The organism is Bacillus sp. GW821-FHT01G09 (genome assembly GCF_059422205.1).
Map to the genome: position 1 here is coordinate 115,343 of NZ_JBWKWL010000001.1, position 229,495 is coordinate 344,837.

At 45.5% G+C, this 229,495-nt stretch carries 234 protein-coding genes, 1 other RNA gene, 2 pseudogenes, 3 riboswitches and 1 other annotated feature (2 of these 241 cut by a window edge); of the genes and pseudogenes, 62 read left to right on the forward strand and 175 right to left on the reverse strand.

Going from position 1 to position 229,495, the window contains the following annotated elements:
- Positions 1 to 496, reverse strand: partial view of a sulfite oxidase-like oxidoreductase gene (locus AC07VD_RS00555; protein WP_494721615.1) — the 5' portion only. The gene continues 101 nt to the left of window position 1, outside the view; only the first 496 of its 597 coding nucleotides appear in the window; the start codon lies at positions 494 to 496; its stop codon lies beyond the left edge, outside the window.
- Between the two features lie 100 nt (positions 497 to 596).
- Here AC07VD_RS00555 and AC07VD_RS00560 point away from each other — a divergent pair, with 100 nt between their 5' ends.
- On the forward strand, positions 597 to 1,199 hold the full coding sequence (locus AC07VD_RS00560) for a biotin transporter BioY (protein ID WP_029318475.1): 603 nt from the start codon (positions 597 to 599) through the stop codon (positions 1,197 to 1,199).
- Between the two features lie 67 nt (positions 1,200 to 1,266).
- Here the strand turns inward: AC07VD_RS00560 and AC07VD_RS00565 are convergent, their stop codons facing one another.
- Both AC07VD_RS00565 and AC07VD_RS00570 read right to left on the reverse strand, forming a co-directional pair.
- Positions 1,267 to 2,595, reverse strand: coding sequence for a Na+/H+ antiporter family protein (locus tag AC07VD_RS00565; RefSeq protein WP_003228736.1), 1,329 nt, complete (start codon positions 2,593 to 2,595; stop codon positions 1,267 to 1,269).
- Between the two features lie 147 nt (positions 2,596 to 2,742).
- On the reverse strand, positions 2,743 to 4,245 hold the full coding sequence (locus AC07VD_RS00570) for a leucyl aminopeptidase (RefSeq protein WP_217017052.1): 1,503 nt from the start codon (positions 4,243 to 4,245) through the stop codon (positions 2,743 to 2,745).
- Between the two features lie 157 nt (positions 4,246 to 4,402).
- Between AC07VD_RS00570 and AC07VD_RS00575 the strand changes: the two genes are divergently transcribed.
- Complete coding sequence (locus tag AC07VD_RS00575) at positions 4,403 to 4,879, forward strand: divergent PAP2 family protein (protein ID WP_003228732.1); 477 nt, start codon at positions 4,403 to 4,405, stop codon at positions 4,877 to 4,879.
- 29 nt (positions 4,880 to 4,908) lie between these two features.
- Here AC07VD_RS00575 and spsC read toward each other — a convergent pair whose 3' ends face one another.
- The 4 genes from spsC to AC07VD_RS00595 form a co-directional block, all read right to left on the reverse strand.
- On the reverse strand, positions 4,909 to 5,565 hold the full coding sequence (gene spsC / locus AC07VD_RS00580; RefSeq protein ID WP_072175151.1) for a stationary phase survival protein SpsC: 657 nt from the start codon (positions 5,563 to 5,565) through the stop codon (positions 4,909 to 4,911).
- A gap of 103 nt (positions 5,566 to 5,668) precedes the next feature.
- Positions 5,669 to 5,989 (reverse strand): YuiB family protein, encoded by a 321-nt coding sequence (locus AC07VD_RS00585; protein ID WP_003243877.1) that lies wholly within the window; start codon positions 5,987 to 5,989, stop codon positions 5,669 to 5,671.
- Between the two features lie 53 nt (positions 5,990 to 6,042).
- Positions 6,043 to 6,186 (reverse strand): YuiA family protein, encoded by a 144-nt coding sequence (locus AC07VD_RS00590; RefSeq protein ID WP_003243733.1) that lies wholly within the window; start codon positions 6,184 to 6,186, stop codon positions 6,043 to 6,045.
- A 172-nt stretch (positions 6,187 to 6,358) separates the two neighbouring features.
- Entirely contained in the window at positions 6,359 to 7,579 is a 1,221-nt protein-coding gene (locus AC07VD_RS00595; protein WP_010886605.1) for an NAD(P)/FAD-dependent oxidoreductase, read from the reverse strand.
- Positions 7,580 to 7,910: 331 nt separating this feature from the next.
- Between AC07VD_RS00595 and yumC the strand changes: the two genes are divergently transcribed.
- Positions 7,911 to 8,909, forward strand: a complete 999-nt coding sequence (gene yumC, locus AC07VD_RS00600; RefSeq protein WP_003220618.1) for a ferredoxin--NADP reductase 2 — start codon at positions 7,911 to 7,913, stop codon at positions 8,907 to 8,909.
- A 38-nt stretch (positions 8,910 to 8,947) separates the two neighbouring features.
- Here the strand turns inward: yumC and AC07VD_RS00605 are convergent, their stop codons facing one another.
- The gene (locus AC07VD_RS00605) at positions 8,948 to 9,088 is read right to left on the reverse strand and encodes a hypothetical protein (protein WP_003228723.1); all 141 of its coding nucleotides are present in this window, start codon (positions 9,086 to 9,088) and stop codon (positions 8,948 to 8,950) included.
- Positions 9,089 to 9,365: 277 nt separating this feature from the next.
- On the opposite strand from AC07VD_RS00605, the gene guaC reads away from it, so the two are divergent.
- On the forward strand, positions 9,366 to 10,346 hold the full coding sequence (guaC, locus tag AC07VD_RS00610) for a GMP reductase (RefSeq protein WP_445214160.1): 981 nt from the start codon (positions 9,366 to 9,368) through the stop codon (positions 10,344 to 10,346).
- 73 nt (positions 10,347 to 10,419) lie between these two features.
- Here the strand turns inward: guaC and paiB are convergent, their stop codons facing one another.
- The 6 genes from paiB to AC07VD_RS00640 form a co-directional block, all read right to left on the reverse strand.
- Positions 10,420 to 11,043 (reverse strand): protease synthase/sporulation negative transcriptional regulator PaiB, encoded by a 624-nt coding sequence (paiB, locus tag AC07VD_RS00615; protein ID WP_069322868.1) that lies wholly within the window; start codon positions 11,041 to 11,043, stop codon positions 10,420 to 10,422.
- 23 nt (positions 11,044 to 11,066) lie between these two features.
- Positions 11,067 to 11,585, reverse strand: coding sequence for a spermidine/spermine N(1)-acetyltransferase (paiA, locus tag AC07VD_RS00620; RefSeq protein WP_014477872.1), 519 nt, complete (start codon positions 11,583 to 11,585; stop codon positions 11,067 to 11,069).
- 341 nt (positions 11,586 to 11,926) lie between these two features.
- Complete coding sequence (locus AC07VD_RS00625; protein ID WP_494721631.1) at positions 11,927 to 12,289, reverse strand: HesB/IscA family protein; 363 nt, start codon at positions 12,287 to 12,289, stop codon at positions 11,927 to 11,929.
- Positions 12,290 to 12,367: 78 nt separating this feature from the next.
- Positions 12,368 to 13,222 carry a diaminopimelate epimerase gene (dapF, locus tag AC07VD_RS00630; RefSeq protein WP_003243745.1) on the reverse strand — a complete coding sequence of 285 codons (855 nt, stop codon included), beginning with the start codon at positions 13,220 to 13,222 and terminating at the stop codon, positions 12,368 to 12,370.
- Between the two features lie 122 nt (positions 13,223 to 13,344).
- Positions 13,345 to 14,559, reverse strand: a complete 1,215-nt coding sequence (locus tag AC07VD_RS00635) for a NupC/NupG family nucleoside CNT transporter (protein WP_003228710.1) — start codon at positions 14,557 to 14,559, stop codon at positions 13,345 to 13,347.
- A gap of 136 nt (positions 14,560 to 14,695) precedes the next feature.
- Complete coding sequence (locus AC07VD_RS00640) at positions 14,696 to 14,932, reverse strand: YuzB family protein (RefSeq protein ID WP_003222913.1); 237 nt, start codon at positions 14,930 to 14,932, stop codon at positions 14,696 to 14,698.
- Positions 14,933 to 15,194: 262 nt separating this feature from the next.
- Between AC07VD_RS00640 and AC07VD_RS00645 the strand changes: the two genes are divergently transcribed.
- A complete protein-coding gene (locus AC07VD_RS00645; protein WP_494721614.1) occupies positions 15,195 to 16,262 on the forward strand; it encodes an NAD(P)/FAD-dependent oxidoreductase in 1,068 nt (355 codons plus the stop codon).
- Between the two features lie 25 nt (positions 16,263 to 16,287).
- Here AC07VD_RS00645 and AC07VD_RS00650 read toward each other — a convergent pair whose 3' ends face one another.
- Positions 16,288 to 16,614, reverse strand: a complete 327-nt coding sequence (locus AC07VD_RS00650; RefSeq protein WP_217017054.1) for a YuzD family protein — start codon at positions 16,612 to 16,614, stop codon at positions 16,288 to 16,290.
- A gap of 99 nt (positions 16,615 to 16,713) precedes the next feature.
- On the opposite strand from AC07VD_RS00650, the gene AC07VD_RS00655 reads away from it, so the two are divergent.
- Complete coding sequence (locus AC07VD_RS00655; RefSeq protein WP_010886606.1) at positions 16,714 to 17,049, forward strand: NifU family protein; 336 nt, start codon at positions 16,714 to 16,716, stop codon at positions 17,047 to 17,049.
- Positions 17,050 to 17,090: 41 nt separating this feature from the next.
- Here the strand turns inward: AC07VD_RS00655 and AC07VD_RS00660 are convergent, their stop codons facing one another.
- The 5 genes from AC07VD_RS00660 to cotNH all read right to left on the reverse strand — a co-directional run bounded on the left by AC07VD_RS00660 (position 17,091) and on the right by cotNH (position 23,676).
- A complete protein-coding gene (locus AC07VD_RS00660; RefSeq protein WP_494721613.1) occupies positions 17,091 to 19,064 on the reverse strand; it encodes a S9 family peptidase in 1,974 nt (657 codons plus the stop codon).
- Positions 19,065 to 19,170: 106 nt separating this feature from the next.
- Positions 19,171 to 20,100, reverse strand: coding sequence for a homoserine kinase (thrB, locus tag AC07VD_RS00665; protein WP_130572810.1), 930 nt, complete (start codon positions 20,098 to 20,100; stop codon positions 19,171 to 19,173).
- The gene (gene thrC, locus AC07VD_RS00670) at positions 20,097 to 21,155 is read right to left on the reverse strand and encodes a threonine synthase (protein WP_076457683.1); all 1,059 of its coding nucleotides are present in this window, start codon (positions 21,153 to 21,155) and stop codon (positions 20,097 to 20,099) included. The genes thrB and thrC overlap by 4 nt, the downstream gene beginning before the upstream one ends.
- Positions 21,155 to 22,456 carry a homoserine dehydrogenase gene (locus AC07VD_RS00675; RefSeq protein WP_003228694.1) on the reverse strand — a complete coding sequence of 434 codons (1,302 nt, stop codon included), beginning with the start codon at positions 22,454 to 22,456 and terminating at the stop codon, positions 21,155 to 21,157. Before AC07VD_RS00675 ends, thrC begins: the two co-directional genes overlap by 1 nt.
- Positions 22,457 to 22,656: 200 nt before the next feature.
- A complete protein-coding gene (gene cotNH / locus AC07VD_RS00680; protein WP_101501428.1) occupies positions 22,657 to 23,676 on the reverse strand; it encodes a spore coat-associated protein CotNH in 1,020 nt (339 codons plus the stop codon).
- Positions 23,677 to 23,828: 152 nt separating this feature from the next.
- On the opposite strand from cotNH, the gene AC07VD_RS00685 reads away from it, so the two are divergent.
- Positions 23,829 to 24,329 (forward strand): phosphatidylglycerophosphatase A family protein, encoded by a 501-nt coding sequence (locus AC07VD_RS00685; RefSeq protein ID WP_003243814.1) that lies wholly within the window; start codon positions 23,829 to 23,831, stop codon positions 24,327 to 24,329.
- Positions 24,330 to 24,355: 26 nt separating this feature from the next.
- Here the strand turns inward: AC07VD_RS00685 and nucF are convergent, their stop codons facing one another.
- The 3 genes from nucF to AC07VD_RS00700 are packed head-to-tail and all read right to left on the reverse strand — an operon-like array spanning position 24,356 to position 25,888.
- Complete coding sequence (gene nucF, locus AC07VD_RS00690; protein WP_003243196.1) at positions 24,356 to 25,126, reverse strand: 5' nucleotidase NucF; 771 nt, start codon at positions 25,124 to 25,126, stop codon at positions 24,356 to 24,358.
- A 28-nt stretch (positions 25,127 to 25,154) separates the two neighbouring features.
- Positions 25,155 to 25,589, reverse strand: a complete 435-nt coding sequence (locus AC07VD_RS00695; protein ID WP_015251303.1) for a DUF86 domain-containing protein — start codon at positions 25,587 to 25,589, stop codon at positions 25,155 to 25,157.
- A 23-nt stretch (positions 25,590 to 25,612) separates the two neighbouring features.
- Positions 25,613 to 25,888 carry a YutD family protein gene (locus tag AC07VD_RS00700; protein WP_003228682.1) on the reverse strand — a complete coding sequence of 92 codons (276 nt, stop codon included), beginning with the start codon at positions 25,886 to 25,888 and terminating at the stop codon, positions 25,613 to 25,615.
- Positions 25,889 to 26,001: 113 nt separating this feature from the next.
- Between AC07VD_RS00700 and AC07VD_RS00705 the strand changes: the two genes are divergently transcribed.
- Positions 26,002 to 26,634, forward strand: coding sequence for a YhcN/YlaJ family sporulation lipoprotein (locus AC07VD_RS00705; protein ID WP_021480537.1), 633 nt, complete (start codon positions 26,002 to 26,004; stop codon positions 26,632 to 26,634).
- Between the two features lie 15 nt (positions 26,635 to 26,649).
- Here the strand turns inward: AC07VD_RS00705 and lipA are convergent, their stop codons facing one another.
- A complete protein-coding gene (gene lipA / locus AC07VD_RS00710; protein WP_003222888.1) occupies positions 26,650 to 27,546 on the reverse strand; it encodes a lipoyl synthase in 897 nt (298 codons plus the stop codon).
- Positions 27,547 to 27,780: 234 nt separating this feature from the next.
- Here lipA and lytH point away from each other — a divergent pair, with 234 nt between their 5' ends.
- Positions 27,781 to 28,761 carry an L-Ala--D-Glu endopeptidase gene (gene lytH, locus AC07VD_RS00715; protein WP_130572813.1) on the forward strand — a complete coding sequence of 327 codons (981 nt, stop codon included), beginning with the start codon at positions 27,781 to 27,783 and terminating at the stop codon, positions 28,759 to 28,761.
- Positions 28,762 to 28,788: 27 nt separating this feature from the next.
- Here the strand turns inward: lytH and yunB are convergent, their stop codons facing one another.
- The 7 genes from yunB to AC07VD_RS00750 form a co-directional block, all read right to left on the reverse strand.
- Positions 28,789 to 29,553, reverse strand: a complete 765-nt coding sequence (yunB, locus tag AC07VD_RS00720; protein ID WP_024573524.1) for a sporulation protein YunB — start codon at positions 29,551 to 29,553, stop codon at positions 28,789 to 28,791.
- Positions 29,554 to 29,625: 72 nt separating this feature from the next.
- Positions 29,626 to 29,931: a YunC family protein gene (locus tag AC07VD_RS00725; RefSeq protein WP_014665249.1), complete on the reverse strand. Its 306-nt coding sequence runs from the start codon at positions 29,929 to 29,931 to the stop codon at positions 29,626 to 29,628.
- A 64-nt stretch (positions 29,932 to 29,995) separates the two neighbouring features.
- Positions 29,996 to 31,384, reverse strand: a complete 1,389-nt coding sequence (locus AC07VD_RS00730) for a bifunctional metallophosphatase/5'-nucleotidase (protein ID WP_217017056.1) — start codon at positions 31,382 to 31,384, stop codon at positions 29,996 to 29,998.
- Between the two features lie 19 nt (positions 31,385 to 31,403).
- On the reverse strand, positions 31,404 to 32,225 hold the full coding sequence (locus AC07VD_RS00735; protein ID WP_024572475.1) for a sulfite exporter TauE/SafE family protein: 822 nt from the start codon (positions 32,223 to 32,225) through the stop codon (positions 31,404 to 31,406).
- A gap of 17 nt (positions 32,226 to 32,242) precedes the next feature.
- On the reverse strand, positions 32,243 to 33,091 hold the full coding sequence (locus AC07VD_RS00740; RefSeq protein WP_003243895.1) for a DUF72 domain-containing protein: 849 nt from the start codon (positions 33,089 to 33,091) through the stop codon (positions 32,243 to 32,245).
- A gap of 37 nt (positions 33,092 to 33,128) precedes the next feature.
- The gene (locus AC07VD_RS00745; protein WP_128740703.1) at positions 33,129 to 33,476 is read right to left on the reverse strand and encodes a YunG family protein; all 348 of its coding nucleotides are present in this window, start codon (positions 33,474 to 33,476) and stop codon (positions 33,129 to 33,131) included.
- Positions 33,477 to 33,572: 96 nt separating this feature from the next.
- Positions 33,573 to 34,913, reverse strand: a complete 1,341-nt coding sequence (locus AC07VD_RS00750) for an allantoinase (protein WP_217017057.1) — start codon at positions 34,911 to 34,913, stop codon at positions 33,573 to 33,575.
- Between the two features lie 174 nt (positions 34,914 to 35,087).
- Between AC07VD_RS00750 and pucR the strand changes: the two genes are divergently transcribed.
- The 6 genes from pucR to yuzJ all read left to right on the forward strand — a co-directional run bounded on the left by pucR (position 35,088) and on the right by yuzJ (position 41,871).
- Positions 35,088 to 36,683 (forward strand): purine catabolism transcriptional regulator PucR, encoded by a 1,596-nt coding sequence (pucR, locus tag AC07VD_RS00755; protein ID WP_128738194.1) that lies wholly within the window; start codon positions 35,088 to 35,090, stop codon positions 36,681 to 36,683.
- Between the two features lie 144 nt (positions 36,684 to 36,827).
- Positions 36,828 to 38,177 (forward strand): uric acid permease PucJ, encoded by a 1,350-nt coding sequence (gene pucJ / locus AC07VD_RS00760; protein WP_217017058.1) that lies wholly within the window; start codon positions 36,828 to 36,830, stop codon positions 38,175 to 38,177.
- A 5-nt stretch (positions 38,178 to 38,182) separates the two neighbouring features.
- Positions 38,183 to 39,475, forward strand: coding sequence for a uric acid permease PucK (gene pucK / locus AC07VD_RS00765; protein ID WP_124059035.1), 1,293 nt, complete (start codon positions 38,183 to 38,185; stop codon positions 39,473 to 39,475).
- Positions 39,476 to 39,487: 12 nt separating this feature from the next.
- Positions 39,488 to 40,972: a factor-independent urate hydroxylase gene (pucL, locus tag AC07VD_RS00770; RefSeq protein WP_494721612.1), complete on the forward strand. Its 1,485-nt coding sequence runs from the start codon at positions 39,488 to 39,490 to the stop codon at positions 40,970 to 40,972.
- The gene (uraH, locus tag AC07VD_RS00775) at positions 40,972 to 41,316 is read left to right on the forward strand and encodes a hydroxyisourate hydrolase (RefSeq protein ID WP_015384566.1); all 345 of its coding nucleotides are present in this window, start codon (positions 40,972 to 40,974) and stop codon (positions 41,314 to 41,316) included. The genes pucL and uraH overlap by 1 nt, the downstream gene beginning before the upstream one ends.
- A 423-nt stretch (positions 41,317 to 41,739) precedes the next feature.
- Positions 41,740 to 41,871: a YhzE/YjcZ family sporulation protein YuzJ gene (gene yuzJ, locus AC07VD_RS00780; protein ID WP_009968115.1), complete on the forward strand. Its 132-nt coding sequence runs from the start codon at positions 41,740 to 41,742 to the stop codon at positions 41,869 to 41,871.
- A 205-nt stretch (positions 41,872 to 42,076) separates the two neighbouring features.
- Here the strand turns inward: yuzJ and pucE are convergent, their stop codons facing one another.
- The 7 genes from pucE to allC form a co-directional block, all read right to left on the reverse strand.
- Entirely contained in the window at positions 42,077 to 42,598 is a 522-nt protein-coding gene (gene pucE / locus AC07VD_RS00785) for a xanthine dehydrogenase subunit E (protein ID WP_130572822.1), read from the reverse strand.
- Positions 42,589 to 44,826 (reverse strand): xanthine dehydrogenase subunit D, encoded by a 2,238-nt coding sequence (gene pucD, locus AC07VD_RS00790; RefSeq protein ID WP_494721611.1) that lies wholly within the window; start codon positions 44,824 to 44,826, stop codon positions 42,589 to 42,591. Before pucD ends, pucE begins: the two co-directional genes overlap by 10 nt.
- The gene (pucC, locus tag AC07VD_RS00795) at positions 44,827 to 45,660 is read right to left on the reverse strand and encodes a xanthine dehydrogenase subunit C (RefSeq protein WP_494721610.1); all 834 of its coding nucleotides are present in this window, start codon (positions 45,658 to 45,660) and stop codon (positions 44,827 to 44,829) included.
- Positions 45,657 to 46,274, reverse strand: coding sequence for a xanthine dehydrogenase accessory protein PucB (gene pucB, locus AC07VD_RS00800; RefSeq protein WP_101169593.1), 618 nt, complete (start codon positions 46,272 to 46,274; stop codon positions 45,657 to 45,659). Before pucB ends, pucC begins: the two co-directional genes overlap by 4 nt.
- Positions 46,271 to 47,263, reverse strand: a complete 993-nt coding sequence (locus AC07VD_RS00805; RefSeq protein WP_494721609.1) for an XdhC family protein — start codon at positions 47,261 to 47,263, stop codon at positions 46,271 to 46,273. Before AC07VD_RS00805 ends, pucB begins: the two co-directional genes overlap by 4 nt.
- A 226-nt stretch (positions 47,264 to 47,489) precedes the next feature.
- Positions 47,490 to 48,740, reverse strand: coding sequence for a (S)-ureidoglycine--glyoxylate transaminase (gene pucG, locus AC07VD_RS00810; protein WP_101169595.1), 1,251 nt, complete (start codon positions 48,738 to 48,740; stop codon positions 47,490 to 47,492).
- Between the two features lie 16 nt (positions 48,741 to 48,756).
- Positions 48,757 to 49,995 carry an allantoate deiminase gene (gene allC, locus AC07VD_RS00815; RefSeq protein ID WP_144530682.1) on the reverse strand — a complete coding sequence of 413 codons (1,239 nt, stop codon included), beginning with the start codon at positions 49,993 to 49,995 and terminating at the stop codon, positions 48,757 to 48,759.
- A 222-nt stretch (positions 49,996 to 50,217) separates the two neighbouring features.
- On the opposite strand from allC, the gene AC07VD_RS00820 reads away from it, so the two are divergent.
- Together AC07VD_RS00820 and AC07VD_RS00825 are read left to right on the forward strand one after the other, a co-directional pair.
- Positions 50,218 to 50,355 (forward strand): hypothetical protein, encoded by a 138-nt coding sequence (locus AC07VD_RS00820; RefSeq protein ID WP_003228634.1) that lies wholly within the window; start codon positions 50,218 to 50,220, stop codon positions 50,353 to 50,355.
- Positions 50,356 to 50,436: 81 nt separating this feature from the next.
- The gene (locus AC07VD_RS00825) at positions 50,437 to 51,303 is read left to right on the forward strand and encodes an endonuclease I family protein (RefSeq protein WP_494721608.1); all 867 of its coding nucleotides are present in this window, start codon (positions 50,437 to 50,439) and stop codon (positions 51,301 to 51,303) included.
- A gap of 33 nt (positions 51,304 to 51,336) precedes the next feature.
- Here AC07VD_RS00825 and AC07VD_RS00830 read toward each other — a convergent pair whose 3' ends face one another.
- Entirely contained in the window at positions 51,337 to 52,440 is a 1,104-nt protein-coding gene (locus AC07VD_RS00830) for an ABC transporter ATP-binding protein (protein WP_101501440.1), read from the reverse strand.
- A 181-nt stretch (positions 52,441 to 52,621) separates the two neighbouring features.
- Between AC07VD_RS00830 and frlR the strand changes: the two genes are divergently transcribed.
- On the forward strand, positions 52,622 to 53,350 hold the full coding sequence (gene frlR, locus AC07VD_RS00835) for a transcriptional regulator FrlR (protein ID WP_024572487.1): 729 nt from the start codon (positions 52,622 to 52,624) through the stop codon (positions 53,348 to 53,350).
- 24 nt (positions 53,351 to 53,374) lie between these two features.
- On the opposite strand, the gene frlD is transcribed toward frlR, so the two are convergent.
- The 7 genes from frlD to AC07VD_RS00870 all read right to left on the reverse strand — a co-directional run bounded on the left by frlD (position 53,375) and on the right by AC07VD_RS00870 (position 60,230).
- Positions 53,375 to 54,229 (reverse strand): fructosamine kinase FrlD, encoded by an 855-nt coding sequence (gene frlD / locus AC07VD_RS00840; RefSeq protein ID WP_494721607.1) that lies wholly within the window; start codon positions 54,227 to 54,229, stop codon positions 53,375 to 53,377.
- 13 nt (positions 54,230 to 54,242) lie between these two features.
- The gene (locus tag AC07VD_RS00845; RefSeq protein ID WP_494721606.1) at positions 54,243 to 55,145 is read right to left on the reverse strand and encodes a carbohydrate ABC transporter permease; all 903 of its coding nucleotides are present in this window, start codon (positions 55,143 to 55,145) and stop codon (positions 54,243 to 54,245) included.
- 3 nt (positions 55,146 to 55,148) lie between these two features.
- Positions 55,149 to 56,027, reverse strand: a complete 879-nt coding sequence (locus AC07VD_RS00850; protein ID WP_014477910.1) for a carbohydrate ABC transporter permease — start codon at positions 56,025 to 56,027, stop codon at positions 55,149 to 55,151.
- 57 nt (positions 56,028 to 56,084) lie between these two features.
- Entirely contained in the window at positions 56,085 to 57,353 is a 1,269-nt protein-coding gene (locus AC07VD_RS00855; RefSeq protein WP_124059049.1) for an ABC transporter substrate-binding protein, read from the reverse strand.
- A gap of 80 nt (positions 57,354 to 57,433) precedes the next feature.
- Positions 57,434 to 58,420 carry a fructosamine deglycase FrlB gene (gene frlB / locus AC07VD_RS00860; protein WP_342819478.1) on the reverse strand — a complete coding sequence of 329 codons (987 nt, stop codon included), beginning with the start codon at positions 58,418 to 58,420 and terminating at the stop codon, positions 57,434 to 57,436.
- Positions 58,421 to 58,634: 214 nt separating this feature from the next.
- Positions 58,635 to 59,009 (reverse strand): nucleotide excision repair endonuclease, encoded by a 375-nt coding sequence (locus AC07VD_RS00865; protein ID WP_003228617.1) that lies wholly within the window; start codon positions 59,007 to 59,009, stop codon positions 58,635 to 58,637.
- A 102-nt stretch (positions 59,010 to 59,111) separates the two neighbouring features.
- Positions 59,112 to 60,230: an NAD(P)/FAD-dependent oxidoreductase gene (locus AC07VD_RS00870; RefSeq protein ID WP_167568116.1), complete on the reverse strand. Its 1,119-nt coding sequence runs from the start codon at positions 60,228 to 60,230 to the stop codon at positions 59,112 to 59,114.
- Between the two features lie 158 nt (positions 60,231 to 60,388).
- Between AC07VD_RS00870 and sspG the strand changes: the two genes are divergently transcribed.
- Both sspG and AC07VD_RS00880 read left to right on the forward strand, forming a co-directional pair.
- Positions 60,389 to 60,535 (forward strand): acid-soluble spore protein SspG, encoded by a 147-nt coding sequence (gene sspG, locus AC07VD_RS00875; RefSeq protein ID WP_003228613.1) that lies wholly within the window; start codon positions 60,389 to 60,391, stop codon positions 60,533 to 60,535.
- Complete coding sequence (locus AC07VD_RS00880; RefSeq protein ID WP_003243521.1) at positions 60,535 to 60,810, forward strand: hypothetical protein; 276 nt, start codon at positions 60,535 to 60,537, stop codon at positions 60,808 to 60,810. Before sspG ends, AC07VD_RS00880 begins: the two co-directional genes overlap by 1 nt.
- A gap of 64 nt (positions 60,811 to 60,874) precedes the next feature.
- Here the strand turns inward: AC07VD_RS00880 and glxB are convergent, their stop codons facing one another.
- From glxB to AC07VD_RS00985, 21 genes are all read right to left on the reverse strand, one after another.
- A complete protein-coding gene (gene glxB / locus AC07VD_RS00885) occupies positions 60,875 to 61,258 on the reverse strand; it encodes a methylglyoxalase (protein ID WP_024571867.1) in 384 nt (127 codons plus the stop codon).
- 109 nt (positions 61,259 to 61,367) lie between these two features.
- Positions 61,368 to 61,646, reverse strand: coding sequence for an ArsR/SmtB family transcription factor (locus tag AC07VD_RS00890; RefSeq protein WP_089172650.1), 279 nt, complete (start codon positions 61,644 to 61,646; stop codon positions 61,368 to 61,370).
- A 269-nt stretch (positions 61,647 to 61,915) separates the two neighbouring features.
- The gene (sufB, locus tag AC07VD_RS00895) at positions 61,916 to 63,313 is read right to left on the reverse strand and encodes a Fe-S cluster assembly protein SufB (RefSeq protein ID WP_003228608.1); all 1,398 of its coding nucleotides are present in this window, start codon (positions 63,311 to 63,313) and stop codon (positions 61,916 to 61,918) included.
- 20 nt (positions 63,314 to 63,333) lie between these two features.
- Positions 63,334 to 63,777, reverse strand: a complete 444-nt coding sequence (gene sufU / locus AC07VD_RS00900; RefSeq protein ID WP_003222809.1) for a Fe-S cluster assembly sulfur transfer protein SufU — start codon at positions 63,775 to 63,777, stop codon at positions 63,334 to 63,336.
- A complete protein-coding gene (gene sufS / locus AC07VD_RS00905) occupies positions 63,767 to 64,987 on the reverse strand; it encodes a cysteine desulfurase SufS (RefSeq protein ID WP_003228604.1) in 1,221 nt (406 codons plus the stop codon). Before sufS ends, sufU begins: the two co-directional genes overlap by 11 nt.
- Complete coding sequence (gene sufD, locus AC07VD_RS00910; protein ID WP_494721605.1) at positions 64,987 to 66,300, reverse strand: Fe-S cluster assembly protein SufD; 1,314 nt, start codon at positions 66,298 to 66,300, stop codon at positions 64,987 to 64,989. Before sufD ends, sufS begins: the two co-directional genes overlap by 1 nt.
- A gap of 17 nt (positions 66,301 to 66,317) precedes the next feature.
- A complete protein-coding gene (gene sufC / locus AC07VD_RS00915) occupies positions 66,318 to 67,103 on the reverse strand; it encodes a Fe-S cluster assembly ATPase SufC (RefSeq protein ID WP_003151872.1) in 786 nt (261 codons plus the stop codon).
- 193 nt (positions 67,104 to 67,296) lie between these two features.
- Positions 67,297 to 67,434 carry a YuzK family famiily protein gene (locus AC07VD_RS00920; RefSeq protein ID WP_003228600.1) on the reverse strand — a complete coding sequence of 46 codons (138 nt, stop codon included), beginning with the start codon at positions 67,432 to 67,434 and terminating at the stop codon, positions 67,297 to 67,299.
- A gap of 193 nt (positions 67,435 to 67,627) precedes the next feature.
- Positions 67,628 to 68,005, reverse strand: a complete 378-nt coding sequence (locus AC07VD_RS00925) for a carboxymuconolactone decarboxylase family protein (protein ID WP_014477920.1) — start codon at positions 68,003 to 68,005, stop codon at positions 67,628 to 67,630.
- Positions 68,006 to 68,089: 84 nt separating this feature from the next.
- Positions 68,090 to 68,914: a methionine ABC transporter substrate-binding lipoprotein MetQ gene (gene metQ / locus AC07VD_RS00930; protein WP_032722486.1), complete on the reverse strand. Its 825-nt coding sequence runs from the start codon at positions 68,912 to 68,914 to the stop codon at positions 68,090 to 68,092.
- A gap of 13 nt (positions 68,915 to 68,927) precedes the next feature.
- A complete protein-coding gene (metP, locus tag AC07VD_RS00935) occupies positions 68,928 to 69,596 on the reverse strand; it encodes a methionine ABC transporter permease MetP (RefSeq protein ID WP_003228593.1) in 669 nt (222 codons plus the stop codon).
- The gene (metN, locus tag AC07VD_RS00940; protein WP_130572836.1) at positions 69,589 to 70,614 is read right to left on the reverse strand and encodes a methionine ABC transporter ATP-binding protein MetN; all 1,026 of its coding nucleotides are present in this window, start codon (positions 70,612 to 70,614) and stop codon (positions 69,589 to 69,591) included. Before metN ends, metP begins: the two co-directional genes overlap by 8 nt.
- Positions 70,615 to 70,719: 105 nt before the next feature.
- Positions 70,720 to 70,826, reverse strand: a riboswitch (SAM riboswitch).
- A gap of 114 nt (positions 70,827 to 70,940) precedes the next feature.
- Positions 70,941 to 71,285 (reverse strand): SCP2 sterol-binding domain-containing protein, encoded by a 345-nt coding sequence (locus AC07VD_RS00945; RefSeq protein ID WP_003228587.1) that lies wholly within the window; start codon positions 71,283 to 71,285, stop codon positions 70,941 to 70,943.
- Positions 71,286 to 71,391: 106 nt separating this feature from the next.
- On the reverse strand, positions 71,392 to 71,712 hold the full coding sequence (locus AC07VD_RS00950; RefSeq protein WP_003228585.1) for a thioredoxin family protein: 321 nt from the start codon (positions 71,710 to 71,712) through the stop codon (positions 71,392 to 71,394).
- 1 nt (position 71,713) lies between these two features.
- Positions 71,714 to 72,076 (reverse strand): toprim domain-containing protein, encoded by a 363-nt coding sequence (locus AC07VD_RS00955; RefSeq protein ID WP_024571871.1) that lies wholly within the window; start codon positions 72,074 to 72,076, stop codon positions 71,714 to 71,716.
- A 77-nt stretch (positions 72,077 to 72,153) separates the two neighbouring features.
- A complete protein-coding gene (locus AC07VD_RS00960) occupies positions 72,154 to 72,390 on the reverse strand; it encodes a YusG family protein (protein WP_003228581.1) in 237 nt (78 codons plus the stop codon).
- A gap of 55 nt (positions 72,391 to 72,445) precedes the next feature.
- Positions 72,446 to 72,829, reverse strand: a complete 384-nt coding sequence (gcvH, locus tag AC07VD_RS00965; protein WP_003222781.1) for a glycine cleavage system protein GcvH — start codon at positions 72,827 to 72,829, stop codon at positions 72,446 to 72,448.
- A gap of 66 nt (positions 72,830 to 72,895) precedes the next feature.
- Positions 72,896 to 73,252 carry an arsenate reductase family protein gene (locus AC07VD_RS00970; RefSeq protein ID WP_003222779.1) on the reverse strand — a complete coding sequence of 119 codons (357 nt, stop codon included), beginning with the start codon at positions 73,250 to 73,252 and terminating at the stop codon, positions 72,896 to 72,898.
- Between the two features lie 110 nt (positions 73,253 to 73,362).
- A complete protein-coding gene (gene fadE, locus AC07VD_RS00975) occupies positions 73,363 to 75,147 on the reverse strand; it encodes an acyl-CoA dehydrogenase FadE (RefSeq protein WP_124059059.1) in 1,785 nt (594 codons plus the stop codon).
- A 14-nt stretch (positions 75,148 to 75,161) separates the two neighbouring features.
- Complete coding sequence (locus tag AC07VD_RS00980; protein ID WP_494721604.1) at positions 75,162 to 76,337, reverse strand: acetyl-CoA C-acetyltransferase; 1,176 nt, start codon at positions 76,335 to 76,337, stop codon at positions 75,162 to 75,164.
- Positions 76,338 to 76,347: 10 nt separating this feature from the next.
- A complete protein-coding gene (locus AC07VD_RS00985; RefSeq protein WP_494721603.1) occupies positions 76,348 to 78,717 on the reverse strand; it encodes a 3-hydroxyacyl-CoA dehydrogenase/enoyl-CoA hydratase family protein in 2,370 nt (789 codons plus the stop codon).
- Between the two features lie 174 nt (positions 78,718 to 78,891).
- Between AC07VD_RS00985 and AC07VD_RS00990 the strand changes: the two genes are divergently transcribed.
- A complete protein-coding gene (locus AC07VD_RS00990) occupies positions 78,892 to 79,038 on the forward strand; it encodes a YuzL family protein (protein WP_003240817.1) in 147 nt (48 codons plus the stop codon).
- A gap of 24 nt (positions 79,039 to 79,062) precedes the next feature.
- Here the strand turns inward: AC07VD_RS00990 and AC07VD_RS00995 are convergent, their stop codons facing one another.
- Positions 79,063 to 79,971: a proline dehydrogenase family protein gene (locus AC07VD_RS00995; RefSeq protein ID WP_494721602.1), complete on the reverse strand. Its 909-nt coding sequence runs from the start codon at positions 79,969 to 79,971 to the stop codon at positions 79,063 to 79,065.
- A gap of 93 nt (positions 79,972 to 80,064) precedes the next feature.
- On the opposite strand from AC07VD_RS00995, the gene AC07VD_RS01000 reads away from it, so the two are divergent.
- The 4 genes and pseudogenes from AC07VD_RS01000 (at position 80,065) to mdtP (ending at position 82,905) form a co-directional block, all read left to right on the forward strand.
- A complete protein-coding gene (locus tag AC07VD_RS01000) occupies positions 80,065 to 80,310 on the forward strand; it encodes a hypothetical protein (protein ID WP_014480799.1) in 246 nt (81 codons plus the stop codon).
- Positions 80,311 to 80,322: 12 nt separating this feature from the next.
- Positions 80,323 to 80,655 (forward strand): spore coat protein, encoded by a 333-nt coding sequence (locus AC07VD_RS01005; RefSeq protein ID WP_003222766.1) that lies wholly within the window; start codon positions 80,323 to 80,325, stop codon positions 80,653 to 80,655.
- A gap of 158 nt (positions 80,656 to 80,813) precedes the next feature.
- Positions 80,814 to 81,283, forward strand: a pseudogene (gene mdtR, locus AC07VD_RS01010) (MarR family transcriptional regulator MdtR).
- Positions 81,280 to 82,905: a multidrug efflux MFS transporter MdtP gene (gene mdtP / locus AC07VD_RS01015; protein WP_015384597.1), complete on the forward strand. Its 1,626-nt coding sequence runs from the start codon at positions 81,280 to 81,282 to the stop codon at positions 82,903 to 82,905. The pseudogene mdtR and the gene mdtP overlap by 4 nt, the downstream one beginning before the upstream one ends.
- Positions 82,906 to 82,940: 35 nt before the next feature.
- On the opposite strand, the gene AC07VD_RS01020 is transcribed toward mdtP, so the two are convergent.
- Together AC07VD_RS01020 and AC07VD_RS01025 are read right to left on the reverse strand one after the other, a co-directional pair.
- Complete coding sequence (locus AC07VD_RS01020) at positions 82,941 to 83,324, reverse strand: tautomerase family protein (RefSeq protein ID WP_029318438.1); 384 nt, start codon at positions 83,322 to 83,324, stop codon at positions 82,941 to 82,943.
- An 18-nt stretch (positions 83,325 to 83,342) separates the two neighbouring features.
- Positions 83,343 to 84,083, reverse strand: coding sequence for an SDR family NAD(P)-dependent oxidoreductase (locus AC07VD_RS01025; RefSeq protein WP_124059063.1), 741 nt, complete (start codon positions 84,081 to 84,083; stop codon positions 83,343 to 83,345).
- A gap of 133 nt (positions 84,084 to 84,216) precedes the next feature.
- Between AC07VD_RS01025 and AC07VD_RS01030 the strand changes: the two genes are divergently transcribed.
- Positions 84,217 to 85,104 (forward strand): LysR family transcriptional regulator, encoded by an 888-nt coding sequence (locus tag AC07VD_RS01030; RefSeq protein ID WP_015714676.1) that lies wholly within the window; start codon positions 84,217 to 84,219, stop codon positions 85,102 to 85,104.
- A gap of 19 nt (positions 85,105 to 85,123) precedes the next feature.
- Here the strand turns inward: AC07VD_RS01030 and AC07VD_RS01035 are convergent, their stop codons facing one another.
- The 4 genes from AC07VD_RS01035 to AC07VD_RS01050 all read right to left on the reverse strand — a co-directional run bounded on the left by AC07VD_RS01035 (position 85,124) and on the right by AC07VD_RS01050 (position 88,823).
- Positions 85,124 to 85,411, reverse strand: coding sequence for a YusU family protein (locus tag AC07VD_RS01035; protein ID WP_003228549.1), 288 nt, complete (start codon positions 85,409 to 85,411; stop codon positions 85,124 to 85,126).
- A gap of 24 nt (positions 85,412 to 85,435) precedes the next feature.
- Positions 85,436 to 86,263 carry an ABC transporter ATP-binding protein gene (locus AC07VD_RS01040; RefSeq protein ID WP_010886609.1) on the reverse strand — a complete coding sequence of 276 codons (828 nt, stop codon included), beginning with the start codon at positions 86,261 to 86,263 and terminating at the stop codon, positions 85,436 to 85,438.
- A 216-nt stretch (positions 86,264 to 86,479) separates the two neighbouring features.
- Positions 86,480 to 86,917, reverse strand: a complete 438-nt coding sequence (locus AC07VD_RS01045) for a YusW family protein (RefSeq protein ID WP_017696422.1) — start codon at positions 86,915 to 86,917, stop codon at positions 86,480 to 86,482.
- A 109-nt stretch (positions 86,918 to 87,026) separates the two neighbouring features.
- Positions 87,027 to 88,823: a M3 family oligoendopeptidase gene (locus tag AC07VD_RS01050; protein ID WP_494721601.1), complete on the reverse strand. Its 1,797-nt coding sequence runs from the start codon at positions 88,821 to 88,823 to the stop codon at positions 87,027 to 87,029.
- A gap of 133 nt (positions 88,824 to 88,956) precedes the next feature.
- Between AC07VD_RS01050 and AC07VD_RS01055 the strand changes: the two genes are divergently transcribed.
- Positions 88,957 to 89,799 carry an oxidoreductase gene (locus AC07VD_RS01055; RefSeq protein WP_029725911.1) on the forward strand — a complete coding sequence of 281 codons (843 nt, stop codon included), beginning with the start codon at positions 88,957 to 88,959 and terminating at the stop codon, positions 89,797 to 89,799.
- Between the two features lie 89 nt (positions 89,800 to 89,888).
- Complete coding sequence (mrgA, locus tag AC07VD_RS01060; protein WP_014477938.1) at positions 89,889 to 90,350, forward strand: metalloregulation DNA-binding stress protein MgrA; 462 nt, start codon at positions 89,889 to 89,891, stop codon at positions 90,348 to 90,350.
- A 43-nt stretch (positions 90,351 to 90,393) separates the two neighbouring features.
- On the opposite strand, the gene htrB is transcribed toward mrgA, so the two are convergent.
- Positions 90,394 to 91,770: a serine protease Do-like protein HtrB gene (htrB, locus tag AC07VD_RS01065; RefSeq protein WP_015251256.1), complete on the reverse strand. Its 1,377-nt coding sequence runs from the start codon at positions 91,768 to 91,770 to the stop codon at positions 90,394 to 90,396.
- A gap of 277 nt (positions 91,771 to 92,047) precedes the next feature.
- Here htrB and cssR point away from each other — a divergent pair, with 277 nt between their 5' ends.
- Both cssR and cssS read left to right on the forward strand, forming a co-directional pair.
- A complete protein-coding gene (gene cssR, locus AC07VD_RS01070; RefSeq protein WP_003228529.1) occupies positions 92,048 to 92,725 on the forward strand; it encodes a two-component system response regulator CssR in 678 nt (225 codons plus the stop codon).
- Positions 92,722 to 94,077 carry a two-component system sensor histidine kinase CssS gene (cssS, locus tag AC07VD_RS01075; RefSeq protein WP_003228527.1) on the forward strand — a complete coding sequence of 452 codons (1,356 nt, stop codon included), beginning with the start codon at positions 92,722 to 92,724 and terminating at the stop codon, positions 94,075 to 94,077. Before cssR ends, cssS begins: the two co-directional genes overlap by 4 nt.
- Before the next feature lie 27 nt (positions 94,078 to 94,104).
- Here the strand turns inward: cssS and spxO are convergent, their stop codons facing one another.
- The gene (spxO, locus tag AC07VD_RS01080; RefSeq protein WP_003221681.1) at positions 94,105 to 94,269 is read right to left on the reverse strand and encodes an anti-adapter protein SpxO; all 165 of its coding nucleotides are present in this window, start codon (positions 94,267 to 94,269) and stop codon (positions 94,105 to 94,107) included.
- A gap of 167 nt (positions 94,270 to 94,436) precedes the next feature.
- Between spxO and AC07VD_RS01085 the strand changes: the two genes are divergently transcribed.
- Positions 94,437 to 95,312, forward strand: a complete 876-nt coding sequence (locus tag AC07VD_RS01085) for a TetR/AcrR family transcriptional regulator (RefSeq protein WP_064671601.1) — start codon at positions 94,437 to 94,439, stop codon at positions 95,310 to 95,312.
- A 38-nt stretch (positions 95,313 to 95,350) separates the two neighbouring features.
- Here the strand turns inward: AC07VD_RS01085 and fumC are convergent, their stop codons facing one another.
- Together fumC and AC07VD_RS01095 are read right to left on the reverse strand one after the other, a co-directional pair.
- The gene (gene fumC, locus AC07VD_RS01090; RefSeq protein ID WP_003228523.1) at positions 95,351 to 96,739 is read right to left on the reverse strand and encodes a class II fumarate hydratase; all 1,389 of its coding nucleotides are present in this window, start codon (positions 96,737 to 96,739) and stop codon (positions 95,351 to 95,353) included.
- Positions 96,740 to 96,805: 66 nt separating this feature from the next.
- Positions 96,806 to 96,991: a YvzF family protein gene (locus AC07VD_RS01095; RefSeq protein ID WP_003244599.1), complete on the reverse strand. Its 186-nt coding sequence runs from the start codon at positions 96,989 to 96,991 to the stop codon at positions 96,806 to 96,808.
- A 117-nt stretch (positions 96,992 to 97,108) separates the two neighbouring features.
- Here AC07VD_RS01095 and gerAA point away from each other — a divergent pair, with 117 nt between their 5' ends.
- Genes gerAA through gerAC form a run of 3 tightly spaced genes read left to right on the forward strand, consistent with a single transcriptional unit; the run spans position 97,109 to position 100,741 of the window.
- Positions 97,109 to 98,557: a spore germination receptor protein GerAA gene (gerAA, locus tag AC07VD_RS01100; RefSeq protein ID WP_160831971.1), complete on the forward strand. Its 1,449-nt coding sequence runs from the start codon at positions 97,109 to 97,111 to the stop codon at positions 98,555 to 98,557.
- On the forward strand, positions 98,526 to 99,623 hold the full coding sequence (gene gerAB / locus AC07VD_RS01105) for a spore germination receptor protein GerAB (protein ID WP_160831970.1): 1,098 nt from the start codon (positions 98,526 to 98,528) through the stop codon (positions 99,621 to 99,623). Before gerAA ends, gerAB begins: the two co-directional genes overlap by 32 nt.
- Positions 99,620 to 100,741, forward strand: coding sequence for a spore germination receptor protein GerAC (gene gerAC / locus AC07VD_RS01110; protein WP_124059076.1), 1,122 nt, complete (start codon positions 99,620 to 99,622; stop codon positions 100,739 to 100,741). Before gerAB ends, gerAC begins: the two co-directional genes overlap by 4 nt.
- A gap of 7 nt (positions 100,742 to 100,748) precedes the next feature.
- Here gerAC and liaR read toward each other — a convergent pair whose 3' ends face one another.
- The 11 genes from liaR to AC07VD_RS01165 form a co-directional block, all read right to left on the reverse strand.
- Entirely contained in the window at positions 100,749 to 101,384 is a 636-nt protein-coding gene (gene liaR / locus AC07VD_RS01115) for a two-component system response regulator LiaR (protein WP_123373831.1), read from the reverse strand.
- Positions 101,362 to 102,444 carry a two-component system sensor histidine kinase LiaS gene (liaS, locus tag AC07VD_RS01120; RefSeq protein WP_049139671.1) on the reverse strand — a complete coding sequence of 361 codons (1,083 nt, stop codon included), beginning with the start codon at positions 102,442 to 102,444 and terminating at the stop codon, positions 101,362 to 101,364. The genes liaR and liaS overlap by 23 nt, the downstream gene beginning before the upstream one ends.
- Complete coding sequence (gene liaF / locus AC07VD_RS01125) at positions 102,441 to 103,166, reverse strand: cell wall-active antibiotics response protein LiaF (protein ID WP_003242605.1); 726 nt, start codon at positions 103,164 to 103,166, stop codon at positions 102,441 to 102,443. The genes liaS and liaF overlap by 4 nt, the downstream gene beginning before the upstream one ends.
- A 33-nt stretch (positions 103,167 to 103,199) precedes the next feature.
- Complete coding sequence (gene liaG / locus AC07VD_RS01130; protein WP_124059078.1) at positions 103,200 to 104,072, reverse strand: LiaG family protein; 873 nt, start codon at positions 104,070 to 104,072, stop codon at positions 103,200 to 103,202.
- Between the two features lie 100 nt (positions 104,073 to 104,172).
- Entirely contained in the window at positions 104,173 to 104,850 is a 678-nt protein-coding gene (gene liaH / locus AC07VD_RS01135; protein WP_003243047.1) for a stress responsive protein LiaH, read from the reverse strand.
- 26 nt (positions 104,851 to 104,876) lie between these two features.
- Positions 104,877 to 105,257: a cell envelope stress-induced membrane anchor protein LiaI gene (gene liaI / locus AC07VD_RS01140; RefSeq protein ID WP_042974723.1), complete on the reverse strand. Its 381-nt coding sequence runs from the start codon at positions 105,255 to 105,257 to the stop codon at positions 104,877 to 104,879.
- A gap of 161 nt (positions 105,258 to 105,418) precedes the next feature.
- Positions 105,419 to 106,687, reverse strand: coding sequence for an MFS transporter (locus AC07VD_RS01145; RefSeq protein WP_003244338.1), 1,269 nt, complete (start codon positions 106,685 to 106,687; stop codon positions 105,419 to 105,421).
- A gap of 175 nt (positions 106,688 to 106,862) precedes the next feature.
- Complete coding sequence (locus AC07VD_RS01150) at positions 106,863 to 107,444, reverse strand: cob(I)yrinic acid a,c-diamide adenosyltransferase (RefSeq protein WP_024573172.1); 582 nt, start codon at positions 107,442 to 107,444, stop codon at positions 106,863 to 106,865.
- A 22-nt stretch (positions 107,445 to 107,466) separates the two neighbouring features.
- Positions 107,467 to 108,795 (reverse strand): ABC transporter ATP-binding protein, encoded by a 1,329-nt coding sequence (locus AC07VD_RS01155; RefSeq protein WP_217017366.1) that lies wholly within the window; start codon positions 108,793 to 108,795, stop codon positions 107,467 to 107,469.
- Positions 108,795 to 109,856: a FecCD family ABC transporter permease gene (locus AC07VD_RS01160; RefSeq protein WP_086344301.1), complete on the reverse strand. Its 1,062-nt coding sequence runs from the start codon at positions 109,854 to 109,856 to the stop codon at positions 108,795 to 108,797. The genes AC07VD_RS01155 and AC07VD_RS01160 overlap by 1 nt, the downstream gene beginning before the upstream one ends.
- On the reverse strand, positions 109,819 to 110,763 hold the full coding sequence (locus AC07VD_RS01165; protein WP_161619266.1) for an ABC transporter substrate-binding protein: 945 nt from the start codon (positions 110,761 to 110,763) through the stop codon (positions 109,819 to 109,821). Before AC07VD_RS01165 ends, AC07VD_RS01160 begins: the two co-directional genes overlap by 38 nt.
- A 105-nt stretch (positions 110,764 to 110,868) precedes the next feature.
- Positions 110,869 to 111,007, reverse strand: a riboswitch (cobalamin riboswitch).
- A 152-nt stretch (positions 111,008 to 111,159) separates the two neighbouring features.
- Here AC07VD_RS01165 and AC07VD_RS01170 point away from each other — a divergent pair.
- The gene (locus AC07VD_RS01170) at positions 111,160 to 111,951 is read left to right on the forward strand and encodes an SDR family NAD(P)-dependent oxidoreductase (protein ID WP_134154415.1); all 792 of its coding nucleotides are present in this window, start codon (positions 111,160 to 111,162) and stop codon (positions 111,949 to 111,951) included.
- 37 nt (positions 111,952 to 111,988) lie between these two features.
- Here the strand turns inward: AC07VD_RS01170 and AC07VD_RS01175 are convergent, their stop codons facing one another.
- The 5 genes from AC07VD_RS01175 to sigO all read right to left on the reverse strand — a co-directional run bounded on the left by AC07VD_RS01175 (position 111,989) and on the right by sigO (position 116,316).
- Positions 111,989 to 112,867: an SMP-30/gluconolactonase/LRE family protein gene (locus AC07VD_RS01175; protein WP_024572125.1), complete on the reverse strand. Its 879-nt coding sequence runs from the start codon at positions 112,865 to 112,867 to the stop codon at positions 111,989 to 111,991.
- Between the two features lie 71 nt (positions 112,868 to 112,938).
- A complete protein-coding gene (gene yvrG, locus AC07VD_RS01180) occupies positions 112,939 to 114,681 on the reverse strand; it encodes a two-component system sensor histidine kinase YvrG (protein WP_213419973.1) in 1,743 nt (580 codons plus the stop codon).
- A complete protein-coding gene (gene yvrH, locus AC07VD_RS01185; protein ID WP_003243545.1) occupies positions 114,678 to 115,391 on the reverse strand; it encodes a two-component system response regulator YvrH in 714 nt (237 codons plus the stop codon). Before yvrH ends, yvrG begins: the two co-directional genes overlap by 4 nt.
- A gap of 151 nt (positions 115,392 to 115,542) precedes the next feature.
- Entirely contained in the window at positions 115,543 to 115,782 is a 240-nt protein-coding gene (gene rsoA, locus AC07VD_RS01190; protein WP_003228484.1) for a sigma-O factor regulator RsoA, read from the reverse strand.
- Positions 115,783 to 115,785: 3 nt separating this feature from the next.
- A complete protein-coding gene (gene sigO, locus AC07VD_RS01195; RefSeq protein ID WP_014477957.1) occupies positions 115,786 to 116,316 on the reverse strand; it encodes an RNA polymerase sigma factor SigO in 531 nt (176 codons plus the stop codon).
- 201 nt (positions 116,317 to 116,517) lie between these two features.
- On the opposite strand from sigO, the gene AC07VD_RS01200 reads away from it, so the two are divergent.
- The 3 genes from AC07VD_RS01200 (at position 116,518) to rsiO (ending at position 118,419) form a co-directional block, all read left to right on the forward strand.
- Positions 116,518 to 116,670, forward strand: coding sequence for a YvrJ family protein (locus tag AC07VD_RS01200; protein ID WP_003244090.1), 153 nt, complete (start codon positions 116,518 to 116,520; stop codon positions 116,668 to 116,670).
- Between the two features lie 120 nt (positions 116,671 to 116,790).
- Positions 116,791 to 117,948: an oxalate decarboxylase gene (oxdC, locus tag AC07VD_RS01205; protein WP_217017068.1), complete on the forward strand. Its 1,158-nt coding sequence runs from the start codon at positions 116,791 to 116,793 to the stop codon at positions 117,946 to 117,948.
- A gap of 60 nt (positions 117,949 to 118,008) precedes the next feature.
- Positions 118,009 to 118,419, forward strand: coding sequence for an acid stress-sensitive anti sigma factor RsiO (rsiO, locus tag AC07VD_RS01210; RefSeq protein WP_003243579.1), 411 nt, complete (start codon positions 118,009 to 118,011; stop codon positions 118,417 to 118,419).
- A 33-nt stretch (positions 118,420 to 118,452) separates the two neighbouring features.
- Here the strand turns inward: rsiO and AC07VD_RS01215 are convergent, their stop codons facing one another.
- The 6 genes from AC07VD_RS01215 to AC07VD_RS01240 all read right to left on the reverse strand — a co-directional run bounded on the left by AC07VD_RS01215 (position 118,453) and on the right by AC07VD_RS01240 (position 124,593).
- Complete coding sequence (locus tag AC07VD_RS01215; RefSeq protein ID WP_217017069.1) at positions 118,453 to 119,682, reverse strand: ABC transporter permease; 1,230 nt, start codon at positions 119,680 to 119,682, stop codon at positions 118,453 to 118,455.
- Positions 119,675 to 120,364 carry an ABC transporter ATP-binding protein gene (locus AC07VD_RS01220; RefSeq protein ID WP_014480848.1) on the reverse strand — a complete coding sequence of 230 codons (690 nt, stop codon included), beginning with the start codon at positions 120,362 to 120,364 and terminating at the stop codon, positions 119,675 to 119,677. Before AC07VD_RS01220 ends, AC07VD_RS01215 begins: the two co-directional genes overlap by 8 nt.
- Positions 120,348 to 121,541: an efflux RND transporter periplasmic adaptor subunit gene (locus AC07VD_RS01225; protein WP_042974746.1), complete on the reverse strand. Its 1,194-nt coding sequence runs from the start codon at positions 121,539 to 121,541 to the stop codon at positions 120,348 to 120,350. The genes AC07VD_RS01220 and AC07VD_RS01225 overlap by 17 nt, the downstream gene beginning before the upstream one ends.
- Positions 121,542 to 121,711: 170 nt before the next feature.
- Positions 121,712 to 122,521, reverse strand: a complete 810-nt coding sequence (locus AC07VD_RS01230; RefSeq protein ID WP_217017070.1) for an ABC transporter ATP-binding protein — start codon at positions 122,519 to 122,521, stop codon at positions 121,712 to 121,714.
- 15 nt (positions 122,522 to 122,536) lie between these two features.
- The gene (locus tag AC07VD_RS01235; protein WP_003228452.1) at positions 122,537 to 123,547 is read right to left on the reverse strand and encodes a FecCD family ABC transporter permease; all 1,011 of its coding nucleotides are present in this window, start codon (positions 123,545 to 123,547) and stop codon (positions 122,537 to 122,539) included.
- A complete protein-coding gene (locus AC07VD_RS01240) occupies positions 123,547 to 124,593 on the reverse strand; it encodes a FecCD family ABC transporter permease (RefSeq protein ID WP_194270492.1) in 1,047 nt (348 codons plus the stop codon). The genes AC07VD_RS01235 and AC07VD_RS01240 overlap by 1 nt, the downstream gene beginning before the upstream one ends.
- Before the next feature lie 207 nt (positions 124,594 to 124,800).
- Between AC07VD_RS01240 and AC07VD_RS01245 the strand changes: the two genes are divergently transcribed.
- Entirely contained in the window at positions 124,801 to 125,748 is a 948-nt protein-coding gene (locus AC07VD_RS01245; protein ID WP_494721600.1) for an iron-hydroxamate ABC transporter substrate-binding protein, read from the forward strand.
- Positions 125,749 to 126,034: 286 nt separating this feature from the next.
- Here AC07VD_RS01245 and AC07VD_RS01250 read toward each other — a convergent pair whose 3' ends face one another.
- Positions 126,035 to 127,444 (reverse strand): amino acid permease, encoded by a 1,410-nt coding sequence (locus tag AC07VD_RS01250; RefSeq protein WP_003228445.1) that lies wholly within the window; start codon positions 127,442 to 127,444, stop codon positions 126,035 to 126,037.
- Positions 127,445 to 127,547: 103 nt separating this feature from the next.
- Positions 127,548 to 127,727, reverse strand: a riboswitch (Lysine riboswitch).
- A gap of 116 nt (positions 127,728 to 127,843) precedes the next feature.
- Positions 127,844 to 127,984, reverse strand: a complete 141-nt coding sequence (gene sspJ / locus AC07VD_RS01255; protein WP_003221612.1) for a small acid-soluble spore protein SspJ — start codon at positions 127,982 to 127,984, stop codon at positions 127,844 to 127,846.
- A gap of 166 nt (positions 127,985 to 128,150) precedes the next feature.
- Here sspJ and AC07VD_RS01260 point away from each other — a divergent pair, with 166 nt between their 5' ends.
- Together AC07VD_RS01260 and AC07VD_RS01265 are read left to right on the forward strand one after the other, a co-directional pair.
- A complete protein-coding gene (locus tag AC07VD_RS01260; protein WP_003228444.1) occupies positions 128,151 to 128,633 on the forward strand; it encodes a metal-dependent hydrolase in 483 nt (160 codons plus the stop codon).
- Positions 128,634 to 128,732: 99 nt separating this feature from the next.
- Positions 128,733 to 130,586 carry an LTA synthase family protein gene (locus tag AC07VD_RS01265; RefSeq protein ID WP_256682972.1) on the forward strand — a complete coding sequence of 618 codons (1,854 nt, stop codon included), beginning with the start codon at positions 128,733 to 128,735 and terminating at the stop codon, positions 130,584 to 130,586.
- A 28-nt stretch (positions 130,587 to 130,614) separates the two neighbouring features.
- Here AC07VD_RS01265 and AC07VD_RS01270 read toward each other — a convergent pair whose 3' ends face one another.
- Positions 130,615 to 131,541, reverse strand: a complete 927-nt coding sequence (locus tag AC07VD_RS01270; protein WP_336804910.1) for a substrate-binding domain-containing protein — start codon at positions 131,539 to 131,541, stop codon at positions 130,615 to 130,617.
- Between the two features lie 110 nt (positions 131,542 to 131,651).
- Between AC07VD_RS01270 and modA the strand changes: the two genes are divergently transcribed.
- Positions 131,652 to 132,437 (forward strand): molybdate ABC transporter substrate-binding protein, encoded by a 786-nt coding sequence (gene modA / locus AC07VD_RS01275; protein WP_494721599.1) that lies wholly within the window; start codon positions 131,652 to 131,654, stop codon positions 132,435 to 132,437.
- Positions 132,409 to 133,101: a molybdate ABC transporter permease subunit gene (gene modB, locus AC07VD_RS01280; protein WP_154217723.1), complete on the forward strand. Its 693-nt coding sequence runs from the start codon at positions 132,409 to 132,411 to the stop codon at positions 133,099 to 133,101. Before modA ends, modB begins: the two co-directional genes overlap by 29 nt.
- A 30-nt stretch (positions 133,102 to 133,131) precedes the next feature.
- Here the strand turns inward: modB and pgoN are convergent, their stop codons facing one another.
- Entirely contained in the window at positions 133,132 to 133,962 is an 831-nt protein-coding gene (pgoN, locus tag AC07VD_RS01285) for a glyoxal/methylglyoxal reductase (RefSeq protein WP_015483687.1), read from the reverse strand.
- Between the two features lie 222 nt (positions 133,963 to 134,184).
- On the opposite strand from pgoN, the gene yvgO reads away from it, so the two are divergent.
- Positions 134,185 to 134,670: a stress response protein YvgO gene (yvgO, locus tag AC07VD_RS01290; protein WP_014480858.1), complete on the forward strand. Its 486-nt coding sequence runs from the start codon at positions 134,185 to 134,187 to the stop codon at positions 134,668 to 134,670.
- A gap of 44 nt (positions 134,671 to 134,714) precedes the next feature.
- Here yvgO and AC07VD_RS01295 read toward each other — a convergent pair whose 3' ends face one another.
- From AC07VD_RS01295 to helD, 4 genes are all read right to left on the reverse strand, one after another.
- Positions 134,715 to 136,727, reverse strand: a complete 2,013-nt coding sequence (locus AC07VD_RS01295) for a Na+/H+ antiporter (protein ID WP_124059098.1) — start codon at positions 136,725 to 136,727, stop codon at positions 134,715 to 134,717.
- Positions 136,728 to 136,981: 254 nt separating this feature from the next.
- Positions 136,982 to 138,697, reverse strand: coding sequence for an assimilatory sulfite reductase (NADPH) hemoprotein subunit (cysI, locus tag AC07VD_RS01300; protein ID WP_017696388.1), 1,716 nt, complete (start codon positions 138,695 to 138,697; stop codon positions 136,982 to 136,984).
- A 25-nt stretch (positions 138,698 to 138,722) separates the two neighbouring features.
- Positions 138,723 to 140,540 (reverse strand): assimilatory sulfite reductase (NADPH) flavoprotein subunit, encoded by a 1,818-nt coding sequence (locus AC07VD_RS01305; RefSeq protein WP_494721598.1) that lies wholly within the window; start codon positions 140,538 to 140,540, stop codon positions 138,723 to 138,725.
- A gap of 170 nt (positions 140,541 to 140,710) precedes the next feature.
- Positions 140,711 to 143,035 (reverse strand): DNA helicase IV, encoded by a 2,325-nt coding sequence (helD, locus tag AC07VD_RS01310; RefSeq protein WP_217017076.1) that lies wholly within the window; start codon positions 143,033 to 143,035, stop codon positions 140,711 to 140,713.
- 575 nt (positions 143,036 to 143,610) lie between these two features.
- Between helD and AC07VD_RS01315 the strand changes: the two genes are divergently transcribed.
- Positions 143,611 to 144,045, forward strand: a complete 435-nt coding sequence (locus AC07VD_RS01315; protein WP_144500529.1) for a hypothetical protein — start codon at positions 143,611 to 143,613, stop codon at positions 144,043 to 144,045.
- A 109-nt stretch (positions 144,046 to 144,154) separates the two neighbouring features.
- Here AC07VD_RS01315 and AC07VD_RS01320 read toward each other — a convergent pair whose 3' ends face one another.
- The 7 genes from AC07VD_RS01320 to csoR all read right to left on the reverse strand — a co-directional run bounded on the left by AC07VD_RS01320 (position 144,155) and on the right by csoR (position 151,513).
- Positions 144,155 to 144,766: a trimeric intracellular cation channel family protein gene (locus AC07VD_RS01320; protein WP_003228419.1), complete on the reverse strand. Its 612-nt coding sequence runs from the start codon at positions 144,764 to 144,766 to the stop codon at positions 144,155 to 144,157.
- A gap of 186 nt (positions 144,767 to 144,952) precedes the next feature.
- Positions 144,953 to 145,369 carry a disulfide oxidoreductase gene (locus AC07VD_RS01325; RefSeq protein ID WP_015384637.1) on the reverse strand — a complete coding sequence of 139 codons (417 nt, stop codon included), beginning with the start codon at positions 145,367 to 145,369 and terminating at the stop codon, positions 144,953 to 144,955.
- 4 nt (positions 145,370 to 145,373) lie between these two features.
- Positions 145,374 to 146,042 carry a disulfide bond formation protein BdbD gene (bdbD, locus tag AC07VD_RS01330; RefSeq protein ID WP_046381334.1) on the reverse strand — a complete coding sequence of 223 codons (669 nt, stop codon included), beginning with the start codon at positions 146,040 to 146,042 and terminating at the stop codon, positions 145,374 to 145,376.
- A 119-nt stretch (positions 146,043 to 146,161) separates the two neighbouring features.
- Complete coding sequence (locus AC07VD_RS01335) at positions 146,162 to 148,270, reverse strand: heavy metal translocating P-type ATPase (RefSeq protein WP_216995525.1); 2,109 nt, start codon at positions 148,268 to 148,270, stop codon at positions 146,162 to 146,164.
- A 159-nt stretch (positions 148,271 to 148,429) separates the two neighbouring features.
- On the reverse strand, positions 148,430 to 150,841 hold the full coding sequence (copA, locus tag AC07VD_RS01340; protein WP_494721630.1) for a copper-exporting P-type ATPase CopA: 2,412 nt from the start codon (positions 150,839 to 150,841) through the stop codon (positions 148,430 to 148,432).
- Between the two features lie 83 nt (positions 150,842 to 150,924).
- Positions 150,925 to 151,134 (reverse strand): copper chaperone CopZ, encoded by a 210-nt coding sequence (gene copZ, locus AC07VD_RS01345; protein WP_003244260.1) that lies wholly within the window; start codon positions 151,132 to 151,134, stop codon positions 150,925 to 150,927.
- Between the two features lie 73 nt (positions 151,135 to 151,207).
- Positions 151,208 to 151,513: a copper-sensing transcriptional repressor CsoR gene (gene csoR, locus AC07VD_RS01350; protein WP_003228404.1), complete on the reverse strand. Its 306-nt coding sequence runs from the start codon at positions 151,511 to 151,513 to the stop codon at positions 151,208 to 151,210.
- 127 nt (positions 151,514 to 151,640) lie between these two features.
- Here csoR and iolW point away from each other — a divergent pair, with 127 nt between their 5' ends.
- Complete coding sequence (iolW, locus tag AC07VD_RS01355) at positions 151,641 to 152,717, forward strand: scyllo-inositol 2-dehydrogenase (RefSeq protein ID WP_217001739.1); 1,077 nt, start codon at positions 151,641 to 151,643, stop codon at positions 152,715 to 152,717.
- Positions 152,718 to 152,753: 36 nt separating this feature from the next.
- On the opposite strand, the gene azoRB is transcribed toward iolW, so the two are convergent.
- From azoRB to secG, 11 genes are all read right to left on the reverse strand, one after another.
- Positions 152,754 to 153,389 (reverse strand): FMN-dependent NADH-azoreductase AzoRB, encoded by a 636-nt coding sequence (gene azoRB / locus AC07VD_RS01360; RefSeq protein WP_003235159.1) that lies wholly within the window; start codon positions 153,387 to 153,389, stop codon positions 152,754 to 152,756.
- 137 nt (positions 153,390 to 153,526) lie between these two features.
- The gene (locus AC07VD_RS01365; RefSeq protein ID WP_494721597.1) at positions 153,527 to 155,443 is read right to left on the reverse strand and encodes an FUSC family protein; all 1,917 of its coding nucleotides are present in this window, start codon (positions 155,441 to 155,443) and stop codon (positions 153,527 to 153,529) included.
- A gap of 165 nt (positions 155,444 to 155,608) precedes the next feature.
- Positions 155,609 to 156,010, reverse strand: coding sequence for a YvaD family protein (locus tag AC07VD_RS01370; protein WP_017695155.1), 402 nt, complete (start codon positions 156,008 to 156,010; stop codon positions 155,609 to 155,611).
- Complete coding sequence (locus AC07VD_RS01375; protein ID WP_085185764.1) at positions 156,007 to 156,366, reverse strand: DMT family transporter; 360 nt, start codon at positions 156,364 to 156,366, stop codon at positions 156,007 to 156,009. The genes AC07VD_RS01370 and AC07VD_RS01375 overlap by 4 nt, the downstream gene beginning before the upstream one ends.
- The gene (locus tag AC07VD_RS01380) at positions 156,363 to 156,935 is read right to left on the reverse strand and encodes a TetR/AcrR family transcriptional regulator (RefSeq protein ID WP_494721596.1); all 573 of its coding nucleotides are present in this window, start codon (positions 156,933 to 156,935) and stop codon (positions 156,363 to 156,365) included. Before AC07VD_RS01380 ends, AC07VD_RS01375 begins: the two co-directional genes overlap by 4 nt.
- Positions 156,936 to 157,045: 110 nt before the next feature.
- On the reverse strand, positions 157,046 to 157,840 hold the full coding sequence (locus AC07VD_RS01385) for an SDR family NAD(P)-dependent oxidoreductase (protein ID WP_003228388.1): 795 nt from the start codon (positions 157,838 to 157,840) through the stop codon (positions 157,046 to 157,048).
- A gap of 182 nt (positions 157,841 to 158,022) precedes the next feature.
- Positions 158,023 to 158,385: a transfer-messenger RNA gene (gene ssrA, locus AC07VD_RS01390) on the reverse strand.
- 176 nt (positions 158,386 to 158,561) lie between these two features.
- The gene (gene smpB / locus AC07VD_RS01395) at positions 158,562 to 159,032 is read right to left on the reverse strand and encodes an SsrA-binding protein (RefSeq protein WP_003220025.1); all 471 of its coding nucleotides are present in this window, start codon (positions 159,030 to 159,032) and stop codon (positions 158,562 to 158,564) included.
- A gap of 144 nt (positions 159,033 to 159,176) precedes the next feature.
- The gene (gene rnr / locus AC07VD_RS01400; RefSeq protein ID WP_003228386.1) at positions 159,177 to 161,516 is read right to left on the reverse strand and encodes a ribonuclease R; all 2,340 of its coding nucleotides are present in this window, start codon (positions 161,514 to 161,516) and stop codon (positions 159,177 to 159,179) included.
- 18 nt (positions 161,517 to 161,534) lie between these two features.
- Positions 161,535 to 162,275 (reverse strand): alpha/beta hydrolase, encoded by a 741-nt coding sequence (locus AC07VD_RS01405; RefSeq protein ID WP_003242610.1) that lies wholly within the window; start codon positions 162,273 to 162,275, stop codon positions 161,535 to 161,537.
- 131 nt (positions 162,276 to 162,406) lie between these two features.
- Positions 162,407 to 162,637 carry a preprotein translocase subunit SecG gene (secG, locus tag AC07VD_RS01410; protein ID WP_003220028.1) on the reverse strand — a complete coding sequence of 77 codons (231 nt, stop codon included), beginning with the start codon at positions 162,635 to 162,637 and terminating at the stop codon, positions 162,407 to 162,409.
- Between the two features lie 148 nt (positions 162,638 to 162,785).
- On the opposite strand from secG, the gene AC07VD_RS01415 reads away from it, so the two are divergent.
- A complete protein-coding gene (locus AC07VD_RS01415; RefSeq protein ID WP_494721595.1) occupies positions 162,786 to 163,556 on the forward strand; it encodes an alpha/beta fold hydrolase in 771 nt (256 codons plus the stop codon).
- Positions 163,557 to 163,595: 39 nt separating this feature from the next.
- Here the strand turns inward: AC07VD_RS01415 and AC07VD_RS01420 are convergent, their stop codons facing one another.
- Positions 163,596 to 163,829 carry a helix-turn-helix domain-containing protein gene (locus AC07VD_RS01420; protein ID WP_009968172.1) on the reverse strand — a complete coding sequence of 78 codons (234 nt, stop codon included), beginning with the start codon at positions 163,827 to 163,829 and terminating at the stop codon, positions 163,596 to 163,598.
- 151 nt (positions 163,830 to 163,980) lie between these two features.
- On the opposite strand from AC07VD_RS01420, the gene rghR reads away from it, so the two are divergent.
- The 4 genes from rghR (at position 163,981) to AC07VD_RS01440 (ending at position 167,084) form a co-directional block, all read left to right on the forward strand.
- The gene (gene rghR / locus AC07VD_RS01425) at positions 163,981 to 164,388 is read left to right on the forward strand and encodes a transcriptional repressor RghR (protein WP_494721594.1); all 408 of its coding nucleotides are present in this window, start codon (positions 163,981 to 163,983) and stop codon (positions 164,386 to 164,388) included.
- A 29-nt stretch (positions 164,389 to 164,417) separates the two neighbouring features.
- On the forward strand, positions 164,418 to 164,837 hold the full coding sequence (locus AC07VD_RS01430; protein WP_014480905.1) for a helix-turn-helix domain-containing protein: 420 nt from the start codon (positions 164,418 to 164,420) through the stop codon (positions 164,835 to 164,837).
- A gap of 91 nt (positions 164,838 to 164,928) precedes the next feature.
- The gene (gene catR / locus AC07VD_RS01435; RefSeq protein ID WP_024572576.1) at positions 164,929 to 165,255 is read left to right on the forward strand and encodes a catDE operon transcriptional regulator CatR; all 327 of its coding nucleotides are present in this window, start codon (positions 164,929 to 164,931) and stop codon (positions 165,253 to 165,255) included.
- A 128-nt stretch (positions 165,256 to 165,383) separates the two neighbouring features.
- On the forward strand, positions 165,384 to 167,084 hold the full coding sequence (locus AC07VD_RS01440; protein WP_494721593.1) for a methyl-accepting chemotaxis protein: 1,701 nt from the start codon (positions 165,384 to 165,386) through the stop codon (positions 167,082 to 167,084).
- 39 nt (positions 167,085 to 167,123) lie between these two features.
- Here the strand turns inward: AC07VD_RS01440 and opuBD are convergent, their stop codons facing one another.
- From opuBD to opuBA, 4 genes are read right to left on the reverse strand one after another with little or no spacing between them, the layout of a single operon-like run.
- A complete protein-coding gene (gene opuBD, locus AC07VD_RS01445) occupies positions 167,124 to 167,804 on the reverse strand; it encodes a choline ABC transporter permease OpuBD (RefSeq protein ID WP_128993418.1) in 681 nt (226 codons plus the stop codon).
- Positions 167,805 to 167,820: 16 nt separating this feature from the next.
- The gene (gene opuBC, locus AC07VD_RS01450; protein ID WP_095843943.1) at positions 167,821 to 168,741 is read right to left on the reverse strand and encodes a choline ABC transporter substrate-binding lipoprotein OpuBC; all 921 of its coding nucleotides are present in this window, start codon (positions 168,739 to 168,741) and stop codon (positions 167,821 to 167,823) included.
- 11 nt (positions 168,742 to 168,752) lie between these two features.
- On the reverse strand, positions 168,753 to 169,406 hold the full coding sequence (gene opuBB / locus AC07VD_RS01455; RefSeq protein ID WP_116315862.1) for a choline ABC transporter permease OpuBB: 654 nt from the start codon (positions 169,404 to 169,406) through the stop codon (positions 168,753 to 168,755).
- Between the two features lie 16 nt (positions 169,407 to 169,422).
- Positions 169,423 to 170,568, reverse strand: a complete 1,146-nt coding sequence (gene opuBA, locus AC07VD_RS01460) for a choline ABC transporter ATP-binding protein OpuBA (RefSeq protein ID WP_085185750.1) — start codon at positions 170,566 to 170,568, stop codon at positions 169,423 to 169,425.
- A gap of 283 nt (positions 170,569 to 170,851) precedes the next feature.
- On the opposite strand from opuBA, the gene AC07VD_RS01465 reads away from it, so the two are divergent.
- Positions 170,852 to 171,385, forward strand: coding sequence for a GbsR/MarR family transcriptional regulator (locus tag AC07VD_RS01465; RefSeq protein ID WP_014480910.1), 534 nt, complete (start codon positions 170,852 to 170,854; stop codon positions 171,383 to 171,385).
- A 31-nt stretch (positions 171,386 to 171,416) separates the two neighbouring features.
- On the opposite strand, the gene opuCD is transcribed toward AC07VD_RS01465, so the two are convergent.
- Genes opuCD through opuCA form a run of 4 tightly spaced genes read right to left on the reverse strand, consistent with a single transcriptional unit; the run spans position 171,417 to position 174,858 of the window.
- The gene (gene opuCD / locus AC07VD_RS01470; protein WP_014478003.1) at positions 171,417 to 172,091 is read right to left on the reverse strand and encodes a glycine betaine/carnitine/choline/choline sulfate ABC transporter permease OpuCD; all 675 of its coding nucleotides are present in this window, start codon (positions 172,089 to 172,091) and stop codon (positions 171,417 to 171,419) included.
- 17 nt (positions 172,092 to 172,108) lie between these two features.
- Positions 172,109 to 173,020 carry an osmoprotectant ABC transporter substrate-binding lipoprotein OpuCC gene (gene opuCC, locus AC07VD_RS01475; protein ID WP_072173533.1) on the reverse strand — a complete coding sequence of 304 codons (912 nt, stop codon included), beginning with the start codon at positions 173,018 to 173,020 and terminating at the stop codon, positions 172,109 to 172,111.
- A 19-nt stretch (positions 173,021 to 173,039) separates the two neighbouring features.
- Positions 173,040 to 173,693, reverse strand: a complete 654-nt coding sequence (gene opuCB, locus AC07VD_RS01480; protein ID WP_003228349.1) for a glycine betaine/carnitine/choline/choline sulfate ABC transporter permease OpuCB — start codon at positions 173,691 to 173,693, stop codon at positions 173,040 to 173,042.
- Positions 173,694 to 173,715: 22 nt separating this feature from the next.
- Positions 173,716 to 174,858 carry an osmoprotectant ABC transporter ATP-binding protein OpuCA gene (gene opuCA / locus AC07VD_RS01485; protein ID WP_494721592.1) on the reverse strand — a complete coding sequence of 381 codons (1,143 nt, stop codon included), beginning with the start codon at positions 174,856 to 174,858 and terminating at the stop codon, positions 173,716 to 173,718.
- Between the two features lie 263 nt (positions 174,859 to 175,121).
- On the opposite strand from opuCA, the gene opcR reads away from it, so the two are divergent.
- Positions 175,122 to 175,679, forward strand: a complete 558-nt coding sequence (opcR, locus tag AC07VD_RS01490) for an opuC operon transcriptional regulator OpcR (protein ID WP_003228345.1) — start codon at positions 175,122 to 175,124, stop codon at positions 175,677 to 175,679.
- A 17-nt stretch (positions 175,680 to 175,696) separates the two neighbouring features.
- Here the strand turns inward: opcR and AC07VD_RS01495 are convergent, their stop codons facing one another.
- Complete coding sequence (locus AC07VD_RS01495; protein WP_494721591.1) at positions 175,697 to 176,332, reverse strand: NAAT family transporter; 636 nt, start codon at positions 176,330 to 176,332, stop codon at positions 175,697 to 175,699.
- Positions 176,333 to 176,481: 149 nt separating this feature from the next.
- Here AC07VD_RS01495 and AC07VD_RS01500 point away from each other — a divergent pair, with 149 nt between their 5' ends.
- Together AC07VD_RS01500 and AC07VD_RS01505 are read left to right on the forward strand one after the other, a co-directional pair.
- A complete protein-coding gene (locus AC07VD_RS01500; protein ID WP_003243118.1) occupies positions 176,482 to 177,096 on the forward strand; it encodes a PH domain-containing protein in 615 nt (204 codons plus the stop codon).
- A gap of 131 nt (positions 177,097 to 177,227) precedes the next feature.
- The gene (locus AC07VD_RS01505) at positions 177,228 to 177,926 is read left to right on the forward strand and encodes a zinc ribbon domain-containing protein (RefSeq protein ID WP_494721590.1); all 699 of its coding nucleotides are present in this window, start codon (positions 177,228 to 177,230) and stop codon (positions 177,924 to 177,926) included.
- A gap of 35 nt (positions 177,927 to 177,961) precedes the next feature.
- Here the strand turns inward: AC07VD_RS01505 and AC07VD_RS01510 are convergent, their stop codons facing one another.
- Positions 177,962 to 179,776, reverse strand: a complete 1,815-nt coding sequence (locus tag AC07VD_RS01510; protein ID WP_494721589.1) for a zinc ribbon domain-containing protein — start codon at positions 179,774 to 179,776, stop codon at positions 177,962 to 177,964.
- A gap of 127 nt (positions 179,777 to 179,903) precedes the next feature.
- Between AC07VD_RS01510 and AC07VD_RS01515 the strand changes: the two genes are divergently transcribed.
- On the forward strand, positions 179,904 to 180,371 hold the full coding sequence (locus AC07VD_RS01515; RefSeq protein WP_076457576.1) for a GNAT family N-acetyltransferase: 468 nt from the start codon (positions 179,904 to 179,906) through the stop codon (positions 180,369 to 180,371).
- Positions 180,372 to 180,414: 43 nt separating this feature from the next.
- Here AC07VD_RS01515 and eno read toward each other — a convergent pair whose 3' ends face one another.
- The 7 genes from eno to araE form a co-directional block, all read right to left on the reverse strand.
- Positions 180,415 to 181,707, reverse strand: coding sequence for a phosphopyruvate hydratase (gene eno / locus AC07VD_RS01520; RefSeq protein WP_041850522.1), 1,293 nt, complete (start codon positions 181,705 to 181,707; stop codon positions 180,415 to 180,417).
- A gap of 29 nt (positions 181,708 to 181,736) precedes the next feature.
- Positions 181,737 to 183,272 carry a 2,3-bisphosphoglycerate-independent phosphoglycerate mutase gene (gene gpmI, locus AC07VD_RS01525; RefSeq protein ID WP_003228330.1) on the reverse strand — a complete coding sequence of 512 codons (1,536 nt, stop codon included), beginning with the start codon at positions 183,270 to 183,272 and terminating at the stop codon, positions 181,737 to 181,739.
- On the reverse strand, positions 183,265 to 184,026 hold the full coding sequence (gene tpiA / locus AC07VD_RS01530; RefSeq protein ID WP_003243394.1) for a triose-phosphate isomerase: 762 nt from the start codon (positions 184,024 to 184,026) through the stop codon (positions 183,265 to 183,267). Before tpiA ends, gpmI begins: the two co-directional genes overlap by 8 nt.
- A gap of 30 nt (positions 184,027 to 184,056) precedes the next feature.
- Positions 184,057 to 185,241 carry a phosphoglycerate kinase gene (locus tag AC07VD_RS01535; protein WP_003243051.1) on the reverse strand — a complete coding sequence of 395 codons (1,185 nt, stop codon included), beginning with the start codon at positions 185,239 to 185,241 and terminating at the stop codon, positions 184,057 to 184,059.
- A gap of 316 nt (positions 185,242 to 185,557) precedes the next feature.
- Positions 185,558 to 186,565, reverse strand: coding sequence for a type I glyceraldehyde-3-phosphate dehydrogenase (gene gap / locus AC07VD_RS01540; protein ID WP_003219957.1), 1,008 nt, complete (start codon positions 186,563 to 186,565; stop codon positions 185,558 to 185,560).
- Positions 186,566 to 186,611: 46 nt separating this feature from the next.
- Positions 186,612 to 187,634, reverse strand: coding sequence for a gapA transcriptional regulator CggR (gene cggR / locus AC07VD_RS01545; RefSeq protein WP_009968188.1), 1,023 nt, complete (start codon positions 187,632 to 187,634; stop codon positions 186,612 to 186,614).
- A 297-nt stretch (positions 187,635 to 187,931) separates the two neighbouring features.
- Positions 187,932 to 189,326: an arabinose-proton symporter AraE gene (gene araE, locus AC07VD_RS01550; protein ID WP_003243899.1), complete on the reverse strand. Its 1,395-nt coding sequence runs from the start codon at positions 189,324 to 189,326 to the stop codon at positions 187,932 to 187,934.
- Positions 189,327 to 189,529: 203 nt separating this feature from the next.
- Here araE and araR point away from each other — a divergent pair, with 203 nt between their 5' ends.
- Entirely contained in the window at positions 189,530 to 190,618 is a 1,089-nt protein-coding gene (araR, locus tag AC07VD_RS01555) for an arabinose utilization transcriptional regulator AraR (RefSeq protein WP_456521161.1), read from the forward strand.
- 48 nt (positions 190,619 to 190,666) lie between these two features.
- Here araR and AC07VD_RS01560 read toward each other — a convergent pair whose 3' ends face one another.
- Positions 190,667 to 191,677, reverse strand: a complete 1,011-nt coding sequence (locus tag AC07VD_RS01560) for an LLM class flavin-dependent oxidoreductase (protein ID WP_003228318.1) — start codon at positions 191,675 to 191,677, stop codon at positions 190,667 to 190,669.
- Between the two features lie 156 nt (positions 191,678 to 191,833).
- Positions 191,834 to 192,712, reverse strand: a complete 879-nt coding sequence (locus AC07VD_RS01565; RefSeq protein WP_003243271.1) for a LysR family transcriptional regulator — start codon at positions 192,710 to 192,712, stop codon at positions 191,834 to 191,836.
- 99 nt (positions 192,713 to 192,811) lie between these two features.
- Between AC07VD_RS01565 and AC07VD_RS01570 the strand changes: the two genes are divergently transcribed.
- On the forward strand, positions 192,812 to 193,729 hold the full coding sequence (locus AC07VD_RS01570) for a DMT family transporter (protein WP_029946021.1): 918 nt from the start codon (positions 192,812 to 192,814) through the stop codon (positions 193,727 to 193,729).
- Between the two features lie 40 nt (positions 193,730 to 193,769).
- Here AC07VD_RS01570 and AC07VD_RS01575 read toward each other — a convergent pair whose 3' ends face one another.
- The 9 genes and pseudogenes from AC07VD_RS01575 to AC07VD_RS01615 all read right to left on the reverse strand — a co-directional run bounded on the left by AC07VD_RS01575 (position 193,770) and on the right by AC07VD_RS01615 (position 203,117).
- Positions 193,770 to 195,113, reverse strand: coding sequence for an amino acid permease (locus tag AC07VD_RS01575; protein ID WP_101169610.1), 1,344 nt, complete (start codon positions 195,111 to 195,113; stop codon positions 193,770 to 193,772).
- 68 nt (positions 195,114 to 195,181) lie between these two features.
- Positions 195,182 to 195,417, reverse strand: a binding site (T-box leader).
- Between the two features lie 97 nt (positions 195,418 to 195,514).
- A pseudogene (locus AC07VD_RS01580) lies at positions 195,515 to 196,549 on the reverse strand (glycosyl hydrolase family 18 protein).
- Between the two features lie 107 nt (positions 196,550 to 196,656).
- Entirely contained in the window at positions 196,657 to 197,379 is a 723-nt protein-coding gene (gene lutC / locus AC07VD_RS01585; protein ID WP_064671573.1) for a lactate utilization protein LutC, read from the reverse strand.
- Positions 197,379 to 198,818 carry a lactate utilization iron-sulfur protein LutB gene (lutB, locus tag AC07VD_RS01590; RefSeq protein ID WP_485919708.1) on the reverse strand — a complete coding sequence of 480 codons (1,440 nt, stop codon included), beginning with the start codon at positions 198,816 to 198,818 and terminating at the stop codon, positions 197,379 to 197,381. The genes lutC and lutB overlap by 1 nt, the downstream gene beginning before the upstream one ends.
- A 26-nt stretch (positions 198,819 to 198,844) precedes the next feature.
- A complete protein-coding gene (gene lutA / locus AC07VD_RS01595) occupies positions 198,845 to 199,561 on the reverse strand; it encodes a lactate utilization iron-sulfur protein LutA (RefSeq protein ID WP_024573483.1) in 717 nt (238 codons plus the stop codon).
- Positions 199,562 to 199,735: 174 nt separating this feature from the next.
- Positions 199,736 to 200,338 (reverse strand): two-component system response regulator YvfU, encoded by a 603-nt coding sequence (yvfU, locus tag AC07VD_RS01600; protein WP_015251201.1) that lies wholly within the window; start codon positions 200,336 to 200,338, stop codon positions 199,736 to 199,738.
- Positions 200,339 to 200,354: 16 nt separating this feature from the next.
- Complete coding sequence (gene yvfT, locus AC07VD_RS01605) at positions 200,355 to 201,470, reverse strand: two-component system sensor histidine kinase YvfT (RefSeq protein WP_029318384.1); 1,116 nt, start codon at positions 201,468 to 201,470, stop codon at positions 200,355 to 200,357.
- 3 nt (positions 201,471 to 201,473) lie between these two features.
- Positions 201,474 to 202,211, reverse strand: a complete 738-nt coding sequence (locus tag AC07VD_RS01610; protein ID WP_494721588.1) for an ABC transporter permease — start codon at positions 202,209 to 202,211, stop codon at positions 201,474 to 201,476.
- Positions 202,212 to 203,117 (reverse strand): ABC transporter ATP-binding protein, encoded by a 906-nt coding sequence (locus AC07VD_RS01615; protein ID WP_336804399.1) that lies wholly within the window; start codon positions 203,115 to 203,117, stop codon positions 202,212 to 202,214.
- Positions 203,118 to 203,400: 283 nt separating this feature from the next.
- On the opposite strand from AC07VD_RS01615, the gene rsbQ reads away from it, so the two are divergent.
- On the forward strand, positions 203,401 to 204,210 hold the full coding sequence (gene rsbQ, locus AC07VD_RS01620; protein ID WP_003228292.1) for a sigma factor SigB/phosphatase RsbP regulator RsbQ: 810 nt from the start codon (positions 203,401 to 203,403) through the stop codon (positions 204,208 to 204,210).
- A gap of 35 nt (positions 204,211 to 204,245) precedes the next feature.
- Complete coding sequence (gene rsbP, locus AC07VD_RS01625) at positions 204,246 to 205,457, forward strand: phosphoserine phosphatase RsbP (RefSeq protein WP_494721587.1); 1,212 nt, start codon at positions 204,246 to 204,248, stop codon at positions 205,455 to 205,457.
- A 52-nt stretch (positions 205,458 to 205,509) separates the two neighbouring features.
- On the opposite strand, the gene ganB is transcribed toward rsbP, so the two are convergent.
- From ganB to lutR, 7 genes are all read right to left on the reverse strand, one after another.
- A complete protein-coding gene (gene ganB / locus AC07VD_RS01630) occupies positions 205,510 to 206,799 on the reverse strand; it encodes an arabinogalactan endo-beta-1,4-galactanase (RefSeq protein ID WP_134154485.1) in 1,290 nt (429 codons plus the stop codon).
- 79 nt (positions 206,800 to 206,878) lie between these two features.
- A complete protein-coding gene (ganA, locus tag AC07VD_RS01635) occupies positions 206,879 to 208,942 on the reverse strand; it encodes a beta-galactosidase GanA (protein WP_494721586.1) in 2,064 nt (687 codons plus the stop codon).
- Between the two features lie 18 nt (positions 208,943 to 208,960).
- The gene (gene ganQ, locus AC07VD_RS01640) at positions 208,961 to 209,812 is read right to left on the reverse strand and encodes a galactooligosaccharide ABC transporter permease GanQ (RefSeq protein WP_014478026.1); all 852 of its coding nucleotides are present in this window, start codon (positions 209,810 to 209,812) and stop codon (positions 208,961 to 208,963) included.
- A gap of 3 nt (positions 209,813 to 209,815) precedes the next feature.
- The gene (gene ganP, locus AC07VD_RS01645) at positions 209,816 to 211,072 is read right to left on the reverse strand and encodes a galactooligosaccharide ABC transporter permease GanP (RefSeq protein ID WP_029946017.1); all 1,257 of its coding nucleotides are present in this window, start codon (positions 211,070 to 211,072) and stop codon (positions 209,816 to 209,818) included.
- Between the two features lie 39 nt (positions 211,073 to 211,111).
- Positions 211,112 to 212,377 (reverse strand): arabinogalactan oligomer ABC transporter substrate-binding protein GanS, encoded by a 1,266-nt coding sequence (gene ganS / locus AC07VD_RS01650; protein WP_494721585.1) that lies wholly within the window; start codon positions 212,375 to 212,377, stop codon positions 211,112 to 211,114.
- 140 nt (positions 212,378 to 212,517) lie between these two features.
- On the reverse strand, positions 212,518 to 213,510 hold the full coding sequence (gene ganR, locus AC07VD_RS01655) for a galactan degradation operon transcriptional regulator GanR (protein WP_494721584.1): 993 nt from the start codon (positions 213,508 to 213,510) through the stop codon (positions 212,518 to 212,520).
- 181 nt (positions 213,511 to 213,691) lie between these two features.
- Positions 213,692 to 214,414: an L-lactate utilization/bacilysin biosynthesis transcriptional regulator LutR gene (gene lutR / locus AC07VD_RS01660; protein ID WP_003228277.1), complete on the reverse strand. Its 723-nt coding sequence runs from the start codon at positions 214,412 to 214,414 to the stop codon at positions 213,692 to 213,694.
- Between the two features lie 227 nt (positions 214,415 to 214,641).
- On the opposite strand from lutR, the gene lutP reads away from it, so the two are divergent.
- The gene (gene lutP, locus AC07VD_RS01665; RefSeq protein ID WP_041333212.1) at positions 214,642 to 216,333 is read left to right on the forward strand and encodes an L-lactate permease LutP; all 1,692 of its coding nucleotides are present in this window, start codon (positions 214,642 to 214,644) and stop codon (positions 216,331 to 216,333) included.
- Positions 216,334 to 216,359: 26 nt separating this feature from the next.
- On the opposite strand, the gene rpoN is transcribed toward lutP, so the two are convergent.
- Positions 216,360 to 217,670: an RNA polymerase factor sigma-54 gene (rpoN, locus tag AC07VD_RS01670; protein WP_024573107.1), complete on the reverse strand. Its 1,311-nt coding sequence runs from the start codon at positions 217,668 to 217,670 to the stop codon at positions 216,360 to 216,362.
- A gap of 78 nt (positions 217,671 to 217,748) precedes the next feature.
- On the opposite strand from rpoN, the gene yvfG reads away from it, so the two are divergent.
- Complete coding sequence (gene yvfG, locus AC07VD_RS01675; RefSeq protein WP_003219905.1) at positions 217,749 to 217,967, forward strand: protein YvfG; 219 nt, start codon at positions 217,749 to 217,751, stop codon at positions 217,965 to 217,967.
- A gap of 9 nt (positions 217,968 to 217,976) precedes the next feature.
- Here yvfG and AC07VD_RS01680 read toward each other — a convergent pair whose 3' ends face one another.
- The 12 genes in view from AC07VD_RS01680 to AC07VD_RS01735 are tightly spaced (at most 24 nt apart) and all read right to left on the reverse strand, a layout consistent with a single transcriptional unit that may run on beyond the window.
- Positions 217,977 to 218,945 carry a polysaccharide pyruvyl transferase family protein gene (locus AC07VD_RS01680; RefSeq protein WP_208556025.1) on the reverse strand — a complete coding sequence of 323 codons (969 nt, stop codon included), beginning with the start codon at positions 218,943 to 218,945 and terminating at the stop codon, positions 217,977 to 217,979.
- Positions 218,924 to 220,090: a DegT/DnrJ/EryC1/StrS family aminotransferase gene (locus tag AC07VD_RS01685; protein WP_217017109.1), complete on the reverse strand. Its 1,167-nt coding sequence runs from the start codon at positions 220,088 to 220,090 to the stop codon at positions 218,924 to 218,926. The genes AC07VD_RS01680 and AC07VD_RS01685 overlap by 22 nt, the downstream gene beginning before the upstream one ends.
- Before the next feature lie 4 nt (positions 220,091 to 220,094).
- Complete coding sequence (locus AC07VD_RS01690) at positions 220,095 to 220,745, reverse strand: acetyltransferase (RefSeq protein ID WP_144482843.1); 651 nt, start codon at positions 220,743 to 220,745, stop codon at positions 220,095 to 220,097.
- Positions 220,742 to 221,350 (reverse strand): sugar transferase, encoded by a 609-nt coding sequence (locus AC07VD_RS01695; RefSeq protein ID WP_014480945.1) that lies wholly within the window; start codon positions 221,348 to 221,350, stop codon positions 220,742 to 220,744. Before AC07VD_RS01695 ends, AC07VD_RS01690 begins: the two co-directional genes overlap by 4 nt.
- A complete protein-coding gene (locus AC07VD_RS01700; protein WP_217002873.1) occupies positions 221,347 to 222,864 on the reverse strand; it encodes an MATE family efflux transporter in 1,518 nt (505 codons plus the stop codon). The genes AC07VD_RS01695 and AC07VD_RS01700 overlap by 4 nt, the downstream gene beginning before the upstream one ends.
- On the reverse strand, positions 222,861 to 223,895 hold the full coding sequence (locus tag AC07VD_RS01705) for a glycosyltransferase (RefSeq protein WP_217017111.1): 1,035 nt from the start codon (positions 223,893 to 223,895) through the stop codon (positions 222,861 to 222,863). The genes AC07VD_RS01700 and AC07VD_RS01705 overlap by 4 nt, the downstream gene beginning before the upstream one ends.
- A complete protein-coding gene (locus tag AC07VD_RS01710; protein ID WP_217017113.1) occupies positions 223,892 to 224,968 on the reverse strand; it encodes a polysaccharide pyruvyl transferase family protein in 1,077 nt (358 codons plus the stop codon). Before AC07VD_RS01710 ends, AC07VD_RS01705 begins: the two co-directional genes overlap by 4 nt.
- Positions 224,969 to 224,972: 4 nt before the next feature.
- On the reverse strand, positions 224,973 to 226,007 hold the full coding sequence (locus AC07VD_RS01715) for a glycosyltransferase family 2 protein (protein ID WP_029318366.1): 1,035 nt from the start codon (positions 226,005 to 226,007) through the stop codon (positions 224,973 to 224,975).
- Between the two features lie 24 nt (positions 226,008 to 226,031).
- Entirely contained in the window at positions 226,032 to 227,135 is a 1,104-nt protein-coding gene (epsG, locus tag AC07VD_RS01720; protein ID WP_015714749.1) for a biofilm exopolysaccharide biosynthesis protein EpsG, read from the reverse strand.
- On the reverse strand, positions 227,132 to 228,286 hold the full coding sequence (locus tag AC07VD_RS01725) for a glycosyltransferase family 1 protein (RefSeq protein WP_129092706.1): 1,155 nt from the start codon (positions 228,284 to 228,286) through the stop codon (positions 227,132 to 227,134). The genes epsG and AC07VD_RS01725 overlap by 4 nt, the downstream gene beginning before the upstream one ends.
- Positions 228,279 to 229,115, reverse strand: a complete 837-nt coding sequence (epsE, locus tag AC07VD_RS01730) for a glycosyltransferase EpsE (protein WP_153256512.1) — start codon at positions 229,113 to 229,115, stop codon at positions 228,279 to 228,281. Before epsE ends, AC07VD_RS01725 begins: the two co-directional genes overlap by 8 nt.
- Positions 229,112 to 229,495 carry the 3' end of a glycosyltransferase family 4 protein gene (locus AC07VD_RS01735; protein ID WP_494721583.1) on the reverse strand. It continues 762 nt past the right edge of the window, so the window shows 384 of its 1,146 coding nt (coding positions 763-1,146); the start codon falls outside the window, past its right edge; it ends in the stop codon at positions 229,112 to 229,114. Before AC07VD_RS01735 ends, epsE begins: the two co-directional genes overlap by 4 nt.

Genomic DNA, 229,495 nt, shown 5'->3' on the forward strand with positions numbered 1-229,495 from the left:
CGCGCAGCCACTTGGCGCTTTTCCAAAAATATAGATGCGGAAATACACCCCGCAGCGGAAAGCCGTGTTCAGGGGTTAAAGGTTCGCCATTATGCGCATAAGCCAGAAGGGAAGTTTCCGCTAAGAAATCATCAAGCGGCAGATTGGTCGTCCAGCCCTCTTCAGCATGTAAAATGACGTAGCCCGCTTCTTCTTTTACACCCGCTTTTTCCGCTATATCACAAGCCCGCACGCCTTGCCACACATTATCAAGCCTTGACCATCCCGTGACGCAATGAATGTCATTTTTCGATTCATACCGTGGAAAGGCTTTGACATCTTCAAAGCTTAGCAGCATCGGATGGTCAACCAAACCGTATACTTGAAGATTCCATTTCGTCATATCTTCGTAATATGGGACATCTCCGGTATGAAGCACAGGAAATGAAGTGGTGACGTTTTGATTTGACGGCACTCTTCCAGATTGATCGGATTGTCTTGTTTTTCCGAAATACATATGGGCCTCCTTTTTGTTAACCTAATTCAAAATCATGTTGACAATCTTTTTGTTCTTTATTACTCTATGATTGTGTATGTCAACCTAAGGGGGAACAACGATGAAACAACGTAAACTTCGTGCGGGAGATATGGCGCTGATTGGCATGTTCGCCGCACTTATGGCTGTCGGGGCCAACATTACATCAGTAGCACCCTTTTTACAAGTAGCCGGCATTCCGCTTTCGATGCAGCCGTTTTTCTGTCTCTTGGCTGCTTTGCTTCTTGGCAGCAAACGAGCAGCGATTGCCATGATTGTATATGCACTTGTCGGATTGGCCGGAGCGCCTGTGTTTGCTCAATTTTCAGCAGGCTTCGCACCGTTTGCAGGGAAAAGCGGCGGGTTTATTATCTCATACATCCCGGCAGCATTTGCAGCGGGATGGTTTTTAGAACGAAACATTCAGCCAAGTAAAATTCGATTTCTCATTGCTTCACTTATCGGAACGGCGATCATGTATCTCATCGGCACTACCTATATGTATCTTGCACTGAAGCTGTGGATTCATACGCCAGTGAGCTACGGCACGGCTTGGGGCTTTATGATTTGGTTTATGGTAAAAGATACAGCGCTGGCTGTGATACTGTCGTTTATCGCACCAGCAATCTACCGCTCTATTCATAAAGCAACCGGCTTTAACAGAAATCACATATCGTCCATGTAAGCCGTTCTATTGGACGGTTTTTTTATCATAACGAGAAAAGGCTCCCCAGTAAAGGGGAGCCTTTTTCCTATAAAACAAGCGCTGCAATCCAGCCAAAGATGACAAGCGGAATATTATAAAATATAAATGTCGGCACACAAGTATCCCAAATGTGGTGATGCTGGCCGTCCGCACTCAAACCTGAAGTCGGCCCAAGCGTACTGTCACTGGCAGGTGAACCGGCATCGCCGAGGGCAGCAGCAGCTCCGATAATCGCAATCGTTGCCATCGGGCTGAATCCTAGCTGCATGCATAGAGGCACAAAGATGGTTGTGATAACAGGAATCGTCGCAAAAGAAGATCCGATTCCCATTGTAATTAATAAGCCGACAATGAGCATCAGCAATGCGCCCAAGGACTGACTGTGTCCGATAAAACCAGCTGACGTTTTGACCAGTGACTCGACATCCCCGGTTTTCGTCAATACGTTTGAAAACCCGGCTGCAACAAGCATGACAAAGCCTATAAAGGCCATTAAAACCATTCCATCAGTAATCAGTGAGTCCGCTTCATCACGCTTCATCACACCGCTGACAAACAGAACAATCAGACCAGCGAGCGCCCCCATAATCATTCCTTCTACTCCCAAAGTCTGAGATAAGTAAAGCTGGACGCCGAGTGACACAACAATGGCTAGAACCGCGATACCAATACTTTTTCTCGTATATGGCGATGCTTCTGCACCTGAAATGTCTTTTGTTTCATATTGTTTCGGTTTACGGTATACGATCACTGATAAAATAAGGCCGACAACCATACCTGCAACTGGAATAATCAGTGCGTACGGAATATCAGCAAGCGGAACGTTTAACCCGGCATCCGCCATATTGTCCTTCAGCATTCCCTGGAAGATTTGACCGAAACCGACCGGAAGCAAAATATAAGGAGCCGTTAAGCCAAATGTAATTACACACGCGATCAGACGGCGGTCCATTTCAAGTTCATTAAAGATTTTCAAAAGCGGCGGAATCAGCACCGGAATAAACGCGATGTGAACCGGAACGACGTTTTGCGAAAAACAAGATACAATTAAAATAATCAGCACAATCAGCACCTTAGACAGTGCTTTTTTTCGAGAATCTTCTTTATTTCCGATTAATTTAACGGAGGCTTCCACCATTGCGTCCGGAAGACCCGTTTTCGTCAAAGCGGCGGCAAACGCGCCAAGCATGGCATAGCTGACTGCAACGGTGGCATTTCCGCCGAGACCGTCTGTGAAAGCTTTAACCGTTTCGCCAAGACCGAGCCCGCCTGTTAACCCGCCGGCCAAGGCGCCTATAATTAATGCGATAACAATATTGACACGCAGCAGGCTTAATACAAGCATAAGCAGGACTGCGATGACGACTGCATTCATGATGATACCCCTCCAAAAATCCTTTAGTTTGCTAATGTAGTAGATAAATAAAGTACGAACGTATCGTATCATAACCGATCCACTTTAGTCAACTAAAGATCCCGGAAGAAAAAAATCCCTGCCGCATCATACAGCAGGGATTTTTCATTACTCGTTTTTATCTTCTTCCAATGTAAATCGCTCCGCAAGTGTAGCCAGTGTTCTTGCCATAACGCCAGTAGCCCCGGACGGCCCGAAGCAGGTTGCTTTATTGGCAGTCGCTGTGCCTGCAATATCAAGGTGAACCCAAGGTGTTGACTCAGCGAATTCACCAAGAAACGTTCCTGCCATAATCGCATGTCCCTCGCGTCCCGGTGAATTGTTGAGATCCGCCATTTGGCTGCTTTTCACGCGTTTTTTATCCTTCTCTGTTATCGGCAGCTGCCAGATTGCCTCGCCGCACTCTTGTGCAGCATCAGCTACCTGCTGGTAAAAGATTTGATCATTTGTCATTGCACCGGTTGTTTCTGTTCCTAATGCCACAACGACGCCGCCGGTAAGCGTAGCTACATCGACAAGAACTGATGCGCCATGCTGTTTCGCGTATGTAATGCCATCTGCAAGCACTAGCCTTCCTTCAGCATCCGTATTAAGGATTTCTATTGTTTTTCCGCTTAAAGATACGATCACGTCATCCGGCTTCATGGCCCCGCCGGAGACCATATTATCGGTTGATGGAATAACGCACAGTACGTTTTGTTCAGGACGAAGCTCTCCGATCGTTTCCATAGCCCCGAGAACCGCAGCTGCTCCTCCCATATCTGATTTCATGCCAACAATTCCAGATTTCGTTTTAATGGAGTAGCCGCCTGTGTCAAAGGTAATTCCTTTCCCGACTAGTCCGACGACGTCTTCCCATTCCTTTTTGCCCTGATATTTCAACACAATCATTTTCGGCGGTTCGGTGGAGCCTTGGTTTACCGCAAGTATTCCGCCCATACCGAGCTCTTCCATCTCTGATTTCTCCAATATCTCACACTCAAAATCATATTTCGCCGCAAGCTCTTCAGCATACGAAGCGAGGTCAGTCGCTGTCAGCATGTTTCCCGGCATATTCACAAGCGTTCTAGCCGAATTTGTCCCTTGTCCGTATGCCTGGCCGACGCGAAGCCCCGCCTGCACTTCCTGTGTATCTTCATCTGTTACAACATACACGGCTTCAATTTGTTTGTCAGGCTCATTTGATTTGTGCTTATAATCCTGCACCTCATAGGAAGCAAGCAGACAGCTCTCAGCTAAAGCATGAGCGGCATCGGCTGGAGGCACGTCTTCCGAAATAAATGTATCAAGCAGGACAGCAGTTTCTTGTTTTCGATCTTTATGAATGGCTTGAAAAACATGAGCAAAACGTTCCTTCGCCTGTTCAAACGAATAATTTGCTTCTCTCCCCAGACCAACGAAATAAATCCGTTTCATACCCGCAGAAGATGGAGGGAATACTTTTGATACTTGATTCGGTTTTGCAGAGACATCACCCTCTTTTAAAAGCTGTGTCAGATGGCCTTCGAGCATTTCATCAATTTCCAACGCTTTTCCTGTCAGCTGGCTTTTTTGAAAAAGCCCGACCACAAGGGTTTCTGTATGCTCTGATTGTTGAACCGCATAAAACATGAGGCTTACACTCCTAACGTAATGGGTATTTGTAATGAACAATGGTATAATAGGAAAAACATTCTTTCCACTATACTTATTTTAACAAACAACAGTCTAAGACTTGCTTTTTTCTTTTGAAACACGAAGGATTTTTCAAATAGAAAGGATGTCGCCGATGGAACTTTTAACGAATTTTCCTTTATTATCAAGCCTGGCCGCAATTATTTTTGCTCAGGTCATCAAAGTGCCCATACAGTTTATCGTGTCCAGAAAACTGGACTGGTCGCTGGTCACAAGCACAGGCGGCATGCCCAGCTCTCACTCCGCAGCGGTCACTGCACTTTCAACAGGCGTAGCCTTGGAGCATGGATTAGACTCCTCACTCTTTGCGGTTTCCGCCATTTTCGCCGTCATAACCATGTTTGACGCAACTGGCGTCAGACGCCACGCCGGTGAGCAGGCAACAGTCATTAATAAGCTTGTCATTGATTTTAACCGTTTCGTAAATGAAGCGAAGGACTTCCCTAAGGCTGCAGAGAAAGAAAAGCAAAAAAAGCTGAAAGAGCTTCTCGGACATCAGCCGATCGAAGTCTTTTTCGGAGGCCTAACAGGTATTTTACTGACATTGGCACTCGCTTACTTTTTCATGTAAAAAAACGCTCCTGCTTTCGCTGGAGCGTTTTATTCTTTCACAGTTTTATATTGATTTCTGAACACTTGCAAAGATTTTGTTTCATTGAGCTTCTCAAGCTCATCCTCGGTAATCTTTCCCGTTCCCTTTTTAATCACATATACATCAAGGGTTTTTTTGCCCCATTCATTGTATACATCTTTGACTGTCTCAAAGTACAGATCAAGGCGGTTTCCCTTAATAGCTGATCCTGTGTCGGCCACAACTCCGAGACCGTAGTTCGGAATGAATAAAATTGTTCCGATCGGGAAAACGGACGGGTCAGCAGCAACCGTGGAATATAAATCCCGTTTCACTTTCACACCTGAATATGTAAGCCCGTATAATGGATCACCGGGATTTTTGCCCGTCGACTCAGCTCCTGCTGTGTAGCCTGTTGCTGTTACTCTTTGGACTGGATATTCATCCCAATCAAATGCCTCTTCTAACGGTTTTGTTTTATCCTCAGCCGCGGACGTGGTTTGTGTTTGTTTCTGCTGCAATGCTTTTAATGTCAGTCCTGCATGCTTCAAGTGCTTTTCCTGATGTTCCTGCACCCATTTTGACAAGTCCTTCGCTTCAATTCCTGACACTGATAAAAATGTCGTGCCAAATGCAAGCAGAAATAAACAGGTCATCAGCAAACGTCTGATCATATTCAACATCATTCACCTCTCCTCCGAATCATTGTTCCCAAGTGGAGAGAGCATTATTCAAAATGATGAATGAGCTGAACGCATAAAAAAAGCTTTCTTTAGAAGAAAGCGGCATTTAAAACATTTGATATCCTCTTTTTCTGAGCATGTTGATCGCTATACCGGACACGATGGCGCCGGCCAAACCGCTGACTAAAATCAGCACATCGGCAGCCGCTAATGATAAGACACGATGAAACAGGCTGGCAAAGGATTCTCCCGGCGACTGGACATAGCTGATCAGCTTTTCTTTGCTGATAATGAAAAGGCATACAATCGGATAAATCACAGCCATAATCCAAGACATTCTCAGCAGCATGTTTAATAAGAAACCGATTCCAAAAAACAAGACAAAAAACAAAACAATTGAGATGATTACGACTGGCAGACTAATCAACCTATTCCACCCCCCTGCGTTGTTTTTAGTGTAACGCGTGGGCTGAAATAAAGTCAACGGCTGGAAAAAGAATGACTGTCTTTTCCTGTCCCCTGGCAAGACGGACAAGTCTCTGAACCGCCGAGAATCAATTGAAAATATCCTTTCCCTGAACAAAATGGGCATGCATGTGAAGCGGTTGTCGTTGCAGTTTTCATCTAATCATCACCCTTTTTCTTAATTTTCTGATAATATACCATATCAAGCTGTCAACAATAAAGTCAGATCATGTGACAAATCTTTTGATGTAAGCGGAAACATACTTATTTTCCTCTCATTCTCTTTTTATTTTGGCGTTTTTTAATAAAGAAAACCCGCTTCCGCGGGTTTTTAGAAAAACTTGAACTTGCCTTTTTTCAGTGTCAGTCCGAGTCCGCCAATCATAAACAGCGAGCGGTTATCAATGACTTTTTTCATAAACGAAGCGGGCGTGCCTTTCAGCTTTCTGCCATAAACAACCCCAACCGCGTTATGCTCGCCAAGAGAAGCCACTGTTCCCTTAATGTCCGGCTTGAATTCCTCAAGCTCTCCGCCTTTAATAAGCCTGCCAAGGTTTTTAGCGACCGTTATGCCCTGCTGCATTGCAATTTGCGCAGTCGGCGGATACGGGCGCTCTGTATCTTCATTCATAAACAGCGAGCTGTCGCCGAGAATAAAGACATTGTCATGTCCTGGGGCGCGAAGATCAGGGTTGACTTTCACCCGGCCGCGCATATTTTCAAAACCGGCCTCCTCTACAATCGGATGGCCGCGGACACCTGCTGCCCATACAACGGTTTGCGATTTGATCTGCTCTGGTTCCTCATCTTTTTTGCCGACTCTGACTCCTTCCGGTGTACATTCTTGTACAGCCGTGCCGATCTTGAACTCAACTCCGTTTTCCTCAAGATAATGTACGGCGTAATCAACAAGTTCCGGATCAAAGCCCGGCAAAACGGTCGGCGCTGCTTCCACACAAATGATGCGGACAAGGCTTCTGTCAACGTCATATTCCTTACAGAGCTCCGGCACGCGAGCAGCCAGCTCGCCAAGAAATTCAATTCCCGTAAATCCGGCACCGCCAACAACGATCGTTAACCTGTCCGGCCGTTTTTCCGCTTCCGTATTGTAAGTCGCAAACTGCAGCTCAATATGTTCCCGCAGCAGGCGCGACGTGTTGATGTTGGCAATCGGAAACGCATATTCTTTTAAGCCTTTAATGCCGAACGTTTCAGGCACGGCGCCGAGCCCGATGACTAAATAATCGTACTGCAATTCTCCATTCGCAAGCACAACTTTTTTCTCATCAATTTTGATTGCCTTTACGGTATCCTGTACAAAATTCACCCGTGACTGGTTGATTACATCTTTTATCTGATAACGGCAGCGGTCATGATGGAGCGTACCCGCGCTCGCTTCATGCATCCATGTCGTTTCATAATGATAATTGTGTTTATTTACAAGCGTAATGTCAGCATCATTCGGCCCGACATACTTCGTCAGCCTTGTCACCGTCATCAATCCGCCATATCCTGCACCTAAAATCACGATTTTGGGCTTATTCAATGCCATCACATCCACCTTCTCTTTTTTTGCTTTTGTTAGACCCATAATAAAATCATCATTTGTGTTAGCTTCAGCTTATTGGCGGGATTTTATGAAATATATTGAAAAGTTTTTTGTGAAGTCCTTACCCGTAGCACTATTATCATGTTTATCCGGCTGGCCCAAGAAACATTCAGAAAAAGATCATTTCATTTGGTTATTATCGTAGCGGCCTGCGGAAATATTTTCAAGAACGGATGGGCACGTTAGATCCTTACGATTTTTTCTGCTGACTCGTCAATTTGAACGGCAATATGGTATAATTAATAACAATTTTCATTTAGGAGGCAATTTTCGTATGCGAGAGGATACAAAGGTATATGATATTACAATTATAGGCGGGGGACCGGTCGGCTTATTCACCGCTTTTTACGGCGGGATGAGACAGGCAAGCGTCAAAATTATCGAAAGCCTGCCTCAGCTCGGCGGACAGCTTAGCGCCCTATACCCTGAGAAGTATATATATGATGTAGCGGGATTCCCGAAAATCCGCGCGCAAGAGCTTATCAATAACCTAAAAGAGCAAATGGCGAAATTCGACCAAACCATTTGTCTGGAGCAAGCGGTTGAATCTGTTGAGAAACAAGCGGACGGCGTGTTTAAGCTTGTAACAAATGAAGAAACCCACTACTCTAAAACAGTCATCATCACTGCAGGAAACGGCGCATTCAAACCGAGAAAGCTGGAACTTGAAAATGCCGAGCAGTATGAAGGCAAAAACCTCCATTACTTCGTTGACGATCTGCAAAAATTTGCCGGCAGACGCGTTGCGATCCTTGGCGGTGGAGATTCCGCGGTTGACTGGGCGCTTATGCTTGAGCCAATCGCAAAAGAAGTATCGATCATTCACCGCCGCGACAAGTTCCGTGCGCACGAGCACAGTGTGGAAAACCTTCATGCGTCGAAGGTTAATGTCCTGACACCATTCGTCCCTGCGGAGCTGATCGGCGAAGACAAAATCGAACAGCTAGTGCTTGAAGAAGTGAAAGGCGACCGCAAAGAGATTTTAGAAATTGATGACTTAATCGTCAACTACGGTTTCGTTTCATCTCTTGGACCGATCAAAAACTGGGGCCTGGACATCGAGAAAAATTCCATTGTCGTGAAATCAACAATGGAAACAAATATCGAAGGCTTCTTTGCAGCAGGTGACATTTGTACATACGAAGGAAAAGTCAACCTGATTGCCAGCGGCTTCGGTGAGGCACCGACAGCAGTGAACAACGCCAAGGCTTACATGGACCCGAAAGCCCGCGTACAGCCTCTTCACTCAACAAGTCTTTTTGAAAATAAATAATAAAAAAAGGAGCTTGTGTCTGCGACACAGCTCCTTTTTTATTTGAAGATATTTATATAATTCAATGCAGTTCCTACAACCAGCGCAATCACAAGGGCTGCGACTACCCAGATCATTGCCATAATAATGCGGTCCTGAATCTTTTGGGACTTCGGTGTTTTTTCTTCGTTTTGGGCCATCTTATTCGCTCCTTTCCCATGTCCATGCCATAAAGAAAGCCTGGTGCTGAACGACCATGCTTTGCTGAACGTATATCATTCGCGTTTTGATCCGCTCTCTAAGACCATTCGTTAAAACTATGATACCTAAACTCACCCTGCATGACAAGCTTCGGCACTTGACCACACCTGCCAGCAAATCATAATGTTTGACATCCTAAATAAAACAGAGTACATTATAGAAGGCGAACATTTCATATATTATACTTTTAAATATTCGTTTTTAGGAGTGAAAACCATGGAAAACGTATTTGATTACGAAGATATTCAGCTAATTCCTGCAAAATGCATTGTAAATAGCCGTTCAGAATGTGATACATCCGTACGTTTAGGCGGACGTACATTTAAATTACCCGTCGTCCCTGCCAATATGCAGACGATTATAGATGAAAAACTAGCGATTTCATTAGCCGAAAATGGCTACTTTTATGTGATGCACCGATTTGAACCTGAAAAACGGATTAATTTTATTAAAGATATGAACGCACGCGGGTTATTCTCTTCTATCAGCGTGGGCGTCAAAGATGAGGAGTATGAATTTGTCCGCCAGCTGGCAGAAGAAAATCTGACTCCTGAATACGTGACAATTGACATTGCTCACGGGCACTCAAATGCTGTCATTGAAATGATTCAGCACCTTAAAAAACATTTGCCGGACAGCTTTGTTATTGCTGGCAATGTCGGAACGCCAGAAGCAGTCAGAGAGCTTGAAAATGCGGGAGCGGATGCCACTAAAGTCGGCATCGGACCGGGAAAAGTATGTATTACGAAAATCAAAACCGGCTTTGGTACAGGCGGCTGGCAATTAGCGGCGCTGCGCTGGTGTGCCAAGGCAGCCAGCAAACCGATTATCGCGGATGGCGGCATTCGCACCCATGGCGACATCGCAAAATCAATCCGATTCGGCGCAACGATGGTCATGATCGGTTCACTATTTGCCGGACACGAAGAATCGCCAGGCCAAACAATCGAAAAAGACGGAAAGCTTTACAAAGAGTACTTCGGCTCAGCCTCTGAATTCCAAAAAGGCGAAAAGAAAAATGTCGAAGGCAAAAAAATGCACGTGGCGCATAAAGGCTCAATCAAGGATACACTGATTGAAATGGAGCAGGATCTTCAATCTTCTATTTCTTATGCAGGCGGAACAAAGCTTGACGCCATCCGCAATGTGGATTATGTGATTGTGAAGAATTCCATTTTTAATGGGGATAAATATTAATCATAAAAAAACGCCAAGTCAGCGGTTCTCCGCTTGAGTTGGCGTTTTCTGCTACTTCTTCAGCAAAGTAAGCTTATATTTGCTTTTTGAATTTATCTTCCATCAGTTCTGCCATTTGTTTTGCATTTGGATTTTCTTCATTTTGCAACTGTTCAATGATGTTCATATAATCCGTTTCATTTCGGTTCTGGCTTAATTTATATGCCGCTTGAATATCTTCCACCTTAATCTTAAATCCAACGATACCTTTCAATTCACGTTCTAAGAGTTTTGGAGAAAGCTTATCCCATAACACAGGATTGTCACGATGTTTTTCGTATTTTTCCAGCATGATTGTTAATTCTTCTGCTAATTCATCTTTCTCTAACATACTTGCTTTTCCATACATGTGGACAGCCTGATAATTCCACGTCGGAACATTTTCGCGCGAATACCAGGAAGAAGAAATATAAGCGTGCGGTCCCTGAAACATCACAAGCACATCTTCACAGGCTTCAAACGTTCTCCACTGAGGATTTCCATAAGCGAAATGCCCCGTAATATAGTAATGATCATCTTTTTTATTGAATCCTAACGGCAAATGTGTGGCAATTGGTTTTCCTTGTTCTGTTGTGACAATCGTACCAAAGGAGTTTTCTTGTACAAAATTCCAAATTTCTTCAGCATTTGTGACCTTAAAATATTTTGGAATATACATCATCATCCACCCTTCGAAAAATGTTATATGAGTGTTTTAGCCATGATTAAATCCGTTTGTTCTTCATCGCCCATATAAAAAGAGTGGGCGCCGGTCTGAACAAACCCCATTTTCTTATAAAAGGCAATGGCATTTTCATTTTTTTCCCATACACCTAGCCAAATGTTCTTTTTATTACGTTCCAGCGCAATTTCTATAGCTTTATTCAGCAGATGTTTGCCAAGCCCATGTTTTTGAAAGCTGTTCTTTATATAAATTCTCTCGATTTCAAGTGATTCAGCACCCATTTCTTCAGACTGAGCATCATCGATATTGACCTTTACATATCCAGCGATTTCATGATCAAAGTAAACAAAAAAGAATTGCGAAGACATATTGGATAACTCTTTTTCCAGCTGCTCAGTGTTAAATGCGCTTTCTAAATAGGCTTTCATATTTTCAGGTGAGTTCTGTTCTTTAAAAGTGTCATTGAATGTTTCAATACTCAATTGTTGAAGTGTTTGTAAATCTTCCCGGCTGCATTTTTTCATTTTTACACTCATTGTTCGGATTCAGCCCCTCTATTTAAAATTCAATTGTCTTGTGTCCCTTTTTAATATATTTAAACACGGAACAGATACTGACCTTGTTACCATTCCAAAAATCTTCTTCATCATCAACTCCCTATCGCGATTTTGTTGTAAATGCAATAAAATATACTCTGCATTAAATATAGCGTAACTTTGCTGTATTTACAACAAAAAAACCAAACAACAAAGCAGCGTTTCTCTTGCCTAAGTCCCCGGTACTCTCTGCATCATTTACCCATAATAAAAACGCCTCCCTTAACGATGATTTATCGCTAAGAAAAGCGTCAGTAATAGTTGCTATCCGTTTTTAGTGCTTAGCACTCTTCAGGCTGGCCTGCATTCGTTGCTGTTCTGAACGAAGAACCGCAGCCGCATGAAGCGATGGCGTTTGGATTGTCGATGGTGAAGCCGCCGCCGAGCATGGATTGTTTATAATCAATCACGGTGCCGTTCATGATGTCAAGGCTTTCTTTGTCAACTAGAACAGTGATGCCGTGCTGATCAAACACACTGTCTGATTCACTCTTTTCATGCTCAAAGCCCATGCCGTAAGAAAGTCCGCTGCAGCCGCCGCCTTTGACGCCTACACGCAGAAACGCGTTTTCTTCTTCATGCTCTTTCATCATATCTTTTATATGCAAAGCAGCTGCTTCTGTAATTGTTACCGGGTTGCTCATCATTGTGAACCTCCTTTTAAAAACCGGTTGCTGTCTTTTATTATAAACATGATCGTTCCAATTCTCAAACAAGGTGTTTTACAAGAAATAGACACCCTCACAAACGGTTTCAGCCGGCCCTGTCATCATTACATGGCCGTTATCTTTCCAGTTTATCACCAAATCCCCGCCTGCTAAATGCACCGTGATGTCTTGATTTCGCTTTGATACGCCGTTTAATACAGATGCGACCGCCGCTGCACATGCTCCTGTCCCGCATGCCTGAGTAATCCCAGATCCCCGTTCCCAGACGCGGAAATGCAATTCTTGTTCATTCACGGTTTCAACGAATTCCACATTGATGCCTTCCGGAAATCTCGGATCTTTCTCAATCACCGGTCCCAGTGTCGTTAAGGGTGCCTGTTCAATGTCTGCGATCGGAAAAACGATATGCGGATTTCCCATTGAAACGGCAGTGCCTGTTAGTTCTACTTCACCAAATGCCATCGTTTCATTGATTGTGTGCTCTTCCCCGCCGTCAAGCATCGGAAGCTCGGATTTTGTCAAGCGCGGTTCGCCCATATCGACAGTGACCACATTCACTTTTCCGTTTTCGACTTGAACCTCCGCTTTCACAAGCCCGGAGAGAGTTTCAATCAGAAAAGATGTTTCCTCAACCAGCTTATGCTCATATGCGTATTTTGCGACGCAGCGCAGGCCGTTGCCGCAGTTTTTCCCTTCAGACCCGTCATTATTAAAAATCCGCATTTTAACAGGCGCTTGGTCTGATGGGCATATCAGGATCATTCCGTCGGATCCGATCCCTGTATAAACAGAAGAAACCTGAATTGCAATCTCTGACAGTTTTTCTTCTGGAAGCTGTTCTTCAAATTGATTCACATAAATATAACTGTTTCCCAGGCCGTGCATTTTGGTAAATCGAAATGAGTTCATAGGTGCCTCCAACTTTTTTTCTTTTTCTTAGTATAAAAGCTATTATAAGCGGACACAATACAATTATCCCCCGTTTTTCATACATAAAAGCTCCTTGCACTGACGCAAGGAGCTTTTATCGTTTATATAAACATGCCGGCAATGGCTGCGCTGAGCAGATTGGCTAATGTTCCTGCAAGAACAGCCTTCAGGCCGAGACGCGCGATATCTGAACGGCGGCTGGGTGCTAATCCGCCCAGCGTACCAAGCATAATCGCAATTGATGAAAAATTGGCGAATCCGCATAATGCGAAACTGATAATGGTAGCAGTTTTCTTAGAAAACTCGCCGATGTGCGGACCGAAGTTAGAATAAGCGACAAACTCATTCAGCACCAACTTCTGGCCGATATAGCTTCCCGCCTGCAATGCTTCATGCCAAGGCACGCCAATCAAAAAGGCGATAGGAGAAAACACATAGCCGAGAATGGATTCTAATGTTACGCCTTTTAAACCGAACAAGCCGAAAGCCCCGCCGAGAATACCGTTTACTACAGCGATTAACGCAACGAACGCAAGCAGCATCGCCCCAACGTTTAACGCAATTTGCAGTCCTGTTGACGCTCCCTTTGCCGCTGCGTCAATGACATTGGCTGCGCCTTCGCCTTCATCCATTTTGAAATCGCTTTTTACGGTTTGCGTTTTTTCCGTTTCGGGTATAATCAATTTACCAAAGACTAGTCCAGCTGGAGCAGCCATAAAGCTGGCCGCCAGCAAGTATTCAATCGGAATACCGAGAAGCGCGTACCCAAACAAGGTAGATCCCGCAACTGCCGATAGACCGCTCGTCATAATCGTAAACAACTCAGAGCGCGTCAGCCCGGCAATCAGGGGTTTGATCACTAACGGAGATTCTGATTGTCCTACAAAAATATTGGCAGCAGCCGCCAGAGATTCCGTTTTGCTTGTTCCAAGGAGCTTCGACAATCCGCCGCCAATGACACGGAAAACGAGCTGCATGATTTTCAAATGATATAAAACTGCAATCAGTGCTGAGAAGAAAATGATAACGGGCAGTACACTTAATGCAAAGGCCGGACTGTCTCCGACCTTTAGAAGCGGTCCAAAAATAAAACTGATGCCTTCATTCGCATAGTCAATCAGAAGCTGTACACGGCTTGAAAACCATAAAAAAACAGCGCGTCCCGCTTCCCATTTCAACACGATGTATCCAAACGCCACCTGTGTGCATAAACCAACGATGACGGTTCTTATCTTAATATTGCTTTTCTTTTCTGAAAATAAAAACGCGATAGCAATGATCGCAACTGCGCCCAGCAGCCCCCACAGAACATTCATGAATACTCGTACACCTCTTAAATTTTATTTAAAAAAATATCTTTTATACGATAACAATAATATTTTTTGATGTCTACACATTTTTTTAGTTCTTTTGTACGGCAAAATAAAAAAGGGCCTGTCCAGGCCCTTTTCTTTAAAACATTGGATTTTCTTCAATAAAGGTATATATATTCTCAACAAGCTCAGCAGGCGTTTCACCCATGACGACTTCTCCGTTTACCAGAGCGAAAAGCGATTCCATGCATGTCCCGCAATAGCTTAAACAGCCATATTCAAGGACATCAAGGTTGGGATCCTTCTCCAAAATCGCCCGGGCTTCCTGAGAGCCGTGAGCCAGATTGCTGACACAAAATTCAATCATTGGATTCATGCGGTTTCACCTCACATATGTCCATTATCGCGAATTTTTCACTATTCGTCAAAGACAACGGATGATTCAAAATTTATTATCGTAACATATTATTTCTCAAATAACGTTTTACTAATTTGTGTTTTCAGGCTAAATTGTAGGTTATTTTGAAACTATTATTGTGATTTTAGATCAAATTCGATATAATTCTAGATGTTATTTTACATAGTTCGTATTTTCTTCAATGTGTCTATCATACTCTTCGGATTAAAGGGGAATTCAAATGAAAAAATTGGTCTTGATCGGCGGAGGTTACGGGAACATGCGTGTTCTTCATCGCTTATTGCCAAACCAGCTGCCTGATGATGTTTCAATCACGTTAATTGACAGAAATCCTTATCACTGCTTGAAAACAGAATATTATGCTCTTGCCGCAGGCACAATTTCTGACCATCATATCAGAGTGTCATTCCCAGAGCACCCTCGCCTGGATGTCCAATACGGTGATATCACATCAATTGATATTGTACAAAAACAAGTGCTGTTCCAAGATCGTGAACCGATTTCTTACGATGACGCCGTAATCGGGCTCGGCTGTGAGGATAAATATCACAACGTGCCGGGAGCGCCTAAATTCACCTACAGTATTCAAACCATCGATCAGTCCCGCGAAACCTACCAAAAGCTGAATAATCTGAGCGCTAATGCCACCGTTGCCATTGTCGGAGCGGGCTTAAGCGGCGTTGAGCTTGCAAGTGAATTGAGAGAAAGCCGTGATGACCTGAACATTATTTTGTTCGACCGCGGTAATCTCATTTTATCAAGCTTTCCCGAGCGTTTAAGCAAATATGTGCAAAATTGGTTCGAAGAGCACGGTGTCCGCATTATTAACAGGGCAAATATCACAAAAGTAGAAGAAGGCGTTGTGTATAACCACGATGATCCGATTTCTGCAGACGCCATCGTGTGGACAGCCGGCATCCAGCCAAACAAAGTCGTCAGAGACTTAGATGTGGAGAAGGACGCACAAGGGCGTATTGTATTAACGCCTCATCACAATCTTCCAGGTGATGAACATCTGTACGTTGTCGGCGATTGCGCCAGCCTTCCTCATGCACCGAGCGCCCAGCTGGCAGAGGCTCAAGCAGAGCAGATTGTCCAAATCTTGCAAAAACGCTGGAATGGAGAAGCCCTGCCTGAATCAATGCCGCAGTTTAAGCTGAAAGGCGTTCTCGGTTCACTCGGAAAAAAAGCCGGCTTCGGGCTTGTTGCTGACCGTCCGCTGATCGGCCGTGTTCCGCGTATGCTGAAATCCGGCTTGCTGTGGATGTATAAACACCATAACGGTTAATGATAGAGAAGAACCGCTGATCAAGTCAGCGGTTTTCTGTATACCCAAGCTTCTCCATTTCCTCATAAACGTCTTTTAATTTTGGATTGCCTTCACCGACAATTTTGTCTTCTACGAGCACAAGCGGATAAAAATACTCGTCATTTCTGATTTTTTCCGCAAGCTCTTTCGCATGTTCATTGTCAGGCGGCTCATAAATATCGATGTACTGCATCTCAAAAGGCTGATTTGGATATTTTCTTTTCAGCGCAGCCTCAAGCCACTCGTATGTATCCTTGGCTGTCGGCATATTGACACAGCTCGCACACACGGTTTCTGCCCCATATACGCTTAGCATGACTGGTTTCATCACTTGTGAACGCCCCCTTCTCCTATGCAAGTCCTTTCTTTTAAGTATACAGAGCCAAAGGACATTTTTATAGAAAAAAACCGTTTTTGTGTTGAAGTCTGAATGTGCTATAATAGGGAGAGCAACTTTGCAAACCAAACAATAGATTTTTATTGTTACACTGAATATAATGGTTTTATGACGACGAAAGGAGCGAATGTCATGACTGAAGTTGAAATGAAAGAACAGGTGCAGGAAGTACTGGACAAACTTCGTCCGTTTTTACTTCGTGACGGCGGTGACTGTGAGCTTGTAGACGTAGATGAAGGTATCGTTAAGCTTCGTCTTCTAGGCGCATGCGGCAGCTGCCCAAGTTCAACAATTACGCTGAAAGCCGGAATTGAGCGCGCTCTTCTAGAAGAAGTGCCGGGTGTCGTTGAAGTAGAACAAGTCTTTTAATAAAGCAGCCAGGCTGATATTTGATCAGCCTGGCTTTTTTATTAGAGATATTGGTCAAACCATGAGCTGATATAATTCAGGCGCTTGATCCGCTGTCTTGGGTGTCCGGTGCGTGACAAATTGTGCGATGCATTCGGAAAACGGACAAGCTTGGTTTCCTTGCCCATTTTTTTCAGAGCGATAAACAGCTGCTCCGCCTGCTCGATCGGGCATCGGTCATCCCGCTCGCCATGCAGTATCAAAAGCGGTGTCTCCACGTTTGCTGCGTATTTTAAAGGAGACCGGTCCCAGAGCTTTTCTGTGTCCTCAAACATGTCATGCTCAAGCTGCCAGTCTGTAAAGAAATAGCCGATATCACTGACGCCGTGAAAGCTGATCCAATTTGATATCGAGCGCTGGGTAACGGCAGCTTTAAAGCGGTTCGTCTGCCCGACGATCCAGTTGGTCATAAAACCTCCGTAGCTTCCGCCCGTGACACCAAGCCGCTTAGGATCAATATGCGGATCTCGCTTGATAGCCTCATCCACAGCTTGCATCACATCGGCATAATCCTTTCCTCCATAATCCCCTCTGACCGCATTCACAAATTCCTGCCCGTAGCCGTGGCTTCCTCTCGGATTGATATAAACGACCGCGTATCCTTTCGCCGCCAGCACCTGAAACTCATGAAAATATGTATGTCCGTACATCATATGCGGACCGCCGTGTATGTTGAGAATAAGTGGATATGATGTCTCACCTTCCATTTGTGCAGGCTTCATCAGCCAGCCGTTCACCGTCACGCCGTCTTCTGTAGCATATTGAATCTCTTCAGGTATAGATATCGTATGCTCACTGACAAACTTGTCATTCGCGCCAGTCAGCTGTTTCTCTTCCTGTCCAAGCGGGATACTGTAAAGCTCACTCGGTCTGTCCGGCTTTGTCACACTGGCAATAAAGTGCAGTTCATCAGGTGAAAGAGAAAAGCTATTGATATACTCTTTTTCCAGACGAATCGGATACACAAGGCCTTCAATCGAAATATAATAGATGCCCGTACTGCCTTGATCTGTGCCGATGACATAAAACCCTTGGCTGTCCTTTGTCCAAATCGGGCGCTGTTCAGCACCACCGATCAATGAATCTCCAATCAGCGCATCCGCTAAATGAACGTCCAGCATCTCAGTCAGACATGTGAGGCGGCCTTGTTCGATATCATAGAGCCACGCCTTTGAGAGCGTTGCATTCTTATATTCCTTTTCATTTCCAAGCAAAGCAAGATACCTTCCGTCTGGTGAAAATGAACTAGATCCGAATGAGCCGCGATGAGGTGTAATCTGCTTAAGATCTCCAGACTCCAGTGACATTATGTAAACATCATGCGGCTTGCTGGCATCATCTGTTTCAGTTAAATTAGCTGAGAAAACAAGCCATTTGCCGTCAGGAGAAAAAGCAGGATCACCATGATCAGCTTTGTGACTTGTCAGCTCCTTCATCTCACCCGACTTTACGCTGACAAGCACAAGCTGGGCATACGCACCTCTCGTCAGCCCTTTGCCGTCCCGTTTGTAGGAGAGGCCTTGCACTTCAACAGGTTCATAGCTGTCCTGCTCTGTTTTTTCTCGGTCATCAATGCTTTCTCTCTCTCCCAAACTGACAGTGACCAGAATCGATTCGCCATCCGGGGACCATATTGGCTTTGACACGCCATACGGGATATCAGTCAGTTTTCTCGCTTCTCCGCCTTCAGCGCTCATCATATACAGCTGTGCCGCATCGCCTTCTCGATCAGAAATAAAGGCAAGCGTGCGCCCGTCCGGAGACCATCTTGGGTCGGTGCTTCGCTTTTCTCCATGTGTCCAAGGAACAGACCCGCCCGTTTTCGTTTCATAGATCCATATATTTGATGTATACGAATCTTTCTCTTGATTCACTTGTGATTTTACATATGCGGCACGGGTGCCGTCTGGGGCGTATTGAGGATCGGTCACAGAGACAATCGCTGTGATGTCGTCTGCGGTTATCAGCTTTTTCATATTCATCTCCTCCTTTTTACATGTATTTCGTTTTTCTAAATAAAAACTCCTTTATCTCCAGCAAAAAAAGCGCCCTCCGCTGACGCTGAGGAACGCTTGGCATGATCTATACACTTTTTACTTGATATAAAGGATTTCGCTCTATTATACTTCCCTCTTTCGGGACGGTCAAAGCGTCTACTTCACAATGAGGGAAATGAAGCGCGAGCTGTTCTTTTAGCTCTTCTCCCTTTCCTTTTTCGGTCATGACAAGAATCGTCGGGCCTGCTCCGCTGAGAGCCGTTCCATATGCGCCCTTCATCTCGGCGACGTGCTCTACTTTTGACAGCTCAGGCACAAGCATCGCCCGGTACGGCTGATGGAACCTATCCTTCTTCATGATTTTCCCCACAAGCGGCCAATCCTTGGACATGATCGCAGCAATGAGGATATTGCTGACAGCACTTGCTTTTACGGCGTCGGCATATGGAAACTCCTTCGGAAGCACGTCTCTCGCGTCTCTTGTCAGCACTTCGTAAAAAGGAATGACAACGACTACGTCAATGTCAGCATTCGGGACGCGGATCATTTGGGTCTCGTCATCCTCATGCAGGCCGATCACAAGTCCGCCGACGAGAGAAGCGCCAGCATTGTCCGGGTGTCCTTCTTCTAGACTGGCTAAATGCAGCTTGTCCGCTTCAGACAGCTTTAAGCCGCATAATTCATCAGCCAGTTCAATGGCCGCTACAATCGCCGCGGCGCTGCTGCCAAGGCCACGTGCAAGCGGGATGTCGCTCCACACCTTCACATGGACAGGAGGCATTTCTTTTCCGTACAAATCTGCGGTCCGTTTAGCCACTTGATAGATCAGGTTATCTGTACCCGCCGGAATTCCGGCGACTGTTTCTGTTTCAGCCTCAAAAGACCATTTGTCGCTTTCAAAGACGGTCAGCTTCAAATATCTGCTGAGCGCCATTCCGACTGAATCAAAGCCGGGGCCTAGGTTAGCTGTGCTTCCGGGAACAGTGACAGAGAACAGCATGTCGGCTTCGTTCATACACGGGCCGCTCCTTTTACATATTCAAGGATGCTGTCTTCATCAGTCGGCAATGTGACAGGCTTGATTTCTGAAATGTCGACCGCTGTGTTCGGATCTTTCAGTCCGTTTCCTGTTAACACAGCTACGACCTTGCTGCCTTTCGGAATTTCTCCGGATTTCACCTGTTTCAGCACTCCTGCGATAGACGCGCAAGAACCTGGTTCTGCAAACACGCCTTCTACACGGGCGATCAGCTGATATGCGTGAAGGATTTCATCATCAGTGACTTCGTCAATTTTCCCATTGGATTCCTCGGCTGCCTTTACAGCTTTGTCCCAGCTTGCCGGGTTTCCGATACGAATGGCTGTCGCTATTGTTTCAGGATTTTTAATCACTTCATTGCGCACGATTGCCGCCGCACCCTCAGCTTCAAAGCCGCGCATTTTCGGAAGGCCTGTGCCGTTTTTCTCATGATATTCCTTGAAGCCCTTCCAGTACGCAGTGATGTTTCCCGCGTTTCCGACCGGGATCGCTAAAACATCAGGCGCTTCCCCCAGCTGTTCGCACACTTCGAAGGCAGCAGTTTTTTGGCCTTCAATGCGGTAAGGGTTGACTGAGTTGACAAGGGCAATCGGTGATTTCTCACAGATGGAACGGACAATTTTAAGCGCATCGTCAAAGTTTCCGTCAATTGCGATAATCTCGGCTCCGTACATGACAGCTTGAGCGAGTTTTCCAAATGCAATTTTTCCGTTCGGGATGATGACAATGCATTTCATGTTAGCACGGGCTGCATATGCTGCCGCAGCAGCGGAAGTGTTACCTGTTGACGCGCACATAATCGTGTCATTGCCTTCTTCTTTTGCCTTTGCCACAGCCATAACCATTCCGCGATCTTTAAATGATCCCGTAGGATTGACGCCTTCCGTTTTGACATGAAGCTCAATTCCGAGCTGCTCAGACAGCTTCGGCAGGTGAATAAGAGGTGTGTTTCCTTCATGTAAAGTTAGCGCAGGTGTTTGATCTGTTACAGGTAAAAATTCTTTATATTGATGGATAAGTCCTTTCCACATTAGCTCCAACCGTTCCCTTCTACACGATATGTGCTTTTGACTTCTTGAACGACTTCCAAATCATTTAGGTTTTGCAAAATATCACTGAAATCAGCTTCTGATGTATGATGTGTGACAATTACGATTTCAGCTAACTCATCATGGCCTTTAATTGGCAGCTGAAGGATTTTTTCAAAGCTCACGCCCCGCTCTGAGAACACAGATGTAATTTTCGAGAATGAACCAACCTCATCTTTTACATGAATTCTTAAAAACTGCTGTGCATAAATGTCAGACGGCGATTTCATGTTTTTCTCATATTGCGGCCCGACAAAGCTGTTGCCGGTTACACCGAGGCGCATATTTTTCATGACAGCGACGAGGTCAGAAACAACGGATGTCGCTGTCGGCATGCTTCCGGCTCCCGGCCCGTAGAACATCGTCTCACCGACAGCCTCGCCGTATACATAAACAGCGTTAAACTCATTATGAACAGCAGAAAGCGGATGATGGTCAGGAAGCAGTGTCGGCTGTACGCTGACCTCGATTTTGCTGCCGTCACGCTGAGCAATCCCGATCAGCTTCATTGTATAGCCGAGGCGTTTGCTGAAGCTGATGTCCTCGTCTGTAATTTGGGAGATCCCCTTTACTTTGACGTCTTCCAGATCCACGTTCATCGAGAAGCCGAGGCGCGCCAATATCGCCATTTTCCGTGCGGCGTCAAGCCCTTCCACGTCAGAAGTCGGATCAGCTTCGGCAAAACCGAGATCCTGCGCTTCCTTGAGCACTTCCTCATATGGGCTTTTCTCTTTGATCATTTTTGTTAAGATAAAGTTTGTTGTGCCGTTCACAATTCCCATCATTTTTGTAATTCGATCTGATGAGAGGCCTTCCTCTAACGTGCGCAGAATCGGAATCCCGCCGGCAACACTGGCTTCAAAGTAGATATCGCATCCATTTTCCTTCGCTTCGGCAAGCAGCTCGGAGCCGTACACAGCCATTAAGTCCTTGTTTGCTGTGACAACATGCTTTTTCGATCTCAGCGCGTCGACCAAATATTGTTTTGTCTGCTCAACTCCGCCGATCACCTCGATGACGACATCAACATCTGGATCATCAATGACATCATACACTTCTGTCGTAAGCACTTCCTTCGGTAAATCTACTTCTCTCTTTTTCTCTAAATCTTTTACAAGCACTTTTTTTATCGTAACCGGACAGCCGACCTGATGCATAAGCTTATCCTGATGGTCTTGAATAATTTTAACGACACCGCTTCCGACGGTACCTAAACCTAAAAGCCCTACACGAATCGCTTTCAAAAAAACTCCACCTTTCTTTTGATTGTCCTCTTGAAAAAGACAATTGTTAACTCAAAACAGACATATAAGTTACAAACATTATATAAGCCCGCTACTGTTTTGACAAGACAGCACTAGGCTGAATTTTGCGAATGTAAACGCTTAACGCATTGATATGACAAGATTCTTTATTTTCTAATTATTTTTGTCAGATTTTCTCCTCACCCTGAGCTGCCTTTGCCGAGCCAGCTGACGCGTGGAACAAACAGCTTCTGCGCCCGCATATTCATGAATTCCTGCGCTGTATTGAGAAATTGTTCATAACGCCCACAGTCATTAAGAATGAAGTCAAGTTGTTCTTCAAAATAATGCTTTTCTGATTCTGATGACATGTAATAGCTTTCCACGATTTCAAAATAATGAAGCGGGAAAAGCAGACGGCTGTATAAAAGGCGTTTCGAAAATGAAGACAGCGGTGTGACTTGCTCGTATTCCTGTAAAAAGAGAAAGCCCTGCTGATTAAAATCTTGTCTGTGATGCAAAAACGTATGCCTCATATATTCAGCCAAATCACGGGAAGCATGGTCAAACACCCAATCCGCCGGAATCCTGATCAATGATTCCGGTGACCATGTATGCCTTTCCATCCGCTGATGGCATATCGTTCCTGAATCAGCGGCTTGGGGCTTGTCATCCAGCTCAGTGTCCACTAAATATTGTATCGCGTTTTCTGACAGTCCTAAATAATATGGAAATGATTCGATCATTTTTTTATCGAATGGCTCATGCGGAGGGGTCTGAACCTTTCTCTGCCAAAATGCTTCCAGCTGATCAATTCGTTTTCCCCACAGATCCTTCCACTGGCCGATTCTTCCGGCTGCCTTCACCTCATATGGATATCCTCGGCCTTTTCGGTGAAATTCCGCCAGCTCCGCTCCAATGGAGAACGCCCTATTTGAATAAGGGGGGGCCGCCTTCAGCAGAGCGTACGTTTTTCCCTCATGTTCAAATGTCAGCTCACCTTCTTTTGTAAAGATAAAAACCGAAACGTATGGGTCACTTTGTTCTTGTAAATACTGACTCATGTAATAAAGCTCCGCCAGCTCTGTATCTGAGAATTGGGAAACGGGGACAATCAGAAAGTATGAATTAGGCGTCTGAAAGCATTGATATGTGTGCTGGTACATGGAAAGCTGCCTGATGTGAATGCCGTATTTTTCTTTTATTGTACCTTTCACCATGATCACCTGCCTGTTGAATTAGGGCTCATCACATCGTAGTCATACACAGCCGGAATTATGAATACATATTTTAATCCGAAGAAGGCGCAAGAAAAAGTCGTAAACTTCTCAAGCATTTTGTATAAACTAGTAAAAAAGATTGGGTGAAGCTGATGTCAGAAAACGAACAATTCAGTCAGATGGAAGCTAAAGCAAGAGCACGGATGAAGGAGCGCGGCGTTGAGGTATCAGACATTGCCGAGCTTGTCTTTTTTCTGCAGAAAAAATATCATCCGGATTTAACCATTGATGAATGCACGCTGAACGTCAATCGTGTTCTCGCAAAACGCGAGGTGCAAAACGCGATTTTAACGGGCATTGAATTGGATGTTCTTGCTGAGCAGAAAAAACTGTCTGAACCGCTGCAAACGATGCTGGAAATAGATGAAAGCCTATATGGAGTAGATGAAGTTCTGGCATTTTCCATTGTGAACATTTACGGATCGATCGGGTTTACGAACTACGGTTACATCGACAAAGAAAAACCCGGAATCCTTAAACGATTGAATGATAAATCAACCGGTGAATGCCATACCTTTTTAGATGACATCGTCGGAGCGATTTCCGCCGCGGCTTCAAGCAGACTTGCACACCGCGCGCGGCATACAGAATAAGGGCACCCTTTTAGGGCGCCCTTTTTTCAAATGTATGGAATCCATTCAGTCAGAGAGTCAATGGCGTGAGTCGGTTTTTCCATATCGTCTGTCATATGTTCTCTTTTCGTTACGCCGGTGTGAACGAGCAGCGTATCCATACCCGCGTTAATGCCGGCCATAATATCAGTGGCGTAGTTGTCGCCGACCATGAGTGTTTCAGACACATCTGTGCCGAGAACGCGCATCGCCTGCTCCATAATAATTGATTCCGGCTTGCCGATAAATACAGGCTGTACACCTGTAGATACGGTTAACACCGATGTCAGTGAGCCGTTTCCCGGCAGAAGCCCTCTTTCAGTCGGAATCGCAATATCTCCGTTAGTGGAAATAAAGCGGGCGCCATTTCTGATTGCCAGGCAGCCGACAGCAAATTTTTCGTATGTAATGGAACGGTCGATGCCAACAACGACAAAGTCCGCGTTTTCTCCGCCAAATGTCAGGCCGTTTTCTTCAATCGCCTGGCGGATTCCTTCCTCCCCAATCACATACACAGACGCGTCTTTTTTCTGCTGTGCAATGTGCTGGGCAGTTGCCATGCTGGTCGTGAAGACCTGCTCTTCTGTTGCCGGAATATCAAAAGACACGAGCTTGTCCGCTACCTGCTTCGGTGTACGCGAAGAGTTGTTTGTCACGAAAAGATAAGGAACGCCGCGATCTTTCAGCGTTCTGACAAATTCACACGCTTCCTCGATTTTTTCCGTGCCATTGTACATCGTTCCGTCTAAATCAATTAAATACCCTTTATATGTTTTCATATCCAACACTCCTGTGGCTTTCCAGTTGTTATTTAAACGCGGAAACAGGCCCTAGCTCTGTTTCCAAATAGCTTCTGATCCGTTTCGGGAAGTCCTGAAGAGCTGTTTGATGCGCCTTGATCAGCCTGTAAAGCTCGCCGCTGTCAGCGAGCAGATACTGTTGAACCAACGTTTTGCGGTAGGCGATCAATTTCTTGAGCTCAGCACCCTCTTTTTCCGTGACAACTTTCTCATCAACAAGTATATCCATAATGTCGTCATAACTGCCCGGGTCCCGCATAATAAAGCCGTCAATCATGTCATTGCCTGTATCCAAAATGCATTCGATTAACAGATGGCCTATACGCTGAAGTGCCAATTCCCCGATTTCAGACTGCCAGTCTGTTTGTGAGTCAAATAGCGCCAGCTGGTGCTCGAAGAACCCTAGTGTTTTCTCGATTTTGCTTCTGTCAACAAAATACATGACAGCATCCCCTTTGTGTATATTTATTTTCTGATCCGTTTCAAGACAAAATACGCACAGCCGAAATTGCAGTATTCGTAAATATATTCATCTAATGTGCTGATTTTCGTTTCGAAGGTTGCCTTTTGATTCTGGTCGTCAAAGAAGCCCTTGAGCCTTAACTGACCGTATCCCCAGTCTCCCACAATATAATCGTATTTATTTAATATATCGGAGTAGCGGGCTTTAAAAGCCTCTTCGTTGAAGCCGTCTTTGAAATTGTGCACCAATTCAAATTCGGCATTTTGAATAAGAATCATGATCTCACCTCTTTTTCACTCATTCCTATCATAATTCATTGCCCCGTCCCCATCAATTGCTAAAGAATAAATCATGCGATTTGGCTACCCTACACATGAGGAGGGATTTATAAATGAAACGAACCGCTGTCAGCCTCTGCCTGCTGACCGGACTTTTATCCGGGTGCGGAGGCGCAGGATTGGATAATGCCCAAAATGTCCGGAATCAGACGCAGAATCAAACCAAACCCATTCATGTGTCGGACCGCAACGAAGCTTTTAACAGGCATAATGAGAACGAACAATTTGGCTATGTCCGCTATCAAAAAGAACAATTTGACGGAGACCAGCAGAAAACGCCGGTGATGAACCGGGAAGAAACCGCTCACATGATATCAAGTTTAACGGTTCAGCTCCCCCATATTCAAGATGCTGCGACATTGGTGACTGACCGAGAAGCGCTTGTCGTATACAAAACCGATTCTAAAAACCGGGAGCTGACCGCCGATCAGGTGAAAAAAACAGCGGCTTCCGTGATACCGCGATACTATCACGTGTATATTTCCGATAATCCAAACCATATGCAGTCCGTCGAAAATTACAGCAATCTCGGCTCTGGTTCAAGGGATATCAGAGAGATCATGTCGGGGACGATTCAAGAAATGAAAACCTCCCCGCAAGGAAGCCCTGTCTCAGAGAATGAAAATGCCAATGGAGAAACGCGTCAGGACATGAAAATCGATAGGAATGACAAAAACGCCAGATGATCTGGCGTTTTGGCATTATGCTTGTGCTTGACGCTTTTTAGATGCTTCGTTTACTTGTTCATCCGCATGGTAAGAGGAACGGACAAGCGGACCGGCTTCACAATGGCTGAAGCCTTTTTGCATCGCGATTTCTTTTAATTCTGCAAATTCATCAGGATGGTAGTATTTTTGGACTTTCAAGTGTTTCTTCGTCGGCTGCAGATATTGGCCGATTGCCATAATATCCACGTTGTTCGCCAAGAGGTCGTCCATTACTTCAATAATCTCTTCTTTTGTTTCGCCGAGTCCGATCATGATACTTGATTTTGTCGGAATGTCAGGCTGCATTTCCTTCGCACGGCGCAAAAATTCCAATGAACGGTCGTACGTCGCACGCGCGCGGACTCTTGGCGTCAGGCGGCGAACCGTTTCGATATTGTGATTCAGGATGTCTGGGCGTGTATCCATCAAGGTTTTTAGGTTATCGTAGTTTCCGCCCATATCAGACGGCAGCACCTCAATTGTTGTGAACGGGCTTTTTCTGCGGATCGCACGGACAGTTTCCGCGAAAATGCCTGCCCCGCCATCTTTCTGATCGTCACGCGCAACAGCCGTAATGACCGCGTGTTTCAAATTCATAAGCGCGACTGAATCCGCTACGCGTTCCGGCTCTTGCAGATCAAGCTCAGTTGGAAGGCCTGTTTTGACAGCACAGAAACGGCATGCTCTTGTACAAACAGAACCTAAAATCATAAATGTCGCTGTACGTCTGACCGCCCAGCATTCATGAATATTCGGACACTTTGCTTCTTCGCATACGGTATGCAGGTTGTTTTCCCGCATGAGTTTTTTGAGCCCTGTATAGTTTTCATTTGTATTTAATTTAATTTTAAGCCATTCGGGCTTTCTGAGGTGTTCGTCTTTCTTTGCCAATTCCCATCATCTCCAATATCCAATATACTCAATTTCTGACACGAAACATTCTGAAAACGAGAAAGGTGCAGGTTTTAGTTCTGCAACAAAAATAATGTTTTTCTAACTAAAGAAAGTCTTTTCTTTAGACACTTTAACATAGGAAAAATTTCTCGACAAGGGAAGATGATTACTGACATTTTTAAGCCGGGTTGCCGCAAACTATGTGTATTCAATATGAAAGGAGATTATTTTGTGAAAGTTTTGTTATCAGCTCTTCTTCTCCTTTTGCTTGCATTTGAGCCTTCTGCGTCTGGAAAAAAACTTTCAGATCCAGTGCTGTCGAAACGGATGGAATTATATCATAAAATCGAAGCTGTGACGCAGATCCCTTGGTATGCGCTCGCCGCTGTTGATCAATACGAGGAAAACGTGCGGAGCAACCGGAAAGATCTGCCTGACAAGGCGGGAATCATCAGCATCTATATACCCGATGACATCTGGAGCGGGCCTGAAAACCCGAATCCGAAAGACGATGCGCCGTTAAGCATTAAAGTGTTTGACGGAATCGGAATGGATGGCGATGGAGACGGGAAAGCCGAGGTCAGCAACGATGAAGATATTTTGTATACGTTCAGCCAATACTTACTGTCGTATGGCACAGATGAAGACAACATCCGGATCGGGCTTTGGAATTATTACCGGCGTGATCAGACAGTGGGGATCATATCTGAATTCATGAAGCTGTTTAAAGCCTACGGCCATATTGATCTGGGCGAGCATGCATTCCCGCTTCCGATCAGAACCGATTACAGCTATCGAAGCACGTGGGGAGATGCCCGCGGCTTCGGAGGAAGGCGGATTCATGAAGGTACGGATATCTTTGCCCATTACGGCCTTCCTGTCAAATCCACATGTTACGGCGTAGTTGAAATGAAGGGCTGGAACCGCTTCGGAGGATGGAGAATCGGCATCAGGGACATTAACAATACGTATCATTATTTTGCCCATCTCAATGGGTTTGCCAAAGGGATTAAAACAGGACAAATCGTTGAGCCTGGCCAAGTGATCGGATCAGTCGGCAGCTCCGGATACGGCCCGCCGGGAACCGCCGGGAAGTTCCCGCCGCATCTGCACTATGGCATGTACAAAGATAACGGAAGAACCGAATGGTCATTTGATCCATACCCGCATTTGAGGGCGTGGGAGCGATATGAATACCAAAAAAAGAAGTAACAAAAAGCCGCCTCTTCAACAGGCGGCTTATTTGCTGCTTTTTTCTTTTTTTGAATCGGCACCGTCTTCTTTGCTGCTCGGAAGCTGGACAGAAGGCGTGACACCCGAGCCGCCGCTTCCATTATAAAACTGCGGCACTTCGCCCTGCACTGCTTTAATCGATACAGGAACATTATTTGTGACGACAGCGGTTTTGCTGGCAAATGGAATGATGACCTTCACTTTAATTTCGACAAAGATGCTGATATCAATAAGTGCGTTATTTATGCCATACGGCTTGATTTTGGTTTTGACATCTGTAAAAGCGTCACCGATTAAATTGAACCGGACCGGGATTTTCGGCCCGAGGTTTCCAAGAAGGCTGTTGCCGGTTACCTGTCCCAGCGGAATGTTGATCATAATGTTTTCACTGGCGCCGCTGTGTCCGGTATGGGTTTCCATCTCTTTCAAATGAGCCTGAAGCTGCTTTGTCACTTTTGTTTTCACACTGTTTACAACCTGTGTATTAAAATCGATTGTCGTTAAGTTTCCGTTTTCATCAGAATTCATTTGAAACATATCTTTCATATTTTCACTGTCAGACATATAGTCCTCAATCGAATCCTGGATCACCTCTGTCGCTATACGCTTCGTTTCCATCTCGCCGATGTCCATTAAAACAGGTTTGATCGAGCCATTGATCATCCAAAGGCTGACCGTTGTTGACAGGATAAAAAAGACAACGGACAGGAGCATCACGTAACGGAAAGGCAAAGGTCCTCTCTTGCGAAAAGGGCCGCGATATCTTGGCAAGAAAATCCCCCCTTACATATCACAATGTATGCTTGTAAGAGGGGACATAGTAATAGCCGGAGCCAATTTATTTTATTTCACCATTTTTAAAAGCGCTTCTCTGCCGCTCATGCCGACTTGAATGCCAAGATCTTCCGCGGCGTACGTGACGGATTCTAAAGGTGCGTCTAACAGCTGGTCAATGGTGCGGACACCAACTGCCCGCCCCGCCACGATGCCGCGCTCCTTTAATTTTTCATTCAGCAGCGCCACATCAAGCGCGCCGCACATAATGTATCCGTGATCATTGGTGACGGCCATAAAATTCGTTTTGGGAAGCTTTACTGTCACAGCTGTAAAAGGCTGTCCTTCTATCATGATCGGTGTCAGGTTTACCACGTCAACCACTCCCTTCATTCATCACTTTATGATGAAGGGCACAGCTTGTTGTGGGCTGACTGCCTTATTGCGCAAGCTTCCAAGCAAGCAGATCCCGCAAAAATTCCGGCATAAAATATTCTTTTTCTGCAGCGTCGCGAATCAACGGAAACAGTTTGCCGAGCGTAAACATATCAAGCACCGCAACGGAGTATTGTTTATGTTTTTCAATATCTTCCCCGTTCAGCGTGATCCGGGTGACGTGGGTGATCCCGTCATCGAGCCGTTTCGTTTCTACCTCAACGCCGGCATACACCATTTTCCCCATCACTTCTCCGCGGAAGCCGAGTCCTTTGATCCGGAGCTGCTCCATTTGTTCGGAAGCGGCATGGACAATGGTTTCCTTCAGTTCTTCTCCCGTCAGGCGGACAGCCACCGGGTTGATCGGATGCGGACAGATTCGGTGCAGATCCAGCTTTGTCACAGGACCTGCTTTAAGCGGACCGAGAATGACACCTGAATTGACCATACTGATGTCCGTCTCGCACCATTCCTTTAAGGCGTATGCCAAAAGCAAAGGCAGCTCTGATTCTCCAAACCACTTCACCTCAGCATCTTGTGCAAGCTCTGCAACGGCATCGGACAGCTTCTCCTCGGCTTCACGTTCTTTTTCATTGAGAAACGCTTTTGTTTCTGCGGATTCTCCTGTCCATTTCGCCATGTTCTGCACAGAAGCCGTTTTGCTGATGATGCTTCGCTGTACGCTGTCCACCGTGATTTCTACACAGCCGACATAATGCCCGTATTTCTCGGCGCTGGCCAGCAGTACCCCATTAACCACTTGTCCATCTTCAAGCAAATGATGGGTATGTGATTCGAGGATTACATCAATCTCAGGCACCGCTTCAGCCACTGCTTGATCATCAAGAATGCCTAAATGTGACAGCAGAACGATAATATCAGCCTGCCCTTTCACTTCCAGAATGGTTTCCTTTATGCTTTCAAGGGCATCCGTTACTGTCCACCCCAGCTTGTCATAAACAGGATAATACGGCACAGTTACACCTAAGAAAGCAATGGACATACCGTTTTTCAATGATTTGATATGGTAAGGCACCGCCCAGGACGGACGGTTTCCATTTTTATCAAACAGGTTAGAGACGATGACAGGAAATTCAGCATGATCATATAAGGCAGCAAGCTCTTCATGCGGAAGCGTAATCCCTTCGTTATTGCCGATCGCCGCTCCATCAATGTGAAGGCGGTTTAAGAGATCGACATTCGCTTTTCCGAATGTCGCCTCTGTCACGAATTGAAAACGATCTAGATGATCGCCAATATCAAAAACGAGCGTCTCTTCGCCGTCTGACTGATGCTCTTTTCTTTTCTGCTCGATATAATCTACAATTTTCGGCCAGTTTTCAAAATGGCTGTGCAAATCATTTGTATGATATAAGCGGAGCTTCTCCTTCATAATATCTCTCCCTAATCGTTCAGCTGAAAATGCCTTCATAAATGAGCTGGCAGCCGATCAAAATCAATACGATCCGCATGATCATAACGATCGTTTTCGTCTGCATTTTTCTGTTGATGGCGGCGCCAAGCTTTCCGCCGAACCAAGCGCCGGGCACAAGCGCGAGGGCGTACAGCCAATTGACGTGCCCGGAAATCATATGTGAAACAGACCCTGTCATAGAAGACAGGAAAATAATAAACATGGACGTTGCCACCGCAACCTTCGGCGGAAACAGAAATAACAGCATCATCGCCGGAACCATCAGTGATCCGCCGCCTATACCGAAAAGTCCGCCTAAAAAACCGACAACAAAGGCAATGGCAATACCGACAGGGGCCTGATATGAGTACGTATAAGGCTCACCGGCATCATCCTGAAATGTCCGAATAATGCCTTTGTGCGCTTTGTTGATTGGCCGGGCTTTCGCTTTCAGCATTAAGGATAATGAAATCAGAATCATAAAAATGCCAAACCAAACGGAAAACGAGTTTGAATTGAACAGCTTTGACACGTAAGCCCCGATCATGCTGCCGGGACCTGAACCGATAAAGAAAATGAGCCCGCTCTTATAATCAACGGTTTTATATTTAATATAAGCCAAAGTTGAAGAAAGACCCGTAAAAATAATGACCAAAAGCGAAGTTCCAATCGCAACCTGCGGCGTCACATCCTGAAACAGCTCCGTCACTGTGCTTAAAAACATCAGAGACGGCACAATGACAATTCCGCCGCCAAGCCCGATCAGACTTCCTACCGTACCTGCGATTAATCCCAGGACGACCAAAATCACAAACGACATCAGTAAAAACCTCTTTTCTAAAATAAATCGAGCTGTCTCGGAGCAAGTCCGCTGTACTCGATATCAAGCAGTTCAAGCATCTGCTTGCCGTTATCCGCGGCGTCACCGCCGGAATTGTTGTTGAACAGAACAAAAACATCCTTACATTGCTGCTGCAATTCATTCAGGTGCTTTTTCCAATCCTCCAGCTCCTGTTGGTTGTAGCGGTATAAGTACCTGACCTCCCGCCAGTTTTTCCCGCCATCAGGCTTCATCCAGCCCTGCTTGTTGCGTCCGTGAAATCTGACGAGCGTTTTGTTTTCATCGGTCGCGCGCAACACAGTCGGAACGCTGCCTTCTCCGATTTGTGGTTCATCACAGACACTGTGAATCCAGCCTTCCGCTTTCATAAATGAAAGCGTCTGCTCATAAAATGGCGGCGAGAACCAGGAACGGTTTCTGAATTCAAGCGCACAAGGGATATCTCCCATTTGGTGCTTGCACCATCTCAAATAGGCGACATTCTCCTTCTTGCAGTCAAACCACGGCGGAAATTGAAACAGCACCATGGCGAGCTTATTGCTATGTAAATATGGCGTTAAAGACACCTTAAACGCATCAAACATCTCCTCTTTTGAGTCAAAGGGAATTTCGCCGCGCTGATGCCCTGTCATGCCCTGATATGCTTTCACGATAAATTGGAAGGTTTCGGGCGTTTCCTTCACCCACTTTTCATTATTGCGCGCCGGCTGAATCGCGTAAAAACTCGCGTCTAATTCCACGATCGGAAAATGGGAGGAATAGGCCTGCAATTTTTTCTGGCTGGCCGTTTTCGGCGGATAGATGCTGTCATGATCCCCCCACCCCGTCAGTCCGATATAAATCACACTCATTCACCTCTCTTCCAGTTTATCACACGTGTTTTCAGGTTTCCTCGGAAATGCTGTTCATATGGCGGGAAAATGCAGAGCGAAGATGCTGATATTGTTCCTCATTCGTATCTAAAAACGCCTCTTCTCTTGAGGAAGGAATATGCTGATAATCAATAGGCGCCTGAAACTGCTCACTCGTAAAATCGAACATCACACCATTGATGCTGTTGTAAAAATGCCAGCTCTCACCGACTTTTGTTTTGAAAATCGTGCCGCCGAAATGGTCTTGAATCACCAATGCCGTCACGCCGCATTGGCCGCATGACGGGCATTCTTCCGTCCATTTAGAGCTCGAATGGCGCGACCAGGATTGCTTAAGTATGTATTTGACATGCTCCATTGCCTCCGCCTCCTTTAAAAAAAGATACCACGTTGATGAGATTTTAAAAACTAGAACGGAGGAAATCAAAAAACCCGGCGGTAAAATCCGCCGGGCTTACGAAGGAACGACCAGAGCTCCGTCAATTTCAGTGACTTTTTCCCCATCATTGTACACGCACCGGCCTTTGCTGTAAGTGGCCGAAATGCTGCAGGGAAATGTATGTCCTTCGTAAATGCTTTTTTTATGCTTTGCAAACATCGATTCTCTTGTAACAGTGTACGGCTCCATGCTGACGAGCACGAAATCTGCATCACACCCCGCCTCAAGCCGCCCTTTTTTCTGAAGGCCGAATCGTTTTGCAGGGGCCGCCGCTGTCCATTCTGCGATGGTTTCAAACGGAATCTGATGCTCAAGCGCCAGTTCCAGCATTCCTAATAAAGTGAACTGCCCGCCGCTGATTCCGCCCCATGATAAAAACATGTTATCCTCCCGTTTCAAGGATGGACGGCAGGGGGAATGGTCTGAGGAAACCATGTCAATATCCCCGGCAATGAGCGTCTCGATCAGCGTCTCTTTTGATTGCCGTGACCGGAGCGGAGGCGCGCATTTTGCGACAGAGCCCCTTTGCCGTAAATCGTCATGGCTGAACAAGACATAATGCGGGCATGTTTCAACCGAAACATCAAGACCTTCCTGTTTCGCCTCTCTGATCAGCCGGACCGCTTTCGCCGTGCTGATATGGACAAAATGAACCGGACAACCTGTCACCTTCGCATACTGAATCGTGCGATACACCGCTTCAACTTCTGCTTCCTCCGGGCGGGAGGCGGCGTACGCATCCGCGTCCACCTTTCCTTTATTGGCCAAAACCATCTGCAAGTAGCTTGTGATCGCGTCACTTTCCGCGTGGAGAGCGAGGATTTTTCCTGCAGCCGCGATTTCTGCCATGCCTTTGAGCAACGTCCGTTCATCAACAGAGCGGAACTCATCAGTGCCTGACTTTGATAAAAACGCTTTAAACCCGATCGCTCCCGCTTCAGCCATTGGACGGATGTCCTCGATATGGCCTGGCACAAGGCCGCCCCATAGCGCAAAATCCACGGCAGATTTTTGCCTGCCTAGCTCAGCTTTTGAGAGAAGATGCTCTGCCGTCACAGTTGATGGAATACAGTTGAGCGGCATATCAAAATAGGTGGTGCAGCCGCCTGCGGCCATCATTTGAGAACCTGTTTCAAACCCCTCCCAATCCTCCCTGCCCGGTTCATTAAAATGAACATGGCAGTCTATCACACCAGGAAACACGTATTTCCCGTCTGCCTGGATGATTTCCGTCCCGCTTGCTTCAATGTCAGAACCTATCTCGGCAATGACACCGTTTTGAACTGCAATATCAGCTTCTATAACGCCATCTGGCGTAACTGCCTTCGCACCTTTTATCACCATATCGTAAGCCATATTGATCCCCCCATATAAGGATAATGATTTTTCATGTCAGTTTATGTCACACAATCAGTTCTATTTTCCACAGTTTACTGCTACTATGATCGTATTACATCAGCAAAACCGCTAGAATTCCTATTGAAAATTATTCACCTTAACCAATGTTTTTATAGAAAAGGAGAATGCGCTATGAATATTTTTGATGTGATGAAAATACCGGCTTTTGAAAACGCCAATTTAATCGCTGGAAAAGCAGGAGGGGAAAGAGAGGTTCAGCATGTCAATATGATGGACGCTCCGGATATCGCAGACTTTTTGCATAAGAATGAATTGCTCGTCACCACCGCCTATCACCTGAAGGATCACCCGCATCAATTATCTGAACTGATTCGGCAAATGGCAAAACGCGGCTGCGCGGGCCTCGGCATTAAAACAAAGCGCTATCTGGAAGATATCCCGAAGGAAATCATTGAACTGGCCGATTCATGTGCGTTTCCGATCATTGAGCTTCCGGAACACATCCGACTCGGCGATATTGTGAATGCCACACTCAGCCATATTCTCGATATGCGTTCTAACGAGCTGCAGCAAGCCATTTACGCGCATAAAAAATTCACAAACCACATTATGAGCGGCAAGGGGCTGCAATCCCTCCTCAAAAAGGTGTCAGACCTCCTTCAGCTTCCCGTGCTGCTGCTTGACCAGCATGCCAAAATGCTGTCTGCTTCTCATCAGATTTCAGTTGAGACCGAAAAGCTGAAAGGCACCCTGAATACCGTATCCGGGCCGTTTTTTACTTGTTTCTCTACAATCTCAGATCAGAAAACATATTCTGTCCTGCCTATTTATAATCACGAAAAAAACTGCGGCTACCTGCTGATACCGGACATGGTGCAGGCCGGCGATAAAGGATTGATCCTCACTATTGAACAAGCAGCCAACGTCATTTCCTTTGAACTGCTGAAGGAAAATGCGCTGAAACAGTTCAGCCGGCGGGCCCGCAATGAGTTTTTCAACAATTTTATTGAGCGGTCCTTTTCTTCAGATGACGAAATCAAAAACCGGGCGAAAGAATTCAAGCTGCGCTGGGATCAAAAATACATGTGCATTGCCGGCAAACTCGATCGCAATGACGAATCAATCAGCTTTACAGAAAATCAGCTCGCTTCCGACAGCGTATTCGAATTTCTTGAAGGTGAATTATCAGCCTTCCCGTTTCCGCCTCACTTCTTTATGAAAGGAAATGTCGGCATTATTTTAATCGAGGCGACAGACAGCTGGAGTGAAATGCACGCCTCGGTGATCAGCTTTTTAGAACAGTTTCAAACACAGGTCAGCGCTCAATTTAAACGAACCGTGTCCTTTGGCATCAGCAATATCTGCCAAAAGCTCATTGATGTTCCCGACGCTTTCACAGAAGCTTCTGATGCTCTGCAATCGGGGCATTTGTCAAGAAGCACCGCATTTATCCAGGTGTATCACGCCAAAGATGTGCCTGAGCTTCTGCGCTTGCTCCCGGTTGAGGATTTAAAGAAATTTTACAACTCCACGCTTCAGAGCCTCGCTGAAAAACAGCAGGAGGATCAAAGCCTGCTTCATACGCTTTCCGTCTATTTAGAGACACACTGCCAAATTTCAGAGACAGCAAAGCGTCTGTACGTTCATCGCAATACGGTCATATACCGCCTTGAAAAATGCGAAGAGCTGCTGGGGAAAAGCTTAAAAGATCCTGAAACAACGATGCGTTTGCGGCTTGCCTTACGTATGCAGCGGCTGATCAGCTAATGTTTGTTATATTTTCTTACAAAATGAATCATTTTTCGTCACTTTCAGCAATCACACCTGTCTTTTTCAGCTACTGTATCCAATGACACCCCTCGATCGGCACGATATCATGTTACTAAAGTTCACATACAAGGAGGGACTATAGTGAAAAAAAGATCGTTTAAGGTGTTTACGCTTAGCCTGCAGCATGTGCTCGCCATGTATGCAGGTGCGATTTTGGTGCCCCTGCTTGTCGGCAGGGCGCTGAATGTAACAACTGAACAGCTGTCCTACCTATTGGCGATTGACCTGTTAACGTGCGGCATCGCGACGCTTTTGCAAACCTTGCGCGGAGCATACATCGGCATCGGGCTTCCCGTCATGCTTGGCAGTTCATTTGTGGCCGTCACCCCGATGATTGCAATCGGCAACAATAACGGCATTCACGCGATTTACGGTTCCATCATCGCGGCCGGTGTGTTCATCTTTTTGTTTGCGCGTTTTTTCGGCAAGCTGACTGTGTTATTTCCTCCTGTCGTAACAGGTACCGTTGTGACCTTGATCGGCCTTTCACTTGTTCCGACAGGTGTGAAAAATATGGCTGGCGGCGAAAAAATAAACGGCAGTGCCAACCCCGAATACGGTTCGCTCGAAAACCTTCTTCTCTCTGTCGGTGTCCTTGTTCTGATCTTAGTCCTCAACCGCTTTCTCAAAGGATTTGCCCGAACACTGTCCGTTCTGATCGGAATCGCCGCCGGAACAGCGGCAGCAGTGATCATGGGCAAAGTCAGCTTTTCTTCTGTTACAGAAGCACCGTTCTTCCATATCCCGAAGCCTTTTTACTTCGGAGCCCCAACGTTTGAAATCGGTCCGATCTTAACCATGCTGATCGTCGGAATCGTCATTATTGTGGAATCAACCGGCGTTTTCTACGCAATCGGAAAGATATGCGGCAGACCTTTAACTGAAAAAGACCTCGTCAAAGGCTATCGAGCGGAAGGAATCGCCATTCTCATCGGCGGGCTGTTCAATGCCTTTCCTTATAATACCTTTGCTCAAAACGCCGGCTTATTGCAGCTGACCAAAGTGAAAACAAGAAACATCGTCGTTACCGCAGGCTGTATTCTTGTCTGTCTCGGACTGATTCCGAAGATTGCCGCCCTTGCTTCTGCCGTTCCTGCTGCTGTACTTGGCGGCGCGACCGTCGTCATGTTCGGCATGGTGATTGCCTCCGGCGTCAAAATGCTCAGCACAGCGGATCTCAAAAATCAATACCACCTCCTGACCATCGCATGCTCAATCGCACTCGGCATCGGCGCCAGCACGGCCCCCGGGATTTTTGCTGAATTCCCCGCTCCGATCCGGATTCTGGTCAGTGACGGCACCATCACTGGCAGCCTGACCGCTATCTTTTTGAATCTATTTTTCAGCTTGCGCGGCAAAAAAGACAAAACAGCTCAGAAAACAGAACTTCCGGTATTAGAACATACACTCGTATTAGAAAAAGAGGTGTAAAAAAGATGAAGGAACAGCACAATGCCTTACAGCTGATGATGCTGGGGCTTCAGCACATGCTTGCCATGTATGCGGGAGCCATTCTCGTTCCGCTGATCGTCGGAGCGGCGATCGGGCTGAATGCCGGGCAGCTGACGTATTTAATCGCGATTGATTTGTTTATGTGTGGGGCGGCAACTCTTTTGCAGCTCTGGAGAAACCGATATTTCGGCATCGGCCTGCCCGTTGTGCTCGGATGCACGTTTACCGCAGTCGGCCCGATGATTTCCATCGGAAGCACTTACGGTGTCCCAGCGATATATGGTGCCATTATCGCCGCAGGACTGATTGTCGTCTTAGCCGCGGGCTTCTTCGGGAAGCTTGTCCGTTTTTTTCCGCCTGTCGTAACCGGATCAGTCGTCATGATCATCGGCATCAGCCTGATTCCAACGGCAATGAATAACCTGGCCGGAGGTGAAGGAAGCAAAGAATTCGGCTCACTCGACAACGTACTCCTCGGGTTTGGCGTCACAGCTTTTATCTTATTGCTGTTTTATTTCTTTAAAGGCTTTATCCGCTCCATAGCGATTTTACTCGGTCTTATCGCAGGAACAGCCGCTGCATATTTCATGGGAAAGGTCGATTTTTCTGAGGTTTTGGAGGCGTCTTGGCTTCATGTTCCGTCTCTGTTTTATTTCGGACCGCCAACCTTTGAGCTGCCGGCTGTTGTCACGATGCTTCTCGTTGCGATTGTCAGCCTCGTTGAATCGACAGGTGTTTACTTTGCGCTTGCGGATATCACAAACCGCAGACTGTCGGAGAAGGATCTGGAAAAGGGCTACCGGGCAGAAGGCCTTGCGATTTTGCTGGGCGGCTTATTTAACGCGTTTCCTTATACAGCTTTCTCACAGAATGTCGGCATCGTTCAGCTTTCAAAGATGAAAAGTGTCAACGTCATCGCCATCACAGGAATCATACTGGTCGCGATCGGCCTGGTTCCAAAAGCAGCGGCCCTGACAACAGTGATCCCCACCCCAGTTCTCGGCGGCGCAATGATCGTCATGTTCGGTATGGTCATTTCTTACGGGATCAAAATGCTATCCAGCGTTGACCTTGATTCGCAAGGCAACCTGCTGATTATCGCCTCTTCCGTCAGCTTAGGGCTTGGCGCTACAACAGTTCCCGCGTTGTTTTCATCTCTTCCGGGCGCGGCCTCTGTCTTGGCAGGAAGCGGAATTGTGATCGGCAGTTTGACGGCCATTGCACTGCACGCTTTTTTTCAAACCAAACAGCCGAATGGCACAGACATAAAAACGTAAAGGAAGATGCCAATGTTCACAATGGATGACCTGAACCAAATGGATACACAAACACTGACAGACACACTTGGCTCTATTTTTGAACACTCTTCATGGATTGCGGAGAGATCCTCAGCACTACGGCCGTTTACGTCCCTTTCTGATCTTCACCGCAAAATGACTGGCATTGTAAAAGCCGCGGATCGCGAGACACAGCTTGATTTAATCAAAAAGCATCCCCGGCTCGGAACAAAGAAAACAATGAGCGGTGACTCGGTAAGAGAACAGCAGAACGCGGGGCTCAACAAATTAGAACAGCAGGAATACGAGGAGTTTCTCAAGCTGAATGAACACTATTATGATCGCTTCGGCTTTCCTTTTATTTTAGCGGTGAAGGGAAAGACGAAACAGGACATTCACCAAGCCCTTCTGGCAAGGCTTGAGAGCGAACGAGAAACGGAGTTCCAGCAGGCCCTTATAGAAATTTACCGAATCGCCCGCTTTCGTCTGGCTGACATCATCACTGAAAAAGGAGAGACGCAAATGAAAAGAACTATGTCTTATGGCAAAGGAAATGTATTTGCATATAGAACGTTTTTAAAACCGCTCACTGGAGTGAAGCAAATCCCAGAATCATCTTTTGCCGGGAGAAGCAATACCGTTGTCGGCGTTGATGTGACATGCGAAATTGGCGGAGAAGCCTTCCTGCCATCATTTACAGACGGAGACAACACTCTCGTCGTGGCAACGGATTCAATGAAAAACTTTATCCAGCGCCATCTCGCATCCTATGAAGGAACGACAACCGAGGGGTTCCTACACTATGTAGCTCACCGACTTTTAGAAACCTATTCTCATATGGACACGATCACTCTGACTGGCGAAGACATTCCGTTTGAAGCAATGCCTGCATACGAGGAGAAAGAGCTCAGCACAAGCCGCCTCGTCTTCAGAAGATCGCGTAATGAACGAAGCCGCTCTGTGCTGAAAGCAGAACGAAGCGGGAATACCATAACGATTACAGAGCAATACAGCGAAATCATGGATCTTCAGCTCGTCAAGGTGAGCGGCAACTCCTTCGTCGGCTTCATCCGGGACGAATATACGACTCTTCCCGAAGACGGCAACCGCCCGCTGTTTGTCTATTTAAACATCAGCTGGCAATATGAAAATACAAATGACGCATACGCTTCTGATCCAGCCCGCTACGTCGCGGCTGAACAAGTCCGCGACTTGGCGAGCACAGTTTTTCACGAGCTCGAAACCCCTTCAATCCAAAACTTAATCTATCATATCGGCTGCAGAATATTAGCGAGGTTCCCGCAGCTCACTAATGTCAGCTTCCAATCTCAAAATCACACGTGGGATGCGGTTGTCGAAGAAATCCCGGGCTCACAAGGAAAAGTCTACACCGAACCGCGCCCGCCATACGGTTTCCAACATTTTACCGTGACAAGAGAAGACGCCGAGAAAGAAAAACAGAAAGCCGCTGAAAAATGTCGGAGCCTGAAAGCCTGATGGGAAAACTGACAACCCATATTTTAGATTTAACCTGCGGCAAACCAGCGGCGAACGTAAAAATTGAATTGAAGCGGCTGGGCGAAAGTATTATGAAAGAGGTTTACACTAACAATGACGGCAGAGCCAATGTCCCTCTGCTGGCTGGTGAAGAGCTGGTGTCCGGAGAGTATGTGATGGAATTTCATGCAGGAGACTATTTTGCGAATAAAAACGTGAATACGGTCGACCAGCCATTTTTAACCATAGTCACCGTCCGTTTTCAGCTTTCAGATCCAGATGCACATTATCATATCCCGCTCTTGCTGTCGCCGTTTGGTTATCAGGTGTATAGGGGGAGTTAAGAAGGAAGACCGCCGGTGAGGCGGGCTTCTATTTGCACTTCAATAAACTTTTGATCCTAGGACAGTATTTGCAGTAATCCCACGCTTAGTGAAACAACAGCTTGAATAAACATTCACCAATATTTTTCAGGATAATTGCCTACGAGAAAAACATCCTGTAGTCCTTTCATTTATAAATCGAGGTTTCAAACTAATAAGTCAGCTCTTAGCAGCCGAGTTCCCTTTTCCAATCCTATAAACAGACCGCGTTTTTTCTCAAAAAAATACTTTGAAGACAATTGCTGCGGTTTTAATAGTTTAGATAATGCGTTCTCTCTTACACCTTTAGACAAAATATTCATTTTTTCTTTTTTAGACTTAAATCTATGTCGAAAATGATCGTTTGGCATATCTTATACTATCTCCACTAAAGGAGGTGACATTATGGGATTCTACAATTCTGGTGGATACAGTGGAAACTCTGGTTACTCAAACGGTTTCGGGAGCTCCTTCGCTTTGATCGTGGTGCTATTCATTTTGTTGATCATTGTTGGAGCAGCTATCTTTAATTATTAAGTTTAACTTTCCTTGCCTCCGCCGTATCCAACACCTCCCTGTCCGACAGACGCCATAAGAAGTTTTTATGGCGTCTTTGCTATGGATTCACTAATCATTTTCTAATCCAGAAGCTATCAAGTTCTACGAGATTTATCGTGATGTTTCCCACAGCGCTTCTGCGTCTTGACTGCGCTGTCTGACTGAGGCTAAAAAAGTCCGGCTTTTAAAAGCCGGACTCCCGTCTACCCCCGTTCAACTCTCTTCTAATCCTGCAAACTGACCGCATAATCCCGCCATACCCGGTACACCGGCACAAATTCCCCGCCAGCCCTTCTTCTATATCTTCGTCAGAAGGTTGAGGGGTTTCCTGAAACAGAGCTTTAAGCGCAATTATCATTCCTGGGGTACAGTAGCCGCATTGGAAGCCTCCTTCTTCCAGAAAAGCGGTTTGGCAGATATCCAGTTCCTCTTTTTGTACGCCCTCGATTGTTGTAATGGAATGGCCGTCCACTTGGTAAGCCATGGTCATACACGCATTGGCCAGTTTTCCGTCGATTAAAATAGAGCAGGCTCCGCAGCGGCCGATTCCGCAGGACACCTTTGTCCCGGTCAGCTGAAATTCCTTTCTAAGCAGGTCACTCAGATGTGTCGTAGGAACGGCAGCAACCTCCCACTCCTGCCCATTCACGGTCATCCGGAACTGTTCCTTTTTTACAGGAAATGGCCCGGCCTCTTTTACGTCCATTGCTTCAGCCCCTTTCTGTCTATCGCTTCAAGCAGCTCTTCTCTTGAAATTGGCAGCTTGTTTATCCAGCATCCGACCGCATCATGTACTGCCTTTACAATCGCCGGAGTGATGGCGATTGTTCCAATTTCGCCAACACCGCGCGGTCCATATACGTCTCCCTTCATTAAGTCTTCTATTGCAATCAGCTTCATGTCAGGAACGTCTTTGACTCCGGGGATCAAATAGTGATCTAAATTTTCCGCGGCATAACGGCCGTCCGTCATTTTCGCTTCCTCCATCAGTGTGTAGCCGAGTGCCATGGCAGCGCCGCCTTCAATTTGACCTAGATATCCCTGCGGACTGACAACCGGACCTGCCGCAATAGCGTGCTCACAATCTATCAATTTGACATCACCTGTTAACAGATCTACCTCCACCTCAATGGCAGCCGCTCCAAATGAGTAGAGAAAATGGCCGCCCACCACAGGATCAGGCGTTGTTGGAAAGTCAAATGCAGTTTCCTCTGCCAAAGGGCCTTTTTCAGCCAGCTCCTTATACGTCACCACGAGCGCCTTTGTGTTTTTGTCACGCAAGCCTGCAGCGCCGGGAATAAGGTTTTCCGCTGAACAGCCGTTCCATTCCGCCGCCCGTTTTTTCAACTGAGCTAGAAACGGCTTCTTCAAACGCTGGATCGCGTGCCACACCATGCTTGTGCCGCGGGATGCTGTGGAGGAGCCTGACTTCGGCACTTTTGCGGTATCCCCAATAACAATGGAAATATCTTCTGCGGCACAACCCAGCTCCTCCATGACAATATGTTCAATCGCTGCTAGAATCCCCTGTCCGCATTCTTCAAATCCGAACGATGCTGTGATTTTGCCTTCACTCGAAAGGGACAAACGGCCTCCTGCCGCATCCATTCGGCCATAGCCCAGCCCGCCGCCGTGCATTGTAATTGCCGCTCCCGTGCCTCTTTGCAGATACCCGCAGTTCCGGCTGGTTCTTGTAAGAATGGGAGATTTAGATATGGCATTCAACACCTGCGCCGCTCCGTCAGTTGGTGCAATTCGATGCTCAAGCGGCCCCAAGTCATGCGGTTTTCTGATATTTTTTCTTCTCAGCTCGAGCGGGTCGATGCCGAGCATGCCGCTGAGACGATCGAGATGGGTTTCGAGTGCAAATGTGATTTGGTTGCCGCCAAAGCCCCGAAATTCCCCCGCCACCCCGTTGTTCGTAAATACTGATATTCCTTCAGTCCGGATATTCGGAATACGGTACGGCCCCGCGGCATGCTCGACAGAAAAATCAAGAACAGCCGGTCCGAGCGTAGCATATGCGCCTGTGTCCGCCACAATTTTCACGTCATGCGCCAATAGATTTCCCGAATGATCCGCACCCGTTTTTATCGTAATCTTCATCGGATGGCGCTTAATGCCAGAACGTACAGATTCCTTTCGTGTCTGATGGATTTTGACAGGACGTCCGCTTTTCAGTGACAAAAGCGCGGCATACGGCTGAATATTCAGCTCATCCTTCCCTCCGAACGAGCCGCCCATCGGACTTGACACAATCCTGATCTTCTCTTCAGGAATGTCAAAAATACGGGCAAGCTGGAAACGGTCTTTATAGCCGTGCTGGGTTCCTGCATACATCGTAAAACCCCCGTCGTCTTCCGGAACGGCTACGCCTCCCTCCGTTTCCATATACGTATGTATCTGCCGCGGCAGCTCATAGGTTTCTTCAAGGACTGTGTCAGATGCTTGAAACCCTTCTTCCACATCGCCGTTTGAAAAAAACGCGCGGTGCAGGATATTCCCGTCCTCATGCAGTCTTTGCGCATTCGGCCGAAGCGCTTTTTCTGGTGAATCCATGACTTCCAGCTCTTTATACTCAACTTGAATCAGCTCCAGCGCCGCTTCCGCGATTTCTTCCGTTTCCGCAGCAACTGCGGCGATCGCATCCCCGACATACCGCACTCTGTCCTCACATAAAACCGGCTGATCAGGGATGATAATGCCAAATCGGTTTAAGCCGGGAACGTCTTTATGTGTGACGACGGCTTGCACGCCTTCCATTTTCTCAGCTTTCATGGTGCAAACCGACACAATCTCTGCATGAGGATAAGCACTTCTCAGCACCTTGCCATACAGCATTCCTGGAAAGCTGAGATCGGTCATATATTTCAATTCCCCTGTGACCTTACCCCTTCCATCCGGCCTGACTCTTGACGGTTTGTTGATGATCATTTATTCCCCTCCCTCAGCCATCAGCTCTGCCATGATGACGTTGGCAGCGGCTTTTTTTCTGTATGCCGCTGACATAAAAGCATCTGAGGAAAACGGCAGCTCATGGATAAGTGTTTTGTACAGATCATGCGAGTCCCACCCTGGTGCCATCCATTTCGCTTCGCTGTCCAATAATCTCCTAGGAGTGATATCGGCATGGCCAGCGGCGAGGCGAATGCCGCCGTCTTTCAAAAAACGTCCAGCTGCAACAGCAACCGCTCCTGTAAAAGCCTGGCGCATTCCAAGCTTGTGATAAAATACACGCTCTCCCTCCGCCCGCGGGATGATGACATGCGTGACGATAGCCGTTCTAAAGTCTTCCTCACTGAGCCAAGCGCCAAGCGGCAGCCTGATTAGCTCCTTTTGATATACGATAAGCTCAGCACCAAGCACAAGCAGAAGCGGAATGAAATCACCGATTTTACTCGCTATGTTGCCGCCAATCGTGGCACGGCTGCGAATCCCCGGTGCAGCGACAGCGGAAGCAGCGTCACTGAAACAGCCAAGCGCGCTCTTGATCAAAGGGTTCTTTCTGCATTCATTCAGTGATGTGAGCGCCCCGATCGACACGTGGGTGTCACTGGCGCTGATCCCTCGCATCTCGTCAATCCCTTCAAGGCTGACAAGGTGCTGTTTCGGTAGAGTTCCTTTGTCCCACTGAAGCTGAAGCAGCGTGCTTCCCGATGCGGCACTCACATCCGGAGCAAGCTTCTCTAAAAGCGAATAGGCCTCATCAAGCGCTGCCGGCCTCCATAATTGAATATTCATCCTTGCTTTTGTCACTTGGCCGTTCAAGCCATCGCCCTCCTTACCATGTCATATTCCTCGGGTGTATCAATATCGTCCAACTCGCCGCTATCCTTTGCCTCCAAAACCGCTCCTGCTCCAAGCTGTCCGCTTTTCAGGAGCCTGCGAGCCCCTTCATCTCCCGTTAACCCCTTTACATAAGGAAAACAAGCCGACGAGAAGTAGATTGGCGGGGTGAACGCCCCTAAAAACGATGACACGGCAAATGACTCAGGAGCCAGTGCCATAAGGGCATTGAGATGATCGACGGAAATCTGAGGCTGGTCGGCTAACAAAATGACAACGCCGTCCGCCCCCATGCTTTCTGCTTTTCTCACCCCGCTGCTGACTGAATGCCCCTGACCCTTTTCTGCGTCTTGGCAAACGTGCAGGCTCCAGCGTTTTTGAAAAGGCGGAGCGTGATACGGCGCCCCTATCCACTCAAGGGAAGCATGTTCTGTCCGCTCGACGACCAGCACGTGATCAAGGCGGGACGACAGAGCAGTTTTCAAAGAAAGGGAGCCTATGTTTTCTCCTTTTAGCGGCAAAGCCAGCTTGTTTTGACCCATTCTTCTGCTTTTGCCAGCAGCGAGAAACACGCCGATCAGATAGGGGTTTCTCATACAACCGCCAGCCGTTTTCTTGTTTGAATAATTTCTGCAACTACACTTACCGCAATTTCCTCGGGACCTTCCGCACCGATTTCAAGCCCGACCGGACTGTAAAAGTGAGACGGGGGATGTTTTCCGTTCAGCAGCCGTTTCGTGCGGTTTGCCGAACCCAACAGTCCAATATAATGGAGGTTTTGAGAAAATAAGAAGTTGATGATCGTTTGATCGTGCTGATAATGATGGGTTGCCACAACAGCTGCATCATGCGGAAAAAATTGAAATTCGCTAAGCATTTGTTCCGGAAAAGCGGTGATCAGCTGATCCGCTTTTGGAAAAAGAGAGGATGTACAATAAGCGGGCCGCCAATCCGTCACGATAACAGAAAACCCTGTGTCAGCCGCCAAATTGGCCAGCGGTACAGTATCCGGTCCCGCCCCAAACAGAATGAGACGCGGCTTCGGTTCAATTCGCTGAATAAACATGTGAGTGGTTTGATCGAAATGCGGTAAATGAAGCGTTGAAACAGTACGTTGAATATCTTGCAGAGGCGCGTCCGGCCAGTTCCCAAAATGCCCGTTCTCCGTCAGAAATAAATAATGGGAGGATCCAATCTTTATAACGGAAGTGACAGCTTTGCCTGAATGAAGGCAGTCCCTCACTTTCTCATAGTGCCGCCTTTTTTCCTGAGTGATTCGCTCCGCATGAACATGAATAATGCCATTGCACCCGGCTCCCATGCCCCAAGAAAGATCGTCCTCCGACCTCATGTCGTAGGGAATCAGCGTTGATGTGAGCTGATCGCCCAGCGCACTGATTCTTTGGAATACATCTTCTTCCACACACCCGCCGCTCAGCAAGCCAATCCGTCTGCCTTTTTTCTTAAAGAGCATAGAGGCGCCTGCTTTTCGATACGCGGAGCCTTCAACTTGAACAATTGTCGCCAGTACAGCCTCCTCCTGGTCTTCCAGGAGCGCATCTAACATCGTGTGAAAATTCCCCAATGCCGCATCCTCCTCTCGAAAATTGCCGTGAGAAACAACTAGTTCAGCGTGATTTTATAGGTAACTTGTATAAAGAATAGACGATGGAAGAAAAAATGACTCATGATTTGTCAGAAAATAAAACACATAGAAAGAGGATTTGTAAAAAGAGTCAAACGAAGAAAATCAGATTGGAGAAAACACGAAATTACATCTAAAAAGCTTGCGGAGGTCCGCAAGCTTTTCTTTACACCGCTGCCTGGCGGTCAGCGTTTTCATACACATCCAGCGCTGCTTGGAGCGCTTTTCCTGCTTCGATTCCTGCGTTATGTCTGAGAAGCACAGCCTCTAACCCGGCAAGCACGAATAGCACGTTTTCTTTTCTGCAGCTGTACCCCATCGTGCCGATTCTCCAGATCTTCCCTGCAAGCGGGCCGAATGAGCTGGCGATTTCAATGCCGAATTGTGCCAACAGCATGTCACGGACAGACTCGCCGTCAATGCCGCCGGGAATTTCGACACAGGTAACAACAGGCATTTTGCAGCTGTCATCTCCAAACAATCTTAGCCCCATTGCCTTTATCCCTGCTGCTAATGCGGCTTCATGGTGCCGATGCCGCTCGAAACGCGTCTCAAGACCTTCTTCAAGCACCAGTCTGACTCCCTCACGTAAGGCGTACAGCATCGTCGTCGCTTCTGTATGATGATTGAGCCGTCTTTCGCTCCAATAATCCTCAAGCTGGCTCAAATCAAAGTAGTTGCTTGTGATTGGCCGATTTCCCAAAAGCGCTTCCCTGTCAGCTTGTGTCGCAATCCCCCGCTCCACCTTTTTGCGAGCTGCAATCACGTCCGCCACCCGCTCATTATATGTAATCGGCGCCATTCCTGAAGGCACAGACAAACATTTTTGCGTTCCGCCGATGGCAGCGTCAATCTTCCATTCATCGACTTTAACCTCGCAGCCCCCAATCGTTGCGACTGCATCGACGATAAACAATGCATCCTCGGTGCGGCAGGCTTCGCCGATGGCTTTCAGCGGGTGAATCCGTCCTGTCGATGTTTCTCCATGCACCATGGCCACAATTTTCGGCTTCACTTTTTTTATCTCCCGTATGATGTCCTCCGGGTCAAAAACTGTTCCCCATTCGCACTCCAGCATATGAACATTTGCCCCATATCGCTCGGCAATTTCAGTCAGCAAATAACCGAAACGGCCGTAAATGGGAATGAGCACATCATCTTCCGGCTCTATCACACTAGCCAACACTGCTTCAATTCCCGCCCGTGAAGTGCCGTCAATCGGGTATGCCCAGCGGTTTTTTGTTTGGAACAGCTCCCGAAGCATCTCCATCGTTTCATTCATAATACCTGTAAACGCCGGATCAAATTGGCCGACAACCGGGGTGCTCATTACTCTTAATACACGCGGATCAACCTCAACAGGTCCCGGCGTCATAATCGTTCTTAATGGGGTGCATAATTCTCTTCTGCCTGACACAGCCATTCCTCCTTTATCAGTAAGCCAGTTTATATAATAAATCAGTCAGTGCGCGGACGCCGATCTCAAGCTGTCTGGCTGACGTATATTCCTTCGGTGAGTGGCTGATGCCGCCTCGGCTTGGCACAAACAGCATACAAGCAGGATAGCGCCTTCCGATCATTTGCGCGTCATGCCCTGCTCCGCTCACCATTTCCTCACAGCTGAAGCTGTTTTCTAATGCTGTTTCAAAAGCCGCAGCCTTCAGCCTTTCGTCCATCGGCACAGGCTCTATCCGCATATATTCATCAATCACGGCGCGAATTCCTTTTTGAAGGCAAATGCCGTTGATCAAAGCAACCATGTCTTGATGAAACTGCTCCAGCACATGCTGATGCTGATGGCGAATATCGATTGAAAACTGGACGCGGCCCGGTATGACATTGGCTACATTGGGCTCTGCCGTTATTTTTCCGCATGTCAGACGGAGCTCCTCCGGCAGCTCCTCCGACCGCAGCAACAGCTCATGAATGATACGGCTGCTGGCTGCGAGCGGGTCCTTGCGCCATTTCATGGAGGTAGTTCCCGCGTGATTGCATTCCCCCTCCAGCGTGACGAGATATCGCCTCTGCCCCGCAATGCTTGTCACAATCCCGAGATCCCGTCCTGACATTTCCAATGTCTGTCCCTGTTCAATATGGAGCTCAACAAAAGCGCTGATATCTGTCCGATATGCTGCCTGAAACACACCTTTGCCAAAACCGTTCTCATGCATCGCATGTTGCAGCGAGACTCCTGATTCGTCTCTTGGCTCTGCTCCATCCTGTAATGAAAAAACACCCGTCATATTCCCTGATCCCCAATAGGTCATTGGAAAACGGCTGCCCTCCTCCTCACATAAGGATACCGCTTCGAGTGTTTTTTTCGGCGCTCCATATGTCTCTTTGAGCCGCTTTATCGCAAGCATTGCCGCCAGAACACCATAGGCGCCGTCGTATTTTCCCCCATTGATGACAGTATCGATATGTGAACCGGTTACAATGACTTCATCCGGAGACTGGGTGCCCGAAAGCCTTCCAAACACATTGCCGACATCGTCGAATCTTGTTTCAAGCCCGAAAGAAGACATTTCCGTTTTCACAGCAAGCTGTGCGTCCATCCACTCTTTTGTGTATAAAAGCCTCGTTACGCCGCCATCCGCAGACGCACCGTATTGGGCGAGCCATTCAATATAATCTGTGATGCTGTTTTTTACTGAAAGCTTCTGCTTTTCCATGTACTCCCCCCTCTGGCCGCTATGGTGACTTCATTATAGAAGGAGCAACATGATAGTTCATTGACAGATTAACCAAAAAAACGTTTATTTTTTAGCCACAGTATCCATCCAGCAACCAGATACACCCTACATGTCACAACTATTTTGATGTAAAGGTCAAAAGAAAACACGGTAAGGAAGAGAGCCAGCAAGAGCGAAAGAGAGGGTCAAAATGCCTTTCATATGAACAAGCTAAGCTGGAGAGGCGATGTTCGCGGAACGGATGAAAACAGAAATGCCGGCAGCCCGCAAAAACAGGACCTAAAGATATGGAAACAGGAGATTTCCGCCTCCTCCAAAGGGACTAATTTACAATTTTAATGAAAAATATACAAAATGACACTTCTATCCTTTATTTCAATTTTAGATAATAGACATGATCTGATAAAAGGAGGGCAAGTGATGACAAAAAAAGCATGGTTTCTGCCGCTCGTCTGTGTATTACTGATTTCCGGATGGCTTGCGCCGGCAGCTTCAGCAAGCGCGCAAACCACATTAAGCCTTAATGACCGATTGGCGTCTTCCCCTTCAGGAACGGGAAGCCTTCTCTCATTAGCCGCCCCCGCTGCACCCTATGCTGACACAGATACCTATTATGAAGGGGCTGAAGGTAAAACAGGAGACTCGCTAAAAAGCACCCTGCACCGTATTATCAGCGGACACACGATGCTGTCCTACAGCGAAGTGTGGAACGCGCTGAAAGAAACGGATGAAGACCCAAGAAATCCGAATAACGTCATCCTGCTCTATACGAATGAATCGCGTTCCAAAAACCTGAACGGCGGCAATGTCGGCGATTGGAACCGCGAGCATGTCTGGGCGAAATCCCATGGCGATTTTGGTACGAGCAAGGGACCTGGTACTGATATTCATCATTTGCGCCCGGCTGATGTTCAAGTTAACAGCGCCAGAGGAAATATGGATTTTGACAATGGCGGCACTGAATATACGAAGGCACCCGGAAATTATTATGACGGCGATTCATGGGAGCCCCGCGATGATGTGAAAGGCGATGTTGCCCGCATGCTGTTTTACATGGCTGTCCGTTACGAGGGTGATGACGGCTATCCTGATCTTGAGCTTAATGATAAGACAGGCAACGGCTCAGCTCCTTATCATGGCAAACAATCTGTCCTGCTTGAATGGAATAAGCAGGATCCGGTTGACGACCGCGAGCGGAAAAGAAATGAAATCATTTATGAAAAATATCAGCACAACCGCAATCCATTTATCGACCACCCTGAATGGGCGGATGAGATTTGGCCGTAAGAAAAAGGTGCTCCTTTTAAGGAGCACCTTTTTCTAATACACAGCCTCTTCCGTTTCCGCATCGAAAAAGACGACGTGGTCCATTTTCACTGAGAGCTGGATTGAATCGCCTGCTGCGATTCGGGTGTTTCCGTCCAGGCGAACCGTCAGCCGCTCGTCTCCAGCCATAACATGCACTATGAGCTCCGAGCCCAGATTTTCATTCACTTCCACGTTCGCTTGAAACACTGAATCAAACAACTGGTCATTTCCTGTCATTTGTGTGATGTGCTCCGGCCGTACACCGGCAATCATCTGTTCTCCGGCATATCCCTTTTCCTTCAGCCGCTTTGCTTTTTCTTCAGGAATATGAAGCCGGATCGAAGAATTTGTGAAAAACAGCTCGCCATGCTGCTGTTCTATGATGCCTTTCAAAAAGTTCATTCCGGGAGAGCCAATGAAGCCTGCGACAAACAAATTGGCCGGGTAATGATAAATGTCATGAGGTTTCGCCACTTGCTGGATTTCCCCTTCATTCATGACGACAATCCGATCTCCCATTGTCATTGCTTCGGTCTGGTCATGCGTGACATAAATAATCGTTGCCTCTAATCGCTGGTGCAGCTTGCTGATTTCTGTCCGCATCGTCACTCTTAGTTTTGCATCCAGATTAGAAAGCGGCTCGTCCATTAAAAAGACCTTCGGCTCCCTCACAATCGACCTGCCAAGCGCCACCCTTTGCCGCTGCCCGCCAGAGAGCGCCTTCGGTTTTCTCTTCAGCAAATGTTCAATTTCTAAAATTCTAGCTGCCGCATGAACCCGCTCGGCAATTTCCTGTTTCGCCATCTTTCTGAGCTTTAATCCAAACGCCATATTATCAAAAACCGTCATATGCGGATAAAGCGCATAGTTTTGGAATACCATCGCAATATCACGTTCTTTCGGCGGAAGATCATTGACCCGCTCCCCATCAATAAGAAGATTTCCTTCAGAAATGCTTTCTAATCCAGCCACCATCCGCAGCGTTGTTGATTTTCCGCATCCTGACGGCCCCACCAGCACCAAAAGCTCCTTATCCTTTACATCTAAATCAAAGTCCTTCACGGTTAATTGTGAGTGATATGATTTTTTGACGTGTTCAAATGTTAATGAAGCCATCAGAAAAGTCCCCCTATCTTTTGACCCGTTATTTCGTCACTGGAAACAACTTGGTCTTTCTGTTATTTTTAGAGTAATCGATTCCCATTTTTGCTATATCTCTAAAATAAAAAATGTAAATTTGTATTATAACGTCATAATACATTATAATATAAATAATAGGTTAAAAGGAGGCTACCCTTTGTTAAACAACGGAAGTTCTACACCTTTATACATTCAGCTAAAACAAATCATCACTGATGACATCAAAAAGGGCGTGTATTCCCCAACTGCCAAGCTGCCTACCGAAAACGAGCTTTGCAGCAAGTATAACGTCAGCCGCATCACCGTCAGGAAAGCCATTCTCGATTTAGTCGAAGAAGGCTATCTGATCAGGCAGCAGGGAAAGGGAACGTTCGTTAAAAGCCCTAAATTAAAACGAGAGCTGATCGCTGTAAACGGCTACTCGGAATTTATGGAATCCACCGGCAAAAAACCGAAGCATCATGTGCTGTCCCATGACATCATTCCAGCGACAAAACCCATCGCCGAAAAGCTTCAAATCCATCCCGAGAGCCCTGTCGTTGAATTAAAACGGATTTTATATAATGATGATCAGCCTCTCACCTTTGAAGTGACGCATTATCCGCTTGATTTGTTTCCCGGCATTGATACCTTTATTGCTGACGGCGTATCCATGCATGATATTTTGAAACAGCAATACAAAGTTGTACCCACGCACAATACGAAGCTATTAAACGTTGTATATGCCCAACAGGAGGAAAGCAAATACCTGGATTGTGATATCGGGGATGCGCTGTTTGAAATTGATAAAACGGCTTTTACATCAAACGACCAGCCAATCTATTGCTCATTGTTTTTGATGCACACAAACCGTGTCACTTTTACCATCAACAGCCCCTACACATAACAGGCATAAAAAACGAGACACTGCTTATAGTATTCTCGTTTTTTCACTGCTTCCCCCGTCCTCCAAGCGATAAGGATAGCCATAGCCGAAAGCTCCGTACACACCGCATGTTTTCGCAGCCGTTTCAGCAGCCTGGCGCAAAGCGTACGTTATATCCTGCTTCACGCAAAAGGCAGTCAAAAAGCCTGCTATAAAAGAATCACCCGCTCCAAGTGTATCTATTATATCAGTTTCCACAATCAGCTGATGATAGATTCGATCACCCGCAGACAGGATTGCTCCTTGGCCCCCTCGGGTCATACAAACCATTTTGGCTCCGTACCCATGAGCTGTTTTGGCAAGCTCGCCGCATTCCGACTCACTCAAATCGCTTCCCGAAAAAAACGCATACGTCACATAAGGACAGACCCTCCTCAAATAATCATCCTCCCGATTGGTTGAAAAATCAAATGAGACCGGGACAAGCCCGCACAGCTGGGGAAGATCGTTCTCAAGCCTGCTGTACACGCTCGTATGCAGCAGATCATGTCCGCTGATAAAGGCTATATCTTTCTCCTGGAACACGAGCCGAAGCCGGGACTGAATGCCGCCTTTATTTGACCTGACAAAAATGCGGTCCCCCTGTTCATCAAGGGTGACAATCGCCATCCCGTTTTCTCCGTGCGCCTGGCGGATATAATCTGCATTGACCTGCTCCAGCTTGAGAACGTTCAACAGATGTGCCGCGGCTTCGTCATTGCCGACGATTCCGATATAGGAAGACTCATGCCCGAGCCGCTTGGCAAGCACAGCAACGTTTAAGGCATTTCCTCCCGGGTAGAATGTTTCTTGATCCTGGTAATAATCTACAACGTTATCTCCAACCGCAATCAACTTCATAGCGCTTCCTCCTTTATCCTTTTACACTGCCGCTTGCAATCCCGCGGACAAAATATTTCTGCATTAATAAAAATAGAATAATAATCGGCGCGGCTGAAATCGTTAACCCCGCCAGCAGGACGCCCCAGTCTGTCTGCAGCGCGTCTCTGAACTGCATCAGCCCGGCTGGAATGGTCCGCAAATTCTCATCATCTATGAAAATAATCGCAAACATAAACTCATTCCATGTATGGTAAGCCGTCAAAATGCCGGATGTCACCAAAATCGGCACACTCATCGGTAAGAAAATTCTGAAAAATACTCCAAAACTTGTACACCCATCCAAATAGGCCGCCTCCTCCAATTCTTTGGAAATAGAAAGAAAATAAGAGCGGATCAAAATGATGGTGAATGGGATCCGATAAGCCGCATACGGCAGGATTAACGCCCAATACGTATTGTACAGGCCAAGCGACTGAATAATAGAATAAAGCGGCACAAGACTGACCTGCGGCGTCAGCATCAATCCGCCAAGACATAGCACCAAAAAGAATCCTTTTCCTTTAAACTCAAACCGGGAAAGGCCATACGCTGCCCATGCACTGATAAAGACAGTGATCACACACGTCAGCGCCGTAACGATGACACTGTTCATAAAATAAGAAGAAATCCCCTGGTTCCAGGCGGAAACAAAATTTTCCGGATGCCACGGAGACGGCAGCGACCAGCTGTGCTCAAAAATATCGTCAGAGTTTTTAAAGGCGCTCATCACCATCCAGAGAAGCGGATAGGCAATCGCAATCAGATAAAGAAACAGAAAAACCCACACAGACGTTTCTCCGATATACCATTTTCGTCTAGGCTTTCTTTTCACCTCAATGTGCTGGTCAGGCACAGGCTCCAATCTGAACGAATCTGTCTTCTTCTGAGGCAGCATCAGTTACTCCTCCTTTCCGGTTTTAAAGAACTTCATTTGCATGAGCGATAATGCAAGCGTAATGATTAACACGACAGTGGCAATCGCTGAGGCGTAGCCCATCATATCCTTTGTAAAGGCGCTTTTATATAAAAACGTGCTCAAGACTTCTGACGCGTTTCCCGGCCCGCCGCCTGTCAAAATGTACGGCTCATTAAAGACCGTAAAGGCCCCGGTCAGCGTCATGACCACCGCAACAAAAGACATCTCTTTCGTCTGGGGAACAGTAATATGAAAAAACTGCTGAATTTTACCCGCGCCGTCAAGCCGGGCAGCTTCATACAGTTCATCCGGTATTTTTTGAATCGACACGATGTACAACATCGCAATATAACCGACAGATTGCCACTGGGACACAAAAATGACAGAAAGCATAGCTGTGCTGTCATCCCCGAGCCAGGCCCTCGTCAGCTGATCAAGACCGATGGCCTGAAGCAGCTGATTCAAAAGCCCTGTCTCCGGATTGTAAATAAAATCAAACAAAAGCGCGATCACCGTCATTGAGATGACAACCGGCAAAAAGAAAACGGTACGAAAAAACGGCGACCATTTTCTGACCAGCTTATCCTCAAGCACCGCCGCCAAAATCAAACCGCCAAATACCTGGCATACAATTGAGATCACTGCATAAAGCACATTATTGGTAAGTGCCTGATAGAAGACAGGATCATGAAATAATTCAACATAGTTTTTTAAGCCGATAAACGTTTTTTCCGGAGAAAATGAGCTCCACTGAAACAGGCTGAGGAATACATTCTCAAAAATCGGGATATAAACGAAAAGTAAAAAAACGAGAGCGGGCACCAAAAACAAATAGGGGATTATTTTATTCTGATTGACCAAGGGTATCTCATCTCCTTTATAAAAAGAAAAGGTGCGAAGCTTCACCTTTTCTTTGATTTATTCAGCTGACGCCCTCACCTGCTTTGCTGCCTTTTGAACGGCTTTCATCACCTGCTGCGGTGTCATGTCGCCGCCAAGCATTTGCTGGACGCCTGTTAGGTACGCATCTGCGACTTCAACATCGACATCCATATCAAACCATGGAACCATTGATTTGGCATCAACAATATGCTGAACGGCTTCACGCTGAATGGCTGTTGCATTTTCTTCAGTAGCCGTACCTTGCACTGCACTGTATTTCCCGACATCTTTCACGAGCTTTTCGCCCATTTTTTTCGACGTCAAGAACTGCAAAAATTCCATCGCTTCCTTCGGATGTTTTGTTCTTGAGGAAATCATGAATCCTTCCGGCGCTCCCGTTAACGCTTCTGAAGATCCTTTCTGCCCGCTGATTTTAGGAAATGGGAACATCCCGAGATTAACCGGTTCAACCAGCTTGATTTCCGCTGTTTCCGCATATATCATCGCCGACTTTCCGCTCTTAAATTGCTGTCTCACATATTCGTGGTCGACGGAGTTTACATGTTTATTAAAGTAAGGCATCAGCTCTTGAAGCTTTTCAAGTGCTTTTACGTAGCCTTCATCAGTAAATTCACCCGTTTTGGCGTTATAGTCCTTTTCCCGTGTTTTTTCATCGACCATCCGCTGATTAAGCGTGCCGATATAGTGCGAGATTGTCCAAGTCGCCTTTGTTCCGAAGCTGATCGGTGTGTAGCCATGTTTTTTCAGCTTTTTTGACACATCGATTAATTCATCCCACGTCTTCGGGGGATCAAGATTCAGCTTTTGGAAAATGTCTTTATTATAGAAGAATGATTTAGCGTCCATTTGCCACGGCACGCCATATTGCTTGTTTTCATAAGTAAATGGTGTAATTTGCGATTGAACGAGATGTGATGACCAATCGGTGTCATTTTTGTAGTAGGACGAGAGATCAAGTGCTTTATTGCCTCTGATAAATTTAAAAGCAAACTCATCGCTCCAAGAGAAGTAAATGTCAGGAGGGCTGGTGGTTCCCAGCATGACCTTAATTTTATCTTTATAGGAGTCATTTAAAACGGCTTCAATTTGAATGTCGATATCCGGATGTTCTTTTTCAAATTCCTTAACAACCTCTTCAAAATAACTTTTTTCCGGCTCCTTCGGCCATCTGTGGAAAAATTTCAATGTCACCTTTCCGTCCGCTGAACTGCTTTGGCTCGAACAGCCTGCGATGGTGAGCATACTGACAGCTGCAATGATCAAGAACAACAACATTTTCTTCAAAGGGTTGGCCTCCTCTGGACATTAGACTATAATGTTATATAACATTATAGTCTAATGCATAATGGTTCCTCATTTTCAGATCAATACTCAACTTTCCACATGTATCTTCTATGAGATAAAGGATGATTTCTCGCCTCTGCCAGCTCGTCTGCATAGCTTCTCAGCACACGATTGAGAACGAGCGGAGCAAGATAGCCTTTAACTGAATCGTCAATTGCAGTGAAGTCGTAAGATGCAGCATCAAGCACAGTGAGCTTTTTGCCATACTTTTTCGAGAAGGTAAGCGCCCGCTCTTCAAGAGGTCTTGTTTCATCTAAACCGAGCAGGATGATAAACGGCACGGATTCATCAATAATTTCAAACGGTCCGTGAAAATATTCTCCGGCATGAATGGCGTGGGAATGAATCCATTGCATTTCCATGAGAATGCAGATGCTGTAGGAGTAAGCGACACCGTAGTTTGCACCGCTTGCCATGGTATAAATAATACTTTCTTTTTCATGGGCTTTTGCAAATTGCTTGGCGTTGTCAGCTTCCTGCTTAAGGGCTTTTTCATATACAGCCTGCAATTGATCTAAGCCTTCAATTGCTTGTTGGAATTTCGTATTGTTTTCTAATACTTGCAGGATTCCAAAAACGATTTGATACAAAACGCCATAGTTTGTATTGATCGCAAGCGCCTCATCACCCCAATCGTACTGGGCAACATATTGCGCTTCCTGCGCTAAAGGAGACTCCGGTTTAAACGTCATCGCAATCGTAAGTGCACCCTTGCCCCTTGCAAACGCAGCAGCTTTGACTGTCTCCGGGGTATTTCCCGAATGCGAGCACAAAATAACAAGAGACTTTTCACCAAGCTGAACAGGGTTGCGCTGAATAAATTCGTTGGCGCTGTAGAGGTCGGAGTTTACTGATTTTGACTCTCTGTCAAACACATACTTACTCGGATACATAATGGCAGAAGACCCTCCGCATGCGACAAAGAATACATGATCAATGGTTTTCCCTTTCAAATCCTGCAAGAAAGCTTGAACCTCACGATTTACTTTTGCTGTGGCCTGACTCAAATCCTTCACTCCCCATTTTTATTATATAACGTTATATAACATTATATATTGTTATATTAAAGTCCGCGGCTAGGATTGTCAATATTATTTTCTGAAATTTCCCAATAATTTATTCGAATGATAGACAAAGGGTCTATATGCGAAAAAATGCCCAAATCAAAAGCCAGAACTTGACTTAAGCTCTGGCTCGCTGTTCAATCCGCAGACTGACGTCTTATTTAAAAAATACCTTGTCTATGTTGTACTTCGAGTGCTGTGTATTGATGATATATGTTTCGTAAATCTCTCTTTCCATTGGATCATCAACTACACATACCTCAATTTTATATACTTCGTCTCTGTGATGTTTGATCGGTGAAACAGTGTCTTCGAAATGCTTCTTAATTCTCTGTCTTAACTTTCTGGCTTTACCGACAAACAGCAGCTCGTCATGAATGTTGTAAAACATAAAAATGCCGCCTTTGTCCCTTGGGATCTGGTGAAAGTCGATGAATCCGTGAATCGGTTTTATCTTCGGTTCGTTATCATTAGCTGACTGCTGTCGTTCAGTGATGGTGACATTCGGTGCGGGTATATCAATTTTTATCAAAATCAGTTCACGTCCTCTTTTTCATTAAAGATAAATGCTAACACATACAGAAAAGAAAAGCCAGAACAGCTTTATACTATTTGTTTGTTAAGCCTTTATTTATTATGCAAGCGCTCCGGCTAGATCATACGGGCCAAGGTCGATTTCAGTCTGCTTTCCGAGAACTAGCTTTGCGAGCTCTGCACCCAAGAACGGCCCCATCGTCAGTCCAGAAGCACCCAAACCGTTTGCAGCGTACAGGCCTTGAACATTCGGCACGGCCCCTACGACCGGCAGAAATCCCGGTGTAAACGGCCTGAAGCCCACTCTTGTTTCAACAGCAGCCGCATCAGCAAGACCCGGTGCAACGGCTAACGCTTTGCTTAATACTTCGTGCTGGCCTCCGGCTGTCACACGAAGATCATCAAGGCCTGCATCGTTTTCGTGTGTGGCGCCGGCTACAATTCTGCCGTTATCAAACGAAAGAATGTACTGATCACTCGGCGGCATGACAACCGGCCACGATCCTGTATCTGCATCTGTCATTTCAAAATGCATAATCTGCGCTTTTTGAAATGACACTTGAAAATGAATGCCAAGAGGCTTCAATATCTCATTGGCCCATGCTCCCGCCGTCACAATGACCGCGTCAGCCGCAAACTGCTTTGTATCTGTTTGCACGCCGGTGACTGTTCCGTTTTCAAAAAGCAAAGACGCATTTCCTTTGATGACCGTTGCGCCGCGTTTCTCTGCAGCGCTTAAAAGCGACCGGCACAGCGCTCTCCCGTTCACACGGGCGGCACCGCTGATATGAACCGATTCATAGCCGTCAGCTAAAATCGGAAACAGCTTTTTCGTTTCACTTGCAGACAAGCGGGTAATGTCGCCGATTTCCGGCGCATCCTCCCGTCTCTTATACGCTCTTTCCTCCATTTTATCGAGTTTAGACGCGTCAGTATGAATGCTGATGGCACCGACACGTTTGTATCCTGTATCCGATTCACCGTCCTTTTCCAATTGATGGATTAAATCCTTATAGTACCGGGCTCCCCCCTTAGCAAGCTGGTACCAATCCTGATTACGGCGCTGCGAGAGCCATGGACAGACGATCCCCGCCGCCGCATCAGTCGCTTGTCCCGGCTCTTTCCGATCAATGACAGTAACGCGAGCGCCTGATTTTGCGAGATGATAAGCCGTCGACGCGCCCAGAATCCCTGCGCCGACGATGATGTACGATTTCATATGCAAACACCTTTTCTATTATAATGTCTATTCATTTTACCAAATAGAATGCTTTCCTTCGACCTTTTGCCCTAATGTGGAAAAACCGCGAAGTTCGTCCAATCTCTTTACTCTCCTATCGAATATCCTGTCACTATCAATAGAGAAAGGATGATACCATGAGCGAAAATCGTCATGAAAATGAAGAAAACAGACGCGATGCGGCAGTGGCAAAAGTCCAAAACAGCGGTAATGCAAAAGTCGTGGTCAGCGTGAACACAGATCAGGATCAGGCACAGGCGCAGTCACAAGACGGAGAAGACTAATGAACGAAAACATCATTCCTCTTAACAGACATACTCAAGAGATACCCACTACTGAATCTGTTATCAAAAACAGCGGCAACTCAGAGGTCCATATCGACATTCACATTGATACAATGCCAATTGCTTTTGCTATATTATGCTCTGCATTAGCCGCAAAGCAGATGACAAAAGAGGAATTCGATATGGCTTATACTCAATTGCGAGAGATGAACAGAGAAAATAACAGCAGATCATCTGTAAAGCAAATTATCAATCAGGAGACAGAAGAAGAGTAAAAAACCGCGGGCCCTGTGGCCAGCGGTTTTTCTTCTGCATACAAAAAGGACGCGACTGAATCGGTTACTTCTGTACAATTTGAATAAGGTTACCGCTTGTATCGTCGAAGACAGCTATTGTGACTTCGCCCATTTTTGTCGGTTCCATCGTAAACGTCACGCCTTTTTCCTTTAATCGGTTGTACTCTTTTTGAATATCTGCAACGCCAAACATTGTGGCCGGGAGGCCTTCGGAGAATATCTTCTTTTGATACTCCTTGGCGGCAGGATGTTCATTCGGTTCGAGTAAAAGCTCGGTTCCGTCTTGATCATCTGGAGAAACAAGCGTTATCCACCTGAATTTCCCCATGGGAACATCCTCCTTTTTTACAAACCCCAGTTTTTCTGTATAGAACTTCAGTGCCTTGTCTTGATCTTGCACGAATATACTAGTCACAATGATTTTCATATTGTTGTTGCCTCCTTTGATATTTATGGTACATGGTACTGTGCAAACAATCCGGCTTCAAGCAAAACAAACCAACATTTGTCAGAAACTCAGTACTGGTTTTATAAAATTACTCTATCCATCCTTTCAGCAAATTTTTAAGCGGTTCGTTGTTGAATATAAGTACTCGATATTTTCCCTTTCGTTTTGATGTTACAAGTCCTGCATCCTCCAGTACAGAAAGGTGTTTAGCTATCGCCTGTCGCGTAATAGAAAGGTCGTACTTTGTATTAAGACATATCGTAAGTTCATACAACGTCAGCTCGTTGCGTTCAGATAATTCGTCTAATATAAGCCGCCGAGTCGAATCGCCGAGTGCTTTGAATATAGCGTCTTTGTTCCAATTCATATATTGAGTATAAGCAACTCATTAGTTGCATGTCAAGTATAAGCAACTGTATGGTTGCGTGATATAGGAACTGAACCTGCCCGGCGCAGATCTGAAATATTCTAATCGATAAGGAATTAAAACCATCAAAATAACAGTGGATATGTCTCTGAAAAATAAAAGAAGACGAACTTCAAAAGTTCGTCTTCTACAATCAAATTCGGCACGCCGGCCATTTTAAAGTTGATAACTATCTCTAAACCCCTTGATAAACAAAGGAGTTTTCATCATTAACCGATAGAACCTTCCATTTCGAACTTAATCAAACGGTTCATTTCAACTGCGTATTCCATTGGAAGCTCTTTTGTGAATGGCTCGATAAAGCCCATTACGATCATTTCAGTTGCTTCTTCTTCAGAAATACCGCGGCTCATCAAGTAGAAGAGCTGCTCTTCAGATACTTTAGACACTTTCGCTTCGTGCTCCAATGAAATGTTATCATTTAAGATTTCATTGTAAGGAATTGTGTCTGATGTTGATTTGTTATCCATAATGAGCGTATCACACTCGATGTTAGAGCGGGCGCCTTCCGCTTTGCGTCCGAAGTGGACGATTCCGCGGTACGTTACTTTTCCGCCCTGTTTTGAAATCGATTTTGATACGATTGTAGATGATGTGTTTGGTGCAAGGTGAATCATTTTCGCACCTGCATCCTGATGCTGGCCTTTACCCGCAAGAGCAATAGAAAGCGTCATACCGCGCGCGCCTTCGCCTTTTAGGATACAAGCCGGATATTTCATTGTCAGCTTAGAACCGATGTTGCCGTCGATCCATTCCATTGTTGCGTTTTCTTCACAGACTGTACGCTTTGTTACAAGGTTGTAAACGTTGTTCGCCCAGTTTTGGATCGTTGTATAACGGCAGTAGCCGCCTTTTTTCACGATGATCTCAACGACCGCACTGTGAAGTGAGTTTGTTGTGTAAACAGGCGCAGTACAGCCTTCAACATAATGAACACTTGCTTCTTCGTCAACAATGATCAGTGTACGTTCGAACTGACCCATGTTCTCAGAGTTGATACGGAAGTAAGCTTGAAGCGGTGTTTCAACCTTCACGCCTTTAGGCACGTAGATGAAAGATCCGCCGGACCAAACAGCTGAGTTAAGCGCCGCAAACTTGTTATCAGTCGGCGGGATTACTTTTGCCCAGTGCTCACGGAAAATATCTTCATTCTCTTTCAGCGCGCTGTCAGTGTCCTTAAAGACGATGCCTTGCGCTTCAAGATCTTCTTTCATGTTGTGGTATACAACCTCAGATTCGTACTGAGCAGAAACACCCGCAAGGTATTTTTGTTCAGCTTCAGGAATACCGAGCTTGTCGAATGTTTGCTTAATTTCTTCAGGAACTTCATCCCAAGAACGCTCTGAACGCTCAGACGGTTTTACGTAGTACGTAATTTCGTCAAAGTTCAGTGAGTTTAAATCTCCGCCCCATTGAGGCATCGGCATATTGTAGAAATGCTCAAGTGATTTCAAGCGGAAGTCAAGCATCCATTGAGGCTCTTCTTTCATGCGAGAAATTTCTTCTACGATTTCTTTTGTCAATCCGCGCTCTGAACGGAAAATGGAAACGTCCTTGTCGTGAAAACCATACTTGTATTCACCAATATCAGGCATTTTTTTAGCCATCCATTTTCACTCCAATCCTTTTAATTGCCGCCTTCTTCTTTCGCGACTCCTTTTTCAAGTGCTTTCCATGACAGGGTTGCACATTTGATACGGGCCGGGAATTTTGAAACACCTTGAAGGGCTTCAATATCCCCGAGATCTATAGAATCATCATACTCTTTCCCTTGCATCATATCCGAGAAAATCTTAGACATGGAAAGGGCAGTTTCAATATCTTTCCCTTTAATCGCCTGAGTCATCATCGAAGCGGATGCCATTGAAATGGAACAGCCTTCCCCTTCAAACTTCGCATCTTCCACGATGTCTCCGTCAAGCTTCATTGTCAGTCTGATGCGGTCGCCGCATGTCGGATTGTTCATATCCACGACAATGCTGTCATTCAAAACCCCTTTATTTCGCGGGTTTTTGTAATGATCCATAATCACCTGTCTGTACAATGTATCTAAGTTTGCATTAAAAGACATTTGTAAAATACTCCTTTGTCTTTTGAAGAGCTTCCACAAGCTTATCAATCTCTTCCTCTGTATTATACAGATAAAAGCTTGCTCTTGCAGTAGCAGTTACATCCAGCCATTTCATCAGCGGCTGCGCACAATGGTGGCCGGCTCTGACTGCGATTCCCTCCGCATCAAGCACAGTCGCCACATCGTGCGGATGAACATCATCAAGGTTAAATGTGACAAGCCCGGCACGCTCTTCCGGCCCGTAAACCGTTACGCCGTCAAGCTGGCGGAAGCGTTCAAGCGCATAAGCAGCAAGCTTGTGCTCATGGCGGGAAATCTCATCAAGACCGATTTCTTCGAGAAAATCAATGGCGGCACCGAGGCCGATTGCTCCTGCAATAATCGGCGTACCCGCTTCGAATTTCCACGGAAGCTCTTTCCAAGTTGATTCATAAAGCCCGACAAAGTCGATCATTTCACCGCCGAATTCGGCAGGCTCCATGTTTTCCAGCAGGGCTTTCTTTCCGTACAGCACACCAACACCAGTAGGTCCGCACATTTTATGGGAAGAAAGCGCAAAGAAGTCGCAATCGAGATCCTGCACGTCAATTTTCATGTGAGGCGTGCTTTGTGCACCGTCCACCACAATTACAGCCCCATTGTCATGAGCGATTTTCGCCATTTCTTTAATCGGGTTGACCGTGCCGAGAACATTAGATACATGAGACACCGCAACAATTTTTGTGTTGCTTGTGACCGTTTCCCTGACGTCTTCTAAAGAAATCGTTCCGTCTTCCTGCAGCGGAATATATTTTAATGTGGCGCCAGTTGCTTTTACAGCCTGCTGCCACGGAATGATATTCGCATGATGCTCCATGTAGGTGATGACCACTTCATCACCAGGTTTCAGGTTGGCGCGCGCATAGCTTAACGCCACCATATTCAGTGATGTGGTCGTGCCTTTTGTGAAAATAATCTCAGCCATTGACTTCGCGTTAATAAACTTGCGGACTTTTTCACGCGCTCCTTCATAACCATCTGTCGCTCTGGTTCCAAGTGTATGGACGCCCCGGTGAACATTGGAATTGTATTGGTTATAATACTTATCCAGTGTTTCAATGACAGCACGCGGCTTCTGGGAAGTCGCCGCGCTGTCGAGATAAACGAGATCATGTCCGTTCACTTGCTGATGAAGGATCGGGAACTGTTCACGAATATCTGTGATATTCATTACTTCACTTTCCTTTCGATAACAGAAACTAATTGTTTCTTAACGCCTTCAATCGGAAGTTCATTTACTACCGGTGCAAGGAATCCGTAAATGACTAAGCGTTCTGCTTCTTCTTTCGGAATTCCGCGGCTCATCAGGTAGTAAAGCTGAATAGGGTCCACACGGCCGACAGATGCCGCATGTCCTGCAGTTACATCGTCTTCGTCAATTAAAAGAATAGGGTTTGCGTCTCCGCGTGCTTTTTCGCTGAGCATCAGCACGCGTGATTCTTGCTCCGCATTCGCTTTAGAAGCGCCATGTTCGATTTTGCCGATTCCGTTAAAGATAGAAGAAGCGGAATCCTTCATCACACCGTGCTTCAAGATATAGCCTTCAGAAGCTTTACCGAAATGGATGATTTGTGTTGTGAAGTTTTCTGTTTGCTCTCCTCTTCCGACAACAACCGTTTTCGTATCGCCGTATGTGCCGTCACCGTAAAGGTTTGTTGTGTTTTCGGAAATCGTGTCACCATCGTTCATCAGGCCGAGAGCCCACTCGATTTTGCTGTCGCGTCCGCGCGCAGCACCGCGGCGGTTCACATAAGTTGTCACACCGCTTGACAGATTATCCACCGCACCGTATGTCACGCTGGCATTATCACCTGTGATGACCTCACTGATAATATTGAAGACAGCGTCTTTCGGGTTTACAGTGCTGATGTAGTTTTCTACATATGTTACAGAGCTGTGGTCTTCAGCCACAATCAGCACGTGGTTGAATAGAGCTGTATCATTGCTTTCGTGGACATAAACAGCCTGAACCGGCGTCTCCACCTGAACATTTTTCGGAACATAAAGGAATGCTCCTCCGTTAACAAGAGCCGCGTGAAGTGCAGTTAACTTATGTTCGTCAACCTTCACGCCGTCCTTCATAAAGTATTTCTCCACCAAGTCGCTGTGCTCGCGTGCAGCAGTCAGAATATCAGTGAAGATGACGCCTTTGTCTTTCAATTCTTGAGAAAGAGAAAGATGTGCCGGCGTCTGGTCACGCTGTACGTATAATGTTTTATCTTCGTTTTCAATGTCGATCAGCGCTTTTACTTCATCAGTCAAATCTTCTAATGAAGAAAGCGGTTCGTTATCCACTGTATGCTTCGCGAAATTCGTGAAGTTCCAGTTTGTGATTTTTGTTTTGTCAGGTTTCGGCATCGGCAGATCCTCAGCTTGTTCAAGAGCCTGTAAGCGCAGGTTCTTCAGCCAGGCAGATTCTTGGTGCTTTTCGGAAAAGCTTTTGAGATACTCCTGATCTACGGATAGTTTTGTACCTAGTGTCATATTAATCCCCCTAACGCTTACGCTTCTTGGCCAACAGTTTCGTCTTCAATGCCAAGTTCTTGTTTGATCCAGTCATAACCTTCTGCTTCAAGACGCTGTGCAAGCTCTGCACCGCCGGATTTTACAACGCGGCCTTGCATCATAACGTGAACAACATCCGGAGTGATGTAGTTTAACAGGCGCTGATAGTGAGTGATCATCAAGCAGCCGAAGTTTTCGCTGCGCATTTTGTTGATCCCTTTTGATACAACTTTCAAAGCGTCAATATCAAGACCTGAGTCAATTTCATCAAGGATGGCGATTTTCGGTTCAATCATCATTAATTGAAGGATTTCGTTGCGTTTTTTCTCCCCGCCTGAGAAGCCTTCGTTAAGATAGCGCTGAGCCATTTCAGGGTCCATTTCAAGGAACTCCATGTTTTCGTCCATTTTGCGGATGAATTTCATGAGAGAAATTTCATCGCCTTCTTCTCTGCGCGCGTTGATTGCTGAGCGAAGGAAGTCGGCATTTGTCACACCGCTGATTTCACTTGGGTACTGCATCGCAAGGAATAAGCCTGCCTGCGCACGCTCGTCCACTTCCATCTCCAGTACATCTTTGCCGTCAAGCGTGATGCTGCCTTTTGTTACTTCATATTTAGGATGCCCCATAATAGCAGCTGATAAAGTGGATTTACCAGTTCCGTTCGGGCCCATTACTGCGTGGAATTCTCCACCTTTTATTTCAAGGTTTACACCCTTTAAGATCTCTTTCCCTTCGATTTCAACGTGAAGATCTTTGATCGTTAATGTTGAAGCAGCCATATCTATACCTCCAAAAATATATAATCATTATTCTCATTTTATTCTCATTCTAATTTTATAACAAATGAAAAGTAAATACAACTTTTTATCGTGCCTTGCACATTCCTCAAGTTTAACAAAGATCAGCACTTTATTAAAGCGATTGAAAAAGAAAAAGAGTGGATTCCCACCCTTTTTTAAAAGATTGATTTTCTCAATAAGCTCCCGCAGAAATCCGCTTGCTTTTTTCATAATCAAGCTCTCTCTGCCGCTCTACTTTCATTCTTGTTTCCAGCCGGCGTCCATATTCCTCGTATCCAATTCCGTGTGACAGCTGCATCGCTTTTTCCATTTCTGACGTATAATCGAGGTTCAGTCTGTCCTGGCTGCTGCAAATAATGAATCAATCCCTTCATATATTTGCTTTTTATTGTACCAGTGCTGCGTTGGATGCCGCAAAAACGATTTGGCGTGAAATAGCGGCAGATGAGACGAAAGCATCCTTTCAGAACAAATGAGAATGGTTTTTCGGAATATTCCTTCTCTTAATGCGTGGTGTTTCCGAATTCCTCAATGCACTGTTGAACGACTGTCACGCCTTGGCTGAAAGCTGCGCCGCCTCCAAATGCCGCTGCCACACTGACGGCTTCGAGAATGTTTTCTTCTGTCGCTCCCTGATCGAGACAGCCTTTTGTATGATAGATCATGCAATATTCGTCCTGAGCATTGATGGCAATTCCGAGGGCGATCAGCTGTTTTTCTCTTTCAGTCAGAGAATTCCCGGCAAAGCACTGTTCAGTAAATTCGTTAAATTTTCTTCCCATCAGCGGCATCTTTTGTTCAAATGTGCCTAAACCATGTTTATATTGTTTTAACGCGTCCTGCATGCTTCCTCTGTCTTGATTCAAAGAAAATCCCTCCATCTGTTTAACATTCCTTTTTATTATGAACAGCTTTTAGGAAAATACGCGAAAAAAACCCCGGAATTCTCATCCGGGGTTTCAGTCTTATTCAGATACAGGAAGCACAGCTCCGTCGTATTTTTTCTCGATGAAGTCTTTGATCTTTTTAGAGTGAAGAACTTCCATCAGCGCTTTGATTTTTGCAGAATCTTCTTCGCCTTTTCTTACTGCGATGATGTTAGCGTATGGGTTGTTTTTCGTTGATTCTACTTCAATTGCATCTTTTTTAGGATTTAATTTATTTTGGATCGCATAGTTTACATTGATGAAGGCCGCGTCTCCTTCTTTGTTTTCATATGCTTTTGCCGTTAATTCAGGCGCTACTTTTTTGAATTCAAGGTTTTTCGGGTTTTTCTTAATGTCTTTCAATGTTGCGTCAACTGTTTCTACCTTAGAATCAAGAGTGATTAATCCAGCGTTTTCAAGCATTGCAAGCATACGGCCTTGTTCAGCAACGTTGTTTGTCAGAATGATTGTCGCACCGTCTGGAAGGTCTTTCAGTGATTTGTATGTTTTAGAGTAAATACCGAATGGCTCTAAGTGAACAGCACCGGCATTCACAAGTTTGTAATCTGTGTTTTCTTTCATTTCTTGCTCAAGGTAAGGAATGTGCTGGAAGTAGTTCGCGTCCACTTCTTTATCAGCTAAAGCTTTATTGTACATTTTGTAATCACTAAGCACTTTCACTTTCAGCGTATAGCCTTTTTCTTTCAGCAATGGTTCAGCTTCTTTTAAAATTTCCGCATGCGGTGTTTTCGTTGCCGCAACGACAATTTCTTTCTTGCCGGATTCAGCGCCGTTATTCGAACCGCAGGCAGCCATAACTCCTGCAAATACAAGCAGTAATGCACCCAAAAATAGCTTTTTCAATGTAAATCCTCCCTTATCTTTTGTCTATAATATTTGTTATTAGATCACCGATGATTTGAATAATAAACACGATGATTAAAATAAACACAGTAGCAACGAAGGTAACATCAGCGTTATTAGACTGATATCCTTCTACGTACGCAAGGTTTCCAAGGCCTCCTGAACCAATGGCTCCGGCAATTGCCGTTGAGCCGATCAAAGCAATGGCTGTAACCGTAATGCCAGAAATAAGAGCAGGCATTGATTCCGGAATCAGCACTTTGAAAATAATCGTAGACGTTTTCGCGCCCATTGATTTAGCTGCTTCAATCACACCTTTATCCACCTCACGCAGCGCGATTTCAACAAGGCGCGCGTAAAATGGTGCCGAGCCGATTACCAGCGCCGGCAATGCGGCGTTTGGCCCTAAGATCGTGCCGACTAAAAATTTCGTAAAACCTAATAGTAAAATAATTAAAATAAGGAACGGAATCGATCTGAATATGTTAACAACGGCCGCAATCACTGAGTTGACCGCTTTATTCTGCCAGAGGCTTCCTTTGCTCGTCAGAAAGAGCAGCAAGCCGAGGATGACCCCGATGACAAAAGCAAACAGTAAAGAAATCAGCGTCATATAAAGTGTTTCATATGTCGCGTTCCATAATTCAGTTAAATCAACGTTCGGGAAGTATTTTTCAAACATTCGTGATCACCTCTGCTTTCACCTGTTTGTCATTAATGAATCGGATCACGTTTTGCACTTCTTCCTCGTCTCCGTCAATGTGGATGAACAGTGAACCGTAAGCCCCATCCTTCGTCTGCGAAATTTTCCCTTGCAGAATATTGACGCTGACATTGAAGTTTCTGATCATCTCTGTAATCAGAGGCTGTTCAGCTGACTCACCGACAAATGTGAGCTGAACCATTTTTCCTGATGCTGTATCATCAAGAAGGTGCTGAAGCGTCTCTTTCGTTTCTTCCGGCTCTGTCACCTGTTGAACAAATCGTTTTGTCATTTGTTCCTTTGGATTTTTAAAGACATCGAGAACCTCGCCTTCTTCGACCACCTTGCCGTTTTCCATGACGGCGACTCTGTTGCAGATTTTGCGGATGACATGCATTTCGTGCGTAATCAGCACAATCGTCAAACCGAGCCTTTCATTAATATCGGACAATAGATCCAGAATTGAATCTGTCGTTTGCGGATCTAATGCTGATGTCGCTTCGTCACAAAGGAGAACCTTCGGATTGTTTGCAAGCGCTCTGGCAATTCCGACACGCTGCTTCTGCCCGCCGCTCAGCTGGGACGGATATGATTTTTCTTTTCCTTCTAAACCTACCAGTTTAATCAGTTCATTGGCGCGCTTGATCCGCTCGCTCTTTTTCACCCCGGCAATTTCTAAAGGAAACATGATATTATCTCTGACAGTCCGCGACCAAAGCAAATTGAAATGCTGGAAAATCATACTGATCTCATGGCGTGCTTTTCTTAAACCGCGTCCATTTACTTCATTAATCTTGGTTCCCGCCACTTCCACGGTTCCTGAGGTTGGTTTCTCAAGGCCGTTCAGCAGACGGATTAAGGAACTCTTACCAGCTCCGCTATATCCTATAATTCCAAAAATCTCACCTTTTTTAATGGAAAGCGAGACGTTTTGGACAGCATTGACATCTCCATGTTTCGATCTGTAAACTTTTGAAACATCCTGAAGATTGATCAAAGCAATCACCTGCCTTAACACTATTCTAAGAAATCTTCCGGTTTTTTCTGCAAAAGAAAAGCCTTTCTGCACACTTGAGCAGAAAGGCTTATATAAAATGCCTTTCTCTCATCTTTCAAAGCTGAACGCTTCGTGTGAATTGGCACCATTTCAACAGTGTTGATGGTTGCCGGGCTTCATAGGGCACTTCCCTCCACCTCTCTTGATAAGAGAAATATATAGTCTTTTTCGTCCGGAAATTCTTAATGTAGAATAGCACGGCGAATGATTAAATGTCAATAAAATAAATGATGTCAACTTTTACTATTATAATAATTTATTATTTTTTAATTTTTTAAAATTCTCTGAAAAAATCCATTTGTCAGCCAGAGAATGGCTTCCAGCTTTAACAGGGCCCTGAATGACCCCTTTACTTTGAGGCTTCCGCTCTGAATAAGGTGCTGAAGGGAAATGTCTCCGTGCAATAAATCAATAATTTCCGTTTGGTTTCCGTAAAAGGTCAGGTTGGACGTTTGGGGCGGAGAAACTTTTTTCATTTCTCCCTGTTCGTTTATTGAGACGGTTAAGGCTTCTGCTTCTCCTTGGAAGGTAATGAGCAATGTTGAGGCATTCAAAAGGGGTTTTAAAAACAGATGCTGATACTCATCTTCTAAAACTTCCGCTTTCTCCATATGTACAACCTCCTATTTGTTGGTCATACATACACATTTCTCTCTTTGTCGCAAGAACCCCTTTATAAAACGAACGACAATTTCATTGGATATGCTGAGAAATATGTCATAAATGGGATGCGGAAGATGATTTTTGTTTGATCAGCTCATATAAATAAGAAACGGAATGAAATGCATATCCTCTTTCGACCATCTTTCCGCCTTTAAACAGCAGAAAACAAGGGACGCTTTCAATTTGATACGCTTTTGCGAATGTCGGAGAGTAATTGACATTGTTTTGATAGAAGGCGACATCCGGCAGCATTTCTTTCACCACTGTCAGCATTTTGCTTGCAAGCTGGCAGGTGCCGCAAAACGGAGTATATAAATATAGAAGGTACACATCATCTTCAATGTGATCAAGTTCGTGTTCTTGGAGTTCTTTCATGCTATACACCTCGGGACTTTCTTTCAAGAAAAATAGTATGGACATTCAGATTCGCACGCAGCAATACAGAAGCGATATGGTGCCTGGGCGCAGCCGCTACTTCCTTATAGGCTCTGTCGATATGGAGATGGCAGGCTTCATTAAATTCACGCTTCAGCTGTTTTCTCAATTTCTCACCTGATTCATCAGCATCAACTAATATATAGACGTCTTTATCATAAAGCTCGTCAGCCAATTCCTCGAGCCTCAGCTGGCTGATTGTTCCGTTTGTGCAGATAATGCGCACCGGTTCATTCAGGACGCTTTCGATTTTCTCTTTATCTGATTTCCCCTCAACAATCATAACCTTTTCCAGCTCATCCATCTTCATCTTGTTCACCTGCCGCGTCAAATTTGAAACGTTCAGATTGTAAAAGAAGGCAGTGAAATTCACCGCCAACATTAACACCAGCCGTTTTCGTAGTCACAATCTACATATTTTGCGTCGTCTCCAGAGACCACATCGGCTGTCTTATAAAATTTCTCATTTTCAAAGGAATAACCGGACTTAAGCTCATATTCATTCATGCTTGTCATTTGGCCGATCATCTCATTATCATGATATAACGAGAGCCGGCCATTTTGAAAGCGGCCTGTCACGTCATTGGTGACATCGAGCTTTTGTTTGTCGAAAGCCATATTGGACACCTCCCATAACGTTAGCGTGTCCAATTGCTTTTACGGCTATCCTGTTTTAGTCTTCTTGTGTCATCTCTTCGTATTGCTCTGCTGTCATCAGTTTTTCAATTTCAGAAGCGTCAGATGGCTCAACGACGATCATCCATGCTTTTTCGTACGGAGATTCGTTGACGAATTCCGGACTGTCATCAAGATCTTCGTTTACTTCCACAACCGTTCCGTTAATCGGTGCATAAAGCTCAGATACCGTTTTAACGGATTCAACACTGCCGAATGGCTCGTCCGCTTTGATTTCAGCGCCCACTTCAGGAAGTTCGACAAACACGATGTCGCCTAGTTCGGACTGGGCAAAATGCGTAATTCCGATTCTGGCTTTTTCTCCTTCAACTTTTACCCACTCGTGTTCTCCTGAGTAACGCAAATCTTTTGGTATGCTCAATTGAATCCCTCCATTTTTTACAGCACTACAATAAGAAGATACCACACTTTTCAAAAAAAATTTACATTAAGCCCAGTTTTCTTCAAATTGGTCTTCTTTAAATCCGACAGTCACTTTTTCGCCGTCTGTTGTAAGCGGGCGTTTGATCAGCATGCCATCTGAAGCCAGCAGCTCGAGCTGTTCGTCCTCTGACATGTGATACAGCTTTTCCTTGAGATTGAGCTCGCGGTATTTCATGCCGCTCGTGTTGAAAAATTTCTTGAGATCCAGCCCGCTTTTTTCATAAAGCGCTTTTAATTCTTCTTTGCTTGGCGGCTGCTCAGCAATATGTATTTCGTTTATTTCTTTCCCATGCTCTTCAAGCCACTTCTTTGCTTTGCGGCACGTTCCGCATTTAGGGTACCAGTAAAAAGTTAACGACATCTTCTTCCCCCTCAATAAAATAATCGAGGTTATTTTAACACAGTTTGTTTTAAAAACCTAAAACAGTGCTTCTTAAAAAAGAGCTCCGCGCATGCGGAGCTCATAGCCAATCAGACAATATATTTCTCAGCCTCAAAAATGCCTGCCGCCGCCTCGCGTTTTTTCTGAATCACGTTTTTAGGCGTTACGCGTGTCAGCTTGCGCAGAGCGGAAAGCATCATGCGGAGTGAATCTCCTTCTTCCATTGCGATAAGGGATTCCTTTGCATGCGCTTCAATTTCGTTAAAGGCCTCTTGAACGAAAATTTCTGTGTACAGCACCTTTTGCGCTGCTTTTTCAGCGCCTTGTGCGGCAATGGCCTTTTCCGTTCTGAGCACGGCTGATTCCATTGCGTATACATTGCTGACGATATCCGCTACGTTCACGAGAATTTCTTGCTCACGATCGATCGCTTTTCCGTATTTTTGCGCGGCTAGGCCGGCAGCAAACAACGCAATTTTTTTGGCTTGCTTGACGATATATTTCTCCTGCTCTAAGACGCCGCTTCCAGGCTCTTCAGGCATAAGCATCATGAGTTCTTCCTGCAGCGACTGCGCTTTTTCGAATAAAGGCAGCTCGCCTTTAAGCGCTTTTTTTAGGAAGGTGCTCGGCACGATTAACCGGTTGATTTCGTTTGTGCCTTCAAAAATCCGATTGATCCTTGAATCCCTATAGGCCCTTTCTACTTCGTACTCCTGCATAAAGCCGTAGCCTCCATGAATCTGCACGCCTTCATCAACGATATAATCAAGCGTTTCAGAGCCGAATACCTTATTCAGAGAGCATTCGATGGCGTATTCCGCAATCGATTTGGCAATTTGCCGGCCGTCCTTGAGATCTTCGGCCGTGAACTGGCTCATATTGTCTTCAAACAGCCCGACGGTTCTGTATACAGAGCTTTCCATCGCATACAGCCTTGAGGCCATTGTCCCGATTTTTTCCTGTGTCAATGAAAAACCAGCAATCGGCGTTTTAAATTGGCGGCGCTGATTTGCGTATGCCGAAGACAGCTCAATGACGCGTTTAGATGCGCCGATTGTGCCAACCGCCAGTTTGTAACGGCCGATGTTTAAAATATTAAAGGCGATGACATGCCCTTTGCCGATTTCTCCGAGCAGGTTTTCCTTTGGCACTTCAGCTTGATCCAGAATGAGGGTTCTTGTCGATGATCCTTTGATTCCCATTTTCTTTTCTTCCGGTCCCGTGGAGACACCCGGGAACTCTTTTTCTACAATAAAGGCTGAAAACTTGTCGCCGTCTACCTTAGCGTAAACCACAAATACATCGGCAAAAGCAGAGTTGGTAATCCACTGTTTTTCCCCTGTTAATACATAATGCGTTCCTGCTTCATTCAGCACAGCTGTTGTTTTTGCTCCAAGTGCATCAGATCCAGAGCCAGGCTCAGTCAGAGCATAAGCGGCGATCTTTTCGCCTGAAGCGAGTCCCGGCAAATATTTTTTCTTTTGTTCTTCTGATCCGAAAAAGACGATCGGCAAGGAACCGATACCGACATGCGCCCCATAAGAAAGAGAAAAGCTTCCCGCACGCGAAAATTTCTCAGTGATGAGTGCCGAGCTGATTTTATCAAGGCCGAGCCCTCCGTATTCTTCCGGCACATCGGCGCCAAGCAGCCCTAGTTCGCCCGCTTTCTTCAACAGTCTGACAGAATGCTCAAATTGATGGTTTTCGATATCATCTATATGAGGGAGAACATCTTGCTCGATGTAATCCTCTGTTGTTTTCGCAATCATTTTATGCTCGTCAGTGAAATCCTCCGGTGTATACATTTGATCGTATGTGACATCTTCGATTAAAAATCCGCCGCCTTTTTGTACTTCAGCCGCTTTTTTTGCCATTTGTTTTTCCCCCTTTAGCATAATTCAAATACACCGGCCGCTCCCATCCCGCCGCCGATACACATGGTCACGACTCCAAATTGCTCGTTTCTCCGTTTCATTTCATGGATGAGTGAGAGTGTAAGCTTTGTGCCCGTACAGCCAAGCGGGTGTCCAAGCGCGATTGCGCCCCCGTTGACATTCACTTTTTCTTCATCAATTCCCAATTCCCTGATTACTTGAATGGCCTGTGAGGCAAAAGCTTCATTCAGTTCAAACAAGCCGATGTCCTGCAGCTGAAGTCCGGCAAGCTTCAAAGCGCGCGGAATCGCTTCCACCGGTCCGATTCCCATCACTTCCGGCGGCACGCCGCCTACCGCAAAGGAGCGGAATTTCACAAGCGGCGCCAGGCCAAGAGCATCAGCTTTTTCCCGGTCCATCAGCATGACAGCCGCCGCTCCGTCACTCGTTTGCGAGGAATTGCCCGCAGTCACCGTCCCGTCAACGGAAAAGGCCGGGCGCAATGTCGATAAGATGTCTGCAGTCGTTTGCGGGCGAACACCTTCATCCTGAGAAAATACAAATTGTTTTTCCTGAGGCTTATGGTTTTCTCCAATTTCTGTCACCGTCACTTCTACGGGTACAATTTCATCTTTAAATTTTCCTTCTGCAAGGGCTTTAGCGGCGTTTAGGTGGCTGCGAACGGCAAACGCGTCTTGATCCTCACGGGAGACGCCGTATTTTTTCGCGACTTGCTCGGCTGTGTGCCCCATACTCATATAATATTCCGGTGCCTTTTCTGCCAAAGCAAGGTTCGGACGGGTAACATGCCCCATCATCGGAACTTGCGACATGGATTCCGCTCCGCCGGCGATCGCTGTATCGTAGGCGCCCAGCATAATTTTTTCTGCTGCGTATGCAATAGACTGAAGGCCTGAAGAGCAATAACGGTTAACTGTAATCGCTGGAACCGTGTACGGCAGGCCCGCGAGCGCACCGATATTTCTCGCCATATTAAGCCCCTGCTCCGCTTCAGGCGTTGCACAGCCAATAATCAAATCGTCAATATTGCCTTCGTAACCGCCTGCCCGTTTCAGTGTCTCTTTGACACAAATCGCTCCCAAATCATCCGGGCGAACGGTGGCCAACGATCCTTTTTTTGCTTTTCCAACCGGTGTTCTTGCACCTGACACAATGACTGCCTCTTTCATAAGCTCCCTCCTAATTCCGTAAAGGTTTACCTTTCACAAGCATATGCTGCATTCTCGCTTGAGATTTTGCCTCTCCTGCCAAACTCAAAAACGCTTCTCTTTCGATCTCCAATAAATACTCTTCATCAACCTCTGTACCAAACGGCACTTTTCCGCCCGCAATGACATAAGCGAGTTTTTTCGCGATCTTGAAATCATGCTCAGATATATAGCCGGACAGCTTCATCTGCTCAGCGCCAAGCAAGAGTGCCGCATAACCGGTTTCTCCCGGCACCTTGACCTTTTCTTTTACAGGCGGCCGCCAGCCGGTATCGTATAAAGATGCGGCCAGCTGCTTCGCATCGTATAACAGGTGGTCTTGATTCACGCTGATCTGATCCGTTTCTTTTAAGATGTTCATCTCACGAGCCTCTTGAGCGGAAGCGGACACTTTCGCCATCGCAATTGTTTCAAATGTTTTCATTGCCGCATTCATCGGATCAAGACCGCGGCGAAGATGATTGATGTACAGCTCTTTGTTACCTCCTCCGCCAGGGATGAGGCCGACACCGGATTCCACAAGTCCCATATAGGCTTCGCTTGCCGCTTGAATGCGCGCCGCAGGCAGGCATACTTCCGTTCCTCCGCCGAGCGTCATGCCAAATGGCGCGGCGACGACCGGTTTCGCACTGTATTTGATCTTCATCATCGTCTCCTGAAAACGGCGTATCACAAAATCAACTTCCAAAAAGTTGTCATCTTGGACTTCCATTAAGATCATGGCGAGATTCGCGCCGACGCAGAAATTTTTACCTTGATTGCCGATGACAAGGCCCTTGTAATTCCGCTCTGTTTCCTCTAACCCTTTGTGGATCATCTGAATGATATCGAGACCAATCGCATTGCTTTTCGAATGAAATTCAAGAAGGGCCACATCATCTCCAAGGTCAATTAAGCTTGCTCCGCTGTTTTTCGCAATCACGCCTTTTGTTTCTTTAAGTGCTTGTAAATGAATTCGTTTTTTATTTTCTTTCACGGCTCTGTATTCGCCTCGGTCATAATAAAATACCGTTCCGTTCTCTTTGATGTAGAAGGTTTCATTTCCTTTGTCCAGCATCTCTTTTATCCAGCCAGGCATATCTGCTCCAAGCTGCTCAAGCTTTTCCGCTGACTGCTTGAGGCCGATGGCGTCCCACATCTCAAAAGGTCCCAGTTCCCAGCCGAATCCCCACTTCATGGCTTGGTCAATCGCATGAATATCATCGGCAATCTCGCCAAGCAGCTCGGCTGAGTAAAGCAGGGTTTGAGAAGTGATATTCCACAGCAAACGGCCGGCCCTGTCATCCGAATAAATAAGCGCTTTCATTTTGGCTTTTGTCCCTTTTGCCTGTTTTGCCGCTTCAAGTGCCGGTGATTTCATTTTTGTCCGCTCGCCGTAAGTAAGCGTCACTGGGTCAAGCTCATAAATCGTTTTTCCTTCTTTTTTATAAAAGCCTTGGCCGGCCTTACTTCCGATCCACCCTTTTTCCAGCATATCGTTCATGAAGCTTGGAAGGCGAAACACTTCTTTTTCATCGCCATCAGCTTTGTCATACACATTTCGGGCAACGTGGGCGAATGTATCGAGACCGACCACATCAAGCGTTCTAAAGGTAGCGCTTTTCGGCCTGCCGATCAGCGGTCCTGTGATCGAATCAACCTCCCCGACCTGATAGCCGCCTTTCAGCATTTCTTGGACTGTCACGAGAAGCCCGTACGTCCCGATGCGGTTTGCGATAAAGTTCGGTGTGTCCTTTGCTGTAACAACACCTTTCCCGAGGACATTTTCTCCGAAAGCTGTCATAAACTTTAAAATATCAGGATCCGTTTCCTTAATCGGAATGATCTCCAGCAGCTTTAAATAGCGTGCGGGATTAAAAAAATGCGTTCCGAGAAAATGGGCTTTAAAATCATCCGACCTGCCTTCAGCCATTTCCTGCACTGATATGCCGGATGTGTTGCTTGAGACGATGCTTCCAGTCTTTCGATGTTCATCCACAAGAGCGAAAATTTTCTTTTTGACTTCAAGGTTTTCGACAACGACCTCAATAATCCAATCTGCTTCTTTCAGTTTTTCTGCATCATCCTCCAGATTGCCCGGTGTAATATAGGAGGTATTTTTCGCTGATGTGAGGGGAGCGGGCTTTTGTTTCAGCAGTTTTTTCACCGCCTGCCGGCTCAGCCTGCTGCGCACCTCCGGACTGTCCTTCGTCAGCCCCTTTTTTTCCTCTTCCTTTGTCAAATCGTTCGGCACAATATCTAGCAGCAGGACAGGAATTCCGATGTTAGCCAAATGCGCCGCAATCCCGGAGCCCATTACCCCCGATCCTAAAACGGCTGCCTTCCGAATGTGTTTGTGCATGAGATATCCCCCTTGAACATTGAATGAATAGTCATTCATTTTTTGACTAAAAAAAATGAAACCCGTTTCTTCTTTCATCTTAAAAGATTTCCGGTTCGACTTCAATAGCTAATTTGTTATTTTTTTGTATGAAGCCTATAAAAGTCGGGCAACTTAAGCCCGGAGGTGAAGGGAATGGTACGAGAGAAAAAAAATCCGTCTTCAGCGGCAGTCAGCGCGGCGAGCGTAAAGGGAGATGCCGGTCCGACTCAGCATTACGGCGGCGGAAAACGGACAAGTCAAAATCAGCAGTATAAAAAACATAACATGGAACAATCATAATGCAGCTGCTTCCCGCGGCTGCTTTCACTTTTTCAAAATTCCTTTTAACACAAACGCTGCATTGGCAGGCCGTTCTGCAATTCTTCTCATAAAGTAGCTGAACCAGTCCGTTCCATATGGGACATACACACGCATTCTGTAGCCTTCCTTGGCGAGTTCCTTCTGACGCTCCGGCCTGATGCCGTATAGCATTTGAAACTCAAATTGCGACGCGGGGATTCGATGTTCGGCGACGAGCTGTTTCGTAAATGCAATGATGTCATCGTCATGTGTGGCGACAGCCGTGTAGTTCCCGCTTAACAACTGCAGCTTTATTAAGCTCTGAAAATGAAGGTCCGTTCCTCTTTTGTCGGGAAACGCTACGGCCGCAGATTCTTTATAAGCGCCTTTTACAAGTCTGAGATTCGGCTTTAAGTCCCGCATCTTTCTGATATCTTCTGCCGCCCGGTACAGATACGCCTGAATGACCGTGCCGAGCTTCTCAAATTCCTGTTTGCATTGCCTGTAAATAGAAAGTGTCTGTTCATAATGGGAATAGTCTTCCATATCAATGGTCACAGCAACATCATATTGCTTCGCAACGGAAAGAATGGCGCGCAAATGAGTAAGAGCAAGTTCTTCTGAAAGATCGAGCCCGATTGAGGTCAGCTTAAGTGAAAGCTCTGAGTCCAATTGATGTTCGGCAATGGCTTGAATGGCTTTCTTGCATTCCTCCGCGACTTGGTTTGCTTCTTTTTCCGAAGCTGCATACTCGCCTAAATAATCAATTGTTGCACACAAACCGGATCTGTTTAGCCTTTTGACGGTCTTAACCGCCGATTCAATCGTATCCCCTTCGACAAACCTTCGTGCTCCAAGCCGCGTTCCGTATGCTTTTGCGAACTTGGTAAGTGTTTTATTTTGAGATAAGAATAAAAACACATGTCTCAACATCCGACTCCCTCCCACCGTCATCTTCAAAACCCTGTATATAACTCCCAGTCTGAAGGAAACTATAAAATGAACAGAAACCAAAGGAGGATCACAATGGATAATCAGCAGCAATCTCAAATGCCGCCTTCCGTTATTTCGACAAAGGATCATTTGTATCTCAATGACATGCTGAACTGGAATTTGCTCGCGATGAAAAAAGCGCATTTCATGGCGCAGCAGTGCCAGGATCAAACGTTAAAGCAAGAACTCGACCGCATCGGACACATGCATCATGATCACTATCAAAGAATATTAAAGCACCTGCAGCCAGGCCAGCAGCAGTCCGGCTACATCCAATAAGGAGGCGCCAGAATGAATCAGCAAAATCAAAAAATCAGCAATCCGCAGACACCTGTACCGACAACATCGGAAATGAATGACAGAGATTTCGTCAACGAATTGCTGACAACCGAAAAATACATGACAACAGCTTATTGCACTGCCTTGCACGAATTCAGCCACGAGTCTCTTTATCAGGATATTCAATCCATTTTTGATGAGTCACAAAAAGCGCAAAGAAAACTATATGATCTCATGTTCCAATATGGATGGTATTCTGTTGAAGCGGAGGATGCACAAAAGCTGCAGCAGTCCTATCAAAAATTCCAGCAGACCATTCAGCAGCAGTCTCCTTATCAGCAATAACAATATCAGTAAAAAGGATACGATGTTCTTTCAGGCATCTATCCTTTTTTTGTGTAAAATCAGTTGACTTTTCATTTACGCTTATTTATATTTAATAAGCATTAACTATTTTGTTATCAAAATATATATACAGTGTATGTAACAGAGGGGAAATGAATATGAAGAGTGCGGATCAGTTAATGTCCGATATTCAATTATCGCTTCAGGCGCTCTTTCAACAGATACAGCCTGAAATGCTGGAAAGCATGGAGAAACAAGGTGTCACCCCAGCGCAGCTGTTTGTGCTGGCCAGCCTAAAGAAACACGGCAGCCTCAAAATTTCTGAAATTGCCGAGCGTATGGAGGTAAAGCCAAGCGCGGTGACGCTGATGGCAGATCGCCTTGAACAAAAAAATCTTATCGCCAGAACACACAACACAAAAGACAGGCGAGTGATTGATCTCAGTCTTACTGACGAAGGAGACAGAAAGTTCGAGGAGATTTTGGCAGGCAGAAAGGCCATTATGGCGCGCTATCTTTCCTTTTTGACGGAGGAGGAGATGCTGCAGGCGGCGCATATTACAGCAAAGCTCGCACAAGCAGCAGCAGAAACGGATGAAAGCAAAACATGAAAAGAGGAAACGGATGAAAATGAGTAAAGAAGGCAAACAATCAAAACGAACGTTATTAATAACAGGCTTAATTATTGCCATGTTTTTTTCAGCCCTTGACGGTACCATTGTCGGAACGGCCATGCCGAAAATTGTCGGTGATCTGGGCGGTTTGAGCATGATGACCTGGCTGACAACTGCATATTTGTTAACATCAACAACCATTGTTCCAATTGCCGGTAAACTGGCTGATTTATTGGGACGCCGCATTGTCTATGTATCAGGTTTGATTATTTTTATGGCAGCTTCTGCTTTGTGCGGAATGGCCAACAACATGACAGAATTGATTATCTTCCGTGGACTGCAGGGAATCGGCGGAGGCATCATGATGCCGATGGCGATGATTGTTATCGGTGACTTATTCACAGGAAAACAGCGTGCTAAATTCCAAGGTGTCTTTGGCGCAATTTACGGGCTGGCTTCAGTGATTGGGCCGCAAATCGGCGGCTGGATTGTAGACTCGTTAAACTGGAAATGGGTTTTCTATATTAACCTGCCAGTCGGAATTATTGCGGTTATTTTTATTGCCAGAGGATTACAGGGACGCCAGCAGACTGGTCCGATCAACTTCGATATCGCTGGTATTTTCACAATGATTGTCGGTGTGGTCAGCCTCCTGCTCGCCTTAAGCTTTGGCGGAAAAGATTATGCATGGGATTCATGGCAGATTCTTGGGTTGTTCGCTCTCGCACTGATCGGCATTGTCAGCTTTATCATCGTAGAATCAAAAGCAAAAGAGCCAATCCTGCCAATGTATTTATTTAAAAACAGAACATTTACATTTCTAAACTTGATCGGCTTCTTTATGAGTATCGGTATGTTTGGCGCCATTACGTTTGTTCCTTTCTTTATGCAGGGAATTGTCGGTGTAAGTGCGTCTGAATCGGGTACAATTATGACACCGATGATGATTTCTATGATTATCACAAGTATCATCGGCGGACAGCTTGTTTATAAAATTGGGATTAAACCGCAAATCATTACAGGCATGCTGGTTATGGCCGGCGGATTCCTGCTGTTAACGACATTGGATCTCGACACGAGCAAGCTTGTCGCTACATCTTTTATGGCGATTATTGGTCTGGGAATGGGTCTTGTTATGCCGATTCTGACATTGGCTTTACAGGAAAGCTTTTCGAAGGAGGAGCTTGGAGTTGTCACTTCATCCAGCCAATTCTTCCGTTCTATCGGCGGAACATTCGGCATTACCATGCTGGGAGCCGTAATGAATGCGAGATCAGGAAATCTATTAACAGATAAATTGGTGCCATATTTAGACTCTCTTCCGGCACAGGCAAGCTCGTTTGCCGCCCAGCTAAAGGGTATGATTGATACAAATCCGCAAGGGCTGCTGCAATCACTGTTCAGTCCGGACGCAGTCAAACAAATCCCTGCGGCTTTCTCATCCCATATTGTGCCGATTTTAAAAACATCGTTGATGGATTCGCTCCACAGCGTGTTTTATACAGGCCTGATCTTTATCGCAGTCGGAGCCGTATTCACCTTGTTCTTAAAACCTATCAAGCTATCAAATAAGAAAACGGAAGACCAACAAGAAAAAGAGAAAGCGGCAAAAGCCGTTGAATCACCTTCCCATTAATAGAGCACCCCGCGGGTATCAATCCGCGGGGTTTTTTATTCAATCATCTGGGCTCTTCCATTTCCGAAAGACCAATCCTCAGCCTGATTTCCGGCCAGCATGATAAACACATCTTCTTTTCTTACACCAAGCTCGGAATGAATCCGGCTCGCGATTGAGCGGTAAAGTGCTTTTTTCTGTTCAGTTGTTCTTGACTGTTTCAGTGTAAAATGAATGTATATCAGTTCATCAGTACGCTCGACTTGGAGATAAAATGGATCATAAAAAAATTCGCTTTTTTCATATTGTCTGATGACTTGGAAATAGTCATCTTCCGGCACATTGATTTCTTCAATCATCGATTGGTGGATAGTCCTGCTCAGTTTTTGAAGCCACACTTCGCTTCTTCCCGACCGTAAATGAATCTGTACAAATGGCATCTCCCCGCATCCCTTTCTTTACAGCGTCTGTCCGCTGTCAATTGTGATAATTTGGCCTGTGAGTGATTCCTGTTCAATTAGTGAACAAATCAATTTGGCAACATCATCTGGTTCAGCAATACACTGCAGCGGCAAAGAGCCGATCATGCTTTTCATTTTTTCTTCCCGTCCGGCCCACCATCTCGTTGCCACAGCTCCTGGTGCTACACCGCTCACTCTGATTTCAGGCGCTAAGGCGTGGGCCAATGATTTCGTTAAACCGTGCACCGCTGATTTTGATACTGCGTAAGGCATAGATGAGCCGACACCAGTTATCCCTGCGATGCTGCCGACGTTTACGATCGCCCCGGCCTTGCTTTTCTTCATGAACGGAACCACTGCTCTCGCGCAAAAAAACATCCCTTTCACATTGACGGCATACAGCTCATCCCAGACGTCTTCTGTCGCAGCCTCAAGATCATCCATTGGAATATGCCGTGTAATGCTGGCATTGTTGACTAAAATATCAACCGTGCCGTGTGTGCTCACGATTGCTTGAATCATATCCTGCACGTCGCTGTTTTTGGATACATCTGCTTGGATGGCGAAGGCTTGCCCGCCAGCTTTTTGAATCATTTCCACTGTTTCCTCCGCTTCTGATTGCGAGCGTGAATAATTCACCGCCACAATCGCCCCGCGCTTTGCCAATTCCATACTGGCTGCTTTTCCGATTCCTGTGCCGCCCCCCGTTACGAGAGCTATTTTGTTCAAGACATTCATTGCCGCCACTCCTTGCTGTTGACTAAAGTATATTTCTGCTTCCATTGTAATCCAGCTTTGATGTTACGTATAATGATTGTTAAAGATACTAGATATCACTCAGATTGATAGCAAACGAACGGAGGAGTTCAAAATGGAAAGCGGAGATTTACGTGTGTTTCAAATGGTAGCTCGTGAAGGGACCATTACGAAAGCAGCCCTGCAGCTTGGCTATGTACAATCGAATGTCACGGCCAGAATTCAACAATTGGAAGCTGAGCTGGGTACCACACTGTTTTTGCGCCATAATCGGGGCATGACTCTTTCCGCAAGCGGAAAGTTGCTGCTGGACTACGCAAATAAAATTATCGGCCTTCTTGATGAAGCGTCTAAAGCGCTCTCATCCTCCGCAGAACCAAGCGGGCCGCTTATGATCGGCTCCACTCAGACAACAGCCGCGGTAAGGCTTCCAAAGCTCCTGGCATCTTATTATGAAGAACATCCAAACGTCCAGCTGTCTTTAACAACAGGACATACGCAATTTCTCCTTGATAAAGTTCTTCGTTATGAATTGGATGGCGCGTTTATCGGATGCGAATGCCATCATCCTGAGCTCGAATCCTATCCTGCGTTTGAGGAAGAACCAGTAGTTGTTTCGGCTGCCTCCGTGCCCGATGTTGAGGAAGCCATCACAAAGCCGATTCTCGTTTACAGCACAGGCTGTTCGTATCGAGAAACACTTGAAAAATGGCTGCGCTCCGTCGGTGTCACACAGCCAGTCATTATGGAATTTGGGACGCTTGAAGCAATTATCGGCGGGGTTACAGCAGGTCTTGGCATCTCGTTGCTGCCAAGAACGGTTGTGCAGAAACATGAAGCAGAAGGATCAATTCGATTGTACCCGCTGCCTGAAGCTCTCAGCCAGATGAAAACAGAATTTATTGTTCGAAAAGATTCGTTTATCAGCAGCGCGCTGAGAACCTTTATGGATTCCTTTACGCCAGATAAAACGGCTGAATCACAAAAAAGCAGTCTGCTATAATGAACAGACTGCTTTTTGGCTATTGTTTGTTTCGATGCGCTTCATTTAATTCCTTAATATGCTGAATGATCTCTTTAATGCCCTGCTTTGCGTCGGGGTATGTCGCATTCCAATGCTTAGCGAGCGGAGGCATGCTTTTGGCTATATGGGTGTACAAAATCCATTGCTTCACTTCTTCTTTTAGCTCATCGTTTGTTTCACCAAGCAGAAGCTCAGTATACTTCTCCAGCAATCCATCAAGCTGCTCCTGAAGTTTTTGTTCCATTTTCCATCTTCCTTTCGAAAAAACAGCAAGGAGCTTTCTCAATTGAAAGCTCCTTCGCTGCGTTATTTATCCATGTGATGTGAAAGCCGCTTCCTGGACAATGCATCTGCCCCTGCCATGAGGAATGCAAAGAGGCGTTCCGAAGAGCGGGTCCTGTGTAACCTGACAGTTCATAGAAAACACATTTTGCACAAGATCACAAGTGATGACCTCTTCCGGACGGCCTTCTGCATAAATCCGTTTGTCTTTTATGGCCACAAGATGATGTGCATAGCGGCACGCCAAGTTTAAGTCATGGAGAACCATAACAATCGTCCGGTCTTCCTTTTCATTCAGCTCAAACAGCAAATCAAGAATTTCAATTTGATGCGTCATGTCTAAATACGTCGTCGGCTCGTCTAGAAGGATGATATCCGTTTCCTGGGCAAGCGTCATCGCGATCCAAGCCCGCTGGCGCTGTCCACCTGACAAAGAATCAACGGCGCGGTCAGCCATGTCCTCAAGCTTTGTTGCTTTAAGCGCTCTCTCAACTGCTTCCTCATCCTCTTTTGACCACTGCTTCAGCCAGTTTTGGTAAGGATATCTTCCTTGCTTCACCAGCTGATGCACCGTCAGCCCCTCTGGAGCCGAAGGACCTTGGGGCAGGATTGCGAGCTCTTTTGCGACTTCCTTCGTCGGAAGCTTGGCAATGGCTCTTCCTTCCAGCAGCACTGAACCGCCTCTCGGCTTCATCAGGCGCGCTAATGAACGTAAAAGTGTCGATTTTCCGCAGCCATTGCTGCCAATAAATACGGTAATTTCACCTTTGGGAATTGTTAAATTCAACTCATCAATAATAACGGCATCCCCGTATCCTAAGCTCAGCGTTTCTGTAGAAATTGCACTCATACCCATAACCGCTCCTTTTTGCTGGCTTTTAGCAGCACTATGTATTGCACGTTTTCTATATACATGCTTTTAAGTCAATTGTCATCAATGCAAGTGATTCCGATATTCAGCCATTTGATATGGTCATATATCCCTCATTGTAGCAGAAAACACTGACTTTGAAAATCATTTTCAATTAGTTTTATGGACATAATTGACGTTTATGGGTTTTTTATCACAAGATTACTTCTTGATTTCTCTGATGGAGCCGTCCTTCAGCTTCAATTTTAAATCGATATGATCATAATGACTGTCCAGATTAAATGCTGCCAGCACACTGTGTATCACTTCTGTTTCAGCCATTTGGTCTGTCACGGAAAGCTCGCTCAAAATCATTTTCATCTCATCCAATGCTTCTTCTCCTTCCTGATTGACACCGGAGAGCTTATCCTGTATTTCCGCTTTTTCCTGAGTCCCGTTCTTTGTATAGATTCCTTCATAACGGTTATGCTCACCATCCCCGTAGCTCACACGAAGCGAGAAATTGCTGTAGGGAACGGACTTCAGCTGGGTGACGGCTGTATTTTCTCCTTCTGCCTGCTGCTGGTCTTCATTGAGACGGCAGCCCGCAATCAGAACCACTGCGAGACATACAGCCCCGGCTGCTCTGACCAAATGCATATGTTTCCCCCCTGTAGGATTCCATTTATTTTAGGTATATCCAGAGAATGAAATCCTCATTCAGAGAAGAATTGAAAAAGCCGGGGCATTTAACGCCACGGCTTTTTCTTTAAGATTCGGTCATTTGTAAAAAGGTTTCGGCGTCACGCACAGCCAGCTTGATGGCATTCTCCCAGAAATCGCGCTTCGTGATGTCAGCGCCCAAATGCTTCATCGCCAAATCCTCCACTGTCATAGAAGCCGTATCTCGCAATAGCGCCATATACTTCTCTTCGAATGCGTTTTTTTCTTCAAGCGCCAGCGCGTAAATGCCAAGAGAAAACAGGTAGCCGAATGTATAAGGGAAATTGTAAAACGGCACCCTCGTGATGTGAAAGTGAAGTTTTGATGCCCAAAAAAGCGGATGATATTCTTCTAACGCATTGCAGTATGCCTCTCTTTGTGCCTCTTCCATCAGCTCATTCAAGCGGCTGGCCGGTACCACTCCCCGCTTTCGTTCCTCGTAGAATCTCGTTTCGAATAGAAATCTTGCGTGAATGTTCATGAAGAACGCAACACTTCTTTGCACTTTATCCTCCAGAAGAACAAGCTTTTCTTCCCTGGTCTCGGCCTGCTGGACAGTCGCGTCCGCCACTATCATCTCTGCAAACGTTGAAGCTGTTTCTGCAACGTTCATGGCATAGGAGCGGTTTAACGGCCTGACGTCGAGCATTGCTTCCTGATGGAACGCGTGCCCGAGTTCATGCGCAAGAGTAGAGACATTTGAGGCGCTGCCCGAAAATGTCATGAAAATTCGGGATTCCCCGCTGTCAGGAAAACTGGTGCAAAAGCCGCCGACTCTTTTTCCACTCCTGTCTTCCGCCTCAATCCAGCCGTCCCGAAAGGCTTTTTCAGTGAATGAGGACAGTTTTTTGCCAAACGTTGAAAACTGGCTGGTAATGATATTTGCGGCTTCATCATACGAATAGACCTTTCCGTCAGAACCGATCGGTGCCTCGACATCGTACCAGCTGAGTTTTTCAAGGCCGAGCATGGATGCTTTTCGGTTCAAAAACTGAACGAACGGCTTCTTGTTTTCAGTGATGACCTGCCACATCGTATCAAGTGTTTCTTTTTTCATCCTGTTAATTTGCAGCGGTTCCTTCAGGACATTCTCCCAACCGCGCGCTTTATAGGTTTCAAGCCGGAATCCCGCCAAATGATTCAGCGTGCTGCTGAAAATATCTTGCTTACTCTCCCAAGCTTGGCGGAAACGTTCATATACTGTTTTTCTGACAGTACGGTCTTGATGGTCCATCATATTCTCCGCCTGACCGACAGACAATTGCTTGTTTTCACCGTTTTCCTCATACGGGATCGTCATTTTCCCGACAACCATATTGTATAAGTCACTCCAAGCGTGATATCCGTCCACGGCAAGGTTCCCGATCAGTTTTTCTTTACCGGGGCTAAGCTTTTCGGCAACCCTCTGTCTTCTTTCATTTAATATGTAAGATACATCGCGCAATCCCGGTTTTGTTAGCAATTCATTCCACACGTCTTGATCAATGTCCACAAGTTTATGATCTAATGTAACGAGCGACGATTGAAAATCTGCGGAAAGCCGGTTCATGAGTGCCTGATGCTCTATAGCCTTTTGATCATTGATATTCTGGGCCTGGAGGCAAGCAACAAAAGCGCCAGCCTGCTGAAGCTTGACGGATGTCTGTTCGAATAAATCAAGCAACGCGGTCAGCCCTTCAGCCTCTTCAGGCGATTCAGGCACCTGAAACGCATCAGTCCTGTCTTGAAATGCACACAGACTTTGTGACAGCTTCTCAATATATCCTTTGAATTCTTCTGATTGGCTCCCGCCCTTAAAAAATGAATCAAGATCCCATCTTTGGCCTACCCCTTGCAGCGCCATATCACAAAACCCCTTTCCTTCTTTCGTTCTATTATAGAACAATTCTGAATTATTGTATAAAAATTTCTTTTACAGACGTCATTTCCTGTTCAGGATTGTACAATAGCTGTAGCAGTTTAATAGGAGGGTTAGGATGAATAAAAAAATAGCAATCGTAACGGGAGCCTCCAGCGGCTTCGGTCTGCTGGCAGCTGTAAAGCTTGCCCGATCATTTTTCGTGATAGCCACATCAAGACAGCCTGAAAAAGCGGAACAGCTTCGAGAATTGGCTGCAGCACACAATGTGTCTGATTCTATTCACATTACAGCTCTCGATGTCACCGATGAACAATCTATAGTCTCATTCGGAAAAGCCGTTAGTGCTTACGCCCCGATCGACTTACTCGTTAACAACGCCGGAACAGCTTATGGAGGATTTATCGAGGATGTGCCGATGGAACATTTCAGACAACAATTTGAAACGAATGTCTTCGGTGTGATCCATGTGACAAAAACCGTTCTGCCTTACATAAGAAAGCATGGTGGCGCAAAGATTATAAACGTGAGCAGCATCAGCGGACTGACCGGATTCCCAGCGTTGTCGCCATATGTTTCTTCCAAGCATGCATTGGAAGGTTTTTCTGAAAGCCTGCGTATCGAGCTGCTTCCGTTCGGTATCGAAACCGCTTTGATCGAGCCGGGCTCATACAAGACATCGATCTGGTCAACGTCATTATCAAATTTTATGTCGGTGCCTGCTGACGATTCAGCCTATCATCAATACTATAAAAAGATCCTTTCCTATGTTCAAAAAAATGGAGAAGAAAGCGGAGATCCCCAAGAGGTTGCCGACCTCATTTATCAATTGGCAACAAAACAGCACATAAAGAAATTGCGATACCCGATCGGAAAGGGCATCAAGCTCACCCTGCTATTCCGATCGCTTTTTCCTTGGTCTGCGTGGGAGTCTATCCTGAAGAAAAAGCTATTCAAATAACCTAAATTATAATTATTATAATTTAGTATTGATTTTTATTTAGTATATGGTATAATTAAATCAACAGATCACAAGGAGGACGTTATCTTATGAAAACTGAAAATGCAAAAACAAATCAAACATTAGTTGAGAATTCAATGAACACACAATTATCAAACTGGTTTCTTTTATACTCTAAGCTCCACCGTTTCCATTGGTATGTGAAAGGGCCTCATTTCTTTACATTGCACGAGAAATTTGAAGAACTTTATGACCATGCGGCTGAAACAGTCGATACAATCGCTGAGCGCCTGCTGGCGATTGGCGGACAGCCTGTTGCCACAGTGAAAGAATACACTGAGCATGCATCTATCACAGACGGCGGAAACGAAACATCAGCTTCAGAAATGGTACAAGCATTGGTAAACGACTACAAACAAATCAGCAGCGAATCTAAATTCGTGATCGGCCTGGCTGAAGAAAATCAAGACAATGCGACAGCGGACTTGTTTGTCGGATTAATTGAAGAAGTTGAAAAACAAGTGTGGATGCTTTCCTCTTACTTAGGATAAAAAAAGCTGAACCCTATTTTGGGTTCAGCTTTTTGTTTTTTTCTTAGCTTGAACTGCTTTCTGTCTGCTTGGTCAGTGTCGCGTTCAACGTTTTCGTTTTTCCCTTTCGCAGCACTTGGATTGTTGTTTTATCTCCGACTTTTAAGTCTTTGTAAAGGATCTGACGGATATCCGCACTGCTTTCCACGTCTTTACCGTTTAGTTTGACAATGACATCCTCAGATTTAATACCTGCTTTTTCTGCCGGTGAATTTGCTTGAACTTCTTTTACATAAACACCTTTGCCCAATTGATCTCCAAACAGGCCGAGCGTATTTTCCTGATAGGTTTCAGGAACTTGTGACATGTCAATCATCTGCACGCCTAAAAACGGACGGTCCACCTTCCCGTTTTGCAGCAGCTGGTCAACAATCGGCTCGACATCATTGCTTGGGATCGCAAATCCAAGTGATTCCACGCCGCTTTCGCTCACCTTCAAGCTGTTGATGCCGATGACCTGGCCACTTGCATTGATTAATGGGCCTCCGCTGTTCCCCGGATTGATCGCTGCATCGGTTTGCAGCACGTTCATTTCCACCGTCCCTTGTGTTGTATCCACATCAATTGTCCGGTTCAGTCCGCTAATGATGCCTTGTGTCACCGTACCGGAAAACTGCTGTCCGAGCGGGTTACCGATAGCGATTACCTTTTCGCCAGTGCGCAGCTGTGAAGAATCACCAAAGCTCGCCACTTTTTTGACGTTCTTGCTGCTGATTTCCAAAACTGCCAAATCAGTAATGGTATCGCTGCCGACAAGCTTGGCAGTTTCCGTTTCTCCGTTGTATAGCGTAACAGTCAGCTTGTTCGCGCCTTCAACGACATGGTTGTTTGTAATGATATACGCTTTATTGCTGTCTTTTTTGAAAATAACACCTGACCCGGTTCCGCTTTCACTTTCTGAGCTGGAGCCTCCTCCCGTGCCGAATGTGTTATTTTGAGAGGTTTGGATATTTGAGATTCCGACAATCGTAGGCTCTAAATCCTCTACCATATCAGCGATGTTTGATGCGTTCGTTATCGGCGCCGTTGTAAAATTATCAGACTGCACCTGTTTATTTGCGGAAGCGGTTTCGGTCGCCTGATTTTGGTCTGACGGCAGATAAGGCGCGATGCCAAGCATGAGGCCCCCGCCGATAATACCGCCTAAAATCGGGCTCAGCCATGCGGCTCTCCGTTTCTTTTCTTTTTTCACAGCCGTTTCTTGCTTTTCCATTTCTAAAGCAGAAGCCGTTTCCTGCCGTCCCGCTTCATACGACACAGGCGCGTCAAGCAATTCTTGTTCAGAATGTCCAATCAGCTTCTGGTTTTCTGTATTCTGCTGTTCTGTATGTGAAGGTTCAGTTTGATGTTGATCGTTTTGGCCATCACGTCGATAATCCATGTTCTTACACTCCTTTAACGGTTATTCATTTATCGTTACATATTCATCGCATGTACAAGTTCAATTGTCCCAATAATGAGGAGAAAAGCAAAGCACCAAAATAGAATATGTTTGATCATCCTACATCTTCCTCGCTCTTTTTCTCTTCCTTTCTTCCCTTATACATATCATAAACAAACATTGTGGGATAAAAATGAAAAGAATATGTGAAATTATGAAAATTGCCTGCCGTATGTTAAAACTAGTTTATAATGACGTTGAAAGGATGTGAAGAGCCTTGTCATACACCATTTATCTAGTTGAAGATGAGGATAACCTGAATGAACTACTGACGAAGTATTTAGAGAATGAGGGCTGGAACATTACATCTTTTACGAAAGGTGAAGACGCCAGAAAGAAAATGACACCGTCTCCCCACCTATGGATTCTCGATATCATGCTGCCGGATACCGACGGCTATACATTAATAAAAGAAATCAAGGCGAAAGATCCTGACGTGCCGGTCATTTTTATTTCCGCCCGAGATGCGGATATTGACAGAGTGCTTGGCTTAGAGCTTGGCAGCAATGACTACATTTCAAAGCCGTTTCTGCCGCGGGAGCTGATTATCCGTGTGCAAAAGCTGCTGCAGCTCGTATATAAGGAAGCTCCTCCTGTACAAAAAAATGAAATTGCCGTCTCCTCGTATCGGGTCGCTGAAGACGCCCGCGAGGTCTATGACGAAAACGGGAATATTATCAATTTGACGTCAAAGGAATTTGATCTGCTGCTATTATTTATCCATCATAAAGGGCATCCGTACTCTCGTGAGGATATCCTCCTAAAAGTGTGGGGACATGACTACTTCGGAACAGACCGGGTCGTTGATGATCTCGTCCGGAGACTGCGCAGAAAGATGCCTGAATTGAAGGTGGAGACGATTTACGGTTTCGGCTACAGGATGATGTCATCATGAAAAACAAGCCGCTCGCGTTTCAGATATGGGTTGTCATATCCGGCATCCTGTTAGCAATATCGATTTTACTGCTTGTGTTATTTTCAAACACGCTGCGAGATTTTTTCACTAATGAAACGTATACGACGATTGAAAATGAGCAGCATGTTCTGACAGAGTACCGCCTGCCAGGTTCGATTGAAAGGCGCTATTACAGCGAGGAAGCGACGGCGCCGACAACTGTCCGCTCCGTACAGCACGTGCTCCTTCCTGAAAATGAAGAGGCTTCTTCAGACAAGGATTTAAGCATTCTGTCATCTTCATTTATCCACAAGGTGTACAAGCTGGCTGATAAGCAGGAAGCTAAAAAGAAACGTTACAGCGCCGACGTCAATGGAGAGAAAGTGTTTTTTGTCATTAAAAAGGGACTTTCCGTCAATGGACAATCAGCGATGATGCTCTCTTACGCGCTTGATTCTTATCGGGACGATTTGGCCTATACCTTGTTCAAACAGCTTCTGTTTATTATAGCTGTCGTCATTTTATTAAGCTGGATTCCGGCTATTTGGCTTGCAAAGTATTTATCAAGGCCTCTTGTATCATTTGAAAAACACGTCAAACGGATTTCTGAACAGGATTGGGATGACCCAGTAAAAGTGGACCGGAAAGATGAAATCGGCAAATTGGGCCATACCATCGAAGAGATGCGCCAAAAGCTTGTGCAAAAGGATGAAACAGAAAGAACTCTATTGCAAAATATCTCTCATGATTTAAAAACGCCGGTCATGGTCATCAGAGGCTATACACAATCAATTAAAGATGGGATTTTTCCTAAAGGAGACCTTGAAAACACTGTAGATGTTATTGAATGCGAAGCTCTTAAGCTGGAGAAAAAAATAAAGGATTTATTATATTTAACGAAGCTGGATTATTTAGCGAAGCAAAAAGTGCAGCACGACATGTTCAGTATTGTGGAAGTGACAGAAGAAGTCATCGAACGATTGAAGTGGGCGCGGAAAGAACTATCGTGGGAAATTGATGTAGAAGAGGATATTTTGATGCCGGGCGATCCGGAGCAATGGAACAAACTCCTCGAAAACATTCTGGAAAATCAAATCCGCTATGCTGAGACAAAAATAGAAATCAGCATGAAACAAGATGATCGAAATATCGTGATCACCATTAAAAATGACGGTCCGCATATTGAAGATGAGATGCTCTCCAGCCTCTATGAGCCTTTTAATAAAGGGAAGAAAGGCGAATTCGGCATTGGTCTAAGCATCGTAAAACGAATTTTAACTCTTCATAAGGCATCTATCTCAATTGAAAATGACAAAACGGGTGTAACATACCGCATAGCAGTGCCAAAATAGACTGTAGATGTTTTGCAGTCTATTTTTTTATGTGAAAGAATAGCCGTTAAAATCTCTGTAATTTGTTTTGAGCGGCTGTTTGCATTGATGAACCCATTTTTTCTCTGACAAGGTCTGCTTCGGATATTTGACTTTCTCCACTTTGATTCCTCTGTTTCGCAAGCGGCTGATCATTTCGTCCAATTCTCTCATTCTAGATTCACCCTTTCGCTTGAGCTTTGACCATTCGGTCATCTCAATTTATAATATAAATAATACATGATAAAAAAACAAGTTACAATAAGGTTAATTTTATAACAGACGGTGTGACTATATGGTCATATCCTAGCAGGCCTCCGGGCTCCGAAAGGGTGGAACCATTGAAGGAAAAAGAAAAACTGATTATTGAAACAGCCTTAAAACTATTTGCCCAAAAAGGATACAACTCAACATCAGTTCAGGAAATCGCAAAAGAATGCAAAATATCTAAAGGCGCTTTTTATATTTATTTTCCTTCGAAAGAAGCGCTTCTTCTCTCTATGCTGAACTACTATTATGATAAAACGTTTACCCGAATTTTAAATATTAAAACGAAGGGCGACAGCCCCAGAACGGCTTACCGTAAACAGCTGACCGTCCTCTATGAAAACATTCTTGAACACAAAGATTTTATCAGTATGCAGTTGAAGGAAGGTTCTCTGCCTTACACAGAAGAAGTGGAGCAATGCGCAAAAAAAATCCGCCAGTCCTCACTTCAATTTCATATCGACAGCCTGCTGAACATCTATGGAAAAAAAGCGGAACCGTACACTGCTGAGCTTTGTTTTTTAATAGAGGGCATCAGCCAGATTTACCTGGAATGCATGATTTTGCTCGGGTACACTGTGAAGCCGTCTCAATTAGCTGATATCATTATGAATCGAATAGATGATATGGTAAAAGGCATGTCTGAACGAAACGATAAGCCTTTCATTACATTGGAAGAAGCGAGTTCTTTATTCGGGCCTCTTACGCACGGACGGCCTGACCCGCTGACTGAATCGATTGTGAAAAGCCTACGTGACAAAATTAACAGCTTAAACACAAACTCCTCTCTTGAATTATCGGAGAGCTTGGACATACTTGAAGCAGAAATGAAGAAAAAAACACCGAAGCTTGTGATCATTAAAGGAATGATTCATAATCTGACGGAGTCTGAAGCTCTCGCCAAAGATGCGGAACAGCTTAAATATTTATTAAAACAGCAACATATTTAGAAGAACGGCTGCTTAAAAAGCAGCCGTCTTTCTTTCTATTACGCCTTTGGTTTTACCATGTCTTCCGGCTTAACCATTTCGTTAAATTGCTCCTCTGTCAGCAATTCAAGCTTCAAAGCTGCTTCTTTGAGCGTCAATCCCTCTTTATGGGCAAGCTTGGCGATTTTCGCCGCGTTTTCATAACCGATATGCGGGTTCAGCGCCGTAACAAGCATTAATGAATTTGACAGGTTTTCCTGAATGGTTTCTTTATTAGGCTCAATACCGACAGCACATTTATCATGGAATGAATTCATGCCGTCACTGAGCAGCTGCACAGATTGCAGGAAGTTGTAAATAATAACAGGCTTAAACACGTTCAGTTCAAAGTTCCCCTGACTTGCCGCAAAGCCGATTGTCGCATCGTTCCCCATGATTTGCGCTGCGATCATTGTTAACGCTTCGCTTTGTGTCGGGTTGACTTTACCAGGCATAATGGAGCTTCCCGGCTCATTTTCAGGAATGACGATCTCCCCGATGCCGCAGCGAGGTCCGCTTGCGAGCCATCTGACATCGTTTGCGATTTTCATTAAGTCAGCCGCAAGCGCTTTTAATGCGCCATGCGCATAAGTGATTTCGTCATGGCTTGTCAGCGCGTGGAATTTATTCGGCGAGCTGCTGAACGTTTGGCCGGTCAGCTTAGTGATCTCTTCTGAGACAAGCTCTCCAAACTCTGGGTGGGCGTTGATACCCGTTCCGACAGCCGTTCCACCAATTGCAAGCGCACGCATTTTATCTGTCGCTTCCAAAATCATTTCCTTCGAACGGTCCAGCATGTGAACCCATCCGCTGATTTCCTGTCCGAGGGTCAGTGGCGTAGCATCCTGAAGATGCGTGCGTCCGATTTTGACAATATCATTGTATGCTTTTGCTTTTTCATCCAGTGTATTGCGAAGCTGATCAAGCGCCGGCACAAGCTGCTCGTAAACAGCCAAAACAGCGGCAACATGCATCGCAGTCGGGAATGTGTCGTTTGAGCTTTGGCTTCGGTTCACGTCATCATTTGGATGAATCGTTTGATCAGAGTTCTTCTCTTTTAATAAAGCAGTCGCACGGTTGGCTACCACTTCGTTCATGTTCATATTGCTTTGTGTGCCGCTTCCGGTCTGCCATACGACAAGCGGGAAGTTGTCATCGTACTTGCCTTTGAGCACATCATCACAAACCGCTGCAATCGCTTCTGCTTTTTCAGCATCCAGATTGCCGAGGCGTTTATTAGCTAGAGCAGTGCTTCGTTTTAAGATTGCAAACGCCTTCACAACACGCATCGGCATTTTTTCAGAACCGATCTTAAAGTTCTCCTTGCTTCGCTGTGTTTGGGCGCCCCAAAATTTATCAGCAGGAACTTTTACTTCTCCCATGGTGTCTCGTTCAATTCTGTATTCCATTTATGTATCCCTCCATAACGGTTGCTTCAATAGATCATAATTCGCCAATGACACAAAAAATCCTTTTTATTTTTCGATCTTGGCAGATTTTAATTTTAATTCAAGATATACGCGGGAATCCTTTGAATATTTGTATTTTGGATTCGTCCTTCCGTACTCCTTTGATGTATAAGAGACATCATAATGCTGTTCAAATGATCTAATGAGCTGTTCAATTTCTTCTTGTTTTCCAGCTAGCCTTACCTGTGCCACTTCGTATCCTCCGCTTTCATAAAAAAACTTACTCCATGAAATACTCTAACACAGTATATCATTTTTTTAACAGGAAAAGATAACCTCTACTAAGGTTTTGGATAAGAGGTGACCTCATTGGAACAAACAGAGTTTAAGGAATATATACACGATAATTTAGCATTGGTGCTGCCAAAATTAAAAGAAAACGATGATCTGGTGAAAAACAAAAAAATGCTTGCGAACGGACTGGTTTTTTACTATTTCTATTTCAGTGAACTGACTGATGAGAATAAGGTGTCAGAAGCCATTAAAACTTTAATTAAAGATGAGGAGACCTTAACGCTTGACCAGGTCAAAAAACGCCTTGACCAGCTTGACGCAAGACCTATTGAAACCGCAAAAAAAACGATTGAATCGATTCTCAACGGCAATTGTGCTGTGTTTATCAACGGATTGGATAAAGCCTATGTTCTGACCACAGGAAAGAAAAAAACAAGAAGCCTGACAGAGCCGACAACTGAAAAAGTGGTACGCGGCCCAAAAGTTGCGTTTGTAGAGGATATTGATACAAATCTCGCTCTGATCAGACAAAGAACCTCTCATCCGAAATTGATCACCAAAAAAATCATGATCGGCGAAAACAAGCTGAAGCCCGCAGCCATTATGTACATTGAGGGCAAAGCGAAAAAGTCCGTCATAAAAGAAGTGAAGGCGCGGCTTAAAAATATCCAGCTGGAAGATATCCAGGACAGCGGAACGCTCGAGGAGCTCATTGAAGATAATAAATATTCACCATTTCCGCAGATACAAAATACGGAAAGACCTGACAAAGTATCTTCAGCCCTGTTTAACGGCCGTGTGGCAATTTTGGTCGACAGTTCACCATTTGTGCTGCTGGTGCCGGTTTCTCTCGGCATCCTGATGCAATCCCCGGATGACTACTATGAACGCTGGATTTCAGCATCTCTTATCCGGTCGCTGCGCTTTGCTTCTATCTTTATCACCTTGTTTTTGTCATCGATTTATATAGCACTTGTTTCCTTCCATCAGGGGCTGCTGCCGACCGCGCTCGCCGTTACAATTTCGGCGAACAGGGAAAACGTGCCGTTCCCTCCGATATTTGAAGCCTTGCTGATGGAAGTAACCATCGAGCTGCTAAGGGAAGCCGGGCTGCGACTCCCCAATCCGCTCGGACAGACGATCGGCCTCGTTGGGGGCGTGGTCATCGGACAGGCTGCTGTAGAAGCGAATCTCGTCAGTTCGATTATGGTCATTGTCGTCAGTGTCATTGCCCTGGCATCCTTTACCGTTCCTCAATACGGAATGGGTCTGTCTTTCCGGGTGCTGCGTTTTATTTCGATGTTTTCCGCCGCTATTTTAGGACTATACGGCATTATTTTATTTATGCTTGTCGTTTATACGCACTTAACGAGACAAACGAGCTTTGGGTCTCCGTATTTTTCGCCAAACGGATTCTTCAGCCTGAAAAATACGGATGACTCCATTATCCGTCTCCCAATTAAAAACAAACCAAAAGAGGCGAATAATCCAAATGAGCCAAAAACAGACTCCACTGAAACTTAATACCTTTCAAGGTATTTCTATTGTTGCAAATACAATGCTTGGGGCCGGACTTTTAACATTGCCGCGAGCGCTGACCACTAAGGCTAATACGCCTGACGGCTGGATCACGCTGATATTAGAAGGTTTCATTTTTATTTTCTTCATTTATTTAAACACGCTCATTCAGAAAAAACATCAATACCCTTCACTCTTTGAATATTTGAAGGAAGGGCTAGGGAAATGGATCGGCAGCATCATCGGCCTTTTGATCTGCGGCTATTTCCTCGGCGTAGCCAGCTTCGAGACCCGGGCAATGGCTGAAATGGTGAAGTTTTTCCTGTTGGAGAGAACCCCAATTCAAGTCATTATTTTAACGTTTATTTGCTGCGGTATTTATTTAATTGTTGGGGGCTTAAGTGATGTGTCGCGGCTGTTTCCCTTTTATTTAACGGTAACCATTATTATTTTGCTGGTTGTGTTTGGGATCAGTTTTAAAATTTTTGATATCAATAATTTGCGTCCTGTTTTAGGTGAAGGCCTTGGACCTGTTGCAAACTCCCTTACCGTCGTTTCCATCTCTTTTTTAGGAATGGAAGTGATGCTGTTTCTTCCTGAACATATGAAGAAAAAGAACTACATGTTCAGATATGCGTCTCTAGGATTTTTGATTCCGATTATCTTATATATCCTTACGTATATTATCGTTGTCGGAGCTTTGACCGCTCCCGAGGTAAAAACGCTGATTTGGCCGACTATTTCTCTCTTTCAGTCCTTTGAGCTTAAAGGCATATTTATTGAACGGTTTGAATCGTTTTTACTGGTGGTCTGGATTATCCAGTTTTTCACCACATTTGTCATTTACGGATACTTTGCCGCTAACGGGCTAAAGAAGACATTCGGATTATCGACTAAAACAAGCATGGTGATTATCGGCATAACGGTCTTTTATTTTTCTCTCTGGCCGGATGACGCCAATCAAGTCATGATGTATAGCGATTATCTTGGCTATATTTTTGTCTCCCTGTTTCTGCTTCCCTTCATTCTCTTTTTCATTGTAGCTCTCAAGAGGAGGATTACAGCAAAATGAAAATCCGGATTTTATGTATGTTTATATGCACCCTATTGCTGTCCGGATGCTGGGACAGTGAGAATATCGAGGAATTAAGCTTAGTGATCGGAGTAGGGCTAGACAAGCCTGACGATGAAAATTTAGAGCTGACACAGCAAATTCTCGTGCCGAAAAAAATCAGCGCCAAGGAGGGCTCTTCGTCTGACCCGACACAGCTTTCTATCACAAAGGGTGAAACTGTCCATCAAATGATGAGAACCTCTGCATTAAAGCATAATCCTACGTTTTCACAGCATTTGCGTCTCATTCTGCTTTCCAAAAGCGTGATTGCGGATCAAATTGGAATGGACGCGATCATTAACCAGTTTGTCAGAGACAACGGAACAAGGAGGAGTTCCTACGTCTTTATCACCAACGGCCGAACTAAGGATATATTTAAAATGAATGATGAAGGTGAACCCGCATCCAACGTGATATATGATCTGACAGAGAATAATAAGGTGACGATCAGAATGATGGAGCCAGTTACATTGGGGGAGATCTCAGAACACTTAACCTCTGACGATTCATTCCTCATCCCTCATGTCGGTAAAGAAAACGGCAAGCTCGCGATAAACGGAGCCTCTATCATCAAAAACAAATTATGGCACCGGGATCTCACCCCGATTGAGATTCAAAATATCAACTTATTTTCAGGCACTGTCGAAGGAGGCGTCATTGACTTGAAGCGCGATGGCCATCTCTTTTCTTATGAAGTATATTCGAGCAATCGGAAGATCAAGACGGCATACAAGGACGGAAAGTTCAAATTCACCGTTACCCGCAATATTGAAGGTCGTCTATCTGAGGACTGGAATCCCAATGAAGATTCGTTTAAGGATTCATATATTAAAAGTATTGAAAAGACAGTCGAAAAACGAGTACACGAAACAGTAACGTCATTTATTACAGAGAAGCTGCAGAAAGAGATCAAAGCGGACGTAACCGGGCTGGGAAACGAGGTCAGAATTCATTATCCTCAAAAGTGGAAAAAGATTTCAAGAAAATGGGATGATGATTATTTCAGTAATGCGGAAATAGACTACCGGGTCAATGTGGTTGTCAGAGACTTCGGAACGAAAGGCGCCAACAAATAGCAGCCGCCTATTTTACGAGATGGTTTCGATGTGCGTATACCGCCGCCTGCGTCCGGTCACTGACATCCAGCTTTGATAAAATATTGGTAATATGTGTTTTGACTGTTTTAATCGTAATAAACAGTTCCTCGCCTATTTCTTTGTTTGTCTTTCCTTCTGCGATCAGGCAGAGTATTTCGAGCTCCCGTTTCGTAAGCGATTCATGCGGGAGCGCGTTTTCACCTGAGTGGCGCAGCCTGGATAATACTTTTCCCGCCACTTTTGACTCCAGCTTCGGCTCTCCCTTGCTTGCGGCGCGGATGGCATCGGCGATTTCTGCCGCTTTTGAGGTTTTCAACAGATAGCTGAGCGCGCCAGCTTCAATAACCGGGTACACTTTGTCATCATCAATGAAGCTAGTGAGTACAATAATTTTCGGGTCGGAAAGCTCCCGGCAAATTTGCTTTGTAGCTTCAATGCCATCCATGCCCTCCATGACAAGGTCCATTAAAATGACATCAGGCGACAGTTCCACAGCAAGCCGAACACCTTCGCTGCCGTCCGATGCTTCGCCGATGACTTCAATATCGGGCTGCGCCTCCAAAAAAGCCGCGAGCCCCATTCTGACCATTTCATGATCATCAATCAATAATACTCGAATCACGTTCGTTCTCTCCTTTTTCTTCCGGGAAAATCGGGACCTTCACTTCGATTTGGGTGCCTTTTCCTTCTACTGAAATCACTTCGGCGACCCCGCCGATTTCACTTGCACGTTCTTTCATAGAATTCAATCCGTATGAGGATGCTTTCACCTGGTCCATTTTGAAGCCTTTTCCATTATCAATCACCTTCAGACGGAGCTGGCTGTTCTTTATGCCCAGAATCACGGTTACTTTTGACGCTTTTGAATGTCTAAATACGTTTGAAAGGGCCTCCTGCACGATTCTGAACAAGTGGTCTTCAACACCCTTGGATATCGCTGTGTCCTGTATATCCCACTCAATATCAATCGGCTGCTTTTTTCGGAACTCGTCCAAAAGCTCCGTAAGGCCCTCCTTCAGCCCTTTTCCTTCAAGGGTAACAGGCCGTAAATGGAGCAGCAGCGCCCTCATCTCATTTTGGGCTTCGCCTGCCATATGCTCGACCATCTTGATCCGCTTGACTGTTTTGTCATCAGCATCCTTGACATGTTCCAGAACGGCTGATGTCATCATCGATATGGCAAAGAGCTGCTGGCTGACCGCATCATGAAGATCTCTGGCCAATCGCTGGCGTTCTTCTGAGATAACCGACTTCTTCATTTGAGCCTGCCATTCCGCACGTTCATTGGAAAGTTTCTGCAGGGATGCGACTTGAAGCTCCACGCGCTTCGCCATTTCGTTCAGCTGATCGGCGGCCAGGCCGATTTCATCATCACCGAGCGGCGGTATCCGATAAGCGAAATTGCCGTTTTCAAAGGTTAAAATGGATTCAATTAATGTATCAATCCTTGTCTTTAACCGGTTGCCGTACATATACCCTGAGGCGAAACCGACGGTCACGCTGATCAGCAGCAAAATCAGGATAAACGGAATTCCGAACCAGCTTGATGACAGCAAAACAAGCGGATCGAGCCGATAGTAAAACATCATAAAGGAAATCAGGCAGGCAAAAAGGAGCAGGCTGATTCCCGTTGTCATGCGGATGGCGCGCCATTGGAGGCTGGCAAGCAGTTTTTTTCTCATACGTACTTCACATCCACATCACCAATAAATAAGGAAACGGACACTTTGACCCGGCGCTTTGACTCGCTGAAATCGGTTGACGCGGCATATACCTTCGTGCTTAATCCGCTTTTCTTCGAGCCGATCAGATTGATGTCTCCTATAAAAACAGCCGAGCTGACAGCCACTTCAAGGTCCGATGGTACATATATATCAACGTTTCCAATGACTCCGCTAATGACGATTGTGCTTTCTCCCTCGGGAATCATCGCTTTAGACAAATCGATTTTGATATCACCGATAAAACCAGAGACATTTAAATCATTCAGATCAAACGGCTGCTTCATCATTTGCAGCTCTCCGATAAAAAAGCTGCGCATGTCGGGATGTTTTACATCTTTTGGCGGCTCATGATGTTCTTTTTTATTGAGATTGACCTGTTTCTCATTCGGTTCAAATATCGGCTTCCCTTTGATAAGCCTGTAGCCGGCGTAAATTAGAAATGCGGCAAACGCATAGCCGAATAAATTAAAGGTGATGCTGAAGAGGTTTTTCAAAAATAGAAACGCGGCAAAGATATACATGACGGAGCCAAGCCAATCACGGGAATATTTTTTAAGGAAATAGCCGGCAATCAGAAAAAAGAGCGGCCAAAACAGCAGATCGCCTATTCCGATAATTTGCAAAAACATACTGATGCCGAATAAAGCAATGATCAATCCGAGAAGCTGTTTTTTTGTCATTCCTGGTGTCCGCCTCCTTTCTTCTGCCTGGTGCTACCGTATCGCTAGATCCCCGCTGTCCGTTTTAATGTCGATTGGATGCCGGCCGCTTCCTTGCGTGCCTGTGATGTGATGCTGCTCTTTATGTGCTTTATCAGCAAATGAATACGGCGAACTGACGTCACCGCTCGCTGATTTCGCTTTGACTGTAAAGCTGCCGTTTTTGGGAAGGCTTAGATTGGCATCACCGCTTGTCAGCGTGACAGATACGGGGCCGGTTATCTTTGTCAATACAGCATTAAAATCTCCTGAAGTCATTTTCACATCAAGAGAGCCTGATACATGAACCAGATTTGCGTCCCCTGAAGCTAAATCAATGCCGGATGTTTTGGAGACGGTATTTGAAATGGTTACATCCCCCGATGACGCCTTCACTTTCAGGTCTTGAAGGCGGACGTCCGTCACGCTCGCATTTCCGCTCGCAGATACTGTGTTCAGCCTGGAAAGCGCAAGATGGTCATTTCCGGCCACAGACACGTCCCCGCTTGAGGTTCGTACTGCCAGATCACCTTTATAATCATACGGAAGCCTGACGATAAGAGTTGAACGGTTAAACCCATTCAAAAATTGAAATTCTTTTTCCTTTACTGTCAGCTCCAGTTTTCTATTGTTTTCAGTAACAAATAACTTTCCTGAGTCTCCTGAAATGCCTGCCGATATGTCACTTCGTTCTTCCGCTATAATCCGGACATCCTTGCTATCCGACTCAATGACCATGCTGTCAATGTCCCGCGGCGATGCGCTGGCTGAATCGGCTTCTGTGCCATTTATGAAACCCAGGCCTGCAGCAAACACATCTTTTACGACGACGGCGAAAAAAACCAGAATACCGGCAGTGATCAACAGTTTGCCAAGCATTTTTTTCATTCGGTTTCATCCTTCTCATTCATTCTATTATAAAGGAAAAGCTTGCGAATTGATACGTGCGGAAGGGAAGGACTTGACCGCAAATCCTTCCCCGTTCCGCTTATTCATTTGCCGCTTTTGTCTGGTCTGATTTTTGCAGTGAAAGTGTCCGCATTTTTTCAATCTCCGCTTCCACATCGTCTGCGAATTCTTTACGTGTAAGTTCTGTGCCGGCTTCCGCTGACTTTGAATAATTCGCGCGGATTTCCATTTCTTCAATACGATTTTCAATACGTAAAAATTCACGATACGCGCTTTCACTGTCAATTTTGTCAAATGTCGTATTCATATGCTCTTTAGCTTTCGCCGCATTTGCCCGCGCAATCAGCGCCTGTTTTTTATCCTTTACGTCCTGAAGCTTTGTTTCAAGTGCCGCCAGCTGCTCTTTCAGGTCAGCCAGCTGACTGTTAGCCTGTTCATAGGAAGCTTTATGCTCAGCCGCCTTCCCTTCTAAATACTTCATTTCAGTCAGCGCCTTTTTCGCCAGTTCTTCTTCACCTGCGTCAAATGCGAGCTGTGCCTGATTTTTCCGTTTGCCAGCCACTTCAGCGGCTTCTTCATATTTTTTCTTAAATTGATAGGCAATCGTGTGCTGTTTCACAATTGTTTGCTTTGCTTTTGCGATGTCGCTTTCCATATCGCGTACATATTGATTCAGCATCACCTTTGGATTCTCCATTTTATCAAGTCCTTCATGAACTGACGCAACAAACATGTCTCTGATTCTTTTTAATACCATACCTGATTCCTCCTAATATATTGATATTATTTTTTCTTCAAAAATTCTTCCCATTCGTCATCAAAGTGAGATTGGTAGGCAACAGAAGCCGGTTCAGGATCAAAAGATGATACACCGTTATCAGCTGATCCGTTTTTCATCAGCTTCCAGCCGTAATAAACCATAGCGGCTGCCAATGCGATTCCGACGACAAACGGAAGTGAGCAGATGAGCATAATGGCTCCGATACCACCCACGATGATTCCCGTGATGGTTTTTCCCGCGGCAAACCTTTTGACTCCTGCGTATGTCATTAAGCCCCCGATGGCGAGCGGGATGATAAAGCCGAAGCTTCCTCCTCCAAAAAAGACAGAGATCCCAAATACAATTAATAAGAATCCGCCTATTGTTTTCTTGTTTATCTTCATGCAGATCCTCCTTTCGTTTTCCTTGTCTTCATCTTATACAAGTTGGAAGATATGCAAAACGAATCAGAGATTGATTTTTATATAAGACCGGAGTCGTATCTGGCACCGGACCCATCGGCACAAAAAAACGCCATGCACGAGGCATGGCGTTTCAAAACCCTTTACAGATGAACACTTGCTTCCCTTTCTTTAATCAGGTCGGACCTTTCTGCTTTGGCCAGTTTTGTAAACAGCAAGATTCCGATACCCGCAATAATTTCTACAATCCCGCCGACAGCGATCACTTTACCTGAGCCGAAAGCATTTGCGGCATACCCGCAAATGACAGCTCCGGCAGGGATCGAAATATTGGAGATCATATGTATAACGGCGTAAACCTGCGGCTGATCCTCACTATCCACAGACGTCTGGATAATCGTGTACTCAGGAACATTAACAGCACTGACTGCGGCGCCAAAGGTAAAAGCAGCGAAAAAGACGAGCGGCAAAAAGGTATTCATCCCGGTAATAAAGAAAGCAAATCCTTCAATAATGCCGGCAGTGACGAATAACAAGCCGTACCTGTTTACTTTGACTTTCGCCAGCACAAACCCTAATAAAAACGCGCCCGCGGCGGTGGTGGCCTTTAAAAGCGAGTATACGATCGGCTGGCCGTTTAAATCTTCCGCAACGTATACGGCAGAGAGCGCTTCCCATGGGGCAGCCGCGAAATTCATAAAGATACAGTAAATGGCGAGCGGATATAAAATCTGGTGTTTTCTGACGAGCCTAAAGCCGCGTTTCAGTCTTCCGATATATGTTCCTCTCTGTGTAACAACCGCAGACTCTGATTGAGATTCAACCGCAGTGTACTTAATAAAAAGAACGAGAAAACCTGACACCAAATAGAGCACAAGTGCGATAAGCATGGTATAAGAAGGACTGATAAACGTAAGAAAAGCGCCGCATAATGTGACAGCCCCGAGCCGAACAATTTGAGCGGAGGATTGCAGCACAGCGTTTGCTTTTTGAATGCCCTGTTCATTGACGATTTGAGGAATCAAAGCGATAGAGGCGGGATTGTAGGCAGCTCCAGTAGCTGAATGCACAATCATAAGCGTCATGACAAACCACAGCGGAGAGAAGCCCGCAAAATGACATAGAGGGATAATCAAAACAATCGCCGCCCTTGTCAGATCTGAAAAGTACATCCAAAATTTCAGCGTGGTCTGTTTCATAAAAGGCCCCGTCACAGGCGCCAGAACGGCTTCCGGCAAAAAAGTGACAGCAATCAATAAAGCAGTGCCGATCGCACCTTTGCCGTCATAAATTAAAAACCATAATATTGAATTAAATGCGAACATATCACCGGATATCTTGACTATTCTTGAGAAAAACAGATAATTGAAATTTCTCTTCCAGATGCTATCACTTTCAATTAAATTCACCATCCATCAGAGCCCCCCACTGCCTATTTTTTACATCTATTTATTACAATATCTCATTTTTCCATTTTTCAGTCAATAATTCATAAGGTTCATTTTTTGTCGTAAAATGGGAAATTGACAGAGTGAAAAACAAAAAAGCCAGCATGTATTTGAACACGCCGGCTTTCGTTTTCACTTTTTATGATTCACTGCTGTCTCGGTCCCGAAACACAATGGCACTTCTTTCATATTCTACATCGCCAATACCGCTTCTTGCATTCACAACCCGTGCGGCGGCAAAGAAATAATCGGACAGACGATTGAGATAACGCAGCACTGTTTCATGAATCTCCTCCGATTTCATCAGCGCCACCACTCTTCGTTCTGCCCGCCTTGTAATGGTGCGGGCGATATGGAGAAGCGAAGCACCCTTTGATCCGCCTGGAAGAATAAATTTCTTCAGTTCCGGCGCTTCTGCTGTATAGGCATCAATGCGCGTTTCTAAAAAGGAAACAGATTCTTCCGTTAGTTTGTAGTCTTTTCTTTCTGTGACGATTGCCAGATCGCCTCCGCAGTCAAACAGCTCATGCTGGATGGTCAGCAGCTCGGCTGTCAGATCTTCAAAGCCGGGCTGCCCGGAAAGCTCTGCCAAAGCAAGCCCGATAAAGCTGTTAAGCTCGTCAATCGTGCCGTAGCTTTCGACGCGTAGGCTGTCCTTGTCCGTTCTGCCCCCGACTAAGCCAGTTTGTCCCTTATCGCCTGTTTTTGTATATAGTTTCATACCCTGAATCTCCTTTACAGACTTATTCAAACAACTCAGCAGCCTCTTCTACACATTCAGCCGTCCCTTTCTTTATCAATTGGTTCAGCCGCTGTTCTATGTTTTCGGATTGCTGAGTTTGAGTCGCGGCGATGAGAATATCACCTGTGCCTCTTCCGTCTCCCAGCACTTTCGTCCGTTCTGCTTCGGCAGCCATAAGAGCTTTGATGAAGTATTGATCTGCCGCATAACCGTTAATCAAAATCCAAATCGAAAAGCTGGTCTGAACGCATATGAAAACGGATAACTCTCCGTCTTCATACGTTCGATACACGAAACGGTCAAGTCTTTCTGAAGAAGCCATCGCACACGTCTCCTGCAGTTGAAAACCGCTTTCTGAAAGATAGGCCATAAGTACTTCTATCGGATCTGGCTGATCTGGCAGCCGTTTATGGATCAGCGTCCTGCTCCACGAAAACCCTGCACCGATAGGCGTCGAGGACAATGTTCGAAGCGGGATTTCCGTTTGCAGAAGAATGTCATCACGTCCCGCTTGGAGCAATGCTTCAAATGGGATAGACTGCCGCTTCACGCTATCTTTTTCAGGCTGAATCACAATCATCGGTTTAGGTGAGCTTTGATGAACCAAAGCGGTGACATCTGTATCGTACACCGCCTTTATGCTTTGTTCTGTGACAGCATATTCCGGTTTTTGCTTAGGCCCGGCGGTACCGTTTTTCATAAACATGAGCTCATCACAGTACAGGCTTGCGGTGTTCAGATCATGAAAAACGCTGACAGCTGCCAATCCGCTTTCTCTCGTCAGGCGTTTGATCAGATCAAGCAGGTCTTTTTGAAAAGCCAGATCGAGAAAATTAGTCGGCTCGTCCAAAAATAAAATACGCGGCTGCTGCGCCAAAGCTTGTGCCAAATACACCCGCTGCTGTTCCCCTCCGCTTAGTTCGCGAATCGGCTTTTGCGCAAAATCGGCCACTCCTGTTTGCTCCATTGCTTCCTGTACAATGGCTTCATCCTTTTCAGTCTGCTGTCTGAACAGCCCCGTTTGGAATGGATATCTGCCAAAGGCTACAGTTTCTTCGACGGTAAAGGTGAAGGCTTGATCTGTTTTTTGCGGCAGGACAGCCATGATTTGCGCCAGTTCCTTCGGTTTATAGTCCGCCAGCAGTTTTCCGGCCAGATAAACCCTGCCTTCCTTGGCCGGCAGCGTACCTGTCAGCAAGTGCAAAAGCGTGGTTTTTCCGCTTCCATTAGGGCCGAGAATTCCAAGAAATTCTCCCTTCTCCACTGTTAAGCTGACATTGTTAATTAGGCGGCTGTCGCCGTATCCTCCCGACAGCCCTTCTGCCTTCATCATAAGCTTCTCCCCCCGCGATGCTGCCGAATTAAAATAAGAGCGAACACAGGCGCTCCCGCCAAGGACGTAATGATCCCGATCGGCAGTTCAATCGGCTCAATGATGGTTCTGGAAAGCAGATCGGCTAAAACAAGAAACCCTGCCCCAAGCAAGGCGGACAGCGGCAGTAAATGCCGATGGTCCGTTCCCCACAAAAGCCTTGTGATATGCGGAATCACAAGGCCGACAAAACCAATCGTACCCGATACTGCCACAGCGCTTCCCGTCAAAAGAGATCCGGCTATTAAAATCATCATCTTCCTCTGCTGAACGCTGACTCCAAGAAGCTTTGCTTTATCTTCTCCATATGTCATCACGTTCAGTTCCCTTCCGTTTATAATCAATAAAATGGTTCCCAAAAGAAAAAACGGGAGAAACAAAATAACATAGCTCCAGCCCCTCATTGAGACGCTGCCAAGCAGCCAATGCACAATCGGAAGCAGGTTGTCTCCTGTCAAGGCGATGATAAGAGAAATAAATGCGCCCAAAAAAGAGTTAGTGATGACACCGGTCAAAATGAGGGTGGAAACAGACATCGAAGCATGAACGAAGCGGCTGAAGAAAAGGACCGCCGCCATCGTGGCCAGTGCCGCGGCTACACTCAAAACCGGGAGTGTAAACCCTCCGATGACAGGAAGGTGCAAACCTAAGAACAGAGTCACAACAGCTCCGACTGAAGCACCGGATGACACACCTAGCGTATAGGGATCAGCAAGTGGATTTTTCAACAATCCTTGAAAAGCGGCCCCTGCAATAGAAAGAGCCGCCCCCACAAGGGCGGCCAGCACAACTCTCGGCAGTCTGATATTCATCATAATATTAGTGTACATCGGATCATCAGAACCGATAGAGCCGCCGAAACCTTGATGCCAAAAGACACGAAAAACAGCGGGAATAGGAATATGCAGGCTGCCGCAAGAAATTCCTAAGATGATGCTCACGGCTAAAAATGAGAAACCAATGATATATGCGGCATAACGATTATTCCTTAAACGTATCCGGGTAAATGCTTTCCGCAAGTTCTTCGACCCCTTCGATCAGACGGGGACCGGAACGTGTCACAAGATCAGGGTCCACATCATATACACGATGATGTTTCACAGCATTGATTTCGCTCCAGCCATCGCGTTTTTCCACAGCTTTCGCTTTCACACCGTCCGTTGTAACAATTGCATCAGGATTGAGTTTTACGATCGCCTCGTCTGTCATTTGCACCCATCCTGTCTGATCCGCAGCTGCGTTTTTAGCATGGATGACATTCAGCATTTCATTCATAAACGTATCTTTTCCGGTTGTATAAATGTCAGGATCAGGAGAAACCTCGATAAATACGCTTTTCTCCTCGTCCTTTGAAATGGTTTTCGCTTTTTCTTGAATATCCTTTAGATCTGATTTCATGCTTTTCACGAGCTGATCGGCTTTTTTCTCCGCCCCGCCAGCTTCTCCGATCATTTCGATTGATTTGTACACCTCGGAGAATGATTGTGCATCATTGACAGTCAGCACTGTAATGCCCGCGTCCTTCAGCTGTTTGATGGCATCCGCTGATGCTGACATGGAAGACTCATGGGCCAGAACGAGATCTGGTTTTAGAGAAATGACTTTTTCAACGTTTACATTCATATCTCCGACTTTCTCAACCTTTTTGACTTCCTTTGGATAGGTATCGTTTGTGGTGACACCGACCACTTTGTCACCAAGGCCGAGTGCGTATGTAATTTCTGTGTTGCTCGGCATTAATGAAACAATCTTTTTTGGCTCTTTTTTGATGGTTACATCTTGGTTTGACGCATCATCAATGGTGACAGGGAACGCTTCTGTTTTTTGGTTTGCCTTTGAATCCTTCTGATCCGCAGGATTGCCGCAGCCTGCCAGCATAACAGCAGCCAACAGGAGCGCAGTCCATATCCCGGCTCGTTTTTTCATAATATTTTCCTCCTAAACGAACTAAAAAAGCATCTCTACGACGGTAAAGATGCTGTAAACAACACAAAAAAGCCTATTGTTTACACATCATCTGTCCTCGCAGAATTCGTGCTGATCAAACAGGCAGGTATCCTGGCTCTTGGCGCTTGGCCAATTACAGTGGCGGGACCGCACCGGCTTTTACCGGTTTCCCTTTTAAGCCGGCTGTTGTTCACGGACCGGCACCTATTTGACATTCGTATCCTTTTTTCGGAGTAATTATACTATATGACTGACAGGCTTGTATATGCGTCCTGAATGACTTTTCCCCGTATTGTGTATGGGAGCAAAATCCTCGTAAACACTAAATTTGATCTTGTATACTTAATACCATCATCTACAAAAGGAATGATTCTTATGGATTTACAGCTAAAAGACAAACTCGTCTTAATCACCGGCTCGACGTCCGGCATCGGGAAAGCCGCCGCAAAAAGCTTTCTGCAAGAGGGTGCGGCAGTCATTGTCAACGGACGCAAACAGGAGACTGTCGATCGCACCATTGAAGAGCTTTCTGGCTATGGAACGGTGCACGGTGCTGCTGCCGATTTGTCAAAAACAGATGAAGCAGCGGCTTTTATTGAAAAAGTAAATGATATCGGTGATATCGATATCCTTGTCAACAACCTTGGTTTCTTCGAAGTAAAAGACTTTACAGATGTGACAGATGAGGAGTGGAATCAATATTTCGAAGTGAACGTGATGAGCGCCGTTCGGACAAGCCGTCACTTCCTTCCAAAAATGCTTGCCAAAAACAGCGGCCGCATTTTAAATATTGCAAGTGAAGCAGGCGTCAAACCGCTGCCAACGATGATTCCATACTCAATGACAAAAACGGCGCTGATCAGCCTTTCAAGAGGAATGGCTGAAATGACAAAAGGCACAAATGTGACGGTCAACTCGGTGCTCCCGGGACCTACTTGGACAGAGGGCGTGGCATCCTATATGGAAGGCGCCGCACAAGCAGCCGGCCAGGATACAGATACATTTATCAAAGACTATTTCAAGGTCAATGAGCCAACCTCGCTTATTCAGCGATACGCGACAGCAGAAGAAGTCGCCAACACAATCGTATTCCTCGCGTCTGACGCCGCATCCGCCATTAACGGCACGGCACAGCGTGTGGAAGGCGGCATTATCCGTTCTCTGTAGTATAAAAAACGCATCCGTTGTTTCGGATGCGTTTTTTTTATACGTCTCCAGCAAATGGTACCGGCTGATATCCGCCTGTTTCCAATTGTGCTGAAAACAACCCTCCAGCGTGAGGCTGCTCGTATCTCTCTTTTTCTGTCATTTGTTCTGTTGCCGTTGTAATGTAAAGGGTTTTTAAGTCTTTGCCGCCGAACGCGCAGCACGTGACATATTTAGCCGGCACGCTGATTGAATTGATTTCTTTTTTCTGAAACGGGTCAATGTGAACAACGCGGCTGCCGCCAAACAGCGCCACCCACAGCATGCCATTTTGGTCAATTGTCATGCCGTCCGGCAATCCGTCCGACTGATCAAAACGATAGACAGGTTCTGGATTCGAAACATCTCCGCTTTGAGGATCATAGCTGTAACGCACAATCTCCTGCGTCGGCGTGTCGATGTAATACATCAAATTCCGCTCGCGATCCCAATCCAAACCGTTTGAGGTGGAGACTTGATCCTTGATTTTGACAAGACTGCCGTCTAGATTCAAACGGTACAGCGACGCCTGTTTTTGCTCGCCTTCCATGCTCGTCGTCCCCGCCCAAAGCCTTCCGTAAGGGTCACATTTAGCATCATTAAATCTCAGGCTCTCATGCATGTCCTTCGGCTGTTTAATTTTTTCCAAGCTGTCATCCCGAAGATGATACAGGTAAAACCCGTCCTTCATCGTCATAATCAGTTCATCCTTTGAATATTTCGCAAGCGCCGTCACAAAGGATTTGAATTTGATTGATCGGTTGATTTTTTCTTCAGGGTCAAAGATGTGGAGCTCGCTCCCCAGGATATCAACCCAATATAAGCGGCCGTTTTCTTCATCCCATAACGGGCCTTCTCCAATCACTGCCCGAGTGTCTGCTTCCAATACTGCATCCATGTGTTACACCTCTTTAGCTTCAGTCTATATATTGTTATTCCCGGCAAAGAGGTGTCCAAACCACTTGATGTTTATTGTTTTTTAAAAAGGATGGTAATGACCGTTCCAATGTTCATTCTGCTGTTCACATGGATCGTTCCGTTATGCAGATGGACAAGCTCCTTGGCAATCGCGAGCCCGAGACCCGTTCCGGCAGTTGAATCTTTTGTGTTCGTCCCTCTGTAGTAGCGGTTAAACAAATGGGTGATCGTTTCTTCATCCATTCCTTTCCCATTGTCCTTCACCTTTAAAGAAATATGATTTTTTGTTTGCTCCAGAATGACTTGAATCTCTGTTCCTTTGTCGTTGTGCTTCACGGCATTCCCAAGGAGGTTTTCTAATATGCGCCTGAACCACGCTTCATCAAGGGCAAATTCAATATGCTCTTCTTTGGATACAAACGAGATATCATACCCTTCAGAAAACGGATTTTTCTTAAAATCCTCAATGACATTTTTAAAAAACGGGATAAGGCTAGTGAGCTTTCTCTCAATAGGAAGAGCATCATTTTTCAGCCGATACGTTAAATTTAAGTCTTCAATCAGCTTGGACATGTATTCAGATTTTTCTCTGACAACCTGCCCCATTTCTTTTACTTCTTCCGGCGACCAGTCATACTGCTTCGACTCGAGCATCATGCTGTAGCCGTAAATGCTGCTGAGCGGTGTTTTTAAGTCATGTGACAAACCGGCAATCCATTCTTCCCTTGTCGCCTGGATTTTTTCTCTGTTTCTTTTATCCCTTCTCAGCGTTTCAGTCAGCTGATCCATTGATTCAAATATCTCACCGAAGAAGCGGTACGGCTGTTTGATTTTTCCCTTTTTATTTTTGCTGACAGGACGGCCTTCCCGGTTTCTGGGCTCCTCAAGCTTCCCTTTTGACAGATTGACCAGCCATCTAATCGTGTGAAAAATCGGCAGCCCGAATCGGAACATATACCAAACGGTCATCCAAATGATATACATGAACAAAACGGCCATCACGAGAAACATCGCTTTTAATACAACCTTCAGGAATGATTTGTTAAACTCCTGATCGGTTACATAGACAGGGTTCGGCACCGTAGCGACCATCCATCTGTCTTTATTGAGGATCTTAACGGAAATTTCCCGCTTATAGTTCCAAGGCTTAGAGCTGTATTTAAGCAGCTCCAGCTGGTTCATCGTTTTTCTTTCGCTTTTTGTGCTGTTGATGCTGTCGAGAATCTTTCCATTGCTGTCTAACAGGTAAATGGCGCCTTTTTTCCGTTTAATATAGTCGATGGTACTGGACTTATAGTGCGCTAGTGAGTCTATCTTTTGTTCGCGCTTTTCAACGGAAGTCAGGAGCTGTTCACTTTTTGATTTCCAGCCGGACAATAGAAGATACGACTTATCTTCAATATTGATGGCCCAATAATTCAGTTTATAGTTATGAAGCTTTTTGGTTTTATAAATAGACAAAAGCTCTTTCTTGGTATAGGTGCCCGGCACGTCTTTTGGCACGCCGTAGGAATAATCAGTGTTTCCTTCCGAATCAATGATTTGCATCCAGCCGTGCTGTTTATCAACAGATTTCTTCAGGAAATTATCCACTTCCCATGTCCCGTCTTCGTTTACATCGAGATATGCCTCAAGTGTGTCGGTCGTTGCTTTCGTCAGCCCTGAATTGGATTCCGCATCGCTAAAACGAGCGTCTAAATAGAAAAACGACGCAACAAGCATAACCGTAAGCAGCAGGATCACAATCAGCATCTGGCCGAAAAAGTGAAACAAAAACTTCCATCTTAACCTCATGACCGCTTGCCTTCAGGATTTGGGATAAAACGATAGCCGAGACCTCGAACGGTTACAATATACTCCGGATTGCTCGGATCGCGCTCAATCTTCTCCCTAAGCTTGCGAATATGAACCATGACGGTGTTGTTGTCACCGTAGGAAGGATAGCCCCATACTTTTTCATATATTTGATCTTTGGAAAGCACCACGTTAGGGTGTTCACAAAAATACTGCAAAAGCTGCAGAAGCTGGGCTGAACAGGCAACGGCTTCCCCGCCTACGATCAGCTCGGCATTTTGCGGAGAAAAAGTAAAATAATCATATGTGTAGGTTTGATTTGAACTCGTTTCTTTCGATTGATATGTACGCTTGAGATGCGCTCTGATCCGCGCCGCTAATTCCAGCGGATTAAATGGTTTTGTGATATAGTCATCAGCTCCAACCGCAAAGCCCGATAATTTGTCCGCGTCGGATGATCTTGCCGTCAGGAAAAAAATCGGAGCGTCTGAATACTCTCTGATCAATGTGCAGGCTTCAAAACCGGACATTCCGCCCATCATGACATCCAGCACAATCAAGTCAACCTTATTGGCCTTCACAACGGGAATCGCTTCTTCTGCGCTTGCCGCATCCAGTATATTTCGATAACCTTCTTTTTCGAGAACGCGTTTGATCATGTCCACAATCGCTTTCTCATCGTCTACGATTAAAATTGACGCATTTTCCACTTTTATGTTCCTTTCTGTCACTGTTTTTTTCATCTTATCATTATATCGTTTATTTATGGTACATTTTTGAATACATTGGAGCTTGGCAAATCAAAACAGCAAAAAAGGAGCAAACAAGCGCTCCCTTTTGATGTTTTTTCATATGAAAATATTATGAGTTCTCATCCACCATGTACAAAATAAACTCCCAAAACCCCGGGACATCCTGACACAAAAGCATATCAGCCTTTTCAAACATTTTGATCTTCAGCTCTTGCTCTAAATCTTCTCTTTCTTGATAGGACGTATTGCTGAGTTTTTTTCTGATCATCGGTGAAAAGCATGCAATCAGGTGCTCAATGTCATAAGTCTCGTCTTTTTGTTTCTTTTTTTGTTCAAACTGGCCGTCCACAGCTTACTTTTCCCCCTTTTTTTGCGCCGCTAGCTGCTTTCTGATATTCTCCAGCCCCTTTTTATGAATGTTGGAAATGTTTTGTCGGGACTCCCCTAATGAATCTGCAATCTCCTGCATCGTGGCACCGTGAAGATACACTTTCGTCAGCACACTTTTTTGTTTGTCAGTCAGCTTCTGAATCGCTTGGTAGAGCTGGTAATCCTGAACATGCTGGCTCAAATCATCCTGCCTGTCTAAAAATTCTTCAAATGCATCGCTTCCTGTTTCGGAAGGAAGCCGATCTCCTGCCTCCGGATGATCAACCGTCAGCGGATACCGTTTTTGATTTTTGCGAACCCGCTTATCAAAATCAATAGAAAAGATGCGGATCATTGAATTCATATACTTGACGATGCGGATTTCTTTATAAAACTGCTTAAATAGCTCGTCCAATGATTTTGCATCTTTTTCGTTAGGGCTTTCCATTACGTTTTTGAACAAACGGTAATGCTGAGGATTGCTCAAAAAATGCTTCACGATGGGATGCTTCATTATCTCCTTACATTTTGACCGTAAAAGACTTTGATAGTCCATCAAACCGCCTCCCTACTAAATTAAATGAAGGAAAGCAAAAAAAAGTAAACTACTACTTTCCGACTAGTGTCTTCCAAAATACTTTGCAGCAGTTTACGTTTTATCGGATTTCCTTCACTTACATACATGACTGCAGAAAAAGAAGGGAGGTATTTTCCTATGGATCAGGTTTTTATAGAGGAAGTCGTAAAACAGATCGGCAATTTGGGGTTTCCCGCGCTGATTGCAATGTATCTGCTGACCCGATTCGAAAAGAAGTTTGATCAACTAATAGAACTAATGACAGAACTGAAAGATCATGCAAAAAAATAATTTTTCAATCGAAGTTGACTTTTCACTGTTTTTTTTCACTTAACAAAACAGAAGGGAAAACGAAAGGCCTTTCACCTTCTCTTTCTGCTATCACATTTAAATTTAAGGAGGAAACATTTCATGAAAAAACAAAATGACATTCCGCAGCCAATTAGAGGAGACAAAGGAGCAACTGTAAAAATCCCGCGCAATATTGAAAGAGACCGGCAAAACCCTGATATGCTCGTTCCGCCTGAAACCGATCATGGCACCGTCAGCAATATGAAGTTTTCGTTCTCTGATACTCATAACCGATTAGAAAAAGGCGGATATGCCCGTGAAGTGACAGTACGTGAATTGCCGATTTCAGAAAACCTTGCATCCGTAAATATGCGGCTGAAGCCAGGCGCCATTCGCGAGCTTCACTGGCATAAAGAAGCAGAATGGGCTTATATGATTTACGGAAGTGCAAGAGTCACAATTGTAGATGAAAAAGGGCGCAGCTTTATTGACGATGTAGGTGAAGGAGACCTTTGGTACTTCCCGTCAGGCTTGCCGCACTCCATCCAAGCGCTGGATGAGGGAGCTGAGTTCCTGCTCGTGTTTGACGATGGATCATTCTCTGAAAACAGCACGTTCCAGCTGACAGATTGGCTTGCCCACACTCCAAAAGAAGTGATTGCAGCGAACTTCGGCATGACAGAAGAAGAGATTGCTAATTTGCCAGGCAAAGAAAAATATATATTTGAAAACCAACTCCCTGGCAGTTTAAAAGATGATATTGTGGAAGGGCCGAATGGCGAAGTGCCTTATCCATTTACTTACCGCCTTCTTGAACAAGAGCCGATCGAATCTGAGGGAGGAAAAGTATACATTGCAGATTCGACAAACTTCAAAGTGTCTAAAACCATCGCATCAGCGCTCGTAACAGTAGAACCCGGCGCCATGAGGGAACTGCACTGGCATCCGAATACCCACGAATGGCAATACTACATCTCCGGTAAAGCTAGGATGACCGTTTTTGCATCTGACGGCCATGCCAGAACATTTAATTACCAAGCCGGTGATGTCGGATATGTACCATTTGCAATGGGTCATTACGTTGAAAACATCGGGGATGAACCGCTTGTCTTTTTAGAAATCTTCAAAGACGACCATTATGCTGATGTATCTTTAAACCAATGGCTTGCCATGCTTCCTGAAAAATTTGTTCAAGCGCACCTTGACTTGGGCAAAGACTTTACTGATGTGCTTTCAAAAGAAAAGCACCCAGTAGTGAAAAAGAAATGCAGTAAATAAAAGACTTGCGGCTTGCAGAGAGCACTCGTTCTCTGCAAGCCTTCATAAGGAGCTGAACCAGTGAAACATCAAAACCCTTCAAAACGCTTATTGCGGCTCTCCATAAAGTACTTGCTGGCCGCAGCAGCAGTGGTGTTGACCTATTTTGCTGTCATCTATATATTGTTTTCTTTAGCGGGAACGAGCTACCGCTCAGCAGCTCATGTCCTGCTTTTTGCCGTGGTATTTCTTGTTCTCGGATTATGCTTTGAACCATTTGAACGGCTGATGATACATAGCTTTACATTTTTCAAGACAGGAAAACGTCTATTCATTCTCCTTGCCGGCATCGTACAGCTGCTGTTTTTGTGGATGACTGCTCATACAACAGACCAATTGATCAGCGACATCTGGCTGTCCACCACAGAGGAAATGATTGTCGCAGCCGTTTTTTTGATTTTAGACAAATGCAACTCGGCTCTTCCCAGCTAAAAAAAGAACGCATTCCAATTGGATGCGTTCTTTTTATTCATAGCGAAGCGCGTCTACAGGCTGAAGCTTCGAAGCCTTAATGGACGGAAGCAAGCCGAAGATAATGCCGACTGCCATTGAAAAGATGAGTGCTCCGACAACAGCTGGAATGGAGACGATAAAAGGCATCGGAAAAATGACCGTCAGCAGCTTGGCGATGCCGAAGCCCGCCAGCACACCGAGTATTCCGCCAATGCTTGTCAGCACGACAGCCTCGGTTAAAAATTGAAATAAAATCACACGCCGCTTAGCACCGAGCGCTTTCTTAATTCCGATTTCCCTCGTGCGCTCCGTTACGGAAACGAGCATAATGTTCATGACGCCGATACCGCCCACCAAAAGTGAAATACTGGCGATTCCGCCAAGCAGCAATGCAAATGATTGATTAAAGGACTCCACTTCCTGCGCGATCTCCTGAAGATCCATTACACTGTACTCTGCTTTTTCCAGCTCAGCTTCTGACAGTCCCTGATTTAAAAGATCTGCAGCCATTACACCCGCTTCTTGGATATGCTCAGAAGAATCAGCCTGCACGGCAATCTGCGTTGGCGCGTCAAACCCTTCAATAAGCGGCCACACTTTTTTCGGCACGTACAAAACCGGGTTCGCATAGTCGCCTTCAAACATGCTTTCCTGTTGATTTTTTTCTTTAAAAACACCGACGACCTTAAACGGCACACCATTCATCTCAATGTTTTTATGCAGAGCTTCTCCGACTGGAAACAGTTCATCTCTGACAGCTTCATTGATCATCACTACTTGGTGTGTGCTGTTTAAATCGTTTTCCGTCAGCTTTCTCCCTTCGGTTATTCGGATTGGAAACATGTCAAAGTAATCATCGTCCACTCCATACACTTGGGGATACGAAACGTTTGTTAAATGAAAAACGCTCGCGCCTTCTGACAAGTAATATAAGGATAATCCTTTGACCATCGGATCTGATTTGATCGCCTTTACTGTTTCTTCCGCTACAGGCGGCGCGGACGCATACGACACCTGAGGGCCGCCGCTCTCCTCTTCTCCGCCAGACGGCTGGTAGACAACATTGATGGCGTTGTTTCCCATGCCGATCATACTTTGCTTTAATTGCTCACTTTGGCCCTTCAGCATTGAAACAATCGCGATGATTGCCGCTATGCCGATAATCACGCCGAGCATTGTCAGAATGGATCTTAATTTATGAGAGAAAATGGATTGAATGGAGATTCGAATATGTTCAAGCATGGCTGATATCCCCTCTCTCATCTAATACCAGCTCTCCGTCTCTGATAAAAACGGTTCTGTCAGCTTTTTTGGCGACGTCCGGGTCGTGGGTTATCATAATAATGGTCTTGCCTTCCCGATGCAGTTCAGAAAACAGTGACAAAATTTGTTCACTTGATTTGGTATCAAGCGCCCCGGTCGGTTCATCAGCTAAAATAAACCTCGGCTGATTGACAAGGGCCCTCGCTATCGCCACCCGCTGCTTTTGGCCGCCGGACAGCTTAGGCGGTTTGTAAGAGACCCTGTCTTTTAATCCGACCTTTTCCAGCGCTTCATATGCCCGTTGCCTTCTCTCTTTTTTCTTCACTTTATTGTAGATCATCGGCAGCTCGACATTTTGCAGCGCGGTGAGGCGCGGCAGCAAATGGAAAGTTTGAAACACAAACCCGATTGATTCATTGCGAATTTCGGCTAAAGCCCCGTCTTTCCCTTTCAATATATCGATCTGGTCAAGCGTATAGGTTCCTGAGGTTGGCCTGTCCAAACAGCCGATAATATTCATTAACGTTGACTTTCCAGAACCCGAAGGCCCCATAATAGCTAAAAACTCCCCCGCCTGAACAGTCAGATTGATATGTTTCAAGATTGGAACTTCTTCTTTTCCCAGCTTGTACGACTTCGAAATATTATTCAGTGTCAGCATTGACTGTAACCTGCTTTCCTTCCTTGACCGCGGGATCAGGATAGATCACATAATCTTCCGGCGTCAGGCCGCTCTTAATTTCCACCATGTCATTTTCATCAGTCTCTCCGATTTCAACAGGCTGCTTAACCGCTTTCTGATTCTCATCAGCTTTCCACACATACGGTTCGCCGTCATCCTGAATGACCATGTCGGACGGCAGCTTGATCGTGTCCGCATCAGCATTATCACTCATCACTTCGATGTTGACATGATAGCCGACTTCAAGACCTTTATGGCTGTCTAATAAAATGGTGAAAGGATAGTTAGAGGACTGGGGATTCATTTCTTCATCAGCAAAGCTTTCTGATTCTTCACCCTCGCCTGCTCCCGCTGGAAGCTTGCCGATCGAGGTGACCTTACCTTTCCACTCGCCCTCACCGCCTGTTTTCAGCGTGACCCTGACTTTGCTGCCTTTTTTGATCGTGTCCATTAACAGCTCATTGATTTGGCTTTTGACCAGATATTTGCCCGTCGAAACAATCTGGATATACGGGCCCGTTGCCTGGTCGCCTGTTGCACCGTCAGCGATATCCTGATTGACGCTTTGAACGATTCCGTCATGCTTGCTTGTAATGACATTGGAACCTTTGTTTTTCGTCAGGCCAGCCAGTTCTTTTTGATGCTGCTTCAGTTCAAGCTGGCTTGTTTTCAAATCGAAATTGGCCTGATCAAGTTCATCTTGAAGCTGGGTTTTCTCTTCTTTTCCTGCCGCTTTCAGCTTCTTTTCCGTTTCCGTTATTGATTTTTGCAAACGGTTGATTTGCAGATTTGTCATTTCAATTTGCAAATTTGCTTGCTCCACTTCATCAGAATGATCCTCGCCCTCATACTCAAAAAGCTTATCGCCCTTTTTAACCTGATCGCCTTCTTTGACGTATGTTTTTTTAATGCTGCCTTTTTCTGAATCTATGTATACTTTCTGCTGTTTCTCAGGTTCAACCTTTCCAGAAAACGTTTGGCCTGATTCTGAATCTCCTCCCATGTATACCGCGACCGATTCAGCATAGGGCTCCGATGATACGGCAACTTGGTTCATGTGGGTAAAAAAGTAAAAACCGCCAGCGCCGATCCCAGCCAATACAAGCACACCGGCACATATCGCACCGCCAATAAGCCATTTTTTCTTCTTGGACACAACGATCTCCTCTTTCTGTAAACTATGTAATATTTTCGAAACATTCTAACCAATATTATCTATTAATTCAAAAAGACTTGCAATCCTTTTATTGAAATGACGGAATCAAATAGAAAAATTGTATTTTCAAAGCCGAATAAAAAAAATCCCGGCTTCAAACCGGGATTTTTTCATACAGTAACTAGCTCTTTTTCATTTTTAATCAAGTCATATGTCAAGCATACAGGTTTATTTGTACGGGGATCAGTCATGATTTCGGCATCAATCTGAAATACCTGCTTCAAAATGTCCGGTGTCATGACCTCCAGTGCAGTTCCTTCCTTGATGACCGTGCCTTTTTTGAGCGCGATCATATAATGAGAAAAACGAGCTGCATGGTTAAGATCATGAATGACCATTAAAATCGTCCGCCCTTGCTCTTTGTTGAGTCTGTCAAGCAGCTGCAGAATTTCAAGCTGATGTGCAAGATCAAGATACGTTGTAGGTTCATCCAGCAGAAGCAGTTCCGTCCCTTGCGCAAGCGCCATGGCAATCCACACGCGTTGACGCTGTCCGCCTGACAATGCCTCAATCGGCCGTTCAGCATATTCAGCCATGCCTGTTTCTTCAAGCGCCCATTTGATAATCCGGCGGTCTTCGTCATTTAATCTGCCGAATCCTGATTGATGCGGAAACCTGCCGTACGACACCAATTCGTGCACTGTTAGGCCGCTCGGCGCTTCAGGTGTCTGTGGAAGAATCGCCATATCTTTTGCAATGTCCTTTGTAGACATTTTATGAATCGCTTTGCCGTTTAAATAGACGGCACCTGCATGTGAACGCATAATTCTGGACATTGTTTTTAAAATCGTTGATTTCCCGCAGCCGTTCGGGCCAATTAAGGTGGTAATTTTCCCTTTAGGAATCGATATATTTAAATCTTCTACAATCACCCTGTCGCCATAACCGATTCCAAGCTGTTCCGTTGATAATGAATTCATATTCGGCCCCCTCCTCTAATTCGCTTTCATCAATAAATAAATAAAATAAGGCGCACCTAGCACGGAAATGACAAGTCCGACCGGAATTTCTGATGGTGCCAATACATTTCTCGCCAGCGTATCAGCAAGCAAAAACAGGAATGAGCCGATGAAGGCGGAGACCGGTATCAGCGTCTGGTGACGTGGACCGGTCAGCCTTCTAGCCACATGCGGCGCGATCAATCCGAGAAACGCAATGCCCCCCGCAGCTGCCACGCATGAAGCGGCAAGAGTGACCGCTGCCAGAAGAAGAATCCGTCTTTCCTTTTCAACAGCGGTGCCCAGCCCGGTCGCCAATTGGTCTCCGAGCTGCATAATGTTCAAATAGCGTGCCTTATATAAAGTAAACAGAAGCAAGATCACAATCCAAGGGAGAATCGCCCAGATCATATTCCAGTTCGCCCCCCATATTGAGCCGGATATCCAAACCGCGGCTTGCATAAAATCATGAGGGTCCATCTTGAGCTGAAAAATCAGCAACAGGGCGTTGAATCCGGCATTCACCCCTATGCCGACTAAAATCAGCCGAATCGGTGTCACGCCTTTTTTCCATGCCAGAATATAAATGAGAAACGCAGCGAGGATTGCTCCTGCCAAAGCACTGAACGGCAGCATAAATGTTCCGAAAAAGCTGAGATCTGAAGCTGACCCTTGAAAAAAGTATATAAAAAGCACTACAGCAAGTGAACCGCCGGCGTTAATTCCGAGAATACCAGGCTCGGCAAGTTCATTTTGAGACACGCTTTGCAAAATGGCTCCAGCTACGGAGATCCCTGCTCCAACAAGCAAAGAAAGGATGATCCGGGGCAGCCTGAACTCAAATAAGACAAGTTCATCACGCGCCGTTCCTTGGCCGAAAAAGACCTGAAGCGTTTTAAGCGGTGCAATTTTGATAACGCCCAAATTGAGACTGATAAAAAAGACCACCACGATAAGCAAAAAGGTCACAGCCATTACGACGAGCGGTTTGTTTGTTTTTGTTTTCATTACAGCCCTCTCCTTTCACGACGTGCCAAATAAAAGAAAAAGGGAACGCCGATAAGAGAAGTCAGCGCGCCGACAGGCGTTTCAAAGGGCGCATTTACGAGTCTGGCCGCTATGTCAGCAAAAACAAGCAAAACAGCACCGAGCACCGCCGAGCAAGGAATGATCCACCGATAATCCACACCGACCAAAAAACGGGTAATATGCGGAATGATCAGCCCGATAAATGCAATGGTGCCGGCAATGGAAACCGCAGCTCCGGTCAGAATTACTACAATAAGCATGCCAACCAGTTTCACCGCTGATGTATATTGTCCAAGCCCTTTTGCCAGATCGTCACCGAGACTTAACACTGTAACAGACCGGGCGATGAAAAACGCGAGCGTTAAACCGACAGCCCCTGCAATAAGCAAAAGCTGGACCCCCGACCATTTCACACCCGCTACCCCGCCTGCGTACCAAAAGCTGATATCCTGAGCGACATCAAAGCGGATTGCAATGGCAGTTGAAATGCCGGTAAAGAAATAAGTAACTGCCGTACCCGCCAGAGCAAGCTTTACAGGCGTAAGTCCGCCCCTTGAAAACATGCCTATGCCCATTACCGTCGATGCCCCCAGCCCCGCTCCCGCAAAGGACCATAGCACAAGCCCAATTGCAGAAAGCCCGGGAAAAAAGGCAAACGCAATCGAAACCGCAAACGCAGAGCCTGAAGTCACACCCATAATCGAAGGCTCTGCCAAAGGGTTTCTCGTCATCCCCTGCATGATTGCTCCCGACACTGCCAACAATGCGCCTACAAGCGCGGCAGCCGCCGTTCTCGGCAGCCGAAGATCATGTATAATTTGGTGAGATGTCTTTGTCGGCTGATAATGAAAAATGGCGTCCCATACAGTGCGCAAATGAATATCCGCTGCACCGAGAGATATGGATAAAAATGCGCCAAGGCAAAGCAGGCATAGACCTGCAATAAGGACGATGACCGCGCCATATGTCCTTGACGTCCATTGGATTTCTTCTGATGCAGTCTGTATATTTTTATGTTGACTCAACTGCCGTACTTCCTTTCCGTTACTGATAATGATTATCAATTGCTGTTTCAGTATATCACTTTTTTCAGCTGATTTAATAGAGTGTTTTGAACAAAAATGAAAATGCATTTGCAAAAATATCGTGTCAACCGGCACTTGCAGTGGTATAATCACAGATGATAATGATTCTCTTTTTCATTTATTTTTTTTAGAAAGAAGGTATGAGATATGACCCATATATACAAGAAACTCGGAGCCGCGTTTTTTGCCCTGTTATTGATTGCAGCGCTGGTAGCCTGCGGGAATAACTCAGAAAGCAAAGGTTCTGCCTCTGATTCAAAAGGCGCAGAAACCTTTACATACAAGGCTGAAAACGGAAATGTAAAAATCCCGAAGCATCCTAAACGGGTGGTTGTCATGGCAGACGGCTATTACGGCTACTTCAAAACACTCGGCATCAACGTTGTCGGCGCGCCTGAGAATGTATTTAAAAACCCTTACTACAAAGGAAAAACCGACGGCGTCAAAAACATCGGAGACGGCACTTCGGTTGAAAAGGTCATTGATTTGAACCCTGACCTGATTATCGTCTGGACAACACAGGGCGCTGATATTAAAAAGCTTGAAAAAATTGCGCCGACTGTCGCAGTAAAATACGATAAGCTCGACAACATCGAACAGCTGAAAGAATTTGCAAAAATGACGGGAACTGAAGATAAAGCTGAAAAATGGCTGGCCGAGTGGGATAAAAAAGTTGCGGCCGCTAAAACAAAAATCAAAAAAGCGGTCGGTGACAAAACCATTTCCATTATGCAAACGAACGGAAAAGACATTTACGTATTTGGTAAAGACTTTGGAAGAGGCGGAAGCATCATTTATAAAGACCTCGGCCTGCAGGCTACAAAGCTGACAAAAGAAAAAGCCATTGACCAGGGGCCAGGTTATACAAGTATTTCATTAGAGAAGCTCCCTGATTTCGCCGGAGATTACATTTTCGCGGGCCCATGGCAATCAGGCGGTGATGATGGCGGCGTATTTGACAGCTCCATTTGGAAGAACCTGAATGCCGTTAAAAATGGCCATGTATACAAGATTGATCCGATTGGCTTCTATTTCACAGACCCGATTTCATTAGAAGGACAACTGAAGTATATTACGGAAAGCTTGACTAAATAAACAAAAGAGCCGCCTGCCCGCGGCTCTTTTGCTTATTTATAAGGAACGGCTCAATTTGAATCATATCGGATATTTTCTTTGAGCCATTCATATTAAGCTGCATCCTCAACACGATCAGTTTTTTTATGCTGGAGAGACTGAAAAACGTTTTTTGCATATTCGATTGTGCCTTAAGGTTTTTCTTTCGATTTCAGCTTTCCTGTCAGCTAGGTTAACGAACGGATTCCTAACAGGAGAAATTGTGATTTTATAAAAAAGACACCTGAGCAAATCAGGTGTCTTTTCATTATGCTTGTTTTTCTTTCTGGAACTTTTTACTCACAAATGGATAAACGATCAAGCCGACAAAGAATAAACCGATGCCGAGGATAAATGTCGTTAAATCTGCTGTGCCTGTTACGATAACAAACACGGAGTATGCACACGCCAGTATCGCGATCAATCCGTCTCTTACACGGGAGCCTTTCAGCTGGTCATACGTTTCACCTTTGATGACTACCTTCAAGCTGTAGATTGCAGATACCAGATACGGAATTAAATATGCAAGTGTAGCCGCTGTCGTTAAAAATGTAAATGCGTCACTTATTGTCCGGGAAATAACCGAGAAAATGAAGACCTGTGACATGACGTTTGTAATAATGAGTGCAATGACCGGACTTCCCTTTTTATTCGTTTTTGCAAAAAATGCCGGGAAATCTCCTGCTTTAGCGGCTTGGTATGGCACCTCAGAGCCAAGCAAAATCCAGCCGAGCATCGTTCCGAATAAACAAAGGATAGCCAAAAGCGCCATAATCACGCTTCCCGCGTTTCCAACAATCGCATAGAGTACATCAACAAATGGTTTTTCAGAGCCGACAAGCTTATCATGCGGCAGAACACCCATCGTAATTAAAGTCACAATAATATATATGCTCAAGGCAATCAGCAAGCCGGTAATTGTCGCACGTTTCACATCACGCTGAGAGCGCGCACGGCCGGACAGGATCACCGCGGATTCAATTCCGACAAACGCCCACAGTGTAGAAATCGCGGCGTTATGAACCTGGCCGCCAATTCCAATGCTTGTGCCGTTTTCTCCTTGAACCGGGAAATAAAAATGACCGAATAATGCCGTTTGAAACACAAACAAACCGGCAACGATAAAGAAGACAAAACCTAATACTTTAGAAAGCGTTGTGACAAAGTTTAGTTTACTTGCGCCGTTAATGCTGGCAACAAGAATCGCGTGCGTTCCCCATAACAAGATCGTACATACGGCAAACGTCAGTAATTGGCCGAGTGTCACCTCTTGCCCGCCGATCGAAAACATCTCACGTTTATCAACCAAGATCGGGAAGAACGAAGTCAAGTAACCGGCGAGACTTGTGATGATCGCCACGTTACTGATCCAGCTCGCCACCCAGTAGCCCCACACCATTGTGAAACCGGCAGCGTTGCCTTTTTTCGGGTCAGAAAACAGCGCTCTTGCATAACTTTGCGGTCCCGCTGTCAGTTCAGGCTTGCGAATGGACAAGTGTCCGAACACAAGTGCAATCATCAGCACGCCGGCACCTGTCAAAAGCCAGGCGGACGTAGCTCCAAACGGACTCGCAATTGAAGCAAGCGAGCTCGGCAAGGAGAAAATTCCTGATCCAACCATATTTCCAACGACAAACGCCGTTAATAACCAAAAACCCCATTTTTTTGTCTGTTCCATTCCAGTACCTCCATGATTCTTTGTACGGACCAGACCCCGAGATCATATAAACGCAAAAAAAGCCTGAACAAAAGTCCATGCTTAAAGAAACACACACCCTTGATCTCCGGATAGCCCTCCGCGAAAAAGCACGCGGCAGTCCTGCACTTATTCAGATACAGTCCCAGCATAGAGAAGGATCGGCTTTCTCCACACTTCGGCGCTGATGCCTTTTACACATGTTTAACAGCCCCTGTCAGCCTGGCATGTGTGACTTATCATCCGCGCAACCTCTACCTCACTGAGAAAGAGTGAGGATTTAATTATTCAGTTACTCCCAGAAGGTTATCAAAGAAAGGATGATCTGTCAAAGGGAACAGATGGAAAATACGGATAGAGCCAAGCCCTATCCGCATGTGGTTATCGATTATTTTTCTTTTTTTGCACAGCTTCTTGAAGCGGATCATCTTTTAGAGCTGAACCAGCATCTTCAAGAGCTCCTTGGATTACGTTTTTTTCTTTTTCGGAACGTTTTCCTTTATCTTTATTAAAGAAACCCATTCGTATCACCTCTTTTAAAAAATAGGTACATGTTTAAGATGCCTTTTTCCTGAAAAATTATGCGGGATTTTTTTTATCGTCCAAAGTCCTGTTGATCAAACATACATTCTCTTGATATATTTGTAATTCAGAGATTTTTTGCAAAAGATAAAAGGAGAAGCGGCAAATGACAGGAAAAACACACATCATGGGAGGCATCGCTTCTTGTACGGCAGCGGCTTATTATTATGGATTTGATCCAGTGCTTATGGCTGCGTCAGGCGCGGTTGGAGCATTAATACCCGATATCTGCCACACACAAAGCAAAATCGGGAGAAAATTTCCTATTTTATCGAAAGTGGTCAGCTCCGTTTTTGGCCATCGCACCTTTACACACAGCCTGCTGTTTATGCTCATCATGTTTTTTATCACTTCTACATACATTCCAGATAAAAACATATCAGCCGGCCTGATGATCGGAATGGCGAGCCACTTGATTCTTGACGCTTGGACGGTGAACGGAATCAAATTATTATTCCCTTCCACGATCCGCGTTCGGCTTCCATTATATATGAAGACAGGCAGTTTTTCTGAGCAGCTCGTGCTAGCCGGCCTGACCCTTGCTTCATGTTACTACTTTTATATGCTGTTTCATGGGCGCATGTTTTAAACATGAGTGCTGAGACTTGTCTGAACCGGCTGTTTTTAGTAGGTTTTACTTAAGAAGCATTTCATGCAGATGATCAAGAAAACGTGAGGAGTCATATTGATGAAAGGAACCTTTTTTCACAATCAGCGGTTTTTATGTTTTTCGATCTTATTTATGTGGATCAAAACGTATGTGATATATAAACTCGGCTTTGATTTGCAAATCGATACTCTGTTGGAGGAGCTAATGCTGCTGGTCAACCCGCTCAGCTTTATTCTTCCTTTATTCGGGATCGGCCTGCTTCTAAAAGAAAACAAGCAGCGGGCCTTTTTGCTGATTGCCAATTTGGTTCTGACTGTTATCTTGATCTCTAATACGATTTTTTACGGCTTTTATATCGATTTTATTACCATCCCGGTTTTATTTCAGGCCAGCAACATGAGCGATATGGGCAGCAGTGTAAAAGAACTGTTCCATCCTCTGTTTATCGCCCTGTTTGTGGATTTGGTTTTTCTGCTGCTGTTCGCCAGAAAAACCAAACACCCACAGACAAAAGCCGCTCCCCGCACGATCAAACGGTACTATGCAGCTTCCTGCGGCATGCTTTTATGCACACTGGCACTTGCAGAAGTACAGCAGCCGAAGCTTTTGGCACATTCTTTTGACCGGGAAATGCTAGTCAAAAGCATCGGTCTGTTTCAGTTCCACATTTACGATACAATTTCTCAGACTGTTAATATCAGCGCGAAAGCTTTTGCCGATGAAGACAGTATAACTGCCATTAAAAACTACACAGAGGCTGATTACAGCAAGCCTGATCAAAGCAAATTCGGCCTTGCAAAGGGGCGCAATGTCATCTTTGTAACACTTGAATCGACCCAAAGCTTTGTTCTGAATGAAAAAGTAAATGGAAAAGAAATTACCCCTTTTATGAATGATCTCATTAAAAAAAGCTATTCTTTTGATCATTTCTATCAGCAAACAGAACAAGGAAAAACATCAGATTCAGAATTTATCGTCGCTAACTCACTGTATCCTTCCCTTAGCGGCGCCGTCTTTTTCACGAAAAGCGACCATCAATTTCATACGATGTATAAATCGCTGAAACAGCACGATTATTATTCAGCCGTCTTTCATGCTAACCATAAAACATTTTGGAACAGAGATGTCATGTACGATACGTTTGGCATTGACCGCTTTTTTGATGTTGATGATTTTCATGTCACTCCCGGGACATCGACAAGCTGGGGCTTAAAAGACAAAGAATTTTTAGAGCAGTCCGCCGAAAAGCTGAAAAGCCTGCCGCAGCCGTTCTACAGCAGTTTTATCACGTTAACGAATCATTTTCCGTTTGAGATTGATGAAAAGGATCAGCTGATAGATGAATTCGATTCAAGCAGTGATCTGTTAAACCGCTATGTGACCACGGTTCGCTATGAGGATGAAGCATTGAAGCATTTTATCAAAAAACTGAAGGACGAAGGCTTATACGAAAATTCGATGATCGTATTTATGGGAGATCATTACGGCATTTCTGAAGCCCATAACGAGGCAATGGCTGAGTTTTTAGGGAAAGACGAAATCACACCGTATGACAACGTTCAGCTCCAGCGGGTGCCGTTTATCATACATATCCCGGGAATCACCGATCAACAGCCGGAAACCATCTCTGATGTTGGCGGGCAAGTCGACGTCAGGCCGACGCTGATGCATTTGCTCGGCGTTGAGACAAAAGGCGATATCCAATTCGGCAATGATTTGCTGTCCAGCGACCGCACCCCATTCGCCGTTCTGCGAAACGGCAGCTTTATTACGAACGATTATATATACACAAAGAACACGTGCTATAGCCAAAAAACAGGTGAAGTGCTGGAAAATCAGGATGCGTGCCTCCCTTATAAGGAGAAAGCAAACGAAGAACTGTCTCTCTCTGATAAAATTTTAAATGGTGACCTGCTCAGGTTTTCCGAATGAAAAAAATCCCTCTATCAAGAGGGATTTTTTACGTTTCCAATATCACCTTGCCAGTCAGCTTCGTTTCATAGCCGTTTAATTGAGACAAATTCGCCTTGTATTCCTCAGAATTCAAAATCTCCTTCACGGCCTTCAGCAGCTGCTCATGTTTTTTCAAAACGACAATATCATATTGTTCGTCGATGAGCGGGATAAAATCAACACTGCCCATATGTGCCGCGTGCTGCGCCCCGATTCCCGCGTCAGCCTGTCCGGTTGAAACTTGTGAAGCGACAGCGTAATGATCAGTCACGATATCGCCATATCCCACTACATCAGCCGGATTCACACCAAGCAAGCCAAGCTGTTCATCAAGGAGCACCCTTGCGCCAGAACCCTTTTCCCTGTTGATGATCCGGATATCGGCTCTTTTCAAGTCTTTCCAGCCTTGAATGTTTTTCGGATTCCCTTTTTGCACATACAGTCCTGCTTTGCGGAGAACGACATTGATGAGACAAAACGGTTCACCTGTCAAAATCCGTTTTACATAAGGCGCGTTATACTGACCCGTTTCTGCATCGTACAAATGGAGGCTGACAATGTCACACTTGCCTTGATACATATCAATCAGGCTGTTTAAGCTTCCTTTGTATTTACGGAGCGGCGTCTCCTGAATGGCATTCTCCAAATGCTTGCTGAGGAGATCCATCGAAATGTCCTGTCCGCTGATCATGACATTCGGTCTGCCGTCCGGCTCAGCCTCCTGCACCTGTTTCGGCGCTTCAGTTGCAGCGATGGGCTGAGACATTCTCATATTCGTTTTATATTGCTTTAAATCTTCTTCATCCACACGCATCTGCCTTCCGACACGGTAAGCAGGCAGCACGCCTTTTTTAATCAAATCATAAACGGTCAGCTTTGATACCTTCAGCAGACCTGCAACTTCTTCTATCGTATAGGAAGAGGTTTCATTCATCATCATCACTCTCCTATTTTATTATACCTTTTCGCCGAATGTAAAAAAACCCACATAAACCAAACATAATCAGTTATAATTAGTTATATCTAATGATAAGGGGTGCAATCATGTTTAAGAAGTATTCTATTTTCATCGCAGCCTTAACTGCTTTTCTGCTTGCAGCAGGCTGTTCTTCAAACCAGTCTTCAACGGACAGCAGCGAGAAAAAAGTAACGTTAACCATCTCAGCTGCCGCCAGCGCGCAGGATGCACTTGAGGAAATCCAAAAAAATTATGAAAAAGAACATCAAAATATTACCATCCAAGATAACTATGGCTCATCCGGCGCCTTGCAAAAACAGATTTCTCAAGGAGCAGGAGCCGATCTGTTCTTCTCAGCTGCTGAGGATAAATTTAAAAAGCTGGTGGATGATGGAGATATCGCAAAAAAAGACAGCACTGATTTAGTCGGTAATGAAATTGTGCTGGTCGTACCGAAAAACGGAGATTCACCTGTGACAAGCTTCAGCAATCTGGCTGAATCAGAAAAAATCGCTCTCGGCACTCCGGAATCCGTACCGGCAGGAGCTTATGGGAAAGAATCACTGACAAAGCTGTCTTTATGGGACAAAGTGAAGGATAAAATTGTGTATGGAAAAGACGTTCGCCAAGTTCTTTCTTATGTTGAAACCGGCAATGTAGACGCAGGTATTGTTTATAAAACAGATGCCCTGGTCTCGAAAAAGGTCAACATTATTGACGAGGCAAAAGCAGATACACACAGCCCAATTGTCTATCCGTTAGGAATCGTAAAAGATACAAAACACCGTAAGGAAGCGAAGCAATTTTACGAATACCTGCAATCTGATGAAGCAATGAAAGTATTTGAGAAATATGGCTTTACTGCCAAGTAGCATAAGCGCTTCAGAATTTTTCACACCCGTTGTGCTTTCCTTTCAGGTGGCGGCAGTTGCCGGAATTGCTGTCATTATTCTCGGAACACTTGCTGGAGCATGGATGTCACGGGCATCATTTTTCGGAAAAACGGCACTCGAAACATGTTTTATGCTTCCGCTCGTTCTTCCGCCTACTGTTGTCGGTTTTATTTTGATCGTCATTTTCGGAAAGCACAGCTTCATCGGACAAGCCATCGAGTGGATTTTCCAGCAGCCTGTCATTTTCACCTGGTGGGCCGCTGTGATCGCCTCGGCTGTTGTAGCCTTTCCGCTTATGTATCAATCAGCCAAAACCGGATTTGCTGACATTGATCCCGATATACAAGGTGCGGCAATGGTAGACGGCGCTAGCAGATGGAAAGTGTTTATCCATATCTCCGTCCCGCTTGCCTATCCTTCGTTACTGACCGGAAGCATCCTCAGCCTTGCGCGGGCGCTCGGAGAATTTGGCGCAACACTCATGTTTGCAGGGAACATCCCCGGTGTTACGCAAACACTGCCGACGGCGATATATGTCGCATTGGATTCCGGCAACAATACCCTTGCCTGGGCGTGGGTCGTCTGTATTGTTGTCATTTCCTTTTTGATGCTGTTTTTCATTCAACAGAAAAAAACGCACTAAAAAAACTCCCCATAACGGGGAGTTTTTTGATTAAAACAGAAGCTCATCAGGATTTGGGCCGACACGCTCATCTTTATTTAATGCGTCAATTTTGTCCATGTCTTCTTGAGACAATTCGAAATCAAAAATATCAGCGTTTTCGATGATACGGTGTTCTTTAATGGATTTTGGAATGGTTACAACTTCATGCTGCAGATCCCAGCGCAAAATCACTTGAGCCACAGATTTATTGTGTTTTTCAGCAATCTGTGTCAGCACTTCGTTATCCAAAAGCTGTCCCTGCATGAGCGGAGACCACGCTTCCAGCTGAATGCCTTGCGCTTTGCAGTAATCTCTTAATTCTTTTTGCGTCAAGCGAGGGTGAAACTCAACTTGGTTCACCATCGGTTTGATTTCAGCATCTTTCAACAGCTCTTCTAAATGATGAACTTGGAAGTTGCTGACGCCGATCGCGCGGATTTTGCCGTCTTTGTACAGCTTTTCAAGCGCGCGCCATGTATCTTTATATTTATCTTTGCCAGGCCAGTGGATCAAATATAAATCTAAGTAATCAAGCTGCAATCTTTCCAGACTCTTTTCAAAGGCAGCAAGCGTTGTTTCGTAGCCTTGATCTTCATTCCACACTTTTGATGTGATGAAGAGCTCTTCTCTTGCCACACCGGATTCTTTAATCCCGATGCCAACGCCTTCTTCATTTTTGTAGATCGCTGCTGTATCAATGCTGCGATAGCCATTTTTAATTGCCGCTTTCACTGATTCAGTCGCTTCATTACCATTTTCTACTTTAAAAACACCCAGACCGAACCAAGGCATTTCAACTCCGTTATGTAACTTTACAGTATCTTTTAAACTTGTTGGCACTTGAAAATCCACCCTTTCACTGAAATGTAAGCGTCTATATTATCTCACATTCCTCTCAGCCGATACCAATAATACGCTTAAGACCCTCTTTTTGCTTCTTTTTTCACAGCACAGGCAAATCCAAACACTATTTTTTTCCTATTTTAACAATATTGAGATTACAAATACATTGAGCAGGGTATGCGTGTAGTGTAACCAAATGAAAACAAAGGAGGAAACAACTTGAAACGTATTCGTATCCCAATGACACTTGCTCTTGGTGCCGCTTTGACAATTGCCCCTTTGTCCTTTGCTTCCGCTGAAGAAAATCCTGCTCCGAAGATGTCGCAGACAACTGCTGCTGGAACAACTGCCGCTGATGTAGGTTTAAACGTCAATCTGGATGTACTTGGAATTGCCAACCAGATCGCTGATGCCATCAAATCCGCACAGAACAGGGATGGCTTTGTGAAAAACCTCATGGAGTCTTCCTTCTACGCATCCGGCCAAAAATATAATGTCATGGTCTTTAATTTAAGCCAGGAATATGAAGATCATTTGAACGGTGTGCAATTTTACGGCTCAGCCGTTTACGACGGCATTACGTATGGCATTTGGGTATTTGAAGATGGAACCTTTACAAACAAAGGCGATGGCGGCTGGATCAACTGGGCCTTCAGAGGCTGGTTCGACCGGGATGGCAGCACTGTCGCATTTCATCGCCCTTAATATAGAAAAAAGCTGGCGCTCTAACGCCAGCTTTTTTGCTGCATTTATTCGCCGCCTTCAAGCATGGCGGCTTCGACATCATTAATGTATTGGCGAAGCTCATGGGAAATGTCCCGGGAAATTTCCCTCTCTTCGAAGAGCGTTTGAATTTCATTTCTGATCGCCTGCACAGCCTTCAGCTTTACTTCCAGCTTCTGATTTTCAAAATGGGCGCTTGATTTCAGCTCATGATGGCTGTGCTCCAGCCTGAAAATTAACTGTTTATAGAACGAAATGACAGATAAAAATACTTCTTTATGTTCTTCCGTCTTATGTTTTTCCAGATATTCTATCGCTGCTTTTGCCGTTTTCACTCTTGTTGCCCGTATCAATCCCGCTTCATTTAAAATCGACATCTCCGGCTTTTTATGTTCACCGAAGAAAATCCAATACATCAGCCTCTTGAGCCTTGTTTTTGATAATCCAACTTTAAACGGGTTCGCATACAAAATTTCCAACTCGTTAAATCGTTCTTGCAGCACATTTGCTGTTTCTTCCGGGATGTCTCCCCGCTCCAGCATTTTCATCAGCGCCTCTTGCTCAGCCTTAACCCCCTGCGCACGGACTTTTCGCTCGTGCTTCTTAATGCGATTAGATGATGTATACTGCTGAAAACGAAGATTTTTCATTTTCTCATTGTATTCAGCTATCACCGCAAGAGAGGCCGTTTTGTTTGTCTCATTCATGTCCTCTTTAATCGTTTGAAGGGCTGTTTTGATCAACTTGCGTCTCGCCGTCAGCAGCTTCTTGTTTCGTTCCTCGTCCTCTTCTTCTTTTTCAGTCAGAATTGGCAGCACAACGGTGGCAATGACAAGCGTGCATAAAATAACGCCGGCTGCTAAAAAGAGAATCAGATTTCTTTCCGGAAACGGCGTGCCGTCCTCCAGGAAATACGGAATAGAAAAAGAACCCGCAAGCGTTACTGCTCCACGCACACCGGAAATCGAAATTAACAGCGTCGAACGAAGACCCGGTTTATAGATGTTCTGATCTTTATTAAAGAACCATTTGCCGTTCCAGAAGAACAGCACCCACAGGAATCTGAGGAGCATTAACGTAAATGTGATGACTAGGATATAGCCGATCACCTTCATGTTGCTGATGGCAGTGTCGTTAAAGATAACAGAAATAACATCAGGGATTTGCGTGCCGAGAATAACGAAGACCAGGCCGTTCAAAATAAATAAAATAATGTTCCACGTACTTGAGGAGACGATTTGCAGCTTGATCATCGTAGATTCCAGACGATCCTGTTCAACCGCATGGGTAATACCGCCAGCTACAACAGCTAAAATGCCCGAAACGCCGATTTCTTCAGCTGCCAAATAAATCACAAACGGCGTCAGAATTTGAATCAGCATATGCATCGTGACATCCTGCATGCCAAGGCGGCGCAGAAATAGGCGAAAGCGAATAATCAAAAATGAAATGACAACCCCGCACAGCAAGCCTCCGAGAGAAATAAAGACAAAGCTGACAGCCGCTTGTGCTAATGAAAATGCACCAGTCACTGCCGCCGCAATCGCAAACTTAAAGGCCACCAGACCTGATGCGTCATTCATCAGCCCCTCACCTTCCAGCAGGCGAAGAATCCCTTTTGGCATTTTCACTCTTCCTGATAATGCGCTGACAGCGACGACATCAGTCGGTGAAAGAATGGCCGCAAGTCCAAAGGCCGCTGCCAGCGGAATAGCAGGAATCATCCAGTGAATCGTGTAGCCGCCTACAATCACAGTCGCAAATACAAGGCCGAGTGCAAGCAATAAAATCGGAGCCCTTAAATTCCAAAGCTCTGCCCGCGGTGTCCTCTTTCCATCATTAAATAGCAGAGGGGCGATAAACAGAACAAAAAACAATTCGGTGTTTAATTCAAAATGAAGTCCCTGTGGAAATGAGGCGGCAAGAATCCCAAGAGCCACTTGAATCAGCGGCACCGGAATAAACGGAATAAACCGGTTCACGATATTAGAAATCGCAATAATCGTTAATAATACGAGCACAACTAAAAATATGTCCAAATGCATGACCTCCTTCGTCTGTTGTGTGTCGGCATGATGAGCCAAAAAATCTGTTTGTCTAAAGGCCCTTGAGCTAGGGTGGCCTTGCATCCGCTATGTGGTTTCGCAGGAGTTCTCTCCACACTTGTCTTCTTTTATAGTACCCTTTTTAGGGTATTTTTTCTCATGATATGCTCACAGTGAACTTTTTTGCAGCAGAGCAAATTACAGAAAAAAGAGACAGGAAGCTACTCCCTGTCTCTCGTCTTTCTTTCTCAATCATGAAAATTCGTACCGTCAGTTGTTGCTTTGATAATGCCCGCGCGGATGACAAAGTCACCGAAATGCTCGCCTTCTTCACGTTCTTTCGCATAGCGGGAAAGAAGGATGCGCAGCTCGCTTAAAATGTCTGCTTCACCGATGTTTTCACGGTACATTTTGCTTAAACGGCTTCCGTCAAACGCAGCGCCAAGATACATATTATATTTGCCCGGCGCCTTTCCGATAAATCCGATCTCACCGAGTGCATGACGTGCACAGCCGTTCGGACAACCTGTCATGCGAATGGTGATTTCCTGATCACGAAGGCCGTTTTCGTCAATAATCTCTTCAATCTTATCTAACAGGGTCGGCAAATAACGTTCTGCTTCAGCCATTGCCAATCCGCAGGTCGGAAGAGCGACGCACGCCATCGAGCTGCGGCGAAGCGCTGAATAGTGCTTGCCGTCAGTTAGTCCGTATTGTTCAATTAAAGCACTGATTTCTTCTTTTTTATCGCTTGAAACGTTCGCAATCATTAAGTTCTGATTGGCTGTCAGCCGGAACTCGCCTGTATGAACTTTGGCAATTTCCCGCAAGCCTGTCATCAGCTTATAATCATCGTAATCCGTTATACGGCCGCCTTCGACAAACAGCGTGAAATGCCATTTATCCTCGATGCCTTCCACCCAGCCGTAGCGGTCGCCGTTATGATCGAAATGATAAGGCTTCGCTTCTTCCAGGCTCCAGCCGAGACGGTTTTCCAATTCTTCTTTTACGTTTTCTAAACCTAGGCGGTCAACTGTGTATTTGAACCGCGCATTTTTACGGACAGAACGGTTGCCGTAATCACGCTGAATCGTAATCGTTTTTTCAGCAACGTCATACATTTGATCGGGCCGGCAGAATCCGATGACCTTGGCTAATTGCGGATATGTCGCAGTATCGCCATGCGTCATTCCCATACCGCCGCCGATCGCCACGTTAAAACCGATCAGCTTGCCATCCTCGACAATCGCAATGAATCCGAGATCTTGTGAAAAGACGTCAATATCATTAGACGGCGGAACGGCAATACCGATTTTAAACTTCCGCGGCAGATAGAGCGGTCCGTACATTGGCTCGACTTCTTCCTCCGGCGTGCCGGCAACTCTTTCTTCATCAAGCCAAATTTCATGATATGCTCTCGTCCGCGGCAGCAGATCATCACTTAATTTTTTAGACCACTCGTATACCTCTGAGTGGATTTCAGATTGATAAGGGTTTGATGCACACATGACGTTACGGTTTACGTCTCCGCAGGCTGCGATCGTATCCAAAAGTGCTGAGTGGATCGTCTGAATGGTTTTCTTCATGTTCCATTTCAGAATCCCGTGCATTTGGAACGTTTCACGTGTCGTCAATTTTAATGTGCCGTTCCCGTATTTCTGGGACAGGTCATCCATGACAAGCCATTGTTCAGGCGTTGAGACGCCCCCTGGCATACGCACGCGCAGCATGAACTGATATGCGGGCTCAAGCTTCTGCTTTTGGCGTTCATTTCGGAGGTCACGGTCATCCTGCAAATAACTGCCGTGGTGTTTCATCAGGCGGTTGTCATCATCCGGAATTCCGGCACTGATTCGATCGAGCATCACTTCTTTCAGCGTGCCGCGCAAATAATCACTTTCTTTTTTAATGCGTTCAACATCACTTGGAGAGCCGTCCGGTGCTTTTAGAATTTTGGTCACCATGTTGAAAAACTCCTTTCAAATCAGATCAGTATACATCACGCTGATAGCGTTTTTGCTGCTGCATATCGGCAAGATAAGCCTCCGCTTCTTCGCGGCTCATATTGCCTTCTTTTTCGATAATTTCAAGCAATGTGTGATGGACGTCATGCGCCATATGCTTTTCATCTCCGCAAATGTAAACAGCCGCTCCTTCTTGAAGCCATTCAAACAATTCTGCGCTATGTTCAAGCATGCGGTGCTGCACATATACTTTTTCTTCCGTATCACGTGAGAACGCCACATCCATTTTTGTCAGCACACCGTCTTTGAGCCAATTCTGCCACTCTGTCTGGTAAAGGAAATCCGTGACAAAGTGCTGATCGCCAAAGAACATCCATGCCTTTCCTTCCGCTCCCGTCTCCTCACGCTCCTGCATAAAGGAACGGAAAGGTGCGACGCCTGTCCCAGGGCCCACCATGATAATCGGTGTTTCAGGGTCTTTCGGAAGCTTAAAGTTTTGATTGTGCTGTACATAAACCGGCAGTGTGTCTCCCGGCTGCAGACGTTCCGCGCACAAAATCGAGCAGACGCCTTTTCGTTCACGGCCGTGCGCATCGTAGCGGACTGCGCCGATTGTTAAATGCACTTCATCCGGATTTGCGGATAAACTGCTTGCAATCGAATAAAGGCGGGCAGGCATTTTTCGCAAAATCGAGACAAACTCCTGCGCAGATACACTAAATGGGCCATAGTCACGGACGAGATCAAGCAAATCGCGCCCTTCAATATAGGCTTTTACATTCTCCTCATTTCCCGGGGCTAAAAGCTCTCTAAGCTCATCGTTCCCTGTCAGCTGGGCTGCCTGTTCAAGAAGCGGTTTTGTGAGAACGGTAATCTCATAGTGAGAAATCAGCGCTTCTTTCAGCGGACGGACATCACCTTGCTTATTAAGCGTCACAATTTCTTCCGGGTCCCAATTCATTTCCTTAAGGAGCAGCTCGACAAGTTCCGGATCGTTTTCCGGATAGACGCCGAGGCTGTCACCAGGCTCGTAAGTCAGGCCAGATCCTTCAAGAGACAGCTCCACATGGCGTGTTTCTTTATTTGATCCTCTGCCGTTTAAATTTAAATTTTCTAATACTTCAGCCCGAAACGGGTTTGTTCTGGAATACGAAGACTCACCGGTTTGAGACGCAGCCGCCGGCGCAGGCGCGGCGCTTCCGCCCCCAGCTTCATTTAATCCCTTCAATACACCCTCAAGCCATTCGGCTGCCGGTTCATCATAGTCAAGATCGCAATCAACGCGCGGAGAAATCCGTTTTCCGCCGAGTTCTTCTAAGCGCTGATCAAATTCTTTCCCTGTCTGGCAGAAAAATTCGTACGAACTGTCACCAAGCGCCAAAACGGAAAAGCGCAGATCTTCAAGCTTAGGCGCCCGTCTTCCGTGCAGAAATTCGTGAAACGACAGCGCGTTATCAGGCGGCTCACCTTCTCCATGCGTACTGACGACGATTAAAAGATTGGTTACCTTCTTCAGCTGATTCGGCTTAAAATCGCTCATGGATGAGACGGTCACTTGAAAACCGCTCTGTTCAAGCTGCTTGCCGGCATTTTCTGCAAGCCCCTGTGCGTTTCCCGTCTGTGAACCATAAAGAACGGTCACTTCTTTTGAAACGGCTGGTGCCGCCGCTGCCGCAGACACAGCTGCCGCCGGCGCACCCGCCGTTTCTTGGGCGGAAACAGATTGAGCGGATAAATATCCGCTCAGCCAGATTTTCTGGGATTCGGTCAAGGTCGGCAGAAGGCGGTTAAGGAGCTCTGCCTGCTCCTGATTAAACGGACTGTTCATTACCTGAAGTTGCAACGTATCCACCTCACAAAGTTATAAACTGATCGAAAATTGCATCTAATTGAACTTTACCGGAATACTAGGCTTAAGTAAAATATATTTACATGATGATAACTATTAAGAATCCTAATGATAAAACGGCTATGCTTCATGTAAATAGAAAAAAGAGAAGGACTCCCTTCTCTTCATTCAGCAATCTGATATAAGTGAGGCGGCACAGCGGTTACAAATGGACTGGCTTCACCTGTATAAAATACCGCCAGCATGTGCATCGCACGGGTGCACGCAGTATATAAAAGCCTGCGGTCGTGCTCTGTATGATAGTGTTCTTCAGATGCATCATAGACAAGCACTGCGTCAAATTCAATTCCCTTTGCTAAATACACCGGAATCACGCAAACACCCTTTTGGAATGGTTGATTTTCTTTATGAATCAGGCGAACATCTGTATATTCACTCATGTGGGCGTGCGCCTGTATGCATTGCTGCGCAGTCTTGCAGATGACGGCTATTGTTTCGTGCCCTTTTTTCTTGAGCCGGCCAATTTCTTGCGCGAGCTTTTGGCAAAGGCTCTCATGTCCTTCAGTTTTGACAACGAGCGGCATTTCCCCGCTTCTATTAAACGGCTCAATATCCGCTCCATCTTGAAGCATCGCTTTGGTAAACTCGACAATCTGCCTTGTTGATCTGTATGTTCTCTTTAAACGAACATACTCAGCAGGCTCATCCTCAAAGCACGCATCCATACGCTGATCCCCGTGTATGGTATGCGCGTAGATGGACTGATTGATATCACCGAGCACTGTCATGCTGGCAGCCGGAAAAATGCTTCTCATGTAAACCATCTGAAACGGTGAATAGTCCTGGGCTTCGTCAATAAATAGATGTTTGATTTTCGTATTTTTCTTTCTGCCCTCAATCAGATCCTGCATATAAAGAAACGGTGCTGCGTCCTCATAGAGCAATTTATTATCCGTAAATGCCGAACTGGTCAGCTCACCTATCGCGTCCATCTTCTCATGCTGAAATTTTCCTCCCCAGCCAGAAAACAATTGCAAATAAAGTTGTGTAACATCAAGAAATGCAAGGAGTCTGACCGCCTGTTTGAGCGGTTTGAAAGCTTTTTTCACAATGATGGCGGCAAGCAGCTGCTGCTCTCTTTGATAATCGTTAAACGTACTCTCGCTGAACCGTTTCCTTTCCTGCAGTTTTTTGTACACGTCCAAGTAGTCCTCTTTGTCAAGCAGCTCAGCTTCATGAACAACCCAATCCTTTCGCCGTTCCTTTTTCTCAAGCTTGTTAAGCTCACTCAGCAGCCACTTCGCGGTTTGCTCCATCCGATTCGGAATGGAGTGATTTTGATCCAATGAGTAAAAATAGGATTGAATTTGCTCCTTTGTGATCAGCTTTTGTCCGCGGAATATGATATTTTTAAAAATCACCCCTTCAGAGGAAAGCCGTGTGACGTATTCATTAATGAATTGCTGAAAGGATAAACCCGCCTTCCATGTGATTCCCGCAAGCCTTGTTGGAAAATCGCCTTCCTTAGTTTCGGTCAGGCAATATTCGAGCTGATCAAAGGCGCTTTCACATTTGAACTTGCGGCCAAGACGATGCTCGATATATTCCTGAAACGTCGCCTGCTCCATATTCTCTTCTCCTAACTCAGGCAAAACAGAGGATACATAGCTGTTAAATAAGAAGTTGGGAGAAAACAAAACGATTTGTCCGGCATCAATGACGCCGCGGTGCCTGTATAACAAATAAGCGACACGCTGAAGCGCAGCCGATGTTTTCCCGCTGCCAGCCGCTCCCTGCACGATCAGGATCTTGCTTTTTTCATTACGGATAATCTGATTTTGTTCTTTCTGAATCGTAGACACGATGTTTTTCATTTGGGTATCGGAGTGATGGCTTAATACCTCTTGCAGCATTTCATCGCCAATCGTCATATCGGTATTAAACATCGCCTTGAGAGTGCCGTTTTTGATCATAAACTGGCGTTTCAGCACCATTTCTCCTTCTATCGTTTCACCGGGCACCTCGTACTCCGCTTTTCCTGGGGAATAATTGTAGTACAAACTTGATATCGGCGCCCTCCAGTCATAAATCAGAAAGTGTTCCTCCTTCTCATCCAAACAGGAAGCTAAACCGATATAAATTCGCTCTGCCTGCTCCTCGCCGTTTTCAATAAAATCAATCCGGCCGAAATAAGGCGATTTTTTTAATTGATGAATTCGTTTGAGCTGCTGATCCATGCGCCGATGATTGTGTTCCCGATCAGACAGGAGCTCTGCCTGCTGCTTAATGCTTGCCATCGTTTCAATCGCTTCATGGGCATCATCAAAATTAACCTTAACATCCTCCCAAAAGCTTTTTCTTAATCCGATGATATCATGCTTCAACCCGCCCGCAGACGTTTCCAGAAACCGCTCTTTTTTTTCGAGCTCCTGCAGCACCTCATCTATTCTCGACTGCTCTTCCTTCCATTCCTTATCCTGCTGATTCATGAACGGCACCTCCAGAAAATAGTTGACAAACATAGATGAAACACTGTAAAATATAATTGGATACGTATATTAAATATATGAGGAAAACTGGCAAATACAATTTATCTTAGCACATTCACCCAATACCAATCAAGGTTTGGGTTATTTATATGCAGAAAAAACCGATTTCAACTCGAAATCGGTTTTTTCTCTTATGATTTCACATTGATCACTGTTGGACGTGCTTTTCTTAGGCTGCGAATCTTCTCTTTCATCAGTATCGATTCCTTATTCCTTTCAATCTTCGATATAATATATCTTTTTCATTTTAAAAACACCGCAGAGCTTTACCGTGTTTGTCTGTTCATCTAACGTGAAGAATGACTAAACTTATTATTGTCATCTTCCATAAAGCGACTACATCCTTGCTATCGTATCTATAGTCGCAGTAAAATAGTCATTTTTCATCCAATTTCGACATATTTCAACAAATTAAAGTTTTTCATTTGGGAGAATAGGACGATGTTACATTATTTCTCTCGGTTTATGATATGAACATGAAGAAAGAACCAGAATTAGTTAGGAGGAAATACTCAGTGAAGAAAAAGCTATCTATGATGTTGCTGGCATTCGTCGTAGCCGTAACAAGTTTTACGGCTATTGACCTAGTAAACAACAAAGCGGAAGCTAAAGATTGGGTTAAAAAAGGTCAAATATGGAGTACTCATTATCATTCGGGCTCATTTAAAAACTATACTTACTCGCCAACTTTTCATATTTATTATCCAGGACAAGGAACTTGGGCCAACATGACAGCAAACGGATCAGGCAGCGGGAAAATTACAGCAACTCTGCAACAAAAGACAAATAAAGGCTGGAAAAATGTTAAAACTTTTTATGCAACAAAAAAAGGCTCTACAAATTTAAGTTACAAACAAGCTTCTAAAAGCTACAAAACAAAATACAGATTCAAATTCACTAACACAGGAACTAAAAAAACCATCAGCTATACCTTTTGGGCTACCTATTAATTTCAAATAGCTTTGCTCTGCGCGGTCAGCATTCGAAAAGGACTTTTTATTTGATCCCGGCAGGCTACCATAAAAGAAACCTCTCCGTCATGGAGAGGTTTCTTTTATTTTACTGACTATCTAAGCGAAAAGAACGGTTTGGCAGCTTCCAATTAAACATATAGGAACAAACCCGGCAAACAACGAGCACGAAAAACAGAACGTATAAGCCGAACGAGTTCCCCAGCCAGCCCAAGCCGACGATTAAACCGCCGAGAGCCGCCCAGACTGCATAAATTTCTGCCTTCAGCACAAGCGGTTTGCGCCCGGCAAGAAGGTCACGGATGATTCCGCCCCCGCTTCCCGTCAGCACCGCAGCCACGATCACGGCACTAAGCGGATGGCCCATTTTGACGGCATACAGTGCGCCTTGGATAGCAAAGGCAGCGAGGCCGATCGCATCTGATAAATTGCCCCACTTATTCCAATGCTTCAGCAGCAGCTTCGGAAACAGAAACACAATCGTAATAGATAAAAGCGCGATTTGAAAGTAAGCTCCCTGTTCCCATAGCGCTGACACCGGAACACCGATCAGCAAATTGCGGATCGCTCCTCCTCCAAAAGCTGTGACAATCCCTAATATATAAACTCCTAAAATATCATATTCCTCTTCCATCGCAACAATTGCGCCGCTGACTGCAAACGCAATGATGCCAATCACACTGAGCAGCTCCCAAGCCATTCTGATGACTCCCTTTTATGTTTGTTAAATTTTCTGACGACCTCTAGATTTTATAATCGCTCAAGCGTAAAATCAATAACATTTTTATGAGAAAAAAAGATAAATTTAGAGGGAATACGGCTATTGCTGATGGACATGAGTTTGCGAAATTAAAAAAGCGCCCGGCATACGCGGGCGCTTTTTTTGTTATTCAGATTTTTCGCCTTTCAGCAGGCACATAAAAATGATAATCAGGATAAAAGCAATCAGGGCCAGGAATGGAATCGTAATAAAACCAAACCAGTTAATATATTGGCCCGAGCACGGCACGCCGCTGACACATGGCTTAATGCCGCTAAAACCGGGCACTTTTTGCTCTAAGTAATGCATGGTCGAAATGAATGCCCCTATAATCGCCATCGGGAGCACATATTTTTTCACTCGTGTGTCCCCTTGAAAGGTGGCGATGCCTAAAATCAGGACGAGCGGATACATGAGGATACGCTGGTACCAGCACAGTTCACATGGAATAAACTTTCTGATTTCACTGAAATACAGGCTGCCCAGCATAGCGATAAGAGCCACAACCCAGGAAGCATATAAAAATACGATTCTATTTTTCATATCGTTACTTCCCTTTCAGCTCTTTTTCTATTGTCTCTTTGATTTCATCATAATCCGCAAAATTTTTGATCACTTTATCATTGACGTAAATCGTCGGTGTTGCCTGTATGTTCATTTTTTGATTAAGGTCAGAATCCTTTTCCACTTGAGAAGCGAATGTTTCCTTATCAAGATTTTCCTTGAGTGTCTCAGGTTTTATCTTTGTGGTGTTTTTTGCAAGATCACCAAGGAGGCCTGGGGTTACCCATTCCTGTTCCGTATCCGGCTGTTTTTCGAACAGCTTTTCATGGAAATCCCAGAAAGAGTCAGGGTCTTCCTTCCATACTTCTTCAGATGCAAGAGCCGCTAATCTTGAACCTTTTCCATGGAACATGACGTTCACGAAAGAAAATTTCACATCGCCCTTATCAATAAAGTCTTTTTGTATTTTTGGAAAGATGTCACTGTTAAACACCTTGCAAGACGGACATTTGTAATCTCCGAATTCTACTACAGTTACCGGTGCATCGTCCTTGCCAAGCACAGGCTGCCCTTTGATAGACGGCTGTCCGGACACCGCATCATTGCCTTGTTCCGTTTTGTTATTAATGATGACAATGGCTGCTAGCAATACAACAACCACAACCGTAAGGATGACCGCGAATTTCGCAGAAGACTGCTGTTTCTTTTTCACTCCGACACCTCATCGTTTTAAAATTAAAAAAGAAGCGGATCGCAATTGATCCACTTCTTTATTTTAACAAGACAAGCGCCGATAAGAAAACCCCGAAAAAATGAATTCTCTCCGACAATTTATTTGTTTTTGAGACGCATGACGCGCATAGCGTTTGCCACAGCGAGCAGTGTAACACCGACATCTGAGAAAACCGCTTCCCACATGGTTGCAATTCCAAATGCTCCAAGAATGAGAAAGATCGCTTTCACACCTAAAGCAAAGCCGATGTTTTGCCACACGATTCGCCGTGTCCGTTTCGCAATCCGAATCGCTTCTGCTATTTTTGACGGCTGATCTGTCATCAGCACGATGTCTGCGGCTTCTACCGCGGCGTCTGACCCAAGGCCTCCCATCGCAACCCCTATATCTGCGCGTGCAAGCACCGGCGTATCATTGATGCCGTCACCGACAAAAATGAGTTTTTCACTAGGCAAAAGCTTAGCTTCTAATGCTTCGACCTGCGCGACTTTATCTTGCGGCAGCAGCTCTGCATATACCTCACCAATCCCAAGCTGTTTTCCGACGGCTTCTCCCGTTTGTTTCGAATCACCCGTCAGCATAGCTGTCTGTTTGATCCCAAGCGACTTCAGATCAGCAACCGCCTGTGCTGCGTCTTCCTTTACTTCATCCGCTATGATGATTGCTCCGGCATAGCGTTGATCAACAGCAACGTGTACGATTGTTCCAGCATTTTCATCCGGGACATCCTCAATTTGTTCTCTTTCCATGAGCTTTTTATTCCCGGCAAGGATCTCAGTTCCATTTACCTTTGCAAAAATGCCGTGGCCGGGGATTTCTTCGTATGACTCTATCTCATCGGAGGAAAGCATTTTCCCGTAAGCTTTACGCACAGATTCAGCAATCGGATGCTGTGAATGAAGCTCAGCGTATGCCGCCGCTTCAAGTAATCTATCCTTTGTAAAACCTTCCGCAGGTTTGATTTCTGTCACTTCAAAGCTGCCTTTTGTTAGTGTTCCCGTTTTATCAAACACCGCGTATTTGACTTGATTCAAGGCTTCTAAATAATTGCTTCCCTTTACAAGCACTCCGGCCTTTGAGGCCGCTCCGATTCCGCCGAAGAAACCGAGCGGAATAGAGACAACAAGCGCACAAGGACAAGAAATCACTAAAAAGATAAGCGCGCGGTACACCCAATCGGAAAGCGCGGCGCCAGAAAGAACAAGCGGCGGAACAAAGGCCAGCAATACCGCAATGATCACAACAGCAGGTGTATAATACTTGGCAAACTTCGTGATAAAGTTTTCTGTCCGGGCTTTACGGCTGCTCGCATTCTGAACCAAGTCTAATATTTTTGATACTGCTGATTCCTGATAGCCCTTTGTGACTTCAATATGCAGAACGCCGTTTTGATTGATAAAGCCTGACATTACATCTTGTCCTTCCGCAGCTTTTCTCGGAACGGACTCACCTGTTAAAGCAGATGTATCAACCATCGCTGACCCTTGCACGACCTTACCGTCCAGGGGTATGCTTTCTCCCGGATTAACCACAATGATGTCTCCTGTCTGAACGTCCTCCGGGGAAACCTGTTCGATGCCGTTCTTTGTTTTGAGATTGGCGTAATCAGGCCGTATGTCCATTAACGCACTAATTGATTTTCTGGAACGGCTGACCGCGGCTCCTTGAAAAAGCTCACCGATTTGATAAAACAGCATAACGGCGACCCCCTCAGGGTATTGCTGAATCAGAAAAGCGCCGATTGTGGCAAGAGCCATTAAGAAATGCTCATCAAACACCTGACCGCGGATGATGTTTTTGACTGCGCGGATTATAATGTCACCGCCGATAATCAAATAAGCACCGAGGAAAAGGAAAAATTCAATGGTTCCCGAATGAACCAAATATGCCGCTGCGCCGAGAATGACAGCCGCCGCCATTCTGATCAGCATATTGACCATTCTATTACGATAGCCATCATCAGCTGATTTCTTTATATGCTTTTGGCGAACCGTTACATGCGGATCAATTGATTTCACTTTTTTCTCTACTTTATTCGTGACCCATTGCTCTTCTTTCCCATCGGCTGAGACAGTTAAGGTGCTTGCCGCAAAATTTACCGCGCATCCGTCAATGCCTTTTATGCCTTTGACTCCATTTTCGATTTTTTGGGCACAATTGCTGCAATCCAAACCGTCCAGAACGTATTCCTGTTTCACTAGTCTCACCTTACCTTCCGATTTAGGGTTCCCTCTTCAAAGCGTATCAATGAGTATTGTATTTATTTTATATATATGAGCATATACTCATATATAAGTTACACCTATTATATGTTGTTTTCCAAGAAAGTGTCAATGAAAAACAAAAACCGGCATATAGCCGGTTTTTCATTTTACTTTTTGCAGACGAAGAGCATTCAGAACAACGGAAACGGAGCTGAATGCCATTGCTGCTCCTGCTATCCACGGTGCTAAAAATCCAAGTGCTGCGATTGGGATGCCGAGGCTGTTATAGCCAAGCGCCCAGAATAAATTTTGTTTAATGTTTTTCATTGTCAATCTGCTCATGCGGATTGCGTCGGCAATGCTGTTCAGATCGCCGCGAATCAGTGTAATGTCTGCTGTTTCCATGGCAATGTCCGTTCCAGTTCCAATCGCCATGCCGATGTCAGCTGTGGCAAGCGCCGGCGCATCGTTAATTCCGTCGCCTACCATTGCTGTCTGGCGGCCTTCTTTTTGCAGGCGGGCAATTTCTGCTGCCTTTTGTTCTGGAAGGACTTCCGCAATGATATTCGTAATTCCCGCTTCCTTCGCGATGGCTTCTGCGGTTCTGCGATTGTCTCCTGTCATCATGATGACATCAAGGCCCAACTCTTTCAGACGGGCAACAGCCTTCCGTGACGTGTCCTTAATCGTATCTGCAACCGCTACTAGCCCAGCTGCTTCTCCATCAATGGATACAAGCATAACTGTTTTTCCTTCTGCCTCTAGCTCTTCCATTTTGGCGAGAAGAGCTCCATGCTCAACCTGTTCGCTCTCCATTAATTTTCTTGTGCCGACGAGAATGCTTTTTCCTCCGGCTTCAGCCAAAATGCCTGCGCCGACTTTTGCTTCAAAACGGGTTAGCTTCGGTATCTCAAGCCCTTTATCTTTCACGCCAGCAATAATCGCTTCGCCAAGCGGATGCTCTGATCCCGTTTCGGCTGCCGCTGCAAATTGAAGCAAATCTTTTTCTTCAAAACGGCCGAATGGAATGGCATCCGTCAGACGCGGCTTCCCGTTTGTCACGGTTCCGGTTTTATCAAGAACAATTGTATCGAGACGATGCGTTTTTTCTAAATGCTCGCCGCCTTTAAATAAAATCCCGAATTCAGCAGCGCGTCCAGATCCAGCCATTATGCTCGTCGGAGTGGCAAGACCGAGGGCGCAAGGACAGGCAATGACAAGAACCGCAATGAACTTGCTGATCGCTTCAGCAAAATCGCCAGGAGCCGCCCAAAGATACCAAATGAGAAAAGTGAGAACGGCAATCCCCAATACAATGGGTACAAAAATGCCTGAAATCTGGTCAGCGAGACGCTGGATCGGCGCTTTTGACCCTTGTGCTTCCTCAACAATTTTGATGATATGAGAAAGCGCAGTATCCTTTCCGACGTTGACAGCTTTAATTTTCAGGAAACCGTTTGCGTTAACGGTTGAACCTGTCACGCTGTCACCAGGATTTTTGTCAACAGGAAGACTTTCTCCTGTAATCATCGATTCGTCAACCGCTGAGCGGCCTTCAACCACTTCTCCGTCGACAGGAATTCGTTCGCCAGGTTTGACGTAAACAATGTCATTAACAAGCACTTCGTCGATCGGGATAATTTGCTCCTGTCCGTCTCTTACAACAGTCGCTGTTTTCGCTTGAAGCTTCATCAGCTTTTTAATCGCATCCGAGGAACGGCCTTTTGCTTTTGTTTCAAACAACTTGCCTAATAAAATCAGCGTCAGCAAAATCGCGCTTGTTTCATAGTAAAGGCCGTCTGTATGCCCATGGGAGCCAAGGCTTTGAAAAGTAAGATAAAGACTATAAGCGTAAGCAGCCGTCGTACCGAGGGCGACCAATACATCCATATTGGCGCTTTTATTTCTAAGCGCCTTATACGCACCCACATAAAACGGCCAGCCGATCAGAAACTGGACTGGTGTCGCCAGCGCAAATTGCATCCACGGATTGAGAAATATATCCGGTACCCAAATGAATGATGTAAATGTAAAATGGCTCACCATCGCCCAAAGCAATGGAAATGACAGGACAGCTGAAAAAATCAGTCTCGCCGTTTGCTTCCGTTCTTCTTTCTTTTTAGCAGCAGCAGCCTCACTGTCCTGTTCACCCTTCAACTTTAGCTTATATCCAAGCTTATCTACCGCTTCTTTCAAATCGCCGACAGACGCTTCTTTCGGATTGTACTCGACCGTAACCGTTTCTAAAGCGAAGTTTACTGGTGCATTTGCGACGCCTTCTATTTTGTTAAGCCGTTTTTCAATCCGATTGGCGCAAGCCGCACAGGTCATGCCCTCAATATCGAATTCAGCTTTTTCTGTAACGACGTGATAGCCCAGCTTCTCTATTTTTTCCTGAATCGCTGCAGTCCCTGTTTCAGCAGGATCGTAGATTACATTTGATGTTTCCGTTGCCAGATTAACATTTGCATCCGTGACACCGGGCATCCGCTTCAGGACTTTTTCAATTCTGGCAGCACATGCCGCACAGGTCATACCAGAGACCTGCATCGCGATTTCCTTTTGTTCACTCAACATACTCACTCCTTTATATACACCTGGGGGGTATATAAAAATGAAAGAAATATCGCGCCTCCCTAAAGGCGCGATACCTTGAATCACTTGGCTACATCATAGCCCTGATCTTCTATCGCATCCGCAATATCTTTGACTGATACTTTGTCAGCATCAAACGAAACATCGACTTTACCCGCTTCCAGATTGACATGAACGGCACTGACGCCGTCCAGTTCTCCTACGCTTGTTTCTACTGCTTTGACGCAGTGCTGACAAGACATTCCTTCAACTTGCAATGTTTTTTGTTCCATATCAATTCCTCCTGTTTATTCTTTCTATTTTCATCCTACCATACCCCCGTAGGGTATTACAATAAAAAACGCTTTATGATTTTGTGAACTTTTTAAATACGTCCAAAAGCTCAGAAATGGCCTGTTCCCCGTCTCCGCTTTTGATGGCATCTGCTACACAATGATGGGCATGATCCTCAAGCAAATGAAGCGCCACATTTTTCATTGCCGCCTGAACAGCTGAAATTTGCACAAGAATATCTACACAATATCTGTCGTTTTCCACCATGTTTTGAATGCCTCTGACTTGACCCTCAATCCGCTTAAGCCGGTTTGTAATCTGATCCTTTTCTTTCGAGCTTTTATGGTTTAATGTTTTATGTTCGTTATGCTTTTCCATGCGTACACCTCTGTTTAATGATATTAATTCCCATTATACTGATTGTCCAAACGGTTGTCTAAGCATGCCGACGCAAAAAATGAATCAGTTAGGTTTTACCATTTGATCAGGAGGGTATATACTTCTGTTGATAACGCTTTTAAAGGGGAGAAGAAAAGTGGATACGATCAAGGTTGGAATATTAGGATACGGATTGTCCGGTTCTGTTTTTCACGGGCCGCTGCTGGATGTTCTGGATGAATATCAAATCAGCAAAATCATGACATCACGGACAGAAGAAGTGAAACGGGACTTTCCAGATGCTGAGGTTGTACATGAGCTTGAGGAAATCACAAATGACCCTGCCATTGAGCTTGTCATTGTCACCACCCCGAGCGGCCTTCATTACGAGCATGCTATGGCATGCATACAGGCCGGAAAACATGTTGTGATGGAAAAACCAATGACAGCAACGGCCGAAGAGGGGGAAACATTAAAAAGGGCTGCCGATGAAAAAGGCGTATTATTAAGCGTATATCATAACCGACGCTGGGATAACGACTTTTTAACGATTAAAAAGCTGATCTCTGAGGGATCCCTTGAAGATATCAATACATATCAAGTTTCCTATGACCGCTACAGACCTGAAGTTCAAGCGCGGTGGCGGGAAAAAGAAGGCATTGCCACTGGAACGCTGTATGATCTCGGCTCCCACATCATAGATCAAACCCTGCATTTGTTTGGGATGCCTAAAGCCGTGACTGCAAACGTGATGGCCCAGCGGGAAAATGCCGAAACGGTTGACTATTTTCATTTAACCCTGGATTATGGCAAGCTTCAAGCCATTCTATACGGAGGATCAATCGTTCCGGCAAACGGACCTCGTTATCAAATCCATGGAAAAGATTCCAGCTTTATCAAATACGGAATTGACGGACAGGAAGACGCACTCAGAGCGGGAAGAAAACCAGAGGATGACAGCTGGGGTGCAGATGATCCGGAGTTTTACGGACAGCTTACAACCATTCATGGCTCCGACAAAAAAACAGAAACGATCCCATCAGTAAATGGCTCCTACCTTACTTATTACCGTAAAATAGCGGAAAGCATACGGGAAGGTGCTGTGCTGCCAGTCACTGCTGAGGAAGGTATTAATGTCATCCGCATCATTGAAGCCGCGATGAAAAGCAGTAAAGAGAAACGAACCATTATGCTGGAGCAATAAAACAAAAGCCTCCCCAAATAAGGGGAGGCTTTTTCATTAGAATGTTTTTCCTGCTTCTTTCGCACGCGCAATCGCGTCTTCTTTGATTTGCTGTGCTTTATCAGGCTCCGCATTATGTCCCTCTACGAAAATGCCATCGAATGATGGTACCCCGAAGAAGTTCATCATGATGCCGATGTAGCGGTGCCCCATTTCCATCTCAGCCGCAGGGCCTTCTGAATAGTAGCCGCCGCGCGCTTGGATATGAATTGCTTTTTTATCAGTCAACAAGCCAATAGGGCCTTGTTCTGTGTATTTGAATGATTTTCCTGCAACAGCAACAGAATCGAGATACGCTTTCATCACTGGCGGGAATGAGAAGTTCCATAAAGGAGTAACAAATACATACTTATCAGCTGATGCAAATTGATCGCTAAGCTCTCCCAAACGGCCTACTTTCGCTTTTTCGCTTTCAGAAAGCTCTTCAAAGCCTGTACCTGACTGAAGCTTTCCCCATCCGCTAAATACATCTGCGTCAATGTGCGGGATGTTTTCTTTGTACAAATCGATATGTACAACTTCATCATTTGGATTCGCTTCTTTGTAAGATTCGATAAATGCTTTACCTGTTGCCATACTGTACGAAGTTGCTTCGTCATGCGGATGAGCAGTGATATATAATACTTTTGCCATTTTTACCAGCCCTTTCGTTTTTAAAAATCACACATCAATTATTATCATACAGATGCATAATGATTATTCTGTCTCTCTTAGACTTTATTATAGAGACAAAGAAATTTACTTTCAAGTAAAACATCTCGAATTAAAGATTATTTAACTTTCCAAACAGCTTTCTTTTCAAAAGCTGTTCTCAAGCCGGAATACAGCGCGGACAGTTCTTTACTGATCCGAGGATAATGAGGGACATGCGGCACTTGAATATCCGCAGGCATCCTTTTCACTATAAAGGATTGCTCAGCCTGTTCAAAAAACGCCCGCAGCTGGTTGATCTCTTCATCAGAAAACGGAGCAGGCGGACGGCGGTGAGCTTGCGCCGAGAGCAAATAGTACCCTAAGTGCTGAGCACCGGAAATGGCAGGCCAGAGCGCCTCCGCATTCGCGTGAGGAAACTCGCCAAGGGCCTTGTCATACGCATCCCGAAGCCTGACAAGACTCACCCTTAACTTGTGTTCGTCGGCATTCTGCCCGGTTAACAGTTTCTCCATAAACTGCCCTTCCAGCCGGATGACGTTCCTCATCAGTTCAGGCAGTCGCTTCGTTGAAAACCGCCGCCACAAAAGTATTGTTCCCAACAGCCCGATCACGCTGCCGACAGCTACATCAGTCAGCCTCGCTATCATAAAATAACCGGCACCCGCGCCGCCATGCATACTTTCTGTGATAACAAGCGCATTTGCGGTTAAAAAGGGAACAGCCAGCGCATAATTGCGGACGATCAGCATCTCAAGAAGACATTGCAGCGCTGCAATACAAAATGCAATATAAACACCGCCCGGCTTAAAAAACAGGATTGCGCCTGCCAGCATAACACCGATCACCGTTCCGGCCGAACGCTGAATAGCCCTGTGAAGCGTAAAAACAACAGTAGTGCCAAGCATGACCGCTGCTGCCGAAAGCGGAATCCAATAGGAGCGTGCAAAGCCGAATACGAGGGCAAACATATCGGCGGCAAACAGAACAATTCCATACTTTAACGCTCTAATCAAAACCGGAGACTTCCAGTCAAAGGCATTTCTCAAAAAGTAAAAAGAGGATGGCAGGCGGCTCGGTTCCCCGTCAAGCTGCTTATCAAAACGTCCTGAAGCGATATGCAAAACCTCATTGATTTCTTCAAACAGCTTCCGCCTAGGCTCAGATTCGTTCTCATTAATCTGAAACGTACCGGAAACCCGTGCATGCGCAAGCATATCTCCGGTTTGGCGAAGTGCCTTTTCAATCTGCGCGGTCTCTCTGTCCGGCGTTTCAGCTGAAAAATGAATAATGGCAATGAATATGTCGTCAGCTTTTTCAAGGAGGCGGAAAAACCGTTCATCACGCCGCGATTTTTTCCGTTTATTCCCTTTCCCAAGAACCGTTTGGCGGGCTGTTCTAAGCATGAGCACCGTCTGATGCTGTGCGTTATGAAAACCTGGCGTTCCGACGGCTGAAAGACATGCAGCCAGCTGATGATATGTTTTTTGCAGCACCGTTCCCTCCGGTCCATGTTTGTTCCATAACGAGCCGATTAAAGCGATACCCATGGCGAAGATGCCGCCGAGAAACGTCAGTCCCGCTCTGAACAGCGCTTGTGAAGGATCGGCCGGCAGCCCGGAACTGACTAAAAAGGCAAGGACAAAAAACATCGGCGCAGGGCCTTGAATGCCGAGCGCGCTAAAAATAAACATCGCCGCTGCACCGATCAGCCCCAAAACAGCCGCCATCATCCAAAGCATCCCGGACAAAAGCGTCCCTAAGCCAAATGAGAGGGCGATCCCAATGGAAACCAAGAGCAGCTTCAAGGCGCGCTTTTTGTATGATTCACCGCCCGCATATAAATAAACAAAGCCTCCGATACTTGCAGTTAATCCGTAATCCGTGTGACCTGCCAATGCTCCGACCAGCACAGGAAACCCTGAAGCGAAACCTGATCCGATAGCCTTTTTCCAAGGAAATGGATTTGCATGAATGCGAAAGGCATCCTTCACGATAGGCATGATTCTTTGATTGTTCGCAGCAGTTTTGTTCATTTGACAAAATCCTTTTCAATGAATGTGTAGAACTTTTCCCGTTTCTTCGCTTTAGTATGCCCAAAAACGCGGTTAGCTTCTCAATTGGTGCGCCCGATAAAAAAACAGAGACTTATACCGTCTCTGCTTCATTACATCAGTTTATTATCATAAAAGCGGCACCTGTCAGGACTGTTTTGTCCTTCTGCCTTCCTTTAAGAGCAGGTGAATAAAAAATAAAGGATAAATCAATAGATACCCATTAAACAGCCACCACACAAGATCAAAGTCCCTGCTGAATGTCCAGAATGATAGCGCCTGCAGACCTGAACAACAGGTCAGCACAAGAGAAATCAGCGCCATCAATTTCCAGTCAGCACGATTCACCCGCTGTAGGTACAAGCTGTACAACCCTGTGACAGAAATCAGGATATCCAGCGGAAAAAAAGACCAGTTCCAAGCGATCATAAACGGATGGTCATGATGTTTAAAAGCCCAGCTTTCCGGTATGAGCGAAAACCCGGCTGACAGCCAGTACAAGATAAAACCGATATCAGTCACGAGAAAAAACAGCTTCATATATCTCATTTGTACTGCCCGCTTTTATGTACCGGCTCAGACACCGCAGCCTGCTCGATCAGGTTTAAAGACACAACACCGGCAATAATCAATCCAATTGAAATGACTTTCATGACACTAACATGTTCTTGAAAAAACAAAAAACCAACGACTGTAATCAGGACAATTCCCATCCCTGACCATACAGCATAAGCAACTGATACATCTATTGATTTTAGCGTAAGCGTCAGAAAGAAAAGACTCCCTCCATAAAAGAAAATCAACAGCAAACTGGGAATAAGCTTTGTAAAACCGGACGATAGCTTCATGCTGACCGTTCCCGCAACCTCAAACAAAATCGCCAAGCATAGAAACACCCAATTCACGTGGCATCAGCCTCCTCATCAGCTGTTATACCGTTAAACAAAACATCTACAATTGATTCAAGCACCTCTCCTGTCGTGAACTGATGTTTCAGTGGATATTCAGGGTCATACACTTGATTGATGCTCCCTATATACATGTGAACAAACAGGTCCGGATTGATGTTTCTGATTCTCTTTTGCTGTTTGCACTCGTTTAATAATGCTAGGACAATCGCCCATTCTTCCTTAATAAACGCATCTAATGTAAGCCACGCATCATAATGGTATTTCTTTAGTTCATTTAATAATCCCATGTTCAGCAGTTCCATCCCCTGCGGAAGGCTGATCAGCATTTGTTTCACCTTTTCAAGCACATTTAAACTATCATTTTCATAGATGTCTCTTTCCATTTGCTTCATTTCAGCTATAAATTGTTCGACAACCGCCTCAACAAGCTGATCTTTAGATGAATAATATGCATAGAGCGTCCGCTTGCTCGTTCCCAGCGCTGCCGCCAAATCATTCATAGTAAATGAAAATCCTTTCAGCTTAATCAGCCGGATGGTTTCCGCCATAATTCTTTTTTCCACATTAATCCCCCGCTTTCGGTACCAAGAAAACTATTTCGGTACCAATATTATACGAGAGAAATTTATGGAAATCAACAATATATAAAAAAACCTCTCCTATTGGGAGAGGTTTAAAAGACACTGCGGACCAAACCGCCGTCCGCCCGAAGTGCCGCGCCATTGATCGCAGAGGAAAGCGGACTGCTTAAAAATGTAACGAAGTGGGCGATTTCTTCCGGACGGATCAGTCTTTGAATAATAGATGTCGGCCGGTTTTCTTTCATAAAACGTGCCTCAGCTTCTTGAACAGTCAGGTTTTCACCAGGATACAGCGAGTTCAGCATGGTTTCCACACCCTCTGTTAAGGTAGAGCCCGGCATGACGGTGTTGACTGTGACATTCGTGCCGGTTGCCAGCTCCGCCAAACTGCGGGAAATGGACAGCTGCATCGTTTTTGTCGCACTGTAATGCGCCATTTCCTGTGACGGCATAATCGCCGCTTCACTGGCAATAAAAATCACACGCCCTTCCTTTTTCTCTATCATGTTATGCAAATACCTGCGTGTCAGCCTTACACCGCTCATAATATTCACTTCAAAAAAACGAAACCATTCATCGTCGGGAATATCAAAGTACTCCGCCGGTTCAAAAATCCCTAAATTGTTGACCAAAATATCAACCTCTGGATATGCCTGAAACAGCTCATTGCAGCCTTCTTCTGTTCCCAAATCAAATGCAGCCGGATAAAGAACCGCTTCAGCATGTTGTGTTTTCAGTTCATCTATCGTCTGATTCACTTTCTCTTCCCGGCGTCCGTTAATGATCACTGCCGCCCCTTCTTCAGCTAACGAAGAGGCAATAGCTTTTCCGATCCCAGATGTCGAACCGGTCACCAGTGCGGTTTTTCCTTGTAAATTCAGCTTCATTATTCATCCCTCCGTTTTTGATTCCTCTTATTTATTGACAGAAATCTGATTGGTGAAACATCTGCTCTGCAATCAGTATGAAACAGCTGGGATTGAAATGGAAGTACGCACTTTTTGGTGCCTGTGGTTTGGAGAAAAAATAAAGCAGAACCTCTTGAGAGGTTCTGCTTTATTGTCAGTATGTATGGAGACGGTGGGAGTCGAACCCACGTCCAGAAACATCGATTACTTAAGCGTCTACGAGCGTAGCCTGCATATTTATGGTTTCACTCATCTTCTTGCCTGCGGGCGGGCCTTCCGAGAGCTAGTCTGTTCATCTCTTCTTACGTTCTCAGACAGGAACGCAAGCGTAGCCTACTTAGATGTGCTCTTCACAGACACATAGGCAATGTCAGGAAGAGCTCGCTGCGCTTATTAGGCAGCTAATGCTACGTTTTGGTTAAAACTGTTAGTTTTGCCAGTTATATTTAAGTGCGTGTTTACGAGATCGCCTCTCGGCTCGCAGCTCAAGCTCGATCCATCCCTGTCGAATCCGTAACGTCCCCTTGGTATAAGGGAAATACGGGAGAAAATATCAAGCTCTCACTCAAACTGGCTATAGTCTTATTATAACATGATCACGGCTCTTTTCAATTGTCAAATCCTTCAAATGAATGGCGTCGTGATCTGATCGTGAACACAGTATAGCACAGGCCTGATTTTCGAATCAAGCACTATGCCTTTAGAAGCCTTTTTGACTGTCTCTGAACGCTCTTTCGATTTCCCGCTTCGCGTCCTTGCGCTTCAGATCTTCCCGTTTGTCATAGTTCTTCTTCCCTTTTCCAAGGCCGAGAAGCACTTTCGCAAAGCCGTTTTTTAAATACAGCTTCAGCGGAACGAGAGAATAGCCTTTTTCCTTTGTTAACCCGATCAGCTTATTAATCTCCTTGCGGTGCATTAACAGCTTTCTTGTCCGGAGCGGATCGTGGTTATAGCGGTTTCCCTGCTCATATGGGCTGACGTGCATATTGTGGAGAAACACTTCTCCCCGTTCGATTTTGGCGAAGGAATCTTTAAGGTTTACGCGGCCGGCGCGAATCGATTTGATTTCGGTTCCTTGCAGGACGATGCCTGTTTCATAGGTTTCTTCTATAAAATAATCGTGGTTGGCTTTCTTATTTTGAGATAATACTTTTCCTGACCCTTTTGGCATGCCAGAACCTCCTCTCTCTAAGGAAAAACTGTCCACCTTTTGCGATACGCTCTATTTTACCAAATGTCACGTACCGCTACAATGAAAAGCTGTTTCCGAAAGAAAGCAAATAGAGCGCTGCGGCCCTATTTGCTGGTTGAGCTGCTATTTCTTCTTTTTCCGTTTCTGTTTCGGAGCATTCTGGAAGCCGCGTTTTTTCTTTTTCTTCTTCGGCTTAGTGAACCACTCCCCTTTTTCCTCAGACGGAGCTGGAGAAACAGGCGTATTGGTGCTTTGAACACGTTTTCTGGCAGGCTTTCCGCGTTTTCTGCTCCGGCTGCTGTCCAATTCTCTCGGACGCCGCGGAGTGCCCTTCATGCCGACAATTTCAAAGTCGATATTGCGCTCATCTTTATTGACATCGACAACCTTGACTGTGATTTCATCCCCGATGCGGAAGACGTTGCCTGTCCGCTCGCCGATCATTGCGAAATGCTGTTCGTCAAAGCGGTAGTAGTCATCTGTCATAAAGCTGACATGGACGAGTCCTTCAATTGTATTCGGCAGCTCGACGAACATTCCGAAGTTTGTCACAGAGCTGATCATGCCGTCAAACTCTTCACCGATTTTATCAAGCATGTATTCCGCTTTTTTCAGATCATCCGTCTCACGCTCGGCGTCAACTGCACGGCGCTCCATAGATGATGTATGTTCGGCGATATCCGGCAGGCGTTCAGCCCACTTTTCCTGTGTCGCTTCATCGACTTTGCCGTTGATCAAATACGTTCGGATCAGACGGTGAACGATTAAGTCCGGGTAACGGCGGATCGGCGATGTGAAATGCGTATAGAATTCTGTTGACAGACCGAAGTGCCCCAAGCTTTGCGGGTCGTATTTCGCCTGTTTCATCGAACGGAGCATAACAGTAGATATAACCGTTTCCTCTGGTCTGTCACGCACAGCGTCCAGAATGCTTTGCAGCGCGCGCGGATGAATATTTCCCGCCGTTCCTTTCACCACATAGCCAAATGTCGTCACAAACTCTAAAAACTTTTGCAGCTTTTCAGCATTCGGCTCTTCGTGAATCCGGTATATAAACGGGACGTTCATCCAATGGAAATGCTCCGCCACTGTTTCGTTTGCTACAAGCATAAATTCTTCAATCAGCTTCTCGGCGACAGAGCGTTCTCTGATCACAACGTCTTTAACCGCTCCTTCGTCATCAACAAGCACCTTTGCTTCTTTGAAATCAAAGTCAACGGCGCCGCGGTCCATCCGCTTATCGCGCAGAATTTGAGCCAGACGCTCCATGTCTTTGAACATCGGAACAAGAGGCTCGTATTTTTGTTTCAGCTCTTCATCATCGTCAACAAGAATTTTATTCACATCTGAATATGTCATTCTTTCCGTTGTTTTGATGACACTTTGGAATATCTCGTGCTCTGTCACCTGTCCCTGACTGTTAATTGTCATTTCACAAGAAAGCGTCAGGCGGTCAACCTTTGGATTTAAGGAGCAGATGCCGTTTGACAATCTGTGCGGAATCATCGGGATGACACGGTCAACCAGATACACACTTGTCCCTCTTTCAAGCGCTTCTTTGTCAATCGGCGAGTTTTCGGTTACGTAATGGCTGACATCAGCTATGTGAACGCCAAGCTTGTAGCTTCCATCATCAAGCTTCGTCACGGTAACTGCATCATCCAAATCCTTCGCATCCGCACCATCAATGGTGACAATCACCTGGTCACGGAGATCACGGCGGTCTTTCAGATCTTTTTCATCAATAGTGTCAGGCGTACTTGATGCCTGTTCCATCGCGTCAGCTGGAAATTCTCCCGGCAGGCCGTGCTTATGAATGACTGATAAAATATCAATGCCCGGGTCGTTTTTGTGGCCGAGAATGGTTTCAACCTCACCCTCTGCGTTCATACGGCCTTCAGGATAGCTCGTCAGCTTGACAACAACCTTATGTCCTTCCGCAGCTCCATTTTTCCCATTTTTCGGAATGAAGATGTCACTCGTGATTTTTTTGTCGTCCGGAATGACAAAGCCGAAGTTTCTCGTTTCTGTATACGTGCCGACAACCCGCTGAATCGCTCTTTCTAAAATCCGTATGACGGTTCCTTCCTGCCTGGAGCCGCTTGACTGTGAGTTCAGACGCACCATGACGATATCGCCGTTCATTGCCGTATTTAGCTCATTAGGCGGAATAAACACATCACTTAACGACGTATCCTCAGGCAGCAAAAAGGCGAATCCTTTCGCATGGGCTGAAATCTTTCCTTTTATTAAATTCATCTTCTCCGGAATGCCGTAGCGGTCGCTTCTCGTCCGTACGATAAGCCCTTTTTCTTCCAAGGCGACTAACGCTTTGACGAGCTCTTTAAACTCCTCGGCTTCCGTAATATTTAACATCTCCTCAAGTTCCTGAACGGTCAGAGGTTTGTACGCCTCTTCCTTCATAAACGAGAGAAGCTTTTCCATAAATGCTTCTTTTTCCATTATCCGACCTCCTGTTGATTACCAATCGAGCTTCTCTAAAAATTCATACACATCCTGATGGACGAGGTCACGTTCTTTGTCGAGTGTAATGACATGCCCTGATTCCTCGTACCATTTCAGCTGTTTATCATCAGTTTCCACTTCGTTGTAAATAATATTGGCGCTTTCGGTATTAATCATGTGGTCATGACGGGCCTGCACCACAAATGTCGGTGAATAAATCATATCGACATTATTCCGCACATCAGCAATTAAGTCTTGCAGCGCCTTGAGGGTATTCATCGGCGTTTTTTCGAATTCTTTCATTTCCTCTTCAATTTGCTCCGGGCTTTTCCCCTCAAACTTTTTGTAATTTCGAGCGTATGAAAGAACGCCTTGATACATGACCTCTTCACTCTTAATATGCATCGGTGCGCACATTGGGACAATTCCCTTTATGGGTACAGTGTAACCCAATTTCAGCGAAAAAACCCCGCCAAGCGACAGTCCGCAGGCAGCAATGCTCTCATAGCCTTCAGATTTTAAGTATTCATAGCCATCCATTACGTTTTTCCACCAGTCTTCGGGCCCCGTATGTACAAGTTCTTCAGGCGGGACGCCATGTCCTTCATATTGAGGCGCGTGGCACGTATAGCCGCGTTCATTCAAATATCGTCCCAGCATCCTTACATCCGCTGTATTTCCTGTAAAGCCATGCAGCAAAAGCACCGCTTTGTCTCCGCCTTTAAATGTAAATGGTTTTGGTGTCACAACTTTCATGCTCATGTCTCCCTTTCTATCTGCACGATCATTTTAGTTTTCCACAGTTTAATCAGAAAAAAACGTTTTGAATATCATCAAGAAACGTGAAAAAGGCCTGACTTCACATCAGACCTTATACAAACATTGCCCTATAGGATATAAGCAAGCGCAATCGTTAACACGAAAAACAAGACTGCCAGCACTACCGTAATGCGGTGCAAAATTAAATCAAGACCTCTTGCTTTTTGTTTCCCGAAGAGCTGCTCCGCTCCGCCTGAAATCGCACCAGATAATCCGGCGCTTTTACTGGATTGAAGCAAAACGACAATAATAAGTGCAATGCTGACGATAACCAATAAGGTAATCAAAACTGCGTGCATCCCATACACCTCCAGACTCACTGGCTACATTACTTCTATTTTACATGAAAAGGGTTGGCATGTCACGCTGTATCAGACGCCAAAAGGCCGGATAAGACGTTTTATCTTGGTTACCCTATTCATATGAAAAGGTCAAAGGAGAAAAGCGATGCCGCTTATCAGCATAGACAGCAGGAAACATCTTTTTTATGAAGAATATGGACAGGGAATCCCTATCATTTTTATCCACCCGCCGGGCATGGGACGAAAGGTTTTTTATTATCAGCGCCTTCTATCCAAGCATTTCAGGGTGATTTTTCCGGATTTAAGCGGCCACGGTGACAGTGATCACATCGATCAGCCAGCGTCTATTTCCTATTACGCAAACGAGATCGCGCAATTCATGGACGCTTTGCACATTGATAAAGCTGTGTTATTCGGGTATTCTGCCGGAGGCTTAATCGCGCAGCATATCGGCTTCACCCGCCCGGACAAAGTGTCACACCTTATTCTGTCCGGCGCCTACCCCGCTGTTCATAACGTAATCGGCCAGAAGCTGCACAAACTGGGAATGTATCTGCTTGAAAAAAACCCCGGTTTGCTCATGAAAATCCTCGCTGGCAGCCACACAAAAGACAGACAGCTTCGCAGCATATTAACAGACCATATGAAAAAAGCAGACCAGGCCCATTGGCATCAGTATTATCTGGATTCGCTTGGCTACAACTGCATTGAACAGCTGTCCCGCCTAGACATGCCAATGCTGTTTATGTATGGCGGCCTGCGGGACTGGACCTTTACAAACGCAGGCTATTACCGAAGATCGTGCAGACATGCCGAATTTTTCAGATTGGAATATCAGGGACATCAATTGCCGACAAAACAATGGAAAACGTGCAATGAGCTGGTGACAGGGTTTGTGCTGACACATCATTCATAGGACTAGAAAACGCTTGGCTTCCTTGCGTTTTTTGTTACTTTATTGACTTTTGTCAACGAAATCATAGTAAAAAAGATCCTCAAATTTCAAATTAAAATAGTGAAGCATTTTACCAATCACAAGCTGCCCCGGCCTTCTTTCTCCATTCAGCACGCGGCTCAGTGTGGCGGGTGAGACTCCGATTTCCAGCGCAAGCTGATTAAGGGAATAATCGTTATTAACCATATACTGCAAGACATAATCACGTCTAATCTGTATCTTTTCTACTGGCACTTTCCTCACCTTCCATTCCTGAAAAACTTTTTTCTATACTTTTACATTACGGCTTATGTTAACTTTTGTCAATACATTTCCAGTCTACCTATTCCCTTTAGTCAATAAACATACTAAAATATGAGTAACAGTGAGGGACGGGGTGAGATATATGGAAAGCTTTGGCGAACAATTACGGGCATTGCGTGAAGAGAGAAAGTTAACAGTCAACCAGCTGGCGACTTATTCAGACGTAAGCGCGGCCGGCATCTCCAGAATCGAAAACGGAAAACGGGGCGTTCCCAAACCTGCCACCATCAAAAAACTGGCAGAGGCCTTAAAAATTCCTTATGAGGGACTTATGTACAAGGCTGGTTACATCGAAGAAGTGCATGAAGCCAGGGCCCCTTATGAAACGAAGTGCAAGCTGCTTGAAAAAGCGGAGGCCTATGATCTGAAAAACCTTGCGCTTCTTGAGAACGAAAAGTGGCAATATCTCAATAAAGAAGATTTGCTCATGCTGGATCATTATTTTTCGTTTATTTCAGACGAAGCCAAAAAACGGTCTGCTGATGACTGACTCTTGATAGAAATGTGAGGCGATAGACCATGTCACCGTTCGGACAGCAATTACGGGAGCTGCGCCGCGCCCGCAAACTGACAGTGAATCAGCTTGCGGTGTACTCAGGCATCAGCTCGGCCACCATTTCAAAAATTGAAAACGGCAAACGCGGGACGCCAAAACCCGCCACGATTAAAAAACTGGCAGCCGTCCTGAAAGTGCCGTACGAAAACCTAATGGCCGCCGCAGGCCATATTCAGGCCTTTCCTGAAGAAATCCGCGAAGCATCTGAAAGCTATCAATCCGTTTATGAAATTTACCAGACGGCTGTCACTCGCGGAGCGGAGCACCTCCCGATTTTCAATAGTCAAAAATGGGAACATCTCTCAAAGCAGGATATTGAAAATCTCAGCAAATACTTCGATTTTTTGTCTTCAGAAGCAAAAAAACGCGCCTCTTCCTCATAATCCCCTGTTTCTCTTTCTATATTTTATCAATCACGCTTGCATACCCTCCCTCGTTATTTGCGTTATAATAGTGACAGACGAGGTGAAAAGTATGAACCAATCAGAAATGTGTCCTAGATTTGAAAAAGCAGTCGACATCTTAAGTAAACGCTGGGTCGCTTTAATCGTATTTCAGCTCTTGAACGGGTCGCAGCGATTTAGCGAAATTGAAGCAGCACTTCCAAATCTAAGCGGCAGAGTTCTGTCAGAACGGCTGAAAGAACTTGAGCTTGAAGGAGTAGTGAAGCGGGATGTCATCCCTGAAACTCCGGTTCGCATCGAATATTCATTGACTGATAAAGGAAAGGCACTAGCACCCATATTAGGTGAGATTTCTAAATGGGCGACTGAATGGATTGACCCTTCCTTTCTTTCTTAATTAATTACTAAAACGGTTCTGATCTCAAAGACGAGAAAAGAACCGTTTTTTATTTTCCAGGTGAAAAAAAGATATCTCAGCCGATATATAGTACATCCACACATTACGTTTTTAAAGGAGACCACTATATGCGACTGACGATTTCCCGCAAATTCAGCCTGGTATTTTTGACACTGATCCTGATCAATTTACTTGTAGGCGGAATAGGCGTTCTTAATATGCAGCATATCATTCAAAAAACAGATGAAATCAACACAAAATGGATTGACGGCATCAAAGGAATCACTTCAATTAATTATGTAACCGAGCACCTGTCTTCTAAAGAAAAGGACTTTCTGATTTATACAGACAAAAGTAAAATGGATACACTTGATCAAGAAATGAATCAAATCATGGAAGACATTAACCAAAAGCTCGATAACTACGAAAAAACGATCTCCACTGATAAAGAGCAGAAACTGTTCGAGCAGCTTCAAACTGAAGTGAATACCTATATGGATATTCATGCGCAAATTATCGAAAGCGGCCGCACGAATGACATGGACAAAGCAAGAGGTTTATTGGTTCAGACTGAGGCCAGCTTTGAGGATATGAAAAAAACAATCACTCAGCTTGTTGACTTAAATCAAGAAGGCAGCAACACAGCGGTAAAAGAAACGAAGGCCGTCTATCATAAAGGGCTCATTTACACTGCTTTGCTTGTGGCAGCATCAATCCTCATCAGCATTTTCATCTGGCTTTATATCACGCGAAACATTGTAAAGCCTATCATTCGCATGAAGGAATCTGCCAATCATATTGCCGAAGGCGATCTGTCGAACGATATGGAGCCGCTCAACTCAAAAGACGAGCTGGGTGATCTGAATGAAGCGCTGCAAAAAATGGTAGGGAATCTGAGAGATATTGTCGGATATTCTAAAGACATATCAAGCCGGGTTCTTTCTTCTTCACAGGTGCTTGCAACCGCAACGAATGAAACAAGATCCGGCAGCAAACATATTACTGAAACGATGAACGAAATGGCTGAGTGCTCTGAACAGCAGGCCCAAGACGCGGTGACGATTGCCGAATCGATGAATGAGTTCACTGAAAGCATTGATAAAGCCTATAATCACGGCATCACCATCAGCGATACGTCTCAAAACGTTCTCGAACTCGCGGTAAGCGGAAACGAAAATATGGCTACGTCATTACAGCAAATGAAAACCATCCATCATATTGTTGAAGAAGCCGTGCATAAAGTGAGATCACTGGAACAGCATTCTCAGGATATTAACAAGCTCGTTCAGGTCATCAACGGAATTGCCGAGCAAACGAATTTGCTGTCCCTTAACGCCGCGATTGAAGCTGCCCGCGCAGGAGAAAGCGGCAAAGGCTTCGCCGTTGTGGCAGAGGAGGTCAGAAAGCTGGCTGACGGCGTTTCTGATTCCGTGCAGGATATTACCCGGATTGTAGGCGGGACACAGCAGGAGATCCACACTGTCATTACGTACTTGGAAAGCAGCTTTACAGAAGTCGAAAAAGGAACGGAAAACCTGACAGACACCGGGCAGGCTATGCGGCATATCAAGCAATCCGTCACTCATGTTGCAGACAGCATTAAGGAAGTAACGGATGGCCTGAAACAGTTAACAAACCAATCGATTACTATCAATCAATCGATTGAAAATATCGCTTCTGTATCCGAAGAGTCGGCCGCCGGCATTGAAGAAACATTTTCAATAACCGAGCAATCCGCCCATTCGATGGATCAAGTGCTTCAAAATGCTGAAGAGCTTGAGCAGCTGGCGAAGGAGCTTAATGAGAAGATGGGTCAGTTTACGATTTAAATAGAAAAAAGAGGCTGGACTCCAGCCTCTTTTTCTATTCTATGCAGCTGATTGAACGTGTTTCGCCCCGGTTCTTTTTTTCTTCACCGGACTTAATGCCCGCTCCAGCCAGGCCATGAGCAAATCCGCCCCTACCGCCATCACCGCAGTTGGTATCGCTCCGGCTAGAATAATCGCAGTTCCGTTTGTCGCGTTTGAGCCGCGGACAATCATGTCCCCAAGGCCTCCGGCACCGACAAATGTGCCAATCGCTGTAATTCCGATGGCAATGACGAGAGCCGTGCGAAGGCCCGCCATAATGACAGATAGTGCGAGCGGGAGCTCAACCATTCTGAGCACTTGGAATTTCGTCATGCCCATTGCTTTCCCCGATTCTAAGTAGGCATGCTCAATACTGATAATGCCTGTGTACGTGTTTCGAATAATCGGCAGCAGGGAATACAGAAATAATGATAGAATCACGGTATTTGCGCCGAGCCCCATAACAAGCATTAAGACGGCCAGCATAGCGAGCGCCGGGATTGTTTGAATAACGTTTGTTACGGCAAACACCCAGGCTGACAAACGGCGAAAATGCGCGATGAGGATTCCGACCGGAACCCCGACGACAGCGGCAAACAATACGCCGTAAGCCGACATGAGAAAGTGGCGGCTGAATTCATCCATGACGTAACTGCCATTCTGCGCGTAATACGTCATTAACTGTTCAAACACGTTCATTGACCTCGTCCCCCTTTCACGATTCGAAGTAGCGATGTTTTTCTAAATATTCCTTGGCAACGACAGACGGTTCTTTGAGATTGCCGTCGACTTCATAGTTAAGCTCCTGCATCGTGGCTGTGTCGATTTTTCCGAGCATTTTCTTGATGATGCCTTCAAGCTCAGGATGTTCTTTGAGCACCTTTTCCGGAACAACCGGAGAGCAATCGTACGGCGGGAAAAATTGTTTGTCATCCTTTAGCATTTTGAGACCATAGGACTTGATTCTTCCATCGGTTGAATACGCAAGCACAATGTCCATTTTTCCGCTCTTCACCGCGTCGTACACAAGGCCGATCTGCATCGGATACGTGCCGCCGAATGTCATGCCGTAGGTTTTTGTAAAATCCTGATAGCCGTTTCCTTTGAGCTTCATCCAATAGTTATCAACGCCCAGCTTTAATTGCGGCGCCCATTTTTTAACGTCTGATACGGTCTCTAAATGGTATTGGTCGGCCAGTTCCTTGCTGACTGTAAAGGCATATGTATTATCAAACCCGTAGGAGTTATACCATTTTAAATTGTATCTTTTTTTAAACTCCCGCTGAGTAAGCGCCAGCGCTTTGTCCGGATCTTTTTCAGGTTCCATTCTCAACGTGCCTGTCAGCGCGTCTCCCGTATATCTTGTGGCCGCAATGTCAATTTCCCCGTTCATTAAAGCCTGCTGCTGCACCGCGTTGGAGCCAAGATTTTTAATCGTTGTTGTTTTGAGATCAGTATGGTGTTCGATCAACTGGCCAAGCATGCTGGCGATGATTTCTGATTCGCTCATGCTTTGCGCGCCGATTTTAATGGTCTGGTCTGCAGCAGCGCTGAGACCAGGAAGCGAACAGCCGCTCAGCGTCAGCGTTGCCGCAAGTGCTAAACCTATCATTAATTTGAGATATTTTCTTTTCATGAGCCGCCTCCTTATGACAATTCATTCAATCTCTGCATGCCGGCAGGTGTCAGTTTTCGTTCAGCAACTGCCAGCACATAATCAATCACAATTGCCAATATCGTGACAGGTACCGCGCCCCCGATGATATATTCCGGCTGATATAAATTCAGGCCGATAAAAATGTAATCACCCAATCCGCCGCCTCCGATAAAGGAAGCAAGCGTGGCCCAGCCGATTAAGTAAATCGTCGATGTTCTGATTCCCGCCATGATCACTGGTGCGGCAAGCGGCAGCTCCACCAAGCGGACTTGTTCAGACGGCGTCATTCCGATTCCTTTACCAGACTCGAGCAGATTTTTGTTGACGCCGCGAATGCCGGTATACGTGTTGCGAAGAATCGGCAATACGGAATAGAAAAACAAAGCCACAATGGCCGGAACCTTCCCTACACCAAGGAGTGGGATAAAAAAAGCGAGGATGGCCAGACTCGGCAGCGTCTGAATGATATTGACAATGCCGATAATGGTGCCGGCTCCTTTTTTCATTCTGGTAAGCACAACCCCGAGGGGGACGGCAACCAGCACGCCCAGGATCACAGCAATGAGCGATATCGTAATATGCTCGTATGTTTTATAAAGAAGCTCGCCCCCATTGGTTTGCAAAAATTGAACAATATGATGCATGACTTATCGCCCCTCCCTATGACAATGCTGCGAGCTGCTTTTCTTCTCCCCAGAGGGAGTCATACACGATGTCGACCAGACTTGCCCTCGTCACAATTCCGATCAGGCGTCGGTCTTCATCCACAACGGGAACATATTTGACACCCCGTTTTAAAATTTTGCGGACCGTGTCGCGCAGCAGTGTGCCGCCCAGTACTGTGTATATATTTTCATGTAAAACCTCACCTACGAGATTGGCCTTTTTCCGGCATTGATCAATGATTTCAACATCGACATAGCCTTGCAGAACGTGCTCGTCATCGACGACCAGCAATGAATCGACCCGTTCCTGCCTCATCAGCTGAATGGCCTCAGAAAGCGTTTTATCCGCGGTGATCGTTACAGGCTGTGTGTTCATAATCTGGTCAACCCGTTCAACATCCGGGCTGGATGACTGAATCAGCCGCTCCTTGCCGATAAATTCCTCAACAAATTCGTCTGCCGGATTTCTTAAAATGTCATCGGGCGTTCCAACTTGAACGATTTCTCCCGCTTTTAAAATCACAATCCGGTCTGCCAGCTTAATCGCTTCATCCATATCGTGGGTAACAAATACGATGGTTTTATGTAAGGTTTTTTGCAGTTTTTTAAATTCTTCCTGGAGGGAATCCCTCGTAATCGGGTCGAGTGCCCCAAACGGTTCATCCATTAAGATAAGCGGCGGCTCCGCGGCAAGTGCCCGTAATACACCAATACGCTGCTGCTGCCCCCCGCTTAATTCATGAGGGTAACGGTCTAAATATTCAGGCCCCATATCGACCAATTTTAAAAGCTCACGCGCCCGTTCTTTCCGCTGCTGCTCCGGCCATTTCAGCAGTTTTGGGACGAGTGAGATATTCTGCTGAATGGTCATATGGGGAAACAGGCCGATCTGCTGAATCACATAGCCAATTTTGCGCCTGAGCTCTACAGGATCCTGGTCCATGATGTTTTCGCCGTCAATGAAAATCTTTCCGGCGGAAGGCTCAATTAATCGGTTAATCATTTTCATTGTTGTCGTTTTTCCGCAGCCGCTCGGCCCGATAAAGCAGATAAATTCGCCTTTTGCAATCTTAAGATTTACGTTGTTCACAGCTTTTTTGCCGCCCTTGTATGTTTTCGAGACATTTTCTAATGTCAGCAAACATCGCACCTCCAAAATTAAGTTTATTCAATTTGTTCAGTTTAAATTTAATTTTTCAGACAATTGAATGCTTCCCATTATAGAATAAAGTTTATAAAATAAAAAGTTTACAATTTGTTCATATTATTTATAAAGTATGTGTAAACGCTGATTTACCCGCATTGACGTGTGTTGATCTCCTTATTGCTCCAATTTCCTGCCAAATTCTCTTTTGACAGCATTTTCGCCGTATCAAAAATGTGGTATATTGACATCGGAATTGTTAGCTGAAAGGATGAAACCGTTGGAGAAAGATCCGTTAACGATCATTGAACAAGCCGAGGACCATTTTATAGAAAAAATCGCGGAAAACATGCATGCATTTGGAATGCCCTCTACCGTCGGACGTGTGCTGGGCATTATTTATATGAATCGAAAACCGATGACGCTTACGGAATTATCTGAGGCCACCGGCATGAGCAAAACACGCATGAGCCAGGTAGTGCGGGAAATGCTTGATGCCAACATTGCCGAGAAGGTGTTCGAAAAAGGCGTCCGAAAAGATTTATATGAGGTTGAGCAGGACTACTATCAAACATTTATCACGCTGTTTTCAGCCACCTGGAGCAAAGTCGTCAGCAAAAACAAAATGATGCATAAAAAACTCAATCGGGAGCTGCTTAGCGTGTTGGATGAAGAGCTTACTCCTGAAGCGGAAGAAAAAGTGAATGAACTGCTGAAAGAATTAAAGGAATGGCTTGATTATTATAATTGGCTCAGCCGTTTGATTGAGTTTTTTGAGAGCGAAGAAATTTTTAAATATGTGCCGAAGCCGTAAAAAACGCCCTGTCATTACAAGGCGTTTTTTCTTATGCTGCACCTGCCAAGTTTTTCTTCTTTCTCTTTTTAATCGGGCTTAATGCTCGTTCAAGCCAGCCCATGACCAAATCTGCAATCACCGCCATCAGAGCTGTGGGGATCGCTCCCGCTAATATAATCGCGGTTCCGTTTGTGGCGTTTGATCCCCTGACGATGATGTCCCCGAGACCGCCTGCACCGACAAATGTCCCGATGGCCGTAATGCCGATGGCAATGACAAGCGCGGTGCGCAGGCCGGCCATTATGACCGAAAGCGCAAGCGGAAGCTCGACCATCCTCAGCACTTGAAATTTTGTCATCCCCATTGCTTTTCCGGATTCAAGATAGGCGTGCTCAATACTGATAATCCCTGTATACGTATTTCTGATAATCGGCAGAAGAGAATACAGAAATAATGACAATATCACCGTATTAGCGCCCAGCCCCATGACAAGCATCAGCACGGCAAGCATGGCGAGAGCCGGGATCGTCTGAATGACGTTCGTGACCGCAAAAACCCATCCGCTTAATCTTCTGTATCTGGCTATCAGGATGCCGAGCGGAATTCCAACAATGGCGGCAAATAAAACGCCGTATACCGACATCAGAAAATGGCGGTAAAACTCCTGCAGCACATAACCGCCGTTTTGCGAATAGTATGTGCCAAGCTGCTGTAGTACTTCCATATGATCCACCTCTTTTCTTAGTCAAAATAATGATGTTTCTCTAAAAATTCCTTTGCTACGACAGACGGCTCCTTCAGCTTGCCATCCACTTCATAATTAAGTTCCTGCATCGTTTCCGTGTCGATTTGCCCAATCAGCTTATTGATCACACCTTCAAGCTCCGGATGCGCCTTAAGCACCTTTTCCGGAATCACCGGTGAACAGTCATACGGCGGGAAGAAACGCTTATCATCTTTTAAGATTTTCAAGTCATAGGCTTTAATCCGTCCATCCGTTGAATAAGCCAGAACAGCGTCCATTTTCCCGTTTTTGACTGCGTCATAGACAAGCCCGATCTGCATTGGATAAGTTGTGCCGAATTCAAAGCCATATGTGCTGACAAAGCCTTTATACCCGTCACCTTTTCGTTTCAGCCAAGCATTGTCGACGCCTAATTTATATTGCGAGGCATTTTTTTTCAGGTCGGACACGGTGTTAATATGCTCATTTTCCGCAAACTTTTTTGTTACGGTGAAGGCATACGTGTTATCAAAGCCGTAGGAATCAAACCATTTATAAGAAAAGCGCTTTTGAAACTCGTTCTGCACAATGTTCAGCGCTTTTTTTGGATCTTTCTCCGCTTCCTTGCCGAGGGTGCTTGTTAAATCTGTTCCGGAATAGCGCGTGGCTGAAATATCAATGTCACCGCCCAGCATCGCTTGGTGCTGAACATAGTTTGAGCCGAGGTTTTTCACTAAAGCGGTATTCAAATCTGTATCATGTTCAATAAGCTGCGCGATCATATTCGCTAAAATTTCTGATTCTGTCATGCTTTGCGCCCCGATTTTGATCGTGTCGTCAGAAGCGCCGCCGAGACCCGGCAGAGAGCAGCCGCCTAGCAGCATGACAAAGACGAGAGCAAACGCGCCAAGCCATTTGATTTTTGTCATTTTCAACAGAGCCAACTCCTTACGAAACTTCCTTCATCCCTTGTAATCCTTTCGGCGTCACCTTTCGTTCTGTCACGGCTAGCACATAATCAATGATAATTGCCAGAATTGTGACAGGCACGGCACCGCCAATGATATATTCAGGCTGGTATAGGTTCAGGCCGATAAAAATATAGTCCCCGAGGCCGCCTCCCCCGATAAACGACGCAAGTGTCGCCCAGCCAATTAGGTAGATCGTTGATGTGCGGATCCCCGCCATGATGATGGGAATCGCCAGCGGAATTTCAACGAGCCGAATCTGCTCCCAGCCTGTCATGCCAATCCCTTTCCCCGATTCCAGGAGGTTTTTATTTACACCTTTAATGCCTGTATACGTATTGCGCAGGATCGGCAGTACCGAATAGAAAAATAAAGCGACAATCGCAGGCACTTTTCCTACGCCGAGAAGCGGAATAAAAAAGGCTAAAATCGCCAGACTCGGCAGAGTTTGCACAATGTTTACGAAACCGATAACCGCACCTGCGCCTTTTTTCATTCTGGTAAGAGCAACGCCGAGCGGCACTGCAACGATAATGCCCAATACAACGGCTATGAGTGAAATATATAAATGCTCTCCTGTTTTATACAACAGCTCTCCGCCGTTCGTTTGCAAAAAAGTCATCATTTGATTCATCTTAAAAGAGCTCCTCCCCTGGTCAGATCGTCATGAGCTGGTTTTCCTCGTCGCCCCAAATGGAATCGTACACGATATCAACAAGGCTCGCTCTTGTCACAATCCCTGCTAAATGGTTCTGTTCATCGACCACCGGAACATACTTGATCCCCTGCTTCAAAATTTTTCGGACTGTATCGCGAAGAAGCGCCCCTTTTTGAACGGTATATATATCTGAGCGGTATACGTCGCCAACGATGCTTGCTTTTTTGCGGTTTTGATCAATCATTTCCACATCAACATAGCCCTTCAGCACGTTTTGCCGGTCCACAACGAGCAGCGAGTCAACACGTTTTTCTCTCATCAGCTGAATCGCCTGAGAAAGCGTTTTGTCCGCAGATACCGTCACCGGCGTTCTGTTCATCATTTGCTCTACCCGCTCGATATCCGGTCTTGACTGAATCAGGCGCTCTTTCCCGATAAATTCTTCAACAAACTCATTTGCCGGGTTTCGAAGAATCTCATCAGGTGTGCCGACTTGAACGATTTCTCCCGCTTTTAATATCACAATCCTGTCAGCAAGCTTAATCGCTTCATCCATATCGTGGGTTACAAACACAATCGTTTTGTTTAAGGTTCTCTGCAGTTTTTTGAATTCTTCCTGAAGGGAATCACGCGTAATCGGATCAAGCGCTCCGAACGGTTCATCCATTAAAATGAGAGGGGGTTCCGCTGCCAGGGCGCGCAGCACGCCGATTCTCTGCTGCTGTCCGCCGCTGAGTTCATGCGGATAACGGTATAAATACTCTGGGCCCATATCCACAAGCTTTAACAGCTCGCGCGCCCGTTCTTTCCGTTTTTCCTCAGGCCATTTCAACAGTTTTGGTACGAGTGAGATGTTCTGCTGGATGGTCATATGGGGGAACAAACCAATCTGCTGAATCACATAGCCGATTTTTCTCCTCAGCTCAACCGGGTCCTGTTCCATAATATTTTCTCCGTCGATAAAGATCCTTCCAGACGATGGTTCTATCAGTCTGTTAATCATCTTCATCGTCGTCGTTTTTCCGCAGCCGCTCGGGCCGATAAAACAGATAAATTCACCTTTGGCAATATCTAAATCAATGCTGTTCACAGCTTTTTTGCCGCCTTTATATACTTTTGACACTTGTTCCAATTTCAGCAATCCGTGCACCTCCGCAGGTTTCCTTTAAATTTTCTGAAAAGTATAATCCTTATTATAGTTTGAACTTTGTAAAATAAAAAGTTTACAATGTGTTGAAATTATATGTTATTTATAGATTATTTATTGTTATGACCGAGACGGAAAGGGTGTTCTTACAATTACGCCGGATACCTCCCACTTCCTCTGCATTCAGCTATTTTCAACACCAGGAAGAAATATGATATATTGACACCATCAATTGCCATTTGAAGGGATGATCAGCTGTGAAAAAAACCGCTCTCGACATCATTGAACATGCTGAAGAGCATCTCATTGAGAAGATTGCCGAAAATATGCATACGTTTGGAATGCCTTCAACTGTCGGACGTGTGCTCGGAATTATTTATATGAATCGAAAACCAATGACCTTAAGCGAGCTCTCTGAGGCAACGGGCATGAGCAAAACACGGATGAGCCAGGTTGTCCGGGAAATGATCGATGCCAATATCGCCGAAAAGGTGTTTGAAAAAGGCGTACGAAAAGACCTTTATGACGTCGAGCAGGATTATTATCAAACCTTCATTTCTTTATTTGCGGCGAATTGGACAAAGGTCGTGAGCAAAAACAAAGTGCTGTATAAAAAATTAAACCGGGAACTGAGTGATCTTTTACAAAGGGACGGGCTTACCCCGGAAGCGGAAGAGAAAGTCAATCAGCTGCTGAATGAATTAAAAGAATGGCTTCATTACTATGATTGGCTGAGCAGGTTGATTGAATTTTTTGAGAGTGAGGAAGTCTTTCGGTACGTGCCAAAAACAAAAGAAAGCAGCTCTCTAAAATAAGGGAGCTGCTTTTTGCATCATGAGGTTAAGACCGGAAACATGCCTTTCAGCCCGGCACCAATCATCCCGACCGCAACCACGGCTAAGATTAATCCCATCAATCTGGTAATCACATTCATCTCAGTTTTTCCGAGTTTGCTGCTGATAAAAGCAGAATAGTGGAAAAAGAGAAAGGTCAGGGCAATAACGGCGGCTATGCCGATCGTAACAGCCACATAATGACCAATGCCGCTATGTCCGGCGGAAAGGCTCATCACTGTTGCAATCGTTCCGGGCCCAGCAATGATCGGAATGGATAAAGGTGTGACTGATATATCCGCTTTTTCCTTGCTTTCCTTATGTTCATCATGGTGAAGAGATTGCACGTGCGATTCTTTCGCATTCAATAGATTATAGGCAATGCCGAAAATGAATATGCCGCCCGCCACTCGGAGCGCGTGAATGTTGATATCAAACAGTTTAAAGATAAGATGACCGAAAACCAAAAAAGCTGCGAGAATAAAAAAGGATAAAATAGCTGCCTTCCGGGCAATCGCTTTTCTTTCCGCTGCAGTATAGCCTTCTGTCAGCGTCAGAAATATCGGTACGTTTCCGATCGGATTCGATACTGCGAATAAAGAAATGAAGACGTGAACGATAAATGAGAACATCATATACCTCCTTGTTGATAGTCTCTGCACAGGAAATAGAATTATTCTCCACCCTTTTACCCGGAGGCGATTTCCCGGTAAACCTTTATAGCCTGTCAGAAACGCGCCATGCTACAATGAAGTGACAAATTGAATAGGAAGGACGTATACAGATGTTCAAAAAAATTGCGGCAGATGCCTTGGGCTTATCTGATATCGGAAAAATTATCGAACCTCAGGACTATGACAAAACAGACGCAGATGACTATGTCATGCATGAAGATAATGAGAAAATTTATTTCTTGATTAAAACAAAAGCAGACGAGTATTGCTTTACGAACCTGGCCCTGATCCATGTAGACGGCGAACGCGCCACTTCCTCGAAACGAACGTTGAAACGCTATCCTTATTCGCAATATAAAATCTCTGACGTTTTTCTTGAAACTGCCGGAAAAGTGGATTTGGATGTTGAAATTAAGTTCAAGCTGGGCGGTGAACAATTCGACATTGATGTCCACAAAGACCAGATTGAAAAGTTAAAAGACCTTTATAAAGCACTGCTTCGCATCGCTGAAACAACCTATGAAAATGACATTTTAATCAATCAAGCGGAGCAAAGCTTAGATAAAGCAGTGACGATTCTTCACCATACCCGCCCTGAGCACGTCAATATTGAAACGCAATACAAAGAGCTGACCGAATTCGGATTTACTTGGCTGACATCCGTTCGCTCGCAGTATCATATTAAGGATTTTGGGGATGTATTTGAGAAATATATTAATAACTAGATAAAAAAAGACACAGCTGCTATCGGGCTCGTGTCTTTTTTTGTATGAATATTGATTACTTTACAACTTTTTTCTTTTATAATAAAACTATTAGTCTATTTTCCCTATATTACAGATAAAGGAGTTATTTTATGTATTGTCCTCAATGCGGCCATCAAACAGATGGCGGAAATTTTTGTGAGAAATGCGGATCACCGCTCTCCGGTCAATCAGGCCACCAGCATGCAGCTCAAACTGGAGCCGCTGCAAAGCAAGCAGCAAAACAGTTCGGTTCATTTGTCTTATCCGTCCTGAAACGCCCTTATCAGGAATGTAAAGCAACAGGCGGAGAACAGCTGATCAGCGCAATCATTACGATGGTTCTTTTCAGTTTGCTGACCCCTTTGATGTTTTATATTCTTTTTTCAGACGGTCCCGGAAGCGTAAGCTTTACAGCAATCTTCTTAGAGCCAACCATTTATTTTATTTTATTTCTATTTGGCCTGCATGCATGCATCTTTTTCGCCCTGAAAATCGCGGGAAACCAAGTGTCTTTCAAGGATTCATTCTCAAGATTCGGAGCATTTCTTATTCCTTTTACGGCTATTTTGATTCTTGCCCTTTTCTTCTTTTTATTACATACAGACATTTGCTTTACCATATTAGTCGTTGGTTTAATCGGTGCATTCTTCGCCATTCCTCCTGCGATGCTGAGCAGTTACCAGCATTCATATAAAGGGAAAATTGATGTCATTTACTCAACGATTGTGATTTATCTGATCATCTGCGTTACATTTCAGCTTATTATCGAACACTATGTCAAAGAAATTTTCCGTTATATGCTCTTTTAAAAACAATCCCATCACCTGCTGGTGATGGGATTGTTTTATTGAATAGACGTTAAGTAAATTCTTCCGTTCTTCACTACGCCGGTATAGGTCCAGTTATATGTTCTGAGCTTTGGACTGCCGCCTGATTTTGTGATATAGAATTCTTCATACGTCTTAATCGTGATAGCCGACCCATTTTGGCTCCAGCTTTTCACTTCATAGTTATTAAAGTCTTCTGTTGTCCCCTCTTTATTTAATTTCGACACGAGATGCTGCTGGTCGGAATAAAGGGAACTGCCTTTTTCAAGGCTGTCTTCCATCAGTGAGAAATTATTTTGATTCACGGCATCTGCCTGACTTTGCAGATAACTGCCCATAAATAATGTCACTTGTTCATCTGTAACATCGCCGCTTGCAGAGCTTTCACTGCCTTTGTTTTTCGAGCCAGCCCAGGCGGAAGTGTATGTCTCTGGTTTATCATTTTTGATTTTCTTTATATTTGTGCCTGCAGATTGGAATGTTGATTCTGCATCTTCGAAAATCCACTTTTTCTGTTTTTTATCATATGAAAGAAGATATTCATAACTCGGACTTTCGTCAGTCATTTCAGATTTTGTATAGTCGTTATACGAAGAAGACTGGTGAAGTTCTTTTCCTGTTACCGATACCTGCCACGTTCCGTCGTTTTTCTGAGAGAGGGCAAATGTGTCCCGGTCAAAATCAGTTTCCAAGTATCTATCTTTTAAGTATGAATCCGCGCTTTTCATAGAATCGACGGTGTCCTTCGTCTCTGCCTTCCAATTGGCACTTGCCTCTGTCATCTGGGCTGTATTCCCATCAGATAGAGCTTTGGAGTATTGTTTTGTTGTTTTGACAATTGTGTTCATAATCTGTTCCTGTGTATCTTGATCAGGAATTAACGTTAACTCCATTTCTTTATCATCGATCGGAATGCCGGCAGTTTTTGTTTTTCCCCACGGAAATTCTGCCTCGACTGAAGCTGTCATTGATCCATCTGTCAGCAGCGGACCATATGTTACGGATTTGAACGGATCTTTATGAATTGATTTACCGTTAATCAGCAAATCTCCCTTCCCGCTCTTGATGTCATCCGCTAAGCTGAATGTCACATCGTCTGCTTCCAATGAGAGATCAACACGAAAGCTGCTATCGCCAACCGCCTGAATGTCTTCCTTTTTCACAAGATCGACGACATCGTTTTTCAGTTTGGCTGAGACTGTATATTCGCCGGGAATGTACGGACCGAGGGTTTGTGCTTGATCTGCTTTCTTTACAGATCCGGCTTCCTCTTTATTGACATATAGATCGGTATTTTTATAATTGCTGCTCACTTCAAAATAAACAGGTGCTACCTTTAAGTCATAATGGTCAAATACCAGCAGGCTTTTCCCGTCTTTTTCTGCATATACGATATCCTTCTGGGCTGTTTCATCACGCAGCGATGCAAAAAGTTCATCTTTTTTGTCTGGATGATCCTTCAAATATGTAAGAAACGGTTTTACATTATTTTTAGTGAGTTTAAGATAGTCATTTACCGGTGTAAGTAGAGTCGCGATTTGGTCCTGATCCCCATCATTTACGGCCTGTTCAAACTTGTCTACTAACCTATCCTTTGAAGTAAAATACGCTCCGGTTTTATATGCGGCGAATAATATAACGCACGCCGCGGCAATGCTGCTCCATAAAATGATGGTTTTCTTAGGGATCGGTTTTCGCGGAGCCTGCCTTGTTTCTGCAGTGCTAGCTGTTTCTTGATTCGCCTGTTTGCTGCCCCCTCCGATCGGGGTGCCGCATTGTTTACAAAACTTGGCTCCTTCATTATTTTTTTGACCGCATTCCTTACAAAACATGTGGCTTTCCTCCTGTTTGTTACCCGCTATATTTTGTGCTTATTTCCTATGTTACATATTTTATAATAGAATGGTAAGAAATTGGAGAAAATCATGAAAATATCTCTATAAACTATGAAAAGGTGGAATGATAATGCAACACCTCACCATTCAAAAAGCAACAAACTTTGATCAAGCGCTGTATGAGCTTCTGCTGCTCGCCGATCCGTCAAAAGAAATTGTTGATGACTACTTGGTCAGAGGAGAATGCTACACAGGTTATATATCAGGCGAATTAGCTGGTGTATACGTGATCATCACAACTAGGCCACAAACGGTAGAAATCGTTAACATCGCAGTAAAACAAACAATGCAAAAACAGGGCATTGGCAAGCTTCTTATCCTCGACGCCATTGAAAAAGCGAAACACATGGGAGCAAAGGTGATTGAAATAGGTACTGGAAATTCAAGTATCCATCAATTGTCTCTATATCAAAAATGCGGATTTCGCCTTCAAGCGATCGACCATGATTTTTTTATCAGACACTACGACGAGGAGATTTTTGAAAACGGCATTCAATGCCGTGATATGGTGAGGCTTTATTTGGATCTCTGAAAGCATAAAAAAAGCCGCCGAGAAAATCCCGGCGGTCTTTTTATTACTTGTTTAAGTTGTAGAAAGAGTTGATACCGTGGTATTGAGCAGTTTCAGCCAACTGATCTTCGATGCGAAGAAGCTGGTTGTATTTCGCAACACGGTCCGTACGAGACGGAGCACCTGTTTTGATTTGTCCTGCGTTTGTTGCCACAGCGATGTCAGCGATTGTGCTGTCTTCAGTTTCACCAGAACGGTGAGAGATAACGGCTGTGTAGCCTGCGCGTTTCGCCATTTCGATCGCATCGAATGTTTCAGTCAATGTACCGATTTGGTTTACTTTGATCAGGATAGAGTTGCCTACGCCGTTTTTAATACCTTCAGCAAGTTTTTTCGTGTTTGTAACGAAGAGGTCGTCACCAACAAGCTGAACTTTTTTACCAAGACGCTCAGTAAGAAGCTTGTGGCCTTCCCAGTCGTTTTCGTCAAGTCCGTCTTCGATAGAGATGATTGGGTATTTAGAAACAAGCTCTTCATACCAGTCAACCATTTCAGCAGATGTTTTCACAACGCCTTCGCCAGACAGATGGTATTTGCCGTCTTCTTTGTTGTAGAACTCAGAAGATGCAGCATCCATAGCAAGTTTAACTTCTTCGCCAGGTTTGAAGCCGGCTTTTTCGATTGCTTCAACGATTGTTTGAAGCGCTTCTTCGTTAGAACCAAGGTTTGGAGCGAATCCGCCTTCGTCACCTACAGCAGTGTTTAAGCCTTTTGCGCTTAATACTGATTTCAGGCTGTGGAAGATTTGAGCGCCCATGCGAAGTGCTTCACGGAAGTTAGGAGCACCTACAGGCATGATCATGAATTCTTGAATATCCACGTTGTTATCAGCATGCTCTCCGCCGTTTACGATGTTCATCATCGGTACAGGAAGCGTTTTTGAGTTGAATCCTCCAAGGTATTGGTAAAGAGGAATCTGTAAGAAATCAGCAGCAGCACGCGCACAAGCCATAGATACGCCAAGGATTGCGTTCGCACCAAGTTTGCCTTTATTTTCAGTACCGTCAAGCTCGATTAAGAGCTGATCGATTGCGTTTTGTTCAGTTACATCAAAGCCAAGAAGCTCTGGAGCAATGATTTCGTTTACGTTGTTAACAGCTGTTAACACGCCTTTTCCAAGGTAACGGTCTTTGTCGCCGTCACGAAGCTCAACCGCTTCGTATTCACCTGTAGAAGCTCCGCTTGGCACTAATGCGCGGCCGAAAGCTCCTGTTTCTGTATATACTTCAACTTCAACTGTTGGGTTGCCGCGGGAGTCTAATACTTCACGTGCATAAACATCAACAATGTATGGCATGAGTTTTGTCTCTCCTTTTGATTTTCAAATTATTTTTGAATTAAAGATGTTCCTGTCATTTCTTTCGGTTTTTCAACACCAAGAAGGTCTAATAACGTTGGTGCAAGGTCGCCTAGGATTCCGCCTTCACGCAGCGTAATGCCTTCTTTCGTTACAATCACAGGGACTGGGTTTGTTGTATGCGCAGTGTGCGGTTCGCCTGATTCTGTAATCAGAATGTCAGCATTACCGTGATCAGCGGTAATGATGGCGTGTCCGCCTTTAGCAAGAATCGCGTCAACGACTTCGCCCAAGCATTCGTCCACTGCTTCAATTGCTTTAATTGTTGGTTCAACCATTCCGGAGTGGCCGACCATATCAGGGTTTGCGAAGTTAAGAATGATCGCGTCATGCTTGTCAGCTTCAATTTCTTTGACAAGCGCGTCTTTCACTTCATACGCACTCATCTCAGGCTTCAAGTCATACGTTGCAACTTTAGGCGAGTTGATGAGAATACGCTCTTCACCCGGGAATTCAGCTTCACGGCCGCCGCTCATAAAGAACGTGACGTGCGGATACTTTTCAGTTTCTGCAATTCGAAGCTGTTTTAACCCGTGCTGAGATAATACTTCTCCGACTGTGTTATCAAGATTTATCGGTTTAAACGCTACATAGCCGTCAACTGTTTCACTGAAGTGAGTCAGGCAGACGAAATACAGGTTCTTTGGATAATTCTCGCCGCGGTCGAAGTCACGGAAGTCTTTGTTTGTGAACGTGTTGGAAATCTGGATGGCGCGGTCCGGTCTGAAATTATAGAAAATCACAGAATCGCCGTCTTGGATTTTCGCAACAGGCTCACCGTTTTCTTTTGTGATGACAGATGGAATCACGAATTCATCGTAGATACCATTTGCATATGAATCATCAACAACATCCAGGGCGCTGCGGTAAGAAGGGCCTTCGCCGTACGCCATTGCGCGGTACGCTTTTTCTACACGGTCCCAGCGTTTGTCGCGGTCCATAGAGTAGTAACGTCCGGAAATGCTGGCGATTTCACCCACACCGATTTCCTTGATTTGATCGTTCAGCTGGTTGATGTACGTTTTCGCTGTCTGCGGACCTACATCACGGCCGTCAAGGAAGCCATGGATATAAACCTTTGTCAGCCCTTCTTTTTTCGCAAGCTTTAACAGTGCGAATAAATGGTTGATATGGCTGTGCACGCCTCCGTCAGATAAAAGACCGAACAGGTGCAAGGCTTTGTTGTTTTCTTTCGCGTTGCTGATCGCGTCAAGGAATGTTTGATTGCGTTCGAACTCTCCTTCACGAATGGCAACATTTACGCGTGTTAAGCTTTGGTACACAATACGTCCCGCACCGATATTTAAGTGACCTACCTCGGAGTTCCCCATTTGCCCTTCAGGAAGACCTACAGCCTCGCCTGAAGCAGTCAATGTTTGATGAGGATACTGGTTCCAGTAGCGGTCAAAATTCGGTTTTTTCGCTAAAGCGACTGCGTTCCCTACTGTTTCGTTACGTAATCCGAACCCATCAAGAATGATGAGTGCAGCTGGTTTTTTACTCATATTGACCTTCCTCCAATAATTGAACGAATGACTGTGGCTCAAGGCTCGCGCCGCCGACCAAAGCACCGTCAATATCGGACTCTGCCATATATTCTTTAATGTTTGCAGGCTTTACGCTTCCGCCATATTGGATGCGAAGCTTGTCTGCAGCTTCTTGGCTGAAGCTTTCAGCGACGGTTTTACGGATATGCGCACACACGTCATTCGCATCTTTCGCTGTAGAAGATTTGCCTGTTCCGATTGCCCAGATTGGCTCATACGCAATAACAGAAGCAGCAACTTGTTCTTCAGAAAGACCAGCAAGGCCTTTTTTCACTTGGTCAGCAACAAGATCATTTGTTTTGCCGGCTTCACGCTCTTCAAGCGTTTCACCTACACAGATGATCGGCACAATGCCGTGTTTGAAAGCTGCGTGTGCTTTTTTGTTAACTGTTTCATCAGTTTCAGCGAACATTTCACGGCGCTCAGAGTGGCCGATGACGCAGTAGTCAACGCCAAGGTCTTTCAGAGCAACCGGGCTGATTTCGCCTGTGAACGCGCCGCTTTCTTCGAAGTGCATGTTTTGAGCGCCGACTTTTAGGTCAGTGCCTTTAACAGCAGAAGCAAGCTTTTCTAAGAAAAGCGCTGGCGCGCAAACAACAGCTTCAGCTTTGTCTGCTGCTGGAATGGAAGATTTCACTTCTTCAACGAAGCTGACAGCTTCGCCGAGTGTTTTGTTCATTTTCCAGTTACCGGCGATAATTGGTTTTCTCATCTGTTCCACTTCCTTATAGCAGTTTTGAGATTATTTATCGTTCAGTGCAGCTACCCCTGGAAGCTCTTTGCCTTCCATAAACTCAAGGGATGCGCCGCCGCCTGTTGAGATGTGGCTCATTTTGTCAGCAAGGCCGAATTTTTCAACCGCTGCTGCAGAGTCTCCTCCGCCGATGACAGAGTATGTATCTTTCGCCTCTGCCAATGCTTCCGCAACCGCTTTTGTTCCTTGAGCGAACAAGTCGATTTCGAATACGCCCATCGGTCCGTTCCACACGACAAGTTTGCTGTTTTTGATGACGTCAGCATACGTTTCGCGTGTTTTCGTACCAATGTCGATTGCTTCTAAATCACTAGGGATTTCAGAGATCGGCACAATTTTCACGTTTGCATCGTTAGAGAAATCATCTGCAACGAGTACATCTTCAGGCATGTAGAAGTTAACGCCTTTTTCTTTAGCGCGGTCCATAAATGATTTCGCAAGCTCGATTTTATCCTCTTCAAGAAGAGATTTACCGACTTCATAGCCAAGCGCTTTTACGAAAGTATAAGCAAGACCTCCGCCGATGATCAGGTTGTCTACTTTATCAAGAAGACTTTCGATTACACCGATTTTGTCTTTTACTTTCGCTCCGCCGATGATCGCTGTGAACGGGCGGTCAGGATTGGAAACCGCTTTTCCAAGTACATCAAGCTCTTTTTCCATTAAGAAACCTGCAACTGCTGGCAGATGCTCGGCAATTCCAGCTGTAGATGCGTGAGCACGGTGGGCAGCACCGAATGCGTCATTTACATATACATCTGCAAGCTCAGCAAATGCTTTTGCAAGCTCAGGGTCATTTTTCTCTTCACCAGGATAGAAACGTACGTTTTCCAATACAAGAACGTCTCCGTCCTTCATCTCGGAAATTTGTGCTTTTACAGCATCGCCGTATGCTTCATCCGCTTTTTTCACTTCTTTTCCAAGCAGTTCGCCGAGACGTGCAGCGACAGGAGTTAAACGAAGCTCCTCAACCACTTCGCCTTTCGGGCGGCCTAAGTGGCTCGCAAGAAGGACTTTTGCGCCTTGGTCTGCAAGGTGTTTGATTGTTGGAAGCGCAGCACGGATACGTGTATCGTCTGTTACTTCCCCGTCTTTCATTGGAACGTTAAAGTCGACGCGGCAGAATACAACTTTGCCTTTTACGTCGATGTCTTTGAGAGTTTTCTTATTCATGCCTAGGAGATCCTCCTTCAAAATGGTTTGCATACAGCACGAAAAACGTGAAACCGTCTGTTCAAGCGATAACGCCGCTAGGGCAGATCGCAGTCTTTTTCGGCACAGGGCAGTTCGTCTAAAAGCCAGGGCAGCGGCCTTAGGCGAAAGTGCCGGCAAAGCTGCTTAAAACGCGGTCGTTTCTCTATCACAGAGCGTTTTCTGAAAGCCGGTCTTCATGGAAAAAGGGAAAGGGAGTCCGTCCCCTTCCCTTGTCCGCTTTCATTATAGCGCTTCTATTCGAAAGAACCAAGTCAGGTCCTTTTTCAGCTATAAATTAAAGACCTTTTTTTGCGATGTAAGCTGCAAGGTCAACAACGCGGTTAGAGTAGCCGCTTTCGTTATCGTACCAAGAGATTACTTTTACCATGCTGCCTTCCATAACCATTGTAGAAAGAGCATCGATTGTAGAAGAGTTTTTGTTTCCGTTGTAGTCGCCAGAAACTAATGGCTCTTCGCTGTAGCCAAGGATTCCTTTAAGGTCGCCTTCAGCCGCTTCTTTAAGAGCTGCGTTTACTTCTTCAGCTGTTACTTCTTGGTTCAGTTCAGCAACCAAGTCAACTAGAGAAACGTTTGGAGTTGGAACACGCATTGCTCCACCGTTCAGTTTGCCTTTTAGTTCAGGAAGAACTAGAGAAACTGCTTTAGCAGCACCAGTTGATGTTGGGATGATGTTTTCAGCTGCTGCACGCGCACGACGGTAGTCTTTGTGCGGAAGATCAAGGATTTGCTGATCGTTTGTGTAAGAGTGAACAGTTGTCATCATACCGCGTTTGATGCCGAATTTATCGTTAAGTACTTTTGCAAACGGCGCAAGGCAGTTTGTTGTGCAAGATGCGTTAGAGATAACATCGTGGTTAGCCGCATCGTATTTATCTTCGTTAACACCCATAACGATTGTGATATCTTCTTCGTTAGCAGGAGCAGAGATGATTACTTTTTTCGCGCCAGCTTCTAAGTGTTTCGCAGCGTCTGCGCGTTTTGTGAAGAAACCAGTAGATTCAACTACGATTTCAACGCCTTGTTTGCCCCAGCTAAGTTTAGCAGGATCGCGTTCTGCAGAAACTTCAATTGTTTTGCCGTTAACAACAAGGTTGTTACCGTCAACTGAAACTTCAGCGTCTAATTTTCCGTGTACAGAATCATATTGTAAAAGGTGAGCCAGCATGTTAGCATCTGTTAAATCGTTAACCGCTACTACCTCAACTTCAGGATTGTTTAATGCTGCGCGGAATACGTTACGTCCAATACGACCAAAACCGTTAATACCGACTTTTACTGCCATGATTGTTTCCTCCTTTAAATAAGTGAGAGATATTTATATTGAGGGATTATTCATCCCTTAATAACTTCTTTGCGGCTCCTTCGTCTGTGACGAGAACCGTGTTGCGTGGCTTTTTAAAGTAAGCCTCGATCGCCTCGGCTTTTGATGATCCGCCCGCTACCGCAATAATATCGGGGATGGCGTCTATGTCATCCAGCTGCATTCCGACAGAATGCACTTTGTGAACCACTTCGCCGTCCGCGTTAAAATAGTAGCCGAACGCTTCTGTCACCGCGTCGTTATCATCTATTTTCTTTAAGTCTTCTAAAGGCGTGTTTCTGCGCTGAGCCATAGTTTTAGCTTCGCCGATTCCATGAACCAGCATACTCGCTGATTTAATGGTGTTCAGCACCTCTTTGACAGAAGGCTCTTCAATAATAGATGAATAGGCGCCTTGTGACAGCTGTCCCGGAACAAACAAAAGCCGGTAAGTGCCTGAAGCCTTCTCCGCCATATGCGCGCATATGGTGTTCGCCTGGTTTTTCACATCTTCGCCTAAACCGCCTCTTGCAGGCACAAACAAAAGCTCGCGGTTTTTAGAATCCGGCGTCATCATTTCGGCGACAGCTTCAATTGTCGTACCGCCAGTTACAGCGACGATATTTTTGCCTGAAAATCTTTTTTTCATACATGCGACAGCCGCTCTTCCCATTTCTTTTTTGACCCATGGGGATTGATCGCTGTCTCCGGATACGATAATGGCATCCTTCAGATTTAAACGTTCTTTTAATGTCTTTTCCAAAAGAGTCAAACCTAAAACATCTTTCATCGTATCTTCCAAAACAGAAAGCAGTTCATAGCCCTCTTCTGTCAATGTCATGCCGTTTGTCTTAATATCGACCAGGTTCTGTTCCTTTAAAAACTGAACCTCGCCCCTCAGCACACGCTCGCTGATTCCGAGACTGGCAGACAGGCTTCTTCGCCCGATGGGTTCTGTCAGCCTGATATACTGCAAGATTTCAAACCTCTTTTGCATAACGAGCAGAAGATCAGGCAATAATTTTTTTTGAGCTTGTATTAACTGGTTCATGACTCAAACGTTCCTTCCTTTTTTGCTGGACATTATATGTCCCGCTATGACAAAAAACGTCCCGTCATAGCCAAAAAAAATCATTTCTGCTTTCTTTAATTATTTTAACAGGGTGGAATTGTTTATTCAACTGTTAAGAGCCAATTCATCGACAATATTCACAGAGTTTTCATGCCGCGTCGTTTTATCCAGCAATATTTTATCCTATATATCTTTATCTTATACAGAAAGCGCCAAATGGTGCATCCCAATATAAACAGCCCTTCCCGTAGAAAGGGCTGTTTCATTAAAGCGTTTTCATTTTATCCAAAGCTTTTCAATTTCCTCGAGCGATTTGTTCTTCGTTTCCGGACAGATCGTAACGACAAACAGGAAACAAAGGATGTTAATCACCGCAAAGATCCAAAATGTATAGGCGAGCCCGAAAGAATCGATCATCATTGGCACAAACTGTCCGATCGCCCAGTTTGCTCCCCATAAAAAGATGGTCGCAATGCCCGCGGCCCGCGCACGCAGATGGTTCGGGAAGATTTCAGAAATCATAATCCATGTGATCGGTCCGACCGAGACACAGAAAGCAGCGACAAAACCTAATATAAGGACGATCATCATGATCCCGCTTGTTAACTCAAAATAAAACGACGTCCCGATTAAAATCATAAAAATAGCCATAAAAGCAGAACCGATGGACATCAGTTTTTTTCGTCCGACTTTATCGATCAGCAACACCGCAATAACGGTAAAAATAACTTCTACAACCCCGACGATACAAGTCGTCACAAATCCGGCGTTTTGCCCGAATCCCATCATTTTAAAGATTTCCGGCCCGTAGTAAGTAATCGCGTTCATGCCGATGACTTGGTTAAACAGCGCCAGCAGGATTCCAATGACAAGCGCCTTTCTGAGACCCGGCTTAAACAGCTGGGAGAGCGACCCCATTTGTTCTATTTTTAAAGAGTTCTCAATGTTCTTTAATTCTTCTTTTGCAACAGTTTCTCCATTAATACGTGTCAGGATCTTTAAAGCTTCATTTGTTTTGCCCGCTTTCGCCAGCCATCTCGGACTTTCCGGGACGACGAGCAGGACAAGGAAAAAAATGACGGACGGCACCATTCCATAAGCAAGCATCCATCTCCAGCCGGTGTGCACGCCCCATTCGTATGTTCCGGACCGCTGCACAGCTAGATTAATAAAGTATGTTGCGGAAATCCCCAGTATCGTAAAGAGCTGATATAAGGAAGATAAACTTCCGCGTATGGCGGGCGGTGCCGCTTCTGTAATATACGTAACAGAGAGCGATGAGCCCATCCCGATTCCCAGCCCCCCGATAATCCTTGCAATGATTAAGGTGGACACGTCTTGAGAAAGCGCTGAAACGATTGCTGATATCGCAAATAACAAAGCGGCTGTCATTAAAATTTTTCTCCGGCCGAATCTGTCACTTAAAAATCCGGATATCCCGACGCCCACAACTCCTCCAATCATAATGCTTGAAATGACAAGTCCCTCCATAAACGGACTCAGGCTGTATAAATCTTTCAGAAAACCGATGGCGCCAGAAATCACTGCCGTGTCATAGCCATACAATAAGCCGCCAAGCCCCGCCGCACATGAGATCAAAATGACAAATCCCATTGAATGGCTTCGTGTTACAGGAACATTTGGTTCTAATTGAGTTGGAGTATTCTTCATTTCCCTGCCCTCCCGAATGTTGAGTAAAGCGTTTTCATTCAAAACTTCAATTGTACGTACTTATATTAAAATTTAACGAAAATTACATTTAATTAGTACGTACAAATATAGAATAATCTTGTTTGCATTTTCTGTCAATGTTTTCTTACAAAGAACGCTGTGATATACTGAAATTTGTCCGTATACATTTTGGAGGAATGGATATGTTACCAAAATACGCGCAAGTAAAAGAAGAAATCAGTTCATGGATTAATCAAGGCAAAATACTGCCCGATCAAAAAATCCCTACCGAAAACGAATTAATGCAGCAATTCGGCGTCAGCCGGCATACCATCCGCAAAGCGATCGGAGACCTCGTATCACAAGGTCTGCTGTACAGCGTGCAAGGCGGAGGCACCTTTGTCGCTTCACGCTCTGCTAAGTCAGCGCTGCATTCCAATAAAACGATCGGTGTTTTGACAACCTACATATCAGACTATATTTTCCCGAGCATCATCAGAGGAATCGAGTCCTATTTAAGCGAGCAGGGGTATTCTATGCTTTTGACAAGCACAAACAACAACCCGGACAACGAAAGAAGAGGCTTAGAAAACCTGCTGTCCCAGCATATTGACGGACTCATCGTAGAACCGACAAAAAGCGCCCTTCAAACCCCAAACATCGGCTATTATCTGAACTTGGAGAAAAACGGCATTCCTTTTGCGATGATTAACGCGTCATATGCCGAGCTTGCCGCGCCAAGTTTTACCTTGGATGATGTGAAAGGCGGGATGATGGCGGCGGAGCATTTGCTTTCTCTCGGCCACACGCATATGATGGGTATTTTTAAAGCTGATGACACACAAGGCGTGAAACGGATGAACGGATTTATACAGGCGCACCGGGAGCGCGAGTTGTTTCCTTCTCCGGATATGATCGTGACATTTACAACGGAAGAAAAAGAATCAAAACTTCTGAAGAAAGTAAAAGCCACACTGGAGAAAAACAGCAAGCACATGCCGACAGCCATTCTTTGTTATAACGATGAAATTGCGCTGAAGGTGATTGATATGCTGAGGGAGATGGATCTTAAAGTGCCGGAGGATATGTCTATTGTCGGGTACGATGATTCACATTTCGCCCAAATCTCAGAAGTGAAACTAACCTCTGTCAAACATCCGAAATCAGTGCTTGGAAAAGCAGCCGCCAAATATGTCATTGACTGCTTAGAGCATAAAAAGCCGAAGCAAGAGGATGTCATATTTGAGCCTGAGTTGATCATTCGCCAGTCCGCACGAAAACTGAATGAATAAAAAAAGCAATGTATGGGTCTCCCCGCTACATTGCTTTTTTTATAGCCGTTATCTGTTTTTCCAAACGTCAGCGATGATTTCAAACGAACGCATTCTGTCTGCGTGTTCAAAGGTTTCTGAGTTAACCATAATTTCGTCAGCCTGTGTCGTTTTGACGAAATCTTCAAGCTTCGCCTTCACTTCTTCCGGACCTCCGACAATCGTGGAGCTCAGCTGCTCATTGACCATCGCTTTTTCATACGGGCTCCAAATTTGATCCATATCCTCAACAGGCGGTTTAAGCTGGTTCGGCGTACCGCGGACAAGATCAAGAAACCTTTGATAATGCGAAGTCGCAAGGTGCTGCGCTTTCTCGTTTGTATCTGCCGCGATAATGGTGACACCGACCATCGCATACGGTTCGTCGAGCACGTCTGACGGCGTGAAGGAATTGCGGTAAAGCTCCAATGCAGGAACCGTATTCGCTGGTGAGAAATGAGCGGCAAAGGCAAACGGAAGACCTAGTTCACCTGCCAGACGGGCGCTGAAGCCGCTTGAGCCCAGCAGCCAAATCGGCACATCTATGCCCTCTCCGGGAATGGCGCGAACTTGATTGCGCACATTTCCTGACGGTTTAAAATAATTGCGCAGTTCCTCTAATTGTTCTGGAAAATCCTCCCCGCTGTTGATGTTTCTGCGGAGTGCTCTGGCTGTCAACTGGTCTGTTCCCGGCGCACGTCCAAGCCCCAGATCAATCCGCCCGGGATACAGTGTTTCCAGTGTGCCGAATTGTTCAGCAATGACTAATGAAGAGTGGTTCGGGAGCATAATGCCGCCGGAACCGACGCGGATTTTCTTCGTGCCTCCGGCAATATGGCCAATCAAAACTGCGGTGGCAGAGCTTGCAACACCTTCTATATTATGATGTTCAGCAAGCCAGTAACGGTGATAGCCCCATTCCTCTGCCCGGCGCGCCAAGTCCATGCTGTTTCGGAATGATTCTGCAATCGTTCCTCCCTGAACAACCGGAGATAAATTCAAGACAGAAAGCAAGGTATCTTTGCGTTGGTTGTTAGACATATTGTTCTCCTTTGCAAATGTGTTATCAGTAAACAGCCCAAAGCTGTCAGGTCATGATTGAAAGAACTTCTATCACACCATAACACAACTGCATTCAGGAATAAAAGAATTTGATTCGATGAAATTCGAACAATATAAAACGAACGGTTTGGAACATTATTCTGCTCCAAACAGCTCCTTAGCCATCTCAATAAAGAGCTTAGCCGCCAGAGAAGCCTCCTTTAGCGACGGAACAGCAAGCTGCACATCACGGTATACCTGCGGGTCCAATTCCCGGGTCACCACATGCTCTGGCAGCGGCATCCCCGACATGGACATTTCTGATAAAATGGCCAGGCCCAGTCCTTCTCTGATCATACTGATCGAGGTGTTGATGTTATAGACCGTGAAAGCTGGGTGCAGCGTAGCACCCGCCTGCCTGAACATATCGATAAATGGTGATTCATAGCCGCCGTCACAGACGATCATCGGTTCATGGTCAAGATCTTTCAGCGTAATGGCTGAATGACTGGCAAGCGGGTGATCGTCCCTGAGCACGACAGCCATTTTGTCTTTTTTCAAATGAATGTACTCCATCTCCTCTGTTGGATACAGAAGAATCCCAACATCTATCATCCGCGTATGAAGCCACTCCTTGACTTCATTTACAGTTCCCTCGTGCAGCACGAGCTCAAGTTTCGGATATTTTTGTTTAAATTCACTGATCAGCTTCGGCATAAAATAAGCCGAGGCAGTTGAGAATGTGCCGATATGGATCGTTCCCAGTTCAAGCCCTTTTTCCGCTGCTGCTACCTGCTCAACTTTTTCAATGCCTTTTAAGACTTCTCTGATGTGTACTAAGATCTGTTTTCCCGTATCCGTCAGCATCAGGCCATTGCGGCGGTCACGAATGATCAGCTTTACATCAAGCTCAGCTTCGATCGCAGAAATCGCATGGCTGACAGCCGGCTGTGTCATGTTCAGCGCCTGACCCGCTTTTGTAAAGCTTCCCGTTTCAGCTATTTTCACAAAAACCTTTAATTGAGTAATGGTCATAACAATTTACTTATGCTCCTTATAAAAAAGATTCATTTTATTTATCTTATGTTCTACCGTATCATATGATGGAAAAGTTCTACAAGGAGTGAATGAACAATGAAGCAGCTCTCAAAAACGCGGACAGCTCTCCTGCTCGCATTTCTCGTCATCATGTGGGGCGTCAATTGGCCGCTGTCCAAAGCCGCGCTCGCCTATTCTCCGCCATTATTGTTCGCGGGCATCCGAACGCTGATCGGCGGGCTTTTATTAGTCATTGTCGCACTGCCGCGTATTCATAAATTACGCTTAAAAGAAACGTGGCCGATTTATCTTGTTTCTGCTCTTTTAAATATTACGTTATTCTACGGCCTGCAAACGATCGGGCTGAATTATCTTCCGGCCGGCCTGTTTTCTGCAATCGTCTTCTTCCAGCCTGTTCTGATGGGTGTATTTTCTTGGCTGTGGCTCGGCGAATCCATGTTTGTAATGAAAGTGATCGGACTCATCCTCGGTTTTGCGGGAGTAGCCGTCATTAGTGCTGCGGGCTTTGGCGGGCATATTTCTGTCATTGGGGTTCTGCTGGCTCTCGGCTCCGCAATCAGCTGGGCGCTCGGGACGGTATATATGAAAAAAACAGGCAGCCGCGTCGATTCCATCTGGATGGTCGCTCTGCAGCTGACGATCGGAAGCGTGTTTCTGCTTATATCCGGCTTTTGGACAGAAAGCTTTTCGGCGATCCAATGGACAGCTCCGTTTATCACGAGCCTGCTGTTTATCTCCGTATTCGTTATCGCACTCGGCTGGCTTGTCTTTTTTACGCTTGTCGGTTCAGGAGAAGCAAGCAAGGTCGCATCTTATACTTTTTTGATTCCGCTCATATCAATCGTGGCCAGCTCCATTTTCCTGCATGAACCGCTCACCCTTAGCCTCTTGGCAGGGCTGCTGCTGATTGTCACGAGCATCTGTCTCGTGAATACAAAATCAAAAGCGCAGAAAGCTGCGGCGATTGGTATAAACGAGAAAGCTGCACAATAATAAAAACCCTCTTGCCGGATGCGGCAAGAGGGTTTCTTATTTACTGATGCTTGCGTCCTTTGACCAAATATGCAACTGTAATCAAAAGGTAGATCGCCGCAGTAATGCCGGTAATGACAATTGATGTTGTCATGATGACCCCGATCAGAATGGCGAGTAATGCCACAATCGCAAACCATGTCGTGTACGGGAACCATTTTACATAATAGGCCGGTGTTTCCGTTTGCTGTTTTCTCGATTTTAAATGAGCGAATCCGATGATCAGCCAAATGAATAAAACGGTATATCCCAATGATCCCATTAAATAATTAAATGTTTGGCTTCCTGCGAACAGAGAAATCAATACGCCAATATAGAGAGAAGAAGTGCACATCAGAATCGCAAACATCGGTACGTTTTTCGATGAAAGCTTCGAGAAGACCTTTGGAAGCCTTCCGTCACTTGCCTGTGTATACAAAATGCGTGATGATCCGTATAAACCTGAATTCATAGAAGAAATGATCGCCAGCAGGATGACTGCATTCATGATATGATCCGCGCCCGGAATGCCTACCATTTTAAAGACCATCACGAAAGGACTTTCCGGGACGGAATTGACTTGGTTCCATGGAATCAGGCTGACGATGATGAAAAACGGCAGCAGGTAAAACGCGACAATCCGTGTCAGTGTGCTGCGGACAGCTTTCGGGACAACCTTTTCCGGATTTTTTGTCTCTGCAAGCGTTACACCGATAATTTCTGTACCGCCGTAAGAGTAGATGACGACAAGCATCGCCGTGATCAGCCCTGTGCCGCCGTGCGGGAAAAATCCGCCGTGGTCTGTCAGATTTGAAAATCCGGATGCTGTATGATCACCGAATGATACAAATAAGAGCAGCAATCCCAGAATAATAAAGATAATAATAACGGTAATCTTGATCATTGCCAGCCAATATTCGGTTTCGGCGAAGATTTTAACAGAAAGCAAGTTTACAATCGTGACGATAAGAGAAATTCCTAATGCCAACACCCAGATCGGGCAGCCCGGCAGCCAATATTGAATGAAAATCGCAGCTACAACAGCTTCAGCCGCAATGTTAAGCACCCACATTTTCCAGTAGATCCAGTCCAAAAAGTAAGCGGCGTAATTTCCCAATACCTGCTGGACAAGATCACGGAAGGTTCTGGCGTTACGGTTTCGAACAGCCATTTCCGCCAGCCCCTGCATAATAAACAGCAAAATAATCCCGCCGAGCAGATATGCGAGAATTACAGATGGCCCTGCCACATCGATCGCTGAGCTGCTCCCCTTAAATAAACCTGCGCCGATTGCGCCGCCCAGCGCCATCATCATAATATGGCGGGACGTCATCGTGCGTTTTAACGTTTGATTGTCGTTTTTCATCCTCTTCTACCTCTCCTTCTCGTTTTCAAAAACAAAAAAGCCCGCCGTCTCCTACCTAATCTAATAGATAAAGAGACGACGAGCCTTCGGCTGACCGCGGTACCACTCTTGTTGATTCTTCATGAAGAATCCTGCTTTTGACCTGTAACGAAGGTTAGCCGTTAAAACATAGGGAATATTCAATCTATTCCGTTCCGTCTTACCACTCCCGGGCGAGTTCAAAGAAGAATCAGGCTGCGTCGCACCACCCCGCAGTTCTCTGTTCTGATCACTTTCTTTTACTGCTCCCAATCTATGTGTTTTAGTTTTCTGAAAAACTCAAATTTTATGATCTGAATATATTAACATAATATACGTGCTTCTCTTTTAACTGTCAATAACTTCAGAGAAAAAAGAAACTGTTATTTTGTCCCTTTTCGAATGGCTTTCCAAAAGGATTCTGACTCGTTTCCTAATGCGTAAACTGAAACACCTGCTATTTTATATTGCTTTGCCAGATGGCTTTTCGTTTGAACGGTTTTTTCGTTTTCATACCACACGACATGTTTATGCTTCTTTTTGTCAACATAAGAAAACGTCATCGAGCCTGATTTTTTGTTGAATGCCGGCTTTGCTTTTTGTTTTTTGATGAGGGATTTGAGCTCATTCCATTCCCTTATTGTGCTGGTACTTCCGTCTTTTACATCCCAGTCATAGCCGTACGCAGGGATTCCCATGATGACTTTATTGGCTTTGATCTTTTTGACTGAAAACTGCAGAGAGCTTTTGATCCAGTTTGTGCTTGCCACTGACCCTGGCTCACCCCAAATGCCATGTTCGTCGTAGGTCATGACTTGTACGAAGTCGGCATATTTGCCGATTTTCGCATAATCATACGGCCAGCTCCAGTCATCATTTTTATCATCGGCGCTTTTGGCCGGAACGGATACCATTGTTTTAATATGTTTCTTGTTCAAAGCCTGTCAGACATATTGAATGAAGGTCGAGTACGCAGCGCGGTCTTCTGGATTTACTGCTTCAAAATCGATATTAATTCCGTAATATGAGTGCTTTTTGGCCAGTGTAATTAACTGATCTGTGAATCGTTTTTTCGCTGTTTTATTACTCATGACTCGACTCGCTAAATCTCCGTCAAAATCATAAATGGCATCATTATAGTTTGAAATGACAGCCCATGTCTTGATTTTTTTCTTTTTCGCATATGTCAGCTGCTTGCTTGGGGCATCGCCAATGATTCGTCCGTTTTTTTCAAACGCAAATGTATCGGTTGCGATGGCATTCATGTATGTATGATATTTCGTAAGAGAATTGTATGAAGCCGTATCCCCAGTCGTGTAGCCTAGTGTCATTCCGGCTGCCTTCGCTTCTCCTTTTGTATACATAAACAGAACAATCGCAATCGCCAGTGAAACCGCTATGATCAGCCATTTTTTCATCGCATTTCCTCCTGTATCAAGTCATACTCTTCTCATCGGCCAAAAAATTGGAAGTTGAAGTTTCTTCAAGCAAAAAGCCCGGCATATGCCTGCCGGGCTTCCTGAGTTCAGCGGTCAGAGACGAGAATATATGCTGCCTTTACAGGTCCGTGCACTCCCACAACTAAATCCATTTCAATGTCTGCTGAGTTGCTCGGTCCGGTAATGTAGTTGATACATGAAGGAACAGTGTCACCGTTCGCAATGTTTTGGCGGATGATATCACTGGCTTGTGTCATTCTCGGTACAATGCTTGATTTCGGCACGATCGCAATATAAGTCGTCGGCAGAAGGCTGACAGATCGGCCGATGTCTTTTGAGGAGAAGAGGACAACCGTCCCCGACTCAGCCAATGTAATTTCGCTGAATGTAATCCCTACATTGGCTTGCTCCGCTTTTTTGATATTTTCCTCGCCTTTGTCAGCATCCCACTCCCAGACCGGCGTTCCTTCACTCGGCCAGTCCTTGGTGAGCAGGCTTTTCAGTCCGTATTCTTCAAAGCGGGGGTCCTTCGGAATGATGACAGGGCCTCCGGAAAAGCGGCTGACTTGCTCGCGCAGGGCATCATAAAGGCCGGTTGAATCCGTTTCAATCAGCTCTGTATGGATTTTGACACAATGGTTTTTGAGCACTGTGACTAAGTCATCCGCTGAATAACCTTCAAGTGTTTTATATTGCGGCTGATGCGCCCATTCAGGGACTGCCACGCCTCCTGTTCTTCTTTCACGGCCCAGGCTGGATGCGATTCGATTTAAAAAGCTCTCTTGATTCTGAATGGTTCCCTTCGTCATCACTGCTCCTCCTTCGTGCGTTCACATGTTTCTCTGTCCGCAAACCAGTCTCTGAATCTCGATTTATGCGGTGCCGGGAAGTCACGGATCTGTGTCCAATTTTTAAGCGGGCCGGGCCCTTTCGAAATTTTTTCGTCCTCTGTAAAAGGCGTCATGGCGGCCGGCGCCCATTTTGAGCCCATTTTGTAAAGCGATAAAGAGGATGCGCCAAGTCCGAATGCTTTCATTGCAAGCTTTTCACTGATCGGCGCTCTGCCTTCTTTTTCGACGATATTCTGACGATGCTTGAGTAGCAGCTCATGAAGCGGGATTTTGACCGGGCAGGCTTCTGAACAAGCAGCGCACAGTGAAGACGCGTACGGCAGCTCCTTATAATCGTCATAACCGCCGAGCAACGGCGATAAAACCGCTCCGATCGGTCCCGAGTAGATTGAGCCGTATGAATGTCCGCCGACATGGCGGTACACAGGACAGACATTGATACAGGCGGCACAGCGGATACATTGCAGCACAGACTGGAATTCCGTTCCAAGGATATTGGATCGTCCATTGTCAACGATGACAAGATGGAATTCTTCCGGACCGTCCACTTCACCTTCCAGCTTCGGACCCGTCAAAGCTGTAATATAACTTGTCAGCCGCTGTCCGACAGCACTTCTTGTCAGCATGCTGACAAGCACTTCAAATTCAGAAAATGACGGGACAATCCGCTCCATTCCCATGACGGTAATTTGTGTTTTCGGCAAGGTGCTCACAAGCCGTCCATTTCCTTCATTGGTCACAAGGCTGACAGAACCCGTGTCAGCGATGGCGAAGTTACAGCCGGTAATGCCGATATCCGCTTCCAGAAACTTTTTCCGGAGAATGGCGCGCGCATGCATCACCAGCTCTTCCGGTTTTTCTGTATGTTGATAGTCCAGCCTTTCTTTAAACACATCGCGTATCTGCTCTTTATTTTTATGGAGGGCGGGCGCTACGATATGTGACGGCGGATCGTGATCATCGATCTGCAAAATATACTCGCCGAGATCGGTTTCTACGACTTCACAGCCTTCCTTCTCCAGCACCTCATTCAGATTGATTTCCTCTGTGACCATTGATTTAGATTTCACAATTTTCTTCCCGTTCTTCTTTTGAATGACATCACGAATATAAGAAGACGCCTCTTCCGCTGTTTCCGCGAAATAGACATGTCCGCCTCTTTTCGCCACATTTTCGGCAAGCTGTCCAAGATAGAAATCAAGGTTTTCAAGGACATGCTGCCTGATTTCCTCTGATAATGAGCGCCACTCCTCCCAGTTTCCCAGTTCTTCTGCTGCCTCTAGGCGCCGCGTCCGCAGACGCTCCTGTGCACCCGAAACAGCGCCTCTCATAAATTCATTATCAATCCCCTGTGATACCCGCTCTTTAAAAGCGTCAGTACCGATTTTCATCGCCATGATCCTTTCCCCCTCTGAATCCAGTTTTATCTGCTGTTGAGCACTTCGGCGATGTGCATCACTTTGACATTCTTATCTTTTCGGCCAAGCCGTCCCCCGATATTCATCAAACAGCCGCAGTCAGCACCGATCAGCACCTCTGCTCCCGTTTCCTCCACACATTCGACTTTTTCATCGACCATCTGCTCAGAAATCTGCGCCATCTTGACGGAGAACGTTCCTCCGAATCCGCAGCAGTTATGTTTGCCCGGAAGCTCTGTAAACTGCAGGCCCTTCACATGGCTCAACAGCTTCATCGGCTCCTCCCGAACACCCAGCAGCCTAGTCATATGGCACGACGTATGTAAGGTCGCTTTTGTATGAAGGGTCGCGCCGACATCCTCTACTCCAAGTACGTTCACAATAAAATCTGTCAGTTCATACGTTTTATCCGCCAGCTTTTGCGCTTTATCGGCCCATTTCGGATCATCCTGAAAAAGGTGCGGATACTCCCGGAACATCGTTGTGCAGGAACCGGAAGGACTGACAACATATTCGGAATCCTGAAACGTTTCGATCATCCGTTTCATTGCTTTTTTGGCGTCATTTACATAGCCGCTGTTGTAAGCCGGCTGCCCGCAGCAAATCTGCCCTTCCGGAAAATCAACCTCACACCCAAGCCGCTCCAGCAGCTCAACCGTTGCTTTTCCGACATTTGTTTGAAACATATCAACAAGACAAGTGACAAAAAGTGAGACTTTCATGATGAACCCCTCTCTCATCCCCAATATATGATCAGGTCATCTGATGACCTGAGTTAAAATAACTATATGAATATCGTACACTATTCTGATAATAGAAGGGAAGGGTTTTCTAGGGATATTTTCATTTGTGGCATATCAAAAACACTCCCGATCTCCCAGGAGTGCAGTATATGGTTAAATCCAGCCCTTTTCCTCAGCAATGCTGGCGGCTTCTGTCCGATTTTTCGCATTAAGCTTTTGGATGATTTCTGAGATATAGTTTCGAACTGTGCCTTGAGATAAATAGAGCTCCAGCGTAATGTCTTTTGTTGTCTTGCCTAAAGCCGCAAGCCTCAGAATTTCTTGCTCTCTAACGGTTAGCGGATTTTCGTCTCGCATCATATTAAACGTCAGCTCAGGGCTGAAGACACGTTTTCCCTTTACACATTTTCGAATGGCATCGGCCAGATCGTCAATTTCGCCGTCTTTCAGCAGATAGCCATGTGCACCGGCCTTTACGGCGCGTTCAAAATATCCGGGGCGAGCAAAGGTGGTTAAAATAATGACCTTGCTGACGCAGCCTTTTTTCATTAATTCCTCTGCCACATCCAGCCCGCTTCGAACCGGCATTTCAATGTCCATAATGCATACATCCGGCTCCAGCTTCAAAATAGCATGTAGCGCCTCTTCCCCGTTTAATGCTTGTCCGATGACTGTCATATCCTCTTCTAAATCAAGCAAAGATCCCAAAGCGCCTAAAAGCATTCGCTGGTCCTCAGCAATAAACAGACGAATCATTCTTTTCGTCCTCCAATCATTCTGCTTTTTTAATAAGCGGAATCGTCAGTGCCACAACCGTTCCGTTATGATCTGAAACCGTTAATCCCCCTTCAATGAGCATGAGCCGTTCTTCCATTCCCCGCAGGCCATTCCCAAACATTTTCTCCTTCGGCGCTCCCTTTCCGTCATCCCGTATCACGATCCTCATTTTGTCAGCAAACTGAGAAATGGTGATGGCACAGTGGGTTGCTTTGCTGTGCTTGATAATGTTAGTCACGGCTTCCCGCATACACATACTGATAATATTTTGAGTGACGGGAGATATCGCTGAAAAGTCGTCGGCCCCTTCGTATTGAAAGGTAATGTTCCCCGCTCTTAATATGTGCTGAATGTTTACGAGCTCCTCTGTTATCGTGACCGTCCTCATATCAGAAACCAGCTCTCGAACTTGCTTGAGTGCGGATCGTGAGCTGGTTTCCATTTCTTTTGCCTCAAGCTTGGTCCGTTCTGGATCAGATGCAGCCAGCCGCTGAATGAGCTGGCTTTTTAATGTAAGCAGCGACAGGGTGTGGCCAAGAGTATCGTGAAGATCACGGGCGATTCGAACACGCTCCTCTCTTTTAGAGAGTTCTTTTATCTGTTCGTTGGCTTGTGCAAGCTTATTTTCAAGCTCAATTCTCCGAAACATAGAACGAATGCCGAATGGAGAAATGAGCATAATGACGAGAAACGGGAGAACAGAAAAAAGCTCCCGGAGCGAGACCGAATTCGCGATAAATTGGTATAGGCATGGAAAAAGCAGTATAAAGATTAAAGCGCAGAACGCACGGTTAAAATTCGTTTTCTCTTTGAAATAGCCAACAAAGTTTGCCGGGAAAAAACCTAAGTATATATAGGTGATATTGTAAAACACACTATACATCAAAATAACCGCCATTTGCACGATAAGCCAATATGTAAACGAAGCTTTGCCCACGCTGCAGAATAACTGGCGATATGCCGCTACAAAAAGGAGCAGCATGCCATATCCGATCCCCTGTTTGACACCTGATTCTTTTAATAAAGAGAGGAACGGCATAATCGTATACACCAGAAAGATATAAGGGAAAAACCCGAATTCCTTCGGGAAAATAGATATTGCCTTTTTCATGTATTACACCGCTTCTTGTTTTCTTCTTATGTATTTAGATAGTAGCATGAAGAGCATCATATAAGCGATTAATATCAGAATATTTTTCCAAGTCGGACTCCCACCCCGGACAAGTTCCCACGCTCCGCTCCCGAAATGATAAGACGGAAGCCGCTGGCCAATGCTCTGCATCATGTCAGGCATGACCTCAAACGGCATCCACATCCCTCCGCCTAAAGCCAGCAGCATATAAAGCACATTACTGATTCCGGCCGCTGTTTCTACTTTTCTCATGAGGCCGATTAGTGTACCTAATGCTAAAAAAGGCAATGCGCCAAACAAAATCCACAGTCCGCTCATCAACCATTCAAACGGTGACAAGGCAATATCATTGATGATTGCGCCGAACAGAAATATGACGGTAATTGATAAAACGTGAATGACACTTTGGCCGATCATCTGAGCTGATAAATAGATATGATCCGGAAGAGGCGTAAGGCGGATAAAGGCGGCCCAGCCTTGTGACCGTTCTTGTACCATTCGGATGCCAAGCGTCATGATAGAGGAACCCATCACGCTGAAGACTGTCATCGACATCAGGTAATGGGCTTCCCATGCACGTTGATCAGGGACGTTGGTATTTACTACATTTGTAAAGAAATAATAAAAGGCAATCGGCATGATCAGAGACCAAAGCACAAAATACTTGTTCCTAAGCACCCTTTTCATTTCAGCGATGCTTTGCTTTTGCAGCATGTTCACTCACATCGCCTCCCTGTTGCCGTCAGCCAGCTGGCGAAATGCCTCATCGAGCGTCGCTTGCTCAATTCGAATATTTCGTGCTGGGATGTTTTCTTGAAAGATCAGCGCCAACACTTTGTCTGTATTTGATGTCTGGATGATGGTTCTCTCATGCTCGTGGATCACTCTCTCGACTTCCGGGTGACAAGACAGCCTTTCCACTGATTCACTTGAATGAAGCGTAAAGGAAACAGACTGTTTTTGCATTCTTGAGCGGATTTGCATTGGTGAGTCGTCTGCAACAAGCCGTCCTTCAGTAAAAAATAGGATTCGCTGTGCGGCATCGTCTGCTTCCTGTAAATAATGTGTTGAAAAAATAATTGTTTTTCCTTGGTCCGACAGTCCGTGAATGGTCTGCCAGAATCGGTGTCTTGATGAAGTGTCCATGCCGACTGTCGGTTCATCAAGTATAAGCAGCTCCGGGTTCCCGGCAAGAGCCAAAGCAAAGCTCAAACGGCGTTTTTGTCCGCCGGATAATTTTTCTGCTCTTGTTTTCAAATCTTCTTTGGTGAGTGCTGTTAACGAAACGAGTTCTTTCATGGACAATGGATTCGGATAATAGCTCCGGAAAAGTTCAAGGATTTCATCCACCTTAAGGCCCGGCATGACACTTACTTCCTGAAGCATTACACCTATTTTTTCACGAACCTGTTGATCATCGGGAACCCGGTTAAATAGTTTGATTTCTCCCTCACTCGGTTTCAGCAATCCTAATATCATCGAGATGACGGTCGTCTTCCCTGCCCCATTTGGCCCGAGAATGGCTGCAATTTCTCCTTTTTCAATACTGAAGCTGATGTTGTTTACAGCGGTTTTTCGCTGGAAATGTTTTGTCACGTTGCTTACTGTTACTGCTTCTTTCATCACATGAGCACCTCCTGATCGTTTACATTGATTGTAAAATGACGGAGAAGACGATGTTAGTATGGGGTGTCATGATGATGGAGTGACAAATGTCATTTTTTTCTCACCCCGGTGTCTAGGCAATCCTCCTCCTGCATCTTCCAATTCATCCATCTTTTCTATCTCCCATGTCCTCTTTCTTTTAAACTGCTGTGACATTCATAGAAAGATACACTCTTCAAACCATCCGAGTGTTATGATAGAAATATTGAACTTTATATTACTTTCCGGCTGAAAGGAGCCAATCATGAACGAAGCGATTTTGTCTAGAAATCATGTGAAGGTGAAAGGCAGCGGCAAAGCATCTATCATGTTCGCACCTGGTTTTGGATGCGATCAAAGCGTGTGGAATGCCGTGGCACCTGCCTTTGAAGAAGATCATCGGGTGATTTTATTTGATTACGTCGGTTCGGGACATTCAGATTTGCGCGCATATGACCTGAATCGTTACCAGACACTTGACGGCTATGCCCAGGATGTTCTTGATGTTTGTGAAGCTTTAGATCTGAAGGAAACCGTGTTTGTGGGGCACTCCGTCGGAGCCTTGATTGGGATGCTTGCATCCATCCGCCGCCCGGAGCTTTTTTCCCATCTGGTGATGGTGGGGCCTTCTCCTTGCTATTTGAATGATCCGCCTGAGTATTACGGAGGATTTGAAGAGGAGCAGCTCCTTGGCTTGCTGGAGATGATGGAGAAAAATTATATCGGCTGGGCGACTGTATTTGCGGCAACCGTTCTGAATCAGCCAGATCGGCCTGAAATTAAGGAAGAGCTTGAAAGCCGTTTTTGTTCTACTGATCCTGTCATTGCCCGCCAATTCGCGAAAGCGGCGTTTTTTTCTGATCACCGAGAGGATCTTTCGAAGGTAACGGTTCCCTCTCTTATTCTCCAATGTGCAGATGATATCATCGCACCTGCAACAGTAGGTAAGTATATGCATCAGCATCTGCCTTATAGCAGTCTGAAACAAATGGAGGCTCGCGGACATTGCCCTCATATGAGCCATCCAGATGAGACGATACAGCTGATCGGCGATTATTTAAAAGCACACGTGTGATATAGGAACGAAAGGGATAGAGGTGACCCTCTTAGATGGACAAACAATTGAATGATGCACCCTGCGGTTTCCTCGCTTTGTCAGAAGAGGGGTCGATCATAGCTGCCAACCGTACCCTTATCAAGATTCTGGATTATGAGCCGGAGCAGGTTATCGGCCAGCATATGAATATGATGTTGACCATTCCCGCACAGCTTTTCTGCCAGCTTTATTTTTTTCCGCTTTTGAAATTAGAGCATCACATCGAAGAAATATACATTTCCCTGAAAGCAAGAGATGGAGAAGAAATTCCCGTCCTTATCAATGCTATTGCGAGACACGATAGCGGGGCTTCTGTCTTTGATTGTGTTCTTATTCCAATGCGAAAGCGAAATGAATATGAAAATGAGCTGCTGATAGCCAGAAATGAGGCCCAAGAAGCTTTGCTTGCCAAACAGAAAGCCAATGCGGAGTTAGAAATTGCCTTGGAAACGCTGAAAGCAAAACAAGAAGAACTTCTTGAGATCAATAAACAAAATCAACAATTTAAATTAAACACCAAAAGAGAGCTTGAACTCGCCAGAAAGATCCAGAAAAACTCGTTGACTGAACCAATTGTAAACGATCAGGTTCAGATTGACTCTTATTACAATGCATCGAGTGAATTGTCAGGTGATCTTTACGGATATTATCAAATCGATGAACACCGTTACGGCATTATTATCCTTGATGTGATGGGGCACGGAATTTCATCTGCATTGATTACGATGTCTCTTCATCCTTTGTTTCAGCGCCAGATCACGCAAGGTCTCAGCCCCGTTAAAGTTATGAAGGAATTGGACCGGCACCTTCACAGCTTGTTTCAAAATGATGAGGAAGCAAGACATTATTGCACTGCTATTTATCTCGAGATTGACATAGCACGGCAAAGAATTGATTATGTCAACGCAGGACATCCGCCGGCACTTTGGCAGGACGATAGCGGAACTCAACATCTGCTTCACGCGACTTCGCCTCCGATCGGAATGTTTGAAGACTTAGTATTTCAGTCAAGCAGCCTTTCATACACGGAGGGCGGAAGATTGCTTCTGTATACAGATGGCGTGATGGATTCTACGGCTTCATGTTATTTATATGATTTACTAAAGGATCATCCTGATTCGCCGATCGCTGACCTGAAGGAGAACATCCTTACATCACTGCAGCATCAAAAGGAAGCCCATCATAAGAGTGATGACGAATGTTTTATATTAGTTGATGTAAAATAAAATGATCCATGAGACATAACAATGATTTGTTACATCTCATGGATTTTTTGTTTCAGCGTTTCTTTGGAATATGTCCTGACTCCGCATATTGAAACACCTGCAAGGAAGGCAGCGGGTGTCCATTAAAATCAAATAAAGCTTGATTATCTACAGCACTTCCCCCATACCACTTCCCGGCGTCTTCAGGGTCGTATTCAGCAGCGTAGCTGGAAGCCCACCCTGACCCGTATGTTTCCCATAACACTTTGTTTTTCTCTATCTGTGTTTTCGGTCCGACCGGAATCCACGCAGGCTCCCAGTAGAAAACACCAAGTCCTGCTTTGCCCGTATTCGCCACTGCCTCCATTACATCTCTTACTGCAGTTGCCTGGCCTTGAACAGAAATTGGATATGGCAGCGTCTGCCCGCTTTTTGGTGCTGTATTTCCATGCCCATCGCCATCTTCAGCGGTATAGGTGTACGATGTCTCCGCCACCATGACTTTTTTGCCGTAAGTATTGGCAACAGCCTTCAGCACGGAGGTCAAATTTTGTAATGTGCCATGCCAGAAAGGATAATAGGAGCTCGCAAACACATCATAATCCACTTTGTTTTTGCTGAGTGTTTCCGCAATAAATGAATACCTTCCAGCCGTTTCAGGATTGGTAAAATGCAGGGCGACCAAAATATTTGAATTTGTCTCCCTGACCGCTCGGCTTCCTTCATTAAATAATTGGCACATCTTCGTCCAATCAGTCTCACCGGCAAATCCTCCTGTTGTTTCATTTCCGACCTGAACCATGCCGATGTCAACGCCTTCCTTGATCATCTTTTGCAGGCTTTGTTTCGTATACTCATAGAGCTTTGCTTTTTTTGCTTCAAAGCTGAGATTCACCCAGGCTTTGGGCACCTTTTGTTTCGCTGGATCGGCCCAGAAATCAGAGTAGTGAAAGTCGGCCAGCACCTTCATTCCGTTCGCTGTCGCTCTTTTTCCGATTTCGATGGCTTTTTGAACATCATTGTTTCCCCCGCCATATCCATTGCCATTTGAATCATACGGGTGATTCCAGATGCGGACGCGAACATAGTTGACCCCAGCCTGTTTTAAGGTTGTAAAGATGTCCTGACGTTTTCCGCTTGTATTGTAAAAGGTGACACCGCTGTTTTCCAAAGCAATAACGCTGGACACATCTGCCCCTTTGATAAAATCCTTGTTCATCCCCTCTACTTTTTTAACAAAAATATCCTCTGCCCGAAGCTCTGACACGTGCTTCTCCTTCTCAATGGCAGCGGCATATCCTGTTGAACTACATGCACTCCACACGATGGCAGCCGCAAAGAACATTTTCACTTTGCTTTTCATGATTTCATCCCCCCAAGACTTAGTAAGCGGTTTCATTCTATAGAAAAAAGAATCCGCCCATATCGAGCGGAGCATCAGCCTAATGTGTGTTTACGACAATTCTCACTTCATACTTTTCCATCGTCAGGTCGCCTGACAATATGTCTCCTGTCATTATGTCCTTCACACTCTGATCAAACGTGACCAGCTGTTTTTCTTCCGTAAAATTCATGACAAAAATATAATCATTGTCCTGATCCTGCCTCGCTTGTACGGAGACGCCTTTTCCGTGCCGAACCGGAAAAACTGGAGAAAGAGACAGGTCTGTGATCAGACCCTCATAGAAATCACGCTGAAATTGATCCTCCAAACGCGCGCCGATAAAATACGCCTTGCCCTGCTGATACTCATGGCTTGTGACCGCTGGCGTGCGCGCATAAAAATCTTCTTGATACACCGCTTCCACTGAAGCAGTATTTACATCAATCACAGTTGCATAATCCTTCATTTCATATATTTGGCTGCGGTAGCTGACAGCGTTTCGATCCTTCGGATATAGGGTGTCCGTTTCAAGAGGCTCAACTCCAAATATAGCTTGAAGATCCGGATGCCATCCGCTTGTGTATGTTAAGTCATGCTCATTCACAACCCCGCTGATATACGTCATGACTAAGGTGCCGCCGTCAGCCGTAAACGCTTTTAAACGGGAAATGGTGTCCTCGCTGATTAAATACAGCATCGGGACGATCAGCAGTTTATATGGTGAAAAGTCTTGTTCTTTCGTGATGACGTCGACAGGGATATCGTGTTCCCAGAATGTGCGGTAATGCTGCTGAAGCGTTTGCGGATAACGTTTTGTTGCCTTCGCAAACCCCTGAGCATCCTCGAGCGCCCAATGATTTTCCCAGTCATATAAAATCGCGGTTTGAGCCGGCCTCTTCGTTCCGACAACTTCGGACAGCCGTTCCAATGTCTCGCCTACCTTGGCCACTTCTTGAAAGACGCGGTTCTTCGGGCTATTGTCATGATCCACAACCGCTCCGTGTAATTTTTCTGATGACCCCCGTGATTTGCGGTATTGGAAATAGAGAACGCTGTCCGAACCGTGGGCAATCATTTGCATGGATGACAGCAGATTCATGCCCGGGCGCTTTGCCTTGTTGACGTTATGCCAATTGACCGCGCTTGGCGTACACTCCATTAATAAGAATGGCTGCTGTTTCAAGCTTCGGTACAGATCATTGATAAAGCCGACCTTCATCGCCAAATCAGCTGTGCTTTCCCAGTCATTGTGCCAGACAGGATAAGCGTCCCAGCTGATGACATCGACATGCTTTGCAAATTTGCTGTAGTCGAGGCCCTGATACGGGATCAAATCCGCTGTGTCAGCCATAAAATTCGTTGTGATAGGGATATCAGGCGTCAATTCTTTCAGCGGAATGATTTCATTTTTATAAAACGAAATCGTTTGATCGGTGACGAACCGGCGCCAATCTAAATTCAGGCCATGCAAGCCATTTTCACCGATCGGCGAAGGGCTTTCAATTTGTGACCAGTCATTGAACGTATGGCTCCAAAAAGGAGTCCACCACGCCTGGTTCAATGTCTTGAGGCTGTTGTCATATTTCGATTTCAGCCACTCCCGGAAAGCATGCTGGCATAGATCACAGTGGCAATCTCCCCCGTATTCGTTTGAAATGTGCCACATTAACAGCGCCGGGTGATGTCCGTATCGTTCTGCTAATAAGCGGTTGATGTGCCGTGTTTTTTCTCGGTAGACTTTAGATGTGAGGCAGTGGTTGTGCCTTCCGCCGTGCAACTGTTTGACGCGGGAGGCATTGACGCGCAAAACTTCCGGATAGGTTTGCGACAGCCAGGCCGGACGGGCTCCGCTCGGCGTTGCTAATATGACCCGGCCGCCTATACTGTGAATCCGCTCAAAAATATCATCCAGCCATTCAAATTGATATATGCCCTCCTCCGGCTCAAGTGCGCTCCATGCAAAAATGCCGACAGAAAACGTATTCGTATGAGAAAGCTTCATCAGTTTGATATCGTCAGCTAAAATATCGGGCCGATCCAGCCACTGATCGGGGTTGTAGTCTCCCCCATGGAGCATAAATTTCGCTTCTGTTACGTGCGTTTTTTCAAGCTTTGACATCACATTCTCCTCCTTGTTCTCTTAGCCCTTCGTTCCGCCTGCGGTTAATCCGGATACAAAATTCTTTTGCAGCATGATAAAGATAACGGCAACCGGTATGCTGATAAGCAGGGCTCCGGCCGCAAATGTCGTATAGCTGGCCCCCATGACATCATTCACTAAATTGAATAGACCGACGGGCAATGTATATGATTCAGGCGTTCTCAATATGGTTGAGGACAGCACAAAATCTCCGAGCGGACCGGTAAAGCCGTTCATGGCCACGACTGCCGCCATCGGTTTTGATAATGGCAGAATGATCTGGAAGAAGATTCTGGTGCTGCTGGCTCCGTCAATCTTGGCGCTTTCGTCTAAATCCATCGGAATGGAATCCATGTACCCTTTCATCAAATACGTATTCATCGGGATCAGGCCGCCGATATAAAGCAAGATTAGCAGCCAGTGGCTATTGATCATTCCCAAGATTTGCGCCAGCACAAACAAGGCAATTAAAGCTGAAAACTGAGGAATCATCTGCAGCAATAAAAAGAGCGTTAAAGCGTATTTCCTCCCTTTAAACCGAAAGCGCGAAAACGCATAGGCCGTAAACGTCACACAGAGCAAAGACCCTGCCATTGTAAACAGGCTGATCTTCATAGAGTTGACATACCACTGCACATATTGAAGGCTTTCCTTGCCCGCAAATAATTCCTTGTAATGATCGAATGTCGGATGCTTCGGAATGATGGATGTACTGATTAAGCTGTTGCCGGGATTAAAGCTTGCGCCTGCCGTCCAAAGGAGAGGATAAACAATGATGACCGCCATAAAGGCTAGCAACAAGTAAGAGAAAAGGAGACGGATATATTTTCTGACTTTCATATCTGCCAGCATACCTTATGCCTCCTCTTTAAAAGACTTTGTCTGTCTGAACTGCCACAATGCGATGGAGATAACAAATACAGATAATAAAATGGTTAAAGCCGCAGCAAGTGAATATTGGCTTGACTGCATTGTCAATTTATAAATCCATGAAACGAGGATATCTGTCCCGCCAGCTGTTGATCCGGTTACAGCCGGACCTCCGCCATTGAATAGATAGATAATATTAAAGTTATTAAAGTTAAACGTAAACTGAGTAATGATAATCGGAGCCATTGCAATGAACACCATCGGAAGCGTGATGTATCTCAGCTTTGAAAAGACAGAAGCGCCATCAATCGTAGCTGCTTCATACAGATCGTCCGGGATGGATTGCAATACGCCTGTTGAGACGAGAAAGATGTACGGAAATCCGAGCCAGCCCTGCATGAGAATCAACGCAAGCCTCGACCAATTGGCATCTGTCATCCACGGAAGCGGATCTATCCCAAAGAAAGCCAAGATGTCATGATTCATCGCACCGAAACTATCATTAAACAGTCCCGCAAAAATTAAAATCGTCACAAAACCGGGAACGGCCCATGGCAAAATCAGAATCGTCCGAAAAAAACGTTTAAACCGAAGGTCTTTCTGGTTAACAATGATCGCGAGAAAAATCCCCAAGCTGACTTGCAGTGTGGATGCAGCAAGTGTCCAAACCACCGTCCAAGCCAGTACATCAAAAAAAGTCGACCTCCAAATATCAACTGTGAAAATATTTGCGAACGTTTGAAAACCGACCCAATCAATTAATTTTGCAGGAGGAGAATGATACAAATCATAGTTTGTAAACGCTAATGCAAAGCTGAATAAGATAGGAAAGATCACGGCGAAAATTAAAATAAACAAAGATGGGCCGCTGACGACATAAGGATAGCCCTCAGAAATGATATGTTGGTATTGTTCCTTTAAGGAACTTAATGGCTTATTTTCATCACGCTGTTTTCCGCTTTGGAACGCATCGCGAAGATTCACATAATACACCGCAAGGCCAAAGCAGGTCACGATGACAGCGATAATTCCTTCCGCCAGCAGAAAAACGGAATTATCCCGCGGCACTTCTGTTCCCAGTGTAAAGATTCCCCAAAACCCCATATTGAGCAGATCTCCAAAGACTGCAAAAAACGATGCGCCTAAGAAAAGAAAGACAATACCTTTTATCCATTGCTTGTTATAAAATTGCCCGAGCCCCGGGATGATAGAAAGCAACAAAGCGACTTGACGATGCTGCACCGTTTTCACCTCTCTTACAATACAAATCTAGCTTCCTCTTTATTTTCCGCTGTGCTTTGCCTTAATTTGTCCTTTGGCGGTTTCAGCGGCTTGATCCAATGCTTGTTTCGGATCCGCCTTCCCTGTTGCAACCGTCTGTAATGCTGAATCAGCCGGCGTCCATATTTCATTCATTTCCGGAATATTTGGTGTTGGCTCTGAGAAACGGGATTGTTCAGTAACTGCCCGTGCCGCCTCGCTTTTCATAATAGCCGGGTCATTGGCTAGGGATTTCACAGCAGGAACTTCTTTCGTCTCTTCATATCGTGTTTTAGAATTTTTTTCATTTGCCAGGAAAACGGCTAATTCTTGCGCCAGCTCTGCATTCTTTGAAAATGCACTGACGTTGTAGCTTTTGACGCCGATAAAGGAGCTCATGTTTTTCCCATTTTCCAGCTTCGGCAGTTTCGTAATGCCATAATTGATTCCTGCTTTCGAAAAGGCTTCTACATTCCATGGACCAGAAATAATTGCGGCGGCTTTTCCTTCTGTGAACAGCGATTCCAATACGTTAATCCCTTGTTCTCCAATAATGCCAGCCGGGAACAGGCCATCTTTGTAAAACTTCTGAATCAGCGCCGCACCTTTGACAGCTCCTTCATTATTGATTCCAATGTCTGACGGGTTATAGCTCCCACCTTTGTCCTTTCCAAAAATGTATCCGCCATATCCGCTCATCACACTTTCTGCATAATAAATTTGATCGAATAGGGCTAAAAAGCCAAATTTGCTGCCGTCAGCAGTCTTTTTGGAATAGTCGTACCACTCTTCCAGCGTTTTGGGCAATTCCTTTTCTGTGATGAGATCTTTGTTGTAAAAAAGCACAGTCGTTTCGACCGCTTTTGGCAGTCCATAAAGCTTTTGATCTACCATTTGAGACTGAATGGAAGCGTCAGTATAAAGTGATTGAACGTCTTTTTTGACATGTAATTCCTTGAGTAATCCTTCCGTGACAGCGGTTCCGATTTGATCCCCTGGCATTGTTAACACGTCAGGGCCTGTGCCGGCCGGTCCGTCCATTCGCAAATCTTCAATCTGCTTGGCATACGGTTTTTCAACGACTTTGACCTTCACATCATGCTCTTTTTCAAACGCAGCAACGGCCTCTTTAATGCCGATGCTCTTTTCTTTATCCTCCCATACAACAAGCTCTGATCCTTTCGAACTCGATTTGGCGCTGCTGCTTTCCTTTGGGCCGCAAGCCGCCAAGGATAAACTGACAGCTGCGCAGAGCATGAATACGGAACACTTTTTTGCCATTTTCATTGATTGTCACCCTTTCGGTAGGAATGAAAGCGCTTTAAAGATAATATAGCACGCCTGAGAAAATGTGTAAACAAACTATTTACCTCCTAGAGTAAATTTTTTTACCTAAATAAAAAATGACTTAGTGTCCTAAGTCATTTTTAATTCATACTCTTCCTGACGATTAATTCCGCGCCCACATATAATGTTTTTACCGTTCTTCTCTTGTCCTGCACTTGTTCAAGCAGTAATTGAACAGCATTTTTACATAATTCATGTATATCAATATGAAACGTCGTCAGAGGAGGCGAGACATACTTCGCGAAGCTGATGTTGTTGATACTCACAATGCTTACCCTGTTTGGTATGGCAATTCCTTTTTCGTTCAGGGCTTGCAGACAGCCCACTGCAATCGGGTCCGCTGCAATCATAAAAGCAGTCGGAAGCTGATTGCCTAATGTGTCGATCGCTTCTGACATCAGGCGGTAGCCGTTTTCTACAGAGAATCCGCGATGACAGAAAATATAGCGCTCATCCAGCATGGCTTTTTCCCTCATATAGGATCTGAAGGTTTGTTCACGGATGTCCATTTCATCCTGATTGGTATTCGGATTTTTGTAAGTGCCGCCGATAAAACCGATGCTCTTATGCCCCTTCTCAGTCAGGATGTTTACCGTCTTCCTTGTCATTTGTGCCAAATCGGGCCTTACCGAGTCAAAATGATCGGGATCAGGAGTTGAATCGATGAACACGCCGTTTTCAGTGAGATTTCTAAGGAAAGCCAGCTCTTCATCTGAAAATGTGCCGACGGCAATAAACCCTTCCGTATGTTCTGGAATGCTCTCGATTCCATCCGCTATTTTATAAGTGGTCATATCGACATTGAATGCTTTCGCCAGTTTTTCTACTTCTAATCTCATCGTTTTAAAATAGACATCTTCTAATTCTTCTTTATCTGTCAGCCAATATAAAAACGCAATATGTTTCACCAGCGGTCTTACTGTTTTTTTGCGGTAATTGAGCTTTTCCGCCGCTTCATAGATTTTCTCCCGTGTTTCATCAGGAACAGAAAGGCTTTCATCGTTATTTAAAACGCGGGAAACGGTTGAGATTGAAAATCCCGCTTCCTGCGCGATATCTTTAATTGTCGCCATTGCATCTGCCTCCATTATTCAGCTCGCATTGTTTTAGTAAAATATTTTACTTTCTTTTTCGCAAATGTCAAGTGCACAAAGCCCTCTGGCTGCCTCATGTAAAAAGACTGAACCATTTGCGGCTCAGTCTCAGTTGTTCGTATCATTCGGAACCGGCGGAATTGCCCGGGAAATGAGTTGGTTATTGCACATTTTCCTCGAAATATCCCGAAAGCACATCTTCCACATTCGTCAAATGCGCCAGCATGGCGGCTTCCGCCTGTGCACCGTTCCCGGCAGCCACAGCATTGTAAATCCGTTCGTGCTCCTCATACAGCCGCTGAACGGAGGTCTTCTTGGAAAACAGCCAGATTTTCCTCGTTTCCCTCATTGTTTCCAGCAGCAATGATGACACGTGATTCATCAAGTGTTTAAGAAGTTCATTTTGAGAAGCGTCCGCAAGCGCAAGATGAAATGCAAAGTCTGCTTTCTCTCCCAGCTCCCCGTCCGCTTCAATGCTGCCCATTTCCTTCAGTGCATCCTGAATTCTTTCGAGATCTGCTTCTGTCCTTTTTTCAGCCGCTAGTGAAGCCACGCCGATTTCAAGCAGTTTTCTGACCTCGAGCAGCTGCTTGACGTCCTCTTTTTTCATCAGAAGGGCGGCTGAGAGCGGCTGAGAAATTTGATTGAGCTCAAATTCCTTCAGATACGTGCCTTCTCCCTGTTTCATTTCGACAAGCCCCATCGCTTTTAGCGCAGAAAGTGCCTCGCGAACCGCTGAACGGCTGACTTGAAAGCTCTCAGCAAGCGCCTGAACAGAGTCCAGTTTATCCCCCGGCTTCAATTCGCCGTTTTTGATCATATCTAATAGTGCATCCGCTACTTCTTCATATATTTTTTTTGTTTTAATCTGTTTGTATTTCAATGCAATTCACCCCGTAACTTGTAGGTCTGGCTGTTTACGATCTATTATACTCTGTTTTGTGGGCCGCCAAAAGATTTTGACTATTTTGTCAAAAAGTCTTGTACTTTGATTTTTTTCAAAATATAATGCTAGGTAACTGGTCTTATTACCCAGTCATCAGATGATCATATCATCTATAGAAACCGCTTACATATGGCGCCAGTTTATGTTTCAAGGAGGGGTTTGGGATGCAATGGACACAGGCATATACGCCTATAGGGGGAAATTTGCTATTATCAGCGCTTGCCGCACTTGTACCGATTATTTTCTTTTTTTGGGCACTCGCGATTAAACGGATGAAGGGGTATACAGCTGGCTTGGCCACATTGGGGATCGCCCTTGTCATTGCTGTATTGGTTTATCGGATGCCTGCGGAAAAAGCGCTGATGTCCGCGACACAAGGAGCCGTATACGGAATGTTGCCGATCGGCTGGATCATTGTGACGTCTGTTTTTTTGTATAAAATCACTGTGAAAACGGGACAGTTTGATATCATTCGCAGCTCTGTTCTCTCGATTACTGATGACCGACGGCTTCAAGCTCTCTTGATCGCTTTTTCATTCGGGGCTTTTTTAGAAGGGGCAGCAGGCTTCGGAGCGCCGGTCGCCATTTCTGCCGCGCTGCTGGTCGGTCTCGGCTTTAATCCTCTTTATGCTGCGGGGATCTGTTTGATCGCCAATACGGCGCCGGTTGCCTTCGGGGCGATTGGGATTCCAATTACAGCCGTAGAAGGGCCGACAGGGATTCCGGCGATGGAGATTTCGCAAATGGTCGGGCGGCAGCTGCCGTTTTTATCCGTATTTATTCCTCTTTATTTAATCATCATCATGAGCGGGTTCAGGAAAGCCTTGGAGATCTGGCCGGCGATTCTCGTATCTGGTGTTTCCTTTGCTGTTGTTCAATATCTCAGTTCCAATTTTTTAGGGCCTGAGCTGCCCGATGTTTTGTCAGCTCTTGTTTCAATGGCTGCACTTGCTGTGTTTTTGAAATGGTGGAAGCCGAAAACAACATTCCGGTTTGCCGGTGAACAAGAGTCGGCCGCCTCAATTGAAACGGCGCGCACAAATCCGGCGGCGCCTGCGTACAGCGGCGGACAGATTTTTAAGGCTTGGTCGCCATTTCTGCTGCTGACGGCGATGATTTCCGTATGGGGCATTCCATCTGTCAAATCTGCACTAACCGGGCATTATGAAGGCTCTGCGGTGTTCTTGAAGTGGCTGAATGCTGTTGGAGAAAAACTGACTTTTGCCCCCGGTGTGCCTTTTTTGAACAATCAGATTGTCAATGCTGACGGTACGCCGATTGAGGCGGTTTACAAGCTTGAGGTGCTTGGTTCAGCCGGCACCGCGATATTGATTGCCGCAGTGCTGTCAAAGTTCATCACGGCGATTTCGTGGAAAGACTGGGGAACCGTTTTTAAAGAAACAGTCCAGGAATTGAAGCTTCCGATTTTGACCATCGCTTCTGTCGTTGGTTTTGCCTATGTCACCAACTCCTCGGGAATGAGCACGACACTCGGGATGACACTCGCGCTGACAGGTTCGATGTTTACCTTCTTTTCGCCCGTCCTCGGCTGGCTCGGCGTCTTCATTACCGGCTCGGATACTTCCGCCAACCTGCTGTTCGGCAACCTGCAGAAAGTCACCGCATTATCAGTCGGCATGGACCCCGTTCTGTCTGTGGCCGCCAACTCTTCAGGCGGTGTCACAGGAAAAATGATTTCACCGCAGTCGATAGCGGTGGCGTGCGCCGCGGTAGGGCTCGCCGGAAAGGAGTCAGATCTTTTCCGCTTTACCATTAAACACAGTCTGTTTTTGCTGCTGCTCGTCTGTATCATCACCTTTTTGCAGCATCACGTATTCAGCTGGATGATTCCTTAAAAAAATCCTCCCGTCTAGGGAGGATTTTATTTATATCGCTTTCTCGCTGCCGATGACGGAATATTCATTTGATCGCGATATTTTGCCACGGTGCGTCTCGAGATTTGGATGCCGTGTTGTTCATACAGCAAATCGACAAGCTTTTGATCTGAAAGCGGTTTTGTTTTGTCCTCTTGATTGATCAGGTCTTCAAGATGCATTTTGACTGCATAATTCGACGCATCTCCCTCTCCTGAAGCCTCGGCTTTTGCTGAGAAAAAGAGTTTCATCTCAAACAGCCCGTAAGGCGTTTGTATTGTTTTCCCTTTAATGGCCCGGCTCACAGTTGATTCATGAAGGCTTAGACAGTCCGCCACCTCTCTCAGAGTCAGCGGCTTCATTGCGCTTCGCCCTTTCAGAAAGAAATCCTTTTGGCGTGTGATCAGTTCATTGATAATTCTCGTGATTGTCTGTTTTCGCTGCCTCAGCGCGCGGCTCAGCCAGCGCCACTCCTGATATTTCGCAGATAAATAGGAGACAGTATCCTGACAGGAGCCGGATGATAAAAGCGTTCTGTACTGCGGATGCAGATCGATCTCGGGAAACGAGCGGGTATTCAGTTCCGCTGCGATGTGCCCATTTTTTACGGTGATAAAAATGTCAGGCTCAATATACACATCTTGCTCTGGCCGGGCAAACAGAAGGCCAGGTCTAGGATGAAGAGCCGCGATATCATCTGAGATATCTTGAATAGTATGAAGCGGAATTCCTGTCTCCACTGAAAGCGCTTTCCATTTTTTTTGCGCAAAAGCATCAAAATGAGCTGAAACCAGCATTTCCGCTTGTTCATTTCTGTTCGGCAGCCGCTGTAATTGAAGAAGGATGCATTCCTGCAAAGATCTCGCGCCGATTCCAGCCGGTTCTAACGACTGGAGTTTTGCCAAAACAGCCTCCGCTTCCTTGGCCGATACAGATAATCGCCGTGCTGCCTCCTCTATATCTTCTTCCAAGTACCCGTTTGAATCAAGCGAATGAATCAGATAATTAAAAATCTTTTTTTCAGTGTTTGTCAGATTCATATCGAGTGACTGCTGTTTTAACGCATCCTGCAATGTTTTTTGCGGATTACTTAATTGAAGGCCCGCTTCCTGTGCATTCATCCTGTTTTTGTTTGTTTTATGGTAAGATAGTGGCGGTGTGTCTGTTTCCTTTCGTTCAATAAGAGGGTTTTCCAGTGAGAGCTCATCAATGTACTCGGCGAGTTCTGCCGAATGATAGCCAAGCAGCGTGATGGCCTGCCTGAGCTCCTGTGTCAGTTGAGGCTTTAATACTTGTACTTGCTGAAGTTTCATATCCATCTTGCTCACTCCCCTTTCTTCATTGTACATGATTGAGATCACACCGTATACATTTATGAAAAAGGAGCTGCCAAAGAAATGTCTGAACTTTTTTCCGTCCCTTATTTTATTGAGAATTTAAAACAGCATATTGAAATGAATCAGTCTGAGGATAAAATCCACGCGATGAACAGCTACTACCGTTCCGTCGTCTCAACACTAGTGCAGGACCAGCTGACGAAAAATGCAGTTGTCCTGAAACGGATTCAGCATTTAGATGAAGCATACAACAAAGTCAAACGTGGAGAATCAAAATAAACCTTCCGCTCACATGTGAGCAGGAAGGTTTTCCTTCTTTGAGGTGTGCTGGATGAGACGGGTGCTTGGCACGCCTTCCATCCAGGTATGAAAGTAATTGGCGTTTTTCCCGTAGGAATTATCAATGACCGTGTTTTCTTTTTGAAGAAGAGAAGACAGGATGTGGCCGTGCAGCCTTGATGTTTCCACCGATTCGTAACGGCTGAAAAACCGAATCGCTTTTTGGACGATATAATCCGAGTATTTTTCCCATATATACGCAATGGGCAAAGGGTTGCCTGCTTTTTTATTCAAGACGTTCAGCGTTTGGAGAAAAGCAATCGTCCGGCGGTCTGAAGCTGACAGCACCGTGCGCCAGTCGTAGCTTTCCGCTTCTGCGTGTTCCTGAAGCGCCTGGTTTGCTTCATGATCTGTTCGGATAAATCTCAGCTTTTGATTGGACGGCTGCTGCGTGGGAATGACGGGAAACAGCTGATGAGCCATATCAGGCAGAAGCTGAATGTGATTTGTTGTAAAATAGGCCTGTGCCGTAGCATAGGAGGCTTTTTCCCTTGTCATGATGTGAAGGTTCGCATGCTTAGAAAATATCTCTGCCGTCCGTTTGAGGTTGTCTTTGTTTTGAAAATAAATCGATTGCGGCAGGATCACAATTTTGTGGTTCGGATAGGTTTGGACGATTTTCTCTCTAAAGCCTTGATAGTACGGATACAGATCCCCGAAGTTTCCGCCTCCCTGGCAGACGATGATGAGATTCGGATCCAGCTTTCGCCCGACTGGAAAATTGTCAGGATTCCAGCGTTTTCTGACCCGAATCCCGTGTTCTTTAAAGAAGGCTTCTGTTCCTTTCATAATAAATAAATCCCCTACATTCCCATATAGAGGATAGTCAGCATATATAATCTCTGATTGTTTCGGAATGACGTCGAGCAGCCCGGACAGTTTCTGTTTTAGGCTGATCATCGAATGCTTGCTGTCCATTTCTTCACCTCGGCAGTTTGGAATAAGTGCAGTAGCACTTCAATGACCCGGTCTTGCTCATCTTCTGTCATATTGGACCCCGATGGGAGACAGATTCCTCGCTTGAACAAATCTTCGCATACGCTTCCTGTATCTTCATGAGAATAAAATAAAGCCGGATTGAACAGCGGCTGGGTATGGAGCGGCTTCCACAGCGGACGGGCTTCAATGTTTTCTTCAGCAAGACGTTGAACTATGTCATATGGGCTGAGCCCGTTATCAAGTGTGAGCGTGGTGAGCCAGCGATTGGATACGCCTGCTGCGTACTCTGGCATAAAGCGGACGCCGTCTAAGTGACCGAGCGCATTTTTGTATCTCGTGAAAATGGTCCTTCTTTTCTCCACTCGCTCATCCAGCACCTCAAGCTGGGCAATGCCGACGCCGGCTAAGATATTGCTCAGCCTGTAATTATGTCCAATTTCACTGTGTTGATAATGAACAGCCGGCTCTCGTGCCTGCGAAGCGAGAAATCTTGCTTTTTCAATTGCGGCTTCATCATTTGAAACGAGCATTCCTCCGCCTGATGTGGTGATGATTTTGTTCCCATTAAATGAAAAAATGCCGAAGCGCCCGAACGTTCCGCTTTGCTTCCCTTTATAGACTGTGCCGAGAGATTCGGCTGCGTCCTCAATGACAGGAACTCCGTATGCATCACACAGGCTTACGATTTCATCCATTTTCGCGCTCTGCCCATATAGATTGACGGCAATAACCGCTTTTGGCAGTGTTCCGTTTCTTTTCGCTTCCTCCAATGCTCTTTCAAGGGCTGTCGGCGACATATTCCACGTATCAGGCTCAGAATCAATAAAGACGGGCACCGCTTTTTCATATAAAATCGGATTGGCGGTTGCTACAAATGTGAAGGACTGGCAAAACACGCTGTCACCTTCTTTTACCTCAAGCAAACGCAGGGCCAGATGAATCGCCGCCGTTCCAGAGCTGACCGCAGCTGCTGCTTTTACACCGACTCGTTCTGCCAGCTGTTCTTCAAATGAATTCACGAGCGGCCCAAGCGGCGCGATCCAGTTTGAGCGAAAGGCTTCTGAAATATAGTGCTGCTCCCTGCCGCTCATATGAGGGGGAGATAAGTAGATTTTTTCATGCATAGAATCATCCTTTGTTTGATGTTTGAATGGAAGAAATGATGCGTGCCGGAGCACCGGCCGCCGTTACCCTGTCCGGTATGGGACGGATCACCGCGGAGCCGGCGCCGACAATGCTCCAAGCCCCGATTGTGATCTGCGGTATGACGGATGCACCAGTTCCGACGTGAGCGCCTTCCTGAACGGAAACCGCTCCTGACAGCGTGACACGCGGGGACAGATGAACGTAATCGCTGATTTGATTGTCGTGCTCTGCCACTGCACCCGTATTGATGATGCAATGAGCGCCGATGCGCGCATCCGCCTGAATGATCGCGCCCGCCATAATCACTGTCCCTTCCCCGATGACAGCCGACTTGCTGACGATGGCTGACGGGTGAATCAATGTAATAAAATCATCTTTCCTCAGTCCCAGTCGCACCGCCAGCTGTTTTCTGACACTGTTATTCCCAACAGCAATCAGAAACAGCACATCAGGAATGAGCCTGCGCAGTTCAGTAACGGCTTCCGGCGGTCCTGTGTACCATTCTTTTCCGCCTTCGAACATTTTGAATTTATCATCCAGCACCGCGGCTAAGCGCGTATCTGAGCGGGCGTTTATCAGCTCTCTGATCACCTTTCCGTGTCCGCCGTCACCCACAATGGCCACGTTTTTCATGAGGACACATCTCCGCTTCCGGTAAACCGTTCCGCGGTCACATGATTGGTTTGCTGAATCCCTTCTGAAACAAGGACCTTTCGCACCGTCAAACATAAAATTTTCAAATCGAGAAAAAATGACCGGTTGTCAACGTACCATACATCTAATTCAAATTTCTTTTCCCAGGAAATCGCGTTTCTGCCATTGATTTGCGCCCAGCCTGTGATACCCGGCTTCACCTCATGGCGCCGTGCCTGTTTTTCTGTATAAAGAGGCAGATAGTCCATCAAAAGCGGCCGCGGCCCGACAAGGCTAAGATCGCCCTTCAGGACATTCAGGAGCTGCGGAAGCTCATCAATGCTCAGCTTTCTGATCAGCCTGCCCGTTTTCGTCAGCCGGACTTCATCGGGCAGCAGATTTCCCTCACTGTCCCGTTCATCCGTCATTGTCCGGAACTTATATAGGGTGAACGGTTTGCCGTGCAGGCCTGGCCTTACTTGCTTAAAGAAGACAGGTGATCCTATTTTCAGCCTGACAACGGCGATGGTGAACAGAATGATCACACTCGTACAGCACAACAAAAAAATGGCGGCCGTCAGATCAAAAAGTCGTTTCAGGATCAAAGATTCACAGCTCCTTTCGTTTTTCGAAACCGTTTTAGTATCAGCTGTCTTTCCTCTTTTGTACAAACGAGCATAAAAGCGAAAACAGCGTAGCAAAAGCTGACTGTCACTCCCGTCGCTATCAGTGACGGCCAGCTGTCAATCTTCACAACGAACTGAATTGCCTTACAGACCGTCCAGGCAAATACAGCGGCTGAAAGAGGCCCGATTATGCCTTTAAAGAACACGTGCTTTTTGTAGCCTGTAATGCGGGATACGTAAAGCGGCGTAAAGATGGCATTTTTTAAAATAAGAGAAATGGCCCCTGCCAATGTTATGCCGTACAGACCGAGATGAGCCGGCCCGCTCAGCGTGACCGCCAGCACCACATTCACCGCACCTAACAGCAGGGTAACAATCGCCGGTGTTTTTTGTTGATTAAAAGCGGTCCATATATAAAACAGCGGCATAAAGGCGAGGCTGACAACCAAGTATCCGGCATGAATAAATAAAAGCGGTGCTATCGTTGAAAAGGACGGTCCGAGCCAGATTGTCAGAAAAGGTCCCGCCAATCCGCCCAATAAGGCAGCAGGAAGTGCAAGCAAAAGACCATTGAGCCTTACTGCCTTATTGGCGTAATTCATCAATCCTTCCATATCGCCTTTTGAATAATATGAAGTCATGATAGGCGCAAACAGGGATGCGACCGTTCCGGCCAAGCTGCGCAAAAGCAGCGGAAACTGGATAATCGCCGCGTATTTCCCGGATGCGGACGCCCCCAGCATCAAATTAGCGGTTAACAGATCAATCTGCAAAAAAAGCAGGACGCCGATTTGATTGACGGAGCTCCATGCGCCCGCTTGAAACAGCTCCTTGCTTGTGCGGAATGAAAGATCCTTCATACGAAACGAAAACCACGGAATCAGCTTTTTGAAGAAATAGAAAGACAGCAAAGACGCAATAACAGCACCAGCTAAAGCTGCAAGCTGGATCTGCCAGATTTTCGGCGCAAAGCATGCAAACAGGAGCAGCACAGACAGCACCCGTATAAGCATTTGCACCGCCTGAATGGAACTGGTGATATAAAGGCGGTTGGCATAAAATGGTGCAGCGCCGAAGCCCGCCATCAGAAACGTTAAAATAAACAGCAAACTGCCGATTAAAATCGACAAACGCACATCAGCCAAAAGCGCTTGCGGCACATTCATGACGCGGTCAATAAAAAAAGCCGAACCCGCAAGCGGCAGCAAGAGCAGCAATGAAATCAAAACAGAGGCCGCTAAATAATTGCTGATATACGCATTTGCTTTCTCCCGCTCTCCCCTGTGGGCAGCAACAGAAAAGAACCGAACGACAACCGAGCTGAGCGCCACGGTAATAATCGAAAAGTAATTAATCACATTTTGTGTCAAGTGAACAAAGCCAAACGCTTCCACACCGAGCGTTTTGACAATAAAAGGCGTCATCCAAACCGATAGGAAAACGGACAAGAGAAAAGCCGTGAGATTAGCGCTGAAGTTTATTGTGAATTTCATGCTTGCTTCGCACTGCCTTTCATTATCCCCCGATGCTCGAAAAACAGCTTGATGAGAAAAGTGAGCCGCCATTTACACAGTGCTAATACCAAGCGCTCTCCTCTTAATAATTTCTCATGCTGAAACGGTGTATGTCTGACAGCCTGCCGCACCATGTCATAGGATAAAATCTGTCTGATCTTCTTTTTGATGTCTTTCGGCGAATTCGGAGAAGCACAGGCATTTGCCAAAAGCATCGGAAGCTGGTGCCTGCAAATGTACACATTCAAATCTTCTTGGCATGCGCCTGCTAAGCCATAGTGATTGTAGAATGCGATTTTAGCTTGATATTGTTTTTGAAGATGTTCATCCATCGCCGGCTTATAAGGGATTTCTGTCAGGCTGTTCGGGTTTTCACGATAAATGTACAATCCTTCATCAAGCATTTTCACCCGCTCCGCTTCGCAAAAAGCGGACAAATTGAAGGGAGAGTCTTCAGCAAAACGGATGTCTTCATCAAACATCAGATTCGCCCTGTCAAAAAGCTCACGGCGGTAAAGATAACGCCATACATACCAGATAAATCTCGTTTCGTGAGCATGTTTAAGCCGTTCAGTCATTTCTCGTTTTGTCAGCACGCGGTTTGCCTCAAGCTGCGGCGGCACATATGTCCGCCTGTCCGATGACTGTTTGTAAAAACCGCATCCGACGATGTCGAGCCGATTTTGCTCCGCTTCTTCAGCCAGCCTCTGGAACATGGAGGAAGATACATAATCGTCTCCGTCTACAAAGCCGATGTAAGTGCCCCGCGCGGCCTTTATTCCCGTATTTCGCGCTGAACTAAGCCCGCCGTTTGCCTGATGAATGACCCGGATTCTCGCATCCCGTTTTGCATAATCCTCTGCAATTTCGCCTGAACGATCCGGTGTTCCGTCATTCACGAGGATGATTTCAATATCAGAAAGCGTTTGACGAAGCAAAGAATCCATGCACTCTTCTATAAATGGTTCAACATTATACATCGGGACAATAATGCTGACGAGCGGGATCATTGCGCTTCACCGCTGATTTTGTCACGCAGACCTTTAAAATACACATCTCTCGGAAAGCCTGCACGGGATGTTTCTTTTGTTAAAAGCTCATTGACTGCGGCTGTTACGCGCTCTGGCTCCGGATGTTCTATCAGCTTCATGAACGGGATGTCTTTAAGCCATTGATAGCCCTCCATCACCTTATGGTCAAAGGAGCGAATGACAACACACGGCGTTCCTGTCAGCGCGCAAAAAATCATGCCATGAAGCCTGTCAGTGACGACGGCTTCTGCGCTTTGCAGCTTAGACCACAGCGCTTCAAGCTCATGTTCGCGTGTATCGCGGCTGACCCGGCGGCCGATCGTTGTCTTAAAGGATTTGATCTCGCCGAATTCCTCACATAGCGCAGCCTTGACCCGGTTCCTCTGCTCCTCCTGAAGCACGCTTTCCTGATCCTCGCGCAAACACATATAAACCCCTTCGCGTTCTGCGGGGGCCTTGCTTCTGTCTAAATACAGCACCATGTCCGGCTGCTTCAAAATTGTTTTTTCTTGAAAATGCTGTTTCATAAATTGATACGTTGTTTCATCCCGCGCCATCAGCAACAGGCCGGGGTGCGCATTATAAATTTTCTGTGCCCGTTTCAGCTCTTTGCGCCCTTTTTTCGTGTCAGAAAAATGAGCCGTTGCCGGAAGCTGGACAACCCGATAGTCACGGAATGTTTTAATGATGAAGCGGCGCGTCCACTCCTCATAACGGTATAAATCCCCCATGTTTCCGCCGCCGATGATAAAGACCATATCCTCCGGATGGCGCGAGCGGATCAGGTTTTTTGCTGATTTGTAAATGTCCTTCATATCGACCTCGACGATGTCAAAGTCCGGGTATTCTTGCTCAAGAAATGCCTTGCTGGCATAAGCAATTGCGTGATCTCCCAAATTGTCATGGGACGGCAGCAGGGTCAGTATGATTTTTTTCTGATGTGCTGCGGCCTTTACCGGTTGATCTGCCGCTCCCAGCCAATATTGGGACGGGTATTTGACCTTTAGCAGCAGCCATTCTGCAAAATTGATTTTCAACGATTGTAACGACATGTCCTCACCCTCTGTTTCTCATTTTGTACTCGATCACCCGCTGATACACAGCCGATGCCATAGCGACGAACGGAATCATTCTGTATTTCGCCATCAGAAGAAGGCATGACCGTTTTGCGTCAAAAGGAGCAGTACCCGTTTTTGAAAGACTTTCTTGAAACACCGGGTCCGCGCATATCACGCCAACATTTCTAAGCTTTTCAAACAGCCGGCGGCTTCCGCTCGTTTTCCATTCATTCAGCATACAGATGCTGCTGTGAAGAACGATAAAGGTATCAAGCTCCTTGCGATACTCCTCCAGTTTGTTGTTCTCCTGTAAAAACGCCGCATTCGCCTCATACAGCGCAAGTCCTGATTCAAACAATTTTTTCTGATAGCGCTGCACAATGGAGGAAAGGTGAATTCGGTAATGATAGAGCGGCGTTTTTACGTAGGCTACTGAGCGGGCGAAAAAATGAGCCCTGAAGCTGAAAAACTGATCCTCGACATGCTCCAGCTCGCCTCGGAGCGGAAACGACAGCCGATGGGCTTCAATCATGCTTCTTCTGTACAGTTTGTTCCATGAAAACCCTCTGACCTTCCCTTCGAATAACGCCTTGATATAGTGCTCCTTCGGCTGATCCTGATAGGTTTGGGCAATGTCAGAGTCCATGGTTTTGCCAGTGTCCTCAAACTCTGCGGCGTAATTGCAAATGACCAGATCAGTTTCATCGCCTGCTGCCCGGAGCATCTGCTCGCAATAATCAGGCTCAATCCAATCGTCTGAATCGATAAACGCGATAAATTCGCCGCGTGCTGCCTCAATGCCTTTATTCCGAACCGCACCGAGACCCTGGTTCTCCTGATGAATCACCTTGAACCTGTTGTCCATTTTGGCGTATTCTTCTGCGATATCCGGGCTTGCGTCTGCTGAACCGTCATTAACAATGATGATTTCTATATTGTCCACTGTCTGGTTCCGCAGTGATTCGAGACACGTTCTGATATATGTTTCTGTGTTATAAACAGCGACTAACAGACTAACCGCAGGTGTTTCCATAATGACCGGCTCCTCTTGCATAAATTACCGGGAAAAAATCGTTCTGTAAGGCAGAACGGATGAATCAACCGGCATAAGCAAATAACTGTAAAGAAAATAACAAACAACAATAGCGATATAGATAAGGGCGTTCGATTTTTCATCAAATATTCTGACAAAATAAGGGACTAAGATCATTTGATACAGACCGAAATAAATATTGAATCTGGCAAAAATCACGTCCTTTGTGGCCAAAAGGCCGAACAAAAAACCAAGCAGGCACAAATTAACGACAATATCGATTTGCGGCCACAGACTCCGCAATCGTTCTTTATAGCAAAATGCAAGGAACAGCGGCAGAACCAACACAGCGATTTTGATCACATTCATTCCATTTGTGTTCGTCATGAGCCATTTTTCATAATGGCTGTATGAGCTGTTTTCAAGTACAACGACAAACACAGAAATAAATTTTTGATATAAAAATGTCATGCCGAGAAATAAAGCGGATAGGCCGAATATCGCTGGTGACCAGGCTTTTCTTCTGACAATAAAGTACACTGGAATCATAATCAGCGCCGACGAATGAAAGAGAGAGCTGACCAGCACAATCAGGAAATATCGCTTCCAGTTCCCGCTGATGATATAACGGATCGCCCAAAACAAAGCAGCTGCGACCATATATTGCCTGATGCCGTTAAAAGACGCGTAGTAATGAAAGGTTCCCAAAAACAAAAAGACACTCAGCTCAAACGGCCTGCCATAGTCGGCGAGTGTCTTCATAATAAAGCTGTAGGTCACGACCGCCACCGTAAAATACATGATTTGAGGATCTTCCGTGATGAAATTCATCAGCCAAAGGAGTGCGGTAAACCCCGGATCTGTCGCTGTTTTCGCAGTGCCGAAACCGAATATCTGCCACACATTTTGATAATCGCCCGCCAATTCGTACAGCAGCGTGTACGTCTGAAAATCCGTGCCGACTCGATAGCGGAGACCTGACACGAGCACAAGTGAAGCGAGCGGAATCCAGATCAAAAGCTTATTCGGCCGATACCCCGTGGCAAGCGAATCGTCACGGCCGCCGCACATTTTAGCGAACCAAGACCAAATAAATACAATCCCCATATTGACGGCATATACAATCATCGGTCATGGTCCTTTTCCGTGCTGATGTTGTATACATTCAGCAGCGCTCCTACATTTTGCTGTGCATCGTAGCCAAGTTGAGCGAGTGTTTCTTTGATGAACTCACGCTTCGGCCTGCCTGCGGCGGCCGCCCTTGCAATGGTTTCAGCCCAGACGCTGATCGGCTCAGAAAGACTTAATCTTGTGACAAGCCCGAGACCGGCGTCGACTTTTTCTGTAATGCTGTCTGAAATGATGCATGGAAGCCCCGACGCCTGTGCTTCCACAAGCACAACCGGCAAGCCTTCGTACAGAGACGGCATGACAAATACATCAAATGTGCGCATCAGTTCATGGATCCGTTCTTCCGTGCCTAAAAAGAGGACGTCTGTTAGCAAATTCTGCTGCCGCGCCTCCTCCTCTATCTCCCCGCGCAACGGCCCGTCTCCCGCCAGAACGAGCTGAAAGCGAACGCCTCTTTCTTTGAGATGTGCGGCAAGTTTCAGCAGGAACGCGTGGTTTTTCACTTCATGAAACCGGGCCACATGGCCAATGATGAGCCGGTCGGCTGCAATGCCGCGTGCTGCTTTTTCTTCATCAGCCGCCTGCCCATTTGGGGCGAATAACTCAAGGTCAATCCCGTTAGGAAGAAGGTGAACACGCTCCCGCTCCATGTTGGACTGTCCAAATAAAAACCTGCCCGCATCCTCTCCGCAGGCACACAGCGCTGTCGCATTCGCCAAGATGAGCCGCCTGAACACCAGCAGCTGCAAGCGATCCTTCCAATTGAAGCCGGTCTTCCAAGACGTATTGTGGGAGTGGCATACCCTGACCGGCACTCCGGCGAGCCTTGCCGCAAGGGCGATAAAGCCCGTTTGGAAATCCGTGTGCGCATGAACGGCGCTGAACGGCCCGTTTTCTTTTATCGCGTTTCTCACATTCCTCACAAATGTAAGGGGATTGCTTTGCCCAATGCTCGGGACATAAAAAAGCCGCCCGCCTAAAGATAAAATCTCTTCATCGTAAGCGCACGGATCATTTCGATACGTTAAAAAGTCAAATTGCACTTTGCTTTTGTCCATTTTCCGATATAAATTCATCACCATGGTTTCCGCGCCGCCCCTGTTCATGCCGCTGAGAACATGGAGCACGCGTTTTTGGCTGCTATTCATGCTTGACAAGCCCTTCCTTTTGGTTCATCACTCTTTTTTTGTGGTAGCGATTCATCACGGCTGCAGGTATAAACGCGCGGATTAACGGTTTTGCGATATATATGTAATCAGATAAAGGAAGCTTCAAGCGTCTGCACGCCTGATAGACAAGAATGGCATTGTCAATTGAATACGTAAATGACCGCCGTTTGAACGCATCGCTGTCTTCCCTCACTTTATACAAGGCTTCCTGAAGATTATAGCCCCTGAAGCCCTCTTCAAAAAAGCGAAGCCACAAATCAATATCTTCCATTCGTCTCGTTCGCCGCACCGACCGGTAGCCTTTCAGCGTGCGGTAGGCACTCGCTCTCATCATAATCGTGCCGTGGCAAAATGGGGTCCCTTTTGCCATGATGCCCGGCTCCGGAACAGAAGGCAGAATGCGGGTGCCTCTTACGCCAAATTCATCAAACACAAACATGCCGGTGCCAACCACCTGATAGTGTCGGTGCTTTTCTAAAAACGCGACCTGCTTTTCCAGACGGCGCGGGAACGAAAGGTCATCTCCGTCCTGACGTGCGATATAATCTCCTGTCGCATGCGAAAGACAATGATTTAATGATGCGGCAAGCCGCTTGTTTGTTTTGTTTTGAATCAGTTTGATGCGGTCGCTGTAATGAGCGGCATACTGCTTCGCGATACGGAGCGTGCCGTCTGTTGACGCATCATCGCACAAAATCAGCTCCCAATTTTTATAGGATTGGCTGAGAATGGATTCTATGCTTTCTGCCAAAGTGCGTTCGCAATTATAAATGCCCATAATGACAGAAACTTTCGGTCCTGAGTTCATACGCTTTTCTCCTTTGTATCCATATCCATGTAGGCGGAATAAATATCTGCCATTTCTTCCACCGTTCGCGCCTCCGAGAAGCGCAAGGCTGTTTTTCGGCCTTCCTGTCCCAGCTTTCGGCAGAGCTCCGGCTTATGGTAAAGCAGTTCAATCCGGCGGGCAAAAGCAGCACTGTCACCGATTTTGATCAGAAAGCCGTTTTCTCCGTCGCGGATGATTTCCCGATGCCCGCGATTATCTGTGGCGATCGCCGGTTTTTCTGCCGCCATTCCCTCAAGCACATTCATGCCGAGGCCCTCTCTAATGCTGGATGCGACAGATATATCCGCAAGCTGAATCAGCTCATGTATGTCGCTGCAAAAGCCGTAAAAACAGACATT

Excerpts from the sequence above, each read along its gene's own strand:
- paiA (WP_014477872.1), bottom strand. The coding sequence starts at position 11,585 with ATGAGTGTAAAAATGAAAAAATGCAGCCGGGAAGATTTACAAACACTT.
- AC07VD_RS00845 (WP_494721606.1), bottom strand. The coding sequence starts at position 55,145 with ATGCTGCCTCAGAAGAAGACAGATTCGTTCAGATTGGAGCCTGTGCCT.
- copZ (WP_003244260.1), bottom strand. The coding sequence starts at position 151,134 with ATGGAACAAAAAACATTGCAAGTTGAAGGAATGTCTTGTCAGCACTGC.
- AC07VD_RS01510 (WP_494721589.1), bottom strand. The coding sequence starts at position 179,776 with ATGTTTTGTAAGGAATGCGGTCAAAAAAATAATGAAGGAGCCAAGTTT.
- nucF (WP_003243196.1), bottom strand. The coding sequence starts at position 25,126 with ATGAAAACATATAAAGGGTATTTAATTGATTTAGACGGAACGATGTAC.
- azoRB (WP_003235159.1), bottom strand. The coding sequence starts at position 153,389 with ATGGCAAAAGTATTATATATCACTGCTCATCCGCATGACGAAGCAACT.
- AC07VD_RS00560 (WP_029318475.1), top strand. The coding sequence starts at position 597 with ATGAAACAACGTAAACTTCGTGCGGGAGATATGGCGCTGATTGGCATG.
- AC07VD_RS01260 (WP_003228444.1), top strand. The coding sequence starts at position 128,151 with ATGACAGGAAAAACACACATCATGGGAGGCATCGCTTCTTGTACGGCA.
- eno (WP_041850522.1), bottom strand. The coding sequence starts at position 181,707 with ATGCCATACATTGTTGATGTTTATGCACGTGAAGTATTAGACTCCCGC.
- AC07VD_RS00820 (WP_003228634.1), top strand. The coding sequence starts at position 50,218 with ATGAACAAGCTAAGCTGGAGAGGCGATGTTCGCGGAACGGATGAAAAC.
- liaG (WP_124059078.1), bottom strand. The coding sequence starts at position 104,072 with ATGAAAAAAATGCTTGGCAAACTGTTGATCACTGCCGGTATTCTGGTT.
- AC07VD_RS00685 (WP_003243814.1), top strand. The coding sequence starts at position 23,829 with ATGTCAGAAAACGAACAATTCAGTCAGATGGAAGCTAAAGCAAGAGCA.
- paiB (WP_069322868.1), bottom strand. The coding sequence starts at position 11,043 with ATGTATATTCCAAAATATTTTAAGGTCACAAATGCTGAAGAAATTTGG.
- AC07VD_RS00990 (WP_003240817.1), top strand. The coding sequence starts at position 78,892 with ATGGTACGAGAGAAAAAAAATCCGTCTTCAGCGGCAGTCAGCGCGGCG.
- AC07VD_RS01000 (WP_014480799.1), top strand. The coding sequence starts at position 80,065 with ATGGATAATCAGCAGCAATCTCAAATGCCGCCTTCCGTTATTTCGACA.
- AC07VD_RS01575 (WP_101169610.1), bottom strand. The coding sequence starts at position 195,113 with ATGAAAAACGACAATCAAACGTTAAAACGCACGATGACGTCCCGCCAT.
- AC07VD_RS00625 (WP_494721631.1), bottom strand. The coding sequence starts at position 12,289 with ATGAGCAACCCGGTAACAATTACAGAAGCAGCTGCTTTGCATATAAAA.
- AC07VD_RS01440 (WP_494721593.1), top strand. The coding sequence starts at position 165,384 with ATGCGACTGACGATTTCCCGCAAATTCAGCCTGGTATTTTTGACACTG.
- AC07VD_RS01725 (WP_129092706.1), bottom strand. The coding sequence starts at position 228,286 with ATGAATAGCAGCCAAAAACGCGTGCTCCATGTTCTCAGCGGCATGAAC.
- opuBB (WP_116315862.1), bottom strand. The coding sequence starts at position 169,406 with ATGCATCATATTGTTCAATTTTTGCAAACCAATGGGGGCGAGCTTCTT.
- cssS (WP_003228527.1), top strand. The coding sequence starts at position 92,722 with ATGAAAAACAAGCCGCTCGCGTTTCAGATATGGGTTGTCATATCCGGC.
- ganB (WP_134154485.1), bottom strand. The coding sequence starts at position 206,799 with ATGAAAAGCAAAGTGAAAATGTTCTTTGCGGCTGCCATCGTGTGGAGT.
- AC07VD_RS00995 (WP_494721602.1), bottom strand. The coding sequence starts at position 79,971 with ATGTTGAGACATGTGTTTTTATTCTTATCTCAAAATAAAACACTTACC.
- AC07VD_RS01505 (WP_494721590.1), top strand. The coding sequence starts at position 177,228 with ATGTATTGTCCTCAATGCGGCCATCAAACAGATGGCGGAAATTTTTGT.
- AC07VD_RS01030 (WP_015714676.1), top strand. The coding sequence starts at position 84,217 with ATGGAAAGCGGAGATTTACGTGTGTTTCAAATGGTAGCTCGTGAAGGG.
- AC07VD_RS01150 (WP_024573172.1), bottom strand. The coding sequence starts at position 107,444 with ATGAAACTATATACAAAAACAGGCGATAAGGGACAAACTGGCTTAGTC.
- sigO (WP_014477957.1), bottom strand. The coding sequence starts at position 116,316 with ATGAAGCATCCCATCGTGAAGCATTTTTTGAGCAATCCTCAGCATTAC.
- sspJ (WP_003221612.1), bottom strand. The coding sequence starts at position 127,984 with ATGGGTTTCTTTAATAAAGATAAAGGAAAACGTTCCGAAAAAGAAAAA.
- smpB (WP_003220025.1), bottom strand. The coding sequence starts at position 159,032 with ATGCCAAAAGGGTCAGGAAAAGTATTATCTCAAAATAAGAAAGCCAAC.
- helD (WP_217017076.1), bottom strand. The coding sequence starts at position 143,035 with ATGAATCAGCAGGATAAGGAATGGAAGGAAGAGCAGTCGAGAATAGAT.
- thrB (WP_130572810.1), bottom strand. The coding sequence starts at position 20,100 with ATGAACGAAGCCGACATGCTGTTCTCTGTCACTGTTCCCGGAAGCACA.
- AC07VD_RS01250 (WP_003228445.1), bottom strand. The coding sequence starts at position 127,444 with ATGGAACAGACAAAAAAATGGGGTTTTTGGTTATTAACGGCGTTTGTC.
- rnr (WP_003228386.1), bottom strand. The coding sequence starts at position 161,516 with ATGGAAAAAGAAGCATTTATGGAAAAGCTTCTCTCGTTTATGAAGGAA.
- yvfT (WP_029318384.1), bottom strand. The coding sequence starts at position 201,470 with ATGAAAAAGGCAATATCTATTTTCCCGAAGGAATTCGGGTTTTTCCCT.
- guaC (WP_445214160.1), top strand. The coding sequence starts at position 9,366 with ATGGAAAACGTATTTGATTACGAAGATATTCAGCTAATTCCTGCAAAA.
- catR (WP_024572576.1), top strand. The coding sequence starts at position 164,929 with ATGAACCAATCAGAAATGTGTCCTAGATTTGAAAAAGCAGTCGACATC.
- AC07VD_RS01320 (WP_003228419.1), bottom strand. The coding sequence starts at position 144,766 with ATGGCTTGGGAGCTGCTCAGTGTGATTGGCATCATTGCGTTTGCAGTC.
- AC07VD_RS00645 (WP_494721614.1), top strand. The coding sequence starts at position 15,195 with ATGAAAAAATTGGTCTTGATCGGCGGAGGTTACGGGAACATGCGTGTT.
- spxO (WP_003221681.1), bottom strand. The coding sequence starts at position 94,269 with ATGAGAGAATTGGACGAAATGATCAGCCGCTTGCGAAACAGAGGAATC.
- AC07VD_RS01265 (WP_256682972.1), top strand. The coding sequence starts at position 128,733 with ATGAAAGGAACCTTTTTTCACAATCAGCGGTTTTTATGTTTTTCGATC.
- opuCB (WP_003228349.1), bottom strand. The coding sequence starts at position 173,693 with ATGAATCAAATGATGACTTTTTTGCAAACGAACGGCGGAGAGCTGTTG.
- yuzJ (WP_009968115.1), top strand. The coding sequence starts at position 41,740 with ATGGGATTCTACAATTCTGGTGGATACAGTGGAAACTCTGGTTACTCA.
- AC07VD_RS01370 (WP_017695155.1), bottom strand. The coding sequence starts at position 156,010 with ATGAGATATATGAAGCTGTTTTTTCTCGTGACTGATATCGGTTTTATC.
- frlD (WP_494721607.1), bottom strand. The coding sequence starts at position 54,229 with ATGAAGTTGATTGCGGTTGGAGATAACGTTGTAGATTATTACCAGGAT.
- fadE (WP_124059059.1), bottom strand. The coding sequence starts at position 75,147 with ATGGCAAAAAAAGCGGCTGAAGTACAAAAAGGCGGCGGATTTTTAATC.
- sufB (WP_003228608.1), bottom strand. The coding sequence starts at position 63,313 with ATGGCTAAAAAAATGCCTGATATTGGTGAATACAAGTATGGTTTTCAC.
- AC07VD_RS00970 (WP_003222779.1), bottom strand. The coding sequence starts at position 73,252 with ATGTCGTTAACTTTTTACTGGTACCCTAAATGCGGAACGTGCCGCAAA.
- AC07VD_RS01570 (WP_029946021.1), top strand. The coding sequence starts at position 192,812 with ATGAAGCAGCTCTCAAAAACGCGGACAGCTCTCCTGCTCGCATTTCTC.
- yvrG (WP_213419973.1), bottom strand. The coding sequence starts at position 114,681 with ATGAGGTTAAGATGGAAGTTTTTGTTTCACTTTTTCGGCCAGATGCTG.
- AC07VD_RS01535 (WP_003243051.1), bottom strand. The coding sequence starts at position 185,241 with ATGAATAAGAAAACTCTCAAAGACATCGACGTAAAAGGCAAAGTTGTA.
- pucE (WP_130572822.1), bottom strand. The coding sequence starts at position 42,598 with ATGGACGTAAAAGAGGCCGGGCCATTTCCTGTAAAAAAGGAACAGTTC.
- yumC (WP_003220618.1), top strand. The coding sequence starts at position 7,911 with ATGCGAGAGGATACAAAGGTATATGATATTACAATTATAGGCGGGGGA.
- AC07VD_RS01230 (WP_217017070.1), bottom strand. The coding sequence starts at position 122,521 with ATGAATTCATTATCAACGGAACAGCTTGGAATCGGTTATGGCGACAGG.
- AC07VD_RS00640 (WP_003222913.1), bottom strand. The coding sequence starts at position 14,932 with ATGAATCCAATGATTGAATTTTGTGTCAGCAATCTGGCTCACGGCTCT.
- mdtP (WP_015384597.1), top strand. The coding sequence starts at position 81,280 with ATGAAAATGAGTAAAGAAGGCAAACAATCAAAACGAACGTTATTAATA.
- AC07VD_RS00635 (WP_003228710.1), bottom strand. The coding sequence starts at position 14,559 with ATGAATGTTCTGTGGGGGCTGCTGGGCGCAGTTGCGATCATTGCTATC.
- AC07VD_RS01270 (WP_336804910.1), bottom strand. The coding sequence starts at position 131,541 with ATGAATGAAACCTCTTCCTATACGATAGAAGAAGTTGCAGGTCTGCTG.
- AC07VD_RS01165 (WP_161619266.1), bottom strand. The coding sequence starts at position 110,763 with ATGAAAAAACGAGCCGGGATATGGACTGCGCTCCTGTTGGCTGCTGTT.
- AC07VD_RS01245 (WP_494721600.1), top strand. The coding sequence starts at position 124,801 with ATGACCCATATATACAAGAAACTCGGAGCCGCGTTTTTTGCCCTGTTA.
- mrgA (WP_014477938.1), top strand. The coding sequence starts at position 89,889 with ATGAAAACTGAAAATGCAAAAACAAATCAAACATTAGTTGAGAATTCA.
- AC07VD_RS00565 (WP_003228736.1), bottom strand. The coding sequence starts at position 2,595 with ATGAATGCAGTCGTCATCGCAGTCCTGCTTATGCTTGTATTAAGCCTG.
- metP (WP_003228593.1), bottom strand. The coding sequence starts at position 69,596 with ATGTTTGAAAAATACTTCCCGAACGTTGATTTAACTGAATTATGGAAC.
- AC07VD_RS00960 (WP_003228581.1), bottom strand. The coding sequence starts at position 72,390 with ATGGCTTTCGACAAACAAAAGCTCGATGTCACCAATGACGTGACAGGC.
- AC07VD_RS00925 (WP_014477920.1), bottom strand. The coding sequence starts at position 68,005 with ATGGAGGGATTTTCTTTGAATCAAGACAGAGGAAGCATGCAGGACGCG.
- epsE (WP_153256512.1), bottom strand. The coding sequence starts at position 229,115 with ATGAACTCAGGACCGAAAGTTTCTGTCATTATGGGCATTTATAATTGC.
- AC07VD_RS00980 (WP_494721604.1), bottom strand. The coding sequence starts at position 76,337 with ATGAAAGAGGCAGTCATTGTGTCAGGTGCAAGAACACCGGTTGGAAAA.
- glxB (WP_024571867.1), bottom strand. The coding sequence starts at position 61,258 with ATGAAAATCATTGTGACTAGTATATTCGTGCAAGATCAAGACAAGGCA.
- secG (WP_003220028.1), bottom strand. The coding sequence starts at position 162,637 with ATGCACGCAGTTTTGATTACCTTATTGGTTATCGTCAGCATTGCACTT.
- AC07VD_RS01170 (WP_134154415.1), top strand. The coding sequence starts at position 111,160 with ATGGATTTACAGCTAAAAGACAAACTCGTCTTAATCACCGGCTCGACG.
- opuCD (WP_014478003.1), bottom strand. The coding sequence starts at position 172,091 with ATGGAAGTACTACAGCAGCTTGGCACATACTATTCGCAAAACGGCGGT.
- rpoN (WP_024573107.1), bottom strand. The coding sequence starts at position 217,670 with ATGGATATGAAACTTCAGCAAGTACAAGTATTAAAGCCTCAACTGACA.
- AC07VD_RS01055 (WP_029725911.1), top strand. The coding sequence starts at position 88,957 with ATGAATAAAAAAATAGCAATCGTAACGGGAGCCTCCAGCGGCTTCGGT.
- opuBC (WP_095843943.1), bottom strand. The coding sequence starts at position 168,741 with ATGAAAAGAAAATATCTCAAATTAATGATAGGTTTAGCACTTGCGGCA.
- thrC (WP_076457683.1), bottom strand. The coding sequence starts at position 21,155 with ATGTGGAAAGGACTTATCCATCAATATAAAGAATTTTTACCTGTAACA.
- AC07VD_RS01690 (WP_144482843.1), bottom strand. The coding sequence starts at position 220,745 with ATGAAAAACGTGGCCATTGTGGGTGACGGCGGACACGGAAAGGTGATC.
- AC07VD_RS00655 (WP_010886606.1), top strand. The coding sequence starts at position 16,714 with ATGTGCTATAATAGGGAGAGCAACTTTGCAAACCAAACAATAGATTTT.
- pucL (WP_494721612.1), top strand. The coding sequence starts at position 39,488 with ATGTTCACAATGGATGACCTGAACCAAATGGATACACAAACACTGACA.
- pucR (WP_128738194.1), top strand. The coding sequence starts at position 35,088 with ATGAATATTTTTGATGTGATGAAAATACCGGCTTTTGAAAACGCCAAT.
- AC07VD_RS01040 (WP_010886609.1), bottom strand. The coding sequence starts at position 86,263 with ATGGGTATGAGTGCAATTTCTACAGAAACGCTGAGCTTAGGATACGGG.
- AC07VD_RS00955 (WP_024571871.1), bottom strand. The coding sequence starts at position 72,076 with ATGGATGAGCTGGAAAAGGTTATGATTGTTGAGGGGAAATCAGATAAA.
- sufS (WP_003228604.1), bottom strand. The coding sequence starts at position 64,987 with ATGAATATCACAGATATTCGTGAACAGTTCCCGATCCTTCATCAGCAA.
- AC07VD_RS00605 (WP_003228723.1), bottom strand. The coding sequence starts at position 9,088 with ATGGCCCAAAACGAAGAAAAAACACCGAAGTCCCAAAAGATTCAGGAC.
- AC07VD_RS01560 (WP_003228318.1), bottom strand. The coding sequence starts at position 191,677 with ATGTCTAACAACCAACGCAAAGATACCTTGCTTTCTGTCTTGAATTTA.
- allC (WP_144530682.1), bottom strand. The coding sequence starts at position 49,995 with ATGGAAAAGCAGAAGCTTTCAGTAAAAAACAGCATCACAGATTATATT.
- AC07VD_RS00700 (WP_003228682.1), bottom strand. The coding sequence starts at position 25,888 with ATGATTCTTATTCAAAATGCCGAATTTGAATTGGTGCACAATTTCAAA.
- AC07VD_RS01385 (WP_003228388.1), bottom strand. The coding sequence starts at position 157,840 with ATGAAGCTGAATTTACAAGGAAAAACCGCACTGGTGACCGGTTCGACA.
- AC07VD_RS01145 (WP_003244338.1), bottom strand. The coding sequence starts at position 106,687 with ATGGTGAATTTAATTGAAAGTGATAGCATCTGGAAGAGAAATTTCAAT.
- ganR (WP_494721584.1), bottom strand. The coding sequence starts at position 213,510 with ATGGCGACAATTAAAGATATCGCGCAGGAAGCGGGATTTTCAATCTCA.
- AC07VD_RS00595 (WP_010886605.1), bottom strand. The coding sequence starts at position 7,579 with ATGGCATTGAATAAGCCCAAAATCGTGATTTTAGGTGCAGGATATGGC.
- modA (WP_494721599.1), top strand. The coding sequence starts at position 131,652 with ATGTTTAAGAAGTATTCTATTTTCATCGCAGCCTTAACTGCTTTTCTG.
- AC07VD_RS01220 (WP_014480848.1), bottom strand. The coding sequence starts at position 120,364 with ATGCTGACACTGAATAATATTTCGAAGTCGTACAAGCTGGGAAAAGAA.
- oxdC (WP_217017068.1), top strand. The coding sequence starts at position 116,791 with ATGAAAAAACAAAATGACATTCCGCAGCCAATTAGAGGAGACAAAGGA.
- rghR (WP_494721594.1), top strand. The coding sequence starts at position 163,981 with ATGGAAAGCTTTGGCGAACAATTACGGGCATTGCGTGAAGAGAGAAAG.
- AC07VD_RS00950 (WP_003228585.1), bottom strand. The coding sequence starts at position 71,712 with ATGAAAGAACTCCAAGAACACGAACTTGATCACATTGAAGATGATGTG.
- gpmI (WP_003228330.1), bottom strand. The coding sequence starts at position 183,272 with ATGAGTAAAAAACCAGCTGCACTCATCATTCTTGATGGGTTCGGATTA.
- sufD (WP_494721605.1), bottom strand. The coding sequence starts at position 66,300 with ATGACACTAGGTACAAAACTATCCGTAGATCAGGAGTATCTCAAAAGC.
- rsbQ (WP_003228292.1), top strand. The coding sequence starts at position 203,401 with ATGAACGAAGCGATTTTGTCTAGAAATCATGTGAAGGTGAAAGGCAGC.
- AC07VD_RS01515 (WP_076457576.1), top strand. The coding sequence starts at position 179,904 with ATGATAATGCAACACCTCACCATTCAAAAAGCAACAAACTTTGATCAA.
- yvfG (WP_003219905.1), top strand. The coding sequence starts at position 217,749 with ATGTCTGAACTTTTTTCCGTCCCTTATTTTATTGAGAATTTAAAACAG.
- gerAB (WP_160831970.1), top strand. The coding sequence starts at position 98,526 with ATGAGCCAAAAACAGACTCCACTGAAACTTAATACCTTTCAAGGTATT.
- htrB (WP_015251256.1), bottom strand. The coding sequence starts at position 91,770 with ATGGATTATCGACGTGATGGCCAAAACGATCAACATCAAACTGAACCT.
- AC07VD_RS00870 (WP_167568116.1), bottom strand. The coding sequence starts at position 60,230 with ATGAAATCGTACATCATCGTCGGCGCAGGGATTCTGGGCGCGTCGACG.
- AC07VD_RS00750 (WP_217017057.1), bottom strand. The coding sequence starts at position 34,913 with ATGGCTTACGATATGGTGATAAAAGGTGCGAAGGCAGTTACGCCAGAT.
- opuCC (WP_072173533.1), bottom strand. The coding sequence starts at position 173,020 with ATGACAAAAATCAAATGGCTTGGCGCGTTTGCTCTCGTCTTTGTCATG.
- araR (WP_456521161.1), top strand. The coding sequence starts at position 189,530 with ATGTTACCAAAATACGCGCAAGTAAAAGAAGAAATCAGTTCATGGATT.
- AC07VD_RS01565 (WP_003243271.1), bottom strand. The coding sequence starts at position 192,712 with ATGACCATTACTCAATTAAAGGTTTTTGTGAAAATAGCTGAAACGGGA.
- AC07VD_RS01500 (WP_003243118.1), top strand. The coding sequence starts at position 176,482 with ATGTTCAAAAAAATTGCGGCAGATGCCTTGGGCTTATCTGATATCGGA.
- epsG (WP_015714749.1), bottom strand. The coding sequence starts at position 227,135 with ATGATTGTATATGCCGTCAATATGGGGATTGTATTTATTTGGTCTTGG.
- AC07VD_RS01705 (WP_217017111.1), bottom strand. The coding sequence starts at position 223,895 with ATGATCCCGCTCGTCAGCATTATTGTCCCGATGTATAATGTTGAACCA.
- AC07VD_RS01155 (WP_217017366.1), bottom strand. The coding sequence starts at position 108,795 with ATGAAGGCAGAAGGGCTGTCGGGAGGATACGGCGACAGCCGCCTAATT.
- AC07VD_RS00830 (WP_101501440.1), bottom strand. The coding sequence starts at position 52,440 with ATGGCTTCATTAACATTTGAACACGTCAAAAAATCATATCACTCACAA.
- rsbP (WP_494721587.1), top strand. The coding sequence starts at position 204,246 with ATGGACAAACAATTGAATGATGCACCCTGCGGTTTCCTCGCTTTGTCA.
- AC07VD_RS01415 (WP_494721595.1), top strand. The coding sequence starts at position 162,786 with ATGCCGCTTATCAGCATAGACAGCAGGAAACATCTTTTTTATGAAGAA.
- AC07VD_RS00705 (WP_021480537.1), top strand. The coding sequence starts at position 26,002 with ATGAAACGAACCGCTGTCAGCCTCTGCCTGCTGACCGGACTTTTATCC.
- AC07VD_RS01175 (WP_024572125.1), bottom strand. The coding sequence starts at position 112,867 with ATGGATGCAGTATTGGAAGCAGACACTCGGGCAGTGATTGGAGAAGGC.
- uraH (WP_015384566.1), top strand. The coding sequence starts at position 40,972 with ATGGGAAAACTGACAACCCATATTTTAGATTTAACCTGCGGCAAACCA.
- AC07VD_RS01685 (WP_217017109.1), bottom strand. The coding sequence starts at position 220,090 with ATGCATGAAAAAATCTACTTATCTCCCCCTCATATGAGCGGCAGGGAG.
- AC07VD_RS00945 (WP_003228587.1), bottom strand. The coding sequence starts at position 71,285 with ATGGAGAAAGCGGAAGTTTTAGAAGATGAGTATCAGCATCTGTTTTTA.
- pucK (WP_124059035.1), top strand. The coding sequence starts at position 38,183 with ATGAAGGAACAGCACAATGCCTTACAGCTGATGATGCTGGGGCTTCAG.
- ganQ (WP_014478026.1), bottom strand. The coding sequence starts at position 209,812 with ATGCTGGCAGATATGAAAGTCAGAAAATATATCCGTCTCCTTTTCTCT.
- AC07VD_RS01715 (WP_029318366.1), bottom strand. The coding sequence starts at position 226,007 with ATGGAAACACCTGCGGTTAGTCTGTTAGTCGCTGTTTATAACACAGAA.
- AC07VD_RS01430 (WP_014480905.1), top strand. The coding sequence starts at position 164,418 with ATGTCACCGTTCGGACAGCAATTACGGGAGCTGCGCCGCGCCCGCAAA.
- AC07VD_RS01025 (WP_124059063.1), bottom strand. The coding sequence starts at position 84,083 with ATGAATGTCTTGAACAAAATAGCTCTCGTAACGGGGGGCGGCACAGGA.
- AC07VD_RS00880 (WP_003243521.1), top strand. The coding sequence starts at position 60,535 with ATGAACGAAAACATCATTCCTCTTAACAGACATACTCAAGAGATACCC.
- AC07VD_RS00575 (WP_003228732.1), top strand. The coding sequence starts at position 4,403 with ATGGAACTTTTAACGAATTTTCCTTTATTATCAAGCCTGGCCGCAATT.
- AC07VD_RS01020 (WP_029318438.1), bottom strand. The coding sequence starts at position 83,324 with ATGCCATTTGTACAGATTCATTTACGGTCGGGAAGAAGCGAAGTGTGG.
- cggR (WP_009968188.1), bottom strand. The coding sequence starts at position 187,634 with ATGAACCAGTTAATACAAGCTCAAAAAAAATTATTGCCTGATCTTCTG.
- yvfU (WP_015251201.1), bottom strand. The coding sequence starts at position 200,338 with ATGATTCGTCTGTTTATTGCTGAGGACCAGCGAATGCTTTTAGGCGCT.
- lutA (WP_024573483.1), bottom strand. The coding sequence starts at position 199,561 with ATGAAAGTCTCACTTTTTGTCACTTGTCTTGTTGATATGTTTCAAACA.
- spsC (WP_072175151.1), bottom strand. The coding sequence starts at position 5,565 with ATGATGTTGAATATGATCAGACGTTTGCTGATGACCTGTTTATTTCTG.
- AC07VD_RS01050 (WP_494721601.1), bottom strand. The coding sequence starts at position 88,823 with ATGGCGCTGCAAGGGGTAGGCCAAAGATGGGATCTTGATTCATTTTTT.
- liaF (WP_003242605.1), bottom strand. The coding sequence starts at position 103,166 with ATGACAAAAAAACAGCTTCTCGGATTGATCATTGCTTTATTCGGCATC.
- AC07VD_RS01710 (WP_217017113.1), bottom strand. The coding sequence starts at position 224,968 with ATGTCGTTACAATCGTTGAAAATCAATTTTGCAGAATGGCTGCTGCTA.
- fumC (WP_003228523.1), bottom strand. The coding sequence starts at position 96,739 with ATGGAATACAGAATTGAACGAGACACCATGGGAGAAGTAAAAGTTCCT.
- AC07VD_RS01200 (WP_003244090.1), top strand. The coding sequence starts at position 116,518 with ATGGATCAGGTTTTTATAGAGGAAGTCGTAAAACAGATCGGCAATTTG.
- opuBD (WP_128993418.1), bottom strand. The coding sequence starts at position 167,804 with ATGAACGTGTTTGAACAGTTAATGACGTATTACGCGCAGAATGGCAGT.
- sufC (WP_003151872.1), bottom strand. The coding sequence starts at position 67,103 with ATGGCTGCTTCAACATTAACGATCAAAGATCTTCACGTTGAAATCGAA.
- cysI (WP_017696388.1), bottom strand. The coding sequence starts at position 138,697 with ATGGTGACCAAAATTCTAAAAGCACCGGACGGCTCTCCAAGTGATGTT.
- AC07VD_RS01325 (WP_015384637.1), bottom strand. The coding sequence starts at position 145,369 with ATGAAAAATAGAATCGTATTTTTATATGCTTCCTGGGTTGTGGCTCTT.
- sspG (WP_003228613.1), top strand. The coding sequence starts at position 60,389 with ATGAGCGAAAATCGTCATGAAAATGAAGAAAACAGACGCGATGCGGCA.
- AC07VD_RS01045 (WP_017696422.1), bottom strand. The coding sequence starts at position 86,917 with ATGCATTTGGTCAGAGCAGCCGGGGCTGTATGTCTCGCAGTGGTTCTG.
- lutB (WP_485919708.1), bottom strand. The coding sequence starts at position 198,818 with ATGGCGATGAAAATCGGTACTGACGCTTTTAAAGAGCGGGTATCACAG.
- liaH (WP_003243047.1), bottom strand. The coding sequence starts at position 104,850 with ATGGTATTAAAAAGAATCAGAGACATGTTTGTTGCGTCAGTTCATGAA.
- AC07VD_RS00985 (WP_494721603.1), bottom strand. The coding sequence starts at position 78,717 with ATGCACAAACACATTCGGAAGGCAGCCGTTTTAGGATCGGGGGTAATG.
- AC07VD_RS00825 (WP_494721608.1), top strand. The coding sequence starts at position 50,437 with ATGACAAAAAAAGCATGGTTTCTGCCGCTCGTCTGTGTATTACTGATT.
- araE (WP_003243899.1), bottom strand. The coding sequence starts at position 189,326 with ATGAAGAATACTCCAACTCAATTAGAACCAAATGTTCCTGTAACACGA.
- csoR (WP_003228404.1), bottom strand. The coding sequence starts at position 151,513 with ATGGAAAAGCATAACGAACATAAAACATTAAACCATAAAAGCTCGAAA.
- ganS (WP_494721585.1), bottom strand. The coding sequence starts at position 212,377 with ATGAAAATGGCAAAAAAGTGTTCCGTATTCATGCTCTGCGCAGCTGTC.
- lutC (WP_064671573.1), bottom strand. The coding sequence starts at position 197,379 with ATGACGAAGGGAACCATTCAGAATCAAGAGAGCTTTTTAAATCGAATC.
- AC07VD_RS01405 (WP_003242610.1), bottom strand. The coding sequence starts at position 162,275 with ATGAAAGTTGTGACACCAAAACCATTTACATTTAAAGGCGGAGACAAA.
- AC07VD_RS01365 (WP_494721597.1), bottom strand. The coding sequence starts at position 155,443 with ATGAACAAAACTGCTGCGAACAATCAAAGAATCATGCCTATCGTGAAG.
- AC07VD_RS00890 (WP_089172650.1), bottom strand. The coding sequence starts at position 61,646 with ATGAATTGGAACAAAGACGCTATATTCAAAGCACTCGGCGATTCGACT.
- tpiA (WP_003243394.1), bottom strand. The coding sequence starts at position 184,026 with ATGAGAAAACCAATTATCGCCGGTAACTGGAAAATGAACAAAACACTC.
- AC07VD_RS00695 (WP_015251303.1), bottom strand. The coding sequence starts at position 25,589 with ATGTATTTTGTTGACAGAAGCAAAATCGAGAAAACACTAGGGTTCTTC.
- AC07VD_RS00920 (WP_003228600.1), bottom strand. The coding sequence starts at position 67,434 with ATGGAAAAAGCGATGCAGCTGTCACACGGAATTGGATACGAGGAATAT.
- liaI (WP_042974723.1), bottom strand. The coding sequence starts at position 105,257 with ATGAAGATAAACAAGAAAACAATAGGCGGATTCTTATTAATTGTATTT.
- dapF (WP_003243745.1), bottom strand. The coding sequence starts at position 13,222 with ATGAACTCATTTCGATTTACCAAAATGCACGGCCTGGGAAACAGTTAT.
- AC07VD_RS00730 (WP_217017056.1), bottom strand. The coding sequence starts at position 31,384 with ATGAAGGAGAAGCTCCGCTTATATCATACAAATGATTTGCACAGCCAT.
- gap (WP_003219957.1), bottom strand. The coding sequence starts at position 186,565 with ATGGCAGTAAAAGTCGGTATTAACGGTTTTGGTCGTATTGGACGTAAC.
- AC07VD_RS01235 (WP_003228452.1), bottom strand. The coding sequence starts at position 123,547 with ATGAAAACAAAAACAAACAAACCGCTCGTCGTAATGGCTGTGACCTTT.
- AC07VD_RS00735 (WP_024572475.1), bottom strand. The coding sequence starts at position 32,225 with ATGTCGTTTGTGATTTTGGTCGTCCTGGGATTAATCGCAGGTACGGTA.
- AC07VD_RS01495 (WP_494721591.1), bottom strand. The coding sequence starts at position 176,332 with ATGATGTTCTCATTTATCGTTCACGTCTTCATTTCTTTATTCGCAGTA.
- pucD (WP_494721611.1), bottom strand. The coding sequence starts at position 44,826 with ATGATCATCAACAAACCGTCAAGAGTCAGGCCGGATGGAAGGGGTAAG.
- AC07VD_RS00570 (WP_217017052.1), bottom strand. The coding sequence starts at position 4,245 with ATGTTTTATGCGGTTCAACAATCAGAGCATACAGAAACCCTTGTGGTC.
- AC07VD_RS01700 (WP_217002873.1), bottom strand. The coding sequence starts at position 222,864 with ATGAAATTCACAATAAACTTCAGCGCTAATCTCACGGCTTTTCTCTTG.
- AC07VD_RS00660 (WP_494721613.1), bottom strand. The coding sequence starts at position 19,064 with ATGAAAAAGCTGATAACCGCAGACGACATCACAGCGATTGTCTCTGTG.
- AC07VD_RS00590 (WP_003243733.1), bottom strand. The coding sequence starts at position 6,186 with ATGAAAACTGCAACGACAACCGCTTCACATGCATGCCCATTTTGTTCA.
- AC07VD_RS00745 (WP_128740703.1), bottom strand. The coding sequence starts at position 33,476 with ATGGAGCATGTCAAATACATACTTAAGCAATCCTGGTCGCGCCATTCG.
- AC07VD_RS01005 (WP_003222766.1), top strand. The coding sequence starts at position 80,323 with ATGAATCAGCAAAATCAAAAAATCAGCAATCCGCAGACACCTGTACCG.
- liaS (WP_049139671.1), bottom strand. The coding sequence starts at position 102,444 with ATGAGAAAAAAACTGCTTGCCAGCCTCCAATGGCGCGCCATCCGCATG.
- AC07VD_RS01680 (WP_208556025.1), bottom strand. The coding sequence starts at position 218,945 with ATGGACAGCAAGCATTCGATGATCAGCCTAAAACAGAAACTGTCCGGG.
- pucB (WP_101169593.1), bottom strand. The coding sequence starts at position 46,274 with ATGAGAAACCCCTATCTGATCGGCGTGTTTCTCGCTGCTGGCAAAAGC.
- AC07VD_RS01215 (WP_217017069.1), bottom strand. The coding sequence starts at position 119,682 with ATGCTTGAACATATTCGAATCTCCATTCAATCCATTTTCTCTCATAAA.
- lutP (WP_041333212.1), top strand. The coding sequence starts at position 214,642 with ATGCAATGGACACAGGCATATACGCCTATAGGGGGAAATTTGCTATTA.
- cotNH (WP_101501428.1), bottom strand. The coding sequence starts at position 23,676 with ATGGTGAAAGGTACAATAAAAGAAAAATACGGCATTCACATCAGGCAG.
- gerAC (WP_124059076.1), top strand. The coding sequence starts at position 99,620 with ATGAAAATCCGGATTTTATGTATGTTTATATGCACCCTATTGCTGTCC.
- sufU (WP_003222809.1), bottom strand. The coding sequence starts at position 63,777 with ATGTCTTTTAATGCAAACTTAGATACATTGTACAGACAGGTGATTATG.